This window comes from Neorhizobium sp. PAMB6716 (assembly GCF_058242805.1).
On record NZ_JBZAYW010000002.1, the window covers coordinates 964985 to 1194024 of the forward strand.

General features: G+C 60.7%; 209 protein-coding genes and 2 riboswitches (3 of these 211 only partly in view). Of the genes, 83 read left to right on the top strand and 126 right to left on the bottom strand.

Annotated elements, in window-relative coordinates; genetic code table 11:
• Positions 1-5 (top strand): IS3 family transposase gene (locus tag AC4CWH_RS23015; RefSeq protein ID WP_491282487.1); it begins 1146 nt to the left of the window's first position. Within the gene, positions 1-5 belong to an annotated coding region that runs on past the window's edge; the region does not span the whole gene.
• Here AC4CWH_RS23015 and AC4CWH_RS23020 read toward each other — a convergent pair.
• On the bottom strand, positions 1-434 hold the 5' portion of the coding sequence (locus AC4CWH_RS23020; protein WP_491321613.1) for a competence protein CoiA family protein. It extends 31 nt beyond the left edge of the window; only the first 434 of its 465 coding nucleotides appear in the window; it begins with the start codon at positions 432-434; the stop codon falls past the left edge of the window. The genes AC4CWH_RS23015 and AC4CWH_RS23020 overlap by 36 nt on opposite strands.
• Before the next feature lie 136 nt (positions 435-570).
• Between AC4CWH_RS23020 and AC4CWH_RS23025 the strand changes: the two genes are divergently transcribed.
• Positions 571-1658 (top strand): IS3 family transposase gene (locus AC4CWH_RS23025; RefSeq protein WP_491321446.1). Its coding sequence is split into 2 segments (ribosomal slippage): positions 571-832 and positions 832-1658, totalling 1089 coding nucleotides; the frame shifts between segments, so codons are not numbered across the junction.
• 318 nt (positions 1659-1976) lie between these two features.
• On the opposite strand, the gene AC4CWH_RS23030 is transcribed toward AC4CWH_RS23025, so the two are convergent.
• Positions 1977-2804, bottom strand: a complete 828-nt coding sequence (locus AC4CWH_RS23030; protein WP_491321614.1) for an Ivy family c-type lysozyme inhibitor — start codon at positions 2802-2804, stop codon at positions 1977-1979.
• A gap of 91 nt (positions 2805-2895) precedes the next feature.
• Between AC4CWH_RS23030 and AC4CWH_RS23035 the strand changes: the two genes are divergently transcribed.
• Positions 2896-3954, top strand: a complete 1059-nt coding sequence (locus AC4CWH_RS23035) for an endonuclease/exonuclease/phosphatase family protein (RefSeq protein WP_491321615.1) — start codon at positions 2896-2898, stop codon at positions 3952-3954.
• A 25-nt stretch (positions 3955-3979) separates the two neighbouring features.
• On the opposite strand, the gene AC4CWH_RS23040 is transcribed toward AC4CWH_RS23035, so the two are convergent.
• The 7 genes from AC4CWH_RS23040 to AC4CWH_RS23070 form a co-directional block, all read right to left on the bottom strand.
• Entirely contained in the window at positions 3980-4864 is an 885-nt protein-coding gene (locus tag AC4CWH_RS23040) for a plasmid partitioning protein RepB C-terminal domain-containing protein (protein WP_491321616.1), read from the bottom strand.
• Positions 4861-5754 carry a plasmid partitioning protein RepB C-terminal domain-containing protein gene (locus tag AC4CWH_RS23045; RefSeq protein WP_491321617.1) on the bottom strand — a complete coding sequence of 298 codons (894 nt, stop codon included), beginning with the start codon at positions 5752-5754 and terminating at the stop codon, positions 4861-4863. The genes AC4CWH_RS23040 and AC4CWH_RS23045 overlap by 4 nt, the downstream gene beginning before the upstream one ends.
• Complete coding sequence (locus AC4CWH_RS23050) at positions 5751-7328, bottom strand: recombinase family protein (RefSeq protein WP_491321618.1); 1578 nt, start codon at positions 7326-7328, stop codon at positions 5751-5753. The genes AC4CWH_RS23045 and AC4CWH_RS23050 overlap by 4 nt, the downstream gene beginning before the upstream one ends.
• Before the next feature lie 625 nt (positions 7329-7953).
• Positions 7954-8703: a Qat anti-phage system TatD family nuclease QatD gene (gene qatD / locus AC4CWH_RS23055; protein WP_491321619.1), complete on the bottom strand. Its 750-nt coding sequence runs from the start codon at positions 8701-8703 to the stop codon at positions 7954-7956.
• Entirely contained in the window at positions 8700-10034 is a 1335-nt protein-coding gene (gene qatC / locus AC4CWH_RS23060; RefSeq protein ID WP_491321620.1) for a Qat anti-phage system QueC-like protein QatC, read from the bottom strand. Before qatC ends, qatD begins: the two co-directional genes overlap by 4 nt.
• Positions 10031-10576 (bottom strand): Qat anti-phage system associated protein QatB, encoded by a 546-nt coding sequence (locus AC4CWH_RS23065; RefSeq protein ID WP_491321621.1) that lies wholly within the window; start codon positions 10574-10576, stop codon positions 10031-10033. Before AC4CWH_RS23065 ends, qatC begins: the two co-directional genes overlap by 4 nt.
• 380 nt (positions 10577-10956) lie before the next feature.
• A complete protein-coding gene (locus AC4CWH_RS23070; protein ID WP_491321622.1) occupies positions 10957-12891 on the bottom strand; it encodes a KAP family NTPase in 1935 nt (644 codons plus the stop codon).
• Between the two features lie 606 nt (positions 12892-13497).
• Here AC4CWH_RS23070 and AC4CWH_RS23075 point away from each other — a divergent pair.
• The 4 genes from AC4CWH_RS23075 to AC4CWH_RS23090 all read left to right on the top strand — a co-directional run bounded on the left by AC4CWH_RS23075 (position 13498) and on the right by AC4CWH_RS23090 (position 17773).
• The gene (locus AC4CWH_RS23075) at positions 13498-14094 is read left to right on the top strand and encodes a hypothetical protein (RefSeq protein ID WP_491321623.1); all 597 of its coding nucleotides are present in this window, start codon (positions 13498-13500) and stop codon (positions 14092-14094) included.
• 168 nt (positions 14095-14262) lie between these two features.
• The gene (locus tag AC4CWH_RS23080; protein WP_491321624.1) at positions 14263-16059 is read left to right on the top strand and encodes an AAA family ATPase; all 1797 of its coding nucleotides are present in this window, start codon (positions 14263-14265) and stop codon (positions 16057-16059) included.
• A gap of 75 nt (positions 16060-16134) precedes the next feature.
• Complete coding sequence (locus AC4CWH_RS23085; protein ID WP_491321625.1) at positions 16135-16941, top strand: metallophosphoesterase; 807 nt, start codon at positions 16135-16137, stop codon at positions 16939-16941.
• Positions 16942-16981: 40 nt separating this feature from the next.
• Positions 16982-17773 carry a hypothetical protein gene (locus AC4CWH_RS23090; protein ID WP_491321626.1) on the top strand — a complete coding sequence of 264 codons (792 nt, stop codon included), beginning with the start codon at positions 16982-16984 and terminating at the stop codon, positions 17771-17773.
• A gap of 81 nt (positions 17774-17854) precedes the next feature.
• Here the strand turns inward: AC4CWH_RS23090 and AC4CWH_RS23095 are convergent, their stop codons facing one another.
• Positions 17855-18379, bottom strand: coding sequence for a PIN domain-containing protein (locus AC4CWH_RS23095; RefSeq protein WP_491321627.1), 525 nt, complete (start codon positions 18377-18379; stop codon positions 17855-17857).
• A 113-nt stretch (positions 18380-18492) separates the two neighbouring features.
• Here AC4CWH_RS23095 and AC4CWH_RS23100 point away from each other — a divergent pair, with 113 nt between their 5' ends.
• From AC4CWH_RS23100 to AC4CWH_RS23110, 3 genes are all read left to right on the top strand, one after another.
• Positions 18493-18717, top strand: a complete 225-nt coding sequence (locus AC4CWH_RS23100) for a hypothetical protein (protein ID WP_491321628.1) — start codon at positions 18493-18495, stop codon at positions 18715-18717.
• A 668-nt stretch (positions 18718-19385) separates the two neighbouring features.
• Positions 19386-19748, top strand: coding sequence for a hypothetical protein (locus AC4CWH_RS23105; RefSeq protein ID WP_491321629.1), 363 nt, complete (start codon positions 19386-19388; stop codon positions 19746-19748).
• Between the two features lies 1 nt (position 19749).
• A complete protein-coding gene (locus tag AC4CWH_RS23110; protein WP_491321630.1) occupies positions 19750-20475 on the top strand; it encodes a hypothetical protein in 726 nt (241 codons plus the stop codon).
• A gap of 27 nt (positions 20476-20502) precedes the next feature.
• Here AC4CWH_RS23110 and AC4CWH_RS23115 read toward each other — a convergent pair whose 3' ends face one another.
• The gene (locus AC4CWH_RS23115) at positions 20503-20862 is read right to left on the bottom strand and encodes a hypothetical protein (protein ID WP_491321631.1); all 360 of its coding nucleotides are present in this window, start codon (positions 20860-20862) and stop codon (positions 20503-20505) included.
• 120 nt (positions 20863-20982) lie between these two features.
• Between AC4CWH_RS23115 and AC4CWH_RS23120 the strand changes: the two genes are divergently transcribed.
• Entirely contained in the window at positions 20983-23625 is a 2643-nt protein-coding gene (locus tag AC4CWH_RS23120) for an N-6 DNA methylase (protein ID WP_491321632.1), read from the top strand.
• A gap of 581 nt (positions 23626-24206) precedes the next feature.
• Here the strand turns inward: AC4CWH_RS23120 and attM are convergent.
• Genes attM through AC4CWH_RS23135 form a run of 3 tightly spaced genes read right to left on the bottom strand, consistent with a single transcriptional unit; the run spans position 24207 to position 27698 of the window.
• Positions 24207-24998, bottom strand: coding sequence for an AttM family quorum-quenching N-acyl homoserine lactonase (attM, locus tag AC4CWH_RS23125; RefSeq protein ID WP_491321633.1), 792 nt, complete (start codon positions 24996-24998; stop codon positions 24207-24209).
• 44 nt (positions 24999-25042) lie between these two features.
• Positions 25043-26197 carry an iron-containing alcohol dehydrogenase gene (locus AC4CWH_RS23130; protein WP_491321634.1) on the bottom strand — a complete coding sequence of 385 codons (1155 nt, stop codon included), beginning with the start codon at positions 26195-26197 and terminating at the stop codon, positions 25043-25045.
• A 46-nt stretch (positions 26198-26243) separates the two neighbouring features.
• Positions 26244-27698, bottom strand: a complete 1455-nt coding sequence (locus AC4CWH_RS23135; protein ID WP_491321635.1) for an NAD-dependent succinate-semialdehyde dehydrogenase — start codon at positions 27696-27698, stop codon at positions 26244-26246.
• A gap of 88 nt (positions 27699-27786) precedes the next feature.
• On the opposite strand from AC4CWH_RS23135, the gene AC4CWH_RS23140 reads away from it, so the two are divergent.
• Positions 27787-28569, top strand: coding sequence for an IclR family transcriptional regulator (locus AC4CWH_RS23140; protein WP_491321636.1), 783 nt, complete (start codon positions 27787-27789; stop codon positions 28567-28569).
• Between the two features lie 150 nt (positions 28570-28719).
• Here AC4CWH_RS23140 and recX read toward each other — a convergent pair whose 3' ends face one another.
• The 9 genes from recX to AC4CWH_RS23185 all read right to left on the bottom strand — a co-directional run bounded on the left by recX (position 28720) and on the right by AC4CWH_RS23185 (position 36262).
• Entirely contained in the window at positions 28720-29229 is a 510-nt protein-coding gene (gene recX / locus AC4CWH_RS23145; protein ID WP_491287788.1) for a recombination regulator RecX, read from the bottom strand.
• Positions 29230-29388: 159 nt separating this feature from the next.
• A complete protein-coding gene (locus AC4CWH_RS23150; RefSeq protein ID WP_491286146.1) occupies positions 29389-30384 on the bottom strand; it encodes a TRAP transporter substrate-binding protein in 996 nt (331 codons plus the stop codon).
• A 14-nt stretch (positions 30385-30398) separates the two neighbouring features.
• Complete coding sequence (locus tag AC4CWH_RS23155; RefSeq protein ID WP_491321637.1) at positions 30399-32201, bottom strand: TRAP transporter large permease; 1803 nt, start codon at positions 32199-32201, stop codon at positions 30399-30401.
• Positions 32198-32998 (bottom strand): bifunctional hydroxymethylpyrimidine kinase/phosphomethylpyrimidine kinase, encoded by an 801-nt coding sequence (gene thiD, locus AC4CWH_RS23160; protein ID WP_491321638.1) that lies wholly within the window; start codon positions 32996-32998, stop codon positions 32198-32200. Before thiD ends, AC4CWH_RS23155 begins: the two co-directional genes overlap by 4 nt.
• Positions 32995-33657 (bottom strand): thiamine phosphate synthase, encoded by a 663-nt coding sequence (gene thiE / locus AC4CWH_RS23165; protein ID WP_491321639.1) that lies wholly within the window; start codon positions 33655-33657, stop codon positions 32995-32997. Before thiE ends, thiD begins: the two co-directional genes overlap by 4 nt.
• A complete protein-coding gene (locus AC4CWH_RS23170) occupies positions 33644-34381 on the bottom strand; it encodes a hydroxyethylthiazole kinase (RefSeq protein WP_491321640.1) in 738 nt (245 codons plus the stop codon). The genes thiE and AC4CWH_RS23170 overlap by 14 nt, the downstream gene beginning before the upstream one ends.
• Entirely contained in the window at positions 34378-35322 is a 945-nt protein-coding gene (locus AC4CWH_RS23175; protein ID WP_491321641.1) for an ABC transporter substrate-binding protein, read from the bottom strand. The genes AC4CWH_RS23170 and AC4CWH_RS23175 overlap by 4 nt, the downstream gene beginning before the upstream one ends.
• Complete coding sequence (locus AC4CWH_RS23180) at positions 35319-36119, bottom strand: ABC transporter permease (protein WP_491321642.1); 801 nt, start codon at positions 36117-36119, stop codon at positions 35319-35321. The genes AC4CWH_RS23175 and AC4CWH_RS23180 overlap by 4 nt, the downstream gene beginning before the upstream one ends.
• Positions 36120-36121: 2 nt before the next feature.
• Complete coding sequence (locus AC4CWH_RS23185; protein WP_491321643.1) at positions 36122-36262, bottom strand: hypothetical protein; 141 nt, start codon at positions 36260-36262, stop codon at positions 36122-36124.
• A riboswitch (TPP riboswitch) is annotated at positions 36258-36360 on the bottom strand. Its footprint overlaps the gene before it by 5 nt.
• 142 nt (positions 36361-36502) lie before the next feature.
• On the opposite strand from AC4CWH_RS23185, the gene AC4CWH_RS23190 reads away from it, so the two are divergent.
• Positions 36503-37771, top strand: a complete 1269-nt coding sequence (locus tag AC4CWH_RS23190; RefSeq protein WP_491321644.1) for a metallophosphoesterase family protein — start codon at positions 36503-36505, stop codon at positions 37769-37771.
• Positions 37771-41235, top strand: coding sequence for an ATP-binding protein (locus tag AC4CWH_RS23195; protein WP_491321645.1), 3465 nt, complete (start codon positions 37771-37773; stop codon positions 41233-41235). The genes AC4CWH_RS23190 and AC4CWH_RS23195 overlap by 1 nt, the downstream gene beginning before the upstream one ends.
• A 95-nt stretch (positions 41236-41330) precedes the next feature.
• On the opposite strand, the gene AC4CWH_RS23200 is transcribed toward AC4CWH_RS23195, so the two are convergent.
• From AC4CWH_RS23200 to AC4CWH_RS23235, 8 genes are all read right to left on the bottom strand, one after another.
• Positions 41331-41579, bottom strand: a complete 249-nt coding sequence (locus AC4CWH_RS23200; RefSeq protein WP_491321646.1) for a type II toxin-antitoxin system VapB family antitoxin — start codon at positions 41577-41579, stop codon at positions 41331-41333.
• A gap of 79 nt (positions 41580-41658) precedes the next feature.
• Positions 41659-42780, bottom strand: coding sequence for a glycoside hydrolase family 88/105 protein (locus tag AC4CWH_RS23205; protein WP_491321647.1), 1122 nt, complete (start codon positions 42778-42780; stop codon positions 41659-41661).
• Complete coding sequence (gene pglA, locus AC4CWH_RS23210) at positions 42777-44288, bottom strand: polygalacturonase PglA (RefSeq protein WP_491286120.1); 1512 nt, start codon at positions 44286-44288, stop codon at positions 42777-42779. Before pglA ends, AC4CWH_RS23205 begins: the two co-directional genes overlap by 4 nt.
• A 78-nt stretch (positions 44289-44366) precedes the next feature.
• Positions 44367-45626, bottom strand: coding sequence for an ABC transporter substrate-binding protein (locus tag AC4CWH_RS23215; RefSeq protein ID WP_491286118.1), 1260 nt, complete (start codon positions 45624-45626; stop codon positions 44367-44369).
• Positions 45627-45648: 22 nt separating this feature from the next.
• Entirely contained in the window at positions 45649-46764 is a 1116-nt protein-coding gene (locus AC4CWH_RS23220) for an ABC transporter ATP-binding protein (RefSeq protein WP_491321648.1), read from the bottom strand.
• 4 nt (positions 46765-46768) lie between these two features.
• Positions 46769-47677: a carbohydrate ABC transporter permease gene (locus tag AC4CWH_RS23225; RefSeq protein WP_491321649.1), complete on the bottom strand. Its 909-nt coding sequence runs from the start codon at positions 47675-47677 to the stop codon at positions 46769-46771.
• Positions 47678-47681: 4 nt separating this feature from the next.
• Positions 47682-48566 carry a carbohydrate ABC transporter permease gene (locus AC4CWH_RS23230; protein WP_491286112.1) on the bottom strand — a complete coding sequence of 295 codons (885 nt, stop codon included), beginning with the start codon at positions 48564-48566 and terminating at the stop codon, positions 47682-47684.
• Complete coding sequence (locus AC4CWH_RS23235) at positions 48563-48850, bottom strand: hypothetical protein (RefSeq protein WP_491321650.1); 288 nt, start codon at positions 48848-48850, stop codon at positions 48563-48565. Before AC4CWH_RS23235 ends, AC4CWH_RS23230 begins: the two co-directional genes overlap by 4 nt.
• Positions 48851-48911: 61 nt before the next feature.
• Between AC4CWH_RS23235 and AC4CWH_RS23240 the strand changes: the two genes are divergently transcribed.
• The 4 genes from AC4CWH_RS23240 (at position 48912) to AC4CWH_RS23255 (ending at position 53520) form a co-directional block, all read left to right on the top strand.
• Positions 48912-49859: a helix-turn-helix domain-containing protein gene (locus AC4CWH_RS23240; protein ID WP_491286107.1), complete on the top strand. Its 948-nt coding sequence runs from the start codon at positions 48912-48914 to the stop codon at positions 49857-49859.
• Positions 49860-49924: 65 nt separating this feature from the next.
• A complete protein-coding gene (locus AC4CWH_RS23245; RefSeq protein ID WP_491286105.1) occupies positions 49925-50875 on the top strand; it encodes a DUF1403 family protein in 951 nt (316 codons plus the stop codon).
• Positions 50876-50877: 2 nt separating this feature from the next.
• Entirely contained in the window at positions 50878-51534 is a 657-nt protein-coding gene (gene scpB / locus AC4CWH_RS23250; protein WP_491286103.1) for an SMC-Scp complex subunit ScpB, read from the top strand.
• Positions 51535-51651: 117 nt separating this feature from the next.
• Entirely contained in the window at positions 51652-53520 is a 1869-nt protein-coding gene (locus tag AC4CWH_RS23255) for an adenine deaminase (RefSeq protein ID WP_491321651.1), read from the top strand.
• Between the two features lie 57 nt (positions 53521-53577).
• On the opposite strand, the gene AC4CWH_RS23260 is transcribed toward AC4CWH_RS23255, so the two are convergent.
• From AC4CWH_RS23260 to AC4CWH_RS23315, 12 genes are all read right to left on the bottom strand, one after another.
• Entirely contained in the window at positions 53578-54972 is a 1395-nt protein-coding gene (locus AC4CWH_RS23260) for a dipeptidase (RefSeq protein ID WP_491321652.1), read from the bottom strand.
• A 10-nt stretch (positions 54973-54982) separates the two neighbouring features.
• On the bottom strand, positions 54983-56041 hold the full coding sequence (locus tag AC4CWH_RS23265; RefSeq protein ID WP_491286097.1) for an ABC transporter ATP-binding protein: 1059 nt from the start codon (positions 56039-56041) through the stop codon (positions 54983-54985).
• A 7-nt stretch (positions 56042-56048) separates the two neighbouring features.
• Positions 56049-56837, bottom strand: a complete 789-nt coding sequence (locus AC4CWH_RS23270) for an ABC transporter permease (RefSeq protein WP_491286095.1) — start codon at positions 56835-56837, stop codon at positions 56049-56051.
• Between the two features lie 4 nt (positions 56838-56841).
• Positions 56842-57666 carry an ABC transporter permease gene (locus AC4CWH_RS23275; RefSeq protein WP_491287786.1) on the bottom strand — a complete coding sequence of 275 codons (825 nt, stop codon included), beginning with the start codon at positions 57664-57666 and terminating at the stop codon, positions 56842-56844.
• A gap of 189 nt (positions 57667-57855) precedes the next feature.
• Positions 57856-58896, bottom strand: a complete 1041-nt coding sequence (locus tag AC4CWH_RS23280) for an ABC transporter substrate-binding protein (protein ID WP_491286093.1) — start codon at positions 58894-58896, stop codon at positions 57856-57858.
• Between the two features lie 264 nt (positions 58897-59160).
• Entirely contained in the window at positions 59161-60228 is a 1068-nt protein-coding gene (locus AC4CWH_RS23285) for a 4-oxalomesaconate tautomerase (protein WP_491321653.1), read from the bottom strand.
• 30 nt (positions 60229-60258) lie between these two features.
• Positions 60259-60765, bottom strand: coding sequence for a tripartite tricarboxylate transporter TctB family protein (locus tag AC4CWH_RS23290; protein ID WP_491321654.1), 507 nt, complete (start codon positions 60763-60765; stop codon positions 60259-60261).
• On the bottom strand, positions 60762-61751 hold the full coding sequence (locus tag AC4CWH_RS23295) for a tripartite tricarboxylate transporter substrate binding protein (protein ID WP_491321655.1): 990 nt from the start codon (positions 61749-61751) through the stop codon (positions 60762-60764). Before AC4CWH_RS23295 ends, AC4CWH_RS23290 begins: the two co-directional genes overlap by 4 nt.
• A 29-nt stretch (positions 61752-61780) precedes the next feature.
• The gene (locus AC4CWH_RS23300) at positions 61781-63298 is read right to left on the bottom strand and encodes a tripartite tricarboxylate transporter permease (RefSeq protein WP_491321656.1); all 1518 of its coding nucleotides are present in this window, start codon (positions 63296-63298) and stop codon (positions 61781-61783) included.
• 1 nt (position 63299) lies between these two features.
• Positions 63300-64184, bottom strand: a complete 885-nt coding sequence (locus AC4CWH_RS23305; protein ID WP_491321657.1) for an NAD(P)-dependent oxidoreductase — start codon at positions 64182-64184, stop codon at positions 63300-63302.
• Positions 64185-64231: 47 nt separating this feature from the next.
• Positions 64232-64906 carry a 4-carboxy-4-hydroxy-2-oxoadipate aldolase/oxaloacetate decarboxylase gene (locus tag AC4CWH_RS23310; protein ID WP_491286081.1) on the bottom strand — a complete coding sequence of 225 codons (675 nt, stop codon included), beginning with the start codon at positions 64904-64906 and terminating at the stop codon, positions 64232-64234.
• Positions 64903-65637 (bottom strand): PIG-L deacetylase family protein, encoded by a 735-nt coding sequence (locus AC4CWH_RS23315; RefSeq protein WP_491286079.1) that lies wholly within the window; start codon positions 65635-65637, stop codon positions 64903-64905. The genes AC4CWH_RS23310 and AC4CWH_RS23315 overlap by 4 nt, the downstream gene beginning before the upstream one ends.
• 111 nt (positions 65638-65748) lie before the next feature.
• On the opposite strand from AC4CWH_RS23315, the gene AC4CWH_RS23320 reads away from it, so the two are divergent.
• Positions 65749-66972 carry a LysR substrate-binding domain-containing protein gene (locus AC4CWH_RS23320; protein ID WP_491286077.1) on the top strand — a complete coding sequence of 408 codons (1224 nt, stop codon included), beginning with the start codon at positions 65749-65751 and terminating at the stop codon, positions 66970-66972.
• Between the two features lie 14 nt (positions 66973-66986).
• Here AC4CWH_RS23320 and AC4CWH_RS23325 read toward each other — a convergent pair whose 3' ends face one another.
• The 6 genes from AC4CWH_RS23325 to AC4CWH_RS23350 form a co-directional block, all read right to left on the bottom strand.
• Positions 66987-68141, bottom strand: coding sequence for a mandelate racemase/muconate lactonizing enzyme family protein (locus AC4CWH_RS23325; RefSeq protein ID WP_491286075.1), 1155 nt, complete (start codon positions 68139-68141; stop codon positions 66987-66989).
• A 25-nt stretch (positions 68142-68166) separates the two neighbouring features.
• Positions 68167-69375, bottom strand: a complete 1209-nt coding sequence (manD, locus tag AC4CWH_RS23330; RefSeq protein WP_491286073.1) for a D-mannonate dehydratase ManD — start codon at positions 69373-69375, stop codon at positions 68167-68169.
• Between the two features lie 4 nt (positions 69376-69379).
• The gene (locus AC4CWH_RS23335) at positions 69380-71077 is read right to left on the bottom strand and encodes an ABC transporter ATP-binding protein (protein ID WP_491321658.1); all 1698 of its coding nucleotides are present in this window, start codon (positions 71075-71077) and stop codon (positions 69380-69382) included.
• A complete protein-coding gene (locus tag AC4CWH_RS23340; RefSeq protein WP_491321659.1) occupies positions 71077-72225 on the bottom strand; it encodes an ABC transporter permease in 1149 nt (382 codons plus the stop codon). The genes AC4CWH_RS23335 and AC4CWH_RS23340 overlap by 1 nt, the downstream gene beginning before the upstream one ends.
• The gene (locus tag AC4CWH_RS23345) at positions 72222-73208 is read right to left on the bottom strand and encodes an ABC transporter permease (RefSeq protein ID WP_491321660.1); all 987 of its coding nucleotides are present in this window, start codon (positions 73206-73208) and stop codon (positions 72222-72224) included. The genes AC4CWH_RS23340 and AC4CWH_RS23345 overlap by 4 nt, the downstream gene beginning before the upstream one ends.
• A 72-nt stretch (positions 73209-73280) precedes the next feature.
• Positions 73281-75218, bottom strand: a complete 1938-nt coding sequence (locus AC4CWH_RS23350; RefSeq protein WP_491321661.1) for an ABC transporter substrate-binding protein — start codon at positions 75216-75218, stop codon at positions 73281-73283.
• A gap of 165 nt (positions 75219-75383) precedes the next feature.
• Between AC4CWH_RS23350 and AC4CWH_RS23355 the strand changes: the two genes are divergently transcribed.
• A complete protein-coding gene (locus AC4CWH_RS23355) occupies positions 75384-76085 on the top strand; it encodes a GntR family transcriptional regulator (protein ID WP_491286063.1) in 702 nt (233 codons plus the stop codon).
• Positions 76086-76140: 55 nt separating this feature from the next.
• Here AC4CWH_RS23355 and AC4CWH_RS23360 read toward each other — a convergent pair whose 3' ends face one another.
• The 4 genes from AC4CWH_RS23360 to AC4CWH_RS23375 form a co-directional block, all read right to left on the bottom strand.
• Positions 76141-77295: a MalY/PatB family protein gene (locus AC4CWH_RS23360; RefSeq protein ID WP_491286060.1), complete on the bottom strand. Its 1155-nt coding sequence runs from the start codon at positions 77293-77295 to the stop codon at positions 76141-76143.
• Positions 77296-77367: 72 nt separating this feature from the next.
• A complete protein-coding gene (locus AC4CWH_RS23365; protein ID WP_491321662.1) occupies positions 77368-78294 on the bottom strand; it encodes a dihydrodipicolinate synthase family protein in 927 nt (308 codons plus the stop codon).
• Positions 78295-78342: 48 nt separating this feature from the next.
• The gene (locus AC4CWH_RS23370) at positions 78343-79704 is read right to left on the bottom strand and encodes a dihydroorotase (protein ID WP_491321663.1); all 1362 of its coding nucleotides are present in this window, start codon (positions 79702-79704) and stop codon (positions 78343-78345) included.
• The gene (locus AC4CWH_RS23375) at positions 79701-80363 is read right to left on the bottom strand and encodes an aspartate/glutamate racemase family protein (RefSeq protein WP_491321664.1); all 663 of its coding nucleotides are present in this window, start codon (positions 80361-80363) and stop codon (positions 79701-79703) included. Before AC4CWH_RS23375 ends, AC4CWH_RS23370 begins: the two co-directional genes overlap by 4 nt.
• A 166-nt stretch (positions 80364-80529) precedes the next feature.
• Between AC4CWH_RS23375 and AC4CWH_RS23380 the strand changes: the two genes are divergently transcribed.
• The 15 genes from AC4CWH_RS23380 to AC4CWH_RS23450 all read left to right on the top strand — a co-directional run bounded on the left by AC4CWH_RS23380 (position 80530) and on the right by AC4CWH_RS23450 (position 97049).
• Positions 80530-81246, top strand: coding sequence for a GntR family transcriptional regulator (locus AC4CWH_RS23380; RefSeq protein WP_491286053.1), 717 nt, complete (start codon positions 80530-80532; stop codon positions 81244-81246).
• 34 nt (positions 81247-81280) lie between these two features.
• Entirely contained in the window at positions 81281-82138 is an 858-nt protein-coding gene (locus AC4CWH_RS23385) for a sulfurtransferase (RefSeq protein ID WP_491321665.1), read from the top strand.
• 228 nt (positions 82139-82366) lie between these two features.
• On the top strand, positions 82367-83929 hold the full coding sequence (locus tag AC4CWH_RS23390) for an ABC transporter substrate-binding protein (RefSeq protein ID WP_491321666.1): 1563 nt from the start codon (positions 82367-82369) through the stop codon (positions 83927-83929).
• A gap of 73 nt (positions 83930-84002) precedes the next feature.
• Positions 84003-85013, top strand: a complete 1011-nt coding sequence (locus AC4CWH_RS23395; RefSeq protein ID WP_491321667.1) for an ABC transporter permease — start codon at positions 84003-84005, stop codon at positions 85011-85013.
• A gap of 2 nt (positions 85014-85015) precedes the next feature.
• Complete coding sequence (locus AC4CWH_RS23400) at positions 85016-85855, top strand: ABC transporter permease (RefSeq protein WP_491321668.1); 840 nt, start codon at positions 85016-85018, stop codon at positions 85853-85855.
• A 7-nt stretch (positions 85856-85862) separates the two neighbouring features.
• On the top strand, positions 85863-87257 hold the full coding sequence (locus AC4CWH_RS23405) for an ABC transporter substrate-binding protein (RefSeq protein ID WP_491321669.1): 1395 nt from the start codon (positions 85863-85865) through the stop codon (positions 87255-87257).
• A 14-nt stretch (positions 87258-87271) separates the two neighbouring features.
• A complete protein-coding gene (locus tag AC4CWH_RS23410; RefSeq protein WP_491286041.1) occupies positions 87272-87655 on the top strand; it encodes a VOC family protein in 384 nt (127 codons plus the stop codon).
• Positions 87656-87663: 8 nt separating this feature from the next.
• Positions 87664-89739, top strand: coding sequence for a formylglycine-generating enzyme family protein (locus AC4CWH_RS23415; RefSeq protein ID WP_491321670.1), 2076 nt, complete (start codon positions 87664-87666; stop codon positions 89737-89739).
• A 314-nt stretch (positions 89740-90053) separates the two neighbouring features.
• Positions 90054-91085 (top strand): ABC transporter substrate-binding protein, encoded by a 1032-nt coding sequence (locus AC4CWH_RS23420; RefSeq protein ID WP_491286037.1) that lies wholly within the window; start codon positions 90054-90056, stop codon positions 91083-91085.
• Positions 91086-91090: 5 nt separating this feature from the next.
• Positions 91091-91903: an ABC transporter ATP-binding protein gene (locus AC4CWH_RS23425; protein WP_491286035.1), complete on the top strand. Its 813-nt coding sequence runs from the start codon at positions 91091-91093 to the stop codon at positions 91901-91903.
• A 104-nt stretch (positions 91904-92007) separates the two neighbouring features.
• Positions 92008-92763 (top strand): ABC transporter permease, encoded by a 756-nt coding sequence (locus AC4CWH_RS23430; protein WP_491287784.1) that lies wholly within the window; start codon positions 92008-92010, stop codon positions 92761-92763.
• Positions 92764-92788: 25 nt separating this feature from the next.
• Positions 92789-94147, top strand: coding sequence for an FAD-dependent oxidoreductase (locus AC4CWH_RS23435; protein ID WP_491321671.1), 1359 nt, complete (start codon positions 92789-92791; stop codon positions 94145-94147).
• Complete coding sequence (locus AC4CWH_RS23440; RefSeq protein ID WP_491286031.1) at positions 94144-95304, top strand: CaiB/BaiF CoA transferase family protein; 1161 nt, start codon at positions 94144-94146, stop codon at positions 95302-95304. Before AC4CWH_RS23435 ends, AC4CWH_RS23440 begins: the two co-directional genes overlap by 4 nt.
• The gene (locus AC4CWH_RS23445; RefSeq protein ID WP_491286029.1) at positions 95301-96077 is read left to right on the top strand and encodes an enoyl-CoA hydratase-related protein; all 777 of its coding nucleotides are present in this window, start codon (positions 95301-95303) and stop codon (positions 96075-96077) included. Before AC4CWH_RS23440 ends, AC4CWH_RS23445 begins: the two co-directional genes overlap by 4 nt.
• 42 nt (positions 96078-96119) lie before the next feature.
• Positions 96120-97049, top strand: a complete 930-nt coding sequence (locus AC4CWH_RS23450) for a LysR family transcriptional regulator (protein ID WP_491286027.1) — start codon at positions 96120-96122, stop codon at positions 97047-97049.
• 31 nt (positions 97050-97080) lie between these two features.
• Here AC4CWH_RS23450 and fdxA read toward each other — a convergent pair whose 3' ends face one another.
• The 11 genes from fdxA to AC4CWH_RS23505 form a co-directional block, all read right to left on the bottom strand.
• Positions 97081-97431 carry a ferredoxin gene (gene fdxA, locus AC4CWH_RS23455; protein ID WP_491286024.1) on the bottom strand — a complete coding sequence of 117 codons (351 nt, stop codon included), beginning with the start codon at positions 97429-97431 and terminating at the stop codon, positions 97081-97083.
• Between the two features lie 406 nt (positions 97432-97837).
• Positions 97838-99136, bottom strand: a complete 1299-nt coding sequence (locus AC4CWH_RS23460) for a Zn-dependent hydrolase (RefSeq protein WP_491321672.1) — start codon at positions 99134-99136, stop codon at positions 97838-97840.
• A complete protein-coding gene (locus tag AC4CWH_RS23465) occupies positions 99133-99975 on the bottom strand; it encodes a BtpA/SgcQ family protein (RefSeq protein ID WP_491321673.1) in 843 nt (280 codons plus the stop codon). Before AC4CWH_RS23465 ends, AC4CWH_RS23460 begins: the two co-directional genes overlap by 4 nt.
• Positions 99972-100880, bottom strand: a complete 909-nt coding sequence (locus tag AC4CWH_RS23470; protein ID WP_491321674.1) for a PfkB family carbohydrate kinase — start codon at positions 100878-100880, stop codon at positions 99972-99974. Before AC4CWH_RS23470 ends, AC4CWH_RS23465 begins: the two co-directional genes overlap by 4 nt.
• 7 nt (positions 100881-100887) lie before the next feature.
• Complete coding sequence (locus tag AC4CWH_RS23475) at positions 100888-101658, bottom strand: glutamine amidotransferase (RefSeq protein WP_491321675.1); 771 nt, start codon at positions 101656-101658, stop codon at positions 100888-100890.
• A gap of 33 nt (positions 101659-101691) precedes the next feature.
• Positions 101692-102780, bottom strand: coding sequence for a phosphotriesterase family protein (locus AC4CWH_RS23480; protein WP_491287783.1), 1089 nt, complete (start codon positions 102778-102780; stop codon positions 101692-101694).
• Positions 102781-102786: 6 nt separating this feature from the next.
• The gene (locus AC4CWH_RS23485) at positions 102787-103800 is read right to left on the bottom strand and encodes an ABC transporter permease (RefSeq protein ID WP_491286013.1); all 1014 of its coding nucleotides are present in this window, start codon (positions 103798-103800) and stop codon (positions 102787-102789) included.
• Positions 103797-104594, bottom strand: a complete 798-nt coding sequence (locus AC4CWH_RS23490) for an ATP-binding cassette domain-containing protein (RefSeq protein WP_491286011.1) — start codon at positions 104592-104594, stop codon at positions 103797-103799. Before AC4CWH_RS23490 ends, AC4CWH_RS23485 begins: the two co-directional genes overlap by 4 nt.
• A gap of 87 nt (positions 104595-104681) precedes the next feature.
• Positions 104682-105623, bottom strand: coding sequence for an ABC transporter substrate-binding protein (locus tag AC4CWH_RS23495; protein WP_491286009.1), 942 nt, complete (start codon positions 105621-105623; stop codon positions 104682-104684).
• A gap of 132 nt (positions 105624-105755) precedes the next feature.
• Positions 105756-106265 (bottom strand): helix-turn-helix domain-containing protein, encoded by a 510-nt coding sequence (locus tag AC4CWH_RS23500; protein WP_491287781.1) that lies wholly within the window; start codon positions 106263-106265, stop codon positions 105756-105758.
• A 294-nt stretch (positions 106266-106559) separates the two neighbouring features.
• Entirely contained in the window at positions 106560-107561 is a 1002-nt protein-coding gene (locus tag AC4CWH_RS23505) for a sugar-binding transcriptional regulator (RefSeq protein ID WP_491286007.1), read from the bottom strand.
• A gap of 198 nt (positions 107562-107759) precedes the next feature.
• Here AC4CWH_RS23505 and AC4CWH_RS23510 point away from each other — a divergent pair, with 198 nt between their 5' ends.
• Genes AC4CWH_RS23510 through ptsP form a run of 4 tightly spaced genes read left to right on the top strand, consistent with a single transcriptional unit; the run spans position 107760 to position 111948 of the window.
• A complete protein-coding gene (locus AC4CWH_RS23510; RefSeq protein ID WP_491286006.1) occupies positions 107760-109184 on the top strand; it encodes a PTS galactitol transporter subunit IIC in 1425 nt (474 codons plus the stop codon).
• Positions 109181-109669 carry a PTS sugar transporter subunit IIA gene (locus AC4CWH_RS23515; RefSeq protein ID WP_491286005.1) on the top strand — a complete coding sequence of 163 codons (489 nt, stop codon included), beginning with the start codon at positions 109181-109183 and terminating at the stop codon, positions 109667-109669. Before AC4CWH_RS23510 ends, AC4CWH_RS23515 begins: the two co-directional genes overlap by 4 nt.
• A 7-nt stretch (positions 109670-109676) precedes the next feature.
• A complete protein-coding gene (locus AC4CWH_RS23520; protein WP_491286004.1) occupies positions 109677-109961 on the top strand; it encodes a PTS sugar transporter subunit IIB in 285 nt (94 codons plus the stop codon).
• 16 nt (positions 109962-109977) lie between these two features.
• Complete coding sequence (gene ptsP, locus AC4CWH_RS23525; RefSeq protein ID WP_491321676.1) at positions 109978-111948, top strand: phosphoenolpyruvate--protein phosphotransferase; 1971 nt, start codon at positions 109978-109980, stop codon at positions 111946-111948.
• Positions 111949-112000: 52 nt separating this feature from the next.
• Here ptsP and AC4CWH_RS23530 read toward each other — a convergent pair whose 3' ends face one another.
• The 5 genes from AC4CWH_RS23530 to AC4CWH_RS23550 are packed head-to-tail and all read right to left on the bottom strand — an operon-like array spanning position 112001 to position 117671.
• Entirely contained in the window at positions 112001-112981 is a 981-nt protein-coding gene (locus tag AC4CWH_RS23530; protein ID WP_491286002.1) for a sugar-binding transcriptional regulator, read from the bottom strand.
• A gap of 24 nt (positions 112982-113005) precedes the next feature.
• Entirely contained in the window at positions 113006-114334 is a 1329-nt protein-coding gene (locus tag AC4CWH_RS23535) for an acetoin dehydrogenase dihydrolipoyllysine-residue acetyltransferase subunit (protein ID WP_491321677.1), read from the bottom strand.
• A gap of 1 nt (position 114335) precedes the next feature.
• Complete coding sequence (locus AC4CWH_RS23540) at positions 114336-115349, bottom strand: alpha-ketoacid dehydrogenase subunit beta (protein ID WP_491321678.1); 1014 nt, start codon at positions 115347-115349, stop codon at positions 114336-114338.
• Between the two features lies 1 nt (position 115350).
• On the bottom strand, positions 115351-116349 hold the full coding sequence (locus tag AC4CWH_RS23545; RefSeq protein ID WP_491285999.1) for a thiamine pyrophosphate-dependent dehydrogenase E1 component subunit alpha: 999 nt from the start codon (positions 116347-116349) through the stop codon (positions 115351-115353).
• On the bottom strand, positions 116346-117671 hold the full coding sequence (locus AC4CWH_RS23550) for an NAD(P)H-dependent oxidoreductase (RefSeq protein WP_491285998.1): 1326 nt from the start codon (positions 117669-117671) through the stop codon (positions 116346-116348). The genes AC4CWH_RS23545 and AC4CWH_RS23550 overlap by 4 nt, the downstream gene beginning before the upstream one ends.
• Positions 117672-117893: 222 nt before the next feature.
• Here AC4CWH_RS23550 and AC4CWH_RS23555 point away from each other — a divergent pair, with 222 nt between their 5' ends.
• From AC4CWH_RS23555 to AC4CWH_RS23585, 7 genes are read left to right on the top strand one after another with little or no spacing between them, the layout of a single operon-like run.
• A complete protein-coding gene (locus AC4CWH_RS23555) occupies positions 117894-119447 on the top strand; it encodes an extracellular solute-binding protein (protein WP_491285997.1) in 1554 nt (517 codons plus the stop codon).
• A 4-nt stretch (positions 119448-119451) separates the two neighbouring features.
• On the top strand, positions 119452-120393 hold the full coding sequence (locus AC4CWH_RS23560) for a carbohydrate ABC transporter permease (RefSeq protein ID WP_491285996.1): 942 nt from the start codon (positions 119452-119454) through the stop codon (positions 120391-120393).
• A gap of 1 nt (position 120394) precedes the next feature.
• Positions 120395-121237 carry a carbohydrate ABC transporter permease gene (locus tag AC4CWH_RS23565; protein WP_491285995.1) on the top strand — a complete coding sequence of 281 codons (843 nt, stop codon included), beginning with the start codon at positions 120395-120397 and terminating at the stop codon, positions 121235-121237.
• Positions 121238-121240: 3 nt separating this feature from the next.
• Complete coding sequence (locus tag AC4CWH_RS23570; RefSeq protein WP_491285994.1) at positions 121241-122287, top strand: ABC transporter ATP-binding protein; 1047 nt, start codon at positions 121241-121243, stop codon at positions 122285-122287.
• A complete protein-coding gene (locus tag AC4CWH_RS23575) occupies positions 122284-123273 on the top strand; it encodes a carbohydrate kinase family protein (RefSeq protein WP_491285993.1) in 990 nt (329 codons plus the stop codon). The genes AC4CWH_RS23570 and AC4CWH_RS23575 overlap by 4 nt, the downstream gene beginning before the upstream one ends.
• A gap of 39 nt (positions 123274-123312) precedes the next feature.
• Positions 123313-124014 carry a hypothetical protein gene (locus AC4CWH_RS23580; protein ID WP_491285992.1) on the top strand — a complete coding sequence of 234 codons (702 nt, stop codon included), beginning with the start codon at positions 123313-123315 and terminating at the stop codon, positions 124012-124014.
• Positions 124007-124582 (top strand): hypothetical protein, encoded by a 576-nt coding sequence (locus tag AC4CWH_RS23585; protein ID WP_491321679.1) that lies wholly within the window; start codon positions 124007-124009, stop codon positions 124580-124582. Before AC4CWH_RS23580 ends, AC4CWH_RS23585 begins: the two co-directional genes overlap by 8 nt.
• Positions 124583-124604: 22 nt before the next feature.
• Here AC4CWH_RS23585 and AC4CWH_RS23590 read toward each other — a convergent pair whose 3' ends face one another.
• The 3 genes from AC4CWH_RS23590 to AC4CWH_RS23600 all read right to left on the bottom strand — a co-directional run bounded on the left by AC4CWH_RS23590 (position 124605) and on the right by AC4CWH_RS23600 (position 128589).
• A complete protein-coding gene (locus AC4CWH_RS23590; RefSeq protein WP_491321680.1) occupies positions 124605-127106 on the bottom strand; it encodes a TonB-dependent receptor in 2502 nt (833 codons plus the stop codon).
• 89 nt (positions 127107-127195) lie between these two features.
• Positions 127196-128140: a FecR family protein gene (locus tag AC4CWH_RS23595; protein WP_491321681.1), complete on the bottom strand. Its 945-nt coding sequence runs from the start codon at positions 128138-128140 to the stop codon at positions 127196-127198.
• Positions 128140-128589 carry an RNA polymerase sigma factor gene (locus AC4CWH_RS23600; RefSeq protein WP_491321682.1) on the bottom strand — a complete coding sequence of 150 codons (450 nt, stop codon included), beginning with the start codon at positions 128587-128589 and terminating at the stop codon, positions 128140-128142. The genes AC4CWH_RS23595 and AC4CWH_RS23600 overlap by 1 nt, the downstream gene beginning before the upstream one ends.
• 333 nt (positions 128590-128922) lie before the next feature.
• Here AC4CWH_RS23600 and AC4CWH_RS23605 point away from each other — a divergent pair, with 333 nt between their 5' ends.
• From AC4CWH_RS23605 to AC4CWH_RS23625, 5 genes are all read left to right on the top strand, one after another.
• Positions 128923-130068, top strand: a complete 1146-nt coding sequence (locus AC4CWH_RS23605; RefSeq protein ID WP_491321683.1) for an ABC transporter ATP-binding protein — start codon at positions 128923-128925, stop codon at positions 130066-130068.
• 2 nt (positions 130069-130070) lie between these two features.
• Positions 130071-130994, top strand: a complete 924-nt coding sequence (locus AC4CWH_RS23610) for a carbohydrate ABC transporter permease (RefSeq protein ID WP_491322321.1) — start codon at positions 130071-130073, stop codon at positions 130992-130994.
• Positions 130994-131815: a carbohydrate ABC transporter permease gene (locus AC4CWH_RS23615; protein WP_491321684.1), complete on the top strand. Its 822-nt coding sequence runs from the start codon at positions 130994-130996 to the stop codon at positions 131813-131815. Before AC4CWH_RS23610 ends, AC4CWH_RS23615 begins: the two co-directional genes overlap by 1 nt.
• 63 nt (positions 131816-131878) lie before the next feature.
• Complete coding sequence (locus AC4CWH_RS23620; protein WP_491321685.1) at positions 131879-133174, top strand: ABC transporter substrate-binding protein; 1296 nt, start codon at positions 131879-131881, stop codon at positions 133172-133174.
• Positions 133175-133246: 72 nt separating this feature from the next.
• Entirely contained in the window at positions 133247-134047 is an 801-nt protein-coding gene (locus AC4CWH_RS23625; RefSeq protein WP_491321686.1) for a phosphodiesterase, read from the top strand.
• Between the two features lie 51 nt (positions 134048-134098).
• Here the strand turns inward: AC4CWH_RS23625 and AC4CWH_RS23630 are convergent, their stop codons facing one another.
• The 3 genes from AC4CWH_RS23630 to AC4CWH_RS23640 form a co-directional block, all read right to left on the bottom strand.
• The gene (locus tag AC4CWH_RS23630; protein WP_491321687.1) at positions 134099-135145 is read right to left on the bottom strand and encodes an ABC transporter ATP-binding protein; all 1047 of its coding nucleotides are present in this window, start codon (positions 135143-135145) and stop codon (positions 134099-134101) included.
• Positions 135142-136677, bottom strand: a complete 1536-nt coding sequence (locus AC4CWH_RS23635) for an ABC transporter permease (protein ID WP_491321688.1) — start codon at positions 136675-136677, stop codon at positions 135142-135144. The genes AC4CWH_RS23630 and AC4CWH_RS23635 overlap by 4 nt, the downstream gene beginning before the upstream one ends.
• Before the next feature lie 103 nt (positions 136678-136780).
• Positions 136781-137821: an iron ABC transporter substrate-binding protein gene (locus AC4CWH_RS23640; protein WP_491285975.1), complete on the bottom strand. Its 1041-nt coding sequence runs from the start codon at positions 137819-137821 to the stop codon at positions 136781-136783.
• A 242-nt stretch (positions 137822-138063) separates the two neighbouring features.
• On the opposite strand from AC4CWH_RS23640, the gene AC4CWH_RS23645 reads away from it, so the two are divergent.
• Together AC4CWH_RS23645 and AC4CWH_RS23650 are read left to right on the top strand one after the other, a co-directional pair.
• Positions 138064-138978 carry a glycerophosphodiester phosphodiesterase family protein gene (locus tag AC4CWH_RS23645; RefSeq protein ID WP_491321689.1) on the top strand — a complete coding sequence of 305 codons (915 nt, stop codon included), beginning with the start codon at positions 138064-138066 and terminating at the stop codon, positions 138976-138978.
• Positions 138978-139769, top strand: coding sequence for an inositol monophosphatase family protein (locus AC4CWH_RS23650; protein WP_491321690.1), 792 nt, complete (start codon positions 138978-138980; stop codon positions 139767-139769). Before AC4CWH_RS23645 ends, AC4CWH_RS23650 begins: the two co-directional genes overlap by 1 nt.
• A gap of 16 nt (positions 139770-139785) precedes the next feature.
• On the opposite strand, the gene AC4CWH_RS23655 is transcribed toward AC4CWH_RS23650, so the two are convergent.
• The 9 genes from AC4CWH_RS23655 to pcaD all read right to left on the bottom strand — a co-directional run bounded on the left by AC4CWH_RS23655 (position 139786) and on the right by pcaD (position 149138).
• Complete coding sequence (locus tag AC4CWH_RS23655; RefSeq protein WP_491321691.1) at positions 139786-140907, bottom strand: ABC transporter permease; 1122 nt, start codon at positions 140905-140907, stop codon at positions 139786-139788.
• A gap of 1 nt (position 140908) precedes the next feature.
• On the bottom strand, positions 140909-143680 hold the full coding sequence (gene rbbA, locus AC4CWH_RS23660) for a ribosome-associated ATPase/putative transporter RbbA (protein WP_491321692.1): 2772 nt from the start codon (positions 143678-143680) through the stop codon (positions 140909-140911).
• The gene (locus AC4CWH_RS23665; RefSeq protein WP_491285966.1) at positions 143677-144708 is read right to left on the bottom strand and encodes an HlyD family secretion protein; all 1032 of its coding nucleotides are present in this window, start codon (positions 144706-144708) and stop codon (positions 143677-143679) included. Before AC4CWH_RS23665 ends, rbbA begins: the two co-directional genes overlap by 4 nt.
• 242 nt (positions 144709-144950) lie before the next feature.
• Positions 144951-145370 (bottom strand): RbsD/FucU family protein, encoded by a 420-nt coding sequence (locus AC4CWH_RS23670; protein WP_491321693.1) that lies wholly within the window; start codon positions 145368-145370, stop codon positions 144951-144953.
• Between the two features lie 124 nt (positions 145371-145494).
• Positions 145495-146550 carry a 3-carboxy-cis,cis-muconate cycloisomerase gene (locus AC4CWH_RS23675; RefSeq protein WP_491321694.1) on the bottom strand — a complete coding sequence of 352 codons (1056 nt, stop codon included), beginning with the start codon at positions 146548-146550 and terminating at the stop codon, positions 145495-145497.
• 10 nt (positions 146551-146560) lie between these two features.
• Positions 146561-147178 (bottom strand): protocatechuate 3,4-dioxygenase subunit alpha, encoded by a 618-nt coding sequence (gene pcaG / locus AC4CWH_RS23680; RefSeq protein WP_491321695.1) that lies wholly within the window; start codon positions 147176-147178, stop codon positions 146561-146563.
• Position 147179: 1 nt separating this feature from the next.
• Complete coding sequence (gene pcaH, locus AC4CWH_RS23685) at positions 147180-147920, bottom strand: protocatechuate 3,4-dioxygenase subunit beta (RefSeq protein WP_491285958.1); 741 nt, start codon at positions 147918-147920, stop codon at positions 147180-147182.
• A complete protein-coding gene (pcaC, locus tag AC4CWH_RS23690) occupies positions 147917-148336 on the bottom strand; it encodes a 4-carboxymuconolactone decarboxylase (RefSeq protein WP_491285956.1) in 420 nt (139 codons plus the stop codon). Before pcaC ends, pcaH begins: the two co-directional genes overlap by 4 nt.
• Before the next feature lie 4 nt (positions 148337-148340).
• Entirely contained in the window at positions 148341-149138 is a 798-nt protein-coding gene (gene pcaD / locus AC4CWH_RS23695; protein WP_491321696.1) for a 3-oxoadipate enol-lactonase, read from the bottom strand.
• A 90-nt stretch (positions 149139-149228) separates the two neighbouring features.
• On the opposite strand from pcaD, the gene pcaQ reads away from it, so the two are divergent.
• Both pcaQ and purU read left to right on the top strand, forming a co-directional pair.
• Positions 149229-150149: a pca operon transcription factor PcaQ gene (pcaQ, locus tag AC4CWH_RS23700; RefSeq protein WP_491321697.1), complete on the top strand. Its 921-nt coding sequence runs from the start codon at positions 149229-149231 to the stop codon at positions 150147-150149.
• Between the two features lie 242 nt (positions 150150-150391).
• The gene (purU, locus tag AC4CWH_RS23705) at positions 150392-151276 is read left to right on the top strand and encodes a formyltetrahydrofolate deformylase (protein ID WP_491322322.1); all 885 of its coding nucleotides are present in this window, start codon (positions 150392-150394) and stop codon (positions 151274-151276) included.
• Positions 151277-151294: 18 nt separating this feature from the next.
• Here purU and AC4CWH_RS23710 read toward each other — a convergent pair whose 3' ends face one another.
• The 8 genes from AC4CWH_RS23710 to araD1 all read right to left on the bottom strand — a co-directional run bounded on the left by AC4CWH_RS23710 (position 151295) and on the right by araD1 (position 160495).
• Entirely contained in the window at positions 151295-151993 is a 699-nt protein-coding gene (locus AC4CWH_RS23710) for an RES family NAD+ phosphorylase (RefSeq protein WP_491321698.1), read from the bottom strand.
• On the bottom strand, positions 151990-152400 hold the full coding sequence (locus AC4CWH_RS23715; RefSeq protein WP_491321699.1) for an antitoxin Xre-like helix-turn-helix domain-containing protein: 411 nt from the start codon (positions 152398-152400) through the stop codon (positions 151990-151992). The genes AC4CWH_RS23710 and AC4CWH_RS23715 overlap by 4 nt, the downstream gene beginning before the upstream one ends.
• Before the next feature lie 168 nt (positions 152401-152568).
• Positions 152569-153759, bottom strand: a complete 1191-nt coding sequence (mmsB, locus tag AC4CWH_RS23720) for a multiple monosaccharide ABC transporter permease (RefSeq protein ID WP_491321700.1) — start codon at positions 153757-153759, stop codon at positions 152569-152571.
• Complete coding sequence (mmsA, locus tag AC4CWH_RS23725; protein ID WP_491285942.1) at positions 153756-155321, bottom strand: multiple monosaccharide ABC transporter ATP-binding protein; 1566 nt, start codon at positions 155319-155321, stop codon at positions 153756-153758. Before mmsA ends, mmsB begins: the two co-directional genes overlap by 4 nt.
• Positions 155322-155384: 63 nt before the next feature.
• On the bottom strand, positions 155385-156449 hold the full coding sequence (gene chvE / locus AC4CWH_RS23730) for a multiple monosaccharide ABC transporter substrate-binding protein (protein ID WP_491285941.1): 1065 nt from the start codon (positions 156447-156449) through the stop codon (positions 155385-155387).
• Positions 156450-156685: 236 nt separating this feature from the next.
• The gene (locus AC4CWH_RS23735; protein ID WP_491285939.1) at positions 156686-158518 is read right to left on the bottom strand and encodes an IlvD/Edd family dehydratase; all 1833 of its coding nucleotides are present in this window, start codon (positions 158516-158518) and stop codon (positions 156686-156688) included.
• Between the two features lie 49 nt (positions 158519-158567).
• On the bottom strand, positions 158568-159503 hold the full coding sequence (locus AC4CWH_RS23740; protein ID WP_491321701.1) for a Gfo/Idh/MocA family protein: 936 nt from the start codon (positions 159501-159503) through the stop codon (positions 158568-158570).
• Between the two features lie 2 nt (positions 159504-159505).
• Positions 159506-160495, bottom strand: coding sequence for an AraD1 family protein (gene araD1 / locus AC4CWH_RS23745; protein ID WP_491321702.1), 990 nt, complete (start codon positions 160493-160495; stop codon positions 159506-159508).
• A 315-nt stretch (positions 160496-160810) separates the two neighbouring features.
• Here araD1 and ytfQ point away from each other — a divergent pair, with 315 nt between their 5' ends.
• From ytfQ to AC4CWH_RS23780, 7 genes are all read left to right on the top strand, one after another.
• Positions 160811-161770 carry a galactofuranose ABC transporter, galactofuranose-binding protein YtfQ gene (gene ytfQ, locus AC4CWH_RS23750; protein WP_491321703.1) on the top strand — a complete coding sequence of 320 codons (960 nt, stop codon included), beginning with the start codon at positions 160811-160813 and terminating at the stop codon, positions 161768-161770.
• A gap of 181 nt (positions 161771-161951) precedes the next feature.
• The gene (locus AC4CWH_RS23755) at positions 161952-163478 is read left to right on the top strand and encodes a sugar ABC transporter ATP-binding protein (protein ID WP_491321704.1); all 1527 of its coding nucleotides are present in this window, start codon (positions 161952-161954) and stop codon (positions 163476-163478) included.
• 14 nt (positions 163479-163492) lie between these two features.
• The gene (locus AC4CWH_RS23760) at positions 163493-164596 is read left to right on the top strand and encodes an ABC transporter permease (RefSeq protein ID WP_491322323.1); all 1104 of its coding nucleotides are present in this window, start codon (positions 163493-163495) and stop codon (positions 164594-164596) included.
• Positions 164593-165594 (top strand): galactofuranose ABC transporter, permease protein YjfF, encoded by a 1002-nt coding sequence (gene yjfF, locus AC4CWH_RS23765; RefSeq protein ID WP_491321705.1) that lies wholly within the window; start codon positions 164593-164595, stop codon positions 165592-165594. Before AC4CWH_RS23760 ends, yjfF begins: the two co-directional genes overlap by 4 nt.
• Entirely contained in the window at positions 165581-166333 is a 753-nt protein-coding gene (locus AC4CWH_RS23770) for a FadR/GntR family transcriptional regulator (protein WP_491285925.1), read from the top strand. Before yjfF ends, AC4CWH_RS23770 begins: the two co-directional genes overlap by 14 nt.
• A gap of 127 nt (positions 166334-166460) precedes the next feature.
• Positions 166461-166610, top strand: a complete 150-nt coding sequence (locus AC4CWH_RS23775; RefSeq protein ID WP_491321706.1) for a hypothetical protein — start codon at positions 166461-166463, stop codon at positions 166608-166610.
• Between the two features lie 42 nt (positions 166611-166652).
• Positions 166653-167675: an SDR family oxidoreductase gene (locus tag AC4CWH_RS23780; RefSeq protein WP_491321707.1), complete on the top strand. Its 1023-nt coding sequence runs from the start codon at positions 166653-166655 to the stop codon at positions 167673-167675.
• 90 nt (positions 167676-167765) lie between these two features.
• Here the strand turns inward: AC4CWH_RS23780 and AC4CWH_RS23785 are convergent, their stop codons facing one another.
• The 3 genes from AC4CWH_RS23785 to AC4CWH_RS23795 all read right to left on the bottom strand — a co-directional run bounded on the left by AC4CWH_RS23785 (position 167766) and on the right by AC4CWH_RS23795 (position 170264).
• Positions 167766-168566 (bottom strand): SDR family NAD(P)-dependent oxidoreductase, encoded by an 801-nt coding sequence (locus tag AC4CWH_RS23785; protein WP_491321708.1) that lies wholly within the window; start codon positions 168564-168566, stop codon positions 167766-167768.
• A 137-nt stretch (positions 168567-168703) separates the two neighbouring features.
• Positions 168704-169873, bottom strand: coding sequence for a zinc-dependent alcohol dehydrogenase (locus AC4CWH_RS23790; RefSeq protein WP_491321709.1), 1170 nt, complete (start codon positions 169871-169873; stop codon positions 168704-168706).
• A gap of 121 nt (positions 169874-169994) precedes the next feature.
• Complete coding sequence (locus AC4CWH_RS23795; protein WP_491285915.1) at positions 169995-170264, bottom strand: PilZ domain-containing protein; 270 nt, start codon at positions 170262-170264, stop codon at positions 169995-169997.
• 190 nt (positions 170265-170454) lie between these two features.
• On the opposite strand from AC4CWH_RS23795, the gene AC4CWH_RS23800 reads away from it, so the two are divergent.
• A complete protein-coding gene (locus AC4CWH_RS23800; protein WP_491322324.1) occupies positions 170455-170847 on the top strand; it encodes a response regulator in 393 nt (130 codons plus the stop codon).
• Between the two features lie 74 nt (positions 170848-170921).
• Here the strand turns inward: AC4CWH_RS23800 and AC4CWH_RS23805 are convergent, their stop codons facing one another.
• The 8 genes from AC4CWH_RS23805 to AC4CWH_RS23840 all read right to left on the bottom strand — a co-directional run bounded on the left by AC4CWH_RS23805 (position 170922) and on the right by AC4CWH_RS23840 (position 182099).
• Positions 170922-172652: a M14 family metallopeptidase gene (locus AC4CWH_RS23805; protein ID WP_491321710.1), complete on the bottom strand. Its 1731-nt coding sequence runs from the start codon at positions 172650-172652 to the stop codon at positions 170922-170924.
• Between the two features lie 5 nt (positions 172653-172657).
• On the bottom strand, positions 172658-173506 hold the full coding sequence (locus AC4CWH_RS23810; RefSeq protein WP_491321711.1) for an ABC transporter permease: 849 nt from the start codon (positions 173504-173506) through the stop codon (positions 172658-172660).
• Between the two features lie 5 nt (positions 173507-173511).
• Positions 173512-174435, bottom strand: coding sequence for an ABC transporter permease (locus tag AC4CWH_RS23815; protein WP_491321712.1), 924 nt, complete (start codon positions 174433-174435; stop codon positions 173512-173514).
• A 70-nt stretch (positions 174436-174505) separates the two neighbouring features.
• A complete protein-coding gene (locus tag AC4CWH_RS23820; RefSeq protein ID WP_491321713.1) occupies positions 174506-176041 on the bottom strand; it encodes an ABC transporter substrate-binding protein in 1536 nt (511 codons plus the stop codon).
• A 43-nt stretch (positions 176042-176084) separates the two neighbouring features.
• The gene (locus tag AC4CWH_RS23825) at positions 176085-177902 is read right to left on the bottom strand and encodes an ABC transporter ATP-binding protein (protein WP_491322325.1); all 1818 of its coding nucleotides are present in this window, start codon (positions 177900-177902) and stop codon (positions 176085-176087) included.
• Between the two features lie 5 nt (positions 177903-177907).
• Entirely contained in the window at positions 177908-179683 is a 1776-nt protein-coding gene (locus AC4CWH_RS23830) for an acetyl/propionyl/methylcrotonyl-CoA carboxylase subunit alpha (protein ID WP_491321714.1), read from the bottom strand.
• A complete protein-coding gene (pxpB, locus tag AC4CWH_RS23835) occupies positions 179680-181335 on the bottom strand; it encodes a 5-oxoprolinase subunit PxpB (RefSeq protein ID WP_491321715.1) in 1656 nt (551 codons plus the stop codon). Before pxpB ends, AC4CWH_RS23830 begins: the two co-directional genes overlap by 4 nt.
• Positions 181332-182099, bottom strand: coding sequence for a LamB/YcsF family protein (locus tag AC4CWH_RS23840; protein WP_491285907.1), 768 nt, complete (start codon positions 182097-182099; stop codon positions 181332-181334). The genes pxpB and AC4CWH_RS23840 overlap by 4 nt, the downstream gene beginning before the upstream one ends.
• Positions 182100-182357: 258 nt before the next feature.
• Here AC4CWH_RS23840 and AC4CWH_RS23845 point away from each other — a divergent pair, with 258 nt between their 5' ends.
• The 9 genes from AC4CWH_RS23845 to AC4CWH_RS23885 all read left to right on the top strand — a co-directional run bounded on the left by AC4CWH_RS23845 (position 182358) and on the right by AC4CWH_RS23885 (position 194869).
• Entirely contained in the window at positions 182358-183044 is a 687-nt protein-coding gene (locus AC4CWH_RS23845; protein ID WP_491285905.1) for a GntR family transcriptional regulator, read from the top strand.
• Between the two features lie 99 nt (positions 183045-183143).
• Positions 183144-183731, top strand: coding sequence for an ANTAR domain-containing response regulator (locus AC4CWH_RS23850; RefSeq protein ID WP_491285903.1), 588 nt, complete (start codon positions 183144-183146; stop codon positions 183729-183731).
• Positions 183732-183763: 32 nt separating this feature from the next.
• Positions 183764-185032 (top strand): CmpA/NrtA family ABC transporter substrate-binding protein, encoded by a 1269-nt coding sequence (locus tag AC4CWH_RS23855; RefSeq protein ID WP_491285902.1) that lies wholly within the window; start codon positions 183764-183766, stop codon positions 185030-185032.
• A 685-nt stretch (positions 185033-185717) separates the two neighbouring features.
• Positions 185718-187016 (top strand): CmpA/NrtA family ABC transporter substrate-binding protein, encoded by a 1299-nt coding sequence (locus tag AC4CWH_RS23860; protein WP_491321716.1) that lies wholly within the window; start codon positions 185718-185720, stop codon positions 187014-187016.
• Positions 187017-187331: 315 nt separating this feature from the next.
• Complete coding sequence (gene ntrB / locus AC4CWH_RS23865) at positions 187332-188243, top strand: nitrate ABC transporter permease (protein ID WP_491285900.1); 912 nt, start codon at positions 187332-187334, stop codon at positions 188241-188243.
• 12 nt (positions 188244-188255) lie between these two features.
• Positions 188256-189053 carry an ABC transporter ATP-binding protein gene (locus tag AC4CWH_RS23870; protein ID WP_491321717.1) on the top strand — a complete coding sequence of 266 codons (798 nt, stop codon included), beginning with the start codon at positions 188256-188258 and terminating at the stop codon, positions 189051-189053.
• A gap of 5 nt (positions 189054-189058) precedes the next feature.
• A complete protein-coding gene (gene nirB / locus AC4CWH_RS23875; protein ID WP_491285898.1) occupies positions 189059-191506 on the top strand; it encodes a nitrite reductase large subunit NirB in 2448 nt (815 codons plus the stop codon).
• Positions 191507-191665: 159 nt separating this feature from the next.
• A complete protein-coding gene (nirD, locus tag AC4CWH_RS23880; protein WP_491285897.1) occupies positions 191666-191998 on the top strand; it encodes a nitrite reductase small subunit NirD in 333 nt (110 codons plus the stop codon).
• A 213-nt stretch (positions 191999-192211) separates the two neighbouring features.
• Positions 192212-194869, top strand: coding sequence for a nitrate reductase (locus AC4CWH_RS23885; protein ID WP_491321718.1), 2658 nt, complete (start codon positions 192212-192214; stop codon positions 194867-194869).
• Positions 194870-195141: 272 nt separating this feature from the next.
• Here the strand turns inward: AC4CWH_RS23885 and AC4CWH_RS23890 are convergent, their stop codons facing one another.
• Both AC4CWH_RS23890 and AC4CWH_RS23895 read right to left on the bottom strand, forming a co-directional pair.
• A complete protein-coding gene (locus AC4CWH_RS23890) occupies positions 195142-196503 on the bottom strand; it encodes an amidase (protein WP_491321719.1) in 1362 nt (453 codons plus the stop codon).
• Between the two features lie 192 nt (positions 196504-196695).
• Positions 196696-197451 (bottom strand): IclR family transcriptional regulator, encoded by a 756-nt coding sequence (locus AC4CWH_RS23895; protein ID WP_491321720.1) that lies wholly within the window; start codon positions 197449-197451, stop codon positions 196696-196698.
• A 129-nt stretch (positions 197452-197580) separates the two neighbouring features.
• Between AC4CWH_RS23895 and AC4CWH_RS23900 the strand changes: the two genes are divergently transcribed.
• From AC4CWH_RS23900 to AC4CWH_RS23915, 4 genes are all read left to right on the top strand, one after another.
• Positions 197581-198288: a 3-oxoacid CoA-transferase subunit A gene (locus AC4CWH_RS23900; RefSeq protein WP_491321721.1), complete on the top strand. Its 708-nt coding sequence runs from the start codon at positions 197581-197583 to the stop codon at positions 198286-198288.
• Entirely contained in the window at positions 198285-198971 is a 687-nt protein-coding gene (locus tag AC4CWH_RS23905; protein WP_491321722.1) for a 3-oxoacid CoA-transferase subunit B, read from the top strand. Before AC4CWH_RS23900 ends, AC4CWH_RS23905 begins: the two co-directional genes overlap by 4 nt.
• Before the next feature lie 10 nt (positions 198972-198981).
• Positions 198982-200187 (top strand): 3-oxoadipyl-CoA thiolase, encoded by a 1206-nt coding sequence (gene pcaF / locus AC4CWH_RS23910; protein WP_491321723.1) that lies wholly within the window; start codon positions 198982-198984, stop codon positions 200185-200187.
• A 174-nt stretch (positions 200188-200361) separates the two neighbouring features.
• Positions 200362-200616 (top strand): hypothetical protein, encoded by a 255-nt coding sequence (locus tag AC4CWH_RS23915; protein ID WP_491285889.1) that lies wholly within the window; start codon positions 200362-200364, stop codon positions 200614-200616.
• Between the two features lie 881 nt (positions 200617-201497).
• Here AC4CWH_RS23915 and AC4CWH_RS23920 read toward each other — a convergent pair.
• The 8 genes from AC4CWH_RS23920 to AC4CWH_RS23955 all read right to left on the bottom strand — a co-directional run bounded on the left by AC4CWH_RS23920 (position 201498) and on the right by AC4CWH_RS23955 (position 209169).
• Complete coding sequence (locus AC4CWH_RS23920; protein WP_491321724.1) at positions 201498-202196, bottom strand: hypothetical protein; 699 nt, start codon at positions 202194-202196, stop codon at positions 201498-201500.
• A complete protein-coding gene (locus tag AC4CWH_RS23925; protein WP_491321725.1) occupies positions 202193-203227 on the bottom strand; it encodes a zinc-dependent alcohol dehydrogenase in 1035 nt (344 codons plus the stop codon). The genes AC4CWH_RS23920 and AC4CWH_RS23925 overlap by 4 nt, the downstream gene beginning before the upstream one ends.
• A gap of 27 nt (positions 203228-203254) precedes the next feature.
• Positions 203255-203983, bottom strand: a complete 729-nt coding sequence (locus AC4CWH_RS23930) for an ABC transporter permease (RefSeq protein ID WP_491322326.1) — start codon at positions 203981-203983, stop codon at positions 203255-203257.
• Positions 203984-204095: 112 nt separating this feature from the next.
• On the bottom strand, positions 204096-204863 hold the full coding sequence (locus AC4CWH_RS23935; protein ID WP_491321726.1) for an ABC transporter ATP-binding protein: 768 nt from the start codon (positions 204861-204863) through the stop codon (positions 204096-204098).
• A 49-nt stretch (positions 204864-204912) separates the two neighbouring features.
• Complete coding sequence (locus AC4CWH_RS23940; protein WP_491321727.1) at positions 204913-205935, bottom strand: ABC transporter substrate-binding protein; 1023 nt, start codon at positions 205933-205935, stop codon at positions 204913-204915.
• Positions 205936-206069: 134 nt separating this feature from the next.
• Positions 206070-207023, bottom strand: coding sequence for a LysR family transcriptional regulator (locus AC4CWH_RS23945; RefSeq protein ID WP_491285882.1), 954 nt, complete (start codon positions 207021-207023; stop codon positions 206070-206072).
• Positions 207013-207921, bottom strand: a complete 909-nt coding sequence (locus AC4CWH_RS23950) for an alpha/beta fold hydrolase (RefSeq protein ID WP_491285881.1) — start codon at positions 207919-207921, stop codon at positions 207013-207015. Before AC4CWH_RS23950 ends, AC4CWH_RS23945 begins: the two co-directional genes overlap by 11 nt.
• A 471-nt stretch (positions 207922-208392) precedes the next feature.
• Positions 208393-209169 carry an SDR family NAD(P)-dependent oxidoreductase gene (locus tag AC4CWH_RS23955; RefSeq protein ID WP_491285880.1) on the bottom strand — a complete coding sequence of 259 codons (777 nt, stop codon included), beginning with the start codon at positions 209167-209169 and terminating at the stop codon, positions 208393-208395.
• A 260-nt stretch (positions 209170-209429) separates the two neighbouring features.
• Here AC4CWH_RS23955 and AC4CWH_RS23960 point away from each other — a divergent pair, with 260 nt between their 5' ends.
• The 5 genes from AC4CWH_RS23960 (at position 209430) to arsH (ending at position 212718) form a co-directional block, all read left to right on the top strand.
• Complete coding sequence (locus AC4CWH_RS23960) at positions 209430-209789, top strand: ArsR/SmtB family transcription factor (RefSeq protein WP_491285879.1); 360 nt, start codon at positions 209430-209432, stop codon at positions 209787-209789.
• 211 nt (positions 209790-210000) lie between these two features.
• A complete protein-coding gene (locus AC4CWH_RS23965) occupies positions 210001-210528 on the top strand; it encodes an arsenate reductase ArsC (protein ID WP_491321728.1) in 528 nt (175 codons plus the stop codon).
• Positions 210528-211586, top strand: a complete 1059-nt coding sequence (gene arsB / locus AC4CWH_RS23970; RefSeq protein ID WP_491321729.1) for an ACR3 family arsenite efflux transporter — start codon at positions 210528-210530, stop codon at positions 211584-211586. Before AC4CWH_RS23965 ends, arsB begins: the two co-directional genes overlap by 1 nt.
• Before the next feature lie 3 nt (positions 211587-211589).
• Positions 211590-212015, top strand: coding sequence for an arsenate reductase (glutaredoxin) (gene arsC / locus AC4CWH_RS23975; RefSeq protein WP_491321730.1), 426 nt, complete (start codon positions 211590-211592; stop codon positions 212013-212015).
• Positions 211990-212718 carry an arsenical resistance protein ArsH gene (arsH, locus tag AC4CWH_RS23980; protein WP_491321731.1) on the top strand — a complete coding sequence of 243 codons (729 nt, stop codon included), beginning with the start codon at positions 211990-211992 and terminating at the stop codon, positions 212716-212718. Before arsC ends, arsH begins: the two co-directional genes overlap by 26 nt.
• A gap of 4 nt (positions 212719-212722) precedes the next feature.
• Here the strand turns inward: arsH and arsK are convergent, their stop codons facing one another.
• On the bottom strand, positions 212723-213931 hold the full coding sequence (gene arsK / locus AC4CWH_RS23985; protein ID WP_491321732.1) for an arsenite efflux MFS transporter ArsK: 1209 nt from the start codon (positions 213929-213931) through the stop codon (positions 212723-212725).
• Positions 213924-214295: an ArsR/SmtB family transcription factor gene (locus tag AC4CWH_RS23990; RefSeq protein WP_491285873.1), complete on the bottom strand. Its 372-nt coding sequence runs from the start codon at positions 214293-214295 to the stop codon at positions 213924-213926. The genes arsK and AC4CWH_RS23990 overlap by 8 nt, the downstream gene beginning before the upstream one ends.
• Positions 214296-214337: 42 nt before the next feature.
• On the opposite strand from AC4CWH_RS23990, the gene AC4CWH_RS23995 reads away from it, so the two are divergent.
• Positions 214338-214853, top strand: coding sequence for a DUF6428 family protein (locus AC4CWH_RS23995; RefSeq protein ID WP_491321733.1), 516 nt, complete (start codon positions 214338-214340; stop codon positions 214851-214853).
• Between the two features lie 184 nt (positions 214854-215037).
• Here AC4CWH_RS23995 and AC4CWH_RS24000 read toward each other — a convergent pair whose 3' ends face one another.
• Together AC4CWH_RS24000 and AC4CWH_RS24005 are read right to left on the bottom strand one after the other, a co-directional pair.
• A complete protein-coding gene (locus tag AC4CWH_RS24000) occupies positions 215038-216855 on the bottom strand; it encodes a voltage-gated chloride channel family protein (protein ID WP_491321734.1) in 1818 nt (605 codons plus the stop codon).
• An 89-nt stretch (positions 216856-216944) separates the two neighbouring features.
• Positions 216945-217021: riboswitch (Fluoride riboswitch) on the bottom strand.
• A gap of 101 nt (positions 217022-217122) precedes the next feature.
• Entirely contained in the window at positions 217123-217794 is a 672-nt protein-coding gene (locus tag AC4CWH_RS24005; protein WP_491285869.1) for a TetR family transcriptional regulator C-terminal domain-containing protein, read from the bottom strand.
• A gap of 211 nt (positions 217795-218005) precedes the next feature.
• On the opposite strand from AC4CWH_RS24005, the gene AC4CWH_RS24010 reads away from it, so the two are divergent.
• Complete coding sequence (locus tag AC4CWH_RS24010; RefSeq protein WP_491285868.1) at positions 218006-219307, top strand: amidohydrolase family protein; 1302 nt, start codon at positions 218006-218008, stop codon at positions 219305-219307.
• Between the two features lie 18 nt (positions 219308-219325).
• On the opposite strand, the gene AC4CWH_RS24015 is transcribed toward AC4CWH_RS24010, so the two are convergent.
• The 9 genes from AC4CWH_RS24015 to AC4CWH_RS24055 form a co-directional block, all read right to left on the bottom strand.
• Entirely contained in the window at positions 219326-219748 is a 423-nt protein-coding gene (locus tag AC4CWH_RS24015) for a VOC family protein (protein WP_491285867.1), read from the bottom strand.
• A gap of 17 nt (positions 219749-219765) precedes the next feature.
• Positions 219766-221106, bottom strand: coding sequence for a thymidine phosphorylase (locus AC4CWH_RS24020; RefSeq protein WP_491285866.1), 1341 nt, complete (start codon positions 221104-221106; stop codon positions 219766-219768).
• Positions 221107-221116: 10 nt separating this feature from the next.
• A complete protein-coding gene (locus tag AC4CWH_RS24025) occupies positions 221117-222640 on the bottom strand; it encodes an amidohydrolase family protein (RefSeq protein ID WP_491321735.1) in 1524 nt (507 codons plus the stop codon).
• 8 nt (positions 222641-222648) lie between these two features.
• A complete protein-coding gene (locus AC4CWH_RS24030; RefSeq protein ID WP_491285864.1) occupies positions 222649-223464 on the bottom strand; it encodes an ABC transporter permease in 816 nt (271 codons plus the stop codon).
• The gene (locus AC4CWH_RS24035; RefSeq protein ID WP_491285863.1) at positions 223464-224390 is read right to left on the bottom strand and encodes an ABC transporter permease; all 927 of its coding nucleotides are present in this window, start codon (positions 224388-224390) and stop codon (positions 223464-223466) included. Before AC4CWH_RS24035 ends, AC4CWH_RS24030 begins: the two co-directional genes overlap by 1 nt.
• A complete protein-coding gene (locus AC4CWH_RS24040; protein ID WP_491321736.1) occupies positions 224387-225475 on the bottom strand; it encodes an ABC transporter ATP-binding protein in 1089 nt (362 codons plus the stop codon). Before AC4CWH_RS24040 ends, AC4CWH_RS24035 begins: the two co-directional genes overlap by 4 nt.
• Positions 225476-225544: 69 nt before the next feature.
• Positions 225545-226720 carry an ABC transporter substrate-binding protein gene (locus AC4CWH_RS24045; protein ID WP_491285861.1) on the bottom strand — a complete coding sequence of 392 codons (1176 nt, stop codon included), beginning with the start codon at positions 226718-226720 and terminating at the stop codon, positions 225545-225547.
• A 292-nt stretch (positions 226721-227012) separates the two neighbouring features.
• Complete coding sequence (locus AC4CWH_RS24050) at positions 227013-227876, bottom strand: Pnap_2097 family protein (protein ID WP_491321737.1); 864 nt, start codon at positions 227874-227876, stop codon at positions 227013-227015.
• A 3-nt stretch (positions 227877-227879) separates the two neighbouring features.
• Positions 227880-229040, bottom strand: partial view of an MSMEG_0569 family flavin-dependent oxidoreductase gene (locus AC4CWH_RS24055; protein ID WP_491321738.1) — the 3' portion only. Its footprint extends 111 nt past the window's final position; the window shows 1161 of its 1272 coding nt (coding positions 112-1272); its start codon lies beyond the right edge, outside the window — the gene reads right to left on this strand; the stop codon is at positions 227880-227882.

Below are 229040 nucleotides of genomic sequence, written 5' to 3' on the forward strand. Positions count from 1 at the left end.
CTTGATCTGAAAATGCCTCTCCACTTTTCCGAGGCAAGTCCATGCGAACCAAACATGACGTCGATGCCAGTTACGATTTTGGTCGTTGCCCCACACTCACGCCTCCAGCAGTCTATCTCACCTGCTCGTATCCGGACAACCGCCCTGCCATTGGTAGGCAGGCCAAACCGGAACCGGCCATCAAAAGCCGCATCGAGAAAGACATGCAAGGGCATTTTGTTTTCAGAGAGACTCGTGGAGTAACCATCAGCCTGGGCAGTCACCTGGATAGCGGGAAGCGCTTCAGCGACCGGAAAGCCTTTGTGCCGGAACAACCAAAGACAACGCACTCCCGACTTTCTATAGCGCTCTTGTCTTCGCGAGGTTTCTTCGGGCGTCTGCGGTGACCATTGGATTTCGATTGCGACCGCTGCATTGTTTTTTCGCGCCAGCACATCGGCAATCCATTCTTCTCCGTCAGGAGTGCTCCCCCTGACTTCTGTTCCAACTGTCCATCCGTACGGTAATCCCCCCGCAAACTAAACGGGCTTAAAAGTAGAATTTTCTCACAAGATTTTGGAGAAGATTCCGATGAAGATATCACGATTCAGCGACGCGCAAATCATGGCAATCCTGAAGCAGGCAGAGGACGGCATTCCGGTTGCACAGCTTTGCCGGGAGCATGGCATGAGCGATGCGAGTTTTTACAAGTGGCGGGCCCGGTTAGGCGGCATGGATGCGTCCATGGTCAGCCAAATGAGGAGCATGGAAGAGGAGAACCGGCGCCTGAAGAAGATGTATGCGGAACTGAGCATGCAGAACGATCTTTTGAAGGAAGCTCTCGGAAAAAAGCGCTGAGGCCGTCTCAACGCAAGGAGATGGCCATGCAAGCGGTCCAGAAGCATAATATCAAAGTGGCCCTCGCGTGCCGGACGTTCTCGATCAGCGAGACATGCTATCGATATGGACGCAAGCTCGACAACGAGAACGAAGGCATTGCCGACTGGTTGCTGCGTCTGACGACAGCCAGGAAGACATGGGGTTTCGGCCTTTGTTTCCTTTATCTTCGTAACATCAAGGGCTTCACCTGGAATCACAAGCGGGTTTACCGCATCTATCGCGAACTGGAATTGAACCTTCGGATCAAGCCCAGGAAGCGTTTGGTTCGAGAGTGTCCCGAACCGCTGGCCGTGCCGGAACACCCGAACCGGACCTGGTCGATGGATTTCATGGCCGATCAGCTTGCCGACGGCCGCTCGTTCCGGACCTTGAATGTCATCGATGACTTCAACCGTGAGGGGCTTGGCATCGAGGTCGATTTCTCGTTGCCAGCCGAGCGGGTCGTTCGATCCCTCAACCGGATCATCGAGTGGCGTGGCAAGCCGGATATAATTCGTGTCGATAACGGCCCGGAATATATCAGCGGCACGCTTTTGGCGTGGGCCGAGAAGCGAAACATCACCATCGCCCATATCCAGCCGGGCAAGCCGCAGCAAAACGCCTACATCGAGCGCTACAACCGCACGGTTCGGCATGAATGGCTGGGATGCTTGATATTCGATACCATCAAGGAGGTGCAGGATCACGCCACACGCTGGCTCTGGACATACAACAATGACCGACCCAATATGGCTATCGGCGGCATCACGCCGAGGCAGAAACTGAAAATGGCAGCGTAAATTCTACTGATCGGACCCGTTAAAAACGGGGGGATTACCGTACCGACGTGCCACCTCGACAGCAATTTGCTTTAGTCGAAGATGGTCCTCTGTCTCGGGCGCAGATGTGCAATTCCCAATGACCTTGTGCACGAAGTGTTGGGTGCCTCGCCGTGACCTTCTAAGAGCCACGCCAGCGTCGCAGCACGGCATTTTCAGAAAATGGCCGCCCCTGTTTCGGGACATAAGTGTTTTCCATTCTTCCGGGCTGAGGTCGAAGGCAAAAATGTCCGCTCCATTCTCGTCGATGCAGCGTAGTGGCATCCAATCTCTCGCGACCTATTTCCATTTCGCCGCCCATTCCCGCAGTGCAGCCTTCGCCCTCTCTGGCCACTGCTTTACGGGTGGACGAACCACAATCTTTTCACCTGATGGCTTCCAAGCCAAGAACACCTGCTTGTCTTGGATCGAGGCGACCAGCAGTGCCTCCTCTTCCTGACACAGATGACGGGTACAAGCCGAGCCGACGAAGTAGTCGCCATCAAATGAACCAGACCCGACACCCAGGATGATGTCGGAATATTCGCCTTTCTCTGCGCCCAGGAGGTCGTTGATCTGTGCTGCGACCTCACCGAATGATAAAAGCTCGCTAGGGTGAGACACGGTCTTTTCCCGAAGCTCGGACCAGCCTCTCGATGTATCGGCAACGAAATCCCGGCTTCCCGATTTCGCAAAACCGCTTGCGGGCGTCCATGTCCACGTTTCACCCGGCGAATTCGGCAGTGCTGTCGTCGAGAAGTTAAGCTGATCTACCAGTACATCCATTCTCACCGGGCGGCAGCTCTCAATAGGGCCATCGACCCGAGGGTTTGAATCCCGTGGGAACGACACGACAAAGGGGGCGGCGTCACAGGCATTTCCGCCTGCCGAAGATGATCCGACAATCGCGGGCGTTCCCGAAATCAAACGAATATCATCTATGTTGAGTATAGCATCCTTCAGCACGTCACGGCCGTCGATTGATAGGACCTGTTCAAAATCTCGTTGCAGAACGACGACATGATGCCCGAACATCTTCATTTCGAAGACTGCAGCATGGGCGATGCCGATCTGGCTCGTCACCATAGCGACCACAGTGACGGCAACGAGATGAACGAAGCTTTTCAAGCGGGCCTCCGGCAATTGAACAATTGCTACTTTATGTAATTATTGGGACTCGAATGCAATCAGTCGAAGCTGTAACTCAGAGGGGACAATCATGAAGAAACTGGCCGCCGCTGTAGCTATCACATTGCTTACCTTTACCCCCGCATCAGCTGAAAACCTTCGGGTCGCGTCCTGGAATATCGCGAACCTGGCTTCGCAACCAGAACAGGCCCTGCGAGGCCATGCAAGAAGTGCGGAGGTCTACGCACACATCAATTCGGTAATCAGTTCTTTGGATGCTGACATCATCGCCTTGCAAGAGATCGGCAGTATTCCCGGTGCCGAACGAGCCGTTGGCCCGGACTACGATGTCTATTTCGAGACGCGGTGTATGGAGAATGACCAGCGATGCCGGTTCGACAACGACGACATCTACACGGCCATCGCTGTACGGAAGTCGATCAAGGACAAAGTGACAATCCAACAATTGGATGAGCTTTCGATACTCCACGATGACGAGTGCTGCACGCCGCCACGTCACGTTCGCGGGAGCCCCGTCGCTGTTGTCGAATTCGGTGGTCAGATAATTTGGATACCATCGATCCACCTCAAATCGGCCTGCAAAGAGGGGACGACGAACAATGACGATTTGAAGGACGATTGCGCGGTGAATGCGACCCAGTTCGATATTCTCGAACGCTGGATCGCCGACAGGCCAGAGGGTGACGCAGTTATCTTGGCCGGTGACTTCAATCGCCTTCTGTTTGAAGCCCCGAATGTCGTGGCTCGGCTCGGTGCCAATGCGCAGTTGTTCCCCGCAATGGACAAACGGGCATGCTGGAAGGGATATCGGTTCGATTTCGCTGCCTTGAAACAGCAAGCGCTGGTCAACAATCCAAACGCATATCAGGGCGGCCTGGAGCCCCGAATTTACACCCCCACCCAGTTCGGAGCCATAGACTTTTTCGTTGTCTCTGGGCTTCGCGATAGCGTGGCAACTGACGCCGACCAGATCGAGATGGATGCCTTCTATTCCTTCGGCGATCCTGGGAGCGTACTCACGAAATGCGATGGCTCGTCGAATCCATTCGGAACGCAGCTACTGACGTTCGGAAGAGCCGACCCGAGTGATCACTGCCCGATAGTAATGGTACTCAAGGATGCCAACTGAAGCAGCGGTATGCTGACATTTGAGATCAAGCTGCTTTGCGCAGATCGGTTATTTTCTGAAATTCCGACAGGAGGTCTGGATGGAATTGCGCGAGGTACCGGACAACTCGGGCATTCCCGAGCAAGCGCGTTAAGTAGCCAGTCGCAAGAACAAGATCGAGGTGATCCGTGCCGTAGTCGTGCTCGATAGTCTTGAACTCCCTATCGAGCGATGTCGCTTCGTGCTCCATGAGCGCGATTTGTTCCTCACTCAAGCCGCCGATCTTTTTCTTCGGCCGAACGAGCATCGTATTTGGTGTCGCAGCCACCAGCGATTGCGCATACGTCACTGTGAATTTATTCATGGCGATCATTAACTGTGCCGCCTCGATCTGGCGCATTGGCTTCATTTTCTTCAGCTGCCCAATCGTGTTCAGAGGGACATGCTTCTCCTTCAGCATCTCGACAGCCTCGGGGCAAATTCCTTCGAGGAGGCTTCTTTTGTGCCGGATACTGGAGATGTTGACATTGAGAGCGCGAGCCAATCGCTCCTCCGGCACACCCTTTTCAATGGCCTTCAATATCATCTTATGTTCTTGGATCGTGGCGAGGCGGCTTATTCGTCGATTGTAGGTATAGGCTTCGTCTTCGGTCGCGACCAAGCATACGACTTCCGTTTCACCGCGTTTAGCGAGAACGTCCAACCGAATGTGGCCGTCAAGCAAATGAAACTTTTCGTGGTCGTGCCGATCCCGAATTACGACAGGTGGCTCGATAATGCCAACTTCGGCAATCGATGCAGCTATCTGAGAATACTTCACAGATTTCAGGGCAGAAGGCGTGAGCTGCTTGAGCGGCGTTATTTCTTCAATCGGAATTCGAAGGCTTGTGCTCTCGAATGACAACGGTACGGCGCTGCTCGGTGCGGTCATTGCCGATCCCTTTCGTGTCCCAGCCTGGAAACCAAGGCTTCTGGAAGTGAAACCAATCCTTCTTCCGCCAGCATGTTGGAGAATTGTTTGTCTGATAGAAGCTTGCGCATCGCCTCTGTGACAAACACCAGGCGAGCTTTCGCCGTTTCGGCCCGACGGATAAGTATCCTCTTACGATCAACGTCCTCCTGAAAGGCCCTCAACAATGCCTCCGATGACACCGGTCTTGTCCTGGGTTTCGATTCGACGTGTTTTAACCCTTTCCCTTGCTGTCGACGCTGCTCGATAAGTCGCTTGGCAGCCATTAGCTTTTTGCCGCGCAGGAGCTTTCTTTCATAGGCTGATTGAAGGGCAGCCTGAATATCATGGTCTTCGGCTTCGGCGATTTCCAGAGCTACGCTGAAGGGTATCTGTCCCGTTTCCACCGAGCGCAAAAGCCGTTCTTCTCCCTTTTCCAAAAGCCGAACTACGGCGTAGACATACTCGCCTGACAGACCCGTCATGCGGGCGATTTCCGGCACACTGTGCCCACGCCCTTTCATTGCTCCAATGTCTTGAAGATAATCGATTGCCCGATGCTGTCGTCGCGCGCAGTTCTCAACGATGCTGGCGACGAGGCAATCCTCCTTGTTCGCGTTCACGACGAGGGCCGGTACTTCCTGCTGCCCCAGAGCCTTAAAGGCTTCGAGCCGTCCCTGTCCGCAAACCAGATCATAATATGGTCCACCAGCTTCCATTCGGCGGGTGACGGTGATGGGGCGTTTAAGTCCGACCTGTCCTATGTTCGAGATTATCTCTTTGAAATGCTTCTTGTTACGCTCACGTGGATTTACGACGGTTATCCGGGAGATGGGGATCATCTCAACCTTCTGAGCCGGGATAGCTGTCATCGGACGACCTCCATCAATGTACGGCGCGTTGCCATCGTATAGAACCGCGAGAGGGATTCATAACGGTATGCGTCGAGCGACAAGCCATTGAACTCGAATAGCCTCAATACGGCTTCGTGCATGTCAAGCAGCGGCAACAGATAGTAGTCGTATGGCTCGGTGTTGCCGGGAGCCATGCGAACTACCAAGGTGATGTCGGGCTTGAGCAGGGAATCTAATCTCACCTTCCACCGAAGAGCGCCGGAAGACGTTTGGATGCACCGAACGATGACTATCGATGTGGTGAACTCATGGTTGATCGTTAGAAGGTCGGTTGCCGGAGCCTGGTCGACGTCACCTCCTGCCAAACGAATACCTTCAAGCACCTCCTCCAAAAGTTTGGGGTACAAAAGGCGCAGAGACCGATTGATCTCCAGATACTTGTAGTCATGGTCGGGCACGAAACCCACAAGTGCGTATGCACGTAGTAGACTGCCAAAGCGATGCGAATACGAACTACTGGAAGGGCAATCAGATGCTTCGTCGATAATCAGGCCTGACAAGTAGCCCTGTTGTTGGAACACCTCTGCGAGCTTCTTGAGCATAATTTCATCGGACAGCCGCTCCGACCTCCGTGTGATTATCGCCCGAGCTTGTGCGAAAAGCTCGATGGGCACAATTCCGGTGAATGCACCGTCAGCGCGAATCCAGTCCTCCTCAGGATTGTTCACGTGGGATTGCTTCAGCTTACACGACGTGCGCGCCCAAACGTTGTTGCCAACATATTTCTCGTTAATCAGCACCTGATGCACGGTGCCTCGTGTCCACGACCGGCCCCAATCCGTGAGGATTCCCTCCTGATTTAGAACTGACGCGATTTCGGCTTCGGTCCGCTCCGACCTGACAAATAGATCGTAAATCCTCCGGACCACCTGGACTTCTTGCTCTGGGCCGGGCACCAGAATGACACGGTCCGTCGCGATACTCTTGTGTTCCCCCCGTACCAATTCACCTTTCGGGTTGCCATTTTGGTCGATTAACTGACGGCGAAGGCCGAAGCCTGGAGCGCCACCTTGCCGATAGCCAAGCCGAATAAGATTGGCTTGCCCGTTGAATACCTTGACCGACAGCTCCCTGCTATACTCACCGGCCATTGCTCGCTTGACGGTCTTGATGATGGATGAGCCCATGCTGCCGTCATTTTCGAATTGCTCTGCGCAATAGTGGACCAGAATGCCGTGACGCTTGCAGCGCAGTTCGACCTCGGCAGCTTCATCAGGGTCCTGAAACCGCCCCCATCTGCTGACATCGTAGACAAGAACGACTTTGTAGTCGGCCCGACCAGCTTCGACGTCTGCAAGCAGACTTTGAAGCGCATCCCGCCCAACTAGGCGAAGCCCGCTTTTGCCCTCATCGGCATAAGAGCGGACGATCTCAAATCCAACCTTCTCGGCGTATCGGTGGATGACCGCGAACTGATTGTCAGTCGAATACTTCTGATGCTCGGTGGACATCCGAACATAAGTTGCAGCAGGAACTCTTGGTTCTTCGGGTGTCGCTGAGCGACCGCCCTTTTGGCTCCAGTCGATGACCATCAGATGTCAACAATTCTCGATACCGTTCATTCGGGGCGGCCGGAGTATATATCGAGGAGACTAGGAACATGGTTCGGAAATCAGGCACAACTGTTCCGCCTTCTGCGGCGGAAAGTCGTCGTGAATATTCGCTTGCGGTGTCCCGTGCACTTCGAGAGGAGTTGGGTCGAAGCGCACGGGCAGCGAAAACTATAATGCAATGGACTGGAGCGAGTGAACGGGCCGCTAAGTATTGGCTTGCCGGTTCCAGAGCACCGAGTGGGCCACAGCTCATCTTGCTGGCTAGGAATTCAGATGCTGTCCTGCACGAATTCCTTCGAATGTCTGCACGTGATCTATTCACCGTCTCCATCGAACTAGAGGCCGCCGAAGCCTCACTTGCCAGGGCGAGCGCCATTTTACGAGCGTTGCGCCCCAACGGTTCATAGGTTCTTCCCTGAGCGATCAAAATCTGAGGGGAAAACGACCTCCGTCCTCTGATGACGGCAGGGACGCTCTCCTCTACTGGCCGATAGCCAAGATTTAGGCACGGCTTGCAAGAAACAGCGCCAGGAATTGCGGGCAGGAGGTGCCAGCATTGGTCGGGAACGCAACAGGAGGCAAGTGGATTGGATTGCGGCTGGATTTAAATGGAGTGCACCTGGTCTATGCGGCCCACTAAGTCGCAGAAATTCGATTTGATGACCTGAGCTACCTTGGCTTCAGGATAGTTCCAGACTTCGCTAATGATTGGCAGTGCTCTTTCGACGTCCCAAGGCATCAACGGAGCGTCGCCGTCGGTTGCGAAAGGCCCGTCAGTTTCGGTCAAGAGACGATTAGGCGGCATGGAGGAGAGTAACTCGCGTCCTTTGCGGCTCCGCAACATCGCTGGTCCGACGCTGAACCAGCAACCCAGCTCGATTGCTTGGTCTAATTCCTTCCTGGTCCCGCTAAACCAGTGGAGAACGGGCACACTCTTGCTCAGATTCGCTTCGATGACATTCAAAACCGCTGTTGCTGCGCCACGAGAATGGATCGACAATATCCTGCCGCCGTAGCCCTCAGCGTGCTTCAAAATGATCGAAAAGACCTCCGTCTGAAGCTTAAGGCTAGGCAAATGATCTGGTGATCCATCGATGCCGATTTCTCCGACATACTTGGTCTGGCCCATGAACTTTCGCACGTCGTCAACTTCGCGATGACGGGCGGCGACCAGCTCGGGGTGAAGCCCGACGGCCACTCGAATACGCTTTCGACCCTCGGTCAGCCTAATGTTGCCAAGAAACGCCTTGGGCGTGGTCGTGACCGCGAGGACGAAGATTTCGCGTTTATCTGCCTCCGCGATCACCCGTCCAGGATTAGGGTAGAGGTCGAGATGGCAATGCATGTCAATCATCGGAGTCCGGTCGCTTCGAGAAACTCGCCTATTTCCAGAAGACCATCCTCAGCCACTTTCCGGTACTCATGAGCCTTTGCGCCGAAGGATGTTGCTCCAATCGCCGGACCAATCCAACGGCGAGCGCCATGCCGATTTACATAGTCGAGGGCGGTCAACGTTTGCATGACATCGTCATACTCAGCGAACGCCTTACCATGAAACTCGTTGTTGATGCGACCCTGCACGGTGAGTTCCACCTTGGGATGGATATAGGCTGTGGTATCTCCATCGATACGCCCACTCCATTTCAAGAATGCAGATCGACGGACCAGGCAAGGTAGGCACCGACCACAATGCGTGTAGCTGCGCCCAGCGCGTCCGCAACTCATCGACATTGGAGCCAGATCGGCCAGAAGCTCCTGGCTTCGGCATTCCGCCATCATCACGCCCTTGGTTTTGAACTGGTACAGGTTGCAAAGCCGGACCTTTATGCCAAGTTCGTCGAGTAGGCTTTGGAGCATCTCAATGAACTTCGGATGCGTCGTTCTCGTGCTGAGGCTACCTCTTCTCATTGTCGTGAGAGGCACATTCAAACTGATAAACCCGTTCTCCGGCGTGTGAAGGTCGACGGTTTCACCAGCAACATATTTATCCAAGAGCGTAGCAGCGAGAACTCCAAACGCGATGAACACAATGGAACGGGGGCGCTGAGAGATTTCGGCAGCAACGCCTGAAGTCCTCGGATCAGCGTTGAGCGAGAGAAGCCGCTGTCCAGCACCGGTTCGCGCGGCAAACTTCTCTTGCTTGGCCACGTCACCGCGAACCCTATTCGATACATATACTGGGTGATCAACACCCTTGGTTTCCATATCAATGGCACCAATAAGACTGTCCAGCCCGCCAGACAGGAGAGCCACGCAGGTTTCCGGTCGTGAACCAGCGATCTTCTTGGGAGGAGCTGGATGATATCCGCCTTCAACAAAGGTCAGATTCCAGAAGTCACCCGTCAGGAACGAGAGCATCGCGGAAATCTTTTCGGACAGCACTTGCCATCGATGAGGGTCGCTGACCCCGACGGTCAGTTCGATCTCACGGGTCCAGCCATCAGGGCTGACGGTTGCTCTGTTCACCAGTCGGTCAGCACCCACCACGCCGAGCGCCAACGCAGTAAAATCCCATGCCATTGTCGATGGCGACCGCCCCGCCCATTTGAAGAGTTCGCTGGCAACGGATAATCCTGCGTGGCCAGATGTCCGGCTCAGAGCACCTAGATCACCTTCGAATATGCTGATGCGATGATCAATGCCGGAGGGGGATGGCTGATCGGGTCGGAGCGCTGCGATCTTCATTCGAGATAGCTTTCGAAAATGTCCATAACCTGGGCAGTGACGTCGCGGGCGATTTTCGCCGATGTGCTGCGGCTGATTTTTGAGCCGATTGCCTTCACCTTCACATATTGCGTCCGGTACGCTTCCCGAACGAAGTCGCTGATTTCCTTGAGCCGGTCATTTGCCAGAACAGCGCTACCATGGGCCGCTCGCTGGACGGACGCACCAATGTCAGCAACCAGAATATTGAAGGCGGAGTACGACAGGGTTCTGACGAAGCATTCCTCCGCCAATTCGGGCGGGAGATTGGTGACATCGGCATTTTCGTTCTCATTGAGAACCGAACTGACGGCCTCGGCAATCGCTTCACGTACACCGGCATCGTCGAGCGACACTTCACCAGGATTGACTGCCTCCGCAATCCGTTCCGCAACCTCACTGTGCGATAGCCCCGCCAAGGTCGAAACATCGAGTTCTGATTTCTCACCATCGACGGTAGGAGCGCCATCGCCCCGAGATAGGATATCGAACACCCCTGCGGCAGCAGAAGAGGATTTACTCATTCGACGGGAAGTCGTTGCCGACCCACCGTATCCCTTCTTCACATAGTTGCCGAGTGCGCTCCGGAGACTACGGCTATCACCTGTCTTGGCAAAGTTGCCGATTGCGCGACGGGCTGACGTGAATCTCCGAGCGGGAGCTAGGTCAGTCGGTGTTGGGTTTTCCTGACCCTGATCTGGTGGTGACTCATTCGGCTTTTTGGGAGGTGTCGGTCCATCAGGTCGCTTTTCTGGTGGCTTTGGTGAAGGCGACTGCGAACCGCCATCTGCTGGCTGCGTCAAAGGCTTAGGCGGCACTTGCGGCGTTGGCGCATCTGGTCCCACCCAGTTCGGCACTAGAGGGACATTTTTGCCGGGACCGCCACTCGTTTTCGACGTGCCCATTATTTGCCCGCCTTTAATTCTGCAGCTACGGCTTTGCTGACCGTGGTCGGAAGATCGGGCCGCTTTGCCAGCCCAACTATAACTTTCTTTCCCCACTCGGACGTGGCCAGTCGCGGGATGAGGCCAGCTTTGAGTGCTGAAGAGGGCACATTCCCGAAGAACACGATCAAGCGTTCAGCCTGTACGACGTCATTCTCCGCCATCGCACCGAGCCCATAAAGTATCGAAGGCGTCCCCCATTCGGTCTCAGCACTCGCTTTGTCCAACAAGCTGGTCATGATCTGCGCCCGCTCGTCAGGTGTAACTGTGGTGAACTGTACTTTGACCGACTGTGTCGGCTGAATCTTCAGGGCCAGAAGTTGAGTGAGAAGTGATGCCGCGCTTTTTGACAGTTTGTTCTCAGCAGCGATAATCGGGGCGCTTTCCCGACCTACATGAAGTGCCCCTCGAAGATCGATCCCTCCCAAGTCGGGCGGAAGTTTCAGCCAGTCTTCAATGAGCTTTGCGTCTTCTTTCCATCCTGGTGGCCAGCGCTCTTCATCGATAGCTTCGCCCTTACGAACGTCGACTTCCAGATCACGAAGGATTTCCGATTTTCCGTGCGATGCGGTGCTAATCAGTTCGGTCAGCGAGTTGAATGACGTTGCTGAGGCAAATCGCTCAAACAGCATGAGCTTTGCGAACATTGCGTCGTTGACAGTGATATGCTGCACCTTCGCAAGGCTTCGCCGGATGGATAGGGTGTTCATGAAGCGCTTTATAAGGCGAGGATTTCCATTCACTTTGGGCGAAATAATCATCTGGCGTGCAAGACGGTCAGCAAGCTCAAGCTCTGCTTTCAGCGATTCCGGACACTGCTTGATCAGTCCCTGCACAAACTCGGCATCTACAGCCTCCCCTTTCCAACTGGTGGCGAGGCGCTTGTTGACGGCAATTCGAACCTGTTCCTTTGCTTGTTTATCGGTGGCGCTGTCCTCGCAAATCACACTATTCTCGACGAAGAGCATCATCAGGTAAGCCTTCACCTCATTCGTGCCGAGCGGCGGGACTCGGAGCGGAACTTGGATGAGCTTGTCGAAATAACTGATGACGATGTCATCATCCACCTTAGTGCCTGGAAAGTGGACGCGAACCGCTTCTTTGATCATTTTGTCGTCAGCCGCGATGATGAAGGCTGTCCGCTTCATGAAGAGGAAGAGGCGCATCGCCTCAAGTGTCCCGATCACTGTCGGCGGAAGACAACGATCCAGGTCATCGACAAACACCACCAAAGTTACCTTCAGATCATCCAGTAGCTCCTCGAACTCGGTCCGAATTGCGTGGATCATCTGAGGAGGGGTCTGTTGGCGCTTCTGGGACGGTTTAAGCAGACCTTGCGCGGATTCCGCGTGTTCCTTTATCGTTGACGAGGCGGAGTCGTAGTCGTCACTGGTAATGTCGCCGTCGGTGAGGCTGTCGTAAACGCCTTTTCCGGCGCGTGCGAGCGCCCCGATTGGCACGCCAGTGTAAACGGTCGCAGCGAGTTCGCCCACAAATCTGAGGCTCCTAAAAACATCGATGCGCTTGAGAAGTTTGACGCCTTTTTCAACGCTCGTCTCTTGTTCCGTTGCGCATTTCGTTAGAGCGTCGGCGATTTCCTCCATGAGGGCCGCCTTCGCGTCGTCGTGTCCTTGATAGAGCCAAGCATTGAAATTCACGAAGAGTAGTGACTGCTTTCCGTTGGCTCCACCGGTGTCTTCCTTTTGCGCTTCCTTAATCCGAGCATTCAGATCAGCTTCGATAAGTTTCACCATTGACGATTTGCCAACGCCCCAGCCGCCCGAGATGCCAATGCTCAGTGCCTGGCCTTTCGCGTCGAGGATCATCTGCGAGACCAAACTCGCCATGACATTGAAATTCAGGAAATCACGACCAGTTTCTACGTCCGCCCACATCCCAGCCACCCTCAATGAGAGGGTGAGCGTCGCTGTTGATTGCAACCGATGCAAGCGCAGTCAGTGCGTATTTGTGTTTTAGTCTACGTTCATCCACAGAATGAGACGATTGTTCGAGCGGGGTACTCGTTGTGATCGCCTCGGGATGTCGTCGACATTTGGCGATAGCCAATCCCAGTGGCATCGACACAAATGCAGGCAGCATGGAGACACAAAGCAAATGGCCGATCCAGTTCTTCAAGCGATACAGGGCGCAATCATCAATATATGCGTTTCGGACCCGACGACTGGTGCGATTCTGGGGCGACTGAAGCTGGAGCGGAGTGTAGACATCAGGACCGCGTTGAAGATGGATCGTGATCTGCTACTCTACAGCCCAGAGCATGTGAAAAGCCTAACCACGGCCGAATTGAAGAAGGCTCTGGCGAACTGCGTGGAGAAATAGCCAGCGTCGCCTCTTCCAAAAAAGACCATTGACACGCTCGATGTTGTTCCCTATTCGTTCTTACCATGAAAAACGCGACCCTACACATCATACGAATATCCCGCTGACCCGCCGCCTCGCGAGAGGCTGTCGTCAATTGCGTGTATATTCGAGTTGTGTAGATGAGTATTCAGTCGTTGCCTTCTGGCAAGACGTCCCGCACGTCGCAAACAATTTTCTCCCAGCCCAAATTCAACCGCTGCGTAGGTCGTTTCGTCGCCAGGGACCAACTGGCGCGTGATGTGGCGTGCTTGTTGGAATTCGAAGACGAGGTTTCGAGCTGGAACTGCAGGTCTCTGCAGCTACGCCATGGGTTTGATACCTATTCTCCCGATTTCGTCGCCGAACGTCAGTTTGATGTCCTGGTGATCGATGCCGTTGGGCAGCGACGCCCGCCCCCATGGGTTGCCGAGGCAATCATCCGCGAAGGGTTCACATACCGGACCATGTCGCGTGGAGACATTGATCCGATTCGTCTGAAGAATTGCAAAGACCTGCTTCAATGCTCTGCCGGTGAAGTGAGCTTGGGGGACCGGGTGAGATTGCTGTCCGTTCTGGATGAACAATCATCCCTGACCCTGGCTGAAAGCCTCACCGTATTCAAGGAAACCACGCCGATACGTGGTCTGGCAAATATGGTCGTTGCGCGTTTGATCGAGATCGATCTCGACACCGCGCTGATCGGGCCAGAGACCGTTGTTCGCCGCTATCGCGGCTAGACCAATCACCACAACATTCCCTGTTCGAAGTTCGCGCCTCAGGCCGCGAGGAGGATAACTGTGCCTAAAACAAAGCATTCCCTGAAAACGCCACAAGACGCAGCGTTATACTGTACGCTTAAACGGGCACTCAGGAAGGCTTCTGATTTCATCAGAGGCGCTGACTGCGTGGTCCTGCTGAATGTTCCGTCAGACCGATCTGGCGAGGACTACGACCCGTGCGCCGAGAATCTCTTGCTTCGATTTTCTTCGGATCGAGACGACATGGCCTACATGATGATCGCGGCTACCGATAAGCCAAGGACCATTCTCAAGAGGATGGACGGGGACTTCAGCCGAAAGCGCCGCCTTCTCATTTTCAGGGAACAGGGTGCCGAACTTCCTTTTCAAGTTTCCTTGAAAGTTGACGTCGAAGTCGACATCCCACCGATCTCGACAATGGACTTTCGGATCGGATGCCGGATTGCCTATCAGATCGACGTCAGTCCCTCTGAAGCGGAAGCGGCGATGTCTTATCCGCTACTGCATGTTTGGGCGGCATTGCGGCGAGGTCGTCCAATCGGGAACGCGTTGGCGCGTCTCGCCGAGGCATCTGCCCTCGATGCCAAACCATCGAGTGCCAAGAGCGAAAGCCTGCCGTCGTTGCAGGAGATGTTCGGCTATGGTCAAGCGAAGGATTGGGGAATGGAGCTTGCCCAGGACTTGATCGACTGGCGACGAGGCAAGATCGATTGGTCGGAAGTTGATACCGGGATCGTCCTGTCAGGACCGCCAGGGGTTGGAAAGACGCAGTTTGCTGCCGCTCTTGCCCGACAGTGCAATGTGCCGATCATCGCGACGTCTCTGGCGCGATGGCAGGCAAGGGGGCATCTTGGTGACCTCCTGAAAGCTATGAGAGGTGACTTCGAAAAAGCGAAGGAAAGTGCGCCTTGCATCCTGTTCTGTGACGAGATGGACAGCTTCGGCGACCGCAATTCCTTCTCGACCGATAACAAAGACTACAGCACGCAGGTGGTGAATGGCTTTTTGGAGCTGTTGGACGGGCTCGACGGGCGTGAAGGCGTGGTCGTGATCGGCGCAACCAATGCTCTCGGTCGTGTCGATCCTGCCATTTTGCGGCCCGGGCGATTGAACAGACATGTTGCTATTCCCCTCCCGACTGCGTCAGACAGGATCGCCATCCTTCAGCAACAACTCGGACAGCCTCTGCCGAGAAAGCATCATCCAAAGTTGATGGCAGCCACCAACGGGTTTTCCGGAGCTGATCTCGCCAAGGTGGCCCGAGATGCAAAGCGTATTGCCCGACGGGCCAAACGGGATGTCACCATGGCTGACATTTCGAAATCATTGCCAGAAATGGTGGCGATCACAGGCGAGTTGCGGCGAGCGCTCGCGGTTCATGAGGCGGGCCACACCGTTGCAGTCATCACGCTTGATCATGGCACGTTCTACGGTGCAATGATTATCGATCATACACGCAACGACAGTGAGACGGTGCCGGGTGGTGGGGCATACTTCGAGGTACCCAACGTCGCATACCGCACCGTGCAAACCTACAGGGACCGAATTGTGGTGCTGCTCGCGGGAATTGCCGCCGAGGAGGTGCTCCTTGGGGCTGTAAGTGACGGGGCTGGCGCAGGCCCAAACTCTGATCTCGCCCAAGCCACCCGTATCGCCACGATGCTACAGAGTGGCATGGGCATGGGTAATCGCCTTCGTCATAGCCTGGCGAAGAGCGACCGCGACCTTGAAACACTTCGACTTCAAGACCCTGGTGTCGCCCTTTGGGTGGACGATGTACTCCGGACCGAATTCGAGCGGGCGAAGCAGATTGTCCGCAGTCACCTGAAACTCGTTGAGTCTATTGCCAACGAGCTGGAGGAGAAGGGGAAAGTGTCTGCTGATCAAGTCGCGAAGATGGCCGCTAAGCTCGACGCACTGCCACGCATAGCGACCTCGGCCTGAAGCTTCGCACTATTTTGCGGCCAACGATGCGCCGCATCCTGCGCCTCTTTCCCCACATCCCTGAAGGTTACAGCCATGAAAGCATGGATCATCAGTGACATGCACGTCACGCACGCCGATATGACTGCCGAAATTGACATCCCTCAAGCCGATATCTGCGTCTGCGCAGGTGACATTTCTGGTTTCCTCGCATTCGGCCTCGAATTCCTCAAACGGCGGATCGCTCCAACGATTCCGGTCGTCGTGGTCCTGGGGAACCACGACTATTACGGGAACACCATCGACGGTGCTCTGTCGGAAGCGTGGAAGGTCACCGGCGAAAGCAACATCCATCTTCTGGAAAACGAAACGCTCGAAATCGATCACATCAGGATCATCGGCGCGACGCTCTGGACTGACTACCAGGTCCCGTGGGGCATCGACGATGAGTTGCCGCTTCCTGAGCGTGCTGAAGCCGCAGTATACTTCTGCCGAAGAAGCATGCTCGATTTCCGCGAAATCTACGGCTCGCCTCCGTTTCGTGAGGGAATGCCCAGGCTCATCACAAGCCGCGAGATTGTCGCCAGGCATTTAGAGAGCAGGGCATTTATCTCTGGTGAAATGGCAAAGTCCTGGACTGGCAAGACCGTGGTCCTGACGCATCATGCGCCGTCTCCACGATCATTACTGAAACAGTACCAGGGTGATGCCACCAACGCTGCTTTCGCCAGCGATCTTACTGATGTCATCCAGACCGGGCGGCCAGACATCTGGATTCACGGCCACATCCATGAATTTCAGGACTACGTCGAGGGAAACACGCGGGTGATCTGTAACCCACTCGGCTATCGCCATGAACGTGGCAAAAACGGGTATCGCCATGGTTTCGTGATCGAGCTTTGAACCCGAACGGATGTGACTGTACCCGAAGGAACAAATCGAAATGTCCAGCAAACTGGTTCTAAAGCCACTTTGGAGCAACGGCTCCTGCACCTACGCAATCACCTTCAAAAAAATGTCGGCGGAAGACAGGCGAGAGGTCGAGCTACTCGCCGACGAGGCGGGCTACATTCGCAATGACGACAGTTGGACCCCGCCCAGGGTGGCACACAAGGTGTCGGAGTTTTTCCGCGCCATGGCCAACGCTGGTTTCGGCTTGGAGTTTGACGATCCCGAAGACGCCCCCTTCGACCTTCAACGGCTGCATCTCTCGGCTGATACCCGAGGGGCCTTGGAATGGCTCAGGGATTTTGAACTGTACCACCTGTCGGGCTGGACGCCGGTGCAGGCAGAAGGCAGGTTAGACGGTCACCATTTCTATTTTCGTGCGCGTGGGAGTTACTGGCGGTTCGAACTGGGCGGCAACGAACGGCACACTCGGTCACCGAGATGGTGGCACGAGGAACGTTGGCCCTCGGTGACAGGTTTCGAAGCCGGTTACATGTCCGACGAAGAAGCCGTTAGTTGCATTCTGAAGGCCATCGATCTTTTCCGAAACGGGGACAACAGTCACTTCAAGCCGGAACATCCGGAATACGAGCGGACGATCCTAGAAGGGTGGTCGGCTGGAGCCCTTAGTCTGCGGATCGTTACGATCAGGCTTGGCATTTCTGCGAAAGAAGCCGTCACACGAATGCGGACGTGGGGGATCGAACTGCCGTACACCGCCGACCGGGAGATTCAATATGTGGGGTCGCTACCCGTGCGAAAGCTTAGGTCCCGTGTTGGTCGCTAAGCAGGAGACTCGAAACTTCTCACCATCGGTGCTGGTGACGCAGCTAACGTACATGTGGAGAAAGTTCTAAAGTGAGCTATCTTATGGAGAAGAGCTAGCGCGCTCTGCTAGAGGAGGAGACATGAGTGACCGAGCGTGCCATGTGTCATCTTGGGGATTGTAAATGCCTGGAAGGGGGTAGCAGCTATTGATTAGTAGGAAGTCTTTGATATTGAAGGTTGCAATCGGCAATTGACTCACCAGCGCCGCTGCGGCGATATGGAGGTCCTGTCCGAAGCGAATTCTTTTCGCCCCCGGATGAGATACCATGAGATTGCGGAGCTTGGGATCGGCAGCCAAATTCCCCCACACCTCCGCAACATCCTTTCCAGTCTCCAGGATGGGCATGCCGGTGGCGATAAGCCCTTGATACCAACTGGTCAGTCTAACGGCTTTGACGGGGTCACGAGAACAAAGCTGCATGATCCCCTGTTGAAACTCGACGATAGCAGCTGCTGGGATAACGAGGTTCGGCGCACTTTTTATAAACCGGAGGACGTGCGGGTTCGGCTTAACCCTGCTGGTTTCGCTCAAAACGCACGTATCGAGTAAGTATCCGGTCGTCATGGAAATGCCCGCTCAATTCAAATGCCAGCAACGTCCGAAATAATGGTTAACGGGCGATTAACGAACATTATTCCCTCGGAATTCGTTCGAGCCGCCGCTTATGGGAGCGAATGATGAGTAAAGAAAATAGAAATCCCAAAGAACAAGACGGAATGTCGGCCGACATCGTCGCCATTCCGAAAGAGGGAGAGCTACGGCGTTTCTTTGAGCGGCTCCGAACCACTGGGACGCTTAAGGTCAGCGATGGCGGCGATGAGTTTTTGATAAAGATTTCAAGATCGCAGATGAAAAATGAAGCGAGGGATTTTTTGGCTCGTGGGGGACCGATAGCTGAATAGGCTCCAAAAGTATCAATACCGTTCTTCTTGGTTACGCGCCTGGAACCTCGGAATTCAGCATTGAAGATGTTCGGGCATATTTTGCCGCTATCCGCCCTGCTTTAATCGGTTTTGCAACTTCGATGCTCAGACCGGGCCTAGAACCATCAAGGGGGCCTCCTTTAGAAGCCCCCTCGGAAACTCGACAACTCTTTGAACTTGTGTTCTATCCGCTATACCAGCCGGATCGCCATCGCGACGGTAAGAGCGCCTCCCAGTCGATTGGCGCTCCTCGTTTCACCACTGTAGCAGGAATTGGTTTCTCCGTACAAACACATAAGGGACCCCAAGGTCCCTTTTGGCGGTCAGCTTATAGCCTAACCCCGTGGCAGTGCCATGATATGTATCTACCGAATTTTCTTGCCGTTTTCCAAGATTCTCGTATCGGCTGCATCCCATCGAGACACCACCATCATGCAAACGGTCCTGTACCTTGACCGAGCGCATTGGTTTTCGGAGGATGCTGCGGCGGCGAATAGAAAGCTTCACGGGCAAATCGTGCCCGAAGTGAAAGCTCGCCTTGATTACAAGGTACTGTTCCGTCCAGGCCGATGACGTTCGACAGATTATTCCAGCACATGACATGTAGCGCTCCTCGCTACAATAGTTGCGAATGGAGATGAAGTAGCATGGCTGCCACGCAGAAGAGTCAGGCCGCGTTTCTGTCGGAAGACGAACTGTTTCAATCCCTGGCTGGGAGCGCCTTTGAATTCTTGGAGAAGGCGATTGCAGAATTTGAGCAGTCCGCCAAATTTTCGACGGTGCATTTTGCAATTGCAATAGAGTTATTTCTGAAAGCTAGACTTATGCGCGAGCACTGGTCACTCCTATTAGATAAGCCCGACCAGGGCGACAGGGCGGATTTCTTCAAAGGTGAAGCAAAAACTGTTACGCCAGATCAAACCATCGAGCGCCTACGGAAGATCGCAGGGGTTGCGATACCTTCCCACTTCCGCGAAGGCATTCTTAAAGATCGCCAAGCATCGCAATAAAATGGTTCATTTCGTCCATGCGGATGATCGAAAGGACGAGAACGCAACCGCACAAATTGCAGCGGAACAGTGCGCGGGTTGGCTCTCTCTGCGAGTTCTGTTGGAAAGCTGGAGCGAGTTTTCAAGCTTCCAAGATGACATTTGGCGTGTGGGTCGGGCAATGGAGCGTCATCGAGCCTTTCTCGAAGCGAAGTTTGCGTCGAAAGCCGACGTCTTAAAGGAGCACCATGACGGTGGCGGAACGATTGGGCTCTGCCCAAGCTGTCAATTCGAGGCAGTAAGTATAGAACCGCCCCATGGCGCTATTTCAACTGGCTCGTGCGTCGTCTGTTGGTACGCGGGATCGGAAATTGCGTTGATGTGCATCAACGAGGACTGCGCCGAGGTGATCTCTTTCAATAGTTACGAAGGCGCACCTCGCAAGTGCCCCAATTGCGAGGCCACCATCGATGAAGAGTTGCTAACCGATGCATTAGATACCGGCGAAGGAATCAATCAAGATAACTACTTCGACCACATCTACGTAAACTGCGGCCAATGCAGCGGCTATCATACCGGCGTCGAGCATCATGATCTTTACGTATGCGTCCAGTGTCTGGACTCATCGGAGGTGATGGAAGTGTGCGGCTACTGTGGTGAGGGGCAGATCGGAGGCGTGCCGGAGCACAGCTATCTCGTCGGGTGTGAGTCTTGCGATGGCGCAGCCGGGAACATGCGGGACGATTGACCATTGGCGCGAGACTCTGTCGCGTCTCTATCGCCGCTCACCACCGATGCCGATTTGACGAGCGTGCGTGCATGCAACGATGATCGCCTGCAGCTCACCCACTGTTCCCCCTGCCGCCAGATAGTCGGCCATGACCCCATTAAGTTTTGACAAAGTCGCCAACTCGTCACGTGACAAGTCTATACGGATGTATAGAAGAAGGCGTTCAATGTTCGGCGTCATTTTCTTGATCCGCCTGTGCAGAATCCGATGCAGCATCGGCTGTGAAACGCCAGCCTGTTTTGCTAATTTATTCGCGCTAACACCCCTAATGGTGCAGGCAGCGCCTACGCTCTCGGCAATCTGCTTGGTTTCATCTTTTGTCAGTGTTCTGTATGTAGACATCATCGGCACCGCATTGCGACCAGCTAGCAATGCGGTTATATAAATGATTAGGCAGAGGATGACTACACCCCAGTAGGTTTGCGATTTAAACTGGGGGCAAGAATCGCGGGACTGGAAGCTTACGTGCGTGAATTAAATAATGCTCTCAACCGTTACGGGGCCGAGCCTGACCAATTGATCATGCTGGACGCTGACGGACCCGAGGTGCTGCCGTACGCAACGTTGATAGCTGCGCGCCAAGGCGAACGATCCCCGGTGAATTTAGAGGGGGTGGTCGCGGTTTACGAATGGCAAGACCAGCCGCTGATGTTTATCGTCGAGGGCAAGCATTCGGATCACGAGTTGCGTATGATCCGGCGAGTCCTGTCAATGCGAGGCGACGCACCTTATATGGGTGTTGTCGATGGTGGCACGCTTCGGGTCATCGAGTTGGGCCTGGACAACAAGGTCCTGGATAAAGCTAGAGTATTGGTCGATGTGGGCGGGGAAGAGTGGGCGACATTCGGGAAACTAGCGGCGGAGAGGTATGCAGCTCCTGACGACCCGAAGAAAGCGCCCCGCAGGGCTCGCGGCAGTGCTGTCTCTCGTGTCATTCTGAAGCTTCTGAATGGATCGATCAAAACCCTGCAAAAGCACGGTTTCACAATTGAGGACTCGATCTCGCTCGTGGGTCGTGCTCTATTTTCTCGGTTTCTTGCCGACCGGGACCTTCTTACCGATAAAACGTGGTCGGGCTGCGATCCGGAAACCGTCTTCGATACGCCAGCTAACGCGCACATTATATGCGGTTGGCTTGATGAAAAATTCAATGGAAACCTGCTCCCAATAAGCGATGCAGCCTGGAAGCTGCTCGATGAACGTAGCTGTCATGAGCTTGGCAACGTGATGAGGCGAGCTGAAGGTGGGCAACTGAGATTGGGCTGGAAACAGAAGTGGGACTTCCTCGACTTTTCCCACATTCCCGTAGGGGTTCTCAGCCAAGCCTACGAACACTGCCTCGAACGATACGATCCTCTACGGCAGAAAGAGGATGCAAGCTACTATACCCCGTCAGCCGTGGCAGACCTACTAACAAAGGCGGCATTTCGCTCGCTGAAGGATCGAACTGCGTTACCGACCACCCGGGTTCTCGACCCCGCCGTCGGGGCAGGCATCTTCCTGATTAAAGCATACGGCGAAATCGTCGCTGCTCGGTGGAAAGCAGACGGCGTCAGGCCCGACACAACTGTTCTGCGCGAAATTCTCCACCGACAACTCACCGGCTTTGATGTGAACGAGGCGGCGCTTCGGTTTGCCGCATTGGGACTATATCTGGCAGCCATCGAACTCGATCCTTCTCCTGAGCCCGTTGAAAAGCTGCGGTTCGAGAACCTTCGTGAGACAACGCTCCATCTGCTAAGAGATTTGCCACCGCCCGGAGAGGGCGCTGAGCAAACTAGAGCGATCAGGTCTCAACCGAAGCTCGTTGAATATAGCCAGGAAGAGGCATCGTGGCTTGGAAGCCTTGGCCCGCTCGCCGGTCCTGAACACGACGGCGCATATGACCTAGTCATCGGAAATCCGCCGTGGTCGAAGGCACCATCCGATTTGCCCCTCCGCCTCGTCAACAAGATAGTCGCTTCCACGGTTGAGGATCGCTTGGGCTGGACCGCTCCCCCCCAAATTCCTGAGAACGCCCTAGATCAAGCATTCCTCTGGCGAGCAACTCAGTGGGCGAAGAAGGACGGGTGCCTCGCATTTGCCATGCACGCGCGACTCCTTTTTCAAAACAATGAACGCGCACGACTTCACCGAAAGGCCGTCTTCGGTGCAATCAACCCGATTGCGGTCATCAATGGAGCCGACGTCCGAGGAAGTGGTGTATGGCCGAAAATCGACGCGCCATTTTGCCTGGTTCTTGCACATAACCAAAAGGCAAACCCGGTCGGGACCTTCAACTATGTATCGCCGAAGCGCGAAGCCGGGCTCAATGCAGGCGGCCTAATGAGGATCGATGCATTGAACTCGGGCCAGATTCCGAACCGCCAAGTACAGGAAGTGCCTAATATCTTCAAAGCTCTCTTCCGGGGATCACACGCTGATCTCCAAATTCTTCAAAAGATCAACGAGAATGCGCTCCAGTCAGTAGGTGATGTGTGGGCTGCTGAGGGAAAACGAACACACCGAAAGCTGATGAACAACGCTGGTTTCCAAACGCTTCGCGCCAGCACGAAAGCAAAGAAGGGTGAGACGGAGAGGGGAGATGACGGGCGACCGCTATTTGGCCTACCGATGCTAACGTCTGATCGCTTTGATCCGACCACCTTCGATGTATACAACCTGCCGCCATTCAATCTGGAACGCCTACATCGTCGCCGCGATGTCGCCCTTTACTCGGCTCCCATACTCCTGGCGCTGCAATCCCCGCCTGTTTCACAAAAGCGACTTTTGACACTCATCAGCACCAACAAACTCGTCTTTTCAGAGAGTTTTTATGGATGGCAACTGGCTGACGACAAGAAAGGACAAGCTCTCGGTCGCTATCTCAGTCTGCTCATGGGCAGCAAGATATGCCTCTGGTACTGCCTGATGACGGGTGGAAAGTTCGGGGTAGAGCGCGAGGCCGTCGAAATGGTCTTGCTCAATGAACTGCCTATTCCGGAATACAAGGCCGAAAAACAGGCTAGAGTGGATGAGCTTTACGACGCTATCTCTGTTGATCCTGATTCCTGGAAAGATGCCGACCTATGGCCGCGCCACGTTCAGCCTGGGGCCATTTTCGCCTGATTTGAGCCATACCGCGTTCCGTTTCTACATTGGGCCAGGCTGAGTTCCGTTTTGGGCCACGAAAGGCCGGTTTGGGCCATACTCGGTTCCGTTTTTACAGCCGGATATGCGCGAGCTTTTGACAAATGTTCCATAATTATGCTTACGCCGCAACCATACATTACACGACCAGATGGGCGGGTGTGTTCAAGGATGAAGTGCGAAATGCGATAGATAACAGCGGGTTATTCCTAGCAAGAAAGATGCCAGGCTTTTCGGATTATCATTCTGAACATTGCCGATGGCGAAGGTGAGCATGGGATAGTGAGCCGCCTCGCCTGCCGCCACCATCCTCATGCCGTTTTCGAATGAGGCATCGCCGAAATCGGCGTTCAGCAGGCCGGCCTCGAGAGCTTCCTCAAGGTGTTCGAAGCCGTAGCAAAGCTGCAGGCGTCGTTGCCTATGAAACCTGGGCCCATGGACATGGCCGCCCTGTTTTCAGGGCGGCCACTGGATCTGCGCTCTGCCTTCCACACCGTCTATGCGGCGAGAAACGGGTGGCCCGCCTTCGATAGTGCGCTATTGCGTGAGGTTGGGATCGTTCAGCCGTAGAATTCCGGTGCCTTCGTGAAGGTTGCCCAGGCGTCCGGGTCGTGGCCTGTCACAACCGTGGCACCCGTCTTTTCCGCGAAAGTCCGCAGTTTCTGCACGGAACGCACCGTGTCGACCGTCGAGGCCAGAAAACCCGGAAGCGCCTTCTCTTCCCAGTGATCCAGCGTATAGGCGGCATCGATCGTCAGAAGCATCGGCTTGCTGTTGGGCAGGCGCACGAGGAAAGACTGGTGTCCCGGGGCATGGCCGGGGGTGAAGATCGTCGTCAGCGTGCCATCGCCATAGACGTCGTAATAGTCGTCCTCAGTGCCGTTCAGGAACTGCCACTTCAAACCGGGCTTGTCGAAGTCCTTGCGGATATAGCCGCCGCCGGCAAACCAGTCGGGCGTGAAGGCATATTCATATTCCGCGCGCTGCACGAGATGGGTGGCATTCGGAAAACGCCCGATGGCGCCGGTATGATCGAGGTGAAGATGCGACTGGACCACATATTTGACGTCTGCCGGATCGATGCCGACCGACTTGATCTGGTCGACGCAGCCCATGTGCTTGTCGAGTACCGGCCAATAGACATCGCATATGCCGCCCCAGTGGCCGCGCGGGTCGGTCGCAACCTCGATGGCATTGCCGCCATCGACCACGGTATGGCCCTTGGGATGCGTAATCAGGAAGAAAGGAACAGGGATTTCGTAATCCGCCCCGTTGCCCTGGTTCATCTTGATGTTGTGCACCTTGCATTTCAGCGTGCCGGACTGAAACATGTAAAGACGGATATCGGTCATGAGGTTTCCTCCCTTGGTATGGTCTGTTGTGTTGTAAAGGCTGATCAAAAAGCTTCGCGATAGAGGGCGAGCGCGTCTTCTTCACGCACGTCGACCGGATTGTTCACCAGAAGACGGCTCTGTTTCATGGCGTCGGTTGCGAGCATGGCGAGCATGTTATCGCTAACACCCACATCGCGCAGCCGCCGCGGCGCGCCGCTTTCATCCATCAGTTTTTCCATGTGGGCGACAAATGCATCCGAGCGCTGGAGGGTGTCGCCGGTTCCTTGAACGCCGAGGACATCGGCCAACTCCGCATAGAGGGGTGCTGCCGCCTTCGCATTGAAGCGCAGAACAGGGCCCAGCATGAGCGCATTGGAAAGACCGTGCGGCACATGATAGTGGCCGCCCAGCGGATAGGCCAGCGCATGGACGGCTGCGACCGGAGAATTGGCAAAAGCCTGTCCGGCGAGCATGGCACCCAGCAGCATGCCTTCGCGCGCATCGCGGTTGGTGCCGTCCTTGCAGGCTGTGATCAGATGGGTCCCGAGCAGCCGCAGGGCCTCGCGCGCCAGTGCATCCGAAAGCGGGTTCTTCTTGTGCTTGCTGGTATAGGCCTCGATGGCATGAACCATCGCATCAATGCCGGTTGCTGCCGTGTGGACCTGCGGCAGACCGATGGTCAGTTCGGCATCCAGCAGAACGAAATCCGCATAAAGCTGAGGTGAGACCACGCCCATCTTTGTGGTTTCGCCGGTGGTGATGATGGAGATGTTGGTGACTTCCGAACCCGTGCCCGCCGTGGTGGGAACCAGCACCAGCGGCAGGCGCGAACCTTTGACGTTGCCGATGCCATACATGTCCGACAGCGGCTGGTCGGCGGCAACGAGAACAGCGACCAGCTTTGCAATATCAAGCGACGAGCCGCCGCCGAGGCCGATGACCATTTCAATGCCGGCGGTATGCGCCGATTTTACGCATTCGGCGACGATATGCTCCGGCGGATCGGCAACGACCTTGTCGAAAATCTCGACATGAAAGCCGCCATCCGTCAATGCTGCGACGATGGGCGCGATGACCCCGGCCTTGATCAGGCCGGCATCGGTAATGAGCATGGCCTTGCGCTGAGGAAACCGGCTGCCCAGGATCTCGCCCAGGCGCTGCGCCCCTCCCCATGCAACCTGCATGGATGGCACGGTACGGAATTCGAATGCGTTCATGGTGAAGCTGAACCTCCCTATCATTCAGATCTGATTGTAAAAATTCTCAGCCGATGGCCGAGCAGAGATATTTGATCTCGAGATAATCCTCGATGCCGTAGTGGGAGCCCTCGCGCCCAAGGCCCGATTGCTTCACGCCGCCGAACGGGGCCACTTCGTTGGAAATCAGGCCGGTGTTGTGGCCGACCATGCCGTATTCCAGGGCTTCTGCAACGCGCCATGTGCGCTTGACATTGTCGGTGTAGAAATAGGCGGCGAGACCGAATTCGGTATCATTGGCCATGGCAATCACCTCTTCTTCCGTCTCGAAACGAAAGAGCGGTGCGACAGGCCCGAAAGTTTCCTCCCGCGCGATGACCATGTTCTGCGTTGCGCCGATGAGCACGGTCGGCTCGAAATAGGTGCCGCCCAGCGCATGCCGCTTGCCGCCGATCCCGATCCGCGCTCCCTTTGCAACGGCGTCGGTCACATGCTGCTCAACTTTGAGAACCGCATCCTCATCGATCAGAGGCCCGATCAGCACGCCGGTTTCGGTGCCTGCTCCCACGCTGAGAGCCTTCACTTTGGCGACAAGCTTTTCAGCAAAGGCATCATAAATGCCTGCCTGCACATAGAGACGGTTGGAGCAGACGCAGGTCTGACCCGCGTTGCGATATTTGGAGGCGACCGCGCCCTCGACGGCGGCATCAAGATCGGCATCGTCAAACACGATGAACGGGGCATTGCCGCCCAGTTCCAGCGACAACTTCTTGATGGTCGGGGCAGACTGCGCCATCAGGATGCGGCCCACTTCCGTCGAACCGGTGAAGGAGAGTTTTCGCACGGTGTCGCTTGCGGTCAACACCGCGCCGATCTCGCGCGCATCGCCGGTTACGACCTGAAAGACGCCGGCGGGAATGCCGGCTTGTTCTGCGAGGACACCAAGCGCAAGCGCCGTCAGCGGCGTTTGTTCTGCGGGTTTGACGATCATCGTGCAGCCTGCGGCAAGCGCTGGTGCGGCCTTGCGGGTAATCATCGCTGCCGGGAAGTTCCAGGGCGTAATGGCAGCGCAAACACCGATCGGCTGCTTCAGCACGATGATGCGCTTGTCGGTGGTCGGCGCGGGGATTGTGTCGCCGTAGATGCGCTTGCCTTCCTCGGCAAACCATTCGACGAAGGAGGCGGCATACAGTGCCTCACCCTTTGCTTCCGCCAGAGGTTTCCCCTGCTCTGCCGTCATCAGCGCTGCAAGGTCATCCGCATTGGCCACCATCAGGTCGAACCAGCGCCGCAGGATCGTCGCCCGCTCCTTGGCCGAACGCCGGCTCCAACTCTCGAATGCCTTGGCGGCGGCGGAGATCGCCAGAACGACTTGCTCTTGGGAAAGCTGCGGTACGGACGCAATCGTCTCGCCCGTGGCGGGATTTTGGACAGGAATGACAGCGTCTGATGAGCCGCTGATCCACTGACCATCAACGAGGCAGTGACTGCGCAACAACGCCGGATTGCTCAATTTCATCATTTTCCCCTCCCTAAAGTTCTACTAATTGAACTTGAATCGATATATTGAACTATGATAGGATCAGTTGCGCACTGTCAAGGAGGGCATGATGACGCAGAACCTGGAATCGCGAGCAGACACTGTGCCCGCGCTTAGAAGAGCGGTGCAGATCCTTGATCTGGTGGCGGCGTCTTCCCACAACCTCACGCCAGCGGAGATCACGCGCATGATCTCGCTGCCCAAAAGCACCGCTCACGGTCTGCTGTCGGTGATGAGCGAACTGGGCCTGCTGATGAAATCGCAAGACGGTACGATGCGTATCGGGCCACACCCGATGCGGTGGGCTGGCAGCTTTCTGTCACAGCTCGACATCGTCTCCGCATTTCAGGACTGTCTTGCAGAACGCCCCGCATTAAATCCGTATACGGTGACGCTGACCATGCGAGAGGGCGGAGACGTCGTCTACATCGGGTGCCGTCATTCCGCACAACCGGTTGGCCACACCTTTCGCATCGGCATGCGGCTTCCCGCCCCGTTCACGGCAACCGGGAAGATGCTGTTGTCAGATCTTTCAGACGGTGAATTGCAAGACGTGCTCGATCCGTTTCCGCAACCGCTGACCAAGCGAAGCGTTTCCAGCCTGTTGCAGTTGCGCGAAGAGTTGGCGATGACCCGCCAGCGCGGCTACTCCATCGACGATGGCCAGATCCGGGACGGTATGATCTGTATCGGCGCTGCTATCCGCGACCATGCCGGAAAGGCGTTTTCAGGTATCGCGATCAGCCTCATTCGCAGCGAAGCCAGTGACGAAACAATCCAGAGACTTGGAAACGCTCTGCGGGAAGTATCGGATGCCCTTTCGCGCAGGGTCGGCGGGCATTCGAACCTGTGAGCGAAAGGCCCGCACCAGCGCATGATTTTCCGCTTGGGCCCGCAAGCGCGTCGGCGGTAAAGGCAGTGTCAGCCTGTGATGTCCGGCCGCTGCGAACGTCGCAGGGTGATCGAACGGGGGAGTAACGCCCCGTTCAAACGGCCCTGCCGGTCACCAAGCCTCACCGCCAAGGATTTCCTCGGCTTCTTCGGCGTCCATCGCAAAAACCCGGGCGCCGATGTCGTAGGCGAAACCCTGGCGGGCGAAGGCTGAGAGTTCGCGGGCTTTTTGTTTGTCATCGAGGTCTGCGCGGCGGAATGGGCCGAAGGCGCGGCGTCTTGCATAAACGACGGCGGCGCGCAGGTCGTCGGCGTCTGTGAGGGCGTGCGTTACGATCTCGCGGTCGACGCCTTTCTGGGCGAGCGTCTGGGCGATGGCCTTTTTGGATTTTCCGGCACGTGCCGAGGAACGGCTGCGAATTTCGGCATAGGCCGTGTCATCAAGCGCTTTCACGTCCAGCCCGAAGGCAACCGCGGAGGCTGCAAGCGCCCTCACCTGTTCGTCGCTGATCCCCGCGAATTTTTGGCGGGCCTTGCGGGTGATGGCGTCGGATAGCTGGCGCTCCGTCATCATGCGCTTGGAAAGCCGGTAGGCGGCGGAATTGCGCGCCCAGGAGAGCATACGCGGGGTCGGCCGGTCGCTCTCTTCACCGGCGTTTTCATGCTGCCCGGTATTGGCAGTCTTGTCGGTTGGTTCGTTGTTTTCGGTCATCGGCAGTCGTCTGGTCCTTGTCCCCCGTCATAGAGGCAAACGGTGCGAAGGACCAGACGGGGCCGGATGTCACGCTTGCTGGATGGCCTCGATCAGGTCCATGCCGCCGACCACCGTTGCAAAATCCTGCCAGACGCCGCGGGCACCGGCCTGCCATGCCTCGAACGCCTCTGGTTGCAACAGCTGACCGCCATGGGCCTTTGCGGTTTCGACGGAGCGTGCCTCGTCTTCGACGATCAGCTGGTTGAAATAAAGCGCCCCCTCGCCTGCCGCGGTCTGCAGCACGGTCTGTTCTTCCGGGGACAGCGTCTTCCAGAAGCTTGCGGCAAAAAATACGATGCCGGAGGCGCGGATATGGCCGGTTTCTGTCATGGAGGGCACGACTTCATAAAGCTTGAAGCCGGCATAGGCGGATTTGGTGAGATCCATGGCATCGACCACGCCGGTCGACAGCGCGTTGTAGGTTTCGGTGATTGGAATGCCGACGGGGGATGCCCCATAGGCGCTCCAGAGTTTCGTGTGGAGCGGGCTCTGGATGACGCGGATGCGCTGGCCTTTCAACTGCTCCGGCCGCGTCACCGGTGTTTTCGTCAGGAGATGGCGGGCGCCGTAATCGATAAAACCGCAGGAGATGAAATTCTGCATCTGAAGCTTTGCCGAAAGCTCGGCACCGGTGCTGCCCGTCACGACGCGGCGAAGATGGGAGGCGTCGCGGTAGAGGAAGGGGAGATCAAGGATCTGCAGGTCCGGCACCCAGCCGGAAAGTGCCGATACCGTGGAAAGGCTCGCCTGCACCGAGCCAAGACGGGTTGCCTCCGCCACTTCCTTTTCACCGCCGAGCGCCCCGTTTGCCACCACGTTGAAGCGAAAGCGACCGGGCAGCTTTTGCTCCACCTGTTCGGCCACGCGCCGCCAGATTTTTGTTTCGGGTTTGTCTTCACCCAGAAGCGAGGCAATGGTGATGGTGGTTGTGCGGGCTGCCGCCGGACGCAGGAGGGCCGGTGCGGCCAAGGCCGCGCCAGCGGTTGCGGCGAGGAACGAACGGCGTTTCAGGATCAGGGACATCGGGACATAACCTTTCAGAGGAGCAACGTTGCGACGCACAGGATGCCAAGGGCTAGAAGAAGTGCGGCAAGATAGGGCAGCACCGCACGAAACAGATCGGCGGCAGGAACCCGCGTGACGCCGGAGACCACGAAGATCAGCATGCCGAGCGGCGGCGTCAGCCCGTGGATCATCAGGTTCACCACCAGGATGACGCCGAAATGGATCGGATCGAGCCCGGCGGACACCGCAACCGGCAGAAGGATCGGCCCGAGCAGCAGGATCGCCGCACCGATATCGAGCACCAGGCCGGCAACCAGCAGCACGAGATTTGCCATCAGCAGCACAAGGGCCGGATGATGCCCTAGGGCATTGACGGCATCCGAGATCAGCCCGGCCACATCATCCACCGCAAGCAGAAAGGCAAAGGGGCCGGCCGAGCCGATCAGCAGGCCGATGGCGCCTGCTTCGGTGGCCGCCTGGCGGAAGGCTGCGATCAACGATGTCGAGGAAAGCCGTGCGGCCAGCGCAAGGATCAGCGTGTAGGCTGCGGCCAGTGCTGCCGCTTCCGTTGTCGTCACCACGCCAAAGCGGATGCCGGCAACCACGATGACGCCAAGGCCGAAGGCCGGCAGGGCAGACACGGCGGCGGCTAGACGTTCCTTGCCAGAGGCGGGGCGTCCTTCCGGGCGGGCTTTGACCGAAAAATGGATGGCGACGGCAAGACAGACCGCCATCAACCCGCCCGCCACAAAACCGCCGGCGAGCAGCGAGCCGACCGAGAGATTGGTGGCGGCCGCCAGCAGCAGGAAGGCTATGGAGGGCGGAATGACGTTATCAAGGACCGAGGAGGCCGCAATGATCGCGCCCGCCTGCGCCGGCGGATAACCGTTCTTCACCAGTTGCGGCTGGAAGGTGGAGGCGCCGAAGGCCGCATTGGCAACGGAGGAGCCGGAGGCGCCGGAAAAGATGACGCTGGTCAAAAGCACGGTCTGCGCCAGCCCTGCCCGGCGATGGCCGACAAGCGTTGCGGCAAAATGGACAAGGCGCTCGGCAGCACCGGAGGCCGTCAGAAGCCCGCCGGCGAGCAGAAAGAAGGGGATGGCGAGCAGCAGGAATTTCGACATGCCGTTGACGGCGGCTGCAACCACGGCCGGTTCCGGCAGGCTGCTGCCGAAGGCAAGGCTGAGCGAGGCGGCGGCCAGAAACGCATGCGACAGTGGCGCAGACACGACAAGACCAATGCCGGCGATGATGGCGAGAAAGGCGCTCGGCGGCCAGCTTCCGGAGAGATCCACATGGGTTGCCAGACCATAAAGGCAGGCCCCGAGTGCCAGTGATGCCAGCACCGATACGCGCTTTTCTTCCGCTAAGCGGCGCAGGATGAGAACCGCCAGCAGCAGAACCCCGCCGGTGCCGATCAGCGCGAAACGCAACCATTCCGGAAGCCCGAGTGTCGGCGAGGTGCCGCCGAGCATGGCAATGGTTTCGCGCGCACCGACGATCAGGGTGAGCGCCGCAATCACGCTCACGCCATCCGCCATTGCTTCGGCCGCCACCTGCCCTCGCCTTGGCAGGAGCCGGAGGCCGACATCGAACCGCATGGAGAGCGGTCCCGACAGAGAGAGCGGCGCAGCCACAGAGATCAGCGCGAGATGAAGCCAGATGCCGAGATCCTCGGCGCCGATAAAGCCGGTCTGGAAGACATAACGCAGGGTGACATTGACGAGCACGAGGGAAAGCAGCGCGCAGAGCAGCACGGCGGCGGTGCCGGAAAGAATTGTCTCCAGACCCGCCAGAAGCCTCTGTCTGTCGCGCTCCCCTGCCCCTTGCCTCATGCCGGCCACCAGTCGTGGAAATGATGAACGGGGCCCCTGCCCCCGCCGACCTTAAGGTATCGGCCCGCCTCAAGCGCTGCCTGCAGGTAGGCTTTTGCATCCCGTGCGGCCTCGGCAAGCTCCAAACCCTTGGCAAGGTTGGCGGTGAGTGCTGCGGCAAGCGTGCAGCCGGTGCCGTGGTCGTTCGACGTTTCGACACGCGGGGCGGACAGCGTCAGCACGTCCTCTGGCGTGACCAGGAAATCGACGCTTTCTGCGCCCTCGCCATGGCCGCCCTTCATCACAACCGCGCGTGCGCCAAAACCGAGGATGAGGTGAGCCTGCGCAATCATCTCGTCGCGGTTCCCTGCGATGGGGCGACCGGTCAGAAGCGCTGCTTCTGGCAGGTTGGGCGTCACCACATGGGCGAGCGGCAGCAACAACCGGGTCAGCGCCGCAATGGCATCTTCCTGCAACAGCCGATCGCCTGATGTGGCAACCATCACCGGATCGACGACGATGGGGCCGGCAAATGCCTGCAGCCGGCCGGCGATGACAGCAATGGTTTGGCTTCGCGACACCATGCCGATCTTGACCGCATCGACGGCGAGGTCACCGAACACCGCATCCATCTGCGCGCCGATGACCTCAGGCGAGATATCCTCGACGGCGGTGACGCCCCGCGTGTTCTGCGCGGTGACGGCGGTGATGACGCTCGCGGCATAGGTTCCAAGTGCCGAAAACGTCTTGATATCGGCCTGGATGCCGGCGCCGCCGCCGCTGTCAGAACCGGCAATGGTGAGCGCGATGGCGGTCATGCGCCCTCTCCCTTCAGGCTTTCATCGATGGTTTTGCGGAAATCGCGCACGGTGGCGGCAATGTCTTCCGCACGAAACAGGGCGGAAATGGCAGCAATGCCATCGGCGCCGGCAGCGATCACGGATGGCACCTTATCCAGCGTGATGCCGGCAATGGCGCCGACCGGAAGCGCCGGGTTGAGCCCCCGGATTGTCGCCCGAAGCGTCTTGAGGCCATCAAGGCCCACAGGCGGATCCGGATTCATCTTGGAGAGCGTTTCGAACACGCCGCCGATGCAGGCGTAATCGACCGGCGCCTTCCCGGCTCGTTCGGCATCGGCGGGCGTCTTGACGGTGACGCCGATGATGGCGTCCGGCCCGAGCAGGCGGCGCGCGGTGTCGGGGGCCATGTCGTCTGCGCCGAGATGCACGCCGTCTGCACCGGCGGCTAGCGCCACGTCGACGCGGTCGTTGACGACGAAAGGCACGCCGCTTGCGGCAAGCGCTGCCTTGATCGCCAAGGCCCGCTCGATCATCACCCGCGTCGAGGCGGTCTTGTCGCGGTACTGGATCAGCGTTGCGCCATTGTCGGCGGCATGTTTTGCCAGCACGGCGAGGTCTGCCACATCGAGAAGCGAGGCATCCACCAGCGCATTCAGGCGGTAATCAAGTCGTCTCATGGTGTATCCTTGCATGGGAATTCAGATCATCAGGTCCAAGGGCTGCCAGCGCATCGAGAAAGGCCGGCTCGAAGCTGCCCGGCCCGCGGGCATGCACGGCCGCCAGTTCCGCCGAGACGCCGGTGGTGCAAAGAGCAGCCGTTGCCGCCCTCAGCGCATCTTTCTCCACGGCCAGAAACGCGGCAATGACGCCGCCGGAGAGGCAGCCGGTGCCGGTCACCACGGCCATGAAGGTATGGCCGTTTTCCACGTTGACGCTTCTCCCGGCGTCTGACAGATGATCGACAGCACCCGTCATGATGCGAAGGCTGGCGCGGGTCTCGCCGATCAGTTCCATCTCCGCGCGGTTGCCGCGCACCACGGTTGGACCAAGCGTGATGAGTTCGCGGGCAAAGGCGAGCCGCGTCGGGGAATAATCGCAATGGACGGGATCGAGGATCCACGGCTTGCCGCCGGCCGTCGCCACATCGACGGCAAGCCGGATCACCTTGCGGCGCTCGGCATCCAGCGTGCCGAGATTGATCGTCAGCGCATCGACCTTACTGACAAAATCGGCGATTTCTTCCATCGAGGATGTCATGGAGGGAATGGCGCCAATGGCGCTGATGCCGTCGGCGGTGAATTTCTGCACGACCGTGTTCATCAGGCAATGCACGCGCGGGCGGCGGGCGCGAACACGGGCGATCAGGTCTGCGGCGTCTGCTTTTGTCGGAAGCCTGTTCATTTCAGCTCCACCGCCAGATCCTCCACCGCCGGCGCCTTTTGAATGAGCCCGCTTTCGGCCATGAAGGCGCCGAAACGCTCATAACGGGCATGGTCCAGGGCGGCCGGGCGTTTGGCAAAACGCGGCAGCGTATCGGTAAAGGCCTTCCGGTTCAGTTTGTCATCGAGGTTCGGATAGGCCTTGATGAACAGCTGCCAGGCATCATCGGGATGGTTGGTCAGGTAGACCGCAGCCTTTTCCACGGCGCGCAGGAAACGCGGCAGGCGGCTATCGGCCAGAAGCTGCGGGCGGGTGACGAAGATCAGCTCGTCATAAAGAGGCACGCCATGTTCTTCGGGAAAGAAGGCGCGACCCTCATGGCCTTCGATCTGCATCTGGGTCAGCTCGAAATTGCGAAAACCTCCCAGCGTCGCATCCACCTGCCCGCTGATCAGCGAGGGCGACAGCGAGAAGTTGACATTAACCAGTTCGATGTCCTTCAGGTCCACGCCTTCGGATGCCAACATGCGCTTCAGCATCGCATCCTCGAAGCCGGAGACGGAAAAACCGACCTTCTTGCCCTTCAGATCCTTAAGGCTCTTGATCGGCCCGTCTGCAAGTACGGTCACGGTGTTGAGCGGCGTTTCGACAAGCGTGCCGAAGCGCGTCAGCGGCAGGCCGTTTGCGTGGTCGAGATAGAGGTTCGGCTGGTAATGCACGCCGATATCGGCCTGGGCGGTGGAGACGAGGCGCGGCACGGCGGATGGGTCCGATGGCGGGATCAGTTCCACCTCAAGCCCCTCCTCGGCAAAATAACCCTTCTCTACGGCAACCACCATTGGCGCGTGATCGGGATTGACGAACCATTCGAGGAGCACGCTCAGCTTGTCGGCTGCCTGCGAGGCGGCAGGCGCAAGGGTGAGGACAAGAACAGTGGCGAGCGCTGCAATTACGCGTTTCATGCGGCAGGTTTCCTTGGCAGGAGGGCTGGATGGAGGGCTTGATGGCGGGGGGTGTCCGTTTCCTCCCTCGCCCAGGGGGCAAGGTTTTTCGTCAGGCGATCGACGACAAGCCGCAGGAGAACGGTGAAAAGGGCAAGGATGACCATGGCGGCAAACAGCATGTCGGTTTGCATGCGGGCATTGGCCTGCACCATGACGAAACCGAGCCCGCCGGCAGCCCCCACCCATTCGCCGACGATGGCACCGAGGGGCGCAAGCGGCGCTGCGACCCGAAGGCCAGACACGAGGGCCGAAAGCGCAAGCGGCAGGCGGATGTGGCGCAGGATCTGGATATGGCTGGCTGGCGTCAGCGCGGCGGCATCGAGAAGCGTCGGATCGGTGCGGCGAAGGCCATCGGCAAAGGCGGAGGCGACGGGAAAAAAGATGATGATAACAGTCATCGCCACTTTCGAGGCCATGCCGAAACCCAGCCAGATGACGAGAACGGGTGCCAGAACGAAGACCGGAAAGGCCTGCAGCACGACGACAAGCGGCCAGACCAGCCGGCCAGCCCTCGGAAAAGCCGCAACAGCCAGCGCCGTCAGCGCGCCGAGCCCGCAGCCGATGACAAGGCCAAAAAGAATTTCGCCAGCCGTGATCAGCGCGTGATGCATGAGGAACTGCGGCTGGCGGACATAGGTCATGGCCACCGCGACAGGCGACGGCAGGATGTAGCGCGGCGGTTGAAGCAGCGATACCACCGCCTGCCAGGTGGCAAGCAGAAGAAGCAGGGCATAACCCGTCTGGCGAAAGCGCATCGTCAGCTGTCAGCGGTGAGGCGGCTGGCAGTCGGGTGACTTGGGCAGCGGCAGGCTGCGTTTTTCATCAATGGCATCGTGATCTCCAAACCTTGCAGCAGGGAGATCCAGGTGAAGCGGAGAAGAGAATAGGCGCTGAACATGCGCGTTTTCCGTTCCTACGCCGGCATGACCCGGATCAGGTTCAAGGGTCCGGCTCAGCGCCATCTCAGCATCGTTCGATGCTCCCCTCGGAATGGCGCGACCTTTGTGGAATTTTTGCCTGATGTCAATCGCCTGTCATGATTGCTCTATCCCCCTCCCTCAATCTGCGCGGGGGATAGAGCGGGCGGGATCGGCTGGCGCCATTGCACGCGGCCCTCAAGGGCGTTAAATCTGCGGCCATGGCCTTCAGGTTCGTTCACACCGCCGATCTGCATCTCGACAGTCCGCTTCGGTCGCTGTCGCTCAGAAATCCCGATCTTGCCGCCCTTGTGGGGGATGCGACGCGCCAGGCGCTGGTGCGCATCGTCGATCTTTGCCTGGATGAACAGGTCGATGCGCTGATCATCGCCGGCGATCTCTACGATGGCGACCAGACATCGATGAAGACGGCGCGTTTCCTGGCCACCCAGATGCAGCGGTTGCACGAGGCCGGCATTTCCGTCTTCAAGATCCGCGGCAACCATGATGCGCTGTCGAAAATCACCCAGGAACTGGTGCTGCCGCCCTCGGTCAAGGTGTTTTCCGGCCGGGCGGAGGCGGTGGAACTTGCGCGCGGCGGATTGAATGTTGCCATCCATGGCCTGAGTTTTGCCAAGCCGCAGGCGCCGGAAAGCCTGCTGCCGAAATACAAGGCGCCGGTGGCCGGTGCCGTCAACATCGGCATCATGCATTCAAGCCTTGCCGGCGCGCCCGGTCATGATCTTTACGCCCCCTGCTCGGTGGCCGACCTGCATGGTTCGGGCTTTGATTATTGGGCGCTGGGCCACATTCACCAGCGCACGCACCATGCGGGAACCAGAACCGTGATCATGCCCGGCATGCCACAGGGCCGCGACATCAACGAGGCCGGCGAAAAGACCGTGTCGCTGGTGACTGTTGCCGATGATGGAACGGTGAGCGTCGAGGAACGGCTGACGAGCCTTGCGCAGTTTGCCCGGGTGACTGTGGATGTGTCGGACGCTCAGGACTGGCGTGGGCTTGTGGATCTCATCGGCCGTGCGGTCGAAGACGAGCGCCAGCGCACCCGCTCCGACCATCTGGTGGCGCGGTTGCGGCTTGTGGGCACAACGCCGCTTTCCTTTGCCATCCGGCGCGATGTCGACCTGCTGCTCAGCGAAGCCGAACAGCGGGCAGAGCGCACGGGCCGCGCCTGGATCGAAAAGCTGGAGCTGGACGTCAGGGCGCCGTCTCTTCGCCCGCAGCAGGCAACCAGCGATCCTGTCCATGAACTGGGCGTGTTGATGCGCGACGACGTGATGCCGGCGCATGGTTACCGCGAGCATGTGCGCGAGATGGTGCAAAACCTGCTGGACGATCTGCCGCCGGAAAGCCGGCGTTTTGCCGGAAACGATCCGGCAGCCTTCGAAAGTTTCGTGGAAGACCTGATCCGCGAGGGAAGCGAGGACCTGATCGCACGCCTTGCGGCAGCAACGGGCGAGGAACGCTGATGCGGCTTCGTCGTCTCGATCTCACCCGCTACGGCAAGTTTACCGATCACACGATCGATTTTGGCCCCGCCACCGCCGGCAGCCCGGACCTGCATATCGTCTACGGCCTCAACGAGGCCGGCAAATCGACGGCGTTTTCCGGTTATCTCGATCTGCTCTTCGGCATTCCCGAGCGCAGCGGCTATAATTTCCTGCATGCCTATAATGCCATGCAGGTGGGCGGCGTGCTGGAATTCGACGGGCGGGACCATGATCTCGTGCGCCTCAAACAGCGCACCAACGCGCTGGTCGACGGGCGCGGCCAGCCGGTCAACGAGGTCCTGCTGTCATCAGCACTCGGCGGGCTGACGCGCGAGGCCTATCGCACCATGTTTTCGCTGGACGAACGCTCGCTGCGCGACGGCGGCGCGGCCATCGTCGAAAGCCGCGGCGATCTCGGCGAAATGCTGTTTTCGGCCAGTTCCGGCCTTGCCGATGTCAGCCGCGTTCTGACGGCGGCAACCGACGAGGCGCATCAGTTTCATCGCAAGCGCGCGCGCAACACGCGGCTTTCCGAGATGAAGCAGCAACTGGCGGCGCTGAAGGCTGACCGCGATCAGATCGATACCTATGCCTCCACCTATGCCGGCCTTGTGTCGACGAAGACGCAGGCCGAAAAGGCCTATGAGGAGACACTGGCCGAGCTTTCGTCTGCCCGTGCGGAACAGGCGCGTCTAGCCTCCCTCATGCGGGCTATGCCGCTTGCGCGGGATCTGGCGCGGCTGACGACAGAGCTTGAGGCCTATGCGGATCTTCCCCGCCCGCCGCGCGAATGGTCGTCGCTGATGACCGACCTGATGCGCGACGAAACGCGGCTGCAGACCCTAAAAGCCGGGCTTGAGACCCAGATCGATCGGCTTGAGGCAGAAGTTTCGGCGATCCGTGTTGATGAGGATGTCCTGTCAGCGGCCGCGGCGATCTCGGCGCTCGGGGCCGGCCGCGCCCGTTATGTGACGGCGGAAGACGATCTGCCGAAGCGGCGTCTGGCCTTTGCCGAGCAGGAAGCGAGCTTGAACGCCATCCTGAAGGCGCTTGGCCTTGAGGATCATGCTGACCCTTCAGCACTTGTTCTGCCGGCAGCGCTTGTCGCAAAACTGCGCGACCTGATCGAAAACAGATCCGGCATTGCGGCACGGATGGAGACGGCCGAGCGCGAGCTGGAGCGGGCACAGCAGGGGTTGGAAGAGCTGGAGGCGCAGCGTGCTGGCTCCGATCTGCCTTCGGTGGAAGCCGGGCCGCTCAGCCGGTTGGAAACCATCGTTTCCCGTCTCCAGAAGGGCGAAAAGCAGACGCTTCTGGCCATCGAGACCCGCACCGTCGAGCAGATGGAGGCCGATCTTGTGCGCCTGATGGGCAGGCTCCAGCCGCCCATCGACAGCATCGAGGCCTTGCGGGACACAGCCCTGCCCGGCCATCGACAGCTGGATCTGTGGCGCGGACAGGCCGAAGAGATCAACCGGCGTATCCAACGCCATCAGGAACGCCGCGCCGACCTGGAGGCACGGCTTGGGGAACTTGAGGCCCGGTTGAAAGCGCTGGCCGCCGGCGAGGTGTTTGACGACGAGACGGCAGCGACAACCCGAAGCAGCCGCGATGCCGCCTGGCAGGCGCATCTGCAGGCGCTGGATCTGGCTTCGGCGCAGGAATTCGAAGAGCGTCTCAAACAGGATGACCGGCTGGGCGAAGCCCGGCTTTCCCATGCCAGCGAGCTTGCGCAACTGCGCCAGTTGCGACAGGAGCAGCATGTCGTAACTGTGCAGCTAACCCGTGAAACCGCAAGTGCGCGTGGCGCAACCGAAGAGCTTGCGGCTTTGGTGCGGACCGTGGATGAGGCGGCACCGGCGGTGACCGTTCGACAGCCGGATATCTATCGCCTGCTGTCATCACTGGAGGCCTTTGCCGATCGCCTTGCCGAGTGCCTGTCCTCCGCCGATGCGCTCGACAAGGCAAAGGCGCGCCGGTTTGCGGTTGCGGCGCATCTGGACGACGAGGTGGCCGAGCTGAGGCTGGCACTTGCTGATCTCTGCTGGCCGGTGGACACAACACTGTCTCTGCGCCAGAGCGTCAACCATGCGGCAGATCGTCTGGCGGACATCAAGGACAATGCCCTGCGTGAGGCAAATCTTGTCGCGCGCCGTCTTGAGCTGAAGCGGGAAGTGTTCGAGCGCCAACGGGCGCTAGAGGATGCAAGCCGCAGCGATACAGCATGGCAGAATGCCTGGAACGAAGCGCTTTCCGCCACCTGGTTTGCCGGCGAGACGGATCCGGCCGCCGTACGCGCCATTCTGGATGCGCTATCCGACCTGCCGGCCGCCCTTCGCGAGCGCGACCAGCTGGCCCACCGCATCGACCTGATGGAGCGCGACAGCCGGGTTTTTGCAAGCGAGGTTGCAAAGCTTGCTGTGCAGACGGATCTGGAGACATCCGACCTTCCGGTTCTGGCCCAAGCTGATCAGCTGGTGCGCCGCACGGCAGAGGCCGAACGCCTGATGCTGCAAAAATCGGCCAAGGAGCGTGATCTCGTTTCTGCCCGTGAAGAGCTGGAAAATCTCGAACGCCAGATCGACGATTATCATACGCGAAAGGTGACCCTGACGGGCTTTTTTGCCGTGGAAACACTGGCTGAGGTCAGTCAGCGGCTGGAGCAGGCGGCCGAGCGCGACCGGCTGGAGCGGCGCGTGGCGGAACTGCGCGAGCAGTTGCTCTTTGAAATGAAGGTTGCAACGCTTGCGGAGGCTGAAAGACTGTTGCGGCAGACCGATGCGGAGGAAACGGCGCGCGCCGCCGAAGAACTCTTAGGCCGTATCGACAATCTGGCCGAACGCAGCCGTATCGTTTTTGCCGAGCTGACCCGCGCGAAAGACCGTGTTGACGCCGTGGGCGGCGATGATGCCGTGGCCAAGATCGAGGCGCAGCGCACCACCCTTCTGTTGCAGATCGAGGAACTGGCCGTCGGTTACCTAAAACTTCGGGCGGGAACGCTGGCGGCGGAAAGCGCGCTGTCGCTCTACCGTGAAAAACATCGAAGCTCGATGATGAAGCGGGCGTCGGAAGCCTTTTGCCAGATTACCCGCGGCGACTATTCCGGCCTTGCCGCGCTGCCGGACAAGGAGCGCGAAATCCTCATCGGTGTTGCGCGCGATGGCGCCTCCAAACTGTCGGACGCCATGTCGACCGGCACCCGCTACCAGCTTTATCTGGCGTTGCGTCTGGCCGGTTACGAGGAATTTGCCGCCGTGCGCCCCTCGGTTCCGTTCGTCGCCGACGACATCATGGAAACCTTTGACGAATTCCGTGCCGAGGAAGTTTTCCGCCTGTTCGGGCAGATGGCGGGTCTCGGACAGGTGATTTACCTCACCCACCACCGTCATCTCTGCGAGATTGCGCAAGCCGTGGTGCCTGATGTGAAGATCCACGCCCTGTAGGGTCGCCGAAAAGGGCTTCAGAAGTCCCAGGGGTTGGTGAGGGAGAGGCCGGCGCTTTCTTCAACGCTTACAATATCCATTCGTATCGATGAGGATCAAAGTTCCGGCCGCGCCTGCGGCGTGCGCCCGGCGTGGATGACGTCGTCGAGATCGATGTCGCTGCTATCAGTCTCATTCAGGCGCGCGTAAAAATGTGCGGCCGGTTCGCGGCCGGCCTCGCGCACTTCATAGGCTTCCAGCGCCCGCTCGACGATATCGGCAATCGAGCGGTTTTCGCGCCGGGCGAGCCGGTGCGCAAGGTCACGCGCCTTGGCGCTGCGCACGGAAAGCCGGGGTTCGGCCATGGGATCATCTCCTTCTGGCCGAGAGTGTAGGGGTTTCCAAATCTGCCATCAAGATGACAGATGCCGGCAAGATGGCAGCTTAGGCCACCGCTTCCTTTGCATGTGTGACGGCGCTTCTGGCCGTGACCCGTTCCGCATAGGCCATCATCAGCGGGCCGACGCCTTTGATATCGTCATCGCGCTGGATTTCGGAGACGTAATAGGCCGGCGTGCCATCTCTGTAGTGCCCGTCGAACCCGCCGAGGCCGGCAACGCAGCAGATATTCTGCAGGACGGTGCGGCCTCTCGCATTGGGCAGAAGAGCATTCCGGAAAAGGCTGTCCATCGCGGTAATGCCGGTCTCGGCGGAAGCGCCGGTTATACCGATCCGCGCAGCCTTTAGATAAACATAGGCAAACATGGCGGTGGCGGAGCTTTCCGCATAATTGCCGGGAAGATCAGGCTGGTCGACCACCTGCAGCCAGCGGCCATCCATCGTGCGCAGTGCTTCGAGCCTCACAAGGAGGGCCGAAAGCCGGGCGGCAAGGTCATCTCTTTGCGGTCCCGATTGAAGCATCTCCAGCATGTCGACCATCGCCATCGCCATCCAGCCGATGGAACGCCCCCAATGGGCAGGCGAAAGGCCGGTTGCCTCGTCGGCCCAGGATTGCAGGCGGCTTTCGTCATAACCGTGCCGGTAAAGCCCGCTTCCCGCATCGAAGGTCAGATCGAGCGCGGTCAGAAGCTCGTTAAAACCCTCGTCTGCCAGTGCCGGTTGCCCGGCAAGGCCGGCATAGTCCAGCTTGAACGGCAGCGCCATGTAGAGCCCGTCCAGCCAGACCTGATGGGGATAACGCAGCTTGTGCCAGTGGGGGCCGGCTGCAATGCGCGGATGGGTCTCGAACTGACGTGCCAGGAGATCTGCGGCCTTGAGATACCGTTCCTTGCCGGTGCGGTGTGCCAGATAGACCAGTGCGCGGCCGGGCAGGATGTTGTCGATATTGTATTCGCCCACCGTATAGCCGGAAAGTTCACCGGTGTCGCTGACCTGCGCATCGATGAGCCGTTTCAGGTGATCGAACCAGCGCTTTTCGCCGGTTGCCTCAAACAGCGCGATCAGCCCGCGATAGAGGCAGCCGTCCTCGTAACACCAGGCGCCGCCTTTATAGGCGGTGTAATCTGCGGCATAGGCATCGAAATAGTCGGTGATATCTGCGGTCATACGGCAATACTCTGGTCGGATGAATGAAGAACGATGTTGGCGCGCTGGGCAAATTCGGCATGTTCGGCAATGATGCCGCCGTGTCGCATCGGCTGGAAATTCAGCGCCATGTCGGGCACTTCAGGCAGCGCCTCGGGAGCATAGCTGACCCGGTAGGTGTCGATGACGATGCCGGTGATCGGCGCTTCGGGCAGCCCGTAGAAGGCGGCCGCCGCCACGCCGACATTTTTGGCCTCGACATTGCGGATGGTGATGCCGGAAATCTGCGGCGTTGCGTCGTTCACCTCAAGCGGCTGGCGCGACTGGACATAATCCGAGCGGCCATCGGCATCGCAGAAATAGAAGCTGTTAATGACGAGCGGCATGGCAACCCGGTCCATCACGCAATCTTCAAGCGTGATATTGGTCACCGCGCCGCCCCGCCCGCGCCGGGTTTTTACCCGCAATCCCCTGTCGGTCTCGACAAGGATGCAGCGGCGCACGGTGACATCGCGCACGCTGCCGCTCATTTCGCTGCCGATGACAACACCGCCATGGCCGCGCTCCATGCGGCAGTTCTCGATGGTGATGCGCTCGCAACTGCGGTCGAGCCCGCCTTTCGGATCGCGCTTGCCGGCCTTGATGGCGATACAGTCGTCACCCACGGAGAAGTGCAACCCCTTCAGCGTGACATCGCGGCAGCATTCGGGGTTGAAACCGTCGGTATTGGGGGAAAGCGGGTCGTTCTCGATGGTGAGATCCGCGGCAAGCAGGTTTTCGCAAAAGACCGGATGAATCGTCCAGGAGGGCGAATTGCGCACCGTGATGCCGGATAGGGTGATGTCACGTCCGTTCGAGAGAAACAGCGTGCGCGGCCGGCGTGCGCCGTCGCGCGTCTCCTTCGGCCAGGTCCACCAGTCGCCAGCATCGCCGCCGCCATCGATTGTGCCGGCGCCGGTGATCACGAGGTTCTTGCAGTCGATGGCGGTGATGAGGCTGGCAAAACAGGCTTCCGCCACGCCTTCCCACGTGCCGAGCACGCGCCCGTCGGCGTGTCGCGCCGGCAGCACCGGGTAACGGCTGCGGTCGGGATGGCCAAGCAGGCAGGCGCCGTCTTCCAGAAGAAGCGTCATGTCGCTCTTCAGGAACAGCGGACCGGAGCGATATGTGCCGGCTGGAATTTTGAGCGTTCCGCCGTCAGGCAAGCTGTCGATAGCCGCCTGAATATTCTGCGCATTATCGTCTGCGTCGACGCTTGCGCCTGTATGGGTGATATCGACCAATGCGCTTTCCGGGATGGTTCCAAAGGAAAGATCGGTGTCCTCAACCGCCAGCCTATAGCGCGTTTGGGGCTGGAGGTCGTGCAGCGTAAAGACGACGCTTGCTGTCATGCCCTCTGCGACCAACAAGCCGCCTTCATCGTGAAGCTGCCACTTGCGCGGGTATTCGAGCGCAAAATGGTGGCTGTCGGCGTCAAGGCTGAAGCTTGCGGTCCGCGTCGTGGCGCAGAGCGGCAAAAGGCTGGGCATGATGGTGTCCTCATCGGTTCCGGCTGTCTTGCCGGAGGAAGGCACCGGCCGCCCGAAACCGGGCGGCCGGCAGTCTCGTCAGAACTTCTTCAGGACGTCGTTGACGCCGTCGATGATTTCTTCGGCGGCTTCTGCAGACGTCATCTGCCCGTAGGCATATTGCTCCAGCGTATCGATGAAGACGGCGCGCACTTCCGGATGCTCGTTGAGCGGCGAAACGGTCGGGCCGGTGCCGGCAATGATGATGGCATTGGCCGCTGCCAGTTCCGGTTCGATGACGCCCGCATCCAGCAGGGTCTTTGCCGCCACCTTGCTGGCCGGCAGACCGCGCGAGGTGCCAAGCGCCTTGATGCCTTCCGGCTCGTTCAGCAGGCAATTGACGATTTCCGCTGCTGCCTTCGGGTTCTTCGAACGCTTGGAGATCGAAAACACCATGGAAGGCTTGCGGTAGACGCCTTCGGTCTTGGCATCGGCATTCTTCAGAAGCGCCACCGGTTCCAGCACCTGGCCCTTCAGCGGGTCGGCATATTTGGAATAGGTCGAATCCCATTCATAAGAGCCGGAGATACGGCCATCGGCCCATTTCGGGCTTTCAAACAGGTTGAGATTGCCCTCGGCGGCATTGTCCTTCTGCGAGATGACGACGCCTTCGCTCACCATCTTTCCATAGAAGTCGATGGCCGATGTCAGTTCTTCTTCGGTCCAGGCCACCTTGCCGGTCTTCGGATCGACAAGATCCTTACCCGTCGCCTGCGTGGCGTTGAGCGAGATCAAGAGCACCGCGGTTTCCTTTACCGCATTCATCGGATAAGCGCCCGGCCCGACCTTTTCCTTCAGCGTCTTTGCCGCCGCAAACAGCTCATCCCAGGTTTTGGGAATGGCAACGCCTGCCTTGTCGAGGGCTGTCTTGTTGAACATGAAGACGCGGCCGGTGGTGGAAACGGGAAGACCGTTCAGCTTGCCGTTCATCGAGCCGGCGGCCAGTTCTTCCTTCGTCCACTGGCTAAGGTCGATCACGTCCTTGAACTGGGACAGATCGGCAAAACCATCGCCCTTGATGGAAAACAGCGGCAGCCACGGCCAGTTGATCTGCATGATGTCGGCTTCGGTGCCACCGGCAATCTGGGTGGTGACCTTTTCCAGATGCCCGTCCCAGCCGGTATATTCCGGCGCAATGGTGTGGCCATGTTTTTCGCCGCAGGCCTTCAGCGCTGCCTGCGTTGCCTTGTGGCGGCTGTCGCCACCCCACCAGGACATACGCAGATCAGCAGAGTGGGCAAGCGGTGCAAGACTGGTTGCGGCAAATGCCGTGGCCAGAAGAAGTTTGGTCAGTTTCATGTCGTTCCTCCCCGAACGGTGGTTACTGGATGGCGGCCAGGGAAATGTTTTCCCCGGATTGGCGGTCGAACAGATGGGCGGCCTCGGGCTGCGGCGAAAGGCGCACGAGATCGCCGTTGATCTTGCTGCGGTCGTAATTGCTGGCGGAGACGACCGCGATGATCTGCTGTCCCTCGACATGGATGTAGAGGTAGACCTCGTGGCCCATGAACTCGACATGCGAGACGCGGCCCGTGAGCGCGTTCTCTGCCTCTGGCCCCACCACGGTAAAATGCTGCGGGCGCACGCCAAGCGTGACACCCTTCGGCGTCTTCGGGCTGAGACGCGCCATGATGTCGGGCGACAGGTCATAGGTCTGGGTGCTGATCGCCAGACGGCTTCCGGACAATTCCGCGTCGATGAGGTTCATCTCCGGGCTGCCGATGAAACCTGCCACGAAAGCATTGGCCGGGCGATTGTAGAGCGTTACCGGATCGGCCACCTGCATGATGCGGCCTTCCTTCATCACGCAGATGCGGTCGCCCATGGTCATGGCTTCCGTCTGGTCATGCGTGACGTAGACGACCGTCGATTGCAGACCATCAGCCTTCAGCTGCTTGTGCAGATCGGTGATGCGCACGCGCATGGAGGCACGCAGCTTGGCATCGAGGTTCGACAACGGCTCGTCGAACAGGAAAACCTGCGGTTTCTTGATGAGCGCGCGCCCAACGGCGACACGCTGCGCCTGGCCGCCGGAAAGCTGTTTCGGCAGCCGTTCCAGATAATCGCCAATTTCCAGGATGTTGGAGACGTCCTGCGTTGCCTGCTCTATTTCTTCCGCCGGCCGGCGCTTGAGCCGAAGCCCGAAGGAGAGGTTCTTGCGCACCTTCATATGCGGATAAAGCGCATAGTTCTGGAATACCATGGCAATGCCGCGCTCGCCGGGCGCCTTGTCGTTGACGAGGTTGTCGCCGATGCGGATTTCACCGCCGGTGATGCGCTCCAGACCGGCGATCATGCGCAGCGTCGTGGATTTGGCGCAGCCGGAGGGGCCGACCAGAACCATGAACTCGCCGTCTGCGACGTCCAGGTTGATCCCGTGCACGGCTTTGAAGCCGCCATAGTCTTTTTCGAGGTTTCTAAGCTGCAGGCGAGCCATTGTCTTATCCTTTCACGCCACCGGCGGAGATGCCTTCGATGAAATATTTCTGCGCCACGAAGAACACGATGAGCGCCGGCATGATGGTCAGTACCGACATGGCGAGGATGCGGTTCCACTCGAAGGCTTCGGTGGTATCGATGGAGAGCTTGAGGGCGAGCGACACCGGGAACTTGTCGACCGAGGAGAGGTAGATCAGGGGACCTAGAAAATCGTTCATCGTCCACATGAACTGGAAGAGGCAGACCGAGATCAGCGCCGGCGTCAGAAGTGGCACGACGATGAACAGCAGCACCTGCCAGGTGTTGGCGCCATCGACGCGGGCGGCCTCTTCCATGTCGCGCGGAATGGCGCGCAGGAACTGCACCAGCATGAAGACGAAGAAGGCATCGCCGGCAAAGGCGGAGGGTACCCAGAGCGGCAGAAAACTGTCGAGCCAGCCGAGATCGCGAAACAGCAGATATTGCGGAATGCGGGTGACGACATTCGGCAGCAAAAGCGTGGCGATCAGCGAGGCAAACAGCACCTTCTTGCCCGGAAAATCAAAGCGGGCAAACCCGTAGGCGACCGCCGTGCAGGAAATGACCGTGCCGATCATCTTTGGAACCACAATGAGGAACGTGTTCCAGAAGAACCGGCCGAACGTATAGGGCGTCGAGGTCTGCCATCCCTGCACATAGCCGGATATGGTGGCTTCGTTCGGGATGAAGCCGGCCCCGGCAAAGATTTCAGAATTGGTCTTGAACGAGGCGCCGATCAGCCAGATCAGCGGATAGAGCATGACGAGGCCAACGAGCGTCAGCACACCATAACGCAGGGTGGCGCTGATGAACTGGCGGCGGCGCTGCGCCTTCAGGATGCGATCTGCTTCCTGATCGAGCGCAAGGTTTTCTGAAAGGATATGGTTTGCCATCGGATCAGCTCCTCTTGTCGCCGGCGTAATAGACCCAATGGCGCGAGGACCAGAAGGCGATGAGGGTGAGCACCATGATGATGACGAAGAGCACCCAGGCAATGGCCGAGGCATAACCCATGTCGAACCGCCGGAAGGCTTCCTCATAGATGTAGAGCGGCAGGAGATAGGTGGATTTGAGCGGCCCGCCCTGCGTGATGATGTAGGGGCCGTTGAACTCCTGGAAGGCCTGGACCATCTGCATAATCAGGTTGAAGAAGATGACCGGCGTGATGAGCGGCATGGTGATGTGCCAGAAGGTGGCAAACTTGCCCGCTCCATCGATCGAGGCTGCCTCGTAAAGCGACTTGTCGATGCTCTGCAGCGCGGCAAGGAAGATCACCATGGCCGAGCCGAACTGCCAGAGGCGCAAAAGCGTGATGGTGAAAAGCGCGTTCGTGGGATCGCCGAACCAGTTGACCGGTTCGATGCCGAGCGTTGCCAGCCCCATGTTGACGATGCCGACATCGGCAAACAGGTAACGCCACATCACGGCAATCGCGATGGAGCCGCCGAGGATCGAGGGTACGTAGAAGGCGGTGCGGAAGAAATTGATGAATTTCAGCTTGTAGTTCAGGATGACCGCGATGAAGAGCGCAAAGGCGAGCTTCAGCGGTACGGTGGTGAACACGTAGACGAGCGTCACCCACAGCGACTTGCGGAACGTGCGGTCGCCGGTAAACAGCTTCCAGTAATTGTCGAGACCGGTGAAGACCGGCGACGACATCAGGTTGTAATCGGTAAAGCTCAGGTAGAACGAGGCGGCAAAGGGCAGCGCGGTAAAGACCAGAAGCCCGATGATATAGGGCGACAGGTAAAACAGCCCGAGAAAGCGGTTGTCTCCACTCATGCGGCGGCTCCCGCAGACCGCAACGAGACCTCGTTCGCCGCCATCTCGAAGGGCATGTCATACAGGTTTTGGCGCACCTGCTGCTCATTGACGCAAATGCCATCGATCCGGGGAATGGCGGACACAGCTGTTATCGCGTGGTCCGGCCGGGTGGGTTCCGGGTATTCAAAATTCTGCATCTTGATATCGAGGCAAAGGGAATGGCGGCGCTTCGATGCACCCTCTCCTCCCCAAAATGCCCCGCTCCTCCCATTGAACAGGTGATGGAAACTGGTGTTTTCCATCGATGGGCGCTACTATCTTCTGCAGGCAGGCAGAAGAGAATAGAGGCTTTCGGACAAAAAGATGGAGAAAAGCGAACAAGGGCCATTGGCCGCTATTCCCGTGCAATCGCTGACGCTCAACCTCACGCGCTCCACCATCAAGATGCAGCACTCCCCCAGCTGGCGCATCGACAAGACGAATACGGTGCATGATCTTGTCATATGTCTTACAGGGCGCGGCGAGTATGAGGTGGCGGGCGAACGGGTGGTGATGGAGCCCGGCTCAGCCATGCTGATCGAGGCGAATACACAATTTGTCGGGCGCACCGTCTCGAGCGACCTCTACACCGGCGTTGCCCAGCATTTTACGCTGAATGTCTTCGGCCGTATGGACCTGATTTCGCAGATGGAGATGCGCCGCGCGGTTGCCCTGCCGCGCTGGCAGATGCTGCAGCCGCTTGTGCGCCACTATCGCGAGACGGTGCCGCTGTCCTCGACCACACTTGCCCAGCACCACATGTTCATGGTGTTCCTCACCGAATATATCGAGGCGGCCTTCATCGGCTGGCGCCAGCAGCAGGAGGTCTCGGTCGACAATCCGGATGCGCTGTCGCTGGCGGTGATGGTGGCGGCAAGCCGTATTGCGGCCGATCCGCTGGATGATGGCATCGTCGAGACGGTGCTCGGCTCCATCCCCTATAATCAGGATTATTTCCGCCGCACCTTTCGCCGGCAGGTGGGGCTGACACCCACCAAATACCAGGAGTTCAAGCGCATGGAGCGCGCCATGGGGCTGCTGGCCGGCGGGCGTTCGGTGAAGCAGACGGCGGCGCAGGTCGGCTACAGCGACAGCTATTATTTTTCCCGCATGTTCAAGCATTATATCGGCGTCAGCCCCGCCGGCTATAAGGCGGCCGAAAAGCGCCATCGCGACGGGCAGTTTCCCCGCGGTGAAGAGGACGGGCTGGTGGTATATCCGCTGCTGTCGCGCCGGCTGGAACATGAGCGCCTTCAGGATGATGCGGATTAGAGAAGAACTGTGCGGTTCGCTGGCCATGCTCTGGCACAAGCGCTCAAAGCCATTATGATCCCCTGATGATTCCTGCGCGAAAACCCCCGCTGCCGCTCGATCCGGCTTTTCAGGTTCCGGCCTGGACCACGCGTCGCGTTGCCGTGGACAGCGATGCGGAGGCAGCCTTTGTTGCGGGGGGCGCACTTCTGGCGCTCGACCGGATCATGCGCGCCGATTACCCCTGGGCCGGCGCGTGGCGTCAGCGTCAGGCGCTGAAATGCGCGGTTGTCGCGGTTCGCCTTTCCGGCCGGCGCGAAGAGGACGCACAATTGCGCGATGCCTGGGTGCTGCGTCGCCCCGGCGATGATGCCGGCCCCTCCGGCAACATGTACGGCGCCTGGAAGCGACTTGCTGCACGGCCGCTTTTTCTGGAGGCCGAGACATTGAAGGGCGTCGCTGTGTCCCTCGATCTGCGCTGGACCGACGAGTTGGAAGCTGTGCCGCACGGGTGCGATGCGCTGCAGCGCCAGACGTCATCGCCGCCGCTGGCAATAGCGCAGATCGTGTCGCGCATCATGGCGCTCGGAGCGCCGTACGAGCTTCTGGCCTGGTGGGTGGCCGACCAGATGCTGAAGGAGATGATGGGCTGGCCGGTGGCGCTGCCGCTGATGATGGCGCAGCGGCAATCGGCCTATTTTCGCACTGAGCGCAGCCAGAAGCGGTTGTCGCCTGAAACGGATGGCTTTACCCGCGCCGTCACGCTGTCGCTTGCCGATGCCGCCATCGATGCGGTGCGTTTTGCCGGCGACATCGACCGGCGGGCGCAGCGTCTCCTGGAGGTGGTGCCAAAACTTCGCGCAAAGGGTGCCGGGGATGCGGTCGATCTTCTTTTGAGCGAGGATGCCGTTTCCGGCTCGCTGGTGACCCGCAAGCTGTCGCGGTTTGCCTCGCGCCGGCTGTTCGAGCGGCTTCTGGATTTCGAGGCGATCCGGGAACTGTCCGGTCGTCAGAACTCGCGCGTTTTTGGGCTCTGACCATGGCGCGCAATCCGAAACAGCCCGTGCTTCTCGATACCGAACTTTCAGACCTTGCCCCGCAGGCCCGCTGGCGTGAATGGATGAACCGTGTGGAGGCCGTGGTTTTTGCCTCCAGTGAACCGGTCGGGCGCGATGTGCTGGCCCGGGTGGTTGGGCGTGACTGCAACATTGACCTCATCATCGACGATGTCAGGGCCGAACTGGCAAGCCGGCCCTTCGATCTCGTCTCTGTCGCCGGCGGTTTTCAGTATCGGACGCGGCCGGCTTATGCCCATGTGGTGCGTTCCTCGGGCGCGCCGGTCAAGATCCCTGTGGAGCTTTCGCAGCAGGAGGCGATGGTGTTGATGGTGATCGGCTATTTCCAGCCGGTGACCCGCAGCGAGCTGTCGCGCATCTTTGGCCGCGAGGTGAACCGCGACACGATTGCCACGATCAAGCGCCTCGGTTTCATAACCTCTGGCCCGCGCAGCACGGGCCCCGGCGCGCCCTATACCTATGTGACGACGCCGGCCTTTCTTGCCGCCTTCGGCTTTGCCACGCTTCGCGAATTGCCCGACCTCGACATGCTGGAAGATGCCGGCCTCCTCAGCCGTCACCAGATGCAGAAGGACGAGTTGAGCCCGCTTCTCGAAGGGGCAGGAGAAGACGACGACTGACGGAAAACGCCGGTTGCGATCAGGCCGGGGCGGGTTTATGCCCAGTGGCACCATTGCCGGATGGCTGACAAGCCGGCCGGTTCAACCCCGATCCTCTGCAATGCCAAGGAGTGGCCCGTGACGCGCCCCGCCCTCATCGATATCAACCCCGATTCCGCCACCGAAATCGCCATCCGCCAGCAGTTGACGCTGGTGGCGCTGGGCAAGGAGCCGGCGGATGTGGCGCTGCGCGTCGGGCGCCTGCTCGATGTCGCGACCCGCACCTGGGCGGAGGATCAGGAAATCGTCATCAAGGGCCGGCGCATCGCCTATGTCGGGCCTGCCGGCAGCTATCCGGGCGATGTGGTGCGGCACGTTCACGAACCGCATCTTTCCGCTGTGCCGGGGCTTGGCGAGGTTCACAAGCATATCGAAAGCTCGCATCTGACGCCGGAATGGGAGGCAGCTCTTGTCCTGCCGCGCGGCAACACCTGGACCTGCGAGGCAAGCCACGAGTTTTCCAACGTCAATGGAGGCAAGACGCTGGAATTCTGGCTGAAGGCGCGCGAGGCCGGATCGCCGCTCAAAATCTTCCCCCTCCCCGGCTCCGCCGTGCCGCCGACAGGTTACGAACACGGTGGCGGTTATCTCGGTTATGACGAACAGAAGGCCTTCCTGAAGGAGAGCCTGATGGTGGCGGGCCTTGACGAGGTGATGGACTGGCCGGCCGTCTGGAACCCGGAAAACCCCTCGCACACCCGTCTTTGGGGCATGATCCGCGCCACATTCGAGCAGCGCGGCGTCGTTGAAGGCCATGCGGCCGGCATTCGCGATCTGCCTGCTATTAACGCCTTTGCGGCAGCAGGTCTTGCCTCCGATCACGAAGCCTGGACGTTGCAAGAATTCTGGGACAAGCTGACCCATGGCCTGTTCATGGAGCTTCGCCCGCACAGCCTGCCGGAGGTGATCAAGGGCCTTCTGGAGAGAGGGCTTTCCGACTGGTCGCAGATCGCCTTTACCACCGATGACCGCAGCGCCTCCGATACGCTGAAGATGGGCGCCACCGACTATAACGTCCGGCTTGCCATCCAATCCGGCCTTGCGCCGGAAATCGCCATCCAGTGCGTAACGATCAACCCGGCCCGCCACATGCGGTTGACCCCCTGGGTCGGTTCGATTGCGCCGGGCCGTTATGCGGATATCGTGCTGCTCTCTGATGTCGGGACGTTCGAGATTGCAAAGGTCTGGGCCGACGGAAAGCAGGTATCCGAAGGCAAGACCTATCTGCCGGATGTGCCTGAAATCGCTTGGCCGGAATGGGCGACGAAGACGGTCAATATCGGCCGTCCCCTGACCGATGCAGATTTTGCCATCTTTGCCGAACCCGGTCGCCAGACGATGCAGGCTGCCGTGCTTCGTCCCTTCCATTGGGCCGATGATTTCTTGACCTATGAACTGCCGGTCGAGGGAGGGCTGGTGCAGCGCGACGAAAGCCGGAACATCACAAAATTCTCGGTGGTTGACCGCTTCTCCGGCAAGGCGGCCGTCTCAAAAATGTTCTGGATCGGCTGCGGTCCAAAAACGCCGGAGACGGCCCTTGCCTGCTCCATGGCGCATGACAAGCATAACATCTGGTGCGTCGGTTCCTCCGATGCGGCCATGGCCATGGCGGTCAATGCGATCGCCGAGAATGACGGTGGCTGGGCGCTGGTGCGCGAGGGGAAGCTGGTGGCAACCGTGCGTTATGAAGTGGCTGGCCTGATGACATGCCGCGCACCCGAAGTGCTGCATGAGGAGATGCAGGCGCTTTATGCCGAGGGTGACAAGATCGACTGGATGTACGAGCCGACATTCAGCCCTCGCTGGTTTCCGGGCTTTCCCGAGCGGCTGGCCTTTGCCACGCTCACCTGCGCACCGTGGCGCTGGGTGCTTGTCGCGCCAAGCGACTATGCGCCGCAGGGGCTCGTTAATGTCCAGACGGGTGCGGTGCAGAAGATCGTGTTCTGATCGGTCCCGATTGGAAAGGTCCGGCAGGTCTCGTCTGCCGGATGGTTTTCTTGCACGTCAGGCCGAAAGGGCCGCGAGAATGCGGATCCAGGAACGGATGCCGTGGCGGAAGCTCGAGAGATCGTATTTCTCGTTCGGGCTGTGGACCCGGTTGTCGAAGCGGGCAAAGCCGACGAGAAGCGTATCAGCCCCCAGTTTCTCCTTGAAGGCGCCGACGATCGGAATGGAACCGCCGGTGCCGGCAAGTGCCGTCTCGCGGCCCCATTCCGCTGTCAGTGCACCGCTTGTCGCGCGCAAAAATTCGCTGTCGAGCGGCATGGTAATGGCGGGCGCCAGGCCATAGGTCTTGAAGGTGACGCTGCAATCGGCCGGAATTCTTGCCCGCACATGCGCCTGAAATGCGTCGCGGATCTTTTCCGGGTCTTGGCCGGCCACGAGGCGGAAGGAAATCTTGGCAGAGGCCTTGGCGGGAATGACGGTCTTGAACCCCTCCCCGGTATAGCCGCCCATCATGCCGTTGATCTCGCAGCTGGGTCGCGCCCAGACCTGTTCAAGGATAGAGCGGCCCTCCTCCCCTGCCGGGATCGACAGGCCGACATCGTTCAGGAACGCCTGCTCGTCAAACGGCAGCCGCCGCCAGAGCGCCCTCACCTCATCGGAAAGTTCGGTCACGCCCTCATAGAACCCGTTGACGGCGACGCTGCCATCCGGATTGCGAAGGCTTGCCACCACATCGCCCAGCACCTGTAGTGCATTGCGCGCGGCATTGCCGAACATGCCCGAATGCAGGTCGCGGTCGGCGCAGGTGATTTCGATTTCCTGGCTGACAAGGCCGCGCAGCATGGTGGTGATCGCCGGCGTCTCGCGGTCCCACATGTCGGTATCGCAGACGTAGACGACATCGCTTTTCAACTCATCTGCCGCCTCTTCCATGAAGGGCGCAAGGCTTGGGCTGCCCGCCTCCTCTTCCCCTTCGAAGAGAATGCTGATGCCGACCGGAAGTCCGCCGGTGACCACCTTGAAGGCGCGGCAGGCCTCGACAAAGGTCATCATCTGCCCCTTGTCGTCGGAGGCGCCGCGCGCAACGATGGCGGTGTCACCATTGGCGAGCGGCTTCATCACGGGCTCGAAGGGATCGGTTTCCCACAGCGCCAGCGGATCGACCGGCTGCACATCGTAATGCCCGTAAAAGAGGATGTTGGCCCCCTCGTCTTGTCTGGCATGGCCGACGACCATCGGATGGCCGATCGTGTCGCGCACCGAGGCGTCAAAGCCGATATTGGCCAGATCCTGCGCCAGCCATTCGGCCGCGCGCCGGCAATCGGCCGCATAGGCCGGATCGGTGGAGACGCTGGGGATGCGGATCAGTGCAAAAAGGCGGTCGAGCGCCTGCGGCAGCGTGGCATCGGCTTGGGCGAGGACAGCGTCGAGTTCGGCATCGGAAAGCGGCATGGGATTTTCCTCAAGCGTCTGAAGGCAGGATGCAGCATTGTTCGGGCACAGGCGTCAGCACGGCTGCCGTGCCCGGGTCGAGCAATTCGGTGAGCGGCCCATTGCCGAGGTAATCTCCGGCCGGCGTCGTGCACTGGTATTGATAGGCGCGTCCGAGATAGGTGCGGATGCCGAGCGTGACGGGGATGCCCTCCCCTTCCCGGCTGACGGCAAGCCCATCGGGACGCGCGGCCAGCACGAAGCGATCGGGGATGGCTCCAAACAGCGACTGCGACAGGTGAAGCGTAGCACCCGCCTGCGTCACCGCCGTCACGCTCTCGCCGTCGCGTGCCGTGACCGTCATTTCAATGAGGTTCTCAAAGCCGACAAAGCGCGCCACAAAACTGTTGGCCGGGCGCTGGTAGAGCACTTCTGGCCGATCAAGCTGCATGATCCTGCCGGCATTCATGATGGCGACGCGATCGGAAATGGAAAATGCTTCTTCCTGGTCATGCGTTACATACAGCGAGGTCGTGCCGTTGGCGCGTTGCAGCCGCCGGATTTCGACGCGCATATCGACGCGCAGCTTTGCATCGAGGTTGGACAATGGCTCATCGAACATCAACAGCGGCGGTTCGATGACGAGTGCGCGCGCCAGCGCCACACGCTGTTTCTGCCCGCCGGAAAGGGCCGCCGGCATGCGATCGGCAAAGGATGAAAGACCGACCCGCTCCAGCATGGCATTGGCCTTGGCGGTGCGCTCGGTGCCGCCCAGACCGCGCTGCTTGAGCCCGAAGGCAACATTGTCGCGCACCGACAGATGCGGAAACAGCGCATAGTTCTGGAACACGAGCCCGATATCGCGCTTGTGGGCGGCAAGGCGGGTGAGGTCGCGCTCGCCAAGCTGGATCGTGCCGCTTGTCGGCTCGAGAAAACCCGCAACCAGGCGCAGCGTCGTTGTCTTGCCGCAGCCGGAGGAGCCGAGCAGTGAGACGAGTTCGCCGGCCTTGATGGCGAGCGAAAGGTCTTCCAGCACCTGCGTGGAGCCGTAATGGGCGGTGATATGGTCGAGTGTCAGCGAAACGGTCACGGCAAATTCACTTTGTCAGGAAGGTGAGGCCAAGGGTGGCTTCGACGATGGCCATCACGCCAACCGTCAAGAGCATCAGCAGCACGGAAACGGAGGCAATCGTCGGGTCGAAAAACTGTTCCATATGGGCAAGGATCTGGATCGGCAGCGTGGAAATGCCGGGGCCGGTCAGAAACAGCGAAATGGACACGTCATTGATCGAGGTGATGAAGGCGAGAATGAAGGCGGCGATGACACCGGCGCTGATATTGGGCAGCACCACCGTCAAAAATGCCTTGAGCGGCGGGCAACCGAGGCTGATGGCGGCCTCCTCGATGGAAAAGTCGAAAGAGGCAAGGCTTGCTCCCACCACCCGCACGGCATAGGGCAGCACCAAAAGCGCATGGCCGAGCAGCAGCGTGGTAAACACCGGCAGGTTGAGGCCGATCGTCACCGATTTCATCAGCGAGAAGCCAAGCACGATTTCCGGCACCAGGATGGGCAGCACAAAGACGTTCGACAGCCAGGATGGCAGCCGGATGCGAAAACGATTGAGCGCATAGGCGGCGGGAATGCCGATGAGAAGCGCCAGAAACGTGCCGAAAAAGGCAATCTGCAGGCTGGTGATGGCGGTGGTGCGAAAGGCGCTGATCTCGAAGATATTGCTGAACCAGCGCATGGTGAAACCGTGCGGCGGAAAGGTGAGATAATTGGTATCGCTGACGGCCGCACCAAGAATGATGAAGAGGGGGGCGATCAGGATGATGAAGATGATCGAGGCGGTGACGATGAGTGCCGGATGAAGTGTGTTGCGCATGGGATCAGCCCGCCATCGGGTTCAGGCGGCGTGCAAGCCGCGTCATCAAGACAACGATGAGAATGGTCACGACCACCATGATCGCGGCAACGGTTGAGGCGCCGGTCCAGTCGAAGGTCACCATCGCCCGCTGGTAGAGAAGCGTTCCCATCATCATCTGCCGCTCGCCGCCAAGCAGCTGCGGCGTGGCGTAGGAGGTGAAGCTGCCGGTAAACACGAGCACCGCGCCGACGATGAGGCCCGGCATGGCAAGCGGCAGGATGACCTGGCGAAACACGGCAAACGGGGTGGCTCCCAGCGAGGTCGCCGCTTCCACCACATCCTTGGGGATGCCTTCCAGCACGCCGGCAAGCGTCAGGATCATCAGCGGCACGAAAAGATAGACCATGGCCGCAATAACGGCGCCTTCGGTATAAAGCATCGAGATCGGCTCGGAAATAAACCCGACAGAGAGAAGCGCCGTGTTGAGGATGCCGTTCTTACCGAGCAGGATCAGCCAGGCAAAGGAGCGCACCACGACACCGGTCAGCAGCGGAAAGACGGCGGCGATGATCATGATGCTTTTTAGCCGCGCCGGCATCTGCGCCACCACATAGGCGGCGATAAACCCGAGCACGACGGATATGATCGTGGTGATCAGCGAAATCTCGATGGTGCGGTAAAGCACGGTGCGCCGAAAGCCGCTGTTGAAAAAGGCGGCATAAGGGGCAGCCCAGCCCTTCGCATCGGTAAAGGTCGCAATCAGCGTCGAGCCGACGGGGAGAATGAGGAAAACCAGCACGAGCAGGCTTGCCGGTCCGGCCAATATCCAAGGGCTTAAACGTTTTATCATGTCTTGCTCAAGCGGCGTGTCCAGGGTCGGTTGACGGGCGGACGGAGCCTTGATTTCGATGTCGTGAATGGGTGTCGGAAGCTCTCGAAGCCTCGCAAGGTCAGGATGGCGCAAGCGCGCCTGTCATTCAAGTGTGCCGGCCCGGATTGCGGCCGGGCCGGCACAGTCATGCACGGATTATGCTGCTTACTTGCTGAAAATCTCGTTCCAGCCATCGATCCAGTCGGTCTTGGCCTCGTTCAGCTTGACGTAATCGAGACGGTTGAGTTTGGCGATCATGTCGGCGCCATAGGTCCAGATCTTGGCCTGCTCCGGCGTCAGCGACACCTTGGTGGAGACCGGTGCATCGACCCCCTGCTCGGCTTCGATCTGCTGCACATCCTTCGACAGGATGAAATTGATGAACTGGTGTGCCAGTTCCACATTCTCAGAACCTGAGGGGATGTTGACGGTGTTGAGCGTTGCGATATCGCCGTCAGACAGGCTGGCCCAGGTCATCGTCGGCACGGCAGCCTTCATCGAAACCAGGGTAAAGTCCTGCGCGATGGCAACCTTGGCTTCGCCGGTGGAGATGAGGTTCACCAGTTCCGAACCGGTATTGTAGTTCTTGGCAACGTTCGGCTTCAGGGCTTCGATCGCGGCAAACGCCTTGTCCGTGTCGGAAAAAGCATCCACGCCGGCATGTTTTGCCGCCTGCAGCACGACCATCGGGCCGGCGGTGGTGGTGATGCCCGGAAGGGTAACCGCACTCTTCAGGTCTTCGCGCCACAGATCGTTCCACGACGAAATCGCCGGATTGACCTTGGCTGCGTCATAGACGATGCCGACGCGCCCGATCGTATAGGCCGGGCCGTATCCGCCCTGCGGATCCTTTGCAAGGTCGTAGAGATCGGCAAGGTTCGTCAGCTTGGCGGCATCGACCTTCTGGAACAGGCCCTCGGCAATGCCGATCTGGGAATAGCTGTCGGTGAGGTAGATGACGTCGACGCCCTTGCCGCCGCGCAGCTTCAGCTTGTTCAGGCGGTCGGCATTGTTGCCGGTTTCAAAGACGATGTCGCAACCGCAGATCTTCTTGAACGGCTCGACAATGTTGGCGTTCAGCTTGTCGCCGTTATAGCCCCACCAGGAGATTGTCAGTGTTTTTGCTTCAGCCATCGTCGAGATCGAGGCGGCAAGTACGGCGCCGATCGCCAGAGCTGAGGCGCGCAGCCGAGTTGCTTTCGTCATGGGGTTTGTCCTTCTTCGGGAAATGTGCCGGGGGTCTCGCGGGGGATCTGCTCCCTTCGACCCCCTGATACTAACGGTGGTATCAGCAATTTCAAGCACAACAATCGAGCATGCACATTATTGATGCAGATTTCTCCCGTGCCATCCGCCAATCGCGTCAGCTGATTCGACTGCCGAGTAGCGTGACTTCCGAAGATCCTTTCAAAACGCCATTCTGGGAATACAGCCTCTCCCTTCATGAAGCCTCCCTTCGTGCTCGCAATGTCAGTTTGCGAACACGTATCCATCAAAAAGCTTGCGGGCGGTGCGCAGAAACGAACATTCGCCGAGCCCGCCCGGCGCATTCGGGTCAAGGCGCAGCAGGATTTCCATCTGGCCGGTTGGATGTTCGACGGCCACGGTCTTGTCGTCACCGGCCGGAAGGACGGCCATGGTGAAGGCCGGGCTTTCGGGAAACATGCAGGCCGTGGCAACACTCAAGGCTCCGAACACGCCGATGGACGCATGGACGCGGTGGGGAATGAAGCTGCGGGTCATGATGGCGCCACCGCTGAGCGGCGGTGCGACCAGCGTCATCTTCGGAACGGATTTCTTCGTGACGTCGCCGAGGTTCATCAGCGGGCCTGCCGCAAGCCGGATGCGCTCGATCCGCGCCTTGACCTTTTCGTTCCCCTCCAGGTCCTCGCGGCTCTCATAACCGGACAAGCCGAAATCTGCCGCGCGCATGACAACGACAGGCATGCCGTTGTCGATCAGCGTGCAGGTGATGCCATCGATCTCGGTTGCAGCTGAACCGGTCGGCAGCAGTGCTCCGCAGCTTGAGCCGGCGGCATCGGTGAATGTGAGATAGACGGGGGCCGCCGGCCACGGCACACCGTCTATGGAGGCGTCGCCGGTATAGACCGGCCGGCCGTTTTCGGTGCGGATCCGGGCCACGGCGGATTGTCCGGTATTTTCCATGTAGATGCGGACAGCAGTCTCGCCGTCGCTGGCCTTGACGAGCCCACGTTCGACGGCAAACGCACCGATGCCCGCAAGAATATTGCCGCAATTCTGGCTATCGCTGACAAGCGCCTGGTCGACGAACACCTGGAGGAACAGGTAATCGACGTCAAAGCCCGGCCGGGTCGATGCACGCACGACAGCGACCTTGCTGGTCAGCGGATCCGCACCGCCGATACCGTCGATCTGGCGCGGATCGGGCGAGCCCATGATACGCAGCAGAAGACGGTCGCGCTCATGGCTCTCCGAGGGCAGATCGTCGGCGAGGAAATAGGCCCCCTTCGAGGTGCCGCCCCGCATCATCATGCACGCGATCCCGTTCTGCATCATGGTCATCACTCCTGTTGATTTCGGTTGAGGTCAGGGCAGTGGAAGTTCGAGCAGCCTGCCGAACAGCCCGTAGGCGATTGCCCAGAATCCGACACCGGTGGCGATAGCGCGGATAAACGGCCGTTCCCCCGGAAAAAGCAGCGTCGCCACGCCTGTGCCGATGCCAAGGCAAAGGGCAAGACCAATCCATTTTGCGCTGAGCGCAACGGCGATGAAAAGGCCAAGCAGCCCAGCCACACGCGCGACGTCTATCCTGTCGCTCGAGCCGCCGAAGTCTTTTCCACGCAAGACCTGCACCAGATAGACCGCCGAGACGATCAGTCCGAAGACGCTGACTTCGATGGGCAGCGATCCCGGCCCGACATCGCCGCGCGAATGGCCGGCCGGCAAGCCAAGGCTCATGGAAAGAAAGGCGGCATTCCAGAGCATGGAAATGCCAGCGGCAATAAGGTTTTGCCAGAAGTGTTTGCGGGTTGCCACGCCCCCTGATGGGGGGACGTGGTTGGAACCTTGAGCGAACGAAGCCTTCGTCGTCATTGCGCGTATCCGTTCGCTTTCAGGAAGTCGAGCTGGCTTGCGAGATCGCTTTCCGCGCGCCGGGTGAACTCTTCTTCTTTCCAGTCAGGGCTGTCCTGGAGTTGCTCGGACTGAAACTTCTTCCAGTCTGGCGAAGCAGTGACCTTGTCTATGGCCGTCTGAATGGAATTGACGACATCGTCGGGCGTCCCGGCTTTCACGGCGATGCCGCGCCAGACGGCCCCCTCGATATCATAGCCCTGTTCCTTGAATGTCGGCACGTCGGGCAGAAACTCGCTGCGCTTGTCGGTGGAGACACCCAGCAATCTGATGTCGCCGTTCTTCACCTGGGCAAGGCCCGTCGACGGTGTCATCATCGCCGCGTCGATGTGTTTGCCGAGCAGAGCAAGCGTCACCTTGCCGGAGGCATCATGCGGGATCCACCCGCTCTCGAAGCCGCCCGATTTCATCAACTGGTAGAGCATGTATTGGTGGAAGCCGCCCGGTGCGTGACCGCCGACCTTCAGCCCGCTTGGGTTTTCCTTCATGTATTTGACGAAATCGTCCACCGTCTTGAACCGGCTGTCGGACAGGACGGCCAGCGAGGAAGGCTCCGATTGCATGGCCCGCAGCATGCGGAAATCCTTCAGCTTGAAGGGAATGAGGCCCTGCGCGATACCGAATGTCAGCGTTCCGGTAAAAACCAGAATGTTGTAGCCGTCCGCCGGCTGGGTCATGATCTGCGATACGCCGACCGCGCCGCTGCCACCGGGGCGGTTATCCACCTTGACCTTCCAGCCGGCGTCCTTTTCCAGAAGCTCGGCAAGCTTGCGACCATAGGTGTCGAGCGCTCCTCCAGCACCCGCCCAGACCACAAGCGTCACACCCTTGTCCGGGAACCCGGCCGCCATCGCCGGTGCCGGCGCAACAACACCCGACAGGGCGAGTGCCAGTCCAAGGGCGGTCCCGGCCAGACGTCTGCCGAACAGTCTTCTGTTGATCTTCATGTGTTTTCTCCTCCTGTTTAAGTTTTTGATCAGCGCAGAGCGCCCTTCGCTTCGTCGGCGCTCCCCTGCCGTGTGCGACGGGCCTGAAACCGTCGCCAGAGCGGTGTCAGCAGGCTGACAAGGCTGAGGACGAGGAACAGCAGGCTGACCGGATCGGTGATGAAAATCATGTAGTCGCCCTGCGAGGAAACCAGCGCGGTGCGATAATTGGATTCCACCAGATAACCGAGCACCATCGCCAGAATGACCGGTGCAACCGGGAACCGCAGCTTCTTCATGAGATAACCGACGACGCCGAAACCGAGCATCAGGTAGACGTCGAACATCAGGTTGCGGATGGCAAAGGCGCCGAGCACGGCGAAGGCCATGATGCCGACCGCGATCACCGCATCCGGCAGGCGCATGACCCGGGCCATCAGCGGCAGGAACAGCGAGCCGGCGGCATATTGCACAAGTGACGCAATGATCGTGCCGAAGAGGATCGCATAGACGAGAGAGGGCGCCTCGGTGAAGAGTTGCGGACCCGGATGCAGGCCATGCATGATCAGCGCGCCAACCATGATGGCGGTCGTCGGCGAGCCCGGTACGCCGAGCGCCAGCAGGGGAACGAGAGCGCCGCCGACCGTTGCGTTGTTCGAGGCCTCCGGCGCCGCAATGCCATTGGCGGAACCAAGGCCGTATTCTTCCGGATGCGGATCGCGCGCCCGGGCATAATCCCGAGCCACCCAGCAGGCAATGTTGCCGCCGACGCCGGGCAAGATGCCGAGCAGCGTGCCGATGACCGAACCTGATAGCATGGACCGCCAGGTTTCCTTCCACAGCGCACGCGACATGAACACGTGGCCGACCTTGTCCTTGACGAGGGGTGTCGCCATCGCCCGGTTTTCGATCATCGCCAGCGCTTCCGAGACGGCGAAGAGACCAATGAGGGCGGCGAGGAACGGCACGCCTTCATAAAGCTCGAACAGGCCGAAGGTGAAGCGCGGCGTGCCGGCAATCGGGTCGATGCCGACCGTTGCGAGTGCAAGGCCGAAGGCAGCACAGACGAGACCCTTGAGCAGCGAGCCACCGGAGAGCGCCGCAACCGATGTCAGCCCGAAGACGCCCACGGCAAAATAACCCGCCGGACCAAATTTGAGCGCGAGCGAGGCCAGTGGCATCGCCAGCAGCAGCAGTGCCAGACCACCGAACACCCCGCCCACCGTGGATGCGGTCAGTGAAATCGAGATTGCCTCGTTGGCCTTGCCCTTGCGTGCCATGGCGTAACCATCGATGGCGGTGGCGGCCGCTGCTGCCGTGCCGGGCGTCGAAAGCAGGATCGCGCTGATCGAACCGCCATATTCGGCCGAGGTATAAAGCGAGATCATCATCAGCATGCTCAGCTCGGGGCCGAGGTTATAGGTGAAGGGGATGAGCAGGCTTAGCCCGATCGATGGGCCAAGACCCGGCAGGGCGCCGATGATGATGCCGAGCAAGGCTCCGAGGATAAGAACCACAAGGCCCGAGAAAGAAAAAATGACGCCGAGCGACTGAAGGATGCCATCCATGTCAGAGGTCCTCTGCCAGGCGACGTGCCAGGACGGGCACGAAACCGCGGTATCCGTCGTTAACAGACAGGCCCTGGTTTTTCAGTGCGGCATGGGCTTTGGCGATCGTCTCGCAGGCAGCCCGCGACATTGGAGCTTTTAGTCCAAGCGATTCAATGGTCTCTGCCGCTTCGGTCATCTCCGTTACGCGGCGCGCACCGTGTTCGAGCGTACGCGACAGGTAATAATCGGCGATCTGGCGCCAATCGATCCCCGGGAAGGTTTCGCCGACGGAATCGAGGATACGTTCGGTAACACCGGCCCGCTCCGCCGATGACAGCGCCTCGATGAGAAGTGCTTCGACGCCCTTGATCATTACCGAACGGATCATTTTCACGGACGAGGCCTGGCCCGGTGTGTCACCGACGGCCTCAAGGTTCATTCCGAGTGCATTCAGCCGCTCGGCAGCCTCCAAAGCGCGTGGACCGGCAACAAGGATCGGCACCTTCTGTGCGTAAGGTGGCACGCGCGCCATGACGGCTCCTTCAACGAAGCTGCCCTTGCCCGCCGCGATCTCGGCTGCAGCGAGAGCCTTGGTGTCCGGGCCGACGGAGTTGAGATCGATGAAGATGGCATGCTGCGAAAGATGCGGGGCGACTGACGCTGCAACGGCTCTGGTCGCTGCCCCCACGACGAGCGACAGAACGATATCCGCCGACGCGATGTCGGCAATCGTGTCGAGCGGCTGCACGCCGCGTTCTGCCGCAGTAGCGCGCAGGCCCGCAGAGGCTGCCGGATCCTGAAACCGCAGGTCAAATGCGGCAAGCCGCACGGCGTTTTGGCCATCAAGGCCGCCGGCGATGGATTGCGCCGCCTCACCGAAACCGATGAAAGCAATCGTGGTCATATGTCCTCCCGTGCGGAAAAGGTTCCTCTCCCTTTCCCGGCTTCTGATCAATCGATGTAGGTCAGTCCTTTGGCGGCAAGCGTCTCGCGCATCCCGTAGATGTCGAGGCCCAGTTCCCCCGCCATCAGTCGCGCGCGGGTCTGGCGTTCCTTCTCCAGCCGCGCCCGGGATGCCTGCAGCGCGGTTTCGGCCCTGGCTTTCGGCACGACCATCACGCCATCGTCATCGGCAACGATGATGTCGCCGGGCGAGATACTGGCGCCGGCACAGACAATGGGGACGTTGACGGAACCGAGCGTCGCCTTGACGGTGCCTTGTGCGGACACGAAGCGGGACCAGACGGGAAAGCCCATTTCCTCCAGTTCGGCGATGTCGCGAACACCGGCCTCGATCACCAGCCCGCGCACGCCACGCACCTTGAGGGATGTGGCAAGCAGTTCGCCGAAATAGCCTGCATCGCAAAGCGAGGTCGGGGCAACGACCAGGATGTCGCCCTCCTGGCATTGCTCCACGGCCACATGCAGCATCCAGTTGTCTGCCGGCGGAATGGACACCGTCACCGCAGTGCCGGCCACCCGCGCGCCTTTAAAGATCGGCCGCATGTAGGATTGCAGCAGGCCGATGCGGCCCATGGCTTCATGGACAGTCGCTGTGCCGCATTCAGCCAGCGCATCGACGATGGCGAGCAGCGGCCGCTCAATGGTGCGGTGTACGACACTCATGCCAGGGCTCCATGACCGAGCGTGCCGGTGACATGCGGAAAGACCGCCTCATAGGCCTCGCCATAGGCGATCTTGTAGTCGGAATTGCGCGACGCCTGGACACCACGCTGAAGCGCGACCCGGGTATAATATTCCCAGAGATGCTCCTGGCCTTCCATGCATTTGATGGCTGCCAGCTTCTTCTCCCAGACCTCGGTGATATCGAGAAGGAAATTGGGCTTCCAGTTGCACTGCTCCGGCTGGTGCGGCTCGAACAGGTACACCGGGGGAGCGCCGAGGATAGGCACGTCCGGCCGGTGCCCGTGTGCCTGCGCGATGACGCGCGCATGCTGCGCAAACTCCGTGGCCATCGGGTGGTCGAAGTTGTAGGGGTCCTGGCGGGAATGGGTCAGCATGAATTCCGGGCGGATCTCGCGGTAGAGATCGACCAGCCGATCGAACGCCGCCGGCGTGATCTGCAGGGGATAATCGCCCAGGTCATAGAACTGGATATCGTGAACGCCAAGCGCTTTGGCGGCATTCTCTGCCTCGCGCCTGCGGTCGGTCTTCACGGCGTCGAGTGTCATGCCGGCTTTGCGCCAGAGCTTGGCGGACTCGCCGCGTTCGCCGAATGACAGGCACACGACGGTGACAGCATAACCCTGCTTTGTATGAGCCGCGATGGCGCCGCCGGCCCTCCAGACGAAATCTGCGGAATGGGCACTGACAACGAGCCCGGTCTTCTGATGCATGTTGATGCTCCTCCATGTTTGAGGCGAACATTCGCACCAAAGGTAAGGGCGGGGCTAATACGAAAGCAGTGCCGGGTTATAGCTTTTTGCGAATCCGTGTATGGTTCTCCCATGATCGCAACCGACCTCAATCTTCGTCATCTGCGTGCCTTCATGCGCGTCTGCGAGACGGGCAGCCTCAATCGCGCGGCAGCCGACCTCAATGTCTCGCAGCCCTCGGTCTCCGTGGCTCTCGCCGGCATCGAGGCCCGCTTCGGTGCGCAGCTGCTTACCCGTTACGCCGCCGGCAGCCAGCCGACGAATGCCGGAGAGGTGCTTCTGGCGCGGTTGTACCGGATGGAAAACCAGCTCATCGCGGCGCTCGGAGAAACGCTCGGCGCCAGCTCGAAACGCGACCCCATCCTGGTGTCCAAGGCCCTTGCCCATATCAGCTTTCGCCAGATCGAGGCGCTGATCGCGCTTGCCGGCAGCGGCTCGATCACCGAAGCGGCGCGCTCCGGCGCGCGCTCCGCAGCAGCCCTCCACCGGACACTGCACGAGTTGCAGGCCAATCTCGGCAAGGCCATCTTCGTGCGCAGCCCAAGCGGCCTAGCGCCGAATACGGTCGGGCGGCGCCTCGCCATGCGCTGGCAGGTGGCGCTCATCGAACTGGAACAGGCCGCCGACGAACTCAAGGAACTCGAAGGCCGCCTGGAAGGAAAGATCAAGATCGCGTGCCTGCCGCTTGCCCGCACCCTGCTTCTGTCCCGCGCGCTCAATCCGCTGCTCGCCGCTCATCCCAATGCAAGGGTCGAGGTGATGGACGGTTCCTACGAACTCCTGTCACAGCAGCTGCGCGCAGGGGCGAGCGACATCCTGATCGGGGCCCTACGCTCGGGAAGCGATCTGGCCGGCCTGAAAACCGAAGCGTTGTTCGACGACCCCTATGCGATCGTCGGTCGGGCGAACCATCCGCTGGCAGCATGTTCCAAAGGTGCATCGCTCGATGACCTGGCGCAACAGGAATGGGTGGCGCAACGGTCGGGCACGCCCATTCGCGCTGCCTTCGATGCGCTTTTCGAGACATGCCCGATATCGCCGCGCGCCAGCATAGAGACAAGCTCCCTCGTTTTGACCCGCGCCATCATTCTGGAAAGCGACCGCCTGTCGATGCTCTCAAGCCGACAGATCGCTGTCGAGGAACGCGAAGGACTGCTGTCGTGCATTCCTGTCACCGGCCATGTGCGCGAGCGGCTCGGCACGCGCACAATCGGCATCACCATGCGCGAGACCTGGCTGCCGAGCAGGCTGCAATCGATCTTTCTCGATCACATCCGCACGGCAACCTCGTCCTGAAAGACTGGCGGATTTCACCAGTTGGTGACGGATCCGTCCCGGCGCTTGAGGTGCGGTGCCTCCCAGAATTCGAATTCCTGCCGGGAAAGCAGGTCCTCGTTCACTTCGATGCCGAGCCCGGGTGCATCGGAGACGGGGTAGAAGGCGCCTTCAAGCCGGGGCTGAGTTGGGAAAAAGTCGGAGTTGTCGAATCCCAGATGTGTTTCCGCCGGGCTGCTGCGGGTTTCGAGCCAGGAGAAATTCGGCACGGCCGCGCAAAAATGCACGGTTGCTGCCGTACACACCGGCCCGAGCGGATTGTGCGGCATCATGTCGACATAATGCGTCTCGCTCCAGGCGGCGACCTTCATGCTCTCCGTCAACCCGCCGACATTGCACACGTCAAGCCGGTTGAACTGGTGGATGTCGCGCTCGATATACGGCTGGAACTGCCATTTCGAGGCAAACTCCTCGCCGATGGCAAAGGGGATATCCGTCATCCGCCGGAGTGCTTCATAGGCGCCGGGAGATTCGTCGCGGATCGGTTCTTCAAGGAAATCGAGTGTTCCCGAGGGCATCTTCTGGCAGAAGCTGGCAGCTTCCGCCACGCTGAGGCGATGGTGATAGTCGATGCCGAGCACGATGTCGTCGCCGAGCGCCTCGCGTGCCTTCACCAGCCACTTGGCCGTTGTTGCGATATGCTCGCGCGGTTCGTAGATTTCCTTTTCCTCGTGACCGGCCGGCGACAGGCGCATCGCCGTCCAGCCATGCTCGACCAGCATTTTTGCCTGCTCGATCATTTCCGGTCCGGGCGCTGCAAAGGTCGTGGCGAAGGTCGGAATGCGGTCGCGCTGCTTGCCGCCGAGGAGGTCGTAGACGGGAACGCCCAGCGCCTTGCCCTTGATGTCGTAGAGCGCGATGTCGATGGCTGAAATCGCCGCCTGCAACACGCGGCCACCCTCGAAATACTGGCTGCGGTACAATTCCTGCCAGAGCGCGCCGATCCTGAACGGGTCGCGGCCTTTGAGAAATTCCGCATAGTGTTCGAGCGCGCCGGCAACAGCCTTTTCACGACCAGAAAGGCCGCTTTCGCCCCATCCGAAAATGCCGTCATCGGTTTCCACCTTGACGAGGAGCTGGTTGCGGATGCCGACCTTGACGGCATAGGTCTTGATCGCAGTGATCTTCATGGTTGTGCCTCCCTTTGCTGTTCGCCTACCAGTGCCACAGGGTGCCGTCTTCCAGACGGTTCACCGGCAGATAGGCGCGCTGATAGGGATACTTGGCCGCCAGTTCCTCATTGATATCAACACCGTGGCCGATGGCATCGCCCGGATGCAGATAGCCGTCGTTCAGGCTCCAGGCGCCGGGGAAGACGTCGAGGATTTCCGGCAGGTAGCCGGAATATTCCTGAATACCGAAGTTTGGCACCCAGAGATCAAGGTGAAGGTTGGCGCCCAGGCAGATCGGTGACATGTCCATGGCGCCGTGGCAGGCGGTGCGCACATTATAGACCGATGCGAAGTCCATGATCCGGCGCAGTGCGGTCACGCCGCCGGCATGCACGCAGGTGGTGCGGATATAGTCGATCAGCTGCTCTTCCATCAGAAGGCGCGCGTCCCAGAGAGTGTTGAACACTTCGCCAACGGCAAGCGGCGTGGTCGTGTGCTTGCGGATCAGGCGAAAGCCTTCCTGGTGTTCGGCCGCAACCGTATCTTCCAGCCAGAACAGTCGGGCAAATTCGAGATCCTTGCCGACGCGCGCCGCCTCGATCGGCGTCAGCCGGTGGTGCGCGTCATGCAGAAGTTCAACGTCCCATCCGTGTGCCTCGCGCACCGCCTCGAACAGTTTTGGGATGTGGCGCATGTATTTCGACGTTGACCACACTTCCTCGTGCGGCACGGCATCATCTTGCGCATTGTTGGTAATCGCCTTGGCGCCTGTGCCATAAACGTCCGGTAGGCCCGGAATGCCGACCTGTACGCGCACGGCCTTGTAGCCTTGCTCGATGCGCCGGCCTACGGCATCGACCGCTTCTGCAATGTTGGTTCCTTGCGCATGCGTGTAGCACAGCACCTTTTCGCGGCTCGCACCGCCGAGCAGCTGGTAGAGCGGCATGTTGGCGGCCTTGGCCTTGATGTCCCAGAGTGCCGTGTCGATGCCGGCAATCGCTGCCATCGTCACCGGACCCCGGCGCCAGTAGGCCCCCTTGTAGAAATACTGCCAGATGTCTTCGATGCGGCTTGGATCACGGCCGATCAGAAGCGGCGCGATATGTTCTTCCAGATAGGCGACCACCGCCAATTCTCGCCCGTTCAGCGTCGCATCGCCAACGCCCGTCAGCCCTTCGTCGGTGAAAATCTTGACCGTGACGAAATTTCGGCCGGGAGAGCAGACAATGATTTTGACATCGGTGATTTTCATCGACTTATCCGTTTGCTGGAACAGTGGGCGCGACATAGCGGAAACGGTTCTGTATCCGTCGGTCGCGGGGATCTGGATGGGGAATGGCCGAGAGCAGCGCCCTCGTGTAGTCATGGGTCGGACGATTGACGACCTGGTCGGTGTCGCCGGCTTCCACGATGCGACCGCGATACATGACCGCCACGCGGTCGCACATGTAGCGGATCACCGACATGTCGTGGGAAATGAACACGTAGGAGAGCCCCAGCTCATCCTGCAGTTTCATCATCAGGTCGAGCACCTGCGAGCGCAAGGATACGTCGAGCGCTGAGGTCGCTTCGTCGGCAACGATCAGTCGGGGCTTGACGGAGATGGCGCGGGCAATGCCGATACGCTGGCGCTGGCCACCGGAAAACGCGTGCGGATACCGTTCGCGCCAGCTGGGTTCAAGCCCCACCTGCTGCATCAGTTCCGCCACCCGATCTTCCAGTTCCGCACCGCGCATGCCGGCCAGTTTCAGCGGTTCGGCAATGATCTGGCCAACGGTCTTGCGCGGGCTGAGCGATCCGACTGGATCCTGAAAGATCATCCGTACCTCGCGGCGCAGTTCCTTCAGTTGCGGCTTGTCAGCAAGCCGCAGGTCGATGCTGCTGCCATCGGCGCGGCGGTAGTTGATCTCGCCCGCTTGTGGATCGTAGATGCGCAGCAGGCAGCGCCCCATCGTCGTCTTGCCGGAGCCACTTTCTCCGACAATGCCGAGCGTCTCGCCCGGCCGGACGGTCAACGACACGTCGTCAACCGCCTTCAGGCCGGATGGAAACGTCAGCGACATGTTGCGCACGTCGAGCAGCAGCGGGGCGTCGGCTGCGATTTCGGCCCGCTTCAGCCGGATCTCGGCCTTGCGCTCCAGCCGCACCACGGAGCCGATCAGCCGCTTGGTGTAGTTGTCCTTTGGCGCATGAAAGACCTCATCGACGCTGCCATGCTCCATCACCCGGCCGCGATACATCACCAGCACCTCGTCGGCGATTTCGGCGACCACGCCCATGTCGTGGGTAATGAAAAGCACGGCCATGCCATGGTTTTGCTGCAGCCGCTTGATCAGGTCGAGGATTTCCGCCTGCGTCGTCACGTCGAGCGCCGTCGTCGGCTCATCGGCGATCAGCACTTTCGGATTGCAGGCAAGCGCCATGGCGATCATCACCCGCTGGCGCATGCCGCCGGAAAACTCGAACGTATAGCGGTCGATAGCCGTTTCGGGTCGGGGAATTTCCACCTGTCGCAGCAGGTCCAGCACCCGTTCGCGGCGCTCGGCCTTCGGCGTGCCGAAATGGATACGCAGCGCCTCGCCGATCTGCTCGCCGATGCGGTGGACCGGAGACAGCGAACTCATCGGCTCCTGGAAGATCATGGCAATGTCACGGCCGCGCACCCGGCGGATCTCTTCGCCGCGCGGATCGAGCTTTGCCAGATCGACCGTCGAGCCGTCCTCCCGGGTGAGCCAGATCGAGCCACCCTCGATCCTGCCGGGCCTGTCGACGATCTGCAGGATGGAGCGGGCCGTGACCGACTTGCCGGAACCGCTTTCGCCGACGACGCAGAGCGTCTTGCCGCGCTGCAATTGAAAGGACACGCCATCGACCGCCTTGAATACCCCGGTGCGGGTCTTGAAGTAGGTGCGCAGGTCTTCGACATTCAGAATGGTGTCGTGGGTCATGCTCATCAGACGGACTCGTACGGGTCGGCGGCGTCGCGCAGTCCGTCGCCAAGGAAATTGAGGGAAAGCACGGCAATCACGATGGCGGCCGCCGGCGTAAACAGCAGCCAGGGCGCCTGCGCTACCGCGCGGATGTTCTGCGCCTCCTGCAACAGCACGCCCCAGGAGATGATCGGCGGCTGCAGGCCGATGCCGAGGAAGGACAGCGCGGTTTCCGCCAGAATCATCGTCGGGATGGCCAGCGTCACGGTCGCGATGATGTGGCTCATGAAGGATGGCACCAGATGGTGGAAGATGATGCCGATCTCGCTCATGCCGTCGAGGCGGGCGGCGGTGACGAAATCCTCGTCGCGCAGCGACAGGAACTTTCCGCGCACCTCGCGGGCAAGGCTGGTCCACCCAAGCAGGGAGACGATCAGCGTAATGACGAAATAGGTGCGCAACGGTGGCCAGCCGACCGGAATGGCGGCAGCCAGCCCCATCCACAACGGGATCGTCGGGATCGACCGCAGCAATTCGATGATGCGCTGGATCACCATGTCCACCCAGCCGCCGAAGAAGCCGGACACGCCGCCAATCGCAACGCCGAGCACGAGGCTCATCAGCACGCCGACGAGGCCGATGGAAAGCGAGATGCGGGCGCCGTAGACGACGCGCGAGAAGATGTCGCGCCCGAGCCGGTCGGCCCCCATGATGTAAAGGCTGTCGCCCGGCTTTGCGTTGACGAGCCCGAACAGCTTTGTCTGCATGGGGATGAACCCGAGCATGCTGTAGGGCGCGGACGGCACGAGAAATCCAACAGCCACTGGTTTTTGCGGGTCGGGCTCGAATTCGCGCCGCATGCTCTCCTTGTTGAGCGTCATCTTCAACTGGTCGACATGGGGCATGAAGGCGCCGTCATGCATCAGTGAAAGGCCTTGCGGCGGCGCGTAGGTGAAGCGGGCATTGGTGGCATTGGGATCAAGCGGCGCGATGAAATCGGCAAAGGCGGCAATGAGATACATCAGGCAGATGATGACGAGGCTTGCCAGCGCGATCTTGTGCTTCTTGAACTTCAGCCAGAACAGGCGCCACTGGCCGGCAACCGCGATCGTCTTGTCGGCAAGATCGATCCCGGTTTCTGTCTCGGGGGGGAGGTGGGTCATGTCGGTCATGTCAGTCTAATCCGCGGATCGGTCATGGCCAGCAGGATGTCGGAGATCAGCGTGCCGATGATGGTGAGGACGGAAATGAGGAGGATCAGCGAGCCGGCGAGATACATGTCCTGCGCCAGCAGCGCGCGCAGCAGCAACGGACCCGTGGTTGGCAGGCTCATCACGACGGAAACGATGATTTCGCCGGAAATGACGGCCGGCAGGATCCAGCCGAGTGTCGAAATCAGCGGGTTGAGCGCCAATCGCACCGGATAGCGGATCAAAAGCTCGAACTCGGACATGCCCTTGGCGCGGGCGGTGGTGACGTAGGGCTTGGACAGTTCGTCCAGCAGGTTGGCCCGCATGATGCGCACAAGCGCTGCAAGCGAGCCAAGGCCGATGACGATCACCGGCAGCCAGACATGATTTGCCAGATCAAGCAGTTTGCCGAGGCTCCAGCCGGCATCGACATAGGCAGGCGAGAACAGGCCGCCGACGCTTTGGCCGAACCAGACCGACATTACATACATGGCGCCGAGCGCCATCAGGAAGTCGGGCACGGCAAGGAAGAAGAAGGCAAGGAAGGTCACGACATAATCGGAGATCGAATACTGGCGAACCGCCGACAGAATGCCGATCGGAATGGCGACCGCCCAGACAAAGCAGAGCGTCAGCAGCGACAGCATCAGCGAAAAGCCCAGCCGGCTCCAGATCAGCTCCGTCACCGGCTTGCCAAGTTCGAACGAGATGCCGAAATCGCCGTGCAGGAGAATGCCCGCCATCCACTTGTAATATTGGAAATACATCGGCTGATCGAGGCCGTAGCGCTCGCGCATGGCGGCAACGGTCCCGGCTTCCACGGCGCCGCCCTGGCTTGCCCAATCGGCCATCAGCGTCGTCAGATAATCGCCCGGCGGCAGCTGGATGATGATGAAGGCAATGATCGAGACGGCAAACAGTGTCGGAATGGCAAACACCAGCCGCTTGGCGATATAGCGAAGCATGTCAATGACCGTTGATTTTCACGGGAGAGAGCTTGGCCGAAAGCGCTGACGCTTCCGGCCTTTGTGTGCGGCCTAGCGGGCCTTGTCGAAATACCACTGCGACAGGGTCGGCGCCGGGTGCCACAGGTTGCCGGTGATCGGAATGCCGTCGACGACGTTTTTCAGATCCTTCGACACCATCATGTATTTCGGCATGGGCCGGGAAATGCCGATGTTGAGGAAGTTCTCCGCCGAAAGGTTGAGGAATTCCTTCATCCGTGCCTTGCGGTCGTCATCATTGACGGACGCATTGACCTTGTCATAGGCCGCCATCAGCGCCTTGATGTTTGCGGGCGGCTCCTCGCCGGTGGCGGGATTGGCGTACCATTCGGCCCAGCGCACGGCAAAGAAGATGTCCGCCTTCTGGAACGGCATGTAGCAGCGCGGATCGGTATAGACTTCAGACAGGCCGCCGACGCAGTTCCAGATATAGGCGTCCTGCTCGTTGGCGCTCCACATGGTGTTCAGCCGCGCGCGATCGGTGGTGCGGATCTGGATATCGATGCCGACGTCTTTCGCATATTGCTGCACCATCTGCATGACATCCGGATAGGACAGGCCGAACACATCGGCAACCATGAAGTTGATGGTGAAGCGCTTGCCGGTCTCGTCGAGGCGAAAACCTTCGCCGTCCTTGTTCGGCATCAGCTTGTCGAGTTCGGCATTGGCCGCTGCCGGATCATACTCGGTATATTGCGTTGCCTCCTTCTCGTTGAACAGCTCATGTTCCGGCTGCACGGCAACCTGCGCCGGGGCGCCCTGGCCGACATAGACGAGATCAATGATCTCCTGCCGGTTGATCGCCTTGCTGAGCCCGATGCGGAAATCCTTGTTCTGGAAGATTTTCCGCTTCACCGGATCGTTTGAGTTGAGGTTGAGCAGGATGACGGCGTCATTGGCCGGCAGGTCCTTCACGTCGACAAAACGGTATTTGCCGGTTTCCTGGCCGTCGAACAGAACCGACTTGAAGGTGGAATTGTTGATATGGCGGAACGCGAAGTCAAATTCGCCCGACGTCATCTTCAGCGCCATCAACTGCGGATCATCAAGCTTTGCCCAGGTGACGTTGTCGATATAGGGCAGCTGGTTACCGGCCGTATCGACCTTCCAGTAGAAGGGATTGCGCTTGGCTGCCACCCGCTCGCCATCGGCATAGGGCACCGTCAGGATCCATGGGTTCATGGTCGGAAGTTGCAGATTCTGCCAGTAGGCGGGCTGGAAGGTCAGCGAGATCTTCGAGTTGAACAGCGACACCCAGTCGCTCACCGCCGGGTTTGCCTTGAGCAGTGCCGGAATACCGTCCTTGTTGTACTTCTCGTGGAACTGGCTGAGATAATGTTTCGGGTAGATCACCGGCAGGTGGCCCTGGCCATAGGCGAGCTGCTGCAGGAACAGGCCATAGGGCGCGTCGAACTTGAACTCTACCGTCTGTTCGTCGATCTTGCGAACCTTGACCGGCTTGCCGGCCACGGTAAAGGTCGGGTTCTTGGCCGGCGACAGCGCCGGGTTCATGAACACGTCCTCGTACCAGAACATGATGTCGTTGACGGTAAAAGGCTGGCCGTCGCTCCACTTCAGCCCCTTGCGCAGGGTAAAGGTGTAGGTGGTGGCATCATCGGACGCGGTGAATTTCTCCGCCAGTGACGGCTCGACCTTGCTCCACTTCGGATCCCAGCGCACTAGCAGTTCGTTGGCAATGGTGCGGGTCAGATTGTACTGGTCGCCATTGGCAAGGATCGTCGTACGCAGCGTTCCGCCATATTTGCCGACGCCGTCGACCATGGTTTCGACGAACGGATGTTCTGGAAGACGTTCGGTCACCGCCGGCAGCTTGCCCGCCTTCACCTGTTCATCGAGGACAGGCGCCTGGTGATACTCTTGCGCGAAAGGCGCGCCGGCCAATCCGCAGACAACAACTCCCATCAGCCCCGTCGACACGATGAGGCTGCGCAGCTTGTGCTGATAGCACATGGTATTCCTCCACTTGGTAAGTGCCCGCTCCTCAGGCACGCCCGATCGTCCCAGCCAACCGGATGCACGGAAACTCTCAGATCGTACATTATTTGTCAACGAGCGTGTGCTAAATGGAATAATTCGCACTTGGCAGCATGCCCAGGTTTCGGCTAAAACGAGGTCATGAGCACGATCATCCCTTTGCTGCAGGCCGACGACACGGAACAGGTTGAAGCCTCGATCTACGAGCGCATCCGCGACGACATCATCCAGGGGCGCCTAGCCGCCAACGCGCGGCTCAAGGTGGCCGAGCTTGCCGAGCGCATGGGAACGTCCACGAACCCGGTGCGCGAAGCGCTGCAGCAACTGCGCGGCGAAGGTTTCGTGGTGATGATGCCCAATCGCGGCGCGCGCGTCCGGCCTATCGACGAAACCTTCGTGCGCGACATTTTCGAGATCGAGGTGCTGATCGAGCCGGCGCTGACGCGCTGGTTCGTCGGCCTTGCGACACAGGCGGATCTCGAACGGCTGGAGGCGTTGCAGGCGCAGATGGAGGCGCTGAACTTTGCCGACCCGCATGCCCATTCAAAGCTCGACATGACCTTTCACCAGGTCATGTACGACCGGCATTATAATCGCCATGCCGTCGATCTGTGGTGGCGCCACCGCGAGATCCTGTCGGCGATCAGCCGCAACTTCCAGACATCGCTTAGCCGCCAGACCAGCGTGCTCAACGAACATCGCGAGCTGCTGCGCTGCATTGCCGCGCAGGATGCCGACGGTGCCGCCCGGATCATCGCCCAGCATGTCGAGGGTTCCGGGCGCCACATTATCGAACATCTCAGGCTGATCAGGAACGGGCGCGACAGCGGGCGACGGTCCTGAAGACGCGGATTGTCAGCGCCAGCGCCAGTCGCATGCTTTCGGCTTTATCGCCACGCTAGAGGCGCGATGAAAGCGCCTTTTCCATGCGTGCCAGCCCCTCCTCCAGAAGAGGGCGCGGGCAACCGAAGTTGACCCTGAGGAACTGGCTATAGTTCGAGCCGAAATCGGAACCGGCGCTGAAGGCGACCCGGCCCCTGTCGAGAAAGAAGCTCTGCGGCGGTTCGGGCAGCTCAAGCGCCGAACAATCCAGCCAGGCGAGATAGGTGCTTTGTGCGGGTACCATGCGGATGGCGGGAAAGCGCCGTGCGAGTTCGCCCTGCAGGTAATCGCGGTTTGCCTGCAGATAGGCGAGCAGCGCATCGCGCCAGGCACCGGCCGTGGCGTAGGCTGCCCGGCTGGCCTCAAGGCCTAGTACATTGACGCTGTCGACCAGCCCGAGACGGGAAGCGTTGAAGCGCCGGCGGAGATCGGCGTCTGGGACAATGGCAAAAGCGGTCTTCAAACCTGCAATATTATAGGTCTTGCTGGCCGACATCAGCGTGATGGTGCGCTCTGCGATCTCCGGCGAGAGCGAGGCGATCGGGATGTGGCGGTGACCGTCGAGCAGCAATTCGCAGTGGATTTCGTCGGCAATCACCAGAACGTCGTGGCGAATGGCGGACTGGGCGATGGCCGTCAGTTCGCTGTGCGTGAGCACCTTGCCGGTCGGGTTGTGCGGATTGCAGAGCAGGAAGGCCCGGCTTTTCGCCATGGCCGCATCCAGCGCTGTCGTATCCATCTCGTAACCCTTGGCCGTCGTCACCAGCGGCGCATCGATGCTTTCCAGCCCCCAATGACGGTGCGCATTGAGGATGGGACTATAGATCGGCGTCTGGATCAGCAGGCCGTCGCCGGGCTTCGTTTCCGATTTCAGTGCCATGTTGAAGCCGGGCTCGACGCCCGGCAGGAAGACGATATCGTCGGCCGAGATCGCCCAGCCATATTTCGCCTGCATGTCATCGACGATCTGCTGGCGAAATGCATCCTGCGGCAGGCCATAACCGAACACGCCATGCTCGACGCGGGCCTGCAGCGCCTCGATGACCGACGGGGGCGCTGCAAAATCCATGTCTGCCACCCACATGGGCAGGACGTCTGCCGGATAGGCGGCCCATTTCTTTGCGTCGGTTCCGCGGCGCTCGATCAGCGTATCGAAGTCGAAGGACGTCATGAGGTCACCCTGTCCGGCCAATGCCTCAACGGAGGCTCTGCAAAAAATGTCCGGCATCAAGCCAGTCCGGCATCAAGCCAGTTCGGCAAGCCGCCTGTCCAGCCGTGCCATCAGGTTATCCACTTCGGCAACGGCCTTTGCGCCAAGGCTTGCGCCCGGTCGACGCTGCGCCTGGCTGGCGATTGCGCCGCGCTTGGCGAGCACATATTTGCGCACGGCAAGGCCAAGGCCCGGCTGTTGCTCGAAACGGGCGAGCGGCAGATAGGCATCAAAAAGGTCCTGCGCGCGCGCCATATCCCCGGCATTGGTGAGCCGCACGACATCCACCATCATTTCCGGATAGGCAAAACCGGTCATCGCGCCATCGGCACCGCGGCCCATTTCTTCCGGCAGGAACACGCCGCCATTGCCGCAGAGAATGGAAATGCGCCGGCGACCAGTGGCTTCCGCGTTGCGAAGATCGCTGATCTTGTCGAGGCCCGGCCAATCCTCATGCTTCAGCATGACCATGCTCGGCAGCGCCTCGATGATGGCGCCGATGGTGCGGGTGGAAATCTGCACGCCGGTTGCCAGCGGAAAATCCTGCAGCACCAGCGGCACGTCCGGGCCGATCGTTGCCACGACATTGCGGTAATAACCGAGGATCTGGTCGTCGGTGCGAAGGGCGCCGGTCGGCGCCACCATGACGCCGGCAGCGCCGAGATCCATCACCGCCTTGGTCAGTTCGCCGATGGCGGCAAGACCCGGCGCAGAGACGCCGACCACGACCGGCTTGTTCCCTGCGCGTGCAATCACCTGGCGGGTGACCTCGATGGATTCCTGCTGCGTCAGTTTTGGCGCTTCGCCCATCATGCCGAGAATGGTCAGTCCGTCAGCACCCTTGTCCAGGTAGAAATCGACCATGCGGTCGACGCTTGCGGTATCGATGGCGCCATCCTCACGAAACGGCGTGACGGCGATGATGTAGACGCCTTTGCTTTCGGCAGAAATGCGGGTCATGGCTCTCTCTCGACAATCAGATTGTGGGCGGATGTTGCGGCAAAGTTGTTAGGAAAACCAGCGGCTGGCGCCACGGGCGGCATAGGTGCCGTCGCCGGCCTTGTTGACGACGGAGGCGCCATCGAAGGCAAGCGTTCCGGACAGATAGGTGCGGGCCACCCGCACGGTGAAGTTGCGCCCGTCGAACGGGCTCCAGTTGAGATCGTCATGCGCCTTGGCGCTGTCCCACGGATAGGTTTCGCGGTTGAGAACGACGATATCCGCATCGGCGCCGACGGCCAAAACGCCCTTTTGCGGATAAAGGCCAAAGAAGCGCGCCGGGCGTTCGCAAAGCTGCGAAACGGTGAGCTGCGGCGCATCAAGAGCGCGGTTTTCCGCACCGGTATAAAAGGCCGGCAGCAGCGTTTCGAGCCCCGGCACGCCGGCGCCGGCCTCGAAGATGGACGGGGTGAACTTGTTGTCGATCGGCCAGCTCGAATGATCCGAGCTGACAAAGGCAACGCGGCCCGATAGCACTTCTTGCCAGAGCGGCTCGATCTCGCCGGGACGGATTGGCGGGTTCACCTTCATGCGCGCGCCGAGCGCACCATCGGTTGCCGGATCGAACCACAGGTAATGCACGCAAAGCTCGCCCGTCGTGCGAAATCCATCGGCGCGGTAATGCTCGACCAGCTGGAAACCGCGCGACGATGTCAGGTGGACGATATGCGCGTGGGCGCCGGCTGCGGCTCCCAGTTCAAGGAAATGGGCGGTGGCGGCAAGTTCTGCGGCAGGCGGCCGGCTTTGCGAATGCGCCTCGATGCCATCGCGGCCAGCCGCTTTCGCCTTGGCAATGCGGGCACGCACAATCTCCTGGTCCTCGTTGTGGACGCCGAGCGGAATATCGGTCTGTGCCAGCGCCTCGAAGAGATCCAGCATCTGGTCGGCGCCGATGCGGGGAAAACGTGTCGGGCTGCTTTCGAAGGTGGAGATCTTGAAGGCGACGACACCGCCCTCGACAAGGCCTGCCACCTCGCCCATGTCCTGCCCCGGCATCACGGTCGCATACAGTGCCACATGGGCGTGGGCATGTTCGTTGATGGCGGCGATCTTTTCGTCCAACCGCTCGCGGGTGTTGAGCGGCGCCGGATTGTCATAGGGCATGTCGACAATGGTGGTAACGCCGCCGGCAATGGCCGAGCGGGTGGTCGAGCCGATGCCCTTCAGGCCGCCAAAACTGCCGGCATGGGTCTGGCCGTCGACGACACCGGGGATGACCAGGTTGTCGGCGGCATCGAACACTTCGTCTGCCGCTGGCGCCTCACCGGTGCCGATGGCCTCGATGCGGCCAGCCCGGACGGCAAGCCAGCCGTTTTCCAGCGGTCCCTCGGGCAGGATAAGCGTGCCGCGGATGAGAAGATCAAAGCTCATGCAAGCGTCCTCGTATAGTTCAAATCAACCGTGGTGCAGGCAAGTGCTGCCCCGGCCTGCACCGGATCGACCACAGGAAGGCCGAGCAGGGCCTCGATCTCGGACCGATAACCGCCAAGGCCGGCGCAGCCGAGAATGATGACATCGGCGCCATCCTCGTCCCGCAATGCCTGTCCGATCCGGGCAACCTGTTCGGCGGCATCCGTTGCCATCAGCTGCACCACCGTCATGTCGATGGAGCGGTCGCCGGCAAGCCGTTGATCGAGGTGGAGATGGCCGAGATAGCGCAGGTGCCGGGCAATCGAGGACGGCCCGAGCGAGACGATGCCGAAACGACGGCCAAGGCCGAGTGCTGCGAGATAAGCGGCTTCCGCAATGCCGATCACTGGCCGCGTCGTTGCCTTGCGCACCGTATCGATGCCCGGATCTGAAAAACAGGCGACGACGAAGGCATCGGCATCCGAACCGCGGATCTTTTCGATGAGATGCGGGATGACTTCCTGCGCGTGTGCATCGGTTTCGATGCCCGGCGGCGATTTGGCCAGTTCCGTACACATCACGTCATGGCGGGAGGCGGCGCGCACCGGCGCAAGGCAATCCTCCATCGAACGCGTCACGGAGACGGAACTGTTGGGATTGATGACGAGAATCTGAGACACTGGGGCACCCGGGGCATGACAGGGATTGCGGTCAACACGAACCGCCGTTAATATACTACGTAATATCTCAGGGATTTCGGCCTGTCAAAGCACAAGCGCGCCACTGGTATAGCGGGAAACGCATGAAGCGCCTATATCGGCAGCGACCTTGCGAACGGAACGAAGAATGACAGAGATTGCAGCGGATATGGACCAGCCAGGCGAACCCCAGACGGCCCGTCGCGGCAAGTCGCTGACGGAAATGGCCTATGCGAGCCTGCGTGAGCGGATCATCACCGGTGATATGCCGCCGGGCATGGAAGTGTCCGAACCGGAACTCGCCGAGCAGCTTTCCGTGAGCAAGACGCCGGTGCGCGAGGCCTTGGCGCGGCTCTGCGTCGAAGGTTTCATGGAAGCCTATCCCCGCCGCGGCTACCGCGTGACGCCGGTGACGGTGAAGGACATGAACGACCTCTTCGCTATCCGCGAAATGCTGGAGGGATCGGCGGCAGCTCTCGCCGCTGAAAACCTGACGGCTGAAGAACTCGATGAACTGGATAGGCTGGCCGACGTCAACTACGAGTTGGGCGAAAATGCCAGCGTGCGCAGTTTTGTCGAAGCAAACCAGGCGTTTCATGCCGCCATCGCGCGGGCCTCGCGCAATCCGCGCCTGCATGCGCTGGTCATCAGCCATCTCGAGGAATGCGCCCGGCTTTTCTATATGGGCGCCCGCATGCGTGACGTGAACCCGGAAACCAACCGCGACCATCACGAGATCGTCGAGGTCTTGCGCAAGCGCGATTCTGATGCGGCGCGCGTTGCCATGGTGCGCCACAACGAAAACACCCGCGTCGGCATTTTGACGGCGCTCATTTCCAACGGCCGCTCCGGCCTGACGCTCTAGCCGTCCCCGTCGGACCCCATGGACAAGGCAGACGATGACCGATCCGATCCGTGAACGCGTGCTTTTAACCCCGCAGCAGTTGCAGGCGATGCGGCTTGCCGGCCATGACATCACCATCCTCGCCGTCCACTCGGTCAATCCTTATACGGGCCAAAACTATTTTACCGGCAAGCGCATCGAAGGCGCCATCGATACTGAGGCGTACCGGGATTTCCAGTCGCCAGCCTCGCCAAGCGCCGGCCAGCGTCCTCTGCCCCGTATCGAGGATTTTCAGGAGAAGGCACGCGCCTGGGGCTTAAGGCACGACAACACAATCGTGGTTTATGATGCCGACCGCAGCATGACGGCGGCGCGCGCCTGGTGGGTGCTGCGCTGGGCGGGATTTTCCGATGTGCGCGTTCTCGACGGTGGTTTTCCCGCCTGGCTTGCCGCCGACCTGCCGGTCAGCGACACCGAAACGCAACCGGAACCCAGCACGGTCACGCTGACGGGTGGCCACATGCCGCAGTTCGGCCCGGACGAGGCGCTCGATCTTGCCCGCTCCGGTGTGCTCATCGATGCCCGCATCCGCCCGAACTATATCGGCGGGGTAGCAGGCCCCGGGCAGCCGCCGCGCGGGCATATTCCCGGCGCCCTTTCTGCCCCTGCCCCCGATAATGTGACCGATTACGGCAATTTCACCGAGAGCGACACGCTGCGCGCGATGTATGGCGCGCTTGGCGCCGATGGCACAAAGCCGGTTGGCGTCTATTGCGGCGCCGGCATGTCGGCGGCCCATTCGGTGCTGGCACTTGCCGCCATTGGCATCGAGGCTGCCATGTATCCCGGTTCCTGGTCGCATTGGGTAACGGACCCGGACCGGCCGGTGGTGACCGGGGCGCTGCCTGAATAAGCGGCGGAACAGGCCATCGCAGTGCTTAAATTCAGTAAATTCATTCGGTAAGAGAGTATAAAATAGGCAAAACATGTTTCCTGGATAGGAAGCAGGCATGCGACCTTTACAGGGTGTGAACCCATGATATATTTCGTGGAATATCACAGGGAAATGACAGCTTTTCCCCGGCCACCGGCCTTGGCGAACACCCTCAAGGCTTCACACAACAGGAAGGATGCATCACAAATGACCGTCTGGAAGCAATTTGCCACTCTGGGATTGATGGTGCCGCTCCTTGCGGGCGCAATCGACGCCCAGGCCCAGGACCAGTCGAAAACGCTGGTCGTTGCCGTGCCGTCCGATCCGGTGGCGCTTGAGCCCGGCACCAACAAGGCCGAGCCCATCGGCAGCGAAATCATCCTCAACGTGTTCGACACGCTGGTCGCCTGGACCGCACCTGATTTCACCAAGGTGGAAGGCCGCCTGGCTGAAACCTGGACCGTGTCGGCCGATGGCAAGGAGTTTGATTTCAAGCTCCGCCCCGGCGTCAAGTTTCATGACGGCACCGATTTTGATGCGGCCGCGGTGAAGTTTTCGCTGGAACGCACCAAGAAGACCAATTCCTATGTGCAGGCGACGTTCGGCCTGATTTCCGATATCGCGGTCGTCTCGCCGACGGAAGTGAAGATCAGCCTGGCGCAGCCCTACCCCGCCTTCCTCTCCATTCTCGCCCAGCCGCAGGCCGCCATTGTCAGCCCGACCGCCGTTCAGAAATTCGGCGACAGCTTTGCCAAGAACCCCGTGGGCACCGGTCCCTTCATGTTCAAGAGCGCGCAGGCCGATACCAATGTCGTTCTGGAGGCCAACCCCTCCTATTTCCGCGGCGCGCCAAAACTCTCGCGCATCGTCTACCGCGTCATCCCGGATGCCTCCACGCGCCGGCTGGAGCTTGAAAACGGTGGCGTCGATGTCGTCCAGCAGCAGGGCCAGCTCTCGGCCATTGCCGCCGAAGACATCGCCTCGCTGAAGAAAAACAAGGATGTGCAGGTTCTCGAAGCCTCGAGCCAGATCATCCGCCAGCTGGAATTCAACAATTCCAAGAAGGACGGGCCATTTGCCGACGTGCGGGTGCGCAAGGCCATTGCCAGCGCCATCGATTATGACGGCCTTCTCGCCGGTGTCTTCGGCGGCACGGCCGAGCGCGTCTATGGTCCGCTGACCACGAACAGCTGGGCCTTCGATCCGAAGGTGAAGGAGCTTGCACCGAAATACGATCCGGAACTGGCCACAAAACTTCTGAAGGAGGCCGGCATCGATCCGACCAGCCTCACCATCAAGCTCTACAGCTTCCAGGGCCCGCTCTGGGGCGCGGTTGCCACCTTCGTGCAGGCAAACCTTGCCGATATCGGTATCAATGCGACGATCGAGCAGACCGAATTCCCGGCCTATCGCACGCTGCAGACCGCCGGCCAGTTCGATGTGGCACTCGATGGTCGCCAGCCCTGGTACAACGATCCGGATGCCCATATCACCATCGGTTACCTGTCTTCGCTTGCCAATACGGCGATGACCTTCCGCATGCCTGAGGACAAGGATCTTGATGCGCTGATCCTCAAGGCGCAGCAGACCGCCGACATGGAAACCCGCAAGAAGCTTTATTTCACCGTGCAGGAAGAGATCATGAAGCGGGTGCCGGGCGCCTATCTGTTCAGCCCCAAGCTCATCGTTTATGCCCGCTCCAACGTGAAGGGTCTCGTCATCAACAGCGCCCCGCCGCTCAACGAATACTGGAGCGTGTCCAAGGGGTAAGTTACCTGCGATACGACAGACCGGATGCGCCGTCTTCTGATGGCGCATCCGCAACAGGAGCGGCTGCGAGCCCATGCTGAACTTTCTTCTGCGCCGGCTGATCGGTCTGATCCCGGTGCTTTCCATTGTGCTGGTCATCGCGTTTTCGCTGGTCCGCCTCATCCCCGGCGATCCCGCCGTGACCCTGCTCGGCCCGGGCGCCACCTCCGAGCAGATCGCAGCACTTCGCGCGCAGCTGCATCTCGACCGGCCGGTGTTTTTGCAGTTTACCGATTATCTCGTCGGCCTTGCCCATGGCGATCTCGGCCTGTCTCTCAAAAGCGGCGAGCCAGTGCTGCGCGAAATTCTGGCGCGCCTGCCCGCCACCATCGAACTGTCGGTGCTGGCCGTTCTCGTTGCTATCATCGTCGGCATTCCGCTTGGCGTTCTCTCCGCCGTCAAAGCCAACACGCTGTTTGATCACACCCTGCGCGTCGTCTCGCTGATGGGCGTTTCGATGCCCGCCTTCCTGCTGGCACTCGTGCTGCAACTGATCTTTGCCACCCATCTCGGCTGGCTGCCGGTGTCGGGACGGCTCGATGCCTATCTGACCGTCGAGCCGGTCACCGGCTTCATCATTCTCGACAGCCTGATTGCCGGCAATCCGTCAGCAGCATTGAGCGGCCTTGCGCATCTCGTCCTGCCGGTCACGGTTCTCGCGCTGTTTCTGGCAGCCACGCTTGCCCGTTTCGTGCGCAACACCATGCTGGAGGTGATGGGCGAGGACTTTATCCGCACGGCCACCGCCAAGGGGCTGCATCGCCATCAGGTGGTGCTGAAGCACGGGCTTCTCAATTCCCTGATGCCAGCGCTCACCGTGATCGGTTTGAAATTTGCCGAAATGCTCGGCGGCGCGATCCTCACCGAAACCGTGTTCTCCTGGCCCGGCATCGGGCGCTACATGTTCGAGGCGATCAAGAACCGCGATTATCCGGTCATCCAGGGCACGACGCTGGTGTTTGCGCTGCTCTTTGTCACCACCTCGATCATCGTCGATCTGCTCTACGGCGTGCTCGACCCCCGCATTCGCCGGAGGATGGACTGACCATGACCGAGACGATCCTCTTTTTCCGGCACAACCGGCTGGCGTTTGTCGGCGCTCTCATCCTCGCAGCACTTCTGCTTCTGGCCTTTGTCGGCCCCTTCGTCAGCCCCTATACGCCAACCAAGCTCGACATCCTGCACAAGCTCGAAGGACCAAGCGCTGCCCATTGGCTCGGAACGGATTCCTTTGGCCGCGATATCCTGACCCGCATCATGTATGGCGGGCGGGCAACGCTTGCCATCGGGCTTGGCGTTGTCGGGCTCGCCTTCGTCATCGGCGTGTTTTTCGGCACACTCGCCGGTTATGTCGGGGGCTGGACGGATACGGTGATTATGCGCGTCGTCGATGCCATCCTGTCCTTTCCGGCACTGGTTCTCGCCATCGCGCTTGCGGCCGCCTTCGGCCCCAGCCTGCAGAATGCGATGCTGGCCGTTGCCATCACACTTGCCCCGCAATTTGCCCGCGTCGCGCGCGGACAGGCGCTTGCCATCTCCGTCAAGCCCTATGTGGAGGCCGCCGTTTCGCTTGGCCTGTCGTCGCGGCGCATCCTCCTGCGTTATATCTTTGCCAATGGCGTCGGCCCGCTTCTGGTGCAATCGACGCTGGCGCTCGGCAGTGCCATCCTGCAGACGGCAAGCCTTGGTTTTCTGGGGCTTGGCGCGCAGCCGCCGCTGTCGGAATGGGGCGCGGACGTGGCGCTCAACCTGCAATATGCCAGAAGCGCCATCTGGGTGGTGCTGGCGCCGGGCGGCGCCATTCTGCTCGCCGTCCTTTCCTTCAACCTGATCGGCGACAGCCTTGCCGACTGGTTTAATCCCCGCCGCCGCACGCAGATCAACTGAGGCCTCCATGGCAGAAGAGACCCTGACCCTCGCGCTCGAAAAGGTGGATTTCCTGCCGCCGACGCGCGTGACCGATGATACCAGCGTGCTGACGCTGAAAAACCTGGTGTTCGAACCGCTGCTGAAATGGCGTGACGGTAAGGTTTTGCCGGCGCTTTTTTCCGGCTGGTCGCGGAATCACGAAGGATGCCAATGGCAGTTCCGGATCCGCGACGGTGCCCGGTTTCATGACGGTAAACCCTGCACGGCCTCTGACATCCTCGCCTTCATCGACGGTATTCTGGAGGCCGTCGACACCTTTGGCATGAAATGGTCTTATGCGCGTTATCTCGCCGATGCGACCCTTTCCGCCCCCGATGACCACACGGTCAGCGTCAGCAATCCGAAGCCGATTGCCGATATCCTCGATATTTTCTCCGAATTCTACATCTGCCGCATCGCTCCGGATGGCACGCCGACGCTTGGCACCGGCCCTTTCCGCGTCACGGATTTCGAGCCCAGAAGGCGGGTGACACTGGAAAGGCTCGACGCCACCGCTGCGCCGCAGAGGATTGTGGCATTGGCCGAGCCTTCTGCTGAAGAGCGGTTTTCGCTCATGAAGAAAGGGCAGGCCGACGCAGCGCTTAATCTCGAGCGCATGCACGAAAAGCCGGATTTCGATCCGGCCTTCGACTGGGGTCAGGCTGAAAACACGCTTTCGGTGATGTATTACCTCAACTGTTCGACAGGGCTTTTTCGCCACCCGCAGGCGCGGCTTGCCGTGAACCACGCCGTCGACAGACAAGCCATCGTGGGGGACATTTTTCACGGCCTCGCCATACCCGCATCTTCCGTCGTCAGCCCCTTTCACCTCGGCATGGCCTCGGCCAAACTGGAGCCGATCGCCTATGATCCGCAAAAGGCCCGTGCGCTTCTGGAAGAGATCGGCGCCATCGGCTGGCGTATCTGTCTACGCAGCCCCACCTTCATGCCGGAGCGGGCGCCTGAGATCAGTGCCTTTGTGGCGCGGTCGCTTGAGGCCATTGGCCTCGTCGTGGATGTGGAGATCGAGGAGGATCGGCCGGAATATGCCCGCCAGATCGGCCGCAAGGAAATGGGCGACATGGCGATCTTCGATTCCTCGCCGCACAGCACCTACCGCATCCTGAACGACAAGATTTCAAGCGTTACCAAAGCCGTCTGGTGGCAGGGGTTCGACGATCCGCAGACCGAGCGGCTGATTGCCGCGGCAAACGCGGCGGTCGCGCCGGAAGCCCGCGAAGCAGCCTATGGCCACTGCCTGTCGCGCCTCAGGGACAACCCGCCCTGGCTCTATATCATTCATCCTGTCGACGTGTTTGCCGCCCGAAAGGGTCTGCGCGGCCTGTCGATTGACCACAAGGGCACGCTCGTTGTCGCCTGATCCGGAGAAAGCTTATGACCAGAGATTATTCGATCACCTTCTTCTATTACGACGATATCCACGCCGTCATTCCCTTCTACGAGGAGGTGCTGGGCTTCGAACTGGTGCTCGACCAGACCATGGCGCGCATCTATCGCATCGCGCCCAACAGCTATTTCGGCATTGTCGATGGCAATCGGGGCCACCTGAAGCATCAGCCGAAAAGTGCCGTGCTGCTCACCATCGTCAGCGAAGAGGTTCAGGCCTGGCATGACAAGCTCTCTGCCGCAAAAGTGCCCGGTCTTTCGGACATGCTGCGCGGCACGTTCTGCGAACACTTTTTTTTCGAGGATCCCGCCGGTTATGCCATCGAGATCCAGCGCTTTCACAATCCCGACGTCGCCAAACTTTTCCGCTGAGGTCTGCCATGCATGATGCCCTTGATCGCCTGCGAACGGAGGCCGTCGCCACGGCAGCAAGCACCGTGGTTCATGTCCTGCCGGACGAGGGGCCGCAGGGCCGGCCTGTTTCGCTGATCGAGGGTTTCATCCCGCTTCTCGTGAATTTCACCGACGAGGACAAGGCGGCCAAGGGCTTGCGCGTGTTTGCGGACGGCGCCCCGCCCCCTGTACCGCAGCACTTTTCGGCCGTGGAAATGGTGCGTGACCACGCCCTGCTGCTCCTCACCGGCGAGAGCGGCGCCGGCAAGACCAGCTTTGCCCGCCACCTTGCCTGGCAGATTGCCTCGGGAGAGACCGCTGCCCGCATGATCGTGCGCAATGAAGCCGGCGATACCGCGCCCGAAATGTTCGACATTCCGAACCTTGTGCCGCTGATCCTTGATGCGCAAGCGGGCCTGACGCTTGAGACCCTGATCGACCGCCGCCTGCCCGGCCTCAGCGACCTTCTGGAGAGCGATACCTGGCGCAATGGCGATGCCGGCTTGCTGGTGATTGTCGACGGCATCGACGCCCTTCAGGCGGCGGGGCCGCAGATGATCGAACAGGTGCGGCAGTTTCAGGCCACGACACCTCATGTGCGCGTCCTTCTGCTCGGTGATAGCCGAATTGTGCGCGACTGGCCGCTGCCTGCCGATCTGCCGCGGTATGAATTGTTGCCGCTTCTTGCCAGCCAGCGGCGGGCGGGCGCACCCGAAATGCCGGTAAACCTGCTTTCGAGCCTGACCGCCAGCCCGGCGCTCTTCGGGGCCCGGATGGAAATCCAGCCGCAGACGGAGCCGGACAGCGAACAGGCCCTCGCCGATGCCTGGGCGGGCGGGGTCGCCCGGCAGCTCGGCGTCGATCCGATGGCGGTGACACGTCATGCGCTTGCGTATGTCACAGGCGATGGTGTCGAACAGAATGACGCGATCCTGCAAAGACTGCAGACGCTGGGCCTCCGGTTTTCGACCCTGCTTGCCGCAAACGAGCTTTATCTTCATCCACCGGCAGAGGCTGTAGCGCTCTACCGCGAGAACCCGCAGGCCTTCGAGCCGCTGATCCAGAACCTTGCCCACCGGCTGCTGGCAAGCGGCCGGCCGATTGCACCGCTGATCGAGCCACTTCTGGCCGGACCCGGTGACATGCCGTTCCACGGCGCGTTGCTCGCGGCCGAATTTCTGGAACAGGCACCGGAACTTCGCCGGCATGTGCTGCCGCTTCTTCTGTCGGTTGTCGAAGGGGGCCGCCTCTCGGCCTATCGCCGTGAACGCGCCGCGCGCACGCTCTCGTATTTCGGTGATCCGCGCGATCTGCAGGCGCTTGCCGATATCCCCGGCGGCACATTTACTTTCGGATCGGCAACCCATCCGAATTCCGCGCCCGCCCATCCGGTCACCGTGGAGGCCTTTCGCCTCGGTCGTTATCCCGTCGTTAATGCCGATTACGCCCGCTTTATCGCAGAGACCGGGCGATCGTGGAAAAGCCCCGAGGCGCACGACCCCGAGCGCCGCAACGCGCCGGCAACCGATCTCACCTGGCATGATGCGAACGCCTACTGCGCCTGGCTGACGCTGCGGTGGCGCGCCGAAGGCCGGATCGAGCCGCATGATGTGGTGCGCCTGCCCACCGAACCGCAATGGGAACGGGCAGCCCGCGGCGACCAGCCGGATGCCGGCGACGAGACCATCGTTTATCCCTGGGGCACGGTGTTCGAAGAGGATGCCTGCAATTCGGAGGAAGCCGGGTTCAACCGCACTATTGCTGTCGGGTTGTTTCCCAAGGGGCGCTCCCCCTTTGGCTGTTTTGACATGGCTGGCGAAGTCTGGGAATGGACAACGACGCTCTGGGGCGACGACATGACGACGCCCTCCTTCCGCTACCCGTACGCAACCGATGGGCGGGAAGACCCGGACGCTGGCCCGCGTATCCGTCGCGTACTCCGGGGCGGATGTTTTTCGAGCGGAAAACTCAAGGCCTGCACCACCTATCGCGGCAGCCTTGAACCGGATGGCTACTGGCGCGGCAACGGTTTTCGCGTGGCCGTCTCGCAGCATTCGCCTTGATGGGGCGGCGGCGCAAGGACTGACGCAGAGCCCCGCAGGCACGTTTCACCGAACGGCTGGCGATCGAGATGCTGCCCTGAAGACATGAACCGCATTCAGGAAAGGGCAAAGGTTTGCATTGATCTGTAAAACCTGCGGCCGCGTCGGCGGCCGTCTTGCCGACCAGATCCTGCCTAAAATGCGTTGCCATATCGGCAATGAAAGAAACTAAAAATTCTTCTTTCTTAGAACGCTTCCTTCCCGCATCATTTCCCCCAGTGCCAGAAGGCATACGGCGTGACCGGTCACAGTCGCGCTCCAAAAAGGGGAACCAGATGTCCAATTTATCGATGAACCGGCGCGGATTTCTCGCCGGCAGCGCCGCTGCGGGCACGCTTGCAGCCACCTCAAGTCTCGTCAGCATCTCCAGCGCCCGCGCCGCCGATGCAACGATCCGCATGCAGCTCGGCTGGCTGGCTTCCAACGGAATTCTGGGCGAAGTCGTCGCCATGAAGAAAGGGTTCTACAAGGATGCGGGTATCACGCTCGACATCGTGCCCGGTGGCCCGAATGTCGATGGCGTGGCAGGCGTCGCAGCCGGGCAATCGACGCTCGGACAGATCTCGTCGAGCCCGTCGGTCATGCTGGCCCGCTCTGCCGGCATGCCGGTGAAAGCCATTGCAGCCGGTTATCAGAAGCACCCGTTTGCTTACTTCTCGCGCAAGGGCAAGCCGATTGCCTCGCCGAAGGACATGATCGGCAAGACCATTGCGACGCAACCGACGGCCTTCATCCTGCTGCGGGCGCTTCTCGCCAAGAACGGCATTGCGGAAGACCAGGTGAAGATGGTCAACATGGGCTCCGACATGAACCAGCTGATCACCGGTCAGGCCGATGCCGTAACCGGCTGGCTCACCAATACCAGCGCCCTCAAGGTGCTCGGCGACGACCGTGTCGATCTCATGTTGTGGGATGGCGGGCTGCAGCTTTACGCCAACGTTTATTACACCACGGACGCCCAGCTTTCCAAGCATTCAGACGAGTTGACACGTTTCCTCGGCGCCACGGCCAAGGGCTGGGGTTATGCCCGCGATCACCAGGAGGAAGCCGTGTCGCTTCTGGTGGAGGCCTACCCCAATCTCGACAAGGCGAACGAACTGGAGGCGATTGGCCCGTTGATGAAATTTGCCTTCAACGATGTGACGGCGAAAAGCGGCTGGGGCGCCATGAATGCTGACAACTGGAAGGCCCAGCTCGGCGCCTATGCCGATCTCGGACAGTTCAAGGGCTCGGTGCCGACTGTCGATGACGTCATGAGCCTGGCGATCCTCGACGCCACCGCCGACATCCGCAAGCAGGTGGGATAACCGTCATGGCAGCCGGTCTTGCAAAAGAGCACACGCCCATGGACGCGGCTTTTTGCGCGCCTGCCGTTTCCATCCGCAATCTCGACATCCGTTTCGGAAGCGGCGCATCGCAGTTCACGGCACTGTCAAAAGTGTCCGTGGATATTCCGCAGGGCGGTTTCGTCACCATGCTGGGTCCATCGGGTTGCGGGAAATCGACGCTTCTGCGCTGTGTCGCTGACCTCGTGCCGATCAGCGGCGGCTCCGTTTCGGTCAACGGGCAAACGCCAAGGCAGGCGCGGGAAGGCCGCGATTTTGCCTTTGTCTTCCAGGAGGCAACGCTTTTGCCCTGGCGAACTGTGATCGACAATGTGCGCCTGCCGCTCGAAGTCGGCCGGCATGGTCCCGGCAGTTCCTATGCCGATCCTGCGCAACTGCTGGACATGGTCGGCCTCAAGGGACGCGAAAATGCCCTGCCGGACGAGTTGTCCGGCGGCCAGCGCCAGCGTGTGGCGATTGCAAGAGCGCTGGTGACGCGCCCGCGCATCCTTCTGATGGACGAACCGTTCGGCGCGCTCGACGAAATCACTCGCGACAAGCTGAACGAGGAATTGCTGCGCCTCTGGCAGGAGACCGGAACCACCATCCTCTTCGTCACGCACTCCATCCCGGAGGCCGTGTTTCTCGGCCAGCATGTGCTGATGCTGCAATCCCATCCGGGCCGCGTGAAGGAGTTCCTGAAGGTGGACCTTCCCTTCCCCCGCTCGCTGAAGATCCGCGATACGCTGGAATTCGTGAAGATCACCGCACATCTGCGTGCCCTTCTGGAGGAATGCTGATGAGCGACATTGCACCCTCCACGAAAATTGCCGCCGGCGATGCGGATATGTCCGGGCGTCAGGATGCGCCGCTGCCGTTTGGTGTTTGCCTGCAGAAGGGCGTGATGAACTGGCTTGCCAACCGCTGGCCGACGATCACCGCGGCCATCGGCTGCATCGTGTTGTGGCAGTCCGTCATCACGGTCTTTTCTGTGCCGACCTTCATGGCACCGGCCCCGCTGGAAGTGCTTGCCGCACTTCGCGACAATGCCGGCGTGCTGTGGACGAACCTGCTTCCGACCCTGATGGAAGCCCTGGCAGGTTTCTTCTTCGGCAATCTCGCGGCCATCCTGCTTGCCGTCTGGTTCGTTCACAACAGCAATGCGGAGAAGGCCTTTTATCCGATCGCCGTCTTTATCAAGTCGATCCCGATCATCGCGCTTGCACCAATCCTGGTGCTGATCTTCGGCAATGGCGTGGCACCCAAGATCATCATTGCCGGCCTGATCTGCTTCTTTCCAACGCTGGTCAACATGGTCCAGGGCCTGCGGTCGGCAAGCCCCGCCATGCTGGACCTGATGCGCGTTCTTTCCGCAAGCCAGATGGAAATCCTCTGGAAGGTCCGCCTCCCGGCCTCCATGCCCTTTCTTTTTGCCGCGCTGCGCATCGCTGCCACCAGTTGCGTCATGGGTGCCATCGTTGCCGAGTGGATCGGATCAAGCTTCGGGCTCGGGGCGCTGATCATCGAGGCCACCTACAATTTCCGCTCGCCGCTGCTCTACGCCACGGTGATGATTGCAGCAGCCCTTGCCGTCACGCTGTTTTCCATCGTGTCGCTGGCGGAAAAGAAAATCGTCCGCTGGAAGACCAGCAACCACTGACGTTATAATCGACAGGACATCAGCCATGACATTGACAATTCACCGACCCGCGGCCGACGTCCCGGTCGTCGACAGATCCAACGTGGTCGTCGTCGGCGGCGGACCGGCTGGCATCTCGGCCGCAGTCTCGGCGGCACGCAACGGCGCCTCCGTTACCCTTCTTGAGCGTTATCCCTATCTGGGCGGTCTTGCCTCCGGTGGCATGGTGCTGGTGCTGGATGACATGACGAACGATCACGAGGTCACCGTGCGCGGGCTGTGCCTGGAAATGATCGAGCGGATGCAGAAGAAGGGCCTGTGCGTCACGCCCGATGCGAAGGACATGCAGGACCATATCCGCGCCACGCCGGAGGCCTGGCGCCGCTGGTCACGCTGGGGCCTGTTCGACTTCCACACCCAGACCATGCCGCATCCGGTGTGCTTTTCCGCAGCCTTCGATCCCGATGCCTTCAAGGGCACGGCCTATGACCTGATCCGCGAGGCCGGCGTGAAACTTCGCACCCACAGCTGGTTCTCGCACACCATCGTCGAGGATGGCGTGGTGAAAGGAGTGGTTTGCCAGACCAAGGCCGGTCAGCAGGCGATCATGGGCGATGTGATCATCGATACCACCGGCGACCTCGACGTTGCAGCCAATGCCGGCGCGGCGCATATCGAGGACAATTTTCTCCTGACCACCGTGTCGCGCTGGGGCGGTGTTGATACCGACGCTGCCGAACGCTTCGAGCATGAGGAGCCGGAACGCTTCAAGCGACTGGACCATGAGGCCAAGCGCCTGATCGGCGGTTGTTGGTCCTTCTGGTGGCTGAAGACGCCGCTGCCCGGTGTTATCTGGCTCAACTGCCCGCATATGCCCAAGCTCTCCGGCCTTAGGGTCGAGGACCTGACGACGGCGGAAATGGAAGGGCGCACCCGCATCGGCAAGCTCTTGGATTTCGCCCGCGAACAGCTGCCGGGTTTCGAAAAGGCCTATGTGGTGGATTTTGCGCCACAGACCGGTGTGCGCCAGACGCGCCTGCTGCAGGGCGACTATGTGGTGACCAAGGACGATGTGGCAAGCCGAAGGCATTTTGAGGATACCGTCTGCCGCGGCCGGGATTACTACACCCCCTACCGGGCCATGCTGCCACGCGAAATCGACCAGATCCTGGTGGCCGGCCGGCATTATTCCGCCACGCCGCAGGCACAGAAATCGAGCCGCGAAATCCCGCCCTGCATGGCCATGGGCGAGGCTGCCGGTGTCGCTGCCGTCGTCGCGCTAGATGCCGGCGTTACCGTGCGACAGGCCGATATAGGCCAGATTCGTAAAAGCCTGCGTGCGCAAGGGGCAGATCCCGGCGACAGGCCGTCTGCCAATGCATCATTCCTGGAGGCTGCCGAATGACCACCCTTCCCCTCGACGGCATCCGCGTCATCGATTTCACCCAGGTCATGCTCGGCCCCTGCTGCACCCAGACCCTAGCCGATTACGGCGCAGAGGTGATCAAGATCGAGAAGGCGAAAATCGGCGACCTGTCGCGCTGGTCGCTGGGCTTGGATCCGGACGGGCTCAACAACCCGGTATTCTGCTCGCTCAATCGCAACAAGAAGAGCCTGGCGCTGGATCTGAAGCAGGACGCCGTGCTGAAGGGCATCCTCGACCTGATTAAGGATGCCGACGTGGTGGTCAACAATTTCCGGCCCGGCGTGATGGAGCGCATGGGACTGGGCTACGAGACGCTGAAGACGCTCAACCCGCGCCTGATTTTTGCCGTGGGAACCGGCTTCGGCCTCGAGGGTCCCTATCGGCACAAGGGCGGCCAGGACATTCTGGCCCAGGCGCTGACGGGTTTGATGAAGCGCAAGAGTGACGAGGCCCATCCGACCTCGATCTATGCAACGCCGCTGGCCGATTATGCCGCTGGGATGCATCTGGCCCAGGGCATCCTGCTGGCGCTGTTGCATCGGGCCAAGACCGGCGAGGGCCAGCAGGTCTCGGTCAGTTTGTATTCGTCGATGATCGCCCTGCAGATGCAGGAGGGGGCCGCCTGGATGATGCGCGAGAAAAAGCTGAACTGGGGGGCCTTTCCGTTGACCGGCTGCTTTGCCACCACCGATGGCGAGATCGTCATGGTCGGCGCCTTCAAGCAGAACCCGTTGCGCGATATATGCGCCGCCCTGGAGATGGAGGACCTCTCGCTCAAGCCCGATTTTGCCGATTTCGACCGGCAGATGACCAATCGTTCGGCCCTGCAGGCCATCTTTCACCACCGCTTTGCACAAAACTCCAGTGCCCATTGGTTGAAGCGGCTGGAGGATGTCGATATCCTGTGTGCGCCGGTGCGGACGCTGGCCGAGGCCCTGGACGACGAGCAGACCCGCATCAACGGCATGGTGCTGGAGGCTGGCGAAACGCCGGCCGGGCCCGTGCGGCTGGTGGGATCTCCCATAGCGCTCTCGGCCGCGCCCGTGACGGTGCGCCTTGCGCCGCCGACGCTTGGTGAGCACAATGCGGAGTTCTTTCCATCCACGCCTGAGGCCTTAAGGGGTGACGCCGCATGAGCGTGCTGTTGGAGATCCGCGAGCGGGTTGCCCGTGTCACCCTGAACCGGCCTGAGCGGATGAATGCGGTGGACGCGGCAACCGAAGAGGCGCTCGAGGCGGTGTGGCGTGAGATCGAAGCGCGTGACGATGTCAGCTGCGTTGTGCTCACCGGGGCGGGTGAAAAGGCGTTCTGCGCCGGTGCCGACCTCAAGGGCGGCAGCGGTAAATCCGGGTTGGATTACTGGGCCTTTGCTCGCCCGGCCGGTTTTGGCGGCATCGCTTTTCGTCGGTCTCTCGACGTGCCTGTCATTGCCAGGGTCAACGGCTTTGCGCTGGGTGGCGGTTTTGAAATGGTGCTCGGCTGCGACATCGTCATCGCCTCCGAGAATGCAAGGTTCGGACTGCCGGAAGCCCGCGTCGGGCGTATGCCGCTGGATGGCGGCATGGTGCTGTTGCAGCGCAAGATCCCTTTTAACCAGGCCATGGGCGTGATGTTGAGCGGCCGGCAGTTTTCGGCAAGCGACATGGCGCGTTTTGGCATCGTGAACGAGGTTGCCCCGCGTGAGGAACTGGACGAGGCGGTCGAACGATGGGTCGCCGATCTGCTCGCCTGCGCGCCGCTATCCCTGCGGGCGATCAAGCAGACCGTCAACCGCACCGCGCATCTTTCACCGGCCGAAGCCCAGTCTCTGCGCACACCCGCGCTGGTTCGGGCGCTGCAGAGCGAGGATGCCAGCGAAGGTGTGCGGGCTTTCCAGGAGAAACGGGCCCCCATCTGGCAGGGTCGCTGACTTTCTGTAGATTAAGGGCCGAAACACCCCAAGGAAGGCCCGATGCACGCCAGCATTCTCAAATATTTCGCAACGATTGCCCGCACCGGCTCGATCCGCAAGGCTTCGGAGGAATTGCATGTGGCAACCTCTGCCCTCAGCCGTCAGATAAAGAAGCTGGAAGACGAACTTGGCACGCCGGTGTTCGAGCGGTTTTCCGATGGGTTGCGCCTGACGTCTGCCGGCGAGGTGGTGCTTCGCCACGCGCGCGAAACGTTGCAGCGCTATGACGTGATGAAGGGAGATCTCGGCGACCTCAAGGGCAAGAAGACCGGCCGCGTGCATATTGCATGCCTCGACAGTCTTGCCGTGCAGTTCCTCCCCGAACAGGTGGCCGAGTTTCACCGCCGCCATCCCGCCGTGGATTTCCGCATCCGCGCCGAAAGCTACAATATCTACCAGCGTCTGGCCGAGGGCGACGTGGATATCGGTATCACGTTCGATGTCGATCGTCCTGCCGATGTCGCGATGGTGCGGGGCGTCAGCATGCCGTTGATGGCCATCGTTGCCAGACATCACCCGCTGGCACGACAAAAGACCGTCAGCCTGCAGGAATGCGCCCAGTTCAATCTTCTCCTGCAGCTCAACAACGATGTCATGAGTTCGATGATCTCGATCGAACTGGGCGCGCTGGAGCGCAACGGTCGCAGCTTCGTGTCGACCAACAGCCAGATGATGCTGAAACCGCTGATCCTTTCTGGTGCCGGCGTCGCCTTCTTCACGCCTCTTGGCCTGTTGCAGGAACTGGAAGCAGGCGAGGTCGTCGCCCTCTCTATTGCCGGTTCGCGCCTGAAAGACCTGCAGGTCGGCGTTGTCGTGCCGCGCCATCGCAAGCTGACTCATGCCGCCAATACGATGGTGGACTTCCTGAGCGAGGGCCTTGAAAAATTCAGCCTGAAGATTGCAACAGCTCTCGCCAAACGCACCGTGTGACGGCACATGCCGCGGCGTCCGCGACAGGTTATTATCCGGCAGTCATGGTCGTCGCCTTGCGCACTGGAAAGGCTGCCATGAGCGGGTGGTCCAACGGACTTGCCTGCCCTCGCTCCCAGCCGCCCGGCGCTCCCCACCCGGTGACATCAGGGCCGAAAAATTCGCGGTTTGCCGCGATGTAGGCCTGCTTGTGCCCGGCTATGTCCTCGTCGAAGAGAATGGCATCGACGGGACAGACCGACAGGCACAGGCCGCAATTGATGCATTCATCCGGATGAATGTAGAAGGACCGTCCACCTTCATAGATGCAATCCACCGGACAGGCCGTCGTGCAGTCGCCGTCCTTCACATCGATACAGGGATCCGTAATGACATAGGCCATGCGTCCGACCTCCGCAGCTGCCCCTTGGTTATTGCAGATGGGGGCGTTGCAAAGAAGTGCCGATGTTCGCAAAACCAATTGCCGTTTTGGCAACGGGCAATGACTGTGAGTGATCTATGGCGAAAGACTGTCTTCTACGCGACGTCATATTCCGGTTGTCGGCTGTGCAGCGGTGCCGGCACCCGACCACCTCTTGCTGACCGCGCCACCCAGATCGGCCCGGACGACCGGGAAGGCTGGTACGAGGAGCGCGGGCGTGCGCACCGAGGTGAACTGTCGGGGAAAACAGAAAAGCGCCAGCGCCAATCAGACGCACAACCGACGAGTGGCAATCGGCCAAGCGGGCCATCGGTTCACCCTGCTTGCTTCTCTGCCGGTTGTGTAATTCTCACTGCCCGAAAGACCCTCAGCAGGGCCCGGCATCTGTTGCCCCTATTTGCGAAAAGCCCTGTCCAGGTGCGCATGCAGCACTCAGGCGAAGGGTGGAATGCAACAGGGCCGTGGCGCCGAGGATGACGTTTTCGTCGGGCACAAATTCCGCTTCATTGTGGCTGATGCCATCCCGGCAGGGCACGAAGATCATGGCGGATGGGGCGACGCGCGCAAGAAATAGGGCATCGTGAAACGCGCCCGATACCATCGGTATGGAGGTGATGCCGCAGCTTTCGCAGGCTTGCAAGATAGCCTCGATCACGCCCTCGTCGAAACGGCCGGGCGGCATGTCGAAGCGTTGGGTCAGGGTCACGGTGCAACCCTGCTCTTGCGCTGCCGTCGTGCAGTGGGCGTTCACCACCTGCAGCATGGCTTGAAGTTTGTCGGCCTCCGGATGGCGGATATCGACGGTAAAGCGGACTTCGCGCGGAATGACATTGATCGAGCCCGGCTCGACGGCGATGCGGCCGACGGTGAGGCGCGCCAGCGCATCGCCTTGCATCACCGATGCCTGCAGCGCCGCCATGGCCTGCACGGCCGCTGCCATCGGATCCCGTCGATAGGGAAGCGGCGTCGTTCCGGCATGGGCGGCCTCGCCGGTAAAACAGATGTCCAGCCACTTGGTCCCCTGCACCGCCGTCACGATGCCGATGGCCACACCACTGCGCTCCAGGATCGGTCCCTGTTCGATGTGCAGTTCGACATAGGCGGAGACGGCATGGCCGAGCGGGCGCAATTCTGCGTCGGGCAGGGCGGTAAGTGTGGCGGACAGTTCGGATGAAAACAACGCGCCATCGGCGCCGGTCATGTCATGCCATTCATCGGGCAGCGATGCTGCGACAAAGGCCATGGAGCCCATGCAGCCGGGGGAAAAGCGGCTGCCTTCCTCGTTCGTCCAGGCCACCACCTCCACCGTCCGCTCGGTGGTGATGCCTAAATCTTCAAGGGCTTCCAGCACCTCGAAGGCCGAGAGCGTGCCGAGTGCGCCGTCATATTTTCCGCCACCCGGCTGGCTGTCGAGATGGCTGCCGATGAGAAGCGGCGCAAGATCGGGCTGCCGGCCCGACCGCTGGATGAAGAGGTTTGCCGCCGCATCCTGATAGACGAGAAAGCCGCGCGCGCCCGCAAGGTCCGCCAGAAGCCGGCGCGCTTTGCGATCCTCGATGCTCAGCGCCTGCCGGTTGACACCGCCGCCCGGCGTTGCGCCGATGGAGGCGAACCGTGCAAGGCGTCGCAACAGCCTTGATCCATCGACTGTCGGCGTGAGGGTCATCGGCGAATGCCTGCGATAAAATCCTTCACCCGCTGCGGCTCAACCGCATTCCACCAGACACCGTCGTATTTCAGCGAGCTGGCAACGATCACGCCGTCTGCCACGTCGAGAATGTCGTTGACGTTATCGGGCGTCACGCCGCTGCCAACCAGCGTCGGAAGGCCGGCGGCCTTTCTGATCATGCCGATATAACCGATATCGGCGGCATGCCCGGTTCTCTGGCCGGTGGCAATCACCACATCGGCATCGAAGAACACGAGATCCTTCACCTGTTCCTCGACCGGACGGTCGGAGACGATGGCATGGGCGCCGTGCTTGACATGTGCATCGGCAAATATGCGGATGCCCTTGGCCCGCAGATGCGCGCGGTAGCGCATGGCGCGCGCCGCCTCGCCCTCGATGAAGCCTTCGTTCGCCACATAGGCGTTCGCCCACTGGTTGACGCGCACGAAACCTGCGCCGGACGCCGTTGCGATGGCAAGGGCTGGAATGGCGGCATTGGCGAGCACGTTGATGCCGATCGGGCGGCCAAGTTCGCGACGGATACGGTCGGAGACGACAGCCATGAGGGCAGACGTCTCGTGGCCGATATCATCGGGCTTGGCAAAGGGAATATCGCCGTGGTTTTCGATGATCACGGCATCGCAGCCGCCGCCGAGATAGGCGCGCGCATCGTCCAGTCCACGCTGGTAAATGGCCTCGACGGCCTCGCCGTCATAACGCGGCGCACCGGGAAGAGGCGCCAGATGCACGACGCCGATGATGGCCTTGTCGCGGCCAAAAAGGTCGATCAGGGCATTGCCTGCAACCTGGCCAATGGATTTCGTGGTGTCACTCATGGGCGTTCCAGTTCGAATTTGGTGAGAAGGACGGCAAATTCCGCTCTGGACGGAAAGGATGCCACGGTTCCGGGCCGGCACACGGCAAGGGCTGCCGCCTCCATGGCGACCGCGATGGCCGGCGTCAACGGTTTTCCAAGCGACAGAAGACCGGCAACCGTGCCGGCAAAACAATCGCCTGCCCCGCTCGTGTCGCGTGCTTCGACCGGCAACCCCGGAATATGCAGCGGTGCGCTGTCTGCCGTTTCCTGAACCAGGCAGCCGTCTGCGCCGAGCGTGACGATGACGCCTGCCGCGCCGAGCTGCACCAGTTTTGCAATGGCCGCTGCCATGTCAGATGTGGCGGCAAGTGCCGCCGCTTCCGTGCGGTTGGCAATCAACAGGTCGACGGAGGAAAAATTAATGTCCACCTGCTGACCGAGCGGGCTCGGGTTGAAGATCGTGTAAAGGCCGCAGCTTTTGGCATGGGCAAGGCAGCCTTGCGTGACCTCCAGCGAAAGATTGCCCTGCATCAGCAGCGTATCGCCGGCCCTTAAATAGGGAGCAAGATTTGCGCGTGGATCGAAGGCGGCAGCGCAGTCAACGGCGCTGATGACGACATTTTCGCCCGCCTGATCCACCAGAATGGTCGAGCGGTCGGTGGCATTTTCTGTGCGCAACAGATCCTGCGCCGAAAGGTCTTGCACCAGCGTTTCAATCAGCTGTTCGGCAACTGCATCGGATCCGATGGCGGCATGAAACCTGATATCGGCGCCGACGCGGGCGGCTGCGACCGCCTGATTGGCGCCCTTGCCGCCCAGCCCTTCCGCCGTCAGCCTGCCATTGACGGTTTCCCCCGGCTGCGGCAGATGCGACAGTCCGAAGGTCGTATCAAGGCAGATATTGCCGACGACGTGAAGGCGCATGGTCTCTTCAGTCTTTCGCCGTGGCCCAGGCCAGCATCTGCTCGAACAAGGTCTTGTAGCCATCCCAGGCAATGAATTCCGGCGGCAGCCAGTGGGGGCCGACATCGGAGGTCCAGGCGAGCGTGCGGCCCTTGCCATAGGTGCCGGTGACGAGAAGCGGCAGATCGCCGTATTCGGACGAGACCGTTGCGAGAACGGTCGCATCGGGCTTGGCCACAACTTCATTAAAGCCGAGAAGATAAGGCCAGTCGGCGCCAAGCCCCGAAAGGATCGGGTGCGGCTCCGTTGCCGTCACCACGGGGTTAAAACCTTCCGGCACCTCAACGCGGTCGTCAGCAGAAAGGCAGGTGACGGGCAGGATCTCCTCGATGGGCGTCTTGTGGAAACGCGCGCCGCCATTGATGCCCTGGAAGCTGTAGTAGCCGCCGAACATCAAAAGTGCGCCGCCGTTTTCCACATACTGCTTCAGGAGTTTCAGGCGGTTCGGCGTGCGCTTGGAATGGATCCAGGTATCGGGATGCAGAAGCAGCGTGTTGGCGCCGATATCGGAGAGGATGATGGCGGCGTATTCGTCGAGCGCTTCCAGCGTCTGCGGAAAATCGCGCTGTGCTTCATGGGCGGGCATGAAGGTCACATCGAATTCGCTCGCCTTCAGCGCCTTCAGGAGTTCGTCGGCGCCGGTGTGGTAGGTGACGGTCGGAAACTGGTCAAAACCCTTGATATGGGTAGCGGTGGAGACCCAGGATTCACCGGCGAGAAGAACTTTTTTCTTTGTCATGTCTGCTCCTGCAAAATTGGTCGTACCAGGCCGTCAGGCCGCGGCGGAAAACACGGATTTGGGGTTGTCGATGAGCATCCGGTCTATGGCCTCCTGCGTCATGCCGTGTCGCTTCAGGCGCGGCAGGAAGTGCTTCAGGATATAGCCGTAACCGAAGCCTCCATAACGGGTCAGCATGATCTTCAGGAACACGTCCTGCGACAGGAGAAGACGGTCGCAAAAGCCCATCTCCACCAGGCTTGCGATGGCGCGGGCGTTTTCCTCGTCCGACGGCGACTGTGCGTCCTGGTCGGCATAATAATAATCCATGCCGATCATGTCGTATTCGAGAAAGGCGCCGCGTTCGGCCAGGCTCTTCTGGTAGGGCAGGTCGTTGTGGCTGGGGTTCATGTGGCAGAGAACCGTATGCTTCAGATCCGCCCCCTCCTCCTCGATCATGTCGAGCACACGGTGGGCAAGCCGCTCCCAGCCCGGCAGATGGATGGAGAGCGGCAGGCCAGTGATGCGCGAGGCACGCGCCGACGCGCGCAGCGACTTCTGTTCCTCGGCGGTGAAATCCTTGCTGACGCCGACCTCGCCGATGATACCGGCCATGATTGCCGGTTGCGTTTCGCCACCGCCGACATCATCGACAATGAACTGCGTCACCGCATCCAGATCCATGGCTTTCAGCCATTCGGGATGGGTATGCTCCAGATAAAAGCCGGTGCCCATGACGATCTTCAAGCCGGACATGCGGGCAACGCGGTTCAACTGCTCGGCATTGCGGCCAATGCCGAAATTGGTGGTTTCCACCACGGTGTGGCCGCCGAGCGCCTGAAACCGCTTCAACTCGGACAGAGCGAGGTCGCCATCATCCAGCGAAACATTGTCGCGGTTCATATAGGGGTTCATCCGCAACTCGCCGATGATCTCGATATTGACCGGCTGTTCGGCAATCGCCCGCTCATCCGGATGGCACGGGCATTTCCACGAGGTCGCGCCATCGAGAAAGATGTGCTCGTGCATCAGCGTCACGCCCATGTCGGCAATCGGCACCGGTCCGAGCACCGTCATCACGGTGCCCGAGCGCACGCCGATCGGGTGGCGGGGCGGCAGTTCGTCCTTGAAGAGATGGTCCATCATGGATCAACGGCTCCGTGCGCCGCCCTTGAAAAGGCGGAAGTTCAGCCAGATGGCAACGAGAATGATGAGGCCCGTCACGATGGGCGTGAAGAAGGGCGACATGTGCGAGAGGATGAGGCCGTTGGCGATGACGGCAACCGTCAGCGCGCCAAGCACGGTGCCGACGACAGTGCCGCGCCCGCCGAACAGGCTCGTTCCGCCAAGAACCACGGCCGCGATCACATCCAGCTCAAAACCCTGGCCGGCATTGGAGGAACCGGAGCCGAGGCGGGCGGCCAGAATGATGCCGGCGGTTGCCGCCGCCATGCCGGAGATGACGTAGACGCAGAGCGTGACGACGCGGGTATTGACCCCTGCTCTTCTCACCGCCTCGGCATTGGCACCGATGCCGGTCACGTAACGACCGAACGGCGTTTCGTTGAAGGTAACGAAGGCGGCAATGAGAATGACGATGGCAATCAGCGCGGGAGCCGGCACGCCAAAAATCCAGGCGCGGCCGATTGCGGTAAACGGGCTCGACGGTTCGACCGGAATGGAATAACCGCCGGTGATGAGCAAGGCGAGCCCCCGGATGACCGACAGACCGGCCAGTGTGACGATGAAGGAGGGGATGCGCTCATAGGCGATGAAATAGCCCTGGATGAGACCCGTCAGCGCGCCAAGGCCGAGCATCAGCAGAATGGTGAGCGGCCAGGGAATGCCGGCTTGCAGGGATGCCGCCGACAGCGTGGCCGAGAGCGCCAGAACCGAACCGACGGAGAGATCGATGCCGCCGGTGGTGATGACAAAGGTCATTGCGGCGGCAACGATCAGCAGCGGCGCCGACTGGCGGATGATGTTGAGGAGGTTCGGCGCGGTCAGGAAGGCATTCGTGTAGACGCTGAAGATGATGCAAACGACGAGGAAAAACAGCGCGATCGACACGATGCCGCCATTGGCGATGGCCCGGTCGATGAGGCGTGCCTTGCGCAGGCGCGGCGGGTGCGAGGGGTTGGCGTGGGAGTGCGGCACGGTCATGCGGAAACGCCTTCATCTGCAGCGCGCCCGGCGGAACGGGCGGAAAACTTTCGTCCGACGATCAGATTGACCACCTCTTCGATGCTGGTGTCCTCAATGCGCCGTTCGGCCACGTTTCGACCTTCGTACATCACCTGGATGCGGTCGCAGACGAGAAACAGGTCCTGCAGACGGTGCGTGATCAGGATGACGCTGACGCCTTGGGCGCTGACCGTGCGGATCAGTTCCAGCACAGCCTCCACTTCCGCCACGGCAAGGGCGGCGGTCGGCTCATCCATGATGAGGACGGACGGGTTGAACGAGGTGGCGCGGCCAATGGCAATCGACTGGCGCTGCCCGCCTGAGAGGTTTTCCACCTTCATGCGCGTATCGGGAATGACGATGCCAAGGTTGGAGAGCATGGTGCGGGCGCGGGCATGCATGGTTTTCTTATCAAGCAGGGGAATGCCGCCGAGCCGCCATTTCGGCTCGCGGCCGAGAAAGAGATTGCCCGCCACATCCACCGTGTCGCAGAGGGCAAGGTCCTGGTAGACCATTTCCACATGGGCGGCCCGCGCATCCGCCGGCGACGTGAAGGACACCGGTTTGCCGTCGATCTCGATTGTTCCGGCGTCCGGAATGACCGCGCCTGAGAGAACCTTGCTCAGGGTGGATTTACCGGCGCCGTTATCGCCGACCAGACCCAGCACTTCGCCGGGTTTCAGGCTGAGCGACGCGTCGTCAAGCGACTGCATCGTGCCATAACGTTTGGAAATACCGGTCATCCTGACGCGGTAGGTGTCAGTGTCGATCATCACAGTCATGCCTTGCACGCTTGCCGGAACAGGAAACAGCACTGGGGTGCCACGGCAACATCGCCGCCGTGGCACCTCATGCGGAGCTTACTTGAACATGCCGCGGAACTGATCGACATTTTTCTTGGTGACGATGGTGACGGGCACATTGATGATCGGCTCGACCTTTTCGCCCTTCTTCAGCTTGGCCAGCGCTTCAACCGCAGCCTTGCCTTCACCGGCCGGATCCTGCTGGATCACGGCGGTGACCCAGCCCTGATCGATGCCGTCGATGGCGGATTTGGTGAGATCCCAGCCGAACACCTTGATGCTGTCGGTGCGGCCCTGGCTCGCAACGGCGGAGACGGCGCCGAGAAGAGCCGGTTCGCCGGTCGCGTAAAGCGCCGACATGTCGGGGTTGGCCGTCATCAGGTTTTCGGCAGCGCTCAGCGCCACGTCCTGCACGTTCTGGCCATCGACCGTGTCGAGGAAGGTCACTTTCTGGCCGCCGGCCTTGACCGCCGACTTGAAGCCATCGAGACGCTGGTTCTGGATGAAGGAGTTGAGCGCGCCGACGACGCCGACCTTTGCCGCGCCGCCCATGCTGCCCTTGACGTAATCGGAGAAGAACGTGCCGATCTCTTCGCCGGCCTTGGTGTTGTCGACGCCGACGAAGGCGACGTTGTCGCCATCAGGGATCTGCGCGTCGATGGCGATGACGGGAATGCCGGCCTTCTTTGCCGCCGTGATGGCAGGCTTCACACCATTGACATCGATGGCGACGAGAATGATGCCGTCGACCTTCTGGGTGATGTAGTTCTCGATGGCGTCGTTCTGGGCTGCGGGCACGTTGTTGGCGTTGAAGATCACGAGGTCTGCATTGGCAGCCTTGGCGGCGGCCTTTGCGCCATCATTGATCTGGTTGAAAAACAGCGCCTGCTGGTTGATCGTGACCAGCGCGAACGTATCGGCCAGCGCTGCCCCTGCCCCAAAACCCGCCGAGATGGTGGCGGCCACGGCGCAACTCAAAAGATATTTCGTAAGACGCATGGAAGTTCCCCTTGTTGCGGCCCGTTCAGGGCTCGTCACGAATTCACGAGGGGAAGTATTCAAGTAACTTGAATGAATGTCAAGAGACTTGAATGACGGCCTGCATGGTTTTCGGGCAGCTGAAAAACCTGCTCAAAACGTTGCCGGCGTGTTGACCCAGAAGATGCTCGCCCGCTCCGTTCCGACATTGCGATACCAGTGTGGCCGCTCGGAATTGAACACGAATGTATCGCCGGCACCAATGCGATAGGTGCGCTCATCCACCATCAGTTCGATTTCGCCAGCGAGCACATAACCCACTTCCTCGCCCACATGGCGGATCGGTTCCTTGCTCTGCCCGCCCGCCTCGATATGGTGGATATTGCACTGCAGAAGATGCCCGGCCGAATAGGGAATGACCCGCTCCAGCGAAATGCCCTCGCCGCGGCGCAGCGGATCAAGCGCGATCAACGGCCGCGTGCCGGCACGAAACACGATACCTTCGTCACCATCGGTTTCCTCAAACATCCAGCCGATATTTGTTCCGAGCACGCCGACAAGCCGGTGCAGCATGGGAAGCGAGGGCGATGCCTTGCCGTTTTCGATCTTGGAGAGCAGGCTTTCCGAACATTCCGCCGCGAGCGACAGCGCCTTCAGCGTCATCCCGCGCGATTGGCGCGACAATTTCAGCCGTGCGCCAAGGCGTGCCGGATTGGAATGGATCTTGTCCTCGCCCCTGTCTTCACGAAGCTCGGCCCTTGGCTGCGGATCTAGCATATTCATTATTCGGCATCACATTTAATCAGGGCGCGAGTTTAACGCTTCGGATTAATCGATGTCCAGCATGCGGCACAATTGGCGGCGATGGGCATCAAACAAGTGCAGGGAACAGCGTGTCGGCTCCTTTGGGCGGCTTCAGTCTTTCACCCTTCGAAAGGAGCGGCTAGACGCCCAGCTCTAACCCGGCGGCGGTTCCGCGCTTTTTGGGCGTTCGGCAACCAGACCGGCTGCTATGCTGTGGTCGATCACAAGCGTGTTGGCGATGCCAGCCTTCAAGAGGGCGAGCAACGGCTTCGTCTTGGCCATCCCGGCTGCCACGACCACATTATCCGCCTTCTGCAGGTCTGCAAACTCTATGCCGGTATGTCGGTCATTCAAACCGGTATCGGCGCGTGATCCATCTGATTTCAGAAAATGTCCGGCCACTTCGCAGACGGCTCCCACCTGGCGCGCATCCTTCAGTTCGCCTGCGGAAATGCCGGACGCAAGAAAGAAGCTGCCGGTTTCTTCACAGCTGCCGCAGGAAATGACGTTGAAATCCGTGGAGGCCATCTCGGCAAGGATCGGGCGAATATAGGAATCGGCCTTCAGCGCGGCGCAGGTTTCTGCAAGGCCAAGGACGAAAGGGATGGGCAGCGTGCGGGCGCTTCCGCCGACAATCTCTGCCATTTCCAGGCTGAGCGAATAGGCGCTGGTTCCGTCGTCATTGTGCGATGCCCCCATCAGTGCAACGATGCGGGAGTCCGGCTTCGACAACATGCGCATCGCCTCGATCGTGCGGCGAACCGTCGTACCACCGCCGACCCCGACCGAAACATTGCGCGTGTTGAGGATGCGCCGGCTGACATAATTCGCCGCAGCAATGCCGACCGCATCCTTGCGCTGGGGATCAAGCAGCGGATCTTCCGGATTGGCGGCGTCGGCTGGCGGGGTTAGAATGCAGCGGGCAAGGTTGTAGGTGGCGGCGATCCAGTCTCCCAGCGCAAGCGTTTCGGCCATCTGGTGTTCGAGGCTGATCTTGACGAGGCCGCTTTCGCGCGCCGCAGACAGCATCCGCACGACCTTGGTCCGCGACACTTCCAGTCGACGGGCTACTTCTTCCTGCCCCAGCCCATGAACGTAATAGAGCCAGGCAGCCATTACCTGCAGGTCATGATCGTCCGAGCGTATGCGCGACATCGCTTCCGTTCCTTGCTGAGTCCCCTTGGCGCCAGTATGCCGCAACTTTGCCCGCAAACCAAATCGATTGCACATTTGCGCAGTTAATGCACACTTGACACAGGTTGCCGAACTGAACAATATGATCGTCGACGAACAAAAGTGCATCCAGGGGAGTGGATGCAGGTGTTGACGGTCATTCACGTGAGGGAGGAAAACGTGGACGCATTCTTGAGCGGCCTGAAGGCCGTTATTGACGATTTGGGAGCGACCGTGCTCCTGCCCATCATGATCTTCATCATCGGCCTTGTCCTGGGTGCCAAACCCGGCAAGGCCTTCCGCGCCGGTGTCACCATCGGGGTCGCCTTCATCGGCATCAATCTGGTCATCGGGCTGATGTGGACGAACCTCAGTGACGTCGCGCAGGCGATTGCCACGAATACAGGGGTCACCCGCGACGTCGTCGACGTTGGCTGGCCGTCGTCGGCCGCCATTGCCTTCGGCTCGCAGGTCGGTCTCTGGGTTATCCCGATTGGCATTGCAGTCAACGTCGGCCTGCTTCTGCTCGGCTGGACGCGCACCTTGAATGTCGATGTGTGGAATTTCTGGCACTTTGCTTTTGTGGGCTCGCTGGTGACTGCGGCGACCGGCTCCCTGCCCTACGGGCTTGCGGCCGCTGCCCTCATGGCAGCACTGTCCCTGTTCTTTGCGGACTGGAGCGCGAAATCGGTGCAGGAATTCTATGGTCTTCCAGGCGTTTCTGTGCCGCACCTGCTGTCGGCGCAGATCCTGCCCATCGCTATCCTGACCAACTGGCTGATAGAGCGTATTCCGGGCCTGCGTGACATTGATCTGTCCACCGATCACATCCAGAAGCGGTTGGGCGTTGCCGGCGAGCCCGTGATCCTCGGGCTGATCATCGGTCTCGTTCTGGGCCTTGTCGGCTTCTGGAACCCGGCGGATATTCCGGCCATGACGGCCAAGGTGCTGAAGGCCGGCATCAACCTTGCAGCCGTGATGTTGCTGCTTCCCCGCATGGTCAAGATTCTGATGGAAGGGCTGATACCGGTTTCGGAGGCGGCGCGTGATTTCGTGCGCAAGCGCGCTGGCGACCGGCAGATCAATATCGGCCTCGATTCAGCGATCCTGATCGGCCACCCGGCGGCCATCTCGTCGGCTTTGCTCCTGGTTCCGATCGCCATTATTCTCTCGATCATCCTGCCCGGCAATCGCGTCATTCTGTTTGCCGATCTGGCGGTTATCCCGTTCGTGGTGGCGCTGGCAGCGCCCATCGTGCGGGGCAATGTCCTGCGCATGGTCATTATCGGCACGATCACGCTGACGATCGGCTTCTACATTGCAGGCTCTCTTGCGCCCTTGTTCACGTCGGCAGCTGATAGTGCCGGCTTCAAGATGCCGGCCAATGCCAGCCAGATCACGGCCATCGGGGATGGTTTCGTGTGGATCGGCTGGGTCGTGGTGAAGCTGTTCAGCGGCTTCGGCTGGCTGGCTGTGCCTGCCATCGCGGCCGTGATCGGCATTTGCATCTGGCTGCTCAAGGCTCGCGCCGCCACCATGGAAGCGCTCGCATCGGCCAGCCCGGATAAGACCGCCCCATCCAAAGGCAGCAGGGTATCTGCATGACAGACAGTGCAAACGCGACGAACTTCCTCTCCAGGGAAGACATTTTCACCGGACTGACGTTACGAAGCTCCAGCGAAGTGATCGGTCAATTGGCCGATCATCTTCTGCGCCGCGGCAAGGTTCACCCCAGTTATCGCCATGCGGTCGAACAACGCGAGCTGGAGATGCCGACCGGACTGCCGCTGGAAGACGGTTTGGCGGTTGCCGTACCCCACACGGATCCGCACCATGTCATCGCCTCGGGTGCTGCGGTGGCAACGCTGCGGGAGCCGGTGACCTTCCGCAGCATGGATGACCCGGACAAGGAACTGCCCGTTCGCCTGGTTTTCATGCTGGCCCTGCGCAACAAGGAAGAACAGCTTGAGATGCTGTCGGCCATAGGCCGGCTCATTCAGGACAATAAAACGCTTCAGTCTCTATGCGAAGCGACAGAAAGCGGTCAGATCTACGCTGACATCGATCGTCATCTCAAACTGGGAGGTTGAGACTACCATGGCCAAGAAAACAGTCCTCGTTGCCTGCGGCACTGCCGTTGCCACATCCACCGTCGTTGCCGCAGCCATTGCCGAAGCGATGGGCGATCGTGGAATTGACGTTGAGACCCGCCAGTGCAAGGCGACCGAAGTGCGCAGCCTGCTGGATGGCGTCGATCTGATCGTGTCCACGACGCCACTGCCGCCCAACCTGCCGAAACCGGCCATCGTCACGCTCGCCTTTCTGACGGGCATCGGTCGCGACGCCGAAATCGACAGGATTGCCGATATCCTGCGGGCCTGAGACAGAAGGAGAGCACATGGAAATCCAGCGCGCCGTTCGTGTGTCGGTTCCGGGTGGCATCCATGCCCGGCCCGCCGCAGAAATCGTCAAGCTCTCGAAGGGCTATAACAGCGAGCTTTTCCTCGAACATCAGGGGCAGTCGGCCACGACACGCTCGTCCTTCAAGCTCATTCTGCTGAGCCTGAAGGAAGGGGCCGACGTTACCATCAGGGCGATTGGCGACGATGCCGACCGTGCCGTGGAAGATATCGCCGGTTTTCTGGAAGCGCGACAGGGCAACCACACGGCGCCGCACCACGCGGCGCGACCGGAAACCTCACCCGATCCGGACGCGACTGTGCCGGGCAACACGGCGGACATTGCACCTGCCGCAAATGCCCTGAAGGGCATTGCAGGAGGTTCAGGCGCCGCGATAGGCCCGGCATTTCACTTCCGGCAACCGGTTCTGGACCCCTTTTTGCCGGTAATGGTCGATCTCAACACGGAAATCTCCGCGGCGCGGGACGCCACGCAGCATGTCTGCCGGGAGCTTCGCCAACAGGCGACGATGGCCGGCCGTCGCGGCACGGCAGACGTTCTGAATGCCATTGCCGAATTGTCGGACGATGCTGAATGGCTTTCCCGCATCGAAACCCTGATCCGCGGCGGACAAAGCGCCGGCGCGGCCGTTCTGGCCGCCGGAGCCGAGCTTGCTGCCGAACTGTCTGGGCTCGATGATGCCTATGCCCGTGCCCGCTCGGAAGATATTGCAAGCCTTGCGCGGCTCACGGCGCTGCGCTTGCAGGGCAAAAAGCCGGTGAGCCTTGCCGACGTCCCGGCGGGCAGCGTGCTGATCGCCGATGAAATCAGTGCCGCGGAAGCAGGCGGAGCCGATCTTGCGCGGCTCGGCGGACTTGTCGCCCGTCATGGCTCGGCCTCCAGCCATGCCGCCATTCTGGCGAGGGCGGCAGGCGTGCCCGCCGTCTTCGGCGTTGAGGATCCGCACGGCTGCCTCGGCAATGCCGTTGACATTGCGCTTGATGGAGACAGCGGAACGGTCTTTCCGGATCCGGATGCGCTCACCCGCGCTAACATTCTTCAGCGGCTCAAAACGGCCAGAAGCGAAGCGCAGGCGTTGCAGGCATGGGCCGGCGTTGCGCCGCAAACTGCCGATGGCGTTGCCATCACCATTGCCGCCAATCTTGGTTCCGTGGAGGAAATTCTTCAAGCGCAGGCGTCCGGCGCGATGGGTGTCGGGCTATTTCGAACCGAATTCCTGTTCATGAACAGAAACGACCTGCCGGATGAGGAGGAGCAACTGGAGGTCTATAAACGCCTGCTGCTTGCCTTCCCGGATCATCCTGTGGTTATCCGGACGCTCGATATCGGCGCCGACAAGCCGGTGCGCAGCCTTTCCCTCACACGCGAGGAAAACCCTTTTCTGGGCGTGCGCGGCATTCGCTTGTGCCTGAAGCGGCCGGATCTGTTCAAGCCGCAACTCAGGGCTCTGTTGAGGGCGGCCCCCTTCGGCAGGTTGCACGTGATGCTGCCGATGGTGGCAGAGGCAAACGAAATCGATGCGGCCGGTGCCGTGATCGACCTCTGCCGCAGGGAGCTTGCCGAAGAAGGCAGGCAATTCGGAGATTTCGTGCTCGGCATTATGGTCGAGACGCCGGCAGCCGTATTCGCTGCCGAGGCTCTTGCCCGCAAGGTGCAGTTCTTCTCGATCGGGACCAATGACCTCACACAATATGTGATGGCGGCGGACCGGCTGAACCCTGGCGTGGCAGGTCTCTGCCGGGTGGACCAACCCGCCGTCCTGCAGGCGATCCGCATGGTCTGCAAGGCCGCAGAACAGGCCGGCATATGGGTCGGTCTCTGCGGGGAAGCGGCGGGGGACCCCGGGGTCGCGCAGCAGTTCATTGCGGCAGGCGTGAGCGAACTCAGCATGTCGCCGGCCTCTATCCTCAAGATGAAAAGCGCCGTCCCCGGTTATGTGAGGGGATAACGGGCAGACCAGCCTCCCGATTGTTGTGGGAGGCTGTGAGGCAGGGCAACTGTCAGGCTTGCCCTTGCCCGCCCTCCCCAATCAGGGCTCGGGCCGTCTGCTCATCGGTGATGAAGGTGGTCGGGCAGACGATGCGGATAGCGCCGCGCAATGCCTGAATCTTTTCCTTGCCGCCTGAAATGAGGACCCGTTCCGGCGTGCGTTGCAGGCGGGAAAGACTGGCGGAGACGACGCGGGAATTCACCTCATGGTCGACGATCTCGCCCTTCTCGTTGATGAAGTTGTAGAGCACGTCACCTACTGCACCGGCCTCCACCAGGGAGCGCCGGTCGGATTCGGAGATATAGCCCGCACGGTAGCTTGTCGTCAGCGTGGAAATGCCGCCCACCGACAGCAGGGCCACATCGAGCTTGTCGGCCATCTCGAAGATCGCGGCGAGGCCACAGCGCTCGAGAAGGGCATGTTTTGTCTCCGGACTGTCGACCACTGCGGGCGCCGGGATCAAAAACCCCTCGCCCTGAAATAACTCAGCGAATTGCCAGGCAAACTCTGCCGGATTGAAGCGCCGGGCAGCCGCGATACCGCCAAGCAGCGAGACAACGCGAAAATCGTCGAGTGCGCCTCCCAGGATGAAGGGCAGCGTGTTGTAGAGTGTCTGGCCCCAGCCGACACCAACGGACATGCCGGCTTTCATCAGGCTCGAAATGAAGCCGCCGGCCGCAGCCGCAATCACCTTGACGGGATCGGCCTGCGGATCATCGAACGGTGCGACGATCACCCGGTTGATCCCGTAGCCGGTTTCCAGCTTGCGCTCCAGTTCGGTCAGTTCCGCGAGCGGCGAGGAGATGGTGACGCGCACCTCGTTTCGCCGCCGCGCCTCTGCCAGGGCGCGCACCACCATGATCCGGTTGATGCCCAGCATGGCGGCAACCTCGTTCTGGGTCTTGCCTTCCACATGGTAAAGCCAGACGGCCTTGGCCCGCAGGCGGTCGGCTTCGCTCTGCGCCCCCGTCGGCCTGATCACCTCCTGCATCCGCAACACTCCTGGTGATGTGGCTCAACCCAGAGCTTCTGCAGCTGCAAATTGTCTTTCGACGATCTTTGCCATGCGCTCCGGGCATTCGAAGTGTGGGATATGCCCGATACCGTGCAGGAAATGAAGTGCTAAATCAGCGTCAACCGTCAAGGCATGGCGGAATGGCGTCACCGCGTCCCGTCGCCCCCAGATGATCGAGGTCGGCATGGAAAGACGGCTAAAGGCGGGCCGCAGATCAAAAGCCTGCACGCCATCCGGGAAAAGCAACTCCGCCATGTCCATTTGGCAGGCCCGCAAACCCGGATCGGCACGGCCGCGCATGGCAGCCTTCGCATAATCCTCACCGATCAGGTCAGGATTGCCGGCAAGCTGGCGCAGCCAAGGATAGAGGCTTTCGACACGGGTGGCACGCGCAATCCCGGCGAGTGCGGCGCCATTGATATCAGGCCCGAGGCCTGCCGGTGCGATCGCCGTCAGGCTGAGGATACGCGGCGCGCGGATATCCGCGATTGCGGCGGCCAGGGCGCCGCCCAGCGAGTGGCCGAGAAGATGAACCGCATCGACGCTGCGTGTTGCCTCGTCGAAGGCATCCAGCACCATGCGCGCCAGATGGGCGAAGTCGCGGATCTTCCGCTTTGGTGAGCGGCCGTGCCCCGGCAGATCGATGCGGATCAGCGCCCTCTCCGATGATAGGGCCTTTTCAAGAGGCAGCCAGCCGCTGCTGTCGGCGGCAAAACCATGCAGGAGAACAAGCGGCATGCCTTTGCCAGCGCGCCGCGTGACGGCGAGCGGACCGCCTTCCGGCACCCAGCCGACGGCAGGTTGTGACGGCGCCGCGCTGCGGCGAAGAGTGAGATGATTGTCCACGTCCTCCTTCTGGATCCGCCCGCGGGGACCGCTGCCGGTAACATCCGGCAGGTCTAGGTCAGCCGTTCGCGCGGCATGGCGGGCCGCAGGCGTCGCTCGCAATTCTCTCGCGCTCGGCGCATCGCTGCTTTGGATCGCGGGCATCAGGGCAGGCGCCGGCGTTTCGGCCTCTGGCGCAGTCACCACGTCCTCAGCCATTCCGGCAACCGGTGCAGCAGCGGGCGGCGGCGTATCGACGGCTTCGCCTTGCGCGTAAATCCAGGCAATCACGGAGCCGACCGGCACTTTCGTGCCCGGTGCCGCCGTCACGTGCTGAAGGCTACCCGTGGCCGGTGCTTCCACCTCCATGGCGGCCTTGTCCGTCTCGATGTCGAAAAGAGCGGCCCCCTTTTGCACCACATCGCCAGGCTTCACATGCCATACGGCCAGCGTGCCATGGGTCATATCCATATCGACTTTGGGCAGGATCACTTCCACAGGCATGTCAGACCTCCCGGCGCGCCAGGCGCTGCGCCGCAGACAGGATCGTCTCGACCTGCGGAACGGCTGCACGCTCCAGATCGGGGTTATAGGGAATGGGCGCTTCCGCTCCGCCCAGACGCAGGATCGGCGCATCAAGGAAATCGAAAGCATCGCTTTCGGCCACCATGGCGCTGATTTCCGCGCCGATTCCGTAGCTCTTCACCCCTTCGTAGACGATCAGCAGGCGTCCTGTCTTGCGTACGGAGGCCAGAATGGTCTCGTGATCAATGGGACGGATGGAGCGAAGGTCGATGACTTCCGCACTCACGCCTTCCGCGGCCAGCTGAACGGCCGCCTCCAGCGCGCGATGCACCATGATGGAAGCGGCAACAATCGTGAGATCGCTGCCCGCACGGCGAATGGCGGCCTTGCCGATGGGCGTGATGTAATAGCCCGCCGGAACTTCGCCCTTCATCTTGTACAGCAGCTTGTGTTCGAACACGAGGACAGGGTCCGGATCGGCAAGTGCTGCCAGAAGCATTCCCTTGGCATCCTCCGGCGTGGAAGGCTGGATAACCTTGAGGCCCGGAACATGACCGAACCAGGCTTCCAGGCTCTGGCTGTGCTGGGCCGCAGCACCCGTGCCGGAGCCGGCCGGCATGCGAAACACCACCGGCACGGACGCCTCGCCGCCCAGCATATAGCGTAGCTTGGCAGCTTGGTTGACGATCTGTTCCATGGCGAGGGTGGCGAAATCGGAGAACTGGAACTCGAAGATCGGCTTCAGACCGGTGAGCGCTGCACCCACGGCCACGCCTGCGCCACCCAGTTCGGAAATCGGCGTATCCATTACACGGTCGGGGCCGAACTGGTCTACGAGATCGAGCGTCACCTGAAATGCGCCGCCATAAACGCCGATATCCTCGCCCATCAAAATAACCGTCGGGTCCGCCTCCATGGCAATCACCATGGCCTCGCGGATGGCTTCGGAATAGGACAGTGTCCGGGTGGAGGTTTCCTGTACCGTCGCGTCCATATCAGGCCTCTGCATATACATAGCGGGTCACTTCGCCGATGGCCGGGGCAGCGCTGCCCCGGGCAAATTCGATCCCCTGCTCCACGTCGCTGATTGCGGCGTCAGCGATGGCCGTGGCTTCGGCCTCGTCCAGAATGCCGTGGGTCATCAGTTCCGCCTGGAAACGGGCGATGGGATCGCGCGCCATCCAGGCTTCGATTTCGTCCTTGGTGCGATAGCGGTTGCGGTCGGATTTCGAGTGGCCGCGCCAGCGATAGGTGAGGTTTTCGATGAGGCTTGGGCCACCGCCCTCCCTTGCGCGGGCGATTGCGTCATGCACAGCTTCTGCGACAGCGGAAAAATCATTGCCGTCCACCGTCACCCCCGGCATGGAATAGGCCGCGGCGCGCTGGGAAATCTGGCGCACGGCGGTTGATCTTTCGACTGACGTCGACATGCCGTAGTGGTTGTTTTCGCAGATGAAGACGACCGGCAGCGCCCAGATGGCCGCCATGTTCAGCGCCTCATGGAAGGCCCCTTCGTTGTTTGCGCCATCCCCGAAGAAGCACAGCGTCACATCCTTGCGCCCAAGGCGCTTGGCCGAGAGGGCAGCACCCACAGCAATCGGTAGCCCGCCGCCGACGATGCCGTTTGCGCCAAGATTGCCGGTGCGCACATCCGCAATGTGCATGGAACCGCCGCGACCGTGGCAATAACCGGTTTCCTTGCCGAAGAATTCCGCAAACATGCGCCCGACATCCGCACCTTTGGCGATGCAGTGGCCGTGACCGCGATGGGTGGAGGTGATCTTGTCCGCATCCGTCAGTTCGATGCAGCTGGCAACGGCGCTGGCCTCCTGGCCGATGGAAAGATGCATCGTGCCGTGAATAAGCCCGCGCATGTAGCTCTGCTCGGCGCCTTCCTCAAAGCGGCGGATCAGATACATCCGCTTCAGCGCCTGCTTCAACTGCTCCGGCGAATAGGTACGGATGGCAAAGGGGCGATTGTCTGTCATGCTCATTTCAGGCTCTCCAGCATCGCATCCTGGCGGGCGCGCAGCATGGCAATCGGGCTATCGGCCGGCACCGCGGTGTTGAGGGACGTGAGCAATTCCCCTTTCTTCACCGGCGCCGTTGTGTGTGCGCCAGACAGCAGGCCGCAAGGCACTGCATTTGCGGCGCGCGCTTCGCTCGCCGTCATGATCCAGGCGCGGTAGCAATATTCGCCGATCTGATCGAGCGTTTCGCCCGGTTGCAGGTCCCGTTTGGCCACGGCACACACTTCGGCCACCGGGCGTGCCATCGGCACCATATCGGCCTTGCCGTAAAGCACGGCGCGCGCGCAGGTCAGCGGCACTTCAAGCGATGTGAGGTGATAAGGGCGGAAGAAGGTGAAGTAGGGACCCGTTCCCATCTTTAGATCTTCCATGCGTTCGCGGATGCGCGGATGGTCCATCTCCGCCACGACGAAGACTCCAGGCGCGACACCCTTGCCGATCGAAAAATCAACGCAGCCTTCGCTGGAAGACAGGACGCCGCCGGCGGACTGCGGCACCAGAACCTTGCTCAGCTCATCGCGTGAACAGGCCGGGCCATGCATGCCGGGTCTGTCGGGCAGAAGACCGGTGGCATTGGCAATGGCTGCCATTTCCACCATGGTTTTCGATCCATCGACAAACTCCACCAGCATCCGCGGGTTCATGTTGCGCCGGTGTGCTTCCTCGGCATAGAGATCCGGCGTCGCGTCGATATTGAGAGGGTTGTTCTTGCCCTTGCCTGCGGAAATGATGCGATGGCCCATGGCGCTGACGAATTCGATCAGTTCCATGCAACTGGAAGGTTCGTCGCCTGCGCCCAGCGAATAGACGACACCGAGCTTTTCGGCTTCTGCGCGCAGGTATGCGCCAATCGTTACATCCGCCTCGACATTCATCATCACCAGATGTTTGCCCGCCTGCATGGCAGAAAGGCCTACCTGTGCGCCGATGGCCGGAATGCCGGTCGCATCGACCACGACATCGATCAATCCCGCGTTCAGCAGCACAGCCATATCGTCGGTGACGGCAATCAGTCCGGCTTCCATCGCGGCATTGGCAGCATCGGCACTTGCCACGCGTCGCGAACGATCATCCGTACCATAAGCAATCTGCACCGATCGCTCGGCAGCGCCTGCCCGCACCTCACTGATCGCACCGACCACAATGCCCTGCATATGCGCGACGCGACTGACAATATCGGTTCCCATCTCTCCAGCACCGACAAGACCGATCCGAACGGGTTTTCCAGTTTGAGCCCGTACGGATAAATCGCGGGCAAGCCCGGTTAGGGCAACATTGGTTGGCATGGACACATCCTCCTTGATGCGCCATTGATTGCGTACATTTGTTATTTGTGTCAACAGTAAGTTCAGATCATATTATGATGCACTGCAGCGCTTTTTCTCGATTGACACCGAAAACAATATGAACACATTATCTAGCAGGGTAATTTATGTTCAAATAATCGCTGGGCGGAGGAGATGCGCAGCGGTGTTCAAGCATACGATTGATCACACTGGGAGGATGATATGGGTAAGGAATTCGCAGCGGTTTCGCGCCGCGGCTTTTTGCGTACAACGGCAGCGGCCGGTCTCACCGCCGGCCTCGGGGGGCTTGCTGTGCCATCTCTGGCAAAGACGTCCCTGCCGGACGTCAAAACCGTTCTCGACGGCATTTCCGTCGAAGGTTATGTGCGGGCCGACTACCGCAAGCTCTACAACATGACCAATGAGCCGCTATGGGATCCGGCAAAGGACTGGATTCGCGCCGTGGACTGGGAGAAGGTCCGTTCCGAACAGGCAGGCAAGACGGTACGTTTTGCCATTGGCGCCGCCGATCAGGAATCTGCTGCCGAGGGCCTGAAGCCCTTTGAGCAGCTTTCGGGTATCAAGGTGGAGCTGGTTCCGATCCCCGACGACAGCTTCTATGACAAGGCCGTCGCCGAATTCATTTCCGGCAATGCTTCCTTCGATGCGCTGCAGTTCTTTTCTCCCTGGCTCGGTGATTTTGCAGGTCCCGGGTTCCTCGCCGAACTGGATGATTATGCGGCCAAGTGGAAGCTGCCGCTTGACGATTTCTATGACACCTATCGCCTCAACTACGGTTATTTCGGTGGCAAACTGGTCGGCATCCCCTTCGACTGCGACGTGCAGATGGTGCATCTGCGCAAGTCTTCGATGGAAAAGATCCTCGGCGGCAAGATCGATCCGGCAAAGTCGGTTCCGACCTATGACGAACTCATCCGCATTACCGGCGAGGCCAATAAGCTTGGCGGCGGCGTCTCCGGCGTCGGCCTCATGCTGGCGCGCGGCTTCTGGGCCACCTACACTTGGGAGCATATTGCTGCACAGGCGGGCCTTAAACTGTTCGACGAGCAATGGAACCCGACATTGAACGGCGATGCCGGCCTGAAGGCCATGGACATCATCATGGCGCTTCAGAAGAACGCCATTGAAGGCGTTGCCGGTGCTGGCTGGGGTGAAAACCGTGCCGCCTGGCTGGGTGGTCAGGTGGCCGCAAATATCAGCTGGCAGGATAGCGGCACGCAGGCCATGCGCCCGGATCAGTCGAAGATCGTCGACGATTTTGTCACGATCTACGAGCCGCGCATCAAGGGCGGCGTGTTTGCACCGCCAAACATTGCCGGATCGACCTCCTGTGTGGCGGCAAATGCTCAGAACCCGGAAGGGGCTTTCCTGATGCTGGCCTTCCTGACGACGGCCTCGATCATGGCCATGAACGAAGCCAATGCCAATGGTGTGGCTCCGGGCTATCGCTCGGTTCTGGCCAATCCGCGTCTTCGCGCCGTCAGCCAGCCCGCCAAGGTCTGGGCCGACAGTCTGGAGCATGCCTGGTGCGCGCCGCGCCTGCCTGGCATGTTCGAGATGGAACAGGCGCTCGGCAACGAGATCAACCGCGCCGTGACGGGCCAGATTTCTGCCAAGCAGGCGCTGGAAAACGGCGAAACAGCCTGGAAACGCATCATGGAGAAAAATGGCTTCTCCGGCGGCAAGGGGCCGGTTGCCTATGCGGATGTCGCTCCCGGCATGTATGTCGGTGCCGGCAAGGCTCTGCCGTTCTGAGCCGATGGCAAATTCCGCAAACAGCATCAAGGCGGTGGCGTCAGTCACCGCCCGTCCGTCCACCGGTGGACTGCGTCGCCGCTCGCCGCTGCTGCGCAGCGCCTTCCCTTATCTCCTTGTGGCGCCAACCGTTCTCTACCTGCTGGCGATCACCCTCTATCCGGGCCTCTTTGCCATTTACCAGAGCCTTTTCGTGGTCCGTTTCCTGAAGTGGACCTGGGCCGGCCTCGGCAATTACGAGCGCATCCTACAGGATGGCGAATTCTGGGCCGCGTTGTGGAATACGGCAGTGATCGGCGGGCTGTCGCTCACGACGCAGACGGTGATAGCCCTTGCCATTGCCTATTTTGCCTATCGCGATCCCTTCATCCGCGGCTGGCGCATCGTTTATCTCATGCCCATGCTCTTCATGCCCTCGGCTGTCGCCTTCATGTGGAAGCTTGCCTTCAATGACGGCCGGGTGGTGTCAGACCTGCTGATGACGCTGGGGCTTGTAAACGGCAATGTCGACTGGCTCGCCTCCGTCTGGCTCGCCCGACTGACACTGATCGTCGCCGATGTCTGGCAATGGACACCCTTCCTGTTCATCATCTTCGTGGCGGCGCTGCAGGGGCAGGACCAGGAAATCGAAGAGGCCGCCCGGCTCGACGGGGCCTCCTGGCCGGCGATCTTCTGGAATATTTCGTTGCCGATGATGCGGCCTGTCATCGTGGTTGCCGTCACGCTGCGCGGCATCGACATCACCACCATGTTCACCAATGTCTACATCATGACGCAGGGGTCTCCCGGCGGCGCGACGGAGACGATGAGCTTCTTCATCTACCGCCAGGGGTTTCGCATGTTCAACTTCGGTTATGCCTCCGCCGCCTCGGTGCTGATGCTGGCAATGACGGTGTTCATTGCGCAAACCCTTGTGAAGCGGGCCTTCCGCTCGGGAAGGAGCTGACATGGCCTCCGTTCGTCGTGATCGCAGCGAAAGCCTGTGGCTTCGTTATGTCATTCTCGGTTCTTGGGCCATCGTCTGCCTTGCGCCGATGATCTGGTTCCTGACCATCGGTTTTCGCCCGCGCACCGAGATCATCGTGCCCCACCCGATCTATTGGCCGAACTGGAGCCTCGATGCCTGGCGGCTGCTGGTCAGTGACTGGCCGATTGCCAGCTATCTGCGCAATTCCCTCGTCGCGGTTGCAGGCTCGGTCGTCATCGATCTGCTGCTTGCCATACCGGCGGCCTATGCACTGGCCCGCTACGAATTCAAAGGACGCGAAGATATCGGCTTTTATATTCTTTCCACGCGCATGATGGCGCCTGCCATCGTTGCCGTGCCGATCTTCTTCCTGTTCCGGGGCATTGGTCTTCTCGATACGGTCTGGGCGCTGATGCTGGTCTATGCCGCCATAAACCTCAGCCTCGTCACCTGGATCATCCGCAGCTACATGCTGGATATTCCGAAGGAACTGGAGGACGCCGCCCGCACGGACGGTGCCGGAGACCTGACGATCCTGCGGGAAATCATCATTCCTGCCTGCCTTCCCGGTATCATCACAGCGGCGGTGATCGCGGCCATTTTCGCGATCAACGAATTCCTGTTCACGCTGCTGATCGCCTCGACCTCGAAGGCCTATACCATGTCCGTTGCGCTGGCGAATTTCACCGGCGGTTCGGACGGCATCATTTACAATGCAATTGCACTCGTCTCCTTCCTCGCCTTCGTGCCGATCCTGATCGTCGTGGTCCTGATCCAGAAGCACCTTTCACGCGGGTTGACGATGGGCGCGGTGAAAGGCTGAACCATGGCTTCCATTCAACTCAACAATATCGTCAAGCACTTCGGCTCTTTTGTTGGGGTCGAGAACATGTCGCTTGAAATCGCCGACGAGGAATTTCTCGTGCTGCTCGGTCCATCCGGCTGCGGCAAGACCACGACCATGCGCATGATCGCCGGGCTGGAACATCCCACAGACGGGAAAATCGTCATCGGCGGCGAAGTCGTCAACGAGATCGATGCGCGAGACCGGGACGTGGCCATGGTTTTCCAAGGCTATGCGCTCTATCCGAACATGACGATCTACGACAACATCCGCTTCCCGTTGCGCATGCGCAAGGTGCCGGCCGACCAGCACGACAGGCTGATCCGCCGGGCTGCCGAAATGGTGGAGCTTGGATCCTTCCTAGACCGCAAGCCCGCCGCCCTTTCCGGCGGCCAGCGTCAGCGTGCAGCCCTTGCCCGCGCCGTGGTGCGCGAACCGCAGGTCTTCCTGATGGATGAGCCGCTTTCCAACCTGGATGCCAAGTTGCGTGCCAGCATGCGGGTGCAGATCAAGCATATGCAACGGCAGTTGAAGGTCACCACCGTCTACGTCACGCATGACCAGATCGAGGCCATGACGCTCGCGGACCGGATCGTCATCATGAACCGCGGTGTCATTCAGCAAGTCGGCACACCGGACGACATCTATTCCGATCCTGCAAACACCTTCGTTGCCGGTTTTATCGGGTCGCCACCCATGAACCTGCTGGACGGAGAGGCGAGCAATGGCGTTTTCCGCAGCGAGGGGGTCGCAGTGCCCTGCCCGCCGCATGTGAACGGACGCGTCACGCTTGGTGTGCGGCCGGAGGATTGCGTCGTGGGCGGCGAGCATCTTGGGGGCATGATCTACGGGGTCGAGCCAACGGGCGATACGACCTATCTCACGGTCCAGACAGGCAAACGCTCCGTCGAAATCAAGGCCGCACGCGATTTTCGTGCGCCGATCGACACGCCTATAACCATTGGCTTCGATCCGTCCCGCCTCTATTTCTTCTCCGAGCGCGGTGATCGCATCCGGAGGCCAACATGAGCACCCGCTTCGACTATTCCTGCATGGGCTTTTACACCTTCGATGCCCTCTGCCGACCCGTCACCCAGATCGCGCCGGGCGGCGGCACCTATTTCGTGGAAGACTTCACATTGGCGGTCTCTGGTGCGGCGGGTTCCGCCTCCATCGTCGCGGCCAAACACGGGCTTCGCGTGCAGGCGGCCGGTGGCGTCGGTGAGGACGACATGGGTGACTGGGTGCTGATGAAACTGCGCTCCTTCGGCATCGATACGGAGTTGATGGCGCGTTGCCCGGACTTTTCCACCTCCTCTTCCATCGTGACCACCCGGCCTGATGGTGCACGGCCGGCTCTTCACAAGCGGGGCGCGACAGATGCCTTCTTTATCGATGACGGCCAGATGGAGCGCCTTCTCGACACGCGTATTCTGCATGTCGGCGGCGTCGGCCTGATGAACCGGATGGACGACACCGGCCGCACGCGCGAGGTAATGGCCGAGGCAAAGCGCAGGGGCGTCATCACGACGCTGGACGTGTTTGCCTCGACGGCGGAAGATTTGCCCAAGGTCGCGCAATTGCTGCCCTATACCGATTATTTTCTTCCCTCGGAGGAAGAGGCACGGGCGCTTTCCGGCCTCAGCGATAACCGGGATCTGGCGCATTTTCTGCTGGATCGCGGCGCAGGCTGCGTCATCCTGACACTCGGCGCCGAGGGGGCTTATTACTGTGGCAGCGATGGGCGGGAATTTTACACACCCGCCTTCGAGGTGGATGTGAAATGCACCTGCGGTTGCGGCGACTGCTTCAACGGCGGCTTTGCCACGGGGCTCGTCAAGGGATTGTCGGCAGAGGAGTGCGTTGAACTTGCGCAGGCGTCTTCGGCGCAAAATGCGACCGGCCTCGGCAGCCAGGCGGGTGTGCGCGATTATGCCGGCACGCTCGAATTCATCCGTTCGACGCGTCAACGACAAGGTCTTGAGGCTTCCGTGCCAGCCCTGATCACGGTATAAGAGAGCCTCTCGGGAAGGGGAGTGAACGCGGTGAACCTGATGCCTATCCGTCCGGATACGACAACCCTCAGGGAGGTCCTGCGCGGGGTGCGCCATGTCTTGCGCAGCGGACGCAAGTCCCTGCAGGAGGTCGGCGCGATGGAAACCTTGCCCGAACCGGCAGCCCGTCTGGCCAGGACACTTCTCGGCGATGTCGATGATATCGCTCGGGGCCTTGATGACCTGGCATCTCGCCTGGCCGGCAAGGTCCTCACCTCGACAGCCTCACCTGCCGCCCCCTTCGAGGAATTCATGGCGCATCCCCAAGGAGACGCCCCCTTTGCGGTTGTCGCGTATGAAGCGCTGAAGAAGGCTCTGCGCCATCTGCATACAGTGGATGCTTTCATCAGCGAGGCGGCGGCCCGTACGGCCTTTCAGCGCATGCGCCAATCGGCCAAGCCGGAGCAAACGGTAGAAACATCAGCCGCAATTCTGCTTCTGGCCATGCTGGACCTTCGGGTCGTGCGCGCCGAGGAACCGATGTCGCAGGCGCGCCCCGTGGCGGGCGAGGCCGACACGCTGGCGAGCTTTTCGGTTCTGCTATGGCTGCTTGCCGAGCGTTCCGATGCGGACTACGACATGGCGCTTCTGTCGGCCTGCGAACTCTCGCAGGCCCTTGCCGAGGTGATTGTCCGTGGCTGCGCGGCAGGCGATGTAGAGGCCCTGCGCAAACTGTTCGAACGGTATGCCGTCAATGTCTGAGACGCTTCTTCGGGTTGCACTCCCGCCAACCAACCAGCCTTTGCGTCTTGCGGTACGGCGCTTTCGCTGGTTCAAGCTCGCCTTCCATGCCCATGTGGAGGCCTGCGCGCGCCATCTTGGCTGCACCTTCGCCATTGATGACGAAAAGCTGGCCGAGGTCTTCATCCGCTGGCTTGAGGCCATCGACCGTCAGAAACCGCGCGACAAAGCCAAGCGCCGCGCCTTCTTCGAATTTGCTGCCTGCCTCATGCTGCGGGAATTGATCTCCGATCTGCCGATCCGCAGAACCTCGGAGGCTGTCGGCGGCAAGGCAAGCACCGCCGTCGGCGCCTTCTGGCCGGAAGGTTATGCCTGCACGATGTTTTGCCTGTCCATTCACTCGGCGGCGATGAAGCAGGAGTTCGATTTCGACGTGGATGTCAGCCCATCCGTTGACGATCTTCGAAGCTGGTGGTCGTTCAAGGAAAATTCTGCAGAAAACCGCAGTTTTCCCGCTGGTTTTCTGCAAAAGCTGCTGGGCCATGAACCTAACTGGTCGATGCCGGACATCTTTCGCGCGCAGCTCTAGATGCGGAGACCGGCACCCAGCACTAGAATTTCCGGCTGATCGACAGCTTGAAGTTCCTGCCGGGCATGGCCGCGATCCCATCCGAGAGATAGGGCTCGTAATATTTGTCGAACAGGTTGTCGATTGCGGCATGCATCTCCATGCCGGCAAGGCTTCCCTCCTTCGGGGTCCAGTCCACCGAAATGCCGTGGACGGCATAACCCTTGCTTTCCGGCCGAGCATAAAAATAGCCGGTTCCCTGATTGTAAGGGGTACGCTTCTGGGCTGACACGAACAAACCGTTCCAGCTGATCGACAGGTCCCATTCCGGGATCTTGTAGCCCAGCTGGACATTGCCGGTAAACGGCGCAAGGTCCTGGAAATAGGTGTTCGGACCGCTGACGTCATTGATGGCGCCGTTGCGTGAGCCGTTCATCCAGGCAAGGCCGATGTTTGAAAAGATGCTCTCGGAATCGTAGTTCACGGAGAAATCCGCGCCGTAGATCTTGTAGCTCGGCGTATTCCAGTAGAACGGCACGGGCCCGGTGATGTTGGCGAGATTGGCGCTGCCGAACCGGCGCATCACCGGGTTGGTCACATGGTTGTAGAAAAGCGCCACCGAGGTTTTCAGCGTATCTTCTTCAGACAGCAGTCCGTCGAACTGGCGTGACAGGCCGATATTGATATTGTTGTTGCGTTCGACCTCGAGATCGCGGGAGGTGGCGGACGCCTTGGTTGCGGCGCTCTGGCTGGAATAAAGCTCGTCGATCACAGGCACGCGCATAGCATAGGCCCAGTCGGCAAAGAGGGTTGTTTCAGGCGTTGCCTCCCAGCGAAGGCTGAGTGCGGGCGTGACCCCCGTATGGGAGGTGGCGGAATAGTCGTGGCCGGCTGCCGGATTGTTATAGCGCGGCGCGGCATTCGGCACGCCTTGCGAGCGCACATAATCGAAGCGAAGCCCGGGGGTTATCTTGAAATCCGGCGTCAGGCCGATCTCGTCCCTGACAAAGGCGGAGAGCGTGTCCTGCTTGCCTTGCGGCATGATCCAGGACGAGTAATAGCCATAATTATACTGGGCGCTGTTCTTGTTGGCGATGTCGTACATCCAGGTGTCGCGATCGTGATGCACATACTGAACACCGTAATTGGCCGCATGCGAAAGGCCGCCCAGATCGAAATACGAGGTGTTTTCCAGCTCGAATTTGATATCGGTATATTTGGCGTCATCCTCCTGGCCGCCAAGGCTGGCGCTGGGGACGAAGCCTGCAATGGTCGGGCGCGTCATGTGCAGGTCGGTGGAGGAGAGGCTGAGCATCGCCTTGACGTTCACCAGATCGCTGTCGCCGGTATAGGCGTATTTCAGCGTCGAGGAGAAGTCCTCCATCTCGCGCAGGGCGAGCGCCCGCAGCCGCGCGGTTTCATATCCATAACGAGCAATGCTGGAGGCCGTGAGGTCCAGGTCACCGCGATTGGCCGCTGGCGGACCATAATCCGACGAGCGACCATAGATGACGGAGGCCCTCAATTCGTGCCCGTCGACTTCCAGGCCCCCGTTGGCGGAAAAGGATGTCAGCTTATCGCTGGAGGCCTCGTAGACCTGTCCGCCGCCGACGCGCACATTGTCGCTCTTGCGCCAGATGACCGAGGCCATGCCATCATAAGTGACGGGGCCGCCAAAATCGGACTTGCCATAGACGGCCGCCGATCCGAGACGTTGCTTGTTGGCGCTCTGATAGCCGGATTTCACCCAGGCGCCAAAACTTTTGCCCTCCAGCAGCATGTCTTCCGCGGTCTTGCTTTCCATGATGACCGTGCCGCCAAACCCGCCATTGCCATAACGCACCGACGTTGCACCTTTGAGGATTTCCACGCGCTTCAGCAGTTCCGGGTCCACGAAGACCGTGCCCTGGTCGTAGCGCTCGAAATTCTTTGGCGCGCCATCGAGCAGGATCCGGACATCCGATTGACGGGTAAAGCCGCGAATGGAGATGCTTTGCCCTTGCAGCCTGACCCCGCCGGTGGCGGTGACACCCGGCGTCTTCTGCAAAAGTTGCGGCAGGGAGTTTGATTGGGCGGCCTCGATCTGGCGCCCATTGATCTCCGCCACGCTCGGTGCGCCGCTGTTGAACAGGCCGCCGGCTCCGACCGTCACGCGCGGCAGAACCGTCTCATCGCCGGCGGTTGCTGCGGATGAATCTGTGGAGAGTTTTTCGAGCTTCACCGTCCGTTCGGCAACAAACCGATAGGTGAGGCCCGTTCCGGCCAGCAGCTTTTCCAGAGCCTCACCCACCGTCATCGAACCGGTGATCCTGACGTTCGTGCGCCCGCTTGCAAGCGTCGCATCGAAAACGACCTGAAGGCCGGACTGGCTGGCGAGGCGATTGAGGCTCGTGACAACACTGCCGGCGGGCAGGTCAATGGCGATCCGGCCGGCCTGTTGTGCGCTTGCGACCGCTGGAAGCGAGGCCAGGGCGACGCTCGTCAGAAACAGGGAAAGCAGCGGCAGTCTCAACCGGCGGCGCGTTGACCGGGTGTTGTGTGTCATAGGGATAAGCTCCTTGGGCAGCAAAATATGTTCTCTGCCAGCCGTACGAATGAGCCTTCCGTTTCAGGACAGGTTGACCGAAAATTTCTTCAGTGGAGGATCGTGAGATAGGCGCCGACATGGGTGACGCGGATCTCGAAGGCTGCCGCAAGGTCATCGAGAGCGGCTTTCGGGTGTGTGAGATCAAGGCTGCCGCTCAGCCGTTTTTGCTGCAGATTTGCCGTGGCGACGAGAACATGGCCGGGCAGATAGCGTTGGATGCCGGTGACGATATCGCCAAGCGGCTGGTTCTCGAACACCAACCGTCCCTGTCGCCAGGCGCCGATGGTCGAGGGTTCCATCGTTTGCGGATCACGCAACTTTCCGTTCTCGTCATAAACGATCGACTGGTTCTGCTGGAGGATCGTCGGGGGCGTTGACGCGCCGGCCTCGATCTTCACGCTATGCTCCTCTACCGCAACCTGGGTTTCAGCACTCCGGAGGTCGACATCAAATGCGGTGCCGAGTGCCGTCGTTTTCCCACCACCCGCCTCGACGCAGAAGGGGCGCAACGGGTCCGGACGGACTTCCACAAAGACTTCGCCGCGCAGCAGGATGATGCAGCGCTGCTCTGACGTGAAGCGAATTGCAATCGCACTGTTGGCGTTCAGCGTCACGACCGATCCGTCCGCCATCCGGATGATTTCACTGCGGCCGATGGCGGAGATATGGTCGGCACGAAGACGAAGCGGGATATCGAGGTGAAGACCCGCCAGCAGACAGAGGCCGGCAAAGCCGGCCGCTGCCCCTTTCACCTTTCGCGAAACAGGCTTGCGGCTTGCCTTCGACAGAAACCGGTCATCCTCGGTAAGCAGCCGGGACGTGTCGCCGATCAGGCATTCGATCTGCTCGAAAATGGCGGGATGGCGTGGATCGGCGCTCGCCCAAGCCTCGAACGATGCCCGGATCGCCGCGTCTTCTGGATGTTCCCGAAGCTGGAAAAGCCAGTCTATGGCCTCTTCGCGCATCTGCCTTGTGGTTTTCGTCTCCGCCATCAGAGCGTGTCCTCAAGGCATTCGAGGCAATGCAGATAGGCCTTGCGGATGTGGCGATCGACCATGTTGCGGCTGATCCCGCAGCGCGCGGCAATCTCGTCGGCGGTGAGGTTTCCAATGCAGCTGGCAAGAAACACCTGCCGTCGCTGGTAGGACATTTTCAGGATGGCCTGGCGCAGGCGTTTCAGCCGGTACGGCACATCGGCGCGCGCGTCCGCGTCGCCAAGCGGCTGGGGCACGCTCAAGGCCTCCTCGGTCATGCTCGAAAACAACCGGCGCTCCAGCATCTCCCGTCGCAGGCGGTCTATCCCGAGATTGGCGCAGACGCGGATGAGAAATGCCCTCAGAACCGGCCTGTTCTCCACCAGTTTCGGTGTGTTGGCGAGGCGCAGATAGACGTCATGCACGATTTCCTGCGAGTTGGTCGCGGCATGTCCACGCCGTTTCATGGCGCGGCAAAGCTCTTGGTAGTGGATCTCCATGGCGTCATCAACGCGGGCGTGCGCGGCAGACTTAATCCACATGGGCAAGAGCTTTCAGTCGATTGTGCGAGAGCCACCGCTTACGATAAAATTGATGGGCAGGCAATAAACATGACAAAAAAAATCATGTTTATTCGGGTGTGTTCGACACGCCCGAGATGACCATGCGGACACCGCCTGGCCGTTGCACCATGATGGCGGGATCGACGCCCTTTCTGTGCGTTATAATCAAAACATCGAGAAACTGTCGTCTGTTTGTCATGGCTGGGACGCATACGGTGCGCCGCAAAGGAGCGCCGCATGCAGCCGCAATCGCTAGAACTTCAGGGTATCGAAAAAAGCTTCGGGGCGGATAACGTCCTGAAATCGATCGACCTTGCCATCCGCCCCGGTGAATTCCTGTCGCTGGTCGGCATGTCCGGATGCGGAAAATCCACCCTGTTGCGGATCATCGCCGGCCTGGAGACACCCGACCGAGGCACAGTCTCCATCGGCAACAGACACGTTACCGATGTCGATCCGAGCGAACGCAACCTTGCCATGGTGTTCCAGTCCTACGCGCTTTACCCGCACATGACGGTGCGCGAGAACATCGCCACGCCGCTCAGGATGCGCCGCCTGTCGTTTACGGCTCGGCTGCCGCTGATCGGTCGGATGATCGCCAGCGCTGACACATTGCGCGACATCGCAGCGTCGGTGGAAGAGGCCGCGGAAACCCTGCAGATCGGCCATCTTCTGGATCGCAAGCCGGCGCAGCTTTCCGGTGGCCAGCGCCAGCGCGTGGCTCTTGCCCGCGCTCTGGTGCGCCAGCCCGCCGCCTTCCTGATGGACGAGCCGCTGTCCAACCTCGATGCGAAGCTCCGCGCCCATATGCGCGAGGAACTGACCGGCCTGCATCGCCGCCTCGGCGCCACGTTCATCTATGTTACTCATGATCAGATCGAAGCGATGACCATGTCCGACCGCATCGCGCTGATGTCGGAAGGCGGCATCGAGCAGCTTGGCACGCCGGATGAACTCTACCAGCGCCCGGCATCCTTGACCGTTGCCCGGTTCATCGGAACGCCGACGATCAATCTCCTGCCCGTGGAAATCGACACGTCCGGCCGGATCTCCGCCTTTGGCCAGGAATTCGGTCTTGAAGCGGCAGCACAGGCTGCAGGCCCCGCGACGCTTGGCATTCGTGCGGAAGATCTTCGCCCGGCAGCAGACGGCCTCGCCGTTCGGGTCCTGCGCAGCGAAACCTATGGTGCAGATCGCTTTGTCACCTGCGCGCTGGTGCAGGATCAGTCGGTGCGGGTCGTCATGCGCCAGCATGCCGGCGAAAGCCTGCCGAGCGAACCCGACGGCCTGCTGCGGCTCGGTTTTGCCGAACAGCGCGCCCATCTGTTCGGTGCTGATGGCAAGCGCCGCGATGTCTCCGCCCGCGCACGGGTTGCCGCATGACGATGGCCGATATGACACTCGTCAAACAGCCGGCAAAGCTGCGCGCGAAACGCTCCCCCGCCGACCGCCGCATGGCGCGGCTGGGACTGCTTTTTGCTGCACCGTCTGCCATCCTGCTTTTGGCTTTCTACATCATCCCGATTGTCGTCCTTTGCGTCTTTTCGGTCACCGATTATCAGCTCGGCGCGCTGTCGATCCATTTTGTCGGGTTCGATAACTTCACCAAGGCCTTCAGCGACACGGTGTTTCTGCGCTCGCTGAGGAATACCGTGATTTACGCGGTGATCGTCATTCCGTTTGGCGTTCTCTTGGCGCTCGGCGTGGCGCTTCTGGTCTATAATCGCAAGAAAAGCCGCGCCTTCTGGGAGATCGCCTATTTCCTGCCGGTCACCGCGACGCTGGTGGCGATGGCGACCGTCTGGCAGTTCCTGCTGCATCCCTCGCTCGGGCCGGTCAATGCCGCCATCAAGGCCCTCGGCTTCGAGCCGGTAGCGTTTCTATCCAACCCCGTTCTGCTGATCCCGACCATGGCGCTGATCGGTATCTGGCAGGTGCTGGGCTTCAACATGGTGCTGTTTCTGGCGGGCCTCACCGCCATCCCCCGGGATCTGCACGAGGCAGCGCGTCTCGATGGCGCGAAAAATCCCATCGATCGTTTCCTCACCGTCACCTGGCCGATGCTGGGGCCGACGACGCTGTTCGTCGTCGTCACCACCTCGATCTCCGCCTTCAAGGTGTTCGAGACGGTGGCCGTGTTGACCAAGGGCCGGTTCGGCTCCGAAACGCTGCTGTTCGAGCTGTATCTCGAGGGCTTTGAATATTCCAACACCGGTTATGCGGCAGCTCTCACCCTGCTGTTCCTCGTGATCGTGCTCATCCTGTCGATTGGCCAGATGGTGCATATGGACCGGAAGGTGCATTACTGATGGCCGTACTGCGCAAATATCTGCCGCATCTGGTGCTGGCACTCGGCGCCATTCCGATGCTTTTGCCCTTCTACTGGATGTTCCTGACGTCGATCCGCTCGCCGTCGGAAATCTTCGATGTCTCTCTCTGGCCGATCCCGCGACAGTTCGATGCCGTGCAAAACTATTCGCGTGCGGCGTCGCAGGTGCCGATGCTGCGCTTCATGCTGAACGGTGTCATCGTCTGCGGCGGCATTCTCATCGTCCAGGTGCTGACCGCCGTGCCGGCTGCCTATGCGCTGGCAAAGCTGCGCTTTCCGGCTCGCCGGCTGATGATGACGCTGATCATCGCCGCACTCTGCGTGCCGATGCAGGCGCTGGCGCTGCCGCTGTTCGTCGGGCTTGCCAAGACCAACCTGCTCAACACCTATTTTGCCATGATGGCGCCGTTCTTCCTCTCGGTGTTTGCGATCTTCCTGTTTCACCAGTCCTTCCGCAGCTACCCGGAAGAGGTGGTCGAAGCGGCCCGCATGGACGGATTTTCCGAGATGGAAATCTGCTGGCGGCTGGTGCTGCGCGGCTCCCTGCCGTCGCTGGCAGCCTTTGCCGTGTTCTCGCTGGTGGCGCACTGGAACGATCTCTACTGGCCGATGATCGTCGTCACCGACACCAATCTCGCACCGCCGCCGCTCGGCATGCTGTTCTTCGCCGATGTCGAATCCGGCGCCAACTACGGTGCCCTGATGGCCGGTGCCGCCATCATCACCGCACCGATGGTCATCTGCTTCCTTTTTGCCCGCAGGCATTTCATTGCCGGCATCACGATGACGGGGGTCAAATAACCGCGCCCCGTCAAGCTTTCCTCCCTCCCTTACTGCCTCAAAAATACCTTTTGGAGACTGATCATGAAGATTACCCGACGCACCGCAACCGGCGGGCTTGCCCTCTGCCTCGCCCTGGCCGGCCTTGCCAAGCCAGGTTTTGCCGCAGATGTCACGCTTGAGGTTCTTTACAACCTTCCGGGTTTCACCAAATTCCATCAGCCGCTGGCCGATGAGTTCATGAAGAACAATCCGGATATCAAGATCAACTTTCTCGCACCGGCACCCGGCTATAACGAAGGCCAGCAGCAGGTTCTGCGTTCGGCCGTGACCGGCAACCTGCCGGATGTCTATTTCTCCGGCTATAACCTGACGGCCGAACTGGTTCACACACTTGCCCCCCGCAAGCAGATCACCGACCTTGGCCCGTTCATCGAGGCTGAAGGCGGCCAGGCTTTCCTCGACAAGAACTACAGCCCGAAAATGGCCGCCCTCGGCCAGATCGACGGCAAGCAATATGGCCTGCCGGTCAATGCCTCCTCGCCGATCATCTATGTCAACGCCGACCTCGTGAAGAAGGCCGGTGGCGACCCGGCCAACATGCCAAAAACCTTCAAGGAACTGCTGGCGCTGGCCGCCAAGATCCATGCGCTCGATCCGAAGATCGCCGGCATGGGTTATGACATCAACGGCTGGCCGGATGACTGGCTGTGGCAGTCGCTGATCTTCCAGCAGGGTGGCACGTTGGTCGATGCGGCTACCAAAAAAGTGGCCTTTGACAACGAGATCGGCCTCAACGCGCTGAAGCTCACTCGCCAGTTCGTCACCGAAGGTGGCCAGACGCTGCTTGACTGGGACCAGTCGCGCCAGCAGTTCGGCGCAGGCCTCACGGGCTTCATCTTCTCCACGCCGGCGCATGTGCAGACGATCGAAGGCCTTGTCGGCGATCGCTTCAAGCTGACCACTGCCACGTTCCCGCTGGACAACCCGGAAAAGGGTGGCGTGCCCACAGGCGGCAACTCGGCCGTGATCCTCACCCAGGACAAGGCCAAGCAAGATGCTGCCTGGAAATACCTGAAATGGATCACCGGACCGGAAGCCCAGAACGTCATCGTGCGCATCACCGGCTACCTGCCGACCAACAAGCAGGCGACCGGCCCCGAGTTCCTCGCGCCCTATTACGCCGAGCATCCGAACGTCAAGACGGCGTCGCTGCAGGCTGACCGTTCGCTGCCATGGGCCGGTTATCCCGGTGGTGACTCGGTTCGCATCTGGCGCACCCAGCGCGACATCATCGGCACGGTCATGCGCGGCGAAGTGACGCCGGAAGCCGGTCTGAAGCAGATCGTCGAGCAGACCAACGCCCTGATGTCGAAGTAAGCGGGCTCATCCCCCTCGAAAGGCTGCGGGGGAAACCCCGCAGCCGATCTCTGCCCTTGAAGAAAGACCGTCATGAAGATCATTCAGCTGACCGACACGCATCTGATGCCGTCGGGTGTCGTGGTAAACGGCGTGGACCCGGAAAAGCAGCTGCGCGCTGCCGTTGCCGATATCATCGAAAAGCATTCCGATGCCGACCTGCTGGTGATGACGGGCGACCTCTGCAACCACGGCGATCCCGACGCTTACGCGCTCCTCAAAGATATTCTGGCGCCGGTGCCCTTTGAGGTGCGCCTGATGCTCGGCAACCACGACGACCGTCCCAACTTCATCGAAGCCTTTCCCGACCATCCCCGGGACGATAACGGCTTCATCCAGTCGTTCATCGATAGCGAGGCCGGCCGCCTGCTGTTCCTCGACAGCCACGAGGCCGGCGTGATCGGTGGCATTTACGGCGATGACCGTATGGCCTGGCTCGACCAGACGCTGGCAAGCGCCGGTGAGCTTCCGGTGACCGTGTTCATCCACCATCCGCCGATGGAGACGCGGATTGCCCATTTCGAAAAGATCGGCATGCATGATGATGGCGCCGTGCTGGAGCGCCTGAACCGCCATGCGCCTGGCATTCGCCACATCATTTTCGGACATATCCACATTCCGCTGGCAGGCACCACAGCCGAAGGCATCGCCTACAGCTCGGGTCAGGCCTGTGCGCATCGGTTCATCACCGATGTCGACACGCCAAACCCATTCTGGACCGGCGGCAACCCCTGTTACCGGATCATCGACCTCGATAGCCAAGGCCTTCGCGCCTATGGCGCCGAGGTGGGCGAGATCCCGACCGACCGGGCCCCGATCTGCGAAGGTCCGTGACAGCGGCTGCCTGACATGAGCATGGATCCTTGATCCATGGCTCGGCCTCGTTCACGAAAAGACGTGCGCGGGGCCGTTGACGCTTATCTGCACCCGCGCGCCTTTTTCGAAAAGCGGCTGGCTTGCCATGGCAAGGCGCAGGGGAAAGTCCGGGTTTTTCTCGAGGGTGATGGCGAGATCGCAGCTCGGGCCACAGAAATCGACGTCGGTGATGGTGCCTGATGTAGCGGCACCGTCTTCGGTCCCTTGATGCGGCAGGATCGAAAACTGTTCGGGGCGAAGCAGGATCTGCGCTTCACCCTGCCGGGTCTTGTCGTGAATGGCGATTTGTCCAAGCATGGTCGTGGCCCGCCCGTTTCCAAGTCTTGCGGCAAGCACGATCGCTTCGCCGAGAAAGGCGGCGGTTGCGGGGTCTGCGGGGTGGGCATAAACCTCGCGCGGGGTGCCCACCTGCGCAAAACGACCGGCGCGCATCACCACCACCTGATCGGCGAATGCCAGTGCTTCGGCCTGATCATGGGTCACCAGAACCGTGGTGATGCCGGCTGCTGAAAGCACCGCGCCGACAGCCTTTCGGGTTGCGACGCGAAGCCCGGTATCGAGCGCGGAAAAGGGTTCGTCGAGCAGGATGACGCGGGGGCGTCGTGCCATGGCGCGGGCCAGCGCCACCCGTTGCTGCTGTCCCCCGGAAAGCTCGTCCGGGCGGCGCGTCAGCATGGCCCGGTCGAGTTCCACCATGTCCATCAGTTCGCCGATGCGGGTCTTGCGGTCTGCCGCGTCCTCCTTGAGGCCAAAGCCGATATTCTGTTCGACGGTGAGATGCGGAAACAGCGAACCGTCCTGTGAGACGATGCCGACGCCGCGTTTGTGGGCGGGGATCTGCAACCGTTCGTCGGCAATCACCTCGCCGTCGAAGGTGATCGACCCGCCGTCTGGCGCTTCAAAGCCGGCGATCAGCCGCAAAAGCGTGGTTTTGCCGCAGCCGGAGGGGCCGACGATGGCCGTGCGGCTGCCGCTTTCGATGGCAAGGCTGACGCCGTCCACGGCGGTGACCGGACCGTAATGCTTCCGAAGCGTCGAGATCTCGAGCAGTGTCATCGTCCGGCGATCTTCTTTGATTGTTGATAGAGAAGCCATGTCAGCGGCAGCGAAAACACCACCATCAGCAGCGCGTAAGGGGCAGCACCGGCATAATCGATTTCGCCGGTCAGTGCCCAAAACGCCATGGCAAGCGTTCGCGTGCCGTTGGGCGCCAGCATCTGCGTGGCCGTCAGCTCGTTCATGATGCCGAGCGAGGAAAGCGCAAGGCCGGCCGCGGCCCCCGGAGCGGCCAGGCGCACAGTGGTGGCAAGAACGGCCCGGGCCGGTGAGCGGCCAAGGCTTTCAGCTGCCTGTTCCAGTTCCTTCGGCACCTGCGCAATGCTGGCGCGCAGGCTAACCAGAGCGCGCGGCAGGAACAGGATGACATAGGCAAAAACGATGGTGGCGAGGGTCTGGTAGAGCGTTGCGACCTTCACCGTGATGGTGACGAGCGCCAGCGCGACAACGACACCCGGCATGGCGCTGGCCAGATAATAACAACCCTCGATCAGCCGATTTTTCGCACAGGGACGGCGCACCGAAAGCCAGGCAATCGGGATGGCGGCCGCCGTCGTCGCAAGCCCGCCGATCAGGCAGATCCGAAGCGTCTGCCAGAGCGCAAGGCCGATGGCATCGAGGCGCCAGATATCAGTGCCGCCGGCGAGCAGCCAGTGCCCGAGCGTGAGGGCGGGGATGCCGAGCGAAAAGGCGACCGTTGCGATGGGCAGCAGGAGGGCTGGATACCGCATGGCGCCCAGCGGCGTGATGCTTGTGCGGCGCGCAACGCCCGATCCCAGCCGCGCATAACGCTGGCGGCCGCGAATGGCGTAATCGAGCCCGAGAAAGACGAGGCAGCACAACACCAGCACGACGGCCAGCATGTTGGCGGCAACGCCATTATAGGTCGACTGGAACTGGTCGATGATCGCGGTCGTGAACGTATCGAAGCGGATCATCGCAAAGAGACCGTATTCGGACAGAAGATGCAGCGCAATCAGCAGCGAGCCGCCCAAAATGGCAAGGCGCAGTTGCGGCAGCACCACCCGGAAGAAGACGGCGAAGGGGGTAAGCCCCAGCGATGCCGCCTGATCTTCCAGCCCCGGATCGAGAAGCCGCAGCGCTGCGGCAACCGGCAGGTAGAGGAAGGGGAAATAGGCGACGATGGAAATCGGCACGCCGGCGGCAAGACCGTTGAGGCCCGGCCAGACACCGATCCAGGCATAGCTGTGAACGAAGGCGGGAACCGCAAGCGGGGCAACGCTCAGCCATGAAAACAGCCGTGCGCCCGGCATGTCCGTGCGCTCCGTCAGCCACGCCAGCGCCACGCCCAGCACCACGCAAGCCGGCACGGTGAGCACGATCAGGAGGACGGTATTCATCAGAAGGCCCGCCACGCGCGGGCGAAGGATCAGCGTTGCCGCCGTCTCGTAACCCGTGGCAAGCGTCGCCCAGATCACGAAACCCAGCGGCACGAGTGCCAGACAGGCAAAAAACACCGCAAGCAGCGATACCCAGGACAGGTGGAACGACCGGCGCGGGCGCGGTGTCATTGTCGCTTCTGTCTGGCTGGTAGGGATCATTCTGTGCCCGAAATTGTCAAGCGCCGCAGATACGCTCTGCGACGCCGTGAGGCAACTGATGGACGGCTGGAAATCAGAGGATTCCGGCTGATGTCATCAGGTCGGTCACCTTGGCGTTGTTCAGGTGGGCCGGATCGACGGTGGGGGCGCCGAGATCGGAGAGCGGCACCAGCGCCTTGTTGGACTGGGCGTCACGACCCACGGCATATTCGAACGAGGTGCCGGTGCGCAGAATGTCCTGCCCGCCCTTGGCCGTCAGCCATTTCAGGAAAGCCTGCGCCTGCTGCTTGTGCTTGCTGGAGGCCAGAATGCCGCCGCCGGACACGCTGACGAAGGCGCCCGGATCCTGATTGCGGAAATAATGCAGGGCGACGTTCTTGCTGTTTTCGCCGGTGCGGGCCTGATCGCCGAAATAATAATAATGGTAGATCAAAGCCCCTTCGATCTGTCCGGCATTAACGGCCTTCATGGCGGTGGAATTGCCGCGATAGGCGACGAAGTTTTCCTTCATGCCCTTCAGCCAGGAAGCAGTTGCCGCCTCACCCTTCAGCTCCAGAAAGGCGCCGACGATGGCCTGGAAATCGGCCCCCGATGGCGATGCGGCCCATCGGCCTTTCCAGGCCGGTCCTGCAAGCTCTTCCATGGTCTTCGGCAGCTTGTCGGCTGACAGCTTCGTCTTGTCATAGGCAAACACGGTGGAGCGGGCGGCAATGCCCACCCAATGGCCGTTGGAGGGCTTAAACCCATCCGGCACCTGCGCAAGCGTGGCCGCATCCACCGGTTCAAACAGGCCGGCACCATCCACGAGTGTCATCGCCGGCGAGTTTTCGGTGAGGAAAAGGTCGGCCGGGGAATTGGCGCCTTCCTGAACGATCTGGTTGGCAAATTCCATGTCCGAGCCGTTGCGCACGGTCACTGCAATGCCCGTCTCTTCGGTGAACGCCTTCACCCATTCCTGGGTCAGGCCTTCGTGCTGGGCATTGTAGATGGTGAGGCTGTCTGCCACCTGCGCCTGCGCAACCGTTGCGATCGAGGCAAAAGGCGAGGCAAGAGACAGGGCAAGAACAGACAGGGTGAGCGCTGTGCGGCGCGTGGCTTTGGGATGAGAAATCAAGTTTGCCTCCATGGCGATGATCTCATGGGAATGTCCGGCAATGGTTATAGAAAGCGGATAAGTGCAGTCAAGATTGATCATGCTTTCGGCTGCACGATTGTGTGATGGAAAACTGCCAATAATACAAAGGGTTGCAGGTGCGCGTCAGGACACTTCAGCAGGCGCTGTCACAAATCTCATATCAAAGCGGGTTTAAGGAGGGCGCCATCCTTGCCACTTCATGGACCCCAGGAGATAGAGCCATGACCCGTGCCTTCTCAGCGCTTGCCGAGAACGAGACGACCGCTGCAGAGCCAGAGGCTGCTGCCTTTCCGTTTGATGTCTTGTCCGTTACCTCGCGCAGTAACCCGTCAATCCTCACCATCGCCCATCGCGGGTTTTGGGTGAAGACGGCGGAAAATTCGCTGGCCTCCGTGCGCGCCGCGATCGAAAACGGTGTCGAGATGATCGAGATCGATACGCAGACGACAGCCGATGGCCGGCTGGTGGTCATTCACGATGCGACGCTTGACCGCACCACTGACAGGAGCGGCGTGGTGAGCGAACTGCCGTTTGAGACGGTGCGCAAGGCCATGGTGCGCGCCGGCGCCGGCGGTGCCGATGCCGCTCTCACTGAAGAATGCGTGCCGACGCTCGAAGAGGTGCTGGAGGAAGCGCGGGGAAAAATCACCGTCAACATCGATACGAAATATGCCCGGGATCTGCCCCAGGTGATGGAGACGGTGCTGCGCCTTGGCATCGCCGACCAGGTGCTGGTGAAGACCGATATCGACCCGGATGCCGACCATTTCGACATTCTCGACGCCGACTGGTTCGGCAAGATCCCGCATATGCCGATGTTTGCGGTTCGCCCCGGCCGGTTTGCCGAGGATCTCTCCCGCATTGCTGTTCTTCACGCGCCGATGATCGAGGTGAAGTTCCAAAATATCGCCGATCTCGAGACAGGCCGGGCGGAACTGGAACGCCAGAACATCCGCCTCTGGATCAATACGCTTGACGTTTCTCATTGTCTCGATTTCAACGATACCAGGGCACTGACCGATCCGGACAGCGTCTGGGGTGCGCTGATCGATGCCGGCGTCGGCGCCATCCAGACGGACGAGGTCGGGGCCTTCAGGACATGGCTCAACACGCGCTCTGGCGCAGAAGGCAAATGATGACGATTTCCCACGAACGACTTGAGCGTGCCTCTGCGGTGATCGCGGAAGCCATGGAACTGGCGCTGCGCTTTCATAAAGACCGCACCAGCATCGCCACCCGCGCAAAGGGGTTTCAGGATTTCGTCTCGGAAGCCGATACCGCCGTCGAACAACTGGTGCGCGATCGCTTGGCGCAAGCCTTTCCCGGCGAAACGGTGCTCGGCGAGGAAATGGGCGGCGTGGCCGACGATGCCTACTGGATCATCGACCCCATCGACGGCACGACGAATTTCCTGCGCGGTTCGCCGCTCTGGGGCATTTCGCTCGGTTTCGTGCGTCATGGCCGGCCCGACCTTGGCATCGTTGCCATGCCGGCGATGGGCGAGATCTATGCAGCCGCCGATGGCACTGGGCTTTACCTAAACGGACAACCCTTCGTGCGCGACACGACGTTTGAGGACGTGCGGATGATGTCGCTCGGCGATAGTGCTGCCGCTGATTCAGAAGAGGTCGCGGCGCTGACGGTTGGTCTTCGCCATGCCGGCTGGGTGGTGCAGTCCATCCGCTCCACCTCCATCGGCCTCGTGTTTTCCGCCCGCGGCACCTATGACGGACACCTGCAGAAGTTCACGACCATGTGGGACATTGCAGGCGGCGCGGTTCTGGCGCGCGAAGCAGGGCTGGACGTGCGCATCGGCACCCGCAACGGCATTCCCTATATTGCCGCCGCAACCCCTGCCCTGATGGCGGCAACCGAGCCCTTCTGGCCGGAAATCCAGCCCATGGAACCGCTCGCCGCCGTCGGTTAAGTCCACCCTTCCCGCTTCACGCCGCAGACGTCAGCGAGCGGCGGAAGCGCAGGAGTGCCATGACAAAGAAGAGCGCTCCGAGGACAAGGAGCGCCACCATCGAGGTCCATACGGCCGACAGGCCGGCGCCGCGATAGAGAATGGCTTGCGACAGGGCCACGAAATGCGTCGAGGGTGAAATCTGCATCACGGTTTGCAGGAAGGGCGGCATGCTTTCCATCGGCGTCGTGCTGCCCGACAAAAGGTTCATGGCGATCAGCACCGGTATGGCGATGAGGCCGAACTGCGCCATGGAACTGGAGACCGTGGCAATGAGGATGCCAAGCGAGGTTACGGAGAACTGGTAGAGCACGGCGGCTGCGATGAAGAGCCCGAGCGAGCCTGCGACGGGAACGTGAAGCACCCGCTCGACAACCACCACCAGCGACAGGACGGCGGCGACAACGATCACCATCCCGTTCGACCAGATCTTTGACAGCATGATCTCGCCCGGCGTCACCGGCATCACCAGAAGATGCTCGATCGTGCCGTGTTCGCGCTCGCGGATGAGGGCGGCACCCGTCAGGATGACCGAGAGCATGGTGACGTTGTTGATGACCTGCATCACCGCATTGAACCACATCGACATGAGATTGGGGTTGAAGCGAGCGCTGATGACGAGATTGATCGGAGCGCTGGTCGTGCTGCGCGGCAGCGCGGTGGCAACTTCCTGCCGGACGATGCTCTGGATATAGGTGGCGCCGGTGCCGGCAAGCGACATGGCCGTGGCATCGACGGCGATCTGGACGGTCGGCTTGCGGCCGGCAATCACATCCTGTTCGAATTTCGGCGGAATTTCGAGCACGAACGTATAGGTGCCGCTGTTCATGGCGGCATCGACATCGCGGGCCTCGATGAGCGCCGGTGTCTGGAAGAAAGGCTGCATCAGCCCATCGCGCAGCCGCGCAGACAACATCGAGCGGTCTTCATCGACCACCGCGACGGAGGCGTTTTCCACCTCCGACTTTGCCCCCGTTGAGACCGTGTAGATGGCCAGCGTGAAGGCATAAAGGATGAGCACCATCATCACCGGATCGGCCTTCAAGCTGTAGAGCTCCTTGATGCCGAGGCGCAGGATGCGGGAAAGCTTCTGTCTCATCTCAGGCACTCCGCTTTCTGAGCGCCAGAAGCGCAACGAGGATATAAACGACGGCAAACACGGCAAGCATCACCAGGTTCGTCCACAATTCGGCAAAGCCCAGCCCTTTGGTGATGACGCCGACGGTGATCGGCTGGAACCAGGCCGAGGGAAAGGCAAGCCCCATCATGCGCCCGCCGCCCGAGAGCGACGACACCGGCACCAGCAGGCCGGAAAAATTGACCGCCGGGATCATTGCAATGATGGCGGTGGCAAAGATGGCCGCCACCTGGCTGCGCACGAAGCTCGAGACCACCAGGCCAAAGCCCGTGGCGGCGCTGACGTAAATCAACGCGCCGACCAGAAGCATGGGCAGCGAGCCCTTGATGGGCACGTGAAAGACGAAATGCGTGAGCAACAGCAGAAAGAGGAAGCTCGTGAAGGCAATGGCCACATAGGGCAATTGCTTGCCCAGCAGAAATTCCAGCCGCGTGACCGGTGTTGCCTGAAAATTGGCAATCGAGCCGGTTTCCTTCTCCTTGACGATGCCAAGCGCCGTCATGATGGCCGGAATGAGGATGAGGACCAGCACGAACACGCTCGGAACGATGGCATTGGTGCTCTTGAAGGCCTGGTTGTAACGGTAACGGGTGACGATGCTGACAGCGTCCGAAGAGGTCATCTTGCCTGTATGGCGCGCATTGGCATCGGCGATATAGGCCGAGACCAGACCGTTCACATAACCGCGCGCGGTTTCGGCGCGAAACGGCATGGCGCCATCCAGCCAGACGGAGACTTCCGGCGTGCGCTCCCGTTGAAGGTCGCGGCCAAAGTCGGGCGGGATCTCCACGGCGACGCTTAACTCTCCGGTGCGCAGCCGCGCCTGCAACTCTTCAGACGAGGTGATGGCGGCCCGCTCCTCGAAATAGCGCGAGCCCTGAAAGCTTTCGACCAGCTGGCGGCTTTCTGCCGTCTGGTCCTGGTCGTAGATGGCAAAGGGCAGGTTTTCCACATCAAACGAGATGCCATAACCGAAGGTGACGAGCAGGATGGCCGGGCCGAGCAGCGCAAAGACGAGGCGCGCCCGGTCACGCAAGACCTCGATCGTTTCGCGCCGTGCATAAGCAATGAGCCGCCCGACATCAAATCGGCGGACGCGGTGGTTGGCCCCGGTCGCGGTTTCACTATCCTTTTCACTCTGCGGCTTTGGCTCGCTTGCATGCGCCGGAGTGACGGCAGCAGTCGTCTCCTCCTCGTCAGCCGCGCCCATTCCGGCCTCGCTCAGCACATCGATGAAAGTCTCCTCCAGCGTGGCCTTGCCGCGCTCTGCGCAGAGTGCCTGCGGGGCGCCGACGGCCAGCACCCGGCCCTGATGCATCAGCGAAATGCGGTCGCAGCGTTCCGCCTCGTTCATGAAATGCGTCGACAGGAAAATCGTCACGCCGTCATCGCGCGACAGCGAGATCAGCGAACGCCAGAAGGCATCGCGGGCAACCGGATCGACGCCGGAGGTGGGCTCGTCGAGGATGAGGATTTCCGGGCGGTGAAGCACGGCGGCGGCCAGTTGTAGACGCTGGCGAATGCCAAGCGGCAGATCGTCCGGCTGTTTGTCGGCCACATCAGCCAGGTCGTATTGCGCAAGCATCGCCTCGACGCGCGGCGCAATCTCGTCTGCCGGAAGGCCAAACAGGCGGCCATGCAGAACAAGGTTCTGACGTACGGAGAGTTCGCCATAGAGCGAAAAGGCCTGCGACATGTAGCCGACGCGCTTGCGGGTGGCGATATCGCCGGAGAGAAGCGGCTGGCCAAACAGCTTTGCCACGCCTTCGCTGGCCGGCAGGAGGCCGGTCAACATCTTCATCGTGGTGCTCTTGCCTGAGCCGTTCGAGCCGAGAAAGCCAAAAATTTCACCCTTCGGAATGCAGAAGCTGACATTGTCGACGGCCACGAAATCGCCAAAGCGGCGCGTCAGGCCCTCGGCCTCGATGGCGGGCGGGCCATCGGTCATGGCGCGCGGCGCAAGAATGAGGGGCGCGGTCGAGGCACCCTCCACGGCCGGCATCAGCGCCGCAAAAGCTTCATCCAGCGTTGGCTTTCCCGCCTGCGCCAAAATCTCCGCCGGGCTTCCGGTGGCAATCACCTGCCCCCCATGGAGTGCTGCCAGCCAGTGAAAGCCTTGCGCTTCTTCCATATAGGCGGTGGCGACGATGACGCTCATGCTCGGCCGCTTGGCGCGGATGCGATCAATCAACTGCCAGAACTGCCGGCGCGACAGCGGATCGATGCCGGTTGTCGGTTCGTCGAGGATCAAGAGGTCCGGATCGTGCAGCAGCGAGGCGCAGATGCCAAGCTTCTGCTTCATGCCGCCGGACAGCTTGCCGGCCGGACGGTCGCGGTAAGGCAGGAGACCGGTGACGCGCAGGAGATCATCGATATGCTGCCGGCGCGTCTCGCTGTCGAGGCGAAACAGCCGGCCGAAGAAATCGAGGTTTTCCGCCACACTGAGCGTCGGGTAGAGATTGCGGCCGAGCCCCTGCGGCATATAGGCAAGCCTTGTGCAGACGTCGCGCCGGTGGGCGGCCTTGTCCATGTCGCCGTCCAGCACTTCGATGCGGCCGGCCTGCGGGCGCGTGACGCCGGCCACAAGGCCGAGCAGAGTGGATTTGCCGACGCCATCCGGGCCGATCAGCCCCACCATGCAGCCGGCGGGGATGTCGAGAGTGACGCCACTGAGAGCGGCGACGTCCTTGTAGCGGTGCGTGACCGATTGCAGCCGGACAACGAACGGGTTCATTGCGGCAGCTTCGTCTGGAGGGCCTCCGGCCAGGCAGTGCCTGCCTGGGTGCGCACATAACCGATGCCGCGAATGCCGGTCTTGACGCGGCTTTCATACTCCTTCAGCAGTTCGGGCGCGACCTTCAGCTTGACGCGGAACATCAGCTTTTCGCGCTCATCAGCGGTTTCCACCGTCTTTGGCGTGAACTGGGCCTCGGAGGCGACGAAGGAGACGCTGGCCGGCATGACATATTGCGGGGCGGCATCAAGGATGATGCGCGCCTCGTCGCCGATGGAAAGTTCTGCCGCCACGCGGGCCGGCACAAAAATGGTCATCGAGACATCGGCAAGATCAAGCATGGTGGCAATCGGCGCCCCGGCCGAGACCACCTCGCCCTTCTGCACCAGCTTGTATTCGATGCGCCCGCGCGTCGGCGCCTTCAGCACCGTATCGTCAAGCTGCGACTGGATGCGGGCAATGTCTGCCTCTTCCGCTTCGGAGGATGCAGCGGCCTCCTCGCGGCTGGCATTGGCCGCCCGCAGAGCCGCTTGCGCCACCTGCAGCTGGCTCTCGCGCATGTCGCGCTGCTGCACGGTGCCGCTGCCCTTTTCGCTCATCGTGCGGGCCCGCTCATATTCCTGGGTCGCCAGCACCAGTTCGCTCTTGCGCTGGGCAATCGCCGCCTCGGCCTCCACTTCGGCCGTCGTGCTGCGGCGCAATTGCGCCCGGGCGCCGGCCATTTCGGCCTCCAGATCGGCCGTATCCATGCGCGCCAGCACCGCGTTGGCATCGACGATCTTGCCTTCCTCGGCAAACACGTCGGCCAGACGCCCGGCAAGCTTTGCCGAAACAAGGATCTGCTGTGCCTCGATCCGGCCGTTGGACGTGGCGATGCCGGGCATGGTGTCCTTGCCCGTCAAGCGGTTCCACAGGGCCTCGAAGCGCGTCTTCAGGGCGGCCGGGCTGTTGTCTGCCGCTGCGACGGGGTGGATGAATGTTAGCGCTATCAGCGTTGCCAGGCCCAGGGCCTCAATTCTTCTCGTCAAGGAAACCTCCATCAACCGTTGTGCCTGTTCGCATCGGATGAGGGATGGTTACGCCTCCGTTGGAAGCTCTCCTTGATTTATGTCATGGGCCGGAAAATGCGCTCCGCCTGATGCAGCGCGGTCGTCACGGGCGGATAAGCCAAGGCTCGATGCCGGTGGAAAAGCGCAAGCGCCGGGGTCGTTTTTCTCCCCCGGCGCTTATTCTTCTGGTGGTCGAAATGGCGTCAGGCCATTGCAACAGATCAGCTGCGCACAACGCCCTTTTTCAGGATGATATTGCCATAGAGGCGGGTTTCGCCGGTCTGGACGATGGCAAAGCATTCTTTGGCGCGGTCATAAAAGGCAAAGCGTTCCAGCGTGCCGCAGGCTCCACGATCGCCAACGACAGCGCGCAGTTCGGCAACCGCCGGCGGCACCTCGTCGGGACTGCCGACGACTTCCATGGTCACGGCGGGGACATCGACGAAATCGTCGAGCGGCATGACGCTGACAACAGCTTCTGTTGCGCGCGTGACCGAAATGCCATCGAGACGAATGAGATGCTGGGCGGTGCTGGTGCCCGGAAAATTGGCGTCGACCACGGCGATTTCATCGCCATGACCCATGGCCCGCAGCGTGTGCAGAAGTTCCGGCGACAGAAGCGGGTCGATATTGATGAGCATGAATGTCCTCCCTTGGGGCTGGTCAGTGCCGCACCCTTGTCGGGGTGCCGGCGAGGACATTTTCTCTAGAGACTTTCGCGCGCAGGCACAATTTGAACCTGCGGCGATTTTCGGTTTCGGATGCTCAATCTCGGCCGAGAGAGAGGATCTTTCCGGCAAGATCAATCCCCAGCCGCAGCGATGCGCCTGATGCAACTGCCATCTGCGGCAAGAGCATCCATTCGAGCGTCCAGGCCGCCCCGGAGCGCTCCTGTTCATGCACCATCGATTGATGCATGCCAGACAGTTGCACGGCGTTGAACCGGGCAAGAGACACCAGCACTTCGGCCGAGACAGGGTTCTGCTTATGGGCCATGGCCGACGAACCGCCACCGCCGGCAAGCTTGATCTCGCCACCCATTTCGGCAAGCAGCGCAATGTCCTGCCCGAATTTTCCGAGGCTGCCTGATATCAGCGTAAAAAGATCGCAGATTTCCACCAGCCGGTCACGCTGGCTTTGCCATTGGGCAACATCGGTGAGGTGAAGTTCGCTGGCGAGATTTGAGCGGACCTCGCCGGCCTTGTTCCCCAGTGCATCCAGCGTTCCCGCAGCCCCGCCGAACTGCAGCGGCAAGCCGGCCTCAAGCAGCGTTTGAAGCCGTGCGGAATGGCGCGCCAGCGGCTCGGCCCAGCTGCGGATGCGGTCCGACACCGTGATCGGAATGGCCGCCTGCATACGGGTATGGCCCATCAACGGACGTTGTCCGTGGGCTTCGTCCAGGGCTGCAAAGCGCGCGAGAAGCGTGTCCAGCCGGGCGGAAAACAGCGTGAGAACGCCGGAAAGCCTCAGCATCAGGCTGGTGTCGATGACATCCTGGCTGGTGGCGCCTTTGTGGACGAAGGCGGCATCTTCACCGGAAACCGCTGCACGAAGCTGTTTGACGAGATCGGCGACCACCACGCCATCGCGGCTGACTCCGGCGCGCAGTGCCGCAATGTCAGGTTCAAAACGGCCAGCCACCTCGGCAATGCGGGCCGCGGCATCGGCCGGGATCACCCCCGCCTGCCCCTCGGACAAGGCAAGCGCCCGCTCGAAGGACAGCATGGCGGCGATATCGGCCGAGGCATAAAAAAATGCGCCGGTCTCCTCGTCGCCGAGGAGACCGGACAGGTAGGGATGATCGAATGCGGAAATGCTCAAATACCCTGCCTCAGATGTCGAAGAAGATGGTTTCGTGTTCGCCCTGCAGATGAATGTCGAAGGTCACGATATCACCGTCCCGCTGGCCGATAAGGGTTGGCACGCGCACACGGTGTTCGATGCGGGTCAGCACCGGATCCTTGGCATTTGCCTCCTCCTCGTCGGAGAAATACATGCGGGTCTGCAGGCCGATATTGATGCCACGCGCCACGATCCACAAGGTCACATGCGGCGCCATCGGCCGGCCGTCGTTGAACGGGACAATGCCCGGCTTGATCGTCTCGAAAGAAAATTCGCCGGTTACCATGTCGGCCGGGCAGCGGCCCCAGCCGAAGAAGTTGGGATCAGCCTTGCCACGCGTTTCCGACGGGCTGTTGTAAAAACCGTCGGCATCCGCCTGCCAGATCTCCACCATTGCATCGCGCAGCGGCGTGCCGGAGCCGTCGATGACGCGGCCCTTGATGGTGATGCGCTCGCCACGCGTCTTGTCCGTCGCCATCGGGCCGGAGCCGAGGTCCTTGTCGTAGACGCCGGTAATGCCGGTGAAGTTTGGCGTGCAGCCGATATGCACGTAAGGACCTGCCGTCTGTGAGGCCGATTCCTTCAGGTAGTTCAAGGGCTGAACCATGTCAGTTGCCCTCCTTGCGGTTTTCAAAGAAGGTCGAGCGGCGACCGCGCAGCACGATATCGAACTTGTAGGCGCGCATGTCCATCGGCACGGTATTGCTCATGTCGAGCGGCGCGACAAGGCGCTTGATGGCTTCCTCGTCCGGGATCGTTTTGACGATGGGACAAATCCAGATCAGCGGATCGCCCTCGAAATACATCTGGGTGATCAGGCGCTGGGCAAAGCCGTGGCCAAAGATGGAGAAATGGATATGCGCCGGGCGCCAGTCGTTGACGCCGTTTGGCCAGGGATAGGCGCCGGGCTTGATGGTGCGGAAGGCATAATAACCGTTCTCATCCGTGATGCAGCGGCCAAAGCCGCCGAAATTTGGATCAAGCGCTGCCAGATAGGTTTCCTTCTTGTGGCGATAGCGGCCGCCGGCATTGGCCTGCCAGAATTCCACCAGCGCGCCGGCAACACCCACGCCCCGCTCGTCCAGCACCCGGCCATGCACCATGATGCGCTGGCCGATGGCCATCTCGCCGGGCTTTGCGTAATTGACGATGAGATCGTTGTCGAACTCACCGATCATGTTGTGGCCGAACACCGGTCCGGTGATCTCGCTCTTGGTGCCGTCCAGAGAGATCAGGGCACGCTGGGGCGCGCGCAGCACTGATGTCTTGTATCCCGGCGTATAGGCTGGCGGATGCATTTCGCGGTTACGGGCGAAAAATCCGCCTGTTTCAGGCAGTGCATTCTTCATTTCGTCTCCTCCTCGGCGTGGTTCACCGCTTGCCCTTCGGCATAGACTGATTTTGCGATCTTGAAGGCATGGTTGGCTGCCGGTACGCCGGCATAGATGGCAACATGAAGAAGCGCCTCGCGGATATCCTCCTCGGTTGCCCCGGTATTCGCCGTGGCACGAATATGCATCGCCACCTCCTCGTCCTGGCCGAGGGCGGCAAGAAGCGCGATGGTAACAATCGACCGCTCGCGCTTGGTAAAATGGGGTCTGGACCACACGGTGCCCCAGGCACCTTCGGTGATCATTTCCTGAAACGGCTGGTCAAACGGCGTCTCATGGGCGCTTGCCCGGTCGACATGGGCATTGCCCAGCACGGCGCGGCGCGTGGCCATGCCCTGGCGGTAACGGTCGGTGCGGGGCGTCTGGTCGGCCATCAAGTCAGTCTCCGGAAAGATCCGCGACAAAGCCGCGAAGAAGGGCAAGGAAAAGGTCGGGCGTCTCCACGCAGGGAATGTGGGCCGCACCGGGAATGGTTTCAAAACGGGCGCCGGGCACCAGATCGGCAAGCGAGCGCACGAGGTCCGGCGGCGTCGAGCCATCCTCGGCGCCCACCACGCAGAGTGTCGGCACGGCAATGGTGCGGGCAACCTGGGTGAAATCGGCATCGCGGATAGCCGCGCAGGTGCCGGCATAACCTTCCGCCGGCTGGCGCTCCAGCATGGTACAATAACCCTGGTAATCGGCATTGTCTGCGACGCGATACGGTGCTGTGAACCAGCGCGTCATGATCGGTTCGAGAATGCTGCCGATGCCGTTTTCGCGAACCGCTGCGATGCGGGCCGCCCAGAATTCGGCGGTGCCGATCTTGTGGGCGGTATCGGCAAACAGGATGGCGCGCACCAGGTCCGGGCGCGTCTCATAGAGCGAAAGGGCAATCAGCCCGCCGACAGACAGCCCGCAGACGATGACGTTGGAAAGCCCGTAATGATCGAGCAGGCCGGCAAGGTCGCCGGAGAAATCCTCGATGCGATACGGCGGCTGACCGAGATCGGAAAGCCCATGGCCGCGCTTGTCAAACGTGAGAAGGGTAAAATCACCGGCAAGATCGTCAACCACGGCATCCCAGATGCGACGGTCGGTGCCCAATGAATTGATGAAAACGATCGCCGGCTTGCCGCTGCCAAGGCCATGCACGTCGTGGCTCAGCACCACGTCACCGATCCGAAGAAATTTCATTGCATCATCCTCCGCAGGTTTTATTGCATCCACAAAATGGTTAGGTAAAATGACATTTAAGCCCCCCAAACCTAACCGATGAGTTATGAATTGATCGGATCTCGCGTCAAGTATCGCCATCTTCATACATTCGTGGAAGTCGCCCGGCAGAAAAGCGTGGTGAAGGCGGCAGAAAGCCTCAACATCAGCCAGCCGGCGGTGACGAAAACCATCCGCGAGCTGGAGGAGGTTTTAGGCGTTGCGCTGTTTGAGCGCGACGGGCGCGGCATTCGCATCACCCGGCCCGGAGAGGTGTTTCTGCGCCATGCGGCAGCCTCCCTGACGGCGCTTCGCCAGGGCGTTGATTCGGTGTCGCAGGAGCTTCTGGACAATGTGCCGCCGGTGCGCATCGGGGCGCTACCAACGGTCTCCACACGTATCATGCCGCGCGCCATGGCGCTGTTTCTGGAGGAGCGGACGCTGAGCCGCATCAAGATCGTCACCGGTGAAAATGCGGTTCTGCTGGAACAGTTGCGCGTCGGCGAACTGGATCTCGTCGTCGGGCGGCTGGCCGCACCTGAAAAGATGACCGGCTTTTCCTTCGAACATCTCTATTCCGAACAGGTGCTGTTTACTGTGCGCGCCGGTCATCCGCTGTTGTCGGAGGGGTCTGTTTTCCAGGGGCTTGCCGCTTATCCGGTGCTGATGCCGACGCGCGGTTCGATCATCCGGCCATTTGTCGAGCAGTTCCTCATTGCAAACGGCGTCGGTGCGCTTCCGACACAGGTGGAAACCGTGTCGGACGCCTTTGGCCGCGCTTTCGTGCGTCAGAGTGATGCGATCTGGATCATTTCAAGCGGCGTGGTGGCCGGCGATATCGAGGCTGGAATGCTGGCAGCCCTGCCGATCGACACGAGCGAGACGAAGGGGCCCGTCGGCCTGACACTGCGCACCGATGCGCCGCCATCGCTGCCGCTCTCCATCCTCATCCAGACGATCCGGCAGGCCGCACGCGAGGTCTTGCCGGTTTGACGCCGGGATCTTGCCGGGATGTTTTGCCCTTCGCTTTTACGCATGCCGGTATCGCAAACCGATGCACATCGCTCTGCACCATCCGCTAGGTGTTGAGCGGTGGCTTTGCCGGCGATCAAGACTTGATATCTGGCGCATCTGGGCTATTGCGGCAGCACGGCATTTTGCATGGGGCGCGGAGAAGGCATCCGGCCCGCACAGGACATACCAGGCCCCTTCGGGCCAAGCGGAGAACAATGACGATGAAGAGTTATGTGCTGACGGTTTCCTGCCCCACCTCGCGCGGCATCGTGGCAGCGCTGTCCGGTTATCTCGCCGACAAGGGCTGCAATATCGTCGATTCCTCGCAATTCGATGATTTCGACACGCAGAAATTTTTCATGCGCATCTCCTTCATCTCGGAAGAAGGGGCAGGCCGCGAGGCGCTCCTGTCGGGTCTTGCGCCGATCATCCAGAAATTTTCCATGGATGCGGATATTTTCGATGCCGCCGAGCGCATGAAAGTGCTGCTGATGGTGTCGCGTTTCGGCCATTGCCTGAACGACCTTCTCTACCGCTGGAAGATCGGCGCGCTGCCGATCGATATCGTCGGTGTCGTCTCCAACCATTTCGAATACCAGAAGGTCATCGTCAACCACGACATCCCCTTCCACCACATCAAGGTGACGAAGGAAAACAAACCAGAGGCGGAAGCCCGGCTGATGGATGTGGTGGAGCAGACCGGCACGGAACTGATCGTGCTTGCGCGCTACATGCAGGTGCTGTCGGACCCGCTTTGCCAAAAAATGTCTGGCCGCATCATCAACATCCACCACTCCTTCCTGCCAAGCTTCAAGGGCGCCAACCCCTACAAGCAGGCCTATGAGCGCGGCGTAAAGCTGATTGGCGCGACGGCCCATTACGTGACCGCGGATCTCGACGAAGGCCCGATCATCGAGCAGGACACGGTGCGCGTGACACATGCGCAGTCGCCCGACGATTATGTCTCGATGGGCCGCGACGTGGAAGCGCAGGTTCTGGCCCGCGCCGTCCACGCCCATATCCACCACCGCACCTTCATCAACGGCAACCGCACAATCGTCTTCCCGCCAAGCCCGGGAAGTTATGCCTCGGAGCGGATGGGGTGAGCGGGGGACGGCGGCCAATCAGACGACCGCCAGAACCTTTCCCGTGTCGTATTGCCTGACATAATCCACCCGGTCGCCGTTCCAGTGATAGCTGTAATGGCGACCTTGCATGGGGATCGGGATGACATCCGGCCATAAGAGGCCGATGCATTGACCCTGAGGCCAGCGAATGCTCTGCCATAACAGGCCATCGCTGCCGGCTGCCCGGCGCAGCCTCCCCTCGACCTGTGATGCGGCGTAATCATCGGGGTCCAAAACATCGGGAACGGCGTTCACATCATCAAGCACATGGGAAATGCTGCCGGTCAGGACGCGAAAATCAGATGTCCAGCCGGGCGCTTCGCGTGTTGCGGCCATAAAGCGGGCGTGGTGGTGAATGGTTTCGGCCAGCGCCACCTCTTCCCGATTGCCGGCATAATAAATACCGTAGCTGCCATCGGTAAAGCGGCCGGGCCGAAGCGGTGAGCAATGCACGAAGGGTGCCATCAGCAGGCTTGCCCCCGGCCCTGCAACCCGGCGGTGTGCCGGCACCTTTCCAAGATCGCCGACTTCCATGCGGATGCGCGGATTTGTTCTCGCTTCCACGGCCGCCAGAAGATCCCAGTCGCGTGGATCGGCGATATCTTCAAACAGGTCGATGGGCGGATGGATGGAGCGGATGATACGAAAGGTCTGCGGCCAATCGACCAGGCGCGCAACGGCACCTGCCTGCGTCATGCGCCGCGTTCCGCATCAAGCCAGCCACGCAGGGCCGCAAGATCTTCCAGTTCGCCACGCAGCATCAGGTCGAGCGCGCTGCCCCCCCCGAAGGCATCATTGCTGTGCCTGATCCAGGCATAGCCACGCGCCGGATCCTTGAACAGATAGCGCAGGCCCTTGTGAATACCCATCAGATGCGCCATGCGCGTCCGCAGATCGCGGTCCATGCGGCCGATATCGCCCTCTTTCCAGCGCGCCCAGGTTCGCGATGACAAGCCGCCGAGCAGGGTCGAGGCCTGCGCATCGGAAAGGCCCCAGGCCTTGAAAAGGTTGACCGTGGTGCGTGCCAGTGCAAGAGCCTCCGCATCGGTGATGACGGTTGCCTCTTCCTGGGAGGTTGGACGTTCGAGGATCTGGAACTGCATGGATGTACCTCTATCTGGCATAAATGTAATCATAATCTGCCAAATGGCAAGTCATGCATCGTGCCTTTGCGCCATCCCGCCGCCGACTATGCCCTCCCTTCCAACAAAAAAAAGCCGCGAACTCCTGGCGGAATTCGCGGCTCGAGCAGGTCGCAATGCTTGGGAGGATCAACGACGCTGGTTGTAGACGTCCACGCAGACGGCGCCGAGCAGAACGAGGCCCTTGATGACCTGCTGGTAATCGATGCCGATGCCGAGAATGGACATGCCGTTGTTCATGACACCCATCAGGAAGGCGCCGATGACGGCACCGGTGACCTTGCCAACGCCGCCGTAGGCCGAGGCGCCGCCGATGAAGCAGGCCGCGATGACATCAAGCTCGAAGCCGGAACCGGCCTTCGGGGTGGCGCTGTTCAAGCGAGCGGCAACCACGAGGCCACCGAGCGCTGCCAGAACGCCCATGTTGACGAAGGTGAAGAAGGTCAGCCGTGCCGTCTTGATGCCGGATAGTTCAGCGGCGCGAATGTTGCCGCCGACGGCATAGATCTGGCGACCGATGATCGTGCGGTTGGTGAAGAAACCATAACCGGCAATCAGAATGGCCATGATGATCAGCACGTTGGGCATGCCGCGATGCGAGGCGATCAGGTAAGCGAGGTAGCCGATGGCTGCGAGAACGACAATGTTCTTTCCGACGAAGAAGCCGAAGGGCTCGCTTTCGACGCCATGCGACTGGCGACGGGCGCGGCTGCGGATGTTCTGCCAGACGAGCAGCAGGGCGACCGCCAGGCCGAGCAACAACGACGTGATGTAGAGGCCGCCTTCCGAGGCAATGAACTCCGGAATGAAGCCGGAGGAAAGCTTCTGGAACGTCGGGTCGAACGGGCCGATGGAGCGCCCGCTGAGGACTGCGATCATGAAGCCGCGGAAGACAAGCATGCCGGCCAGCGTCACGATGAAGGACGGTATCTTGAAATAGGCGACGAAATAACCCTGCACGGCGCCGATGACACCGCCGATGATGAGGCAGATGATGCTCGCCGTGACGAAGTCAAAATTGTACTGCACCATCATCATCGCCGCCACCGCGCCGACAAAACCGGCAACCGAGCCGACCGACAGGTCGATATGGCCGGTGACGATGATCATCAGCATGCCGAGCGCCATGATGACGATATAGCTGTTCTGCAGGATGATGTTCGTGAGGTTCAGCGGCTTCAGGAGAATACCGCCGGTGGCGACCTGGAAGAACAGGACGATCACCACGAGCGACAGCAGCATGCCGTAGTCGCGCAGGTTGTCTTTCAGGAAGGCGGCGGTGGACTGCCGGACGGGGACTGTGGTCTCGGGCGTGCTCATTCTTCTCTCCCCTTGCGGCGCATGATGGCGCGCATGATGTTCTCCTGGGTGGCGCCTTCGCCGGCGACTTCGCCGACAAATTCGCCCTCATGCATGACCATGATGCGATCGCAGATGCCGATCAGCTCGGGCATTTCAGAGGAGATCACCACGACCGCTTTTCCAGCGTCCGCGAGTTCGTTGATGATGGAATAGATTTCATACTTGGCGCCGACATCGATGCCGCGGGTCGGCTCGTCGAGGATCAGCAGATCCGGATTGGTAAACAGCCATTTCGACAGGACAACCTTCTGCTGGTTGCCGCCCGAGAGCTTTCCCGTTTCCTGATAGACATTGTGGCTGCGGATACGCATGCGGGCGCGAAATTCCTGGGCCACCTTCATCTCGGAAATATCGTCGATGACATTGCGGCGCGAGACGCCCGGCAGGTTGGCAAGCGAGATGTTCTTGCGAATGTCTTCGCCAAGGATGAGGCCAAGATGCTTGCGGTCTTCCGTGACATAGGCAAGGCCCGCATCGATGGCGCGGTTGACGTTGGATACGTCCACTTCCTTGCCATGCATGCGCACGGTGCCGGTAATGTTGCGGCCCCAGGAGCGGCCGAAGACGCTCATGGCAAATTCCGTGCGACCGGCGCCCATCAGGCCGGAGATGCCGACGACTTCGCCTGCACGCACCGAGATGGAGACGTTCTTGACGACCCGACGCCCGGCATGCTGCGGATGATCGACGCACCAGTTTTCGACTTCGAAGATGAGCTTGCCGATCTTCGGCTCGCGCTTGGGGTAGCGGCTTTCCAGATCGCGATCGACCATCTTGCGGATGATTTCGTCTTCCTCGATGACGCCGGCGTGGCAATCCATCGTATCGACGGTGCGTCCGTCGCGCAGCACCGTGATGCGGTCGGCGACTTCGGAGATTTCGTTCAGCTTGTGGCTGATGAGGATCGAGGTGATACCCTGGTTGCGAAACTCCTTGAGGAGTTCCAGAAGGGCGGCACTATCGGTTTCATTGAGCGAGGCGGTTGGTTCGTCGAGGATGAGCAGGCGCACGTCCTTCGACAGCGCCTTGGCGATTTCCACCAGCTGCTGCTTGCCGACGCCGAGATTGGTGATCAGCTGGTCGGGCATTTCGCGCGACAGGCCGACCTTGGCCAGAAGCGCCTTTGTGCGCTCATGCACGGCGGAGCGGTCGATGACACCGAAACGCGACGGCGCATTGGCGAGAAAGATGTTCTCGGCGATCGACATCAGCGGGATCAGCGCCAGTTCCTGGTGAATGATGATGATGCCGAGGGCTTCGGTATCGTTGATGTTGCGGAAGTTGCGTTCCACGCCATCATAAAGAATGGATCCTTCATAGGATCCGTGCGGATAGACACCCGACAGAACCTTCATGAGGGTCGACTTGCCGGCGCCATTTTCGCCGACCAGCGCGTGGATTTCGCCCTCGCGCACGGTAAAACTGACGTCTGACAGCGCCTTGACCGCACCGAAGGACTTGGAGATGCCGCGCATTTCCAGAATCGGGGTGCGTTCGGCCGCAGGGACGGGATCGAGCATGCCATCTTCTCCGATGGGGAACGGAAGAGTGCGGCGGCTTGTGGCCGCCGCACCGGTTCAGACTTACTTGAGCTGGGCTTCGGTGTAGTAACCGGAACCGATCAGGACTTCTTTCCAGTTGGTCTTGTCGACGGCAACCGGCTTCAGCAGGTAGGACGGAACGACCTTCTTGCCGTTGTCATAGGTCTTGGTGTCGTTGACGGTCGGCTCCTTGCCGGTCATGACGGCGTCAACCATGTCGACGGTAACCTTGGCCAGTTCGCGCGTATCCTTGAAGATCGTCGAATACTGTTCGCCGGCAATGATCGACTTGACGGACGGTACTTCAGCGTCCTGACCCGAAACGAACGGCATGGCCTGACCGCCGGAACCGTAGCCGACGCCCTTCAGCGACGACAGGATGCCGATGGAGATACCGTCATAAGGCGACAGAACAGCGTTCAGCTTCTTGTCGTTGTAGTAGGCAGACAGGATGGCGTCCATACGAGCCTGGGCGGTTGCACCGTCCCAACGCAGCGTGGAAACCTTGTCCATGCCAACCTGGCCGGAACCGACGACGAGGGTGCCCTTGTCGATGAGCGGCTGCAGCACGCTCATGGCACCGTTGTAGAAGAAGAAGGCGTTGTTATCGTCCGGCGAACCGCCGAACAGTTCGATGTTGAACGGACCCTTCTCGGTGTCGGCCTTCAGAGCCTTGACGAGCGTGGTGGCCTGGAGAACGCCGACCTGGAAGTTGTCGAAGGTCGCGTAGTAGCTGACATTCGGCGTGTCGCGGATCAGGCGGTCATAGGCGATGACCTGGATCTTCTGGTCTGCAGCCTGCTGCAGAACGTCCGACAGGGTGGTGCCGTCGATGGCTGCGATCACCAGAACCTTGGCACCCTTGGTGATCATGTTCTCGATCTGGGAGAGCTGGTTCGGAATGTCGTCTTCTGCGTACTGCAGGTCGACGGTGTAGCCGCGGTCCTTCAGAACCTTGACCATGTTGTCGCCGTCGGCGATCCAGCGGGCCGAGGACTTGGTCGGCATGGCCACGCCAACGGTGCCCTTGTCGGCAGCGCCGGCCGGAGCCGCGATGGCCATGGCTGCAAACATGGCAGCCGTGGTGAGGTACTTCATCAGTTTCATAAGTTACTCCTCCTGAACGACGGGTCTCCCTTCGAGCCCGTCTTAGCCCCCGTGGGCGACGCGTGCCGCCCACTCGTTATTCAAAAAGCTTTTCCGCAGTCCCGCCCGGCGGGGTGCCGGATGGTGCCTTGGGGCGCTCGGGTTAAGACCACGATTGCCCGCTGGCACCAAAGAGAACTGCTGCAAGGGATGCGACCGCACAATGTCGGCCCCCTTGCATGAGGAACAGCGCTTCCTCAGTGGTTGTCGCGCGGAATACCTTCCGTCTGCGCGATCCGCTGATACTTGACGGCGGGTTCGAGAACCGCGCCGGTTTCCATCTGACCGACGATACCGCGCTGGATTTCCTGCCACGGTGTCTGGTGCTTGGGATATTTGTAGCCGCCTGCGGCCTGAAGTTCGGCGTGACGCGCGGCCAGCTCTTCGGCCGAGATCAGGATGTCCGCCTTGCCCTGGCCAACGTCGATGCGCACACGGTCACCGGTCTTCAGGATGGCAAGGCCACCGCCGGCGGCCGCTTCCGGCGACGCGTTGAGGATCGACGGGCTGCCCGATGTGCCCGACTGGCGGCCGTCACCGATGCAGGGAAGCGAGGTGATACCGCGGTTGAGCAGGTAGTTCGGCGCGCGCATGTTGACGACTTCGGCGGCACCCGGATAACCGATGGGGCCTGCGCCGCGCATGAAGAGAACCGTGTTCTCGTCGATTTCCAGCGACGGATCGTCGATGCGGTGATGGTAATCTTCCGGACCGTCGAACACCACGGCGCGGCCTTCGAAGGCCTCCAGATCGTTCGGGTTCGACAGGTAACGGTCGCGGAACTCCTTGGAGATCACGCTCGTCTTCATGATGGCGGACGAGAAGAGGTTGCCGCGCAGCACGCGGAAGCCGGCATGCGCCTTCAGCGGCTGGTCGTATGGACGGATGACCTTTTCGTCTTCGATGACGGCGCCGCGGCAGTTGTCGCCGATGGTCTTGCCGTTGACCGTCATGGCATCCTCATGGATGAGGCCCTTGGTCATCAGCTGGTTTACGACCGCGGGAACGCCACCGGCATGGTAATAATCCTCGCCGAGATATTCGCCCGCCGGCTGCAGGTTGACGAGCAGCGGGATTTCTTCGCCATAGGTCTGCCAGTCATCGACGGTCAGTTCGATGCCGAGATGGCGGGCAAGGCCGTTCAGATGGATCGGTGCATTGGTGGAGCCGCCGATGGCCGAGTTGACGCGGATGGCGTTGATGAAGGCTTCCTTCGTCATGATGTCGGACGGCTTCAGGTCTTCGCGAACCATGTCGACGATGCGAAGGCCGGTCAGGTAGGAGATTTCCTGGCGGTCGCGATAAGGTGCGGGAATGGCGGCCGAGCCCGGAAGCTGCATGCCGAGTGCTTCGGCAAGCGAGTTCATCGTGGTCGCCGTGCCCATCGTGTTGCAATAACCGGTGGACGGAGCAGACGAGGCAACCAGCTTGACGAAGCCGGCGTAATCGATTTCGCCCTTGGCCAGAAGCTCGCGGGCCTTCCAGACGATGGTGCCCGAACCGGTGCGTTCGCCGCGGAACCAGCCGTTCAGCATCGGGCCGACGGACAGAGCGATGGCCGGAATATTGACGGTGGCCGCCGCCATAAGACAGGCCGGCGTGGTCTTGTCGCAGCCGATGGTGAGCACAACGCCATCGAGCGGATAACCGTAGAGCACTTCCACGAGGCCGAGATAGGCAAGGTTACGGTCAAGGCCGGCTGTCGGGCGCTTGCCGGTTTCCTGGATCGGATGCACCGGAAACTCGATCGCGATGCCACCGGCTTCGCGAATGCCTTCGCGCAGGCGGTTTGCCAGTTCCAGGTGGTGACGGTTGCACGGCGACAGGTCAGAGCCCGTCTGCGCGATGCCGATGATCGGGCGATCCGACTGAAGCTCGGCCTGGCTGAGGCCGAAGTTCATGTAGCGCTCCAGATACAGCGCCGTCATGTCGGCATTGTCGGGATTGTCGAACCAGGCGCGCGAGCGGAGCTTGCGGTTTTCACCGGCCTTGGCGACAGCGGTGGCGATCGGGTTGTCCGAATTGCTCATGATCTTCTTCTTCTGCGAAAGGCGTTAAAAGGTGCGGCCGGCCTTGCGGTCAGTCTTCGAAAGCATCCACCACATGGCGGCGGCCCAGCATGAAGGCATCGGCCACGTGGACGAGAGGCGAGAAATCCGTGTCCGACTGGCCTGTTGTTACCAGAGTAACGAAATGCCTGTAAAGATTGCGGTACTCGCGGTCGTCCTCGACAATCTGGGCTTCGCCGTCAACAAACAGGCGGCTGCCGCCGTGCGTCAGTACAACCGGGCCCTCTTCCGTCTCGACGAGGATGTCCCAGGTCTGCGGGCCGGTCTGGCGCCAGTCGAATTCTGCCGTCAGCGCAAGACCGCTTGCCGACTGGAAGGTGAGGTTTGCCGCAATCGGGGCGGCGCGGTTTGCCGGGAAGGACAGGTCGGAGGCTTCCAGGTGGAAGGGTTCCGGCATGATACGGGTGACGATGGAGAGCGCATTGATGCCCGGATCGAACACGCCAAGGCCGCCCGGCTCCCAGATCCAGTCCTGGCCGGGGTGCCAGTGGCGCACGTCTTCTTTCCACTCCACGTGGAGGGAGCGCAGCGTGCGCTCGGAAAGCAGCTTGCGAGCCGGCTCCACAGCGGCGGCCTCGCGGGAATGCCATGTGGCGTAAAGTGTGACGCCCTGCTTCTTGGCCAGTTCGTCGAGCGCAAAAACTTCGGCAATCGTGGCGCCCGGCGGCTTTTCCAGCATCACATGCTTGCCGGCGAGAAGGGCGGCGCGCGCCTGCGCAAAACGCCCCTGCGGCGGGGTGCAGAGCGAGATAGCGTCCACCTCGACGCCAGACGCCAGAAGCGCCTCGATGTCGGCAAAACAGTGGATGTTTTCCAGCTTGGCATTGCGGCTGGCAACGGCCACCAGATCAATGCCGTCGGTCGCCTCGATGGCACCGAGATGCTGGTCGCGGGCGATCTTTCCAAGGCCGACAATGGCAAGGCGGATGGAGGACATTTTCACCACCCTTAAAGCTTGGCGATGCTGACGGGGGCGTCAGCGGCGACTGCGAGACGGTTGACAAGCGTCAACTTGAAGGGGGCCGCCGAAATCTCGAACTGATCGCCGGGCTCGGTCTTGATGCCCTCGGAGAAGGAGAGCGTCGCCGTGCCGAAGAAATGCACGTGAAGATCACCCGGGCGGCGGAACAGTTCGTACTTGAAGTTATGGTGTTCCAGGTTGGCGATCGTGTGCGACATGTTCGCTTCGCCAGACAGGAACGGCTTTTCGAAGATCACTTCGCCGCCACGGCGCACCAGCGAGGTGCCTTCAACATGATCCGGCAGGTCGCCGACCAGAAGTTCGGGCCCGAGTGCTGCTTCGCGCAGCTTGGAATGGGCAAGCCAGAGGTAATTGCCCTTTTCCGTCACGTGGTCGGAAAATTCGTTGGCAAGGCAGAAGCCAAGGCGGAAAGGCGTACCGTCAGGGCCGATGAGATAGATGCCGGCGAGTTCGGGTTCTTCGCCGCCATCCAGCGCGAAGGCCGGAGAGACGAGATCGTCGCCGGTTGCCTTCAGCTGCGAGCCGTCGCCCTTATAGAACCATTCCGGCTGCACGCCTGCCTCGCCGTCTTTCGGCTTGCCGCCTTCGACGCCCATCAGGAACATGCGCATCGAATCGGTCGGCTTTTCCTCGGACTGGGCAGCCTTGTGCATCTTGTCGCGGCCATCGGCGGAACCAAGATGGGTGAGGCCCGTGCCGGCCACGATGAAATGGGCGGGATCTGAATGGGTGATCGGCAGGCCAAGGCGCTTTTCAGTGGCGGCAGCTTCCAGATCCACCACGGCGCCCTTTTCCAGTCCGGCAAGGGCTTCGGCAAAGGTCTGGCCGGCGGCAATGGCCTTCTGGGCCAGTTCATAGGTCGATGATACGCCTTCGACGATCCGGGCATCGCCCTCGCCATCCCAAGCGACAACGCGCAACTGCCCACCGACGGTGACCTGCAAAAGTCTCAACATGTTCTTACGCACCCATTCAACGCGTGCGGCACGGCAGACCTGCCATGCCCTCCTCCCGCGTCGGGCGACGCGGCTGTGTGATTAATATGACTATTTAACCGCAATGCCTGTTGTCAAGCAGCCAACTGCGGTTTCCCTGCGCTGCACAACAACAATGCACTGCAATAATTTCGAGCGGACTGCACGAATTATATCGTTGTAATTGCCAGGGGTGTCACATTTTTTTGCGTTACCGTTAAAATTGCACTTTTCAAAAGTAATATAATATGATCAGTTCGCCTCGTTCATAACTGCATCATCTCTGGGAGGAACTAGATGAGACAGGTACTTGCGACGATCGCCGTCGCCTTCACTCTTTCTTTGGCATCGAGCGTTTCGGCGCAATCTTTGACGGTCGGCTTCTCGCAGATCGGGTCGGAATCCGGCTGGCGCGCCGCTGAGACGACGGTGACCAAGCAGGAAGCGGAAAAGCGTGGCATCACACTGAAATTCGCCGATGCACAGCAGAAGCAGGAAAACCAGATCAAGGCCGTGCGCGGCTTTATCGCTCAGGGCGTCGATGCCATCCTGATCGCGCCGGTTGTGGCCACCGGCTGGGATGCGGTTCTGAAGGAAGCCAAGGAAGAAAAGATCCCGGTCATTCTGCTCGATCGCCAGATCGATGCGCCCGACAGCCTTTATCTCACCGCCGTCACGTCCGACCAGGTGCATGAAGGCAAGGTTGCCGGCGACTGGCTGGTAAAGGATGTCGGGGCCAAGGACTGCAAAGTGGTCGAGCTTCAGGGCACCACCGGCTCCTCGCCCGCCATCAACCGCAAGAAGGGCTTTGAAGAAGCCATCGCTTCGCACGCCAATATCAAGATCGTGCGCTCGCAGACGGGTGATTTCACCCGTACCAAGGGCAAGGAAGTGATGGAAAGCTTCATCAAGGCCGAAGGCGGCGGCAAGGGCATCTGTGCTGTCTACGCGCATAACGACGACATGGCCGTCGGCGCCATCCAGGCGATCAAGGAAGCCGGCCTGAAGCCGGGCACCGATATCAAGGTGGTCTCCATCGACGCCGTTCCGGATATCTTCAAGGCCATGGCCGCCGGCGAAGCCAATGCGACCGTGGAACTGACCCCCAACATGGCCGGCCCCGCTTTCGAGATCCTTGCAACCTATCTCAAGGACAAGAAGGAACCCAAGAAGTGGGTGCAGACCGAATCGAAGCTCTACACGGCCAAGGATGACCCGATGAAGGTCTATGAAGCCAAGAAGGGCCTCGGTTACTAAGCCGGAAGCGGCGCGGTCCAGGGGCCGCGCCACAGGGAAAAGGCAAGGCCGTGCCGGATCAGGGCGGCCTTGCTGCACCCGGGCGATGGAAGGCGCAACCGCTTGCGCCACCGTCCGCCCTCTCCCGTAAAGCGTCCGGAACCCGTCTTTTCCGGAGCGCAAGCGTCGCGGAATGTCAGACATGTCCAGCCAGATCCCCCTTCTCGAAGCCCGCAATATCGGCAAGAGCTTTCTTGGTATTGCAGCCCTCGATGGCGTTGATTTCACCCTCCAGCGCGGCGAGATCCATGCGCTGCTCGGCGAAAACGGTGCGGGAAAATCCACGCTCATCAAGATCCTGACCGGTGTTTACCGTCGCGACCGCGGCAGTATCCAGCTCGAAGGCTCGGAAATCCTGCCGGAAACGGTGGCTGATGCCCAGGCGCTCGGCATCGGCACCGTCTATCAGGAGGTGAACCTTCTCGAAAACCTCACGGTTGCCGAAAATCTCTATCTTGGCCGCCAGCCGCGCCGCTTCGGTCTTCTCGACCGCAAGGCGATGACGGCCGGTGCCAGAACGCTTCTGTCGCGCTACGGCCTCGATATCGATGTGAACGCGCTGCTCTCCAGTTATTCGGTGGCGGTCCGCCAGATCGTGGCGATTGCACGCGCCGTCGATCTCTCCGGCAAGGTCTTGATCCTCGATGAACCGACGGCAAGCCTTGATGGTCATGAGGTGGAGATGCTGTTTACAGTTCTGCGCCAGTTAAAGGCCGAAGGGCTTGGCATCGTCATCATCACGCATTTTCTCGCGCAGGTCTATGCGGTGGCCGACCGCGCAACCGTGCTGCGCAACGGGCGGCTCGTCGGCAGCCGCGCGCTGGAAGGCCTGCCGCGCATGGACTTGATTTCGATGATGCTTGGCCGCGAGCTTCTGGAAATCGAAAACGATCACGCCGCAGACCATGCCGTGACCACGCCTGCGGGCGATGCGCCGATCCGGTTCGAACAGTATGGACGGCGCGGCAGCGTGGCCCCGTTCGACCTTTCGATCCGCCCCGGCGAAGTCGTGGGCATTGCCGGTCTCCTGGGCTCCGGCCGCAGCGAGACCGCCTTCCTGATGTTCGGCATCGACCGGGCAGACAGCGGACAGGCGCTGATCGACGGGAAACCGGTGCAGCTTTCGTCGCCGCAGGCGGCGATTGCAAACGGCTTTGGCTTCTGTCCCGAAGAGCGCAAGACGGATGGCATTATCGGCGAGTTTTCCGTGGCGGAAAACATTGCCCTTGCGCTGCAGGCGCGCGACGGCTGGGCACGCCCCATGTCTGCAAAGAAGCAAAGAGCGCTTGCGCAGGAGTTCATTCGGTCGCTCGATATCCGGCCGCCGGATCCTGACCGTCCGATCAAGTTTTTATCCGGTGGCAACCAGCAGAAGGCCATTCTTGCCCGCTGGCTGGTGACCGAACCGCGCCTGCTGATCCTCGACGAGCCGACGCGCGGCATCGATATCGGCGCGCATGCGGAAATCCTCAAGATGATCGAGAAACTGTGCCGGGAAGGCATGGCGCTGGTGGTGATCTCCTCCGAGCTTGAGGAACTGACCGCCGTTGCCCATCGCGTCATCGTTTTGTCCGACCGCGCCCATGTGGCGGAACTGAAGGGGGCGGACGTGACGGCCGACAATATCATGCGCGCCATTGCAGCCCCTGCAACGACGGAGGCCGCGTGATGCAGACCACGCTGATGTCAGGGGCAATCACGCGCAAACTGCGACGCCTTGCCCCTCAGCTTGCCGCCCTTTTTGCCATCCTTGCCCTGATTACCGCGATTTCGCCCGGTTTTTTGAGCGTCACCGTGCAGAACGGCAGGCTTTATGGCAGCCTGATCGACGTTCTGGTGCGCGCCGCCCCCGTGGCGCTGTTGACCATCGGCATGACGCTGGTGATTGCCACGCGCGGCATCGACCTGTCGATCGGCGCGGTCATTGCGATTTGCGGGGCGGTTGCGGCAAGCCTTGTGGCGGACGGTTATCCATTGGTCGCCGTTCTTGTCGCCGTTACCGCCGTCGGCCTGGTCTGCGGCCTGTGGAATGCCGTGCTGGTTGCCTTCCTCGATATTCAGCCGATCATTGCAACGCTCATCCTGATGGTGGCCGGGCGGGGGATTGCCCAGCTCATCACCGAAGGCGTCATCCTCACTTTCAACAATGACGATTTTGCCGTGATCGGGTCCGGCGCGCTCGGCGGCATTCCGGTGCCGGTGCTGCTGTGGCTTGCGGCAGGCCTGCTCGTCGGGCTTCTGGTTCGCCGCACGGCGCTTGGTTTTCTCATCGAGGCAACCGGCATCAACCGGCGGGCCGCGATGCTGGCGGGCGTCCAGGCGCGTTTCTTGCTGATTTTCGTTTATGCGGTGTCCGGCGTCATGGCAGCCCTTGCCGGCCTCATCATCACCGCCGATATTCGCGGCGCCGACGCCAACAATGCCGGCCTCTGGCTGGAACTCGACGCCATCCTTGCCGTCGTCATCGGCGGCACGTCGCTGAACGGCGGACGCTTTTCCATCACCGCCTCGCTTATCGGCGCGCTCATCATCCAGTCGATCAATACCGGCATTCTCGTCTCCGGCTTTCCGCCGGAGTTCAACCTCATCATCAAGGCGAGCATCATCATCGTCGTGCTGACGCTGCAATCGCCGGCACTCGGCTTTATCGCCGGTTTCTTCCGTCCCCCGGGTGCCGGCCAGCCGATCGGCACGGCATCCGGTGACACCCGCGCGGCTGACAAGGCCGGCACGACCCGCACCGATCGCACGGCCACGAGCCTTTCCACGGGAGAGCGCGCATCATGAAGAACGCCCGTAACCTGCCATTTCTGGCCACGCTCATCGTGTTTCTCGTGGCCTACGGGCTCTGCACCCTGCAGTTCCCCAACATGTTCTCGACGCGGGTGATTGCCAACCTCCTGTCCGACAACGCCTTTCTCGGCATCGTCGCGGTTGGCATGACCTTCGTTATCCTGTCGGGTGGTATCGATCTCTCCGTCGGCTCGGTCATAGCCTTCACCAGCGTGTTCGTGGCCGTGCTTGTCGGCTCGCTTGGTTTGCATCCCCTGACCGCCTTCGTGCTGGCGCTGGTGCTCTCCACGCTGTTTGGGGCGGGCATGGGGCTGATGATCCGCTATCTGTCCATACCGCCCTTCGTCGTCACGCTTGCCGGCATGTTTCTGGCGCGCGGCGCGGCCTATCTCGTCTCCACCCAGTCGGTGCCGATCACGCATCCCTTCTTCGAGACCATCCAGGGATTGTACCTGCGCCTGCCCGGCGGCGGGCGGCTGACAGCCATGGCCATGCTGATGCTGGCAGTGTTTGCCGTGGGCGCGCTGGTGGCCAGCCGCACGCGCTTTGGCGCCAATGTCTATGCCCTTGGTGGCAATGAACAATCCGCAGCGCTGATGGGCGTGCCGGTTGGCCGCACGATTATCGGCATTTATGCCCTTTCAGGCTTCCTGTCGGGCTTGTCAGGCATTGCCTACACGATCTACACGTCGTCGGGTTATTCGCTGGCAACCGTTGGCATCGAACTGGACGCGATTGCTGCCGTGGTGATTGGCGGCACGCTTTTAACCGGCGGCACCGGGCTTGTGGCGGGAACGCTGGTCGGCATCCTCATCCAGGGGCTGATCCAGACCTATATCGTGTTTGACGGCACCCTGTCGTCATGGTGGACCAAGATCGTGATCGGCATCCTGTTGTTTGCCTTTATTGCGCTGCAGCGTGCTATCATCTGGTATTCGAACAGGCGCCTTGCGGACGGCGCATCAAGGGGAGAACTTCGTGGGGCTGCTTGAGACGACGATCACCGGCAAGAAGCGCGGCAGCAGCCACGCGCATGTGGTGGCGGAACTGGGGAGCGCCATCGTATCCGGAGCTATTGCGGAGGGCGAAATTCTGCCCGGCGACGCGGATCTGTCGCTGCGGTTCGGGGTGTCGCGCACCGTTTTGCGCGAGGCGATGAAGACGCTGGCCGCCAAGCGGCTGATCGAGCCGAAGGCCAAGGTTGGCACCCGTGTCCTGCCGCGTTCCAACTGGAATTTCTTCGATCCCGATGTTCTGGGCTGGCGCTGCGATGCGGGTATGGATCTCCTTTTCATCGAATATCTCGCTGAAATGCGCATGGCACTGGAGCCGGCAGCCGCCGCTGCTGCCGCAGAGCGCGCCACCAGCGACGACATCGTGGCGCTTTATGCGATCGCCGCCAGATTTGACGATATCCATCACACGCCGGAAACCATTGCCAAGGTGGATCTGGAATTCCACCTCGCCATTGCCCGCATATCCGGCAATCCCTTCATGCGCTCGGCAAGCGCGTTGATCGAGGCAGCCCTTGCGATCTCGTTTCGCCTGTCCTCGCCCGCCTCCTCGCCGGAAATGATTGACGAAGTCGCGACCAATCACCTGCGCATTGCCCACGCAATCGCATCCCGCGATCCGGAAAAGGCCGTGGCTGCCATGCGCCACGTCATCGATGTCGGCCGCGGTCGCATCCAGAAATCGTTCGACGGCGAAAAAGCCGCTTTGGTGGATTAAGAGGCCCGGCCTCGGCCTGGCTGCCGGTTTTTCCAGCCATGCTGCTTGCGGAACATTCCCCTGTTCAGCCGGTTCCGTTCTGAGGGCCAGCGCATCATGCTGCGCCAAGCCGATGAGGAACGACATCATGGAAGCGGAAAATCATAAGATCCAGGTCGAGCCATCCGAGGGCGACCGTGACACCATCGACCGCGAACTGAAGCGTCAGGACGAGAAGATGGCAAAGGTAAAGGCCGACAAGACGCGCGAACCGGAGACGGTACCCAAGCGCGATTGAGCGTCCCCTTCTGTCCTCCCAAATCAAATGATGGAGATGCCTGTGAAACAGGAGATTGCCGGGCGCGTGGTGGTGATCACCGGCGCATCGAGCGGTATTGGCGAAGCGACGGCCTATGCCTTTGCCCGACGCAAGGCGCGGCTGGTTCTGGCCGCCCGCGACAGGAAGGCGCTTGAAAAGGTTGCTTTTGCCTGCCGTCGCTACGGGGCCGAAGCGATTGTTGTGCCGACGGATGTGACCGATGCAGCCCAGGTGCGGGAGCTTGCCTCCCGTGCGCTCGCGATGGGGAGCGTTGATATATGGGTCTCCAATGTCGGTGTCGGCGCTGTCGGCAGCTTTGTCGAAACACCCGCAAGCGCCCATGAGCAGGTTATCCGCGCCAATCTTATCGGCCACATCAATGACGCGCATGCGGTGATGCCGATCTTCCTGCGCAAGGGACGCGGCATCTTCATCAACATGATTTCGCTCGGCGGTTTTGCGGCTGCCCCTTACGCTGCCGCCTATAGCGCGAGCAAGTTCGGGCTGCGCGGATTTTCAGAAGCGCTACGTGCGGAACTGTCGGAGTTTCCCAACATCCGGATCTGCGATATCTATCCGGCCATCATCGATACGCCCGGCCTGCGCCACGGCGCAAATTACACCGGCCGCCAGATCACCGCGCCGTCGCCCGTTTACGATGCACGACAGGTGGCAGATGCGATCGTTGCCACTGCCGAGACACCGCGCGATACGGTGCCGGTTGGTGGCGTTACGCATCTTGCGCGGCTCAGCCATTTTCTGTCACCAAAACTTACCGGCGCGATGATGGCCAAGGCCATGCGTCATTATTTCAGCCGCGCCGGCAAGGTTCCGGTGACCGACGGCAACCTGTTTGATCCACCTGCAACGGCGGGTGGCATCGATGGCGGCTTTCGAAAACAGGGCAGCCGCTCGCTCGACAGTGTCCTGACGATCGGTCTTGCGGCCGGTGCCGGTCTGCTCATCTTTGCGGCCGCCCGCAAGGGAGCGCAGGGCGGCTCGGTGCGGCTTCTCCCAGGAGCCAAGAAATTGCCAGGCCGCTGATGGCAAAAAGCCCGGCAGTCGGTGCCGGGCTTGGCGTCGAGGCGACGAATGTGCGGGGAGCTTTGCAACAAGCTCCCCGTTTTCTTGGCGTCAGCGTTTTTCTTCCAGCGGCTCGGCCATCTTGCGATGCGCCTTTGCGAGCGTTCCAGACGGCGTGACATTGGCAAGTGCCGATTGCAGCTTGTTCTTCCAGCCGGTCACCACGTCGCCTTCGCCGTCCAGCATCGCCTTGTAGCCGAGTTCGGCCACCATGGCGGGATCATCCTTCTTCATTTGGCCGAGGCGGGTATCCTGAAGTTCGGCGCGATCGAAGAATTCGGTATCGGTGGCACCGGGCATCAGACAGGTCACGGTCACGCCCGTATCCTTCAACTCCTCGCGCAGCGCCAAGGAGAAGCTGTTGATGAAGGCTTTCGTGCTGTTGTAGACGGCCTGGAAGCTGCCGGGCATGAAGCCGGCAATCGAGCCTGTCAGCAGGATGCGGCCCTCACCCCGGCGGCGCATGCGGTTGCCGATATCGTGGACGAGTGCGATCGTGCCAGAGACATTGGTATCGACAACGCGAAGTGCTGCCTGCAGATCCTCGTCAAGAAAGCCATGGCCGAGGCCGGATCCAGCATTCGCCATCAGCAGATCGACGGGACGTCCGCCAGAGGCGAGAGTGGCCGAAAGTTCGCGCACACCATCGGGCGTTGCAAGATCCACTTCCAGCGCCTGGACACTGGTGCCGAACTCCTTCAGCCGTTGCGCCGCTTCGTGGATCTCAGCCTCGTCTGCGGCGATGACCAGATCATAACCATCGCGCGCGGCGCATTTGGCAAGCTCGTAACCGATGCCGCTTGAGGCGCCGGTGATAACGGCAAGGCCCTTGCCGGTTTCCACAGGGTTCATGGGATGTCCTCCGTCAGGACGGAAAGTCGCGCGCTGGCGAAGATTTTCCGCATGGGGTGTAGGGGGTAAATGGGATCGTTGGAGGCCGCCATTGATCGCGACGGCCTCCCGTTCGTTCGGTTAAACGAGGCGCGCCATTACGGCTTCAGCACCACCTTGATGCAGCCGTCCTGCTTGTCGCGGAAGGTCTTGTAAAGCTCCGGGCCGTCCTCCAGCGTACCGCGATGGGTGATAACAAAGGAGGGATCGATCTGGCCTTCCACGATGCGTTGCATCAGATCCGGCAGGTAACGCTGCACCGGCGTCTGCGCCATGCGGAAGGTGAGGCCGCGGTTGATGGCAGAGCCCATCGGCATCTTGTCAACGAAGCCGCCATAAACGCCGACCACGGAGACGGTGCCGAAATTGCGGCAGCAATGCACGGCCTGGCGCAGCACATGCGGGCGATCCGTGCCCATGAAGGCTGCAACTTTGATGCGGTCCCAGCGGCTGTCGAGGCTGGCGGAAGCATCCGCTTCAGTGCCGACGGCATCGATACAGGCATCGGCGCCGCGACCGCCCGTCAGCTCCATGATTTCCTCATAGATATCATCTTCGAGGAAATCGAGCGTCAGGGCGCCGGAGGCCTGCGCCATGGCAAGGCGTTCCGGCACGGTATCGATGGCGATCACGCGTTCAGCGCCGAGCATGAAGGCGGATTTGATCGCCATCTGCCCGACAGGCCCGCAGCCCCAGATGGCAATCGTATCGCCCGGCTGGATGTTGCAAAATTCCGCGGCCATATAGCCGGTCGGAAAGATGTCGGAGAGGAACAGCACCTGTTCATCGGTTAACCCCTCCGGCACCTTGATCGGGCCAACATCGGCGTAGGGCACGCGCAGATATTCCGCCTGGCCACCGGCATAACCGCCGAGCAGGTGCGAATAACCGAACAGGCCCGCCGGCGAATTGCCCCAGAGTTTGGACACCTTGTCGCGATCCGGGTTGGAGCGCTCGCAGCCGGAGAAGAAACCGCGCTTGCAGAAGAAACACTCGCCGCAGGAAATGGTGAAAGGCACGACGACCCGGTCGCCAACCTTTAGCGCCTTGTTGTCTCGGCCAACCTCCACGACTTCGCCCATGGTTTCATGGCCCATCACGTCGCATTTGAGCATATCCGGCATCACGCCGTCATAAAGATGCAGGTCCGAGCCGCAGATGGCGCAGGCCGTGACCTTGATGATGGCATCACGGCCATCGAGGATCTTGGGATCATCGACGCTCTCGCAGCGAATATCGTGTTTTCCATGCCAGGTGAGTGCTTTCACGGCGGCGGTCTCCTTGCTTGTCTCAGGAGTGGGCCGAACCGGTCGCGGCAGGGATTGTTCCGATAAAGTCGGGCTGGGGTTGCGGCCTACCCTCCAAAGGGGGGCGGCCGGATCTATCGGGTCAGAGAAAATGCAAGCCGAGTTCGCGCAACTCGCGGCGTGCCACACGACATTCGCGGCGGCTGCCATCGGAAAACAGCAGCGTCAGGGTGTCTGGCACGGTCAGGGAGTTTTCCACGCTCACCCGGGCTCCAGTGGCTGAGATATCACGCATCAGGCCATTCATCGTGCTGCGCCCGGCATTAAAGGCAAGCCGAACCCCTTTTAGGACGCGCCGGCGTGGCGCGGGCATCTGGTCTTCCTGCATAGGGGGTCCGTTCGGGATCTGCATCGGCCATCTCTAACGCCGATGATTGGTCATGGCGACATCGATAGGAAATGAGGCTTTACCGAAGCTTAATCGGCCATTGTGGCCTGTTCCAGGCTGATGGAAATACACGCACAAACCCTTGAAATCGGGAGGTGCTGCCGCAGATATGCCCGCGGACGACGTGTTGCAGGAAAGTGAACTTCGCGTGGATATGCCCTCTCGCCATCCCCGGCCTTCCATCCTGGTGCTTGAAGACGACATGCTTCTTGCCATGGACATGGAAGACCACCTGGCAGACCGTGGTTATGTGATCAGCGGCCCTTACAGCCGCGTTGGTCAGGCCCTTGCCGATATTCCCCGGCTGAACCTCATCGGTGCCATCGTCGATCTCAACCTGAACGGCGAACTGTCCTTCCCGGTCATCGACTGTCTGAGGAAACACGGCATCCCCGTCATCGTGTGCAGTGGTTATGCGGAACTGCCGGAGTTGAAGGCACGGCTTGGCGCTGTGCCGCTGATGCCAAAGCCGTGGAACCCCGACGCGCTGGACGACATGATTGCGCAGACCTTCACCCGGGAAACGGGAAAACGGCGCCGGGGCTGAAATTACCGCCTGATGCTTCCGGCAAATTCAGCCGCCGCCTTGCCGCAGCGACGGCCCCAAGCCAGGCCATCCCCTCAGACGGTTCTTGCCGCCCCGATCTCCTGCCAGGCCTCATAGGCTGACAGCACGGTTTCCATCTGTGCCTTATGGCCGGCGATGAAGCCATCGCCATAAATGGTTTCATCGGGATATTCGGTGATCAGCGTCATCGGCACCGTGTGGCGGTCATCAAGCGAAGACAGGCAGGGAAAGCCGTTGATGATGCGAAAGCCGGTTTCGCCCGCATGGATCTCGTAAAGCGCGATCTGGCGGTCGTTATAGGCAAGAAGGCCGGGGATTTTCCCGAGATGCCGGGTGACGCGGTCGAGCAGCGCTTCGGCGTGAGCCTCGAAATTCGGGTGGTGGCGCATGATGAGGAAAAAGCCTTTCGGCAGCGTCCACATGCCAAAACCGCGCGGCACATAACCCGACAGTGGGCGTGTCCATTCGTGGCTCGGATAACCGTGCAGGTTGATGTGCAACTGCGCGCCGCTCAACTCCTGCGCCTTGAAGCGGATCTGCTTCTCATTGAGATGGACGCCTGAATTCTCCGGCGTGCGATATTCCAGATCATCGCCCAGCGCTGTGTAGCGGGCCGCGTGGTGCATGTGGCGGGGATTATCCTGCCGCAGGCGCTGGTGGATCGCATAACCATCGGGATTTTCGAGCGGGGAGATGGTGAAATGCGCGCCCTGCCTTTGCTTCAGTGCGGAGGCTGCCCGAAGCGCGCCGACAATACCGGTTGTCTCGTTCGGGTGCTGGCCGCCGCTGATCATGACCGGCAGGTCCGAACCCCTGACATAATGGGCAAAGAGGCGGCGTCCGGAGCGGGCGCGGGCCTCGAAAACCTCGCCGCCGATGGCGGAAAGTTCGGCGGCAATCTGGCGGGCAGCAAGCGGCTCCTGCGCCGTGTCGATTGTCTGGTCGGCGCCGTCAAGAAAGCCGGTTTCGAAGGCGCGCGTGGCGATACGCACCGACACCTCACCTTTGCTTTTCACGATTTCCGGCACGATCTGGCCGGGCTTTAAACCGCGATCACCGAGCGGACGGCCGGATTTCTTCTGGAAATATTCGAGCAGGGAAAAATAGAAATCCTCGTGCAGCGCCTCGCGCAGGCTCATCACCTCGTCGCCGAGCGGCAGCGGCTCATCTTCAGCGGGGTAGCTGACATGGATGTTCAGCTCTTCGAAATAAGGCTCTTCAGCCCCAAAGTCATGATCGGCCACGGCCTGGATGGCGGCTTCAAACAGCGCTTCGTAATCGGTTTCGAGCCGTATACCGTCTTCGCCTTGCCGCAACAGCCAGCCGGTGGGCGACAGGTTGGTTTCGCCGACGGCATCCATATGCACGCGGTTCGGGGCAAGCACCCGATGGGTCTCCCCGCTGCCGTCGCGACGAAGTGTCACGTCGTAGAACAGGTTCTCGTCGGTGCGTGGCAGAAAGGTGATCGCAGCTTTCCCCACCAACCCGGCCAGCGGATAGGCTTCCAGCCGGAAGCGGTTTTCCGGGGCGGCGGGATGGACGGGATAGCGGACCTCGATCTCACCGACGCCGACCAGATCGACCTCTTCGAGAAAGAAGCAGAGAAGCGGCTTGTAAGCGCTGCGGATGCGGGCGGTGATGCCCTTTTGCTTGAGTACCTCTTCGGCGGCCTTGCGGCTCTGACGGTCATCTAAGGTCCAGGCCTCGAATGTCTGCCCCGGCTTTGCCTCGGCCACCAGACGATCCAGTGTCCGCTCGAAGGATTTTGCAAAGATCTCGGTCATGGGGTTTACCTCGTGGTTCTGCCGGTCGGGTCGAGGCTGTCACGCAGCCAGTCGCCGAGAAGGTTGAGGCCAAGCACCGTCAAGAGGATGCCGAGACCCGGAAAGACGCTGACCCACCAGGCGATCTGCAGATAGGTGCGCCCGTCGGCCAGCATGCCGCCCCAGCTTGGAATGGTCGGATCGACGCCGAGGCCCAAAAAGGTCAGGCTGCTTTCGAGCAGGATATTGTTGGCAACATTCAGCGTCATCAACACGATGACCGGGCCGATGAGATTGGGCAGCAGGTGCTGGATGATGATGCGCCAGTCGGCAACGCCGATGGCACGCGCTGACAGGATGAACTCGCGTTCCCGCAGCGTCAGCACAGATCCGCGCACAAGGCGGGCATACTGCACCCATTGCGACACGATGAGCAGGATGATGGTGTTGGTCAGGCTGCCGCCGACGATGGCGATGAAGGTAATGGCAAGCAGGATGAACGGCATGGCGAGCTGGATATCGGCAAAGCGCATCACCACCATATCCCAGAAGCCGCGATAATACCCGGCAATCAGCCCCATCAAGACGCCAAAAATCACGGCGCCGATGACGGAGGTGAAGCCGACGAGCAGCGAGATCTTGCCGCCCGCCACGACGCGGGCGAGCACATCGCGCCCCAGCGGATCGGTGCCGAAGGGATGGGCGGCGCTGGCGAACGGCTTTGCCAGCCGCGCCATCAGGTCAATCTTGTCCGCGCCGCCGGGAAACAGCACGTCGGAGAAAAGGACGGCAAGGCAAATGACGGTGGTGAGCGTGGCGCCAAGGATGAATTCGAGGCTTGCAAAACGCGAGCGGCGTGTGGTCGTGGTGGCCATGTCTATCACTCCGTCCGGATGCGCGGATCGACCAGCCCGTAGGCGATATCGACCAGAAGATTGATGCCGACGATCATCAGCGAGAGCACGGTGATGACGGCCTGCAGCACGGGATAATCGCGGGCCGACACCGCATCGAAGGCAAGCGTGCCCATGCCCGGCCAGTTAAACACACGCTCGATGACAACGATGCCACCCAACAGTCCACCAAATTGCAGGCCGAAATAGGTGATGAGCGGGATGGCGCAGTTGCGCAGCGCGTGTTTGTAGAGAACCTTGGTTTCGCTCAAACCCTTGGCGCGCGCCACCATGACATATTGCGATTGCAGGGTTTCCAGCATGGAGGTGCGCACGAGGCGCACATTGGTGGCGGTGAGGATGACGCCCATGGTGATGGCCGGCATCACGTAGCTCGCAGCCCCGCCCATGCCGCTCGGCGGCAGCCAGCCGAGCGTGATCGCAAACAGCAGCACCAGCATGGTGGCGAGCCAGAAATTGGGAAATGACAGGCCGATGAGCGAAAAGATACGGATCGCCTGATCGGCGGCCTTGCCCTTGGCGGTGGCCGCCTTGATGCCGAGCGGAATGGAGAGAACGATCGAGACGGCCATGGAGATGAAGGCGAGCAGCAGCGTTGCCGGCAGCGCATTGCCGATGAGCAGCGAAACCGGCGTTCCCCCGGTAAAGCTGCGGCCGAAATCGAGCGTCACCATGCCCTTGAGGAAGCTCAGGTACTGGACGAGAAACGGCTGGTCGGTGCCGAGCGCTGCGCGGATGCGCGCCAGATCTTCCTCCGTCATGCTGCCGCCGCCCTGGAACATCATCAGCGCGGGATCACCGGTCAGGCGGATGGCGAAGGAAACGATGAGCGTGATGGCAATGACGACGAAAATCGCCTGCAGCAATCGCTTGATAAGGAAACCGGCCACGTTTTTAGTCCTTGAGGATCGAGAAAGGCGGTGCCGCCGCAACAGGTTCGGCGGCACCGGATGTTTCAGGTTACTCGACGGTGACGTCGGTCAACTTCAGGCGGTTGTCCGGCGGTGCGACAAAACCCTTCACGCGCTTGGAAATGCCGTAGATCGACTTGGTGTTGTAGAGCGGCAGTTCCAGAGCCCGGTCGGCTGCATATTTGGCAACGTCCTTCAGGATCTTTTCCCGCTCTGCCCGGTCCGTCAGCGGGCGCTGCGATTCCAAGAGCTTGTCCAGCGTTTCGTCCTTGTCATAGGGGTTCCACTTCTCGCCGGAGTGGTACATGGAATAGGCCGTGTTATCGAAATCGAAGGTCCAGCCACCCCAGGCCTGCTGGAACATCGCGCCGGTCTTGCCCTGCGGGATGATGTCGTTCAGCAGCACGTTGGTTTCGTATGGCTTGATGGTGGCGGTGATGCCGACCATCTGCAGGTAGCTTGCGATAACCTGCGCCACTTCGTTCATCGTCGCGTCATTGCCGCGAATGTCGATCTGGACGGTCGCGCCCGGCTTTACGCCGGCTTCGGCAAGCAACTTCTTGGCGCCGGCCGGATCATAGGGCAGGCCCTTCAGGTCCTTGTCATAACCGAAGGACAGCGCGCCCTGGAAGCTGACGATTTCGGCGGCCTGGCCGGCGAGGATCGACTTGACGATGGTGGCGCGATCGACCGCCATGATGATGGCCTTGCGCACCTTCGGATCAGCGGTGATGCCATCGCGCGTGTTGAAGCGCAGCGCCGTGACCGTCGGGCCGGCAACGCTGACGATCTCAAGCTTGCTGTCGCCTTCGATGACCGGGATCATGCCGATCGGAATGGTCGGCGGGATGACGAGATCCACACGACCGGCCTGCAGTTCGGCAACGGCGGTCGCAGGCTCGGGGATGAAGCGATATTCCAGTTCCGAAAGCTTCGGCGCCCCGCCCCAGTAATCCGGGTTGGCTTCCAGCTTGATGTTGACCTTCGGCTGGTAGGACACGAACTTGAACGGACCGGTGCCGACAGGATTGGTGTTAAAATTGTCCTCGCCCTTTTCGGTGATGTATTTCGGCGGGACGATCATGGCGCCATAACCGGCAAGCTTGGTCAGTAGCACCGGATCGGGCGCCTTCAGCTTCATGTCGACCGTGTAGTCGTCGATCACCTCGACGCTGTCGATGGCTGTATAATTGGAACGCTGCGGACCCTTGGCGCCCTGTTCACCGAGCAGACGCTCGAAGGTGAACTTGACGGCCGCTGCATTAAAGGGCTCGCCATCGTGGAACTTGACGTTCTGGCGCAGCTTGAAGCGGATGCGCTTGCCGTTATCCAGTTCTTCCCAGCTTTCGGCAAGGCCGGGCACCAGCTTCAGGTCCGGGCCGCGATAGGTCAGGCCATCGAAGATGTTCGTGGAAACGGCAGCCCACTGCACGAGGAATGTGTCGATGGGGTCCCAGCTGCCCGGGTCCTGCGGGCTGGAGATGGTCATCTTGCCGGCAGCGGCTGCGGGGCCGGCGTAAAAGGCCGTGCCTGAAAGGGCAAGGGCGAGGAAACTTGCGGCAAGGCCGCGCTTCAGACTGTGCATATGCTGTTCCTTTTCGTAAGGCTTTGCGATTGTGTCGCAGTTTTCAGGCGCGTCTTGCGACGAAATGGCCTGTCTCGATTTCCTCGTGGAGGAGAATGGCGGGTTCTTCGCCCACCTTGTGGACGGGGTTTGGGATCTCTCCCTCGATGAGCGCGGTGCGGCGCCTGCGGGTCGGATCTGCCACCGGAACGGCCGAAAGCAGGCGACGGGTATAATCGTGCTGCGGGGTCTCGAACACCTGGGCGCGGCTGCCCATTTCCATGATCTGGCCGAGATAGAGAACGGCAACGCGGTGGCTGATCTCTTCCACCACCGCCATGTCATGGCTGATGAAAACATAGGCGAGCCCGCGTTCGGCCTGCAGATCCATGAAGAGCGCGATGATCTGCGCCTGGATCGACACGTCGAGCGCCGACAGCGCCTCATCGGCGATGATCAGCTTCGGGTCACCGGCCAGCGCGCGCGCAATGGCGACGCGCTGGCGCTGGCCGCCGGAAAATTCGTGCGGATAACGATCGGCATGGGCAGACGTCAGGCCGACCCGTTCCAGCAACTCGTCCACCCGGCGGCGCACGTCCTTGCCGGAAAGGATGGCATGGGTGTTGATCGGCTCGGCAATCGAAAAACCGACGGTCTTTCGCGGATCGAGCGAAGCAAACGGGTCCTGAAAGATATACTGCACGTCGCGGCGCAGGCGAAACCGTTCGGCCGCAGACATGGTGGAGAGCGGCTTGCCCTGAAACGCGATGTCGCCGGAGCGGCTTTTCTGCAATTGCTGAATGGTGCGCCCAATGGTGGATTTGCCCGAACCGCTTTCGCCGACCAGGGCCAGCGTTTCGCCCGGATGGATATCGAAGCTGACCTTGGAAACAGCGTTCAACCGATGCGTAACTGTGCCGAACAGTGTACGGCGGATGTCGAAGGTGACCGAGAGATCCTTCACCGTCAGCAGCGGCTTTTCGTCGTAACGGGCGGTATCCTGCACCCGCTCCTCGCCGACGAGTACAGGCGCGCCGTCTTGCAGCACCGTGAGCGGCATGCGCTTGGGAAACGGCTCGCCCGCCATGCTGCCAAGGCGCGGTACTGCGGCCAGAAGCGTGCGCGTATAGGGATGCTGCGGATTGGCAAATATGTCTGCGACAGGGCCTTCCTCGACCTTTTTGCCCTTCCACATCACCACCACGTCATCGGCCATTTCCGCCACCACGCCCATGTCATGGGTGATGAAGATCATGCCCATGCCCAGCTCCTTTTGCAGGTCGCGCAGGATGGTGAGGATCTGGGCCTGGATGGTGACGTCGAGGGCCGTCGTGGGCTCGTCGGCAATGAGAAGTTTCGGCCGGCAGGCGAGCGCCATGGCAATCATCACCCGCTGGCGCATGCCGCCGGAAAGCTGGTGTGGATAACGCTTCAGGAGTGCTGCTGAATCCGGCAGGCGCACCATGTCGAGCAGGCGGCGCGCCTCGGCGGTGGCCTCGGCCTTGCTGATGTTTTCATGCAGCAGCAGCACTTCACAGATCTGGTCGCCGATGGTGAAGACCGGGTTGAGCGAGGTCATCGGCTCCTGGAAGATCATGGCGATCTCCTTGCCGCGGATGCTTCGCATCGCCTTTTGCGAGAGGGTAAGCAGATCCTGTCCGCCGAACCGGATGTGCCCTTGCGCAAATTGTGCGCCCATCATGTCGGCAAGCCGCATGACGGAGAGCGAGGTGACGGATTTGCCTGAGCCGGATTCGCCGACGACGGCGACCGTGCGGCCAGCTGCCACGGAAAAGGAGAGATCATCCACCACCCGGTTGCCGGAAAATTCGACGCTGAGGTTTTCGATGGCAATCAGCGGCGTCGCTGTGGTCTCGTTCATCGGTGTCATGTCAGCGCCTCCGGCTGAACGTCAGCCACGGGGGTGGAAGAGGAATTGGCCGGCCGGATATGGCCAAGAACGGCGCCGGCCTGCTGGAAGGAACCGGCCTCTGCGGCAATGGTGAGGATGCCCGCTCGAGGGGCAGAAACGGCGGTTTCCATCTTCATGGCGTCCATCATGGCAATCACGGCGCCCTTTTCGACTTGAGCGCCATCGGCCACGGTCCAGTGAACGAGGTTGCCGGGGACGGGCGCGAGAAGTGCCGTGTCATCCGTCTCAGCCGGTGCGGGCTTTGACGCAGGCACAATGCCCCCTCCCCCGAGACGTTCCAGAAAACTGACGGGCAGACGAAGCGACACGCGCTTGCCGTCTATCTCGACATGGCCGGACAGCATATCCTCGCCGTCATCAGGCTCGGGCCGATGCTGAGCCTCCAGTTCGCCAGCAAAACCAGTCTCGATCCAGCGGGTATGGACGTTGAAATCAGGGCCGGCAAAATCCGGATGCGCCAGCACCGCCCGGTGGAAGGGCAGAACGGAGGGCACGCCGTCGATCTGAAATTCCGCCATGGCGCGGCGCGCGCGGGCAATCGCCCGGTCACGATCCGGCGCCCAGACGATGAGTTTTGCCACAAGCGAATCGAACATCGGCGCAACATCCGAGCCGCTTGTGACACCGGTATCCAGCCGCACGCCGGGGCCTGAGGGTGGCGAGAAGTTTTTGATCTTTCCGGCAAAGGGCAGGAAGCCGCGCGCGGGATCTTCGATATTGATGCGAAACTCGATGGCGTGGCCGCGCGGTTCCGGCATTTGCGTGATCGAGAGGGCTTCACCTTCGGCAATACGGAACTGTTCGATGACGAGATCGAGCCCGGTCGTTTCCTCGCTGACGGGATGTTCCACCTGCAGGCGCGTGTTGACCTCAAGGAAGGAAATGACACCATCGACGCTGAGCAGGAATTCCACAGTGCCTGCACCGACATAACCGGCCGCCGCACAGATATCGCGCGCGGCCGTGTGGATCACATCGCGCTGCGCGTCCGACAGGAAGGGTGCCGGCGCTTCTTCCACCAGTTTCTGGTTGCGGCGCTGCAGCGAGCAATCGCGCGTGCCGACGACGAGCACATTGCCGCGCCGGTCTGCCAGCACCTGCGCCTCGATGTGGCGGGGGCGGTCGAGGAACTGTTCGACATAACATTCGCCGCGCCCGAAGGCCGCGACGGCCTCGCGGGTGGCGGAATTAAACAGGTCTTCCACCTCGTCCAGATGGCGGGCAATCTTCATACCGCGCCCGCCGCCGCCATGGGCCGCCTTGATCGCAATCGGCAGGCCGAATTTTCTGGCAAAGGCCAGCGCGTCGGCTGAATTGGAAATCGCCCCATCGCTGCCAGCCACCAGTGGCGCGCCGACCTTGCGGGCAATGTCGCGCGCCTTCAGCTTGTCGCCGAGTGCTTCGATGACCTCAGCGTCCGGTCCGATCCAGGTGAGGCCGGCGGCGATGACAGCGCTTGCAAATGCGGCATTCTCCGACAGGAAACCATAACCCGGATGCACCGCATCGGCGCCGGAGCGTTTTGCAATCGCGATCAGCTTGTCGATGTCGAGATAGCTGTCTTTCGGGATGTTGCCGCCGAGCGCATAGGCCTCGTCGGCCAGCGTGACGAAAAGCGCATCGGCATCGGCGTCAGCATAAACGGCAACACTTGCCAGCCCGTAATCGCAGCAGGCCCGGATGACGCGTACGGCGATTTCACCGCGATTGGCAATCAGCACCTTTTTCATAGGCTGTTTCCTGACATGAGGTGCGGGGTAAACGGCATCAGCGCATTGAACCGGATGCGTGCGCCGACAGGCACCTGCCCCGCAAGATCGAGATGATGGGACGCGACATTACCGATGACGGGGTAACCGCCGGTCAGCGGATGATCGACCAGAAAGAGCACCGGCTGGCCGCTGGCCGGCACCTGGATGGCGCCGCGAATGGTGGCTTCGCTCGGCAGTTCGCCGGGGATTTCACGTTCCAGCGCCTCGCCCTGAAGCCTTATGCCGACGCGACTCGATTGCGCCGACACCGTCCATTCCTCCGACAGGAAGCGAGCGACGGAGCCTTGCGTGAACCAGTCGGTGCGCGGCCCAAGCACGATATCGAGCGTCACGGTTTCATCGGCACGCGGCATGGTAAAGGCTGGCGTTTCACCAAGAGTGACGAACGCTCCGGCCGGGGCGTCGGCAATGCCAATCACGTCGCCCACCTTCAACGGCTGAGGGCCGATCTGCGCCAGCATGTCGGTTGCGCAGCTTCCGAGAACGGGCGTGATATCAAATCCGCCGCGCACCGAGAGATAGGCGCGCATGCTTGATGACGCGATGGAGAGGGTGACGGTATCGCCATCCTCCACGGCAAAGGCCTGATGGTGCGGAGGCTCGATGCGTTTGCCGGACGTGGTGGTGATTGTGATCTGAACACGCGCGCCGGTGACCGCCATGACGCCTTGCCCACGCATTGCCAGCGAAAAGCCGCCGAGCGTGATTTCGAGCGTCGCCGCATCAGGCGCATTGCCGACGAGGCGGTTTGCCGCCGCAAGGCTTTCGCGGTCGGCAGCGCCCGAGCGGCTGATGCCCTGCGACACAAGCCCTTGCCGCCCGAGATCCTGAAACAGAACCGGAAGGCCGACTGTTAGAATTTCCACGGCGTTTTTCGAAGGTTTTGCCGCACGCGGCGTGTGTTTCGAAAACGAGGCGGCGTTGGCGCCAGCCTGAATGGTATAGGCGCCGTCTTTTGCTATGTCGAAAAAGCGTACGCGCTGGCCGGGCTGCAGCAGCGAGGCCGGCTTGCGTTCGATATCGAACATGGCAAGCGGCGTGGTGCCGATCAGCTGCCAGCCGCCGGGGCTGGCTTTCGGATAAACACCGCTGAAGGCGCCGGCAAGGCCGACGGAACCGGCCGGCACCAGCGTGCGCGGCGATTGTCGGCGCGGCACGGCAAGGCGCGGATCGCCTTCGGCCAGATAGGCAAAACCCGGCGCAAAACCGGTGAAGGCCACAAGATAATCATGGCCCGTATGGAGCCTCACGACATCTTCGCGCGACATTTTTATAAGCTCTGCGACGGCCAAGAGATCCTCGCCGTCATACTGCACGGGGATTTGGATGCATTCGCCCGCTCGATCAGAAGTCTGCGCGGTGTCGAGCCCGCGGAGGGCCAGCGTCAGCGTTTCGAGCGACAGCACGGCTGGATCGAAATCGATCATGACAGTGCGGGCCGCCGGAATGATTTCGCGGATGCCGGCAAGATCTGCGTGGCAAAGTGCATCGTAAAGCGCCAGCGTCTGTTTGAGATCGGCAAGCTCCAGCAGCACGCAACCGGTCCGCATCGGCAGGATGCGCCAGTCTCGCGGGCTTTCTGCTGTTTCGGGAGCCGGGCGCGTGCTCATGCGGCATCCGTAAAGGCAGCGATGGTGATGCCGGCTTCGTGGAGGCGCAGCCGCAGGCGGCGCGCCATTTCCACGGCACCTGGGCTATCGCCATGCACGCAGATGCTGTCCGCCTTGATCCGGGTGGGTTTGCCGTCGATGGAGGTGATGACGCCTTCGCGCACCAGCTTTACCATACGCTCCGCCACCTCTTCCGCATCGTGCAGCACGGCACCCGGTTCGCGACGCGAGAGAAGTTGACCATCGGCGGTATAGGCGCGGTCGGCAAAGGCTTCGGCAACAACGCGAAGGCCGGCGGCTTGCGCCTGCTCCACCAACGGCGAACCGGCAAGCGCCATCAGCACCAGTTCCGGGTCCACCGCCTGGATGGCGGTGATCACGTCTGCCGCCTGGCGGGCGTCAAAGGCAATGGTGTTATAAAGCGCGCCGTGCGGCTTCACGTAGGTGACGCTTGTGCCGGCAGCACGCGCAAGGCCTTTCAGCGCGCCGATCTGGTAGATCACGTCGCCCACCAGTTCCTCGCTCGAGGGATCCATGTTGCGGCGGCCAAAGCCTGCGAGATCGCGGTATCCGACATGGGCGCCGACGGCGACGTTTCGCGCGGCGGCAGCAGACAGCGTCTTCAGGATGCCGGCCGGATCGCCCGCATGAAAACCGCAGGCGACATTGGCGCTCGTCACCACATCGAGCATGGCGGCATCGTCACCCATTTTCCAGGGGCCAAAACTTTCGCCGAGATCACTGTTGAGATCGATTGCCCGCATGAAAAAGCCATTCCCCGCCCTGAACTGGTGAGGAGGCTACCAAAGGTGGACAATTGAGTCTAGAGTGTTGAACAATATTTACACATTGCCCTACAGTTGGTCAGATGCCGTGTTATTGTGCAGTGCATCAGAATGCGGGAGTGCGAGCCTTTCCTGTTGATGTTGCAGCGCATCTGCGCCTAAGGCAGTGTGGAAACAGTGCGTCGACCGTCAACGGTTCGGCGCGGCAGGGGCGGTGCCCGGACAGATCGAGACCCGATGAAGATTTTGAACGAAACAGGCGAGGCTCCATCGGCTTCCAGCCAGACGCTGGCGGAAACGGTGGCGGACCGCATTCGCGAACAGGTGGTCTCCGGCCGCCTGACACCCGGCAGCCACCTGTCGGAACTGGCGCTCAGCGAAGAGATGCACGTCTCGCGCAACACGCTGCGCGAAGTGTTTCGCATGCTGACCAAAGAGGGCCTGTTGCGCCACGAGGCCAATCGCGGCGTTTTTGTCGCCACGCCCAGCATGTCCACCATTATGGATATCTACAGGGTGCGCCGCATGATCGAATGTCCGGCGCTTGCGCAGGCGCATCCCAGCCACCCGAGCGCCCGAAAGATGCGCGCCGCCGTGGAAGCCGCCCACCAGTGCCGCAGCACGCGCGACTGGCTCGGCGTCGGCAGCGCCGACATCGCCTTTCACGCCGCCGTGGTGGAACTGGCAGACAGTCCGCGTCTCTCTGCCTTCTTCTTCGAAGTATCGCTGGAACTGCGCCTCGTCTTCGGCCTGCTGCGCGACCCCGAGTTCCTGCACGCCCCCTTCATCGACCAGAACCTGAAGATCCTCACCGAGTTCGAGGAAGGCAAACCGGCAAAGGCGGCAGACACGATGGAAACCTATTTGAACCTGGCCGAACGTTTTATCATGAGCGCCTATGGCCGACTGCCGGTGAAGCCATGATGTGGGCCTGAGGCCGCGGTTCCGCCTTCAGCCACGATAAGCTCGCCCCGACTGCCGATAGCGCTTGCCAAGCATGCTGCGCTGCGGCATCACTTCTTCATGCGAGCCCCTGACCTCACCATTCTTGTGATTGATGAAAATGCCGTGCGCGCGGCGATCATCGAGGAAGGTTTGCGCGAGGCGGGGCATCTGCAGGTCACCGTCGCGCACGAGATGAACGGCATTGCCCGCGTCATCGAAACGCTGGCGCCTGACGTCATCATCATCGATATCGAAAACCCCAATCGCGACATGATGGAGCATCTGTTCCAGCTGACGCGCACGGTCTCGCGGCCGATTGCCATGTTTGTCGATCGCTCCGATACGGCTGCGATCGAGGCGGCGGTGGATGCGGGCGTGTCCGCCTATATCGTCGATGGCCTGCGCAAGGAGCGTGTGAAGCCGATCCTCGATATGGCCGTCAGCCGGTTCAATGCCTTCAGCCGGCTGCAGCGGGAGCTGGCGGAAGCCCGCAGCCAGCTTGGCGAGCGCAAGGTGATCGAGCGCGCCAAGGGCATTTTGATGAAAATGCGCGGCCTCTCGGAAGAAGAAGCGTTCACGCTTTTGCGCCAGACCGCGATGAACGAAAAGAAAAAGCTGGCCGATATCGCCCAGAGCGTGGTGACCGCAGCGGGGTTGCTGCTGTGAGCAAACGATCGGAAGGGGCCGGAGTGAGCGACATGACGACGAAGGCCGAGACCGGGGTGCCCCACAGCCCGGCACAGATTGCCGGACGGGAGCAGCGCGTGCTGCGCGCCGGCTTCATTCCGCTGATGGATGCCTCCATCCTGATTGCCGCCTTCGAGACGGGCCTTGCCGAACGCGAGGGCCTGACGCTCGATCTGGTGCGCGATGTTTCCTGGGCAAACGTGCGCGACCGGCTGGCCTTTCGCCAGTTCGATATCGCCCATATGCTCTCGCCCATGCCGGTTGCCTCCATGCTCGGCCTCGGCTCCAACCCGTCGCCGACGATCACGCCGTTTTCGCTTGGGCGTGGCGGCAATGCGATTACGCTCTCGACACGGCTTTTTGCCCGCATGCAGGCGGTATCAGGGCTTGGCGAACAGGCGTCTGCACTGGAAAACGCCAAGGCGCTCGCCGCAGTTCTCGAGGATATGCGCAAATCCGGCGAACAGCCGCCGACGCTTGGCATGACCTATCCGTTTTCCTCGCACAATTACGAATTTCGTTATTGGCTTGCGGCCGGCGGCATCGATCCGGATCGCGACGTGAAGCTGGTCGTGGTGCCCCCGCCCCTCACCTCCGATGCCCTGGCGGCCGGCGCCATCGACGGGTTTTGTGTCGGTGCGCCGTGGAACATGGTGGCGTCAGAGCGCGGCGTCGGGCGCATCGTGGCGGCCAAGCAGGACATATGGCCATCGGCCCCGGAAAAGGTCATCGGCATGCGGCCCGACTGGGCGGAGTTGAACGGCGAGACCGTGTCTCGGCTGATCGTGGCACTGGATGCTGCCGCGCGCTGGTGCGACGATGCGGACAATCACGATACGCTGGCCGACATGCTGGCGGGCCCGCGTTATATTGCTGCGCCGAAGGATATCATCCGCCATGTGCTCGCCGGCGAATTCAGCCTGGATGCCAAGGGCAACCGGCGGCTGATCCCCGATTATTTCCAGTTCCACCGCGAAAACGCCAACCTGCCGCGTCAAAATCAGGCGTTGTGGATTTTCAGCCAGATGATCCGCTGGGGCCAGACGGGATATAGCCAGACCTCCGCTGCAAAAGCGAAAAGCGCTTTCCGCCCGGACCTTTATCGCCATGCGCTGGGGGCAGATGCCATCTCCGTTGAGGACGGAGGTCTTGAGGGCGTCGCTGACAATGATCGCTTCATGGACGGCCATGTTTTCGATCCCTCGCGCATGGAAGAGTATGTGGCGGGCTTTGCGGTGAAAAACGCCAGTGCTGCAGAGGGCGAGCCGCAAGATTTTTGAGGCGGGTTTTTGGGTTTGGATAGGACCGGGCCGTCGCCGCTGAGTTTTGCGGCCGCCCCCTCTGTCCTGCCGGACATCTCCCCCACAAGTGGGGAGATCAGCCGGAAACTGGTTCCCGATCTCCGGACACCACGGAGCTGCCGAACATTTTTCGGTCCGGCATTTGGTATGCAAAAGCGACGGCAAGACGCGTTATGCGCTAAACAATGAGTGCGGCCCTGGCCCCACGTTGATCTCCCCACCTGTGGGGGAGATGCCCGGCAGGGCAGAGGGGGGGCGAGCCGCATACGCTGATCTGCATGGCGTAACCCGACTTTTCATCCCTCCCAGCCGCCATCACTGCCCATTTCCCGCGCGGTATATTTTGGGCAATTGCAGCATGTGCCCTCAATTTATGCAGGCCTGACGCGCAGACCGTTCCGAATAAATCAAGCTCTTTCGCCCGAAAGCGTCGCTGTTTCAACCAGATAACACCAGCCTACCCAAACTGGCACACGCATTGCATAGAAAATACTGATCCGGTCAACGGCGACCGGAGACAAAGAACGCCTAACCCGCGTTCACCAGAGACACCGACGTCGCTTGGTTTTTGCAACTTGTGGGGATTTTCCCCTTGAGACGCATCATACCGGGCGGCGTTTTTTGTTTTTCCGCATGTCCGTAACCAAAAAAAGGGGAACAGCATATGACGAAGACGACAGGTGCAGGCCTTAGCCGCCGCGGAATTTTGAAGACGACAGCGGCTGCCGGATTGATCGGTGCCGTGCGCATGGCCTTTCCTTCCGGCGCCTTTGCCGCAGGGGCCGGCCCGGAAGTGAAGGGTGTCAAGCTCGGCTACATCGCGCTGACCGATGCCGCTCCGCTGATCATCGCGCAGGAAAAGGGCCTGTTTGCCAAGCATGGCCTGCCCGAGGTGGAAGTGCTGAAGCAGGCCTCCTGGGGTGCGACGCGCGACAATCTTGTGCTCGGCGGCGCCGCAAACGGCATCGATGGCGCTCATATCCTGACGCCCATGCCTTACCTCATCTCCACCGGCAAGGTGACGCAGAACAATGTGCCGGTGCCGATGTCGATCATCGCCCGCCTCAACCTCGACAGCCAGGGCATTTCAGTTGCCAAGGAATATGCCGCAACCGGCGTGCAGATGGATGCCGCCAAGCTGAAGGAGGCCTTTGCCGCCAAGAAGGCCGCCGGCAACGAGATCAAGGTTGCGATGACGTTTCCGGGCGGCACGCATGATCTGTGGATCCGCTATTGGCTCGCCGCCGGCGGCATCGATCCGGACAAGGACGTCTCCACCATCGTCGTGCCGCCGCCGCAGATGGTGGCAAACATGAAGGTGGGCAACATGGATGCCTTCTGCGTGGGCGAGCCGTGGAACGAACAACTGGTCAACCAGGGCATCGGCTTTACCGCCTGTACCACCGGGGAATTGTGGAAGGGCCACCCGGAAAAGGCGCTCGGGCTTCGCTCCGACTGGATCGAGCAGAACCCGAATGCCGCGCGTGCGCTGATGATGGCCGTGATGGAAGCCCAGATCTGGGCCGACAGCATGGACAACAAGGAAGAGATGGCCGCGATCCTTGGCAAACGCCAGTGGTTCAACGTGCCGCCGAAGGATGTGGCGGGGCGCCTGAAGGGCACCATCAATTACGGCAATGACCGTTTGGTGGAAAATTCCGGCCTCGAGATGAAGTTCTGGAAGGACCACGCGTCCTATCCCTTCAAGAGCCACGATGCCTGGTTCCTCACGGAAAACATCCGCTGGGGCAAGTTTGCGCCCGACACGGATATCAAGGCGCTGGTCGACAAGGTGAACCGCGAGGACATCTGGCGCGCTGCCGCCAAGGATCTCGGCGTGGCCGCCGCCGATATTCCGGCGACCTCGTCGCGCGGAAAAGAGACCTTCTTCGACGGCAAGGTTTTCGATCCAGAAAACCCGAAAGCCTATCTCGACAGCCTGTCGATCAAGGCAAGCGCCTGAGGGAATTATCGGGCGACAGCAGCCGGGGGCGCCCCTCACCCGGCTGCTGCCCTTGGAAGGAGACCCCCTCTGGCCTGCCGACCATCTCCCCCACAAGGGGGGAGACCCAACGCGGCAGGCGTTCGGTTCCTGCCGTAGAGCGGGCTCCGGGTTAAGCCCTCCCCCCTTGTGGGGAGGGTTTGGGAGGGGATTTTCTTCTCATGCAAATGCCGCTCTCCCCGCCTGCGGGGAGAGTTGGCCAAGGGATGGGGGCAGCCCGACACCACCGCCTGACCTGTAATTGATCCTGATAACACCGCCCACGAGGACCACACCATGACCGCGACAGCCCGCAAGGCCGAGACTGAGATGACGGCGAAGACCATGGCAAAGGCGACGGCCGGCACAAGCGGCACCGTCGTTGCGCTCACCCGGCGCCCGGCGCCGAAACTGAACCTCGCGCCTTTGGCTCTTGCCGTGCTGCGCAATGTCCTGCCGCCGCTGGTGGTGCTGATCGCGCTGCTTGCCATCTGGCAGATTGCCTGTTCCGGCCCAGGCGCCAATCTTCCACCACCCTCGCAGGTGTGGATCGACAGCTACGACCTCATCGCCTCCCCGTTCTTCGACAACGGTCCGCAGGATATCGGCCTTGCCTGGCGCGTGCTGATTTCGCTGGAGCGCGTGGCAATCGGTTTTGGTCTTGCAGCCGTGGCCGGCGTGCTTTTGGGTGCGGTCGTCGGGCAATCCATCTGGGCCATGCGCGGGCTCGACCCCATCTTCCAGGTGCTGCGCACGGTGCCGCCGCTTGCCTGGTTGCCGCTATCGCTTGCCGCCTTCCAGAATTCCAACCCCTCGGCGATCTTCGTGATCTTCATCACCTCGATATGGCCTGTCATCATCAACACCGCCGTCGGCGTGCGCAATATCCCTGACGATTACCGCAACATCGCCCGCGTGCTGCGCCTCAACCCGCTGGAATTTTTTGTCCGCATCATGGTGCCGGCGGCAGCCCCTTACATCTTCACCGGCCTTCGCATCGGCGTTGGCCTGTCCTGGCTTGCCATCGTTGCCGCGGAAATGCTGACCGGCGGCGTCGGCATCGGCTTTTTCATCTGGGATGCGTGGAATTCCTCGCGCCTCACCGACATCATCGTGGCGCTCGCCTATATCGGCGTGACCGGCTTTGTCCTCGACAAACTGGTGGGCCTTGTCGGCTCGATCGTCACCCGTGGCACTGCCAAGAATTAAGGAGACGACCCCATGAGCGCCTACCTGAAAATCGATCACGTCGACAAGAATTTCGAACGCGCCGGCACGAAAACCGAGGTGCTGAAGGATATCTCGCTCACCATCGACAAGGGCGAGTTCGTCTCCATCATCGGTCATTCCGGCTGCGGCAAGTCCACGCTTTTGAACCTGATTGCCGGCCTCACCCGTGTTTCCGCCGGGGCCGTGCTCCTGGATAATATCGAGGTGAATGCCCCCGGCCCGGAGCGCGCCGTGGTGTTCCAGAACCATTCGCTGCTGCCGTGGCTGACCGTTTATGAAAACGTCAATCTCGCCGTCTCCAAGGTGTTTGCCGGCAAGAAGACGCGCGCCGAAAAGCACGACTGGGTGATTCGCAATCTCGATCTCGTGCAAATGGCCCATGCCAAGGACAAGCGTCCGTCGGAAATCTCAGGCGGCATGAAACAGCGCGTCGGCATTGCCCGGGCGCTCGCCATGGAGCCAAAGATCCTGCTGCTCGACGAACCGTTTGGCGCGCTCGATGCGCTGACCCGCGCCCATCTTCAGGATGCCGTGATGGAGATCCACAGCCGGCTCGGAAACACGATGATCATGATCACCCATGACGTGGACGAGGCGGTGCTTCTCTCCGACCGGATCGTGATGATGACCAATGGGCCGGCGGCAAAGATCGGCGAAGTGCTGGATGTGCCGATCCCGCGGGTGCGAGACCGCATCGCGCTTGCCTCCGATCGCACCTACCTCAAATCCCGCGAAGCCGTGCTGAAGTTCCTCTACGAACGTCACCGCTTCGTGGAAGCCGCGGAGTGAGCACCATGACGCAAAATCTCGTTATCATCGGCAATGGCATGGCGCCCGGGCGCATGCTGGAAGAGCTGTTCGAAAAGGCACCCGGCCTTTACGACGTGACGATCTTCAACGCCGAACCGCGCGTCAACTATGACCGCATCATGCTCTCGCCGGTTCTCTCGGGCGAGAAGGCCTATGGTGACATCGTCATCCACGATGACGCGTGGTACGCCGCGCATGGCGTGACGCTGCACAAGGGCGCAAAAGTCACCGGCATCGACCGGCAGGCGAAAACGGTGACCTCCGCCAATGGCACTACGGTTGCCTACGACAAGTTGGTGATTGCCACCGGTTCGCTGCCCTTCATCATCCCGGTGCCCGGTCATCAGCTGCCTGGCGTTCTTGCCTACCGCGATCTCGATGACGTGGAAAAGATGATCGAGATAGCCTCGGCAAAAGGCCGCGCCATCGTCATCGGCGCCGGTCTTCTGGGGTTGGAGGCGGCTTACGGATTGAAGCGGCAGGGCATGGAGGTGACGGTCATTCACCTCAACCCGACGATCATGGAACGCCAGCTCGATCCGCCCGCCGCTTACCTTCTCGAAAAGGCGCTGAACGAGCGCGGCATCGAGATCATCACCAAGGCCAATACCAAGCGGATCCTCGGCACGGAAAAGGTTGAAGGCATCGAGCTGGAAGACGGCCGCGTGATCTTTGGCGACATGGTGGTCATGGCCGTCGGCATCCGCCCGGCTTCAGGTCTTGCCAAGGATGCCGGCCTTGCCGTCAATCGCGGCATCGTGGTGGACGATGGCATGATGACCTCGGATGCCTCGATCTTCGCGCTTGGCGAATGCGCCGAACATCGCGGCATCTGTTACGGGCTGGTGGCCCCGCTTTATGAAAGCGCCCGGGTGCTCGCCGACCGGCTGACCGGCGGCTCGGCCGAATATCAGGGCTCTGTGGTCAACACCAAGCTGAAGGTCACCGGCATCAACCTGTTCTCCGCAGGCGATTTTGCCGAAGCGCCCGACCGCGAGGAAATCGTTCTGCGCGATGCCTCCGCGGGCATCTACAAGCGCCTGGTCCTGAAGGAAAACCGCATCATCGGCGCGGTGCTCTATGGCGAGACGGCGGATGGGTCTTGGTTCTTCGATCTTCTGAAGAAGGGCACCGATATCTCGCAGATGCGCGATACCCTGATTTTCGGCCAGTCCTACCAGGGGGGGGCCCCGCTGGACCCTATGGCGGCCGTTGCAGCCTTGCCGGATGATGCGGAAATCTGCGGCTGCAACGGCGTCTGCAAGGGCAAGATCACATCTGCCATCACCGGCAAGGGCCTGACGACGCTCGACGGCGTGCGCGCCCACACGAAAGCCTCCGCCTCTTGCGGCAATTGCACCGGCCTTGTCGAACAGCTGATGGCGCTGACGCTGGGCGATGCCTATAACCCCGCAACCGTCACGCCTATGTGTACCTGCACCGAGCTTGGCCATGACGACGTCCGCCGGCTGATCAAGGCGAAAACCTTAAAAACCATTCCGGCCGTGATGCAGGAACTGGAGTGGAAAACCTCCTGCGGCTGCGCAAAATGCCGGCCTGCGCTCAACTACTACCTCGTTTGCGACTGGCCGGACGAATATGCCGACGATTACCAGTCGCGCTATATCAATGAGCGTGTCCACGCCAATATCCAGAAGGACGGCACCTATTCCGTCGTGCCGCGTATGTGGGGCGGGGTAACGAATGCCGCCGAACTGCGCGCCATCGCAGACGTGGTCGACAAGTTCGAGATACCGATGGTGAAGGTTACCGGCGGCCAGCGCATCGACCTTCTCGGCATCGAGAAGGAAGACCTGCCGGCGGTCTGGGCCGATCTCGGCAAGGCCGGCTTCATCTCCGGCCAGGCCTATGCCAAGGGTCTGCGCACCGTCAAAACCTGTGTCGGCTCCGACTGGTGCCGGTTCGGTACGCAGGATTCGACCGGCCTTGGCATCCGCATCGAAAGGTTCATGTGGGGCTCATGGACGCCGGCCAAGCTGAAGCTTGCCGTGTCCGGCTGTCCGCGCAACTGCGCCGAAGCCACCTGCAAGGATATCGGCGTGATCTGCGTGGACAGTGGTTTCGAGATCCATTTTGCCGGTGCCGCCGGCCTCGATATCAAGGGCACTGATGTTCTGGGTCTCGTAAAGACCGCGGACGAGGCGCTGGAGCATATCGTGGCGCTGACCCAGATGTACCGCGAGCAGGGGCGTTATCTCGAGCGCATCTACAAATGGGCAAAGCGCATCGGCCACGACGAGATCCGCCGCCAGATCATGGAGGATGGCGAAAAACGCCAGGCCTATTACGACCGCTTCGTGTTTTCCCAGAAATTTGCGCAGGTGGACCCGTGGTCGGAGCGTGTCTCGGGCAAGGACAAACACGAGTTCAAGCCGATGGCGACCGTCGGTTATGGCGAGGCGGCGGAATAGCCAAAGCAACACCCTCTCTGGCCTGCCGGCCATCTCCCCCACGAGGGGGGAGACTCGTTGCAGCACCGCTTCGTTTTCCGCGTGACGGTTCGGCACTGTAAGCCCCTCCCCCGTGTGGGGAGGGGTTGGGGAGGGGACTTCAACCAGGAGAAGCATCGCATGACCTTCATCGACATCGGCCACATCGACGACATCCCCCTTCGCGGCGCGCGTTGCGTGAAAACGCCAGACGGCAAGATCGCCGTTTTCCGTACCGCCGAAAACGAGGTCTTTGCCATCGAGGACCATTGCCCGCACAAGGGCGGACCTCTGTCGCAAGGCATCGTCCACGGCAAGGCCGTCACCTGCCCGCTGCACAACTGGGTGATTTCGCTCGAAACCGGCATGGCGCTGGGGGCTGACGAAGGCGCGGTGAAAACCATTCCCGTGCGCAACGTGGATGGTCGGCTTTCGATTACGCTGGAGCGCCCGTTGATGGTTGCGGCGGAGTGAGGCGGATGCTGGCGAACAAAGCCGCTATTATACGTTCCCGGTTGTGGTCTCGGTGCGCCAGCTTTCTCCGTCATCCTCGGGCTCGTCCCGAGGATCTGCTGCGGCTGCTCGTGTGGAGGCGTTGGCAGATGGTCTGTACAAGCCCGACCATGACGACGCTCGGCTTTTCGCCCCGACCACGGCCAGAGAGCCAACCCTTCAGGAGGATTGCCGATGTCTAGTGAGACAAAAACCACCTGTCCTTATTGTGGCGTCGGCTGTGGGGTGATTGCGCGCGTGGAGGATGATGGCGCCGTCAGCGTGCGCGGTGATCCCGAACATCCGGCCAATTTCGGACGGTTATGCTCAAAAGGCTCGGCGCTTGCCGAAACGATCGGGCTTGAGGGGCGGGCGCTTTATCCGCAGATTTTTGGCGAAAGGGCAAGCTGGGCTGCGGCGCTTGATCTGGTGGCGGAAAAGTTTTCGCAAGCCATTGCGCAGCATGGGCCGGATGCCGTGGCCTTTTATGTCTCCGGGCAATTGCTGACCGAGGATTATTATGTCGCCAACAAGTTGATGAAGGGGTTTATCGGCTCGGCCAATATCGACACCAATTCGCGGCTGTGCATGGCGTCTTCCGTTGCCGGCCACCGACGCGCCTTTGGCACGGATATGGTGCCCGGCACTTACGAAGATCTCGAATTGGCCGATCTGGTCGTGCTGGTGGGCTCCAACATGGCCTGGTGCCATCCCGTGCTTTACCAGCGTCTTGCGGCGGCCAAGGCCAAAAGGCCTGGTCTGAAAGTGGTGGTGATCGATCCGCGCCGCACCGCTACATCCGACATTGCGGACCTGCATCTGTCCATCCGCCCGGATGGCGATGTCGCGCTGTTTAACGGGCTTCTGGGCCATCTTGTCCGCGCGGGCGCCGTAGATGAAAACTATGTCGGCGCCCATACGCAAGGGTTCGCGCAAGCGTTTTCCGCTGCCGATCTTTCCATGGCCGATCTCATCGAGATAACCGGCCTTCCGGCTTTGCAGATCCGACAGTTCATGGATCTGTTTGCGCGCACGCAGAAGGTGGTTACCTGTTACAGTCAGGGCGTCAACCAGTCATCCGTCGGGTCCGACAAGGTGAATGCCATCATCAACTGCCATTTGGCGACGGGCCGCATCGGGCGCCCCGGCATGGGGCCGTTTTCGCTGACCGGCCAGCCGAATGCCATGGGTGGTCGCGAGGTGGGCGGGCTTGCCAATATGCTGGCAGCCCACATGGCGATTGAAAACCCTGAACACCGCGACCGGGTGCAACGGTTCTGGCGCGCACTGAGGATGGCACAGAAACCGGGGCACAAAGCCGTCGATATGTTCGAGGCGGTGGCCGACGGGCGTATCAAGGCTTTGTGGATCATGTCCACCAATCCCGTCGTCTCCATGCCGGATGCCGACCGGGTGAAGGCCGCCATCGCTGCCTGCCCCTTCGTGGTCGTCTCCGACATTGAGCAGAACACTGATACCACCCGCCTTGCCCATGTGCTTTTGCCGGCAACCGGCTGGGGCGAAAAATCCGGCACTGTGACCAATTCCGAACGGCGCATCTCGCGCCAGCGCCCCTTTCTCCCCTCCCCCGGCGAGGCGCGCCCGGACTGGTGGCAGATGGCCGAGGTGGCGCGGCGAATGGGTTTTGTTGAAGCTTTTGCTTACGAAAGCCCGGCCGATATCTTTGCCGAACACGCCGCCCTGTCGGCTTTTGAGAACCACGGCGAGCGGGATTTCGATATCGGTGCTTATGCCGGAATCGATGGCGCCGGCTATGAGGCACTGGTGCCGTTCCAATGGCCGCAGGCGCCCGGCCAGCCCCGCATGGATAGTCGTTTTTTTAAGGACGGTCGCTTTTATCACGGGGATGGCCGGGCCCGCTTCATTGCAACGCCGGTCGTTCTCTCTGAGCGCAAGGGCGGTCAGTTTGCCATGACGTTGAATACCGGCCGTGTGCGCGATCACTGGCACACAATGACCCGGACAGGAAAAAGCGCCCGCCTCTCTGCCCATATCGGCGAGCCCTTCTGTGAAATCCACCCGCTGGATGCCCATGCGCTGAGGCTTGACGACGCAGACCTCGTGGAAATTTGTGCTGCAGGCGGCGCGCGGGTCATTGTGCGGGCACTTCTGTCGGAGCGGCAGAGCCGGGGGTGCGTTTTCGTGCCGATGCACTGGACGGATGAAACGGCCTCTCTTTCCCGCATCAATGCGCTTGTGCCGCCGCTGACAGATCCGGTCTCCGGCCAGCCGGCGTTGAAACAGGGTGCAGTGTCGGTGGCGCGGTATGCGCCGGCCGTCTATGCCTTTGCCGTTTCGCGGCACAAGCCGGAAGGGCTTGCCGCAGACTATTGGGCGCTTGCGAAGGCAGAGGGCGGTTTCCGCATTGAGCTTGCCTTCGATCAGCCGGTGGAGGATTGGGAGGCGTGGGCAAGGCGCAGTTTTGCAATCGGTGCTGATGCGGACCTGACGGGTTATGCCGATCGCCACGGCGGCAGGACACGGCTTGCCTTTTTTGCGGGGGACCAGCTGATCTGCGCGCTTTTCGTTGCGCCTTCTCCGGTGGCGGTGTCACGCAGCTGGATCGTGTGGCAGCTTGCCGCGCCGCAGCCTGATCCGATGGCCCGTCACGCCCTGATTGCAGGCCGCCCCGGCGCGGACCGGCCAGACCCCGGTGCCCTCGTCTGCTCCTGCTTCAACATTGGCGCGAATGAAATTGGCGGCGCGGTCATGTCCGGTTGCCGGTCCGTCGAGGCTATTGGCAAGGCACTGTCCGCGGGTACCAATTGCGGCTCCTGCCGTCCGGAAATTCGACGGATCGTCGACAGCTTCGAGGTGCTGGCTGCAGAGTGAATGTGCGGTTTTGGCGGAAATAGGGAGGTTAGGCGCACGGGCGCGAGGACTTTATTAATGTCCGATAATTTGAGTGCTAGCACACAAATTGCGCTCAGAGAGAAGGACCGCGCTGCGCCCCTCAAGTCATCCGATTTATACCATGGCCATGCGCTGTGGGGAAAGGGAAAACAGCAAAAACGTTGCCCTTCCCCTTCCCCGTCAGTCCCTCGTCCAACCGCCGATCTCTTTCCGGTGCGGTCGGGATGGCCCTCCCCTCCCCTGCCCGCTTGTTAGCCGCGCACCGATGCCAGGACGGCTTCGATGGCAAGGCCAACGGAGAGGATGTGGCGGTCCTGCATTTCAGTGCCGGCCACCATCAGTCCAACGGGGGCTTCGTTTTCGGCATGGCAGGGGATGGAAAGCCCGCAGCCATCGAGGAAGTTGAAGAAGGTGGAGTTGCGCAGGATGAGGCCGTTGGCGGCAAAGAAGGCGGCATCGTCTGCCACGAGCGGCGCAATCTCCGGCGCGATAACCGGAACGGTCGGTAGGATGACGGCATCATATCCGCGGACCCGGTCGGCAACGCCGGCCTTCCATGCTGTGCGAGCAGCCAGTGCATCGAGGTAATCGGCTGCACTGAGGTCGCGACCGCGAAGGATGCGCGCCTTGACGCGCGGGTCATAGGTCTCGCCGGCCTCCTCCAGAAGTTCACGGTGCCAGTGCCAGGCTTCCGGCGCTACCAGTCCGCCGCGTGCATAAATGCCGGCAAGCGCATTAAATTCCGGGATCTCGATTTCGGTGATGATGGCGCCGGCGGACGAGAGCGCTGACAGCGTGCGTTGGAATGCTGCGGCAACCGTGCTGTCCATGTCGTCCAGCACGACGGTTTGCGGCACGGCAAGCCGAAGACCGCGGACCGGGGCGGCGTCCGGCACGCCCTCGCCACTTGCGGAAATGATGGCGTCGATGATGGCGCAGCAGGTGACGCTTGCGGCCAGCGGTCCAATGGAATCCAGCGAGGTTGAAAGCGGCACGACGCCCTTTGCAGAAACACGGCGGGCCGTCGGCTTGAAACCGGTGAGGCCGCAGAGCGCCGATGGAATGCGGATCGAGCCGCCGGTATCGGTGCCGATGGCAGCCACCGCCATGCCGTCGGTTACTGAGACGGCAGCACCGGAGGACGAGCCGCCGGGCACGCGACCGATTGCCCGGTCATACGAGTTTTTCGGGGTTCCGTAGTGGGGATTGATGCCGATGCCGGAAAAGGCAAATTCGCTCATGTTCGTTGTGCCGGTGATGACGGCGCCGGCGGCGATGAGGCGGGAGACAACCGGCGCATCGGCTGTGGCGGCAGGCTTGCCCTTCAGCGCCACGGAGCCGGCAAGGGTGGTTTCGCCTTTAAGGTCGAACAGATCTTTCACCGAGATCGGCACGCCTTCCAACGGCGAGCGGCGAAAGCCGGCTGCGCGCGTGGCATCCGATGCGGTGGCAAGTTTCAAGGCGCGCTGATCGTTGCGGCGAATGAAGACGCGGGCGCCCTCGCCGGCGGAATCGTCGATGCGCGCCAAGGCTTCCTCGGTAAGGGTAACGGCGGTTTTTGTGCCGGCATCAAGAGCTGCGGCTGTGGTATGGATCGTCAAAAGTCTGGTCATGAAACATCCAAGCGAAACGAGAAATGGAACCGCGGGATGCTCGGATTTTTTCATTCGAGATGCAAGTCCGATGCGGCGGAGTGCGAGCGCGTGAACAGGCAAATGTTTGCTATTGAGGTCTGCCCCGTCATGCGGGTTGACAGCTGTCAACGGCTTTGAGTTTTGGCTTGCGGCGCCTGGGTGGTGCGTGGTTCAGGGCAGCAGCGGGCGCAGCTGCTGCGCCATCAATTTGAGTGGCGGCAGGTATTGTTGCGCCATCAGTTCCGATGTGATCTGGGCCGCTGGTGCGCCGATGTTGAGGGCGGCGACCACTTTGCCGCGCGCATTTGAAAGTGGAACGGCGATGGAGCGAAGGCCAAGTTCCAGCTCCTGGTCGATCAAGGCATAACCCTGCACTCGCACGATTGCCAGCTCCTGCATCAGTTGGGCAGGATCGGTGCGAGTGAAGGGCGTATGGTGCGGGCGCTCGCTGGATTCGATGAGAAGGCGGGCGTCATCTTCATTAAGTGCTGCCAGCAGGACGCGACCCATGGAGGCGCAATAGGCGGGAAGGCGGCTGCCGGGCATGAGGTTGATGGACATGACGCGGCGCTGCGAGGCGCGGGCGATGTAGACCACTTCCGATCCGTCAAGCACGCTTGCCGAGGCGCTTTGTCCAACTTCTTCCGACAAACGGTCGAGGAAGGGCTGGATGATGTGCGGGAGCGGCGTGACGGAAAGGTAGGCGTGTCCGAGGCGCAGGATGCGTGGGGTCAGGACGAAGAACTTGCCGTCGTAATCGGCATAGCCAAGTTCCGCGAGTGTCAGCAGGCAGCGGCGGGCGGTGGCCCGGTCAAGTCCGGTGAGGCGTGCGACATCGGCGATAGAGAGGCGTGGACTTGCCTCGCCAAAGGCTTCGATGACGCGGAGCCCCTTGGCAAAGCCCCCAATGAAATCCGTTTCCTGCATTTGTGCCTCCATTTGCGCGGATATTGTGCGCTATATGAACAAAAGTCAAATAACGCACAAAAAAGTTGACGGCTGGCAACTGCGAGGCGCTAACTGCGTCATCTTGATAAGTCAGGGAGAGAGACTGAAATGGACAAGACCATCGGAAGCACGGCAGACGCCGTCTCCGGCATATTCGACGGCGCAACGGTGATGATCGGCGGCTTCGGCGGTTCCGGCGCCCCCATTGAACTCATTCATGCGCTGATCGACAAGGGGCCGAAAAACCTCACCGTCATCAACAACAATGCCGGCAATGGTCGTATCGGCATTGCCGCCATGATCGATGCGGGGGTGGTGAAAAAAATGATCTGCTCGTTCCCGCGCTCATCCGATCCGCGCGCCTTTACCGACCGGTATCTCGCCGGCGAGATCGAGCTGGAACTGGTGCCGCAGGGCACGCTTGCCGAACGCATCCGCGCCGGCGGCGCCGGTATTCCGGCATTTTACACGCCGACCGCCTTCGGTACGGAACTTGCCAATGGCAAGGTGATCGCCGAATTCGACGGCCGTTCCTACGTGCAGGAGCGCTGGCTGAAAGCAGACTTCGCCATCGTGAAGGCAGAGCTTGGCGACACCCACGGCAACCTCACCTACAACAAGGCCGGCCGCAATTTTAATCCGCTGATGTGCATGGCGGCCAAGACCACCATTGCCCAGGTGACCAAAATCCTGCCCCCCGGCGGCATTGATCCGGAAGCGGTGATCACCCCTGGTATTTTCGTCAACGGCGTCGTGGAAGTCGCCGATCCGCAGCAGGAAGAAGTGCTCATCCGGGCAGGAGTGGCCTACGCATGACCGACACACGCGAAGACATCAAACTGTCTAACGCCCAGATTGCCTGGCGGGCCGCGCAGGATATCGAAGACGGTGCCTATGTGAACCTTGGCATCGGTTTTCCCGAAATGGTGGCGCGCTACCAGCCACCGGGCCGGGAAGCGATCTTTCACACGGAAAACGGCATCCTGAATTTCGGCGAGCCGCCACCGGAAGGCGAGGAAGACTGGAACCTGATCAATGCCGGAAAGAAGGCCGTGACGCTGAAGCCCGGCGCCTCGTTCTTCCACCATGCCGACAGCTTTGCCATGGTGCGCGGCGGCCATCTGGATGTCGCCATTCTCGGCGCCTATCAGGTGGCTGAAAATGGCGATCTCGCCAACTGGCGCGTCGGCTCCAAGGGCGTGCCGGCCGTCGGCGGCGCGATGGATCTGGTGCATGGCGCAAAACAGGTTTTCGTCATTACCGAACATGTGACGAAGGATGGCAAACCGAAGCTTGTGGAGGCCTGCACCTTTCCGCTGACCGGTGTCGGCTGCATCACGCGGGTCTATACCAGCCACGCCGTTATCGATATCAGGGATAAACATTTTGTCGTGCGCGAAAAGCTTGGGCTCATGACCATGGAGGAGCTGCAGGCCATGACGGGCGCGCCGCTTCATACCGATGGTCCGGTTGCCGATCTTGTCGTCCCGGCCCTTTGAGGAGATCAGAATGACTGATGCTTTTATCTGCGATTATATCCGCACGCCGATCGGCCGTTTCGGCGGCGCACTGTCTTCCGTGCGGGCCGATGATCTGGGCGCGGTGCCGTTGAAGGCGCTGATGGCGCGCAACACGTCTGTCGATTGGGAAGCGGTCGATGATGTGATCTATGGCTGCGCCAACCAGGCGGGCGAGGACAATCGCAATGTGGCGCGCATGTCGCTGCTGCTCGCCGGCCTGCCGGTCTCCGTTACCGGCACCACGATCAACCGGCTTTGCGGTTCGGGCATGGATGCCGTTATTGCCGCTGCCCGCGCCATCAAGGCGGGGGAGGCGGACCTGATGATTGCCGGCGGCGTGGAAAGCATGAGCCGGGCGCCCTTCGTGATGCCGAAGGCGGAGACCGCCTTTTCGCGTGCAGCCGAAATCCATGATACCACGATCGGCTGGCGCTTCATCAATCCGCTGATGAAGAAGCAGTATGGCGTGGATTCGATGCCCGAGACCGGTGAAAATGTTGCCGCCGATTTCAATGTGAGCCGTGAGGACCAGGATGCCTTTGCGGTCAGCAGCCAGAACAAGGCGTCGGCAGCACAGGCAAACGGTCGTCTCGCAAAGGAAATCGTCTCCGTAACAATCCCGCAGCGCAAGGGCGATCCAATCGTGGTGGACAAGGACGAACATCCGCGCGCAACCACCATCGAGACGCTGGCCAAGCTCGGCACGCCGTTTCGGAAAGAGGGTGGCACGGTCACGGCCGGCAATGCATCGGGTGTCAACGACGGGGCGGCAGCGCTTATCATCGCGTCGGAGGCGGCGGCCAAGAAGTATGGCCTGACGCCGATTGCCCGTATTGTCGGTGGTGCGACGGCCGGTGTGCCGCCGCGCATCATGGGCATCGGTCCGGCGCCGGCCAGCCAAAAGCTGCTCGACCGGCTGGGACTCACGCAGGACCAGTTGGATGTGATCGAACTGAACGAGGCCTTTGCCAGCCAGGGTCTGGCAACCCTTCGTCAGCTTGGCATTGCCGATGACGACGCCCGCGTCAACCGCAACGGCGGCGCCATCGCCCTTGGTCATCCACTCGGCATGTCGGGCGCCCGCATTACCGGCACGGCAGCGCTGGAACTTCTGGAAACCGGCGGACGCTATTCGCTGTCGACCATGTGCATTGGCGTCGGGCAGGGCATTGCCGTGGTGCTGGAACGGACCTGATCCCGTTCAAACCGGCAGAGTGAAGTAAGGCCCGATGGAGCGATCCGTCGGGCTTTTTTCCATCAGGCCCGTCTCTCGGGTCAAAGGTCGTGACAACCAATGCGCTTTATCGATGCCCGGACCTCTGGTAGAATGCCGCATGCACCGAGGGCTGAATCGGGATTGAATGCGAACATGCTGAAGACGGATACCCGGCAGGCCAATTGGCGACGTGCCAACCCCGGCAAATATGAAGCACATCTCGCTGTGCAGCGTGCCGTCAAGGCCGGCGAACTCGACAAGGAGAGTTGTGAGGTTTGCGGCATCGAGGCGGTTGATGCGCATCACGATCAATACGACGAACCTTTGAAAGTGCGCTGGCTGTGCCGTCGCCATCATACAAGGCTGCATCACTACGGCGAGGACATGTTTCCCGTGAGAGGGTCTTGATATCAGGACTTGAGCGCTGGGTTGAGCCTGCGCCTTTGGACAAGTTTATCCCCACACGGGCCTGTGGCGCTCATGCCTGCGGGGTCTCTTTTCAGCCGGGTGGCCCGGTTGCGCCGGGATAGATGTTCAACGAATTCTGCGGACGTGTCTTGTCGATATGATGAGGACGCCTTGGTCCACCTCCGGTCTCGTTGCAAGGAAGAGGGGAGGGCCTCAGTTCGGATTGATTGGCAATTTGCCAATGCGCCGCAGTCCCGGCACATGAAGAGTGGGCCATGGCATGACGGGCGAACATCTGCGGCATAACGGGGGGCGGGCAACATCGCGCATGGAAATGATCGGTCGATTTTCGCCCCACGCAGACCTCCCGTCCGGACATGGTGCTGAACGGCGGAGCCAAGCGACCACTCATAGCGAGGAGCATCTTCCTCGCCGGCGAGAAAAACCTCTGACGGCGTTATATCGGACATTTCACGAACAAGACAGGACGTGCGGTTATCGCTTAATATTCTAAAAAAACCGCACAGATGGCGTGGGATCCTCGCCAGGATTGTCTCGCCAGCACCGCTGTTTCGGTCTCTCTGCTGCCTGCCCAAGCGCCGGATCTTCTGCTGCGTGTGCCGGCTTGACCGCCCGGAGAACGGCCCGCCTGAACTGTCTTTATAGTATTGGCCTATTGGAGGGCTTGGTTCGAGACGAACGCGCGCTGGGGCAGGCATTGCTGATCAGGCTTGCGTAGCCATTGCCCTTCTTCAAACGGATTGCCCAGGATGCGTTTCAAGAACGATCCTTGCCGGCGGCATCGTGCCGGAAAGATGATGTTCAAAGTCAGCAAACGAACGGACGACGAGACGGACCTTCACGGGTAAGGCAATCGCCGATCACCTCGCAGCATCTCGCCTGCTTCTTGCGGAATGAAATTCATCGCCGCGATAGCTGATCAGGAGATCGAAGATATCGCTGCGCAGGCAGGCGCGCGGCAAAAGCTGCCCGGTCAGCTGCGCGGTTAAAGCGTCATGCGAGGCGCAAAGGGTCTTGCTGGATCCGCTCTCGAGCAGGAGGACCACATTGACGGCATCCGGATCTGTTGTCTGCTCCTGGGTAAAGACCTCATATGCCTGGTTCGGCTCTGCTATCGCGATCCTGAAGCCGAGGATCCGGGCTTCGGTGATCATCTGCTGCAAGGCGCGTTTCACATCAGGCAGTGCCTGTGCGGCGGTGTCTCGTGTAACGGAATAGGCCTGCACCAGTGCCGCGCCGCCAATACCATATCCTGAGCAGGCTGCGGTTTCACCGGGAATTCTCAGCACATTCGAAAAGTACGGACGCATCTTCAGCGACGAGGGCGTCGGGTTGCGAACGAGGTCGAGATAGGCCGGATGCTCTATCGTGCGCATGTCCTGCATTTCATAATAGGTGAAATAGGACTGGGGGCTGTTGCACGACACATAACGACGGGCAGACAGCATGCCGGGCGTGGTCAACCGTTCAGGCACGTGCTCGAATGTGTGCCATGCCTCGTATTCCTCAGCCATGGCGGCGGGATAGTCGTTCCAGAGGGACAGGAAGGCGCCGCTCATCGATGCGCTTCCATATGTAGCATCACTTTGGACGCGGTCCGGTCTTTTGCTGCCTGAAGGCCCGACAAAACGTCTGAAAGGGGAAGGGCATGTGAAACCAGCTTCGACATCAGTTGCTGGTTGGCATCCAGAAAGGCAATCACGCCGTCCCAGTCTTTGGCAGGTGCCCGGTAGGAGCCACGGATCTGCTGATGCATCCGCACGATCCGGGTCAGATCGATTTCGGCGGCACGCGGATGGATGCCAACAACGGTGAAGATGCCGCGCTTTTTCAGAAACGGCAAAGTGGCTCCCACAAGGGCTGGCACGCCAGCAGCCTCCATAATCGCATCGAAGGGGCCAAATTCTGCAAGTGCCTCTTCCATCGGCCGGTGCTGTGTATCGATGAGGTGCTCGAAGCCGATGGCGCGCAACGCGTCAAGTCTGGGCGCATCATTGCGTCCGAGGACAACCACGTGCGCGCCCCTGGCTCTCGCAAGCACCGCAATTCCCTGGCCGATGAAGCCTGGCCCGATGATGAGCACGGTCTGGCCGGCCGCAATTTCCGCTGTTGCCACCGCTTCGGTGCAAACGGTCATCGGTTCGGTCAGGGCCGCAATGTCCATGGCAAGACTGTCCGGCAACCGGTGGCAATTGCTGTAGAGAACGCAGACGAGCGAGGTGAATGCGCCGTTGCGACCGATGCCGACACCTTTGCGTGCCGTGCAATTGTCCTCGTCGTTGCTCCGGCACGCATCGCAGGTGCCGCAGGTCGTGGACGGGCGTCCGGTGACGCGGGCACCGATGGCGTCGAGAGGCACATTGGGGCCCACACGCTCGATCGTGCCGGAAAACTCGTGTCCCAGAGTAACCGGCATTGCCTGTTCCATTGCCTCGTAACCCGGCGTCCACTCGGCGATATGCAGGTCCGTTCCGCAGATGCCGGCGCAGTGCACGCGGATCATCACCTCTCCTTCGGCCGGCGCATCCGGTTCGGCGATCGTGTTTAATTGCACGCCGCTGCCGGGGCGTACCTTTTGCAAGGCAAGCATGTCGGAATGTCTCCTGTGAATGCGGCTTTATCCGCGCCAGCTTAGAAAATGGCGCTCGATCCGGCCGATGATGAAGTTCACGATGAGGCCCATGGTGGACAGGATGGTGACGCCGGCAAACAGCTTCTCGAGATCGTAGAGCGAGCCTGCTTCGAGAATATAGGATCCGATACCGTATTGGGCGCCGAGCATTTCGGCCGCAACCAGCAGGATGATGGCAATGGCGATCGAAACCCGCAGGCCGGAAAGGATGGCCGGAAACGCACCCGGAAGCACGATCTTGCGCACGATTGACCACCAGTTCAGGCCAAAACTCTGCCCCATCCGGATCAGCGTGCGATCGACATTGTCGACGGCGCCATAGGTGGCAACAACGGTCGGCGTAAACGTGCCGAACGCGATCAAGGCATATTTGGAGGTTTCATCGATGCCGAACCAGATGACGAAGAGCGGCAGGAGGGCAATCTTGGGAATGGGAAACAGCGCCGCCACCAGGGGGACGATGCCGGCGCGGACATAGCTGAAGAGGCCGATCATGACGCCCGCAGCGATCCCGACGGTGATCCCCATGAAGGCGCCGACGAACAGACGCTGCAGCGAAGGCAGAAGGTGTTTCCATAGAAGGCCGGTCTGCCAGAGCTGCACGAAGGTCTCAAACACTGCGGAAGGCCGTGGCAGCGTCAGGTTGGATATGAACCCGCTGCGGGTGCCGATTTCGGCAAGCGCGATCAGGATAACGAAGACGGCGATGCCCATGCCCTTGACCGGGATCGGGGCAAATCCGCCTCCGCGGAAGGCCACGGCGCGAACGGGAATGGTGTCGGCACTGCTTGTGGGGGCTGCGGCCGCGACCGAAAGTGTAGGGGCATCAGACATCGACCAGCTCCTTGTCGGCGGCCATCGCCTCTTCGCGCATCAGATCCCAGAGATGCTTCTGCTTTTTTTCCAGCACCGGGTCGCCCAGGTGGCGGTCGCACAGGGGGATGTCGATATCGACGATTTCCCGGATGCGGCCGGGCCGGCGCGACAGCACAACAACTCGGTGGCCAAGCCTGACGGCTTCGTTGAGATTATGGGTCACGTAGACCGACGTGAACGGCTGGCGTGTCCAGAGCGCAATCAGGTCGTCCATCAGCAGTTCGCGGGTCTGGCTGTCGAGGGCAGAGAGCGGCTCGTCCATCAGCATCACGGCAGGGCGCACAGCCAGCGCCCGGCTGATCGCGACGCGCTGGCGCATGCCGCCGGACAATTGTTTGGGCAGTGCTGTTCGAAATTCGGACAGGCGGGTTCTGTCGAGCACATCGGTGACAATGTCGTCCATCTCGCGGCGGCTGAGGCCGTGGTCTTCGAGCACCAGCTTGATATTGCCCTCGACAGTGCGCCAGGGGAGGAGGGCGAAGTGCTGGAAGACATAGGTCAACGGGTTGAGCGAACCTTGCGGCGGAATACCGACCTGCAGGACCTCGCCCGACCGTGGCCGTTCCAGCCCGCCGAGGAAGCGCAGCAGGGTCGACTTGCCACAGCCGGAGGGGCCGATCAGACAGACGATCTGGCCCTGCGGGATGTCGAGCGAGATGTCCTTCAGGACCTCGACTGCGCCATAGGAATGGCTGATGTTGTTGAGCTTCAGATGCATGGGTCCTCCAGGCGAAGGCCATGAAGGCCTCCGCGGTATAGCAGGCCGATCAGATGGTCTTGACGTAGGACGTGTCGAAGAGCTGTTCCTGCGTGATGGCATCCTTCACCATGCCTTCGGACTTGAACCATTCGAGCTGCTCGACGCAGCTGCCGAGCGACAAGGCGAGCCCTTCGTTGATGCGCATGGCACCCTCGACCAGGTTTTGCTTGGCCAGTTCGAACGGGCTGTCGCTCTCGACATATTTGTGGACGATCTTGGCGAGATCATCGCGCTCGGCATCGCTCGCCTTGTTGTCAATGAAGGCCGCGTTGTAGTCGGCGATCGCCTTCGAATAGGCTTTAACGAAGGCCGCCGTTAGGTCGCGCTCGTTGGCGGCATTTTTGCTTGATGTAAACGCGGTCGTCACCTGATAGTCGGGCGCATAATCGGATACGAGACCGATCTGCTTGGCCGCACCTTCGCGGATCATCTTCTTGGCAACGTTCGGCTGGATGGCCCAGGCGTCGATTTGTCCCGTGGTGAGGGCACCGACGATGGCGCCGAGCTTCTGCAGCGGGCGAAGCTGGATGTCGGACAGCTTGATATTGTTGGCAAGCGCGATCTTGTGCGCCATGAAATGGAACGAAGAGCCGGCGGTGGTGATGCCGAAACTTTTCCCCGAAAGCTTTGACGGGTCGGTCAGGCCTGCATCATAGGCCTTGTTCGATGCGAGGATGATGGCGCCGGTCACGCCCTTCTGCTCGGTCAGAGCACCGCCGATCACCTTGATCGCATCCTTCTGCGCAAGGCTGATGAGACCGCCGCTCATGGCGGTGACGCCAAAATCGGCATCGCCGGATGCGATGGCCACGGCCATGGGCTGGGCGGCCTCGAAAAATTTCAGGTCGATATCAAGACCTGCTTGTTTGTAGTAGCCACGCTCATACGCGATGAAACTTGGCGCATGGCTGGCAAGATGAAGCACGGCTAGATTACGGGTTGCAGCGCGTGCAGGCAGGCCGAAGGCCGCAGCGCCACTCGCCACACCAATGCCAAACAGTGCCTGACGGCGGCTCAAGAAAACGGTCATGTCAATTCTCCTCCCAAAGCGGGGCGCCCTGGACGCCACCTGGCCTCATTGCCATCGACGGGTACCGAAGACAACGAATAATGAGTATGTCTCCCATGCCTTTGCGGCATGGCTGTGGGCGCTGGATATCCTTTTCACGGGGACAGAAGCGGCAGATCCTGCAGCCTGCGGGTCAGGATTTCGATCAGTTTTCGCAGGTTGGCGGAATGCGGCCTGCGCCGGTTCCACAGCACAGCAATCGAAAACTGCGGGGCGTTCTCGATGGGACGAACGACGAGATTGCTGCCGACGGGGCCAAGCGTCGTGACATAGTCCACCAGCACGATGCCCATTGCTTCGTTTGCCAGCGCCAGCGCCGTATCCGAAAACCTGGCCACGGCGCGGGTGTTCATCGTCAGATTTTCCCTGCTGAGAAAACGGTCGACCACGGTCTGGTGCGCGCCACCTTGCGCAAAGGCGATGAAATCGGCATTGGCAAGATCGGCAGCGCGAATGATCCGATGGCTGGCAAGGGGATGGCCCTTGGGAATGACGGCGACCATGTCGACGCGCCCGACATGCTCCACGGCGATCAGCGGATGTTCCGGCGAGACGATGGTGACAACCGCCTCACCCCGGCCGGTGATCAGGTATTCCTCGATTTGATCGACCGGCAAGACATCGAAAAACAGTTCGATGCCGGGCACTTCCACGGACAGCGTGCGCAATGCCTGGGGAACCAGAGCGCGCGCCACGCTCGCCGTCGAGCCTGCCCGGAACACGGCGGTTTCACCGCGGGCGATGCGCCCAATCTGCGTGCCGACACCGACGAGTTGGCGGATCAGCGGATCGATCTCCGAAAAGATCTCGAGCGCCTCCGAGGTTGGCACCAGGCCGTTGCGATCCCGCGTAAAAAGCGCGATGCCCAGCAGGTCCTCGATGCGTCGGATGGTGCGGCTCAAGGCCGGCTGCGACACATTGAGAACTTTTGAGGCGCCGGTGATCGAGCGGGCCTGCATCACCGCGTGGAAAACCTCCATCTGGCGCAGACTGAGCAGTCCGTCGTCCAGACTGGGTGCCCGTCGCTCCTTGGCCGTTTTATCCGACATCGGCAATCTTCCCCAGAAATGGAACCAGGGCCTCGAGAACCTCTTCCGGTGCTGTTTCAGCAAGCAGGTGGCCACCGCCAATTCCCTTGCCTTCCACCGTGTCTGCCCAGTCCGCCCAGATATCCAGTGGCTCGCGGCCACCGCCGTAAAGCCGTCCCAGTTCCCAGAGCAGCAGGACGGGCACCTTTATTGTGCGTCCGGCCGCACGATCGGCGCGATCGTCGGTGTCATCGATCGTGGCGGCGGCTCGGTAGTCTTCGCACATGGCGTGGCGAACGTCCGGCCGGCCAAACGCAAGCCGATAGTCCTCAAGCGCAAGCGGGTCGAGCAGTGTAAGGTCACTCGCCATCTTGCCAAGGGTAAGGTCGATCAGCAGGCGCGGATCGGCGGCCATCAGCGTCTCGGGCAGCGGCGCGGGCTGGGCCATCATGAACCAGTGCCATGCGCCCATGCCGAAGGCCTTGCTGGCGCCCTCCCACATGTTCGGCGTTGGAACGACGGTGACCGAGACGAGTGCCGCCACCGATTGCGGATGGTCGAAAGCCATCCGGTAGGCAACGCGGCCACCCCGATCATGGCCCATCACGACGAAGCGTTCGTGGCCGAGGGACAGCATCATCTGGTGCAGGTTCTTGCCCATGCGGCGCTTGGAGCCTGGGTCTTGCACGTCTGCGCGCATGCGGCTGTCGCCGTAGCCGGGCAGGTCGGGCACGACCACCGTATGGGAGGCTGCAAGCACCGGAGCGATCCGATGCCAGGCCGAACGGGTTTGCGGATAACCGTGCAGCAGCAGGACGGCGGGACCGGAGCCTGCCGAAAGGACAGCCAGATCGGCATCCGCCGTTTCGACGCGCCTGTCCTCAAAGCCTGGAAACAGATCGTTCGCGCGTCTCTCCATTGTCGGTCCTTCCGGTTTTGATACGGGCGCCCGCAATGTCGCAAAGCGCGCCGATGAGACTGTCGATACTCTTTTGTCGCGGTCGAAGATGCCAGCCATGGACTTGGGGCCAGCATGTAGGCGCTGTTTTCGATCGTGATCGCCTTCAGCCCATGCGCTTGGCCATCACGAAGGCAAGAGCGGCCTCGACGACATGACATAAACTGCGGTGTTACACGTCACGCCGCAGCGCCGATAGGTCTTGTTGATGAAGAGTGCGTGTGTCTTGGTTGCGCCATGCAACGCCGCACCGCTCGCCGCCGAGGACGCGGCCAAGGGCCTATCTGGCTGGGGCCCGAATGCTCCGGGCGCGGCCTTCGGGTTGAGCGAGCCGTCGAAATTTGGCACGCGCGACCAGCATGCTGCCGACCGAAGCGAGCACGAAGATCGCAACGAGGATCACTAGAAGCACGCTGGAGGCGGCGGTAAAGATCAGATCCAGCCGGCATCCACAATGAACTGTTGGCTCGTGCACATGCTGCTGTCATCGGCTGCAAGAAAGAGCGCCATGCGCGCAATATCCTGCGGCTGCACCTTTTCCCGCAGGCACTGGCGATCGCGGATCTGGCGCTCGCCGGCGTCGTCGAGCCAGAGTTGTTTTTGCCGCTCCGTCATCACCCAGCCCGGCACAAGTGCGTTGACCCGGATGCGCTCCGGCCCCAACTCGCGCGCCAGGGCGCGTGTCATGCCCCAGACGCCAGCCTTTGCTGTCACATAGGCGGGGCAATCGGCATCGCCGACCATGACGGTGATCGAACTGAAATTGATGATGGAGCCACCGCCTGCCTCGCGCATCATCGGGCGCACGGCCTGTGCGGCAAAGAACTGGTGCTTGAGGTTGACACCCATCCGGTCGTCCCAATAGGCGGGGGTCACGTCTTCGCTCCGGTGCCGATCATCATTGCCTGCATTGTTGAGCAGGACCGTGACAGGCCCGTGTTCTTGTGCCGCCCGGTCGATCGCCTGGCGAAGCGCATCGATATCCTTCAGATCGCACGGCAGGAAAAGCGGCGCACTGTGACCGCAGCCAGCGATCTCCTCGACCAGCGCCTTCGAGGCTGCTTGCGCAATGTCGACGAAAGCGACACGGCAGGCCTGATCGCAAAAATGCCGCACGAGACTGGCCCCGATGCCACTGCCGCCCCCCGTAATGAAAACGCTGCGGTTCTTCAGGCTGGGATATGTGGCGAAACTGGACTGCGGCAACATGAGGGATCGGCTCCGGGGAAATGGTGAGGCGAGAGGGTCCTAGCATAAACTCGTCTAGGTGCGGCGGGTTGTCGATCGCAGCGGCTTCGGCGCAGGTGTTCGCCGTGAGCGGTCCTGCACGTGAAGGGACAAATCAATGCGACCGCTAAATGCCCGCGGATCTTCATAGAGAGACAATAGCTAACTTTGATGGCGGAGCCGCGCAGGGCGCGATTAAACAAGCATCTTGACTTGTTCCATATTTCCAGTAATCTGGATATATGGAACAAGAACAGGCAATTCTCGCTCTTGCAGCACTCGCGCAACCAACCCGCCTTGAGACGTTTCGGCTGCTTGTGAAACACGCGCCGGAAGGGCTGCCGGCAGGGGATATCGCGCGCGCGCTGCTGGTGCCGCAAAATACCATGTCGGCGCATCTGAACATTCTGTCGCGGGCAGGGCTTGTGTCCTCGCAACGGCACAGCAGGGTCATCATGTATCGCGCCGAGATTGAGCAGCTTCGTGACATGATGCTGTTTCTTTTGAAAGACTGTTGCGGTGGCTCGGCGGAACTGTGTGCCCCGCTCATCGCCGAACTTACGCCTTGCTGTATCCCGAGCCCGCCGGAGCGTCCGGCATGAGCGGGTGTGGAATAGGCCATGTGGACGGCAGCAGTCTCGGGGGATGATGCCCGACGACAAGCTGACGGCCGGCTTTGCAGGTCCTGAAACATGCATACGCAACAAGATTCTGGGAGCGGTGCTCGCGCGCCGGCAAATGTCCGCTCTCAGCCCACCATCGGCAACCATGATGAACCTTATCCGACCGCCAACCTAACCACGGATCACGGACATGACCGAAAAGACCTATAACGTGCTCTTCCTGTGCACGGGCAATTCCGCACGTTCCATTCTCGCCGAAGCGATCCTCAACACGGAAGGTGGCGGTCGTTTTGCGGCTTATTCCGCCGGGAGTCATCCGAAGGGCGAAGTCAATCCGCACGCGCTCAAGGAACTCGCGGCCCTTGGCTACCCTTCAACAGGTTACTCGTCCAAGAGCTGGGACCTGTTTGCCGAGCCTGATGCGCCACAGATGGATTTCATCTTCACCGTGTGTGACAGCGCAGCCGGCGAAGCCTGCCCCGTCTGGATCGGACACCCGATGACAGCCCATTGGGGTGTCGAGGATCCGGCGGCCGTGACCGGGTCGGAAGCCGAAATCCAGCGTGCATTTGCGCAGGCGGCGCGGTTCCTCAAAAATCGGATCACGGCATTCCTCAGTCTCCCGCTCGCATCGATCGATCGCCTGGCGCTTGAAACACGGCTGCGGCAGATCGGCACGATGGAGGGAACCACCAACGCCCAAGGAAAGTCCGCCTGATGTCCACGTTTGAACGATATCTCACCGTCTGGGTTGCGCTGTGCATCGTGGTCGGCATTGCGCTCGGTCATTTCATTCCCGGCGCTTTTCATGTCATCGGTGCGGCAGAGATCGCCAAGGTCAACATACCCGTTGCCGTCCTCATCTGGTTGATGATCATTCCGATGCTCATCAAGATCGACTTCCGCTCGATGGCTAAGGTCGGCAGCTACTGGCGCGGTATCGGCGTCACCCTGTTCATCAACTGGGCGGTGAAGCCTTTTTCGATGGCGCTTCTTGGATGGCTGTTCATCGGCTGGCTGTTCAGGCCGTATCTGCCGGCCGACCAGATCGATTCCTATATCGCCGGTCTGATCATCCTTGCAGCAGCCCCTTGTACCGCCATGGTGTTCGTCTGGTCCAACCTGACCCGGGGCGAGCCCTTGTTCACCCTCTCCCAGGTGGCACTCAACGATGCCATCATGATCATTGCCTTTGCGCCAATCGTTGGATTGCTTCTGGGCCTGTCCGCCATCACCGTTCCATGGGACACGCTGACCATCTCGGTTGGTCTTTATATCGTGGTCCCGGTCATGATCGCTCAAGTCCTGCGCAGCAGGCTCATCGCCGGCGGCACCACGGCAAAGTTGGACCACCTGCTGGAAAAGCTTCAGCCGCTCTCGCTTGTCGCCTTGCTTGCAACCCTCGTGCTGCTCTTTGGCTTCCAGGGTGAGCAGATCATTGCCCAGCCGACCATTATCGCGCTTCTGGCCGTCCCGATCCTCATCCAGGTCTATTTCAACTCCGGGCTTGCCTATATCCTCAACCGCATGTCGGGCGAGCGCCATTGTGTCGCCGGGCCGTCGGCACTGATTGGCGCCAGTAACTTCTTCGAACTTGCCGTCGCCGCCGCGATCAGCCTCTTCGGCTTTCAATCGGGTGCAGCTCTCGCCACCGTCGTTGGCGTTCTGATCGAAGTGCCGGTCATGCTCTCGGTCGTCTGGATCGTGAACCGCTCAAAGGGTTGGTACGAGTCATCCCCCGCCGTTTCCCGCAACGCAATTTCTGAAAGGACCTAGATCATGGACGTCACGATCTATCACAACCCGGCGTGCGGCACCTCGCGCAACACGCTCGAACTCATTCAGCATGCTGGCATCCAACCGACCGTGATCGAATATCTGAAAACCCCGCCTGGCCGCGAACAGCTTGCAAGGATGATCTCGGATGCCGGCCTGTCGGTGCGCGCCGCCATCCGCGAGAAGGGCACGCCTTATGCCGAGCTTGGCCTCGACAATCCGGAACTGAGCGATGACCAGCTTCTCAATGCGATGATCGAGACGCCGATCCTGATCAACCGGCCTTTCGTCGTCACCCCGATGGGGACGCGGTTGTCGCGTCCCTCTGAGGTCGTCCTCGACATATTGCCGGCGGATGCCTTCAAGGGTCCGTTCAGCAAGGAAGACGGCGAAAAGATCCTCGATGAGGAGGGCAAGCGCATTGTCTGATAGATTTCCCGCCTTGCAGGACCAGCATCTGCGTGAAACAGACCTCGACGCCCTGCGTCCCGCTTTCTCGACACACAAACCCAAAATCCTGGTCCTTTACGGGTCGCTCCGCGAGGTCTCGTACAGCCGGTTGCTGGCTTTTGAGGTAAGGCGTTTGCTTGAACGGCTGGGATGCGAGGTGCAGATTTTCGACCCGAAGGGCCTGCCGCTTCCCGACGAGGCCCCCGTCAGTCATCCAAAGGTGCAGGAACTGCGCGCGGCTTCGGAATGGTCGGAAGGTCAGGTCTGGATCAGCCCCGAACGGCACGGCGCCATGACCGGCATCTTGAAATCGCAGATCGACTGGATACCCTTGTCGATCGGCTCCGTGCGACCGACACAGGGCAAGACGCTGGCGGTCATGGAAGTGTCCGGCGGCAGCCAGTCGTTCAACGCCGTCAACCAGATGCGGATTCTGGGGCGCTGGATGCGGATGATCACCATTCCCAACCAGTCCTCGGTTGCCAAGGCCTTTCAGGAATTCGATGCTGATGGCCGGATGAAACCATCCTCCTATTACGACAGGGTGGTCGATGTGTGCGAGGAACTGGTGAAGTTCACGCTCCTGACCCGCGATGCCTCGACCTATCTGACAGAGCGCTACAGCGAGCGCAAGGAACAGGCGAGTAAGCTTGAGGAGCGTGTTTCGCTGAAATCGATCTGACGGATCAGCCGGTCGCGGCGGCGGGTTGTCGAGCCGCCGTCGCCACCGCGACGAATGCGGCAATGCTGACCATTCCCAGCGAGGCATTGGCGACAAGCGCGAAACTCAGGCCGATTTTTTCCATGGCTGCTGCAAAAATGAACGGCGCGCCGGCGCCGACTGCCAGCCGGGCGGCCGCCATTTTGCCCGTGATCGCACCATAACCGTCCGACCCGAACAGATAGAGCGGCAGGCTGCCCTGCGCGATGCTGTTGATGCCGGAGCCCAGCCCAAGGCAGATCGCGAACGCGACGGCTCCTAGAAGGCTGTTGCCGCTCGCCAGCAGGATCAGAACGCCTGATACGATCAAGACTGCGGAGAGAACGGCCAGCGCTGGTGGCGACATGTTCTTGCCGAACACCATGTTGATGAGACGGCTGAGCACCTGTGCGGGACCAAAAAGCGACCCGATGACCACAGCTGCTGCACCAAGCCCGATCGATCCGAGCATCGGCACCATATGGGCAAGGATTGCCGCAAGCGTGAAGCCCAGCAGTGCGAATGCGATCGAGACGAGGATCATTCCCCGGCGTCTGGCATGCGGCGCGATGGCGCCGACGACCGTTTCGCGCGGGCGGATGGCCGCATCGCCATTTGCTGCCGTTTTCCCGACACGCATGATCCAGTAGTGGAGCGGCATGCAGAGGAACAGGTTCAGGCCTGCGAAGACGAGATAGATCTCGCGCCAGGACAGATATCCGGAAAGTGTTGCCGAGATGGGCCAGAAGATCGTCGACGCAAAGCCGCCGATGAGCGTCAGATACGTGATGCTGCGGGACGCAGATCGGGGATCACTCTCGACAAGGGCCGCGAACGCCGCCTGATACTGCACCATTCCAGAGGATATCTCCAAGAGGACGATGGCAACGGCAAAGATCGCGATGGACGGTGACCATGCGCAGAGCGCCAGTGTCAGAGCGGCAAGCACCGAGCCGATCGTCATGATGGTTGCGGCGCCGATCCTGTCCATCTGTCTGCCGATATAGCTGGCGGAGAGGCCGCCAATGAACAGGGAGGCAGAAAACACCCCGAACACCTCAGCAAGCGTCAGATCGAGATCCTTCGCCATACCCGGCGCGAGGATGCTGAAGCTGTAATAGAGGGTTCCGTATCCGATGATCTGTGTCAGGCCGAGGGCGGAGACAATCCCCGCAGGTACATGGGTTTTATGCAATGACGGAGCCCTCGGGAGATGATGTGTCAGGAGAACAGCATGCTGTTCCGGAGCGCTCGACAGTCTCGCGAATGGCCGGATGCCCGGAGCAGCAATCGTCCATCAGGAATTTTACCAGGTCCGCCAGCGCGTCATAACTGGCACTGTACATAATCGACCGCGACAGCCGTCTCTGGCTGATCAGACCTGACCGTTCCAGTTCCTTGAGGTGGAACGAGACATTCGTGGGCGAGACGCCCATGCGTTCCGCGATGACGCCGGCGGCAAGACCGTCATGGCCCGCAACCACGAGGGCGCGCACGATGGCGAGGCGAGTTTCCTGGGACAGTGCGGCAAAGGACGTTAGAGCTTGACGGTCGTCCATAATTCAATAATCCTTGAATAATTGTATTATGGAGTAGCCCAGATGAACGCAATCGACAAGTCAGTTTCTGCCGACATCACCCTTGGCCATCTACTCGACACTCTCGCGCTTACGCCCGAGGCGCCCCTGGTGTTTTTCTACGGCGGGCAAGCGGTGAAGGCAGGTTATCACGTGACAGAGGTCAAGGCGGGCCGGTTCTCCGCACTTGACTGTGGAGCCAATCCAGAAGCCTGGTCGGAAATGTTCATCCAGATATGGGATATCGATGAGGATGGAAGGAGCCACATGCCGGCGGGCAAGTTTTGCGCCATCATCCGCAAGGTGTCCGACCATGTGCGTCTGGACCCGTCTGCCAGGCTGACATTCGAGGTCAGCGATGGAAAACAGCCGATGTCGCTCTATTGCGCCTCATCTCCGCGCTTGAACGCGGGCGTGTTTGAGGTGGCTCTGGACGCCCGGCCGTCGAGCTGCAAGCCGAGAGATCGCTGGCTCGTGGACAATCCTGCGCCGCAAAGCGCGTGCTGCAGCCCAACGGCTGGCACGAAATGTTGCGCATGAAACTCGTGTGAGCAGAGGCAATCCTTTGCAAGGTCATATTCCGCCTTGATGCAGGATTGCGTGTTCGAGAGTGGCTTTCATGCCCATGCTGCCGGGGCGGCAGCTCCCGTGTCGACGGCGTGTCGGAAAGCACCACAGATCCCTGCGTCGTGAAAAACGATCAGATAGACGAGGATCGCCTCCTTCAGGATGTCGCAACTTTGAGTGCGTCTGCCGCCGCCACGTCGTGATGGACAACATCCCACTGTTCCAGGTGCTTGTAGACGATTACCTTGTGTTTCAGGAGCGCACCATGGGTCAGGCAGAATTCCTCAAGCTGGTCGCGCGGCGCAATCATCTCGACGCACATTGTCAGATCCGGGTTGGGGATTTCGAAACCCTCGTCCTGAAGCGTGCCGCTGTTGGAATAACCGAAATGCGTATGGTGCGCGACAGCGTTCATGATGCCGGCCGATTTCGCCTGCAGGACGAGTTCCCGGTAGAGCAGTCTGGAGCCGAACCAGGAGCCCGTGCCGGGCGTCTTCTCACGCGGCTTCATGTAGATGCGGACCATGCCGATTTCGGTTGAATGCAGCGTGTGTTGCGTCACGATGATGGGCCTTTGGTTGAGCGTTGCGGTGGTGGCGATCGCGCGGAGACGGACCCTGCCGACGAGATCGCCGATGGTGTGCGCCTGCATGTCACGCATATGTCTGACGGAGATATTTAGGGGGATGTCATTGGCGGCGGCGGTCTTCGGAACGCCGACGCGCTGCGACAGATAGATGCTCGAATGGCCGCTGCACAGATAGGCGACGAAGCAGGCGACGGCGAGGTAGACCGAATGGGTGGCTCCGAACAGCTCGATACCCATGATCATGCAGGCGAGGGGCGTGTTGGTCGCACCGGCGAAGACGGCGACAAAACCGAGTGCCGCAAAAAGATCGACCGGAGCGCCGAGAAGACCGGCCAGAGCGCTTCCCAGCCCCGCGCCGATGAAAAACAGCGGCGTGACCTCACCGCCCTTGAAGCCGGCGCTGAGCGTCACGATCGTGAACAACCCCTTCCAGGCCCAGCTCCAGTAATCGATGTGATCTGGGCGGAAAAAGCCAAGCAGTGTCGCATCGTCGGGGTTGGGCGACCAGACGCCAAGACCGAGATATTCCCGCGTACCAAGCAGGTAGACGAGCACCAGCAACAGGGCGCTGGCAAGCACCGGACGCAGCGGTGCATACGGCAGGAGTGCCTTGTAGGCGCTCGATCCCAGGTGGGAAAGCTCGGCGAAGACATGCGCTGCCAGCCCAAACGCCACACCGGCAATGACGACCTTCAGCAAAAGCAGCGCATCGATGTGGAAGCCAACCGCTTCCCCGACGCCGCCAAGATAGGCGATGGCATACTGGGTATGGTCGATCCCCCAGGCATGGCAGGTCCAGTCGGCAACAACGGCGGCCAGCAAGGCGGGCAGCAGGGCCTCATACTGCATCCGGCCGATGGTCAGGACTTCCAACGCGAAAACAGCTCCGGCGATGGGCGTTCCAAACACCGCGCCGAAGCCTGCCGCAATGCCGGCCATCAGCACGATGCGCACATCGCCCGGCGTCAGCTTAAACATCCTGCCGAAGGCACTGGCCAGACTGCCGCCGAGTTGGACGGCGGTTCCTTCGCGTCCGGCCGAGCCGCCGACCAGATGCGTCAAAACAGTGGAGACCAGAATGAACGGCGCCATGCGCAGCGGCACCCCGCCGCCCGGCTCATGGATCTGGTCGACAATGAGATTGTTGCCACCTTCGGCCGATCTGCCGAACTTCTGGTAAGCCCAGACCATGACAAAGCCTGCGACCGGCATGCCGTAGATCAGCCAGGGAAACGCGAAGCGGAGCGTGGTGGCTCTCTCCAGGCTCCACAGAAACAGGGCGACGAGGGACCCGACCGCCATCGCCATGGGCACGACGATCACGATCCATTTTCCGAGACTGCGAAACTGCTGGAAACGAAGGTCAAAAACGGATGCGAGCGTCATGCGTGCGACGCTCCGTCAACCATACCGATAAGATTGGAGGGGGGTAAAAGCGAAATTCCGGCCACGACTCTACTCCTTCGCGTAATGCGCGTTGAGTAGGAGTCATCAGCTTCATCCAGGAAGCGGTTCGGCGTAATGCCCGGCAGAATCCATTACCGTCTGTTTCGGATATCTCTGGTCAGTTCAACAAGTCAATGCTTCTTCCTGAGCAAATCTGGCGCGTCTCATCACAGTTTCGAGCGAAACGAAGCGGAAGACGCCTCTGGGTCAGCATGAGCCGCCCACTGGGATGACGCCGCTGACGATGGAACTCACGATTGTATCCACTGCACTGTCGTAGTCTTGCTCGGATAGGGAATTGCGGTGAAGCGCGTCGCAGGCGAGTGGTTCGAAATCGCTGTAGAACTGTGTGGCTCCCCAGAGCATGATAAAGAAATGCCTGGCGTCGATTTTTCTCATCCGCCCTTCCTGCATCCACTGGTCGAGAACCGCCACGTATCTATCGGTCGCTGCACGCATATGGGCGCGATCTTTTTTGCTCAGGAAGCGGGCACCCTGGATGATCTCGCTTGCGAAAAGCCGCGATTCCCGGGGATTTTCACGCGCATACACAAGCTTGGCCCTGACGTATTGACGCAGCGCATCCGCGGGGTCCTGGTCGATACGCAGCTTTGACAGAGCATCATCCCAACCCGCAATCAGGTTTGTGATTATCGTCGAATAGATATCCTCCTTCGAGGAAAAATAATAATAGATGTTGGCCTTCGGCAAATTCGCCAATTCGGCGATCTCGGCAATTCTGGCGCCGTCGAAACCCTTGCGGGAAAACACATCTGTGGCAACGTCTAGGATGATCCTGATATTGCGGGCGCGGATCTTCTCGTCGAGTTTCTCCGTTGTCCGGGCCATGATCCATCCTTTCGCGGCGGCATCTGCCACGTGTGTTCATTTTGCAGCCGTATAAACGAATTGCCCTGCCCGAGGTAGGCGCGGACAGTTGCATTTCCACAAGCCGAAGCCATCTAAAATTTGACGACCTGGTCAGGTTACAGCTAGTCTAGTGCCATAACAACGACCGTATCCGGCCAAGGAAATCGGCAAACGATGCTCAGTCTGGGGAGCGGCACCACCACCATGTCCGGAGCAACCAATGACCTTCGATCTACTCGTCAAGAATGCCAATCTGCCCGATGACCGAACTGGCATCGATATTGCGATGTCCGGTGGCAAGATCGTCGCGGTCGAAGCCGGGATTACCGCTGAGGCGGGCCGCGTGATCGATGCCGGTGGCAAGCTTGTGACCGCACCTTTCATCGACATCCATTTTCATATGGACGCAACGCTGTCGCTTGGAACACCGCGCCTCAACCGCTCGGGCACGCTGCTCGAAGGCATTCAGCTGTGGGGAGAGCTTAAGCCGCTCCTGACGAAGGACTCCGTCATCGAACGTGCGCTGCGGTACTGTGATCTTGCCGTATCCCAGGGCCTGCTGGCTGTCCGCAGCCATGTTGATGTCTGCGATGACCGGCTGACCGGGGTCGAGGCGCTGCTTGAGGTTCGCGACCTCGTGAAGGACTATCTCGATCTGCAGCTTGTCGCTTTTCCGCAGGACGGCTTTTATCGCTCGCCGACAGCGGGCACCAATCTCACGCGGGCGCTCGACATGGGCGTCGACGTGGTCGGTGGCATTCCGCATTTCGAGCGGACGATGGAAGACGGCCGGCTGTCGGTAAAGGCGCTTTGTGAAATCGCCGCCGCACGTGGGCTGATGGTCGATCTGCATTGCGATGAGACCGATGATCCGATGTCGCGACATATCGAGACGCTCGCCTATGAAACCCAGCGCCTCGGGCTGAAAGGCCGGGTGGCGGGATCGCACCTGACCTCCATGCATTCGATGGACAATTATTATGTCTCGAAGCTCTTGCCGCTTATCGCCGAGGCGGAAATCCATTGCGTGCCGAATCCGCTCGCCAATATCGTACTGCAAGGTCGGCACGATACCTATCCGAAGCGGCGCGGGATGATGCGGGTGCCCGAACTGATGGCGCTCGGTGTCAATGTCGCGTTCGGCCAAGATAGCTGTATGGATCCCTGGTATTCCTTCGGCAGCGCCGACATGCTGGAAGTCGCCCATATGGCGGTCCATACCGGCCAAATGACCAGTCGCGATGCGGTTGCGGCCTGCTTCAGGGCAATCACCGAAAACCCGGCAAAGACCTTTGGTCTCGACGGCTACGGCATAGGGGTTGGCTGTAATGCCGATCTGGTGCTGCTTGAGGCGCGCGACACGGTCGAAGCGGTGCGGATGAAAGCCAACCGCCTTGCCGTCATCCGCCGGGGCAGGGTGATTGCCGAAACCGCACCGCGCACCACAACGCTTTCACTCGAAGGCCGGCCGGCAACGATCGAGCCCTGGCGTTACGCACCGGTCGAAGCCGGCGCCAGGTAAGATAGGGACGGGGGGTTTTTAGAAATTCCCCACCGAGCCGTCCTCCCTCCACGCGTAGATTTCCCAAAGCTCGTCGTCAGGGCCGATGAAATAGGCACCCCGTGCGTTCCAGGCATAGTCTGCGGGCGCGCCATAAAAGGGCACGCCCTTGTCCTTGAGTTCGGTATAGGCGGCATCCACCGCATCCGGCGACCCCACGCGGACGGCGATACAGGCCTTGTGCGGCCCTTCCGCCTTGGCATTGGAGACGCCGGTATTGTCGCTCAGGTGATCGATTTCCCAGCAGGCGAGCGTCAGGCCGGCGCCGTTGAATTCAACAAAACCCTCGGCCTGCCGATTGATCTCGAAACCGAGTTTTCCGGTATAGAACTCGATCGAGCGCTGGATGTCTCTAACGAGGATGCAGATATCGGTGATTGCGTGTTCCTGGGCAAAGGCCATCGTTCTCTCAACCCTTCTTAAACGCGTGTGGAAATGCGGCCGGTGATGACCGGCCGGCGCTCCGGTTTTGAGAGGCCAATGGTGATTGCCGCGGTGATCGCTGCAGCCGCGGTGTCGAAGTCGGCCTGAGAGCGGCAATGCAGGATGCAGAGAGGTTCGCCTTGCGAAATCGCATCGCCGATATGGACCATTCCGCTCAGGCCCACATCGTGGTCGAGAAGGTCGCTCGCCAGTTTTCGGCCGGCGCCAAGGCCCACCATGGCGATGCCAATCGCATAGGCATCCACTTTCTCAACGAAACCGGTGGCCGGTGAGGCAAGCGGCGCGATGATGGGCGCAGGAGGGAAATAGGCTTCGGGGTTTGCGACAAGATCTTCCGGGCCGCCGAGCGACATTACCATGCGCTGGAAACGGTCGAGCGCCGATCCATCGGCAAGGCGCACTTCAGCCATAACGGTTGCTTCATCCTTCGAGGCCGCGAGCCCCGCCATCACCAGGATTTCGGCAGAAATTTCGAGTGCCAGCAGCCGTATCCGGCTTTCCTGCTTTGTCCCGGACAGGAAATCGATGACCTCGCGCAGCTGAAGGCGGCTGCCGATCGCATCGCCCATGACCTCGTCCATCTCGACGATCGGAGCGACCATGGGCAGGCCGGCGATACGGGCAACAGCGATCAGGCTGTGTGTCAAAGCTTCCGCTTCCGCATAGGTCGGCATGAAGGCGCCGGAGCCATAATTGACGCTCATGACGAGGCCGGAAACGCCGGCCGCGAGTTTCTTCGACAGGATCGAGGCGGTGATCAGCGGGATCGATTCCACCGACGCGGTGACATCGCGCACGTAATAGATTGCGGCATCCGCCGGTGCGAGCCGTGGCGTCGGGCCGATGATGGCAGCGCCGGCGCACACAACCGCCTGGCGAAACATGTCCGTCGTGGGTGCGACCGCCACACCCGGCATCGCTTCCATCAGATCGACCTCGCCGCCGGTATGGCCGAGCCCGCGGGCTGAAATCATCGGCATCGACACGCCGCAGGCGGCCACGAGTGGCGCCACGATCAGGCTGACACTTTCGTCACCGGTGCCGCCCGTCGAGTGTTTCTCGATAATGGTTTCTGGCGCGATACCGCTTCCCGACCAGTCCACCACGTCGCCGGAATCGCGCATGGCGAGCGTCAGGGCGGCCGTTTCCTGCGTCGTCATGCCGTTGAGGAAACAGGCCATGGTGAAAGCCCCGATCTGGGCCTCTGAAACCTCGCCGGCCCCGATGCCCTCGACGAAGCGGCGGATATCCTTATCGGACAGAGTTTCGTGATTGCGCTTGGCACGGATGACCTGTGCCGGAAGAAAGAGGCTCATGCCGGCGTCCTCAATGATTGGCGCCGCGCCACAGCGGCAGGTCACCCTGATAGCGGTTCATGCCGATGTCCATGATCGTCGCGCGACGATACATTTCCCGCATATAGGGCTCGAACCGGGCATTCAGCCTTTCGAGTTCGGCGTGTTCGGACATATAGGCGGGCAGGAGTTCGCGCAGTTCGGCAAAAACGGCCTTTTCATCGACGGTCAGCAGCTTGGCGTCCTCCACGACGATCTTGCCATTGACCACGACCATTTTGATGTTCGAACCGTTCTCGCAATAGACAAGGTGATGGTCGAGCCGGTTCATCGGCATGTAGTCGTAACCGGAGATGTCCAGCATGATGAGATCGGCGTGCTTGCCGATCTCCAGCGAGCCCGTGACCTCGTCAAGCATCGCGGTGCGCGCGCCCTCGATCGTTGCGGCACGCAGCACTTCTGCCGCCTTCATCCAGCCGTCGGTCTCTGGGCCTGCCACATCGTGGAGCAATGCCGCGAACCGCATCACGTCAAAGATCCGGGCGGTGTCGTTGCTGGAAAGCCCATCCGTGCCAAGGCCCACATGGACGCCGGCATCAAGCAGGCGACGGATCGGCGCGATGCCGGAGCCGAGCTTCAGGTTGGAGACGGCGTTGTGGGCAACCGAACAGCCAGCTGCCCCCATCAGCGCCATGTCGTCATCGCTGACCCAGATGGAGTGGGCGATGGTGGTGTTTGGCGTCATCAATCCAAGGTCATGCATATAGCGGATGAGGCTCTTGCCGTAGAATTCGGGGCCGGTCACCGCCTGTGTCTTCGTCTCCAGCACATGGGTGTGATAGGGCACGCCTCTATCCTGCGCCAGCGCGACGCATGCCTGCATCATCTCCACCGAGCAGCGCTGCGGTGCGGAAGCCGAGACCATGAAACCGAGCCGCGCGGCGCGACCGTGCTCTGAGGCAAAGACGTCCTTGCAATAGGCCATGTAGTCAGCCGTGGTGATCGAGGGGCCTTCGACTTCGGCTTGCAGGGCGACCGGCATGATCTCCCTGAGATAAGGCATGGTATCGAAGACATGTTTGTCGATCACGCAATGGGAGACGTTGGCGCGGATGCCCGCATCCTCATAGGCATCGTAGACGCGCTTGAGGCGACTAAGATCGAAGCCGGGTGGATCGAAGAAATCGTCGACCAGCGTCGTCACGCCGGATTTCAGGGATTCCATCGCCGTCAGCAGGCTGCGCAGGTAGAGCAGGCGTTCCGGGATCGGTCCCTTCATCAGGATCGGATAGGAGTAGAGCATCCAGACCTCGAGGGGCGTGCCCTGATAACGCCCCTTGAAGAAGGTTTCCGAGGAATGCAGGTGGGCGTTGACGAGGCCGGGCATGACAAGCTTGCCGGACGCATCGATCACACGCGTATCGGCGGGCAGGAGAAGATCCGCGCCGATGGCCGAAATCCGGTCGTCTTCGACAAGAAGATCGCCGGTGAACGGTGTGGCCCCATGGGTCTTGTCCATGGCAAGCAGAGTGGCGTTCCGGAAAAGCAGGTGCATGGGATACTCTATGATTGTTTTTCCGGCTTGCCGATCAGAAGCGGCAGCAAGACCAGTTCGAGGCCGATGAGAACGAGGCAGGAAATGCCGAAAACGATGGTGCCGATAGCATTGAGCGACGGATCGATGGCGGCGACGAGAACCGAATAGATCGCGACGGGCAAGGTTGGCTGAAAGCCCGAAACGAACCAAGCGATGATGAATTCGTCGAAGGAAAAGGTGAAGGCGAGCAACCAGGCGCCGAATATGCCGGGCATGGCAAAGGGGAGCACGACCTTCACGACTGTCTGCCATTCGGTCGCCCCAAGATCCCAGGCTGCTTCCTCCAGCGAGGCTGGCATCTGCGCCAGACGCAACTGGATAATGGCGAGCGCCGGCGCTGTGATCAGAACGACATGGGTGAGGAAGACGGCAAACAGCGTGCCCGAGAGGTGAATACGGGCCAGGAGCCCGAGGAAACCAACGCCCAGAATGAGCGGCGGGATCAGGATCGGCAGCGTCACCAGCGCCAGAAAGGTTGTCTTGCCGCGGAAGGTGAAGCGGTTGAAGGCGTAAGCTGCGAAGAACGCGATCGCTGTCGCCACGGTTGCGGCTGCCGGCGAAACGATCATCGTATTGCCGAGCGCATTCAGGAGCGTGCCATCGGAAAACAGCTTGTCATACCATTGCAGCGTGAAACCCTGCAGCGGAAAGCCGGGAAAGCGGTTCTTCTGCAAGGAGAAAAGCACCAGGACCGCGAGCGGCAGGAACATGAAGGCATAGGCGATGCCGAGCCACAGCCGTCCGAAAAAAATCCACGGATTGCCTTTGGAGACTGTGGCCATCAGCTTGTCCTGCGCCTTGCCCGATCCGCGGCCACGAAACCGGCAGCGAGCGCCAGAACCATGACGACGATCAGGATGGTTGCCAGCGCCGAGGTGCGCGGCAGATTGGTGGAGCTTGAATAATCCGACATGATCATCGAGGCATAGGTCGGCAACTTGCCGATGATCGAGGTGCCGGCGCCGCCGCCGAGCAGGTTGCCGGAAAGCGCATCGCCCAGCGAGACGATAACGGCAAAGCTTGCGGCGGTCATCAGCCCGAAACGCGACAATGGCAGGATGACCCGGGTAAAGGCCTGCCAGCGTGTGCAGCCAAGCTCGCGCGCCGCCTCGATCAGCACCCGGTCGATTGCGAGGATGCTGACATAGAGGATGACAATGAGGATCGGCGCCAGATAGTGGATGAGGCCGATGCGGGTGGCGATCTGGGTATAGATGAGGTCGATCCGGTAGTCGGAAAGCCCGAACTGTTTCAGCACCGAGTTGATGACGCCGTTGCGGGAAAGGATCGTCTGCCAGGAGTAGAGCCGCAACACATAACTTGACCAGAAGGGCGCAATCGCAATCAGCAGTGCCAGCCGCTGCCAGCGGGCTGGCACGGCAAAGGCGATCGACAGCGCCACCATGTAGGACAGGATGGTCGCAAAGAATGCAGTGGTGATCGCCACCCAGAGTGACTGGATCAGCGCCAGCCCGTAACGCGATTTCGAGAAGAAGCTTGCGAAAATGTCCGCGTAGTTATTCAGCGAAAAATCGGGAACGGACTGAAAATTTTCGACGCGCCAGAAGCCGATCCAGAGCAGGAAGATCAGCGGCAGCAGGAAAAGAACCGTGAGCCAGATGGCCAGCGGCGCCAGGAACCAGATCTTGAGCGGGCTGTCATTTGGCGTTCTCATGGGCTTTGCGGCGGATGTCTCGACTGTCGTCATGCGGCCCCCCGGATCAGTGCAGCATCTGCCGGCGAGAACCAGACGGTTGCCGGCTGGTTGATTTCGAGCGGCAGGACCTGCGGCAGCGTCATCTTCACTTCGCTCCCGTCCACGAGATCGAGTAGGTAGATGTTGTGTGATCCGGCATACTCGCGGCCGCGCACCGTTGCTTCCAGCCGGTTTTCACCGGCGACGCCTGTCGGCGCCGGCTTGAGCTTGTCGGCCTGGACCACAACGAAGACGCCGGTGCCGACCGGCGGCGGATCATCGGTAGAAACCTCGACCTGGCCATGGGCACAATGGACGATGGCCTTGTCGTGTCCGATTTCCTGGATGCGGCCGGGAAACAGATTATTTGTGCCGACGAAGCGGGCGACGAATTCCGTCTTCGGCCGGGCATACATGTCTTCAGGTGCATCGATCTGTTCGATGTGGCCCTTGTTCATCACCACCACGCGGTCGGCCATTGAAAAGGCTTCGACCTGATTGTGGGTGACATAGATGAAGGCCATGCCGAGCTGCTTCTGGATGCGGCGTAGCTCCCCCTGCATGCGGATTCTCAGGTGAGCGTCGAGCGCGGAAAGCGGTTCGTCGAGCAGCAGAATGTCCGGCTCGGTCACCAGCGCGCGGGCCAGCGCCACACGCTGCTTCTGGCCGCCGGAAAGCTGGCTGATCTTACGGCCCATGAGATCGGAAAGGCCGACAAGGTCGGCCATGGCCTTCACCTTGCCGGCGACGATTGCCTTGTCGTGCGCCTTCAAGGTCAGGCCGAAGGCTATATTGCCGGCGACGTCGAGATGCGGAAAGAGCGCGTAATTCTGCCAGACGAGACGGGTTGAGCGCAAATTGACGGGGACATCCGAGACATCCTTGCCACGAATATAAAGTTGACCGGATGAGGCGGTCTCGAGACCGGCAAGAATGCGCAGAAGGGTCGTCTTGCCGCAGCCGGAAGGTCCCATGATGGCCACGAATTCACCGCGGCCGACCTTGAGATTGATGCTGTCGACGGCCGTGAAGCTATCGAAGTTCTTGGTGATCGACAGGAGTTCGAGATCATGAGGTGAAGGTGCGGCAGATGTCATGGAACGTCCCGGAAACGAGGAGATGGCGTCCCGCGCTGTGCGGGACGCTGGAGCTTGGCAAAAGACCGATCAGGCCGTCTTGAACTCGTTGAACATGTCGATCCATGCCTGTTCCGGCTGGTTGGCCGGCAGGCCGCGCGGCATGGAGCGGTCGATCAGCGTCTCGACCAGCATCTTGCCGGGGTTGGCAGGGTCCGGAACATAGGAGAGAAGCTTCTTCTGGTCGTCGTCCCAATAATCGACGATCTTCATGTTCGGGCCGCGCGCCTTGAACGCCTTGGTATAAACGAGCTTCGACTGGACTTTTGGCGAGGTCATGTACTTGACCCATTCCATGGCCAGATCCTTGTTCTTCGAAGCCGAGCATACGCAGGCGACTTCCTGCCAGCGTATGCCGCCCTGCTTGGGAATGGTCGAGGAGAAGTTGTCGTAGCCGGCAAGCTTCAGGTCGATATCTAGGTCGCCGGTCGGCGAGGCAAAAATGTCGCCGGCAAGCATCGCCTGTGCGATCGGCTGGTTGGATGAGCCGAACATGCCGATCTGGGGGCGTAGCTTGGTCAGGAACTCCTTGACCTTCTTCAACTGATCGTCGTTGATCGCGTAAGGCGTCTGGTTGCCCGGATTGACGGCAAGGCTCGCATTGCCGAGGTTCGGCAGGTACCAGTCGAACATGCCGATCTTGCCGGCATATTTCTTGTCCAGCAGCGAGTTCCAGTCCTGAGCCTGCTCAGCCGACATCTCGTCGGTATTGTAGGAAATGCCGTAGAACGAGAAGCGTGTCGGAATGCCATAGACCGTGCCGGCCGTCTCTCCCTTGGTGGGGGCAAAATCGCGGAATTTCGGGTGGTAATTGGCAAGTTCTGCAAAGCCGTCAGTCTTGTAGGCCTCGATTGCCTTGTTCGCCTTCAGCTTCTGGACATATTCGGCATCAGAAATGATCGCGTCGAAAGTGCCGGGCGCGGTCTGGGCGAAGAACTGCAGCATCTGCTCGCCGCCGATATAGATCTTGAACTCTACCTTGGTCTTGTGGAGATCCTCGAACTCGGCGATCACGTCTTTTTCTTCGTAACCCGGCCAGCAAAGAACGCGCAGCGGTTCAGCCGCATGGGCCTGGCGAGAGAATATGGTGAAATTTCCGAAACTTGCGGTTGCCGCCCCTGCGGCGACACTTCCCAAAAGCGAGCGACGCGAGATCTGGTGTGACTGTGACGACGTGTCTTTTGGCAACTGAGGCTTGTTGGTCATGACGTTCCCCTGATGGCAGTTTTTGCACCGCATAAATTAATGCAAGGTCCATGCCATGAAGTATCCATATGATATTATTGTTCTTATTCTAAATCGCGTCAAAATACTCCGGTGAGAGCAGATCAAAAGCTGACCATTTGGTCAAAAATGATCGATCGGTCTGACATGCGATGAAGGCGCTGATCATGGAGCAGTGTGGGACGGCGCCGATCCCTTGAAGACAAAGGTGGCTTTCGTCTTCCTCGAAAGCGTCCTGTTCTGTTTGGGCTCGATATGATCAGCAACCCGGTCCTTAGGTCGGGTCCTGGAAGGACATGAACATTTTTGCGATGAGATCTCCGGATTGCCGTCTGATCTGCCCTTGAAGGGCAGCGCCATGGCCGGAAGCTTCGGCCAACTCGAAAACGAGGCTTTCTCCTCTTTCGATATTGCCGAGAAAAAAGACATCCCGCCTTTTCAGCGTGTCTCGGTGGGGGAACCAAGCTTCCAGGGCGCGATCTGCGAGGGCCTGAAATTCTGCAAAATAGAAAAGGCCGGCACCGTTGAACTCCTGGGACGTTGCGGGATCGAAGCAGAATGAGCGCACAGGCCCCGTGGCCGTGACGGGAAGGCCCCAATGGGTCGCAATCCTTAAATTGCGAATGTCTGCGGCCGTCTTTGCCAGCTGGCTGAAGGTATAGGGTGGTGCCTTTGGCGTTTCCACGGCCGTCCGTGCAAGAGAATGATTGCGACCTTCCACGCCCCGGTGAACAAAGGCTGAGACCAATTCCACCCGTCCGATCGTGTGGCCTTCGCAGAAAAGCTCGTGGGTCGTCGCGGTCTGGGTGCGCGAGACAGTCGACAGTTCTGAACGGATGGTCAGGACGGCGTTTGCCCGGACGCAGTCCAGCCGCGCTTCAGACAGCGACGTGGCGCAGATGGCCGCATAGGCCTCCTCTCCATCGGCGGTGCGGAAATCGGCATTGTCCATGCCGAGATGGCGCGCCAGCATCAGCCAGTGGCGATGCCCCAGCTCCTTCATCGCCCATGTCTCCGACAGGCCGTGGGGGGTGAGATGCGGCATTCCGACCAGTAGGTGAGGTTCGAGCGCGCGGTCCATGAGATCGCGGCTCGTCGGTTCTGGCGCGGGGCAGGCGGTGCGGACGGCAAGGTTCATCTCTTATCCGTTCGCTGCGTGTTTCAGCGGCTGCCGGGCCTGTTGCAGGCGCGTTGCCAGATGATCCACCACATATTCGGCATCCTTGCCGACGGCGAGGAACCGGCCGGAGCCCCAGGTCCAGAGCCACGGCAGGCCGAGCACGTAGACGCCGTCTATGCCGGTCACGCCGCGGCGCTGCACCGGATAACCGGTGCCATCGAAGATGGGCAGGCCGACATAGGACCAATCCGGCGTGAAGCCTGTCGCCCAGATGACGGATGTGATGCCTTCCGCTTCGAGATCAAGCTCCGTCGTCTCTCCCTCTGGTTCCCAGAGCGGCACGTAAGGGCTGCCGGCCGGGGCATCGATACCCTTTTCCGTAATATGGCGATCGATGAGGGCGTTGATGCCGTTATAGACGCGGTCTGCGCCATCGAGATTGCTTTTGAGATTGGGCTCGAACAGCATCTTTCCGCTGGAAACGCCCACCATCCGGCCATAAAGGGTCATGCCCTCAGTCGCGAATTTTCGAAGGTCGATGTCGCGCCCGCCATCGCGGCCGGTCAGGTAATGGTTGGTGTCGTGCTTCTTTTTCGCCATGCCGTCATGGGCGATGGTGATGTCATATTGGCCAATGTCGGCCAGCCAGTCGACGACATCGCGGCCCCGGTAAAACCGGGCGCAGCGCGGGGCATTGCCGGTGACCATATGCACCTTGCGGCCGGCGAGATGCAGGTCTTCGGCGATCTGGCAGCCGGACTGGCCGGAGCCGACGACGATGACGCCGCCCGGCGGCAATTGCGCAGGATTGCGGTAATCGGCGGTGTGGATCTGGGTCACGCCGTCTGGCAGACGTTCTGCGGCGCGCGGCACAAAGGGCCGGCTGTAGAGGCTGGTGGCGAGAATGACGCTATCGGCCGTGACGGTTCCGGCAGAGGATTCGATGCGGAAGACATCGCCGACCTTTTCCAGCGCGGTGACGCTGGTGCCTTCGAAGACGGGCGCATCGACCTTTTTGATAAAACGGTCGACATAGGCGACGATCTCGTCCTTCACCATGAAACCGTGGGGATCGTCGCCGTCATAGGGATGATCGGGCAACTGGCATTGCCAGTTCGGCGTGACCAGGCAAAAGGCATCCCAGCGCTCGTTCTGCCATTTGTGGGCGACGGTCTTCTTTTC

Bases quoted from the DNA above. Each gene is read 5' to 3' on its own strand.
- AC4CWH_RS23035 (WP_491321615.1), top strand. From the start codon at position 2,896: ATGAAGAAACTGGCCGCCGCTGTAGCTATCACATTGCTTACCTTTACC.
- AC4CWH_RS23040 (WP_491321616.1), bottom strand. From the start codon at position 4,864: ATGACCGCACCGAGCAGCGCCGTACCGTTGTCATTCGAGAGCACAAGC.
- AC4CWH_RS23045 (WP_491321617.1), bottom strand. From the start codon at position 5,754: ATGACAGCTATCCCGGCTCAGAAGGTTGAGATGATCCCCATCTCCCGG.
- AC4CWH_RS23050 (WP_491321618.1), bottom strand. From the start codon at position 7,328: ATGGTCATCGACTGGAGCCAAAAGGGCGGTCGCTCAGCGACACCCGAA.
- qatD (WP_491321619.1), bottom strand. From the start codon at position 8,703: ATGATTGACATGCATTGCCATCTCGACCTCTACCCTAATCCTGGACGG.
- qatC (WP_491321620.1), bottom strand. From the start codon at position 10,034: ATGAAGATCGCAGCGCTCCGACCCGATCAGCCATCCCCCTCCGGCATT.
- AC4CWH_RS23065 (WP_491321621.1), bottom strand. From the start codon at position 10,576: ATGAGTAAATCCTCTTCTGCTGCCGCAGGGGTGTTCGATATCCTATCT.
- AC4CWH_RS23070 (WP_491321622.1), bottom strand. From the start codon at position 12,891: ATGTGGGCGGACGTAGAAACTGGTCGTGATTTCCTGAATTTCAATGTC.
- AC4CWH_RS23075 (WP_491321623.1), top strand. From the start codon at position 13,498: ATGAGTATTCAGTCGTTGCCTTCTGGCAAGACGTCCCGCACGTCGCAA.
- AC4CWH_RS23085 (WP_491321625.1), top strand. From the start codon at position 16,135: ATGAAAGCATGGATCATCAGTGACATGCACGTCACGCACGCCGATATG.
- AC4CWH_RS23090 (WP_491321626.1), top strand. From the start codon at position 16,982: ATGTCCAGCAAACTGGTTCTAAAGCCACTTTGGAGCAACGGCTCCTGC.
- AC4CWH_RS23095 (WP_491321627.1), bottom strand. From the start codon at position 18,379: ATGACGACCGGATACTTACTCGATACGTGCGTTTTGAGCGAAACCAGC.
- AC4CWH_RS23100 (WP_491321628.1), top strand. From the start codon at position 18,493: ATGAGTAAAGAAAATAGAAATCCCAAAGAACAAGACGGAATGTCGGCC.
- AC4CWH_RS23105 (WP_491321629.1), top strand. From the start codon at position 19,386: ATGGCTGCCACGCAGAAGAGTCAGGCCGCGTTTCTGTCGGAAGACGAA.
- AC4CWH_RS23110 (WP_491321630.1), top strand. From the start codon at position 19,750: ATGGTTCATTTCGTCCATGCGGATGATCGAAAGGACGAGAACGCAACC.
- AC4CWH_RS23115 (WP_491321631.1), bottom strand. From the start codon at position 20,862: ATGATGTCTACATACAGAACACTGACAAAAGATGAAACCAAGCAGATT.
- attM (WP_491321633.1), bottom strand. From the start codon at position 24,998: ATGACCGATATCCGTCTTTACATGTTTCAGTCCGGCACGCTGAAATGC.
- AC4CWH_RS23130 (WP_491321634.1), bottom strand. From the start codon at position 26,197: ATGAACGCATTCGAATTCCGTACCGTGCCATCCATGCAGGTTGCATGG.
- AC4CWH_RS23135 (WP_491321635.1), bottom strand. From the start codon at position 27,698: ATGATGAAATTGAGCAATCCGGCGTTGTTGCGCAGTCACTGCCTCGTT.
- AC4CWH_RS23140 (WP_491321636.1), top strand. From the start codon at position 27,787: ATGACGCAGAACCTGGAATCGCGAGCAGACACTGTGCCCGCGCTTAGA.
- recX (WP_491287788.1), bottom strand. From the start codon at position 29,229: ATGCTCTCCTGGGCGCGCAATTCCGCCGCCTACCGGCTTTCCAAGCGC.
- AC4CWH_RS23150 (WP_491286146.1), bottom strand. From the start codon at position 30,384: ATGTCCCTGATCCTGAAACGCCGTTCGTTCCTCGCCGCAACCGCTGGC.
- AC4CWH_RS23155 (WP_491321637.1), bottom strand. From the start codon at position 32,201: ATGAGGCAAGGGGCAGGGGAGCGCGACAGACAGAGGCTTCTGGCGGGT.
- thiD (WP_491321638.1), bottom strand. From the start codon at position 32,998: ATGACCGCCATCGCGCTCACCATTGCCGGTTCTGACAGCGGCGGCGGC.
- thiE (WP_491321639.1), bottom strand. From the start codon at position 33,657: ATGAGACGACTTGATTACCGCCTGAATGCGCTGGTGGATGCCTCGCTT.
- AC4CWH_RS23170 (WP_491321640.1), bottom strand. From the start codon at position 34,381: ATGAACAGGCTTCCGACAAAAGCAGACGCCGCAGACCTGATCGCCCGT.
- AC4CWH_RS23175 (WP_491321641.1), bottom strand. From the start codon at position 35,322: ATGAAACGCGTAATTGCAGCGCTCGCCACTGTTCTTGTCCTCACCCTT.
- AC4CWH_RS23180 (WP_491321642.1), bottom strand. From the start codon at position 36,119: ATGCGCTTTCGCCAGACGGGTTATGCCCTGCTTCTTCTGCTTGCCACC.
- AC4CWH_RS23185 (WP_491321643.1), bottom strand. From the start codon at position 36,262: ATGTTCAGCGCCTATTCTCTTCTCCGCTTCACCTGGATCTCCCTGCTG.
- AC4CWH_RS23190 (WP_491321644.1), top strand. From the start codon at position 36,503: ATGGCCTTCAGGTTCGTTCACACCGCCGATCTGCATCTCGACAGTCCG.
- AC4CWH_RS23195 (WP_491321645.1), top strand. From the start codon at position 37,771: ATGCGGCTTCGTCGTCTCGATCTCACCCGCTACGGCAAGTTTACCGAT.
- AC4CWH_RS23200 (WP_491321646.1), bottom strand. From the start codon at position 41,579: ATGGCCGAACCCCGGCTTTCCGTGCGCAGCGCCAAGGCGCGTGACCTT.
- AC4CWH_RS23205 (WP_491321647.1), bottom strand. From the start codon at position 42,780: ATGACCGCAGATATCACCGACTATTTCGATGCCTATGCCGCAGATTAC.
- pglA (WP_491286120.1), bottom strand. From the start codon at position 44,288: ATGCCCAGCCTTTTGCCGCTCTGCGCCACGACGCGGACCGCAAGCTTC.
- AC4CWH_RS23215 (WP_491286118.1), bottom strand. From the start codon at position 45,626: ATGAAACTGACCAAACTTCTTCTGGCCACGGCATTTGCCGCAACCAGT.
- AC4CWH_RS23220 (WP_491321648.1), bottom strand. From the start codon at position 46,764: ATGGCTCGCCTGCAGCTTAGAAACCTCGAAAAAGACTATGGCGGCTTC.
- AC4CWH_RS23225 (WP_491321649.1), bottom strand. From the start codon at position 47,677: ATGGCAAACCATATCCTTTCAGAAAACCTTGCGCTCGATCAGGAAGCA.
- AC4CWH_RS23230 (WP_491286112.1), bottom strand. From the start codon at position 48,566: ATGAGTGGAGACAACCGCTTTCTCGGGCTGTTTTACCTGTCGCCCTAT.
- AC4CWH_RS23235 (WP_491321650.1), bottom strand. From the start codon at position 48,850: ATGGAAAACACCAGTTTCCATCACCTGTTCAATGGGAGGAGCGGGGCA.
- AC4CWH_RS23240 (WP_491286107.1), top strand. From the start codon at position 48,912: ATGGAGAAAAGCGAACAAGGGCCATTGGCCGCTATTCCCGTGCAATCG.
- AC4CWH_RS23245 (WP_491286105.1), top strand. From the start codon at position 49,925: ATGATTCCTGCGCGAAAACCCCCGCTGCCGCTCGATCCGGCTTTTCAG.
- scpB (WP_491286103.1), top strand. From the start codon at position 50,878: ATGGCGCGCAATCCGAAACAGCCCGTGCTTCTCGATACCGAACTTTCA.
- AC4CWH_RS23260 (WP_491321652.1), bottom strand. From the start codon at position 54,972: ATGCCGCTTTCCGATGCCGAACTCGACGCTGTCCTCGCCCAAGCCGAT.
- AC4CWH_RS23270 (WP_491286095.1), bottom strand. From the start codon at position 56,837: ATGCGCAACACACTTCATCCGGCACTCATCGTCACCGCCTCGATCATC.
- AC4CWH_RS23280 (WP_491286093.1), bottom strand. From the start codon at position 58,896: ATGACGAAAGCAACTCGGCTGCGCGCCTCAGCTCTGGCGATCGGCGCC.
- AC4CWH_RS23285 (WP_491321653.1), bottom strand. From the start codon at position 60,228: ATGATGCAGAACGGGATCGCGTGCATGATGATGCGGGGCGGCACCTCG.
- AC4CWH_RS23290 (WP_491321654.1), bottom strand. From the start codon at position 60,765: ATGACGACGAAGGCTTCGTTCGCTCAAGGTTCCAACCACGTCCCCCCA.
- AC4CWH_RS23295 (WP_491321655.1), bottom strand. From the start codon at position 61,751: ATGAAGATCAACAGAAGACTGTTCGGCAGACGTCTGGCCGGGACCGCC.
- AC4CWH_RS23300 (WP_491321656.1), bottom strand. From the start codon at position 63,298: ATGGATGGCATCCTTCAGTCGCTCGGCGTCATTTTTTCTTTCTCGGGC.
- AC4CWH_RS23305 (WP_491321657.1), bottom strand. From the start codon at position 64,184: ATGACCACGATTGCTTTCATCGGTTTCGGTGAGGCGGCGCAATCCATC.
- AC4CWH_RS23310 (WP_491286081.1), bottom strand. From the start codon at position 64,906: ATGAGTGTCGTACACCGCACCATTGAGCGGCCGCTGCTCGCCATCGTC.
- AC4CWH_RS23315 (WP_491286079.1), bottom strand. From the start codon at position 65,637: ATGCATCAGAAGACCGGGCTCGTTGTCAGTGCCCATTCCGCAGATTTC.
- AC4CWH_RS23320 (WP_491286077.1), top strand. From the start codon at position 65,749: ATGATCGCAACCGACCTCAATCTTCGTCATCTGCGTGCCTTCATGCGC.
- AC4CWH_RS23325 (WP_491286075.1), bottom strand. From the start codon at position 68,141: ATGAAGATCACTGCGATCAAGACCTATGCCGTCAAGGTCGGCATCCGC.
- manD (WP_491286073.1), bottom strand. From the start codon at position 69,375: ATGAAAATCACCGATGTCAAAATCATTGTCTGCTCTCCCGGCCGAAAT.
- AC4CWH_RS23335 (WP_491321658.1), bottom strand. From the start codon at position 71,077: ATGAGCATGACCCACGACACCATTCTGAATGTCGAAGACCTGCGCACC.
- AC4CWH_RS23340 (WP_491321659.1), bottom strand. From the start codon at position 72,225: ATGACCGACATGACCCACCTCCCCCCCGAGACAGAAACCGGGATCGAT.
- AC4CWH_RS23345 (WP_491321660.1), bottom strand. From the start codon at position 73,208: ATGCTTCGCTATATCGCCAAGCGGCTGGTGTTTGCCATTCCGACACTG.
- AC4CWH_RS23350 (WP_491321661.1), bottom strand. From the start codon at position 75,218: ATGTGCTATCAGCACAAGCTGCGCAGCCTCATCGTGTCGACGGGGCTG.
- AC4CWH_RS23355 (WP_491286063.1), top strand. From the start codon at position 75,384: ATGAGCACGATCATCCCTTTGCTGCAGGCCGACGACACGGAACAGGTT.
- AC4CWH_RS23360 (WP_491286060.1), bottom strand. From the start codon at position 77,295: ATGACGTCCTTCGACTTCGATACGCTGATCGAGCGCCGCGGAACCGAC.
- AC4CWH_RS23365 (WP_491321662.1), bottom strand. From the start codon at position 78,294: ATGACCCGCATTTCTGCCGAAAGCAAAGGCGTCTACATCATCGCCGTC.
- AC4CWH_RS23370 (WP_491321663.1), bottom strand. From the start codon at position 79,704: ATGAGCTTTGATCTTCTCATCCGCGGCACGCTTATCCTGCCCGAGGGA.
- AC4CWH_RS23380 (WP_491286053.1), top strand. From the start codon at position 80,530: ATGACAGAGATTGCAGCGGATATGGACCAGCCAGGCGAACCCCAGACG.
- AC4CWH_RS23385 (WP_491321665.1), top strand. From the start codon at position 81,281: ATGACCGATCCGATCCGTGAACGCGTGCTTTTAACCCCGCAGCAGTTG.
- AC4CWH_RS23390 (WP_491321666.1), top strand. From the start codon at position 82,367: ATGACCGTCTGGAAGCAATTTGCCACTCTGGGATTGATGGTGCCGCTC.
- AC4CWH_RS23395 (WP_491321667.1), top strand. From the start codon at position 84,003: ATGCTGAACTTTCTTCTGCGCCGGCTGATCGGTCTGATCCCGGTGCTT.
- AC4CWH_RS23400 (WP_491321668.1), top strand. From the start codon at position 85,016: ATGACCGAGACGATCCTCTTTTTCCGGCACAACCGGCTGGCGTTTGTC.
- AC4CWH_RS23405 (WP_491321669.1), top strand. From the start codon at position 85,863: ATGGCAGAAGAGACCCTGACCCTCGCGCTCGAAAAGGTGGATTTCCTG.
- AC4CWH_RS23410 (WP_491286041.1), top strand. From the start codon at position 87,272: ATGACCAGAGATTATTCGATCACCTTCTTCTATTACGACGATATCCAC.
- AC4CWH_RS23415 (WP_491321670.1), top strand. From the start codon at position 87,664: ATGCATGATGCCCTTGATCGCCTGCGAACGGAGGCCGTCGCCACGGCA.
- AC4CWH_RS23420 (WP_491286037.1), top strand. From the start codon at position 90,054: ATGTCCAATTTATCGATGAACCGGCGCGGATTTCTCGCCGGCAGCGCC.
- AC4CWH_RS23425 (WP_491286035.1), top strand. From the start codon at position 91,091: ATGGCAGCCGGTCTTGCAAAAGAGCACACGCCCATGGACGCGGCTTTT.
- AC4CWH_RS23430 (WP_491287784.1), top strand. From the start codon at position 92,008: ATGAACTGGCTTGCCAACCGCTGGCCGACGATCACCGCGGCCATCGGC.
- AC4CWH_RS23435 (WP_491321671.1), top strand. From the start codon at position 92,789: ATGACATTGACAATTCACCGACCCGCGGCCGACGTCCCGGTCGTCGAC.
- AC4CWH_RS23440 (WP_491286031.1), top strand. From the start codon at position 94,144: ATGACCACCCTTCCCCTCGACGGCATCCGCGTCATCGATTTCACCCAG.
- AC4CWH_RS23445 (WP_491286029.1), top strand. From the start codon at position 95,301: ATGAGCGTGCTGTTGGAGATCCGCGAGCGGGTTGCCCGTGTCACCCTG.
- AC4CWH_RS23450 (WP_491286027.1), top strand. From the start codon at position 96,120: ATGCACGCCAGCATTCTCAAATATTTCGCAACGATTGCCCGCACCGGC.
- fdxA (WP_491286024.1), bottom strand. From the start codon at position 97,431: ATGGCCTATGTCATTACGGATCCCTGTATCGATGTGAAGGACGGCGAC.
- AC4CWH_RS23460 (WP_491321672.1), bottom strand. From the start codon at position 99,136: ATGACCCTCACGCCGACAGTCGATGGATCAAGGCTGTTGCGACGCCTT.
- AC4CWH_RS23465 (WP_491321673.1), bottom strand. From the start codon at position 99,975: ATGAGTGACACCACGAAATCCATTGGCCAGGTTGCAGGCAATGCCCTG.
- AC4CWH_RS23470 (WP_491321674.1), bottom strand. From the start codon at position 100,880: ATGCGCCTTCACGTCGTCGGCAATATCTGCCTTGATACGACCTTCGGA.
- AC4CWH_RS23475 (WP_491321675.1), bottom strand. From the start codon at position 101,658: ATGACAAAGAAAAAAGTTCTTCTCGCCGGTGAATCCTGGGTCTCCACC.
- AC4CWH_RS23480 (WP_491287783.1), bottom strand. From the start codon at position 102,780: ATGGACCATCTCTTCAAGGACGAACTGCCGCCCCGCCACCCGATCGGC.
- AC4CWH_RS23485 (WP_491286013.1), bottom strand. From the start codon at position 103,800: ATGACCGTGCCGCACTCCCACGCCAACCCCTCGCACCCGCCGCGCCTG.
- AC4CWH_RS23490 (WP_491286011.1), bottom strand. From the start codon at position 104,594: ATGATCGACACTGACACCTACCGCGTCAGGATGACCGGTATTTCCAAA.
- AC4CWH_RS23495 (WP_491286009.1), bottom strand. From the start codon at position 105,623: ATGCGTCTTACGAAATATCTTTTGAGTTGCGCCGTGGCCGCCACCATC.
- AC4CWH_RS23500 (WP_491287781.1), bottom strand. From the start codon at position 106,265: ATGACGCTGAAGGCGCTGTCGCTCGCGGCGGAATGTTCGGAAAGCCTG.
- AC4CWH_RS23505 (WP_491286007.1), bottom strand. From the start codon at position 107,561: ATGTCGCGCATACGCTCGGACGATCATGACCTGCAGGTAATGGCTGCC.
- AC4CWH_RS23515 (WP_491286005.1), top strand. From the start codon at position 109,181: ATGACAGACAGTGCAAACGCGACGAACTTCCTCTCCAGGGAAGACATT.
- AC4CWH_RS23520 (WP_491286004.1), top strand. From the start codon at position 109,677: ATGGCCAAGAAAACAGTCCTCGTTGCCTGCGGCACTGCCGTTGCCACA.
- ptsP (WP_491321676.1), top strand. From the start codon at position 109,978: ATGGAAATCCAGCGCGCCGTTCGTGTGTCGGTTCCGGGTGGCATCCAT.
- AC4CWH_RS23530 (WP_491286002.1), bottom strand. From the start codon at position 112,981: ATGCAGGAGGTGATCAGGCCGACGGGGGCGCAGAGCGAAGCCGACCGC.
- AC4CWH_RS23535 (WP_491321677.1), bottom strand. From the start codon at position 114,334: ATGCCTGTGGAAGTGATCCTGCCCAAAGTCGATATGGATATGACCCAT.
- AC4CWH_RS23540 (WP_491321678.1), bottom strand. From the start codon at position 115,349: ATGGACGCGACGGTACAGGAAACCTCCACCCGGACACTGTCCTATTCC.
- AC4CWH_RS23545 (WP_491285999.1), bottom strand. From the start codon at position 116,349: ATGAGCATGACAGACAATCGCCCCTTTGCCATCCGTACCTATTCGCCG.
- AC4CWH_RS23550 (WP_491285998.1), bottom strand. From the start codon at position 117,671: ATGCCAACCAATGTTGCCCTAACCGGGCTTGCCCGCGATTTATCCGTA.
- AC4CWH_RS23555 (WP_491285997.1), top strand. From the start codon at position 117,894: ATGGGTAAGGAATTCGCAGCGGTTTCGCGCCGCGGCTTTTTGCGTACA.
- AC4CWH_RS23560 (WP_491285996.1), top strand. From the start codon at position 119,452: ATGGCAAATTCCGCAAACAGCATCAAGGCGGTGGCGTCAGTCACCGCC.
- AC4CWH_RS23565 (WP_491285995.1), top strand. From the start codon at position 120,395: ATGGCCTCCGTTCGTCGTGATCGCAGCGAAAGCCTGTGGCTTCGTTAT.
- AC4CWH_RS23570 (WP_491285994.1), top strand. From the start codon at position 121,241: ATGGCTTCCATTCAACTCAACAATATCGTCAAGCACTTCGGCTCTTTT.
- AC4CWH_RS23575 (WP_491285993.1), top strand. From the start codon at position 122,284: ATGAGCACCCGCTTCGACTATTCCTGCATGGGCTTTTACACCTTCGAT.
- AC4CWH_RS23580 (WP_491285992.1), top strand. From the start codon at position 123,313: ATGCCTATCCGTCCGGATACGACAACCCTCAGGGAGGTCCTGCGCGGG.
- AC4CWH_RS23585 (WP_491321679.1), top strand. From the start codon at position 124,007: ATGTCTGAGACGCTTCTTCGGGTTGCACTCCCGCCAACCAACCAGCCT.
- AC4CWH_RS23590 (WP_491321680.1), bottom strand. From the start codon at position 127,106: ATGACACACAACACCCGGTCAACGCGCCGCCGGTTGAGACTGCCGCTG.
- AC4CWH_RS23595 (WP_491321681.1), bottom strand. From the start codon at position 128,140: ATGGCGGAGACGAAAACCACAAGGCAGATGCGCGAAGAGGCCATAGAC.
- AC4CWH_RS23600 (WP_491321682.1), bottom strand. From the start codon at position 128,589: ATGAAACGGCGTGGACATGCCGCGACCAACTCGCAGGAAATCGTGCAT.
- AC4CWH_RS23605 (WP_491321683.1), top strand. From the start codon at position 128,923: ATGCAGCCGCAATCGCTAGAACTTCAGGGTATCGAAAAAAGCTTCGGG.
- AC4CWH_RS23610 (WP_491322321.1), top strand. From the start codon at position 130,071: ATGGCCGATATGACACTCGTCAAACAGCCGGCAAAGCTGCGCGCGAAA.
- AC4CWH_RS23615 (WP_491321684.1), top strand. From the start codon at position 130,994: ATGGCCGTACTGCGCAAATATCTGCCGCATCTGGTGCTGGCACTCGGC.
- AC4CWH_RS23620 (WP_491321685.1), top strand. From the start codon at position 131,879: ATGAAGATTACCCGACGCACCGCAACCGGCGGGCTTGCCCTCTGCCTC.
- AC4CWH_RS23625 (WP_491321686.1), top strand. From the start codon at position 133,247: ATGAAGATCATTCAGCTGACCGACACGCATCTGATGCCGTCGGGTGTC.
- AC4CWH_RS23630 (WP_491321687.1), bottom strand. From the start codon at position 135,145: ATGACACTGCTCGAGATCTCGACGCTTCGGAAGCATTACGGTCCGGTC.
- AC4CWH_RS23635 (WP_491321688.1), bottom strand. From the start codon at position 136,677: ATGACACCGCGCCCGCGCCGGTCGTTCCACCTGTCCTGGGTATCGCTG.
- AC4CWH_RS23645 (WP_491321689.1), top strand. From the start codon at position 138,064: ATGACCCGTGCCTTCTCAGCGCTTGCCGAGAACGAGACGACCGCTGCA.
- AC4CWH_RS23650 (WP_491321690.1), top strand. From the start codon at position 138,978: ATGACGATTTCCCACGAACGACTTGAGCGTGCCTCTGCGGTGATCGCG.
- AC4CWH_RS23655 (WP_491321691.1), bottom strand. From the start codon at position 140,907: ATGAGACAGAAGCTTTCCCGCATCCTGCGCCTCGGCATCAAGGAGCTC.
- rbbA (WP_491321692.1), bottom strand. From the start codon at position 143,680: ATGAACCCGTTCGTTGTCCGGCTGCAATCGGTCACGCACCGCTACAAG.
- AC4CWH_RS23670 (WP_491321693.1), bottom strand. From the start codon at position 145,370: ATGCTCATCAATATCGACCCGCTTCTGTCGCCGGAACTTCTGCACACG.
- pcaG (WP_491321695.1), bottom strand. From the start codon at position 147,178: ATGGTTCAGCCCTTGAACTACCTGAAGGAATCGGCCTCACAGACGGCA.
- pcaH (WP_491285958.1), bottom strand. From the start codon at position 147,920: ATGAAGAATGCACTGCCTGAAACAGGCGGATTTTTCGCCCGTAACCGC.
- pcaC (WP_491285956.1), bottom strand. From the start codon at position 148,336: ATGGCCGACCAGACGCCCCGCACCGACCGTTACCGCCAGGGCATGGCC.
- pcaD (WP_491321696.1), bottom strand. From the start codon at position 149,138: ATGAAATTTCTTCGGATCGGTGACGTGGTGCTGAGCCACGACGTGCAT.
- purU (WP_491322322.1), top strand. From the start codon at position 150,392: ATGAAGAGTTATGTGCTGACGGTTTCCTGCCCCACCTCGCGCGGCATC.
- AC4CWH_RS23710 (WP_491321698.1), bottom strand. From the start codon at position 151,993: ATGACGCAGGCAGGTGCCGTTGCGCGCCTGGTCGATTGGCCGCAGACC.
- AC4CWH_RS23715 (WP_491321699.1), bottom strand. From the start codon at position 152,400: ATGCAGTTCCAGATCCTCGAACGTCCAACCTCCCAGGAAGAGGCAACC.
- mmsB (WP_491321700.1), bottom strand. From the start codon at position 153,759: ATGAGCACGCCCGAGACCACAGTCCCCGTCCGGCAGTCCACCGCCGCC.
- mmsA (WP_491285942.1), bottom strand. From the start codon at position 155,321: ATGCTCGATCCCGTCCCTGCGGCCGAACGCACCCCGATTCTGGAAATG.
- chvE (WP_491285941.1), bottom strand. From the start codon at position 156,449: ATGAAACTGATGAAGTACCTCACCACGGCTGCCATGTTTGCAGCCATG.
- AC4CWH_RS23735 (WP_491285939.1), bottom strand. From the start codon at position 158,518: ATGAGCAATTCGGACAACCCGATCGCCACCGCTGTCGCCAAGGCCGGT.
- araD1 (WP_491321702.1), bottom strand. From the start codon at position 160,495: ATGTTGAGACTTTTGCAGGTCACCGTCGGTGGGCAGTTGCGCGTTGTC.
- ytfQ (WP_491321703.1), top strand. From the start codon at position 160,811: ATGAGACAGGTACTTGCGACGATCGCCGTCGCCTTCACTCTTTCTTTG.
- AC4CWH_RS23755 (WP_491321704.1), top strand. From the start codon at position 161,952: ATGTCCAGCCAGATCCCCCTTCTCGAAGCCCGCAATATCGGCAAGAGC.
- AC4CWH_RS23760 (WP_491322323.1), top strand. From the start codon at position 163,493: ATGTCAGGGGCAATCACGCGCAAACTGCGACGCCTTGCCCCTCAGCTT.
- yjfF (WP_491321705.1), top strand. From the start codon at position 164,593: ATGAAGAACGCCCGTAACCTGCCATTTCTGGCCACGCTCATCGTGTTT.
- AC4CWH_RS23775 (WP_491321706.1), top strand. From the start codon at position 166,461: ATGGAAGCGGAAAATCATAAGATCCAGGTCGAGCCATCCGAGGGCGAC.
- AC4CWH_RS23785 (WP_491321708.1), bottom strand. From the start codon at position 168,566: ATGAACCCTGTGGAAACCGGCAAGGGCCTTGCCGTTATCACCGGCGCC.
- AC4CWH_RS23795 (WP_491285915.1), bottom strand. From the start codon at position 170,264: ATGCAGATCCCGAACGGACCCCCTATGCAGGAAGACCAGATGCCCGCG.
- AC4CWH_RS23800 (WP_491322324.1), top strand. From the start codon at position 170,455: ATGCCCTCTCGCCATCCCCGGCCTTCCATCCTGGTGCTTGAAGACGAC.
- AC4CWH_RS23805 (WP_491321710.1), bottom strand. From the start codon at position 172,652: ATGACCGAGATCTTTGCAAAATCCTTCGAGCGGACACTGGATCGTCTG.
- AC4CWH_RS23810 (WP_491321711.1), bottom strand. From the start codon at position 173,506: ATGGCCACCACGACCACACGCCGCTCGCGTTTTGCAAGCCTCGAATTC.
- AC4CWH_RS23820 (WP_491321713.1), bottom strand. From the start codon at position 176,041: ATGCACAGTCTGAAGCGCGGCCTTGCCGCAAGTTTCCTCGCCCTTGCC.
- AC4CWH_RS23825 (WP_491322325.1), bottom strand. From the start codon at position 177,902: ATGAACGAGACCACAGCGACGCCGCTGATTGCCATCGAAAACCTCAGC.
- AC4CWH_RS23830 (WP_491321714.1), bottom strand. From the start codon at position 179,683: ATGAAAAAGGTGCTGATTGCCAATCGCGGTGAAATCGCCGTACGCGTC.
- pxpB (WP_491321715.1), bottom strand. From the start codon at position 181,335: ATGAGCACGCGCCCGGCTCCCGAAACAGCAGAAAGCCCGCGAGACTGG.
- AC4CWH_RS23840 (WP_491285907.1), bottom strand. From the start codon at position 182,099: ATGCGGGCAATCGATCTCAACAGTGATCTCGGCGAAAGTTTTGGCCCC.
- AC4CWH_RS23845 (WP_491285905.1), top strand. From the start codon at position 182,358: ATGAAGATTTTGAACGAAACAGGCGAGGCTCCATCGGCTTCCAGCCAG.
- AC4CWH_RS23850 (WP_491285903.1), top strand. From the start codon at position 183,144: ATGCGAGCCCCTGACCTCACCATTCTTGTGATTGATGAAAATGCCGTG.
- AC4CWH_RS23855 (WP_491285902.1), top strand. From the start codon at position 183,764: ATGACGACGAAGGCCGAGACCGGGGTGCCCCACAGCCCGGCACAGATT.
- AC4CWH_RS23860 (WP_491321716.1), top strand. From the start codon at position 185,718: ATGACGAAGACGACAGGTGCAGGCCTTAGCCGCCGCGGAATTTTGAAG.
- ntrB (WP_491285900.1), top strand. From the start codon at position 187,332: ATGACCGCGACAGCCCGCAAGGCCGAGACTGAGATGACGGCGAAGACC.
- AC4CWH_RS23870 (WP_491321717.1), top strand. From the start codon at position 188,256: ATGAGCGCCTACCTGAAAATCGATCACGTCGACAAGAATTTCGAACGC.
- nirB (WP_491285898.1), top strand. From the start codon at position 189,059: ATGACGCAAAATCTCGTTATCATCGGCAATGGCATGGCGCCCGGGCGC.
- nirD (WP_491285897.1), top strand. From the start codon at position 191,666: ATGACCTTCATCGACATCGGCCACATCGACGACATCCCCCTTCGCGGC.
- AC4CWH_RS23885 (WP_491321718.1), top strand. From the start codon at position 192,212: ATGTCTAGTGAGACAAAAACCACCTGTCCTTATTGTGGCGTCGGCTGT.
- AC4CWH_RS23890 (WP_491321719.1), bottom strand. From the start codon at position 196,503: ATGACCAGACTTTTGACGATCCATACCACAGCCGCAGCTCTTGATGCC.
- AC4CWH_RS23895 (WP_491321720.1), bottom strand. From the start codon at position 197,451: ATGCAGGAAACGGATTTCATTGGGGGCTTTGCCAAGGGGCTCCGCGTC.
- AC4CWH_RS23900 (WP_491321721.1), top strand. From the start codon at position 197,581: ATGGACAAGACCATCGGAAGCACGGCAGACGCCGTCTCCGGCATATTC.
- AC4CWH_RS23905 (WP_491321722.1), top strand. From the start codon at position 198,285: ATGACCGACACACGCGAAGACATCAAACTGTCTAACGCCCAGATTGCC.
- pcaF (WP_491321723.1), top strand. From the start codon at position 198,982: ATGACTGATGCTTTTATCTGCGATTATATCCGCACGCCGATCGGCCGT.
- AC4CWH_RS23915 (WP_491285889.1), top strand. From the start codon at position 200,362: ATGCTGAAGACGGATACCCGGCAGGCCAATTGGCGACGTGCCAACCCC.
- AC4CWH_RS23920 (WP_491321724.1), bottom strand. From the start codon at position 202,196: ATGAGCGGCGCCTTCCTGTCCCTCTGGAACGACTATCCCGCCGCCATG.
- AC4CWH_RS23925 (WP_491321725.1), bottom strand. From the start codon at position 203,227: ATGCTTGCCTTGCAAAAGGTACGCCCCGGCAGCGGCGTGCAATTAAAC.
- AC4CWH_RS23930 (WP_491322326.1), bottom strand. From the start codon at position 203,983: ATGGGCATCGCCGTCTTCGTTATCCTGATCGCGCTTGCCGAAATCGGC.
- AC4CWH_RS23935 (WP_491321726.1), bottom strand. From the start codon at position 204,863: ATGCATCTGAAGCTCAACAACATCAGCCATTCCTATGGCGCAGTCGAG.
- AC4CWH_RS23940 (WP_491321727.1), bottom strand. From the start codon at position 205,935: ATGACCGTTTTCTTGAGCCGCCGTCAGGCACTGTTTGGCATTGGTGTG.
- AC4CWH_RS23945 (WP_491285882.1), bottom strand. From the start codon at position 207,023: ATGTCGGATAAAACGGCCAAGGAGCGACGGGCACCCAGTCTGGACGAC.
- AC4CWH_RS23950 (WP_491285881.1), bottom strand. From the start codon at position 207,921: ATGGAGAGACGCGCGAACGATCTGTTTCCAGGCTTTGAGGACAGGCGC.
- AC4CWH_RS23955 (WP_491285880.1), bottom strand. From the start codon at position 209,169: ATGTTGCCGCAGTCCAGTTTCGCCACATATCCCAGCCTGAAGAACCGC.
- AC4CWH_RS23960 (WP_491285879.1), top strand. From the start codon at position 209,430: ATGGAACAAGAACAGGCAATTCTCGCTCTTGCAGCACTCGCGCAACCA.
- AC4CWH_RS23965 (WP_491321728.1), top strand. From the start codon at position 210,001: ATGACCGAAAAGACCTATAACGTGCTCTTCCTGTGCACGGGCAATTCC.
- arsB (WP_491321729.1), top strand. From the start codon at position 210,528: ATGTCCACGTTTGAACGATATCTCACCGTCTGGGTTGCGCTGTGCATC.
- arsC (WP_491321730.1), top strand. From the start codon at position 211,590: ATGGACGTCACGATCTATCACAACCCGGCGTGCGGCACCTCGCGCAAC.
- arsH (WP_491321731.1), top strand. From the start codon at position 211,990: ATGAGGAGGGCAAGCGCATTGTCTGATAGATTTCCCGCCTTGCAGGAC.
- AC4CWH_RS23990 (WP_491285873.1), bottom strand. From the start codon at position 214,295: ATGGACGACCGTCAAGCTCTAACGTCCTTTGCCGCACTGTCCCAGGAA.
- AC4CWH_RS23995 (WP_491321733.1), top strand. From the start codon at position 214,338: ATGAACGCAATCGACAAGTCAGTTTCTGCCGACATCACCCTTGGCCAT.
- AC4CWH_RS24000 (WP_491321734.1), bottom strand. From the start codon at position 216,855: ATGACGCTCGCATCCGTTTTTGACCTTCGTTTCCAGCAGTTTCGCAGT.
- AC4CWH_RS24010 (WP_491285868.1), top strand. From the start codon at position 218,006: ATGACCTTCGATCTACTCGTCAAGAATGCCAATCTGCCCGATGACCGA.
- AC4CWH_RS24015 (WP_491285867.1), bottom strand. From the start codon at position 219,748: ATGGCCTTTGCCCAGGAACACGCAATCACCGATATCTGCATCCTCGTT.
- AC4CWH_RS24020 (WP_491285866.1), bottom strand. From the start codon at position 221,106: ATGAGCCTCTTTCTTCCGGCACAGGTCATCCGTGCCAAGCGCAATCAC.
- AC4CWH_RS24025 (WP_491321735.1), bottom strand. From the start codon at position 222,640: ATGCACCTGCTTTTCCGGAACGCCACTCTGCTTGCCATGGACAAGACC.
- AC4CWH_RS24030 (WP_491285864.1), bottom strand. From the start codon at position 223,464: ATGGCCACAGTCTCCAAAGGCAATCCGTGGATTTTTTTCGGACGGCTG.
- AC4CWH_RS24035 (WP_491285863.1), bottom strand. From the start codon at position 224,390: ATGACGACAGTCGAGACATCCGCCGCAAAGCCCATGAGAACGCCAAAT.
- AC4CWH_RS24040 (WP_491321736.1), bottom strand. From the start codon at position 225,475: ATGACATCTGCCGCACCTTCACCTCATGATCTCGAACTCCTGTCGATC.
- AC4CWH_RS24045 (WP_491285861.1), bottom strand. From the start codon at position 226,720: ATGACCAACAAGCCTCAGTTGCCAAAAGACACGTCGTCACAGTCACAC.
- AC4CWH_RS24050 (WP_491321737.1), bottom strand. From the start codon at position 227,876: ATGAACCTTGCCGTCCGCACCGCCTGCCCCGCGCCAGAACCGACGAGC.